This window comes from Rossellomorea yichunensis, from assembly GCF_032337515.1.
GTDB lineage: Bacteria > Bacillota > Bacilli > Bacillales > Bacillaceae_B > Rossellomorea > Rossellomorea yichunensis.
In genome coordinates, this window is record NZ_JAVYAD010000002.1 from 1 (window position 1) to 230,686 (window position 230,686).

General features: G+C 40.3%; 239 protein-coding genes, 1 other RNA gene, 5 pseudogenes and 5 riboswitches (1 of these 250 cut by a window edge). Of the genes and pseudogenes, 105 read left to right on the forward strand and 140 right to left on the reverse strand.

Going from position 1 to position 230,686, the window contains the following annotated elements:
- Positions 1-258 precede the first annotated feature (258 nt).
- The 7 genes from RSX31_RS04365 to RSX31_RS04395 all read left to right on the forward strand — a co-directional run bounded on the left by RSX31_RS04365 (position 259) and on the right by RSX31_RS04395 (position 5,566).
- On the forward strand, positions 259-423 hold the full coding sequence (locus RSX31_RS04365; RefSeq protein ID WP_187443357.1) for a hypothetical protein: 165 nt from the start codon (positions 259-261) through the stop codon (positions 421-423).
- A 165-nt stretch (positions 424-588) separates the two neighbouring features.
- Positions 589-1,071: a YjdJ family protein gene (locus tag RSX31_RS04370; protein ID WP_315633537.1), complete on the forward strand. Its 483-nt coding sequence runs from the start codon at positions 589-591 to the stop codon at positions 1,069-1,071.
- 105 nt (positions 1,072-1,176) lie between these two features.
- A complete protein-coding gene (locus RSX31_RS04375) occupies positions 1,177-1,587 on the forward strand; it encodes a MerR family transcriptional regulator (RefSeq protein WP_315633538.1) in 411 nt (136 codons plus the stop codon).
- 42 nt (positions 1,588-1,629) lie between these two features.
- Positions 1,630-2,901, forward strand: a complete 1,272-nt coding sequence (locus RSX31_RS04380) for a hemolysin family protein (RefSeq protein WP_315633539.1) — start codon at positions 1,630-1,632, stop codon at positions 2,899-2,901.
- Between the two features lie 72 nt (positions 2,902-2,973).
- On the forward strand, positions 2,974-3,798 hold the full coding sequence (locus RSX31_RS04385; protein WP_315633540.1) for an EcsC family protein: 825 nt from the start codon (positions 2,974-2,976) through the stop codon (positions 3,796-3,798).
- 209 nt (positions 3,799-4,007) lie between these two features.
- A complete protein-coding gene (locus RSX31_RS04390; protein WP_148993871.1) occupies positions 4,008-4,838 on the forward strand; it encodes a hypothetical protein in 831 nt (276 codons plus the stop codon).
- Between the two features lie 14 nt (positions 4,839-4,852).
- Positions 4,853-5,566 (forward strand): hypothetical protein, encoded by a 714-nt coding sequence (locus tag RSX31_RS04395; protein ID WP_315633541.1) that lies wholly within the window; start codon positions 4,853-4,855, stop codon positions 5,564-5,566.
- A 34-nt stretch (positions 5,567-5,600) separates the two neighbouring features.
- Here the strand turns inward: RSX31_RS04395 and RSX31_RS04400 are convergent, their stop codons facing one another.
- Positions 5,601-5,993, reverse strand: coding sequence for an SET domain-containing protein (locus tag RSX31_RS04400; RefSeq protein ID WP_148969016.1), 393 nt, complete (start codon positions 5,991-5,993; stop codon positions 5,601-5,603).
- A 92-nt stretch (positions 5,994-6,085) separates the two neighbouring features.
- Positions 6,086-7,399, reverse strand: coding sequence for a D-alanyl-D-alanine carboxypeptidase family protein (locus RSX31_RS04405; protein ID WP_315633542.1), 1,314 nt, complete (start codon positions 7,397-7,399; stop codon positions 6,086-6,088).
- Positions 7,400-7,643: 244 nt separating this feature from the next.
- Between RSX31_RS04405 and RSX31_RS04410 the strand changes: the two genes are divergently transcribed.
- From RSX31_RS04410 to RSX31_RS04420, 3 genes are all read left to right on the forward strand, one after another.
- Positions 7,644-8,513 carry an ABC transporter permease subunit gene (locus tag RSX31_RS04410; protein ID WP_315633543.1) on the forward strand — a complete coding sequence of 290 codons (870 nt, stop codon included), beginning with the start codon at positions 7,644-7,646 and terminating at the stop codon, positions 8,511-8,513.
- Positions 8,510-9,523 (forward strand): ABC transporter permease subunit, encoded by a 1,014-nt coding sequence (locus RSX31_RS04415; RefSeq protein ID WP_315633544.1) that lies wholly within the window; start codon positions 8,510-8,512, stop codon positions 9,521-9,523. Before RSX31_RS04410 ends, RSX31_RS04415 begins: the two co-directional genes overlap by 4 nt.
- 81 nt (positions 9,524-9,604) lie before the next feature.
- Positions 9,605-10,618, forward strand: a complete 1,014-nt coding sequence (locus RSX31_RS04420) for a S66 family peptidase (RefSeq protein WP_315633545.1) — start codon at positions 9,605-9,607, stop codon at positions 10,616-10,618.
- A gap of 38 nt (positions 10,619-10,656) precedes the next feature.
- On the opposite strand, the gene RSX31_RS04425 is transcribed toward RSX31_RS04420, so the two are convergent.
- Complete coding sequence (locus tag RSX31_RS04425; RefSeq protein WP_148969008.1) at positions 10,657-11,049, reverse strand: hypothetical protein; 393 nt, start codon at positions 11,047-11,049, stop codon at positions 10,657-10,659.
- 136 nt (positions 11,050-11,185) lie between these two features.
- Between RSX31_RS04425 and RSX31_RS04430 the strand changes: the two are divergent.
- From RSX31_RS04430 to RSX31_RS04450, 5 genes and pseudogenes are all read left to right on the forward strand, one after another.
- Positions 11,186-12,102, forward strand: a pseudogene (locus tag RSX31_RS04430) (alpha/beta fold hydrolase).
- Complete coding sequence (locus RSX31_RS04435) at positions 12,099-12,581, forward strand: P-loop NTPase family protein (protein WP_315633546.1); 483 nt, start codon at positions 12,099-12,101, stop codon at positions 12,579-12,581. Before RSX31_RS04430 ends, RSX31_RS04435 begins: the two are co-directional and overlap by 4 nt.
- Before the next feature lie 13 nt (positions 12,582-12,594).
- The gene (locus RSX31_RS04440; protein ID WP_315633547.1) at positions 12,595-13,140 is read left to right on the forward strand and encodes a GNAT family N-acetyltransferase; all 546 of its coding nucleotides are present in this window, start codon (positions 12,595-12,597) and stop codon (positions 13,138-13,140) included.
- On the forward strand, positions 13,137-14,153 hold the full coding sequence (locus RSX31_RS04445; protein ID WP_315633548.1) for a serine hydrolase domain-containing protein: 1,017 nt from the start codon (positions 13,137-13,139) through the stop codon (positions 14,151-14,153). The genes RSX31_RS04440 and RSX31_RS04445 overlap by 4 nt, the downstream gene beginning before the upstream one ends.
- A 90-nt stretch (positions 14,154-14,243) precedes the next feature.
- Positions 14,244-14,744 carry a CBO0543 family protein gene (locus RSX31_RS04450; RefSeq protein WP_315633549.1) on the forward strand — a complete coding sequence of 167 codons (501 nt, stop codon included), beginning with the start codon at positions 14,244-14,246 and terminating at the stop codon, positions 14,742-14,744.
- A 52-nt stretch (positions 14,745-14,796) separates the two neighbouring features.
- Here RSX31_RS04450 and RSX31_RS04455 read toward each other — a convergent pair whose 3' ends face one another.
- Positions 14,797-15,300, reverse strand: coding sequence for a GNAT family N-acetyltransferase (locus tag RSX31_RS04455; RefSeq protein WP_148993880.1), 504 nt, complete (start codon positions 15,298-15,300; stop codon positions 14,797-14,799).
- Between the two features lie 112 nt (positions 15,301-15,412).
- On the opposite strand from RSX31_RS04455, the gene RSX31_RS04460 reads away from it, so the two are divergent.
- From RSX31_RS04460 to RSX31_RS04515, 12 genes are all read left to right on the forward strand, one after another.
- On the forward strand, positions 15,413-15,844 hold the full coding sequence (locus tag RSX31_RS04460; RefSeq protein WP_315633550.1) for an HIT family protein: 432 nt from the start codon (positions 15,413-15,415) through the stop codon (positions 15,842-15,844).
- A gap of 11 nt (positions 15,845-15,855) precedes the next feature.
- On the forward strand, positions 15,856-17,097 hold the full coding sequence (locus RSX31_RS04465; RefSeq protein WP_315633551.1) for an aminopeptidase: 1,242 nt from the start codon (positions 15,856-15,858) through the stop codon (positions 17,095-17,097).
- A gap of 101 nt (positions 17,098-17,198) precedes the next feature.
- Complete coding sequence (locus RSX31_RS04470; RefSeq protein ID WP_148993882.1) at positions 17,199-17,591, forward strand: VOC family protein; 393 nt, start codon at positions 17,199-17,201, stop codon at positions 17,589-17,591.
- 43 nt (positions 17,592-17,634) lie between these two features.
- The gene (locus RSX31_RS04475; RefSeq protein WP_148968999.1) at positions 17,635-18,177 is read left to right on the forward strand and encodes a GNAT family N-acetyltransferase; all 543 of its coding nucleotides are present in this window, start codon (positions 17,635-17,637) and stop codon (positions 18,175-18,177) included.
- 137 nt (positions 18,178-18,314) lie between these two features.
- Positions 18,315-18,875, forward strand: a complete 561-nt coding sequence (locus RSX31_RS04480; RefSeq protein ID WP_148993883.1) for a glycerol-3-phosphate responsive antiterminator — start codon at positions 18,315-18,317, stop codon at positions 18,873-18,875.
- A gap of 161 nt (positions 18,876-19,036) precedes the next feature.
- Positions 19,037-19,867, forward strand: a complete 831-nt coding sequence (locus tag RSX31_RS04485) for an MIP/aquaporin family protein (RefSeq protein WP_148993884.1) — start codon at positions 19,037-19,039, stop codon at positions 19,865-19,867.
- 20 nt (positions 19,868-19,887) lie between these two features.
- Positions 19,888-21,378: a glycerol kinase GlpK gene (gene glpK, locus RSX31_RS04490; protein WP_315633552.1), complete on the forward strand. Its 1,491-nt coding sequence runs from the start codon at positions 19,888-19,890 to the stop codon at positions 21,376-21,378.
- A gap of 174 nt (positions 21,379-21,552) precedes the next feature.
- Positions 21,553-23,217 carry a glycerol-3-phosphate dehydrogenase/oxidase gene (locus RSX31_RS04495; protein WP_315633554.1) on the forward strand — a complete coding sequence of 555 codons (1,665 nt, stop codon included), beginning with the start codon at positions 21,553-21,555 and terminating at the stop codon, positions 23,215-23,217.
- 109 nt (positions 23,218-23,326) lie between these two features.
- Positions 23,327-23,884 (forward strand): hypothetical protein, encoded by a 558-nt coding sequence (locus RSX31_RS04500; protein WP_315633555.1) that lies wholly within the window; start codon positions 23,327-23,329, stop codon positions 23,882-23,884.
- A 299-nt stretch (positions 23,885-24,183) separates the two neighbouring features.
- Complete coding sequence (locus RSX31_RS04505) at positions 24,184-25,053, forward strand: SDR family oxidoreductase (protein ID WP_148993888.1); 870 nt, start codon at positions 24,184-24,186, stop codon at positions 25,051-25,053.
- Positions 25,054-25,206: 153 nt separating this feature from the next.
- Positions 25,207-25,626, forward strand: coding sequence for an NUDIX hydrolase (locus tag RSX31_RS04510; protein WP_315633556.1), 420 nt, complete (start codon positions 25,207-25,209; stop codon positions 25,624-25,626).
- Between the two features lie 62 nt (positions 25,627-25,688).
- Positions 25,689-26,132 carry a DUF4064 domain-containing protein gene (locus RSX31_RS04515; RefSeq protein WP_148968992.1) on the forward strand — a complete coding sequence of 148 codons (444 nt, stop codon included), beginning with the start codon at positions 25,689-25,691 and terminating at the stop codon, positions 26,130-26,132.
- 239 nt (positions 26,133-26,371) lie between these two features.
- On the opposite strand, the gene RSX31_RS04520 is transcribed toward RSX31_RS04515, so the two are convergent.
- Complete coding sequence (locus RSX31_RS04520; RefSeq protein WP_253275457.1) at positions 26,372-26,467, reverse strand: putative holin-like toxin; 96 nt, start codon at positions 26,465-26,467, stop codon at positions 26,372-26,374.
- Positions 26,468-26,735: 268 nt separating this feature from the next.
- On the opposite strand from RSX31_RS04520, the gene RSX31_RS04525 reads away from it, so the two are divergent.
- The 10 genes from RSX31_RS04525 (at position 26,736) to RSX31_RS04570 (ending at position 37,627) form a co-directional block, all read left to right on the forward strand.
- Positions 26,736-27,833, forward strand: coding sequence for a M24 family metallopeptidase (locus RSX31_RS04525; RefSeq protein ID WP_148993890.1), 1,098 nt, complete (start codon positions 26,736-26,738; stop codon positions 27,831-27,833).
- A 113-nt stretch (positions 27,834-27,946) separates the two neighbouring features.
- The gene (locus RSX31_RS04530; protein WP_148993891.1) at positions 27,947-28,384 is read left to right on the forward strand and encodes a DUF6376 family protein; all 438 of its coding nucleotides are present in this window, start codon (positions 27,947-27,949) and stop codon (positions 28,382-28,384) included.
- 257 nt (positions 28,385-28,641) lie between these two features.
- On the forward strand, positions 28,642-30,804 hold the full coding sequence (locus RSX31_RS04535; RefSeq protein ID WP_315633561.1) for a DNA topoisomerase III: 2,163 nt from the start codon (positions 28,642-28,644) through the stop codon (positions 30,802-30,804).
- A 148-nt stretch (positions 30,805-30,952) separates the two neighbouring features.
- Positions 30,953-31,606, forward strand: coding sequence for a type 1 glutamine amidotransferase domain-containing protein (locus RSX31_RS04540; protein ID WP_315633562.1), 654 nt, complete (start codon positions 30,953-30,955; stop codon positions 31,604-31,606).
- A gap of 128 nt (positions 31,607-31,734) precedes the next feature.
- Positions 31,735-32,115: a CidA/LrgA family protein gene (locus tag RSX31_RS04545; protein ID WP_148993893.1), complete on the forward strand. Its 381-nt coding sequence runs from the start codon at positions 31,735-31,737 to the stop codon at positions 32,113-32,115.
- Complete coding sequence (locus RSX31_RS04550; RefSeq protein ID WP_315633563.1) at positions 32,099-32,785, forward strand: LrgB family protein; 687 nt, start codon at positions 32,099-32,101, stop codon at positions 32,783-32,785. Before RSX31_RS04545 ends, RSX31_RS04550 begins: the two co-directional genes overlap by 17 nt.
- Positions 32,786-32,914: 129 nt before the next feature.
- Positions 32,915-33,658, forward strand: a complete 744-nt coding sequence (gene map / locus RSX31_RS04555) for a type I methionyl aminopeptidase (protein ID WP_148993895.1) — start codon at positions 32,915-32,917, stop codon at positions 33,656-33,658.
- A 315-nt stretch (positions 33,659-33,973) separates the two neighbouring features.
- A complete protein-coding gene (locus RSX31_RS04560; protein ID WP_315633564.1) occupies positions 33,974-35,260 on the forward strand; it encodes a globin-coupled sensor protein in 1,287 nt (428 codons plus the stop codon).
- Between the two features lie 622 nt (positions 35,261-35,882).
- Positions 35,883-36,713, forward strand: coding sequence for a 3D domain-containing protein (locus tag RSX31_RS04565; RefSeq protein WP_148968984.1), 831 nt, complete (start codon positions 35,883-35,885; stop codon positions 36,711-36,713).
- A 344-nt stretch (positions 36,714-37,057) separates the two neighbouring features.
- The gene (locus RSX31_RS04570) at positions 37,058-37,627 is read left to right on the forward strand and encodes a 3D domain-containing protein (RefSeq protein ID WP_148968983.1); all 570 of its coding nucleotides are present in this window, start codon (positions 37,058-37,060) and stop codon (positions 37,625-37,627) included.
- Positions 37,628-37,674: 47 nt separating this feature from the next.
- On the opposite strand, the gene RSX31_RS04575 is transcribed toward RSX31_RS04570, so the two are convergent.
- Positions 37,675-37,806: a hypothetical protein gene (locus RSX31_RS04575; RefSeq protein WP_315633568.1), complete on the reverse strand. Its 132-nt coding sequence runs from the start codon at positions 37,804-37,806 to the stop codon at positions 37,675-37,677.
- A gap of 578 nt (positions 37,807-38,384) precedes the next feature.
- Here RSX31_RS04575 and RSX31_RS04580 point away from each other — a divergent pair.
- The 4 genes and pseudogenes from RSX31_RS04580 to RSX31_RS04595 all read left to right on the forward strand — a co-directional run bounded on the left by RSX31_RS04580 (position 38,385) and on the right by RSX31_RS04595 (position 43,489).
- The gene (locus tag RSX31_RS04580) at positions 38,385-39,914 is read left to right on the forward strand and encodes a glycine betaine uptake BCCT transporter (protein ID WP_148993897.1); all 1,530 of its coding nucleotides are present in this window, start codon (positions 38,385-38,387) and stop codon (positions 39,912-39,914) included.
- Between the two features lie 275 nt (positions 39,915-40,189).
- Positions 40,190-40,270, forward strand: a pseudogene (locus RSX31_RS04585) (YjcZ family sporulation protein); the annotation flags it as partial.
- A 178-nt stretch (positions 40,271-40,448) separates the two neighbouring features.
- Positions 40,449-41,090, forward strand: a complete 642-nt coding sequence (locus RSX31_RS04590; RefSeq protein ID WP_148968981.1) for a lytic transglycosylase domain-containing protein — start codon at positions 40,449-40,451, stop codon at positions 41,088-41,090.
- Positions 41,091-41,263: 173 nt separating this feature from the next.
- On the forward strand, positions 41,264-43,489 hold the full coding sequence (locus RSX31_RS04595; protein ID WP_315633571.1) for an AAA domain-containing protein: 2,226 nt from the start codon (positions 41,264-41,266) through the stop codon (positions 43,487-43,489).
- Positions 43,490-43,553: 64 nt separating this feature from the next.
- Here RSX31_RS04595 and selD read toward each other — a convergent pair whose 3' ends face one another.
- A complete protein-coding gene (selD, locus tag RSX31_RS04600; protein WP_315633572.1) occupies positions 43,554-44,606 on the reverse strand; it encodes a selenide, water dikinase SelD in 1,053 nt (350 codons plus the stop codon).
- Between the two features lie 260 nt (positions 44,607-44,866).
- Here selD and RSX31_RS23325 point away from each other — a divergent pair.
- Positions 44,867-45,052: pseudogene (locus RSX31_RS23325) on the forward strand (Rdx family protein); the annotation flags it as partial.
- 56 nt (positions 45,053-45,108) lie between these two features.
- Here the strand turns inward: RSX31_RS23325 and RSX31_RS04605 are convergent.
- Entirely contained in the window at positions 45,109-45,501 is a 393-nt protein-coding gene (locus tag RSX31_RS04605; protein ID WP_148968978.1) for an Hsp20/alpha crystallin family protein, read from the reverse strand.
- 100 nt (positions 45,502-45,601) lie between these two features.
- Here RSX31_RS04605 and selA point away from each other — a divergent pair, with 100 nt between their 5' ends.
- Positions 45,602-47,005, forward strand: coding sequence for an L-seryl-tRNA(Sec) selenium transferase (selA, locus tag RSX31_RS04610; protein ID WP_315633574.1), 1,404 nt, complete (start codon positions 45,602-45,604; stop codon positions 47,003-47,005).
- Positions 47,006-47,063: 58 nt separating this feature from the next.
- On the opposite strand, the gene RSX31_RS04615 is transcribed toward selA, so the two are convergent.
- A complete protein-coding gene (locus tag RSX31_RS04615; RefSeq protein WP_148968976.1) occupies positions 47,064-47,201 on the reverse strand; it encodes a small acid-soluble spore protein P in 138 nt (45 codons plus the stop codon).
- A gap of 117 nt (positions 47,202-47,318) precedes the next feature.
- Here RSX31_RS04615 and RSX31_RS04620 point away from each other — a divergent pair, with 117 nt between their 5' ends.
- A complete protein-coding gene (locus tag RSX31_RS04620; RefSeq protein ID WP_315633577.1) occupies positions 47,319-47,579 on the forward strand; it encodes a hypothetical protein in 261 nt (86 codons plus the stop codon).
- 168 nt (positions 47,580-47,747) lie between these two features.
- On the opposite strand, the gene sspO is transcribed toward RSX31_RS04620, so the two are convergent.
- The gene (gene sspO, locus RSX31_RS04625) at positions 47,748-47,897 is read right to left on the reverse strand and encodes a small acid-soluble spore protein O (protein WP_113967856.1); all 150 of its coding nucleotides are present in this window, start codon (positions 47,895-47,897) and stop codon (positions 47,748-47,750) included.
- A 328-nt stretch (positions 47,898-48,225) separates the two neighbouring features.
- Between sspO and acnA the strand changes: the two genes are divergently transcribed.
- The 7 genes from acnA to RSX31_RS04660 all read left to right on the forward strand — a co-directional run bounded on the left by acnA (position 48,226) and on the right by RSX31_RS04660 (position 53,538).
- Positions 48,226-50,937, forward strand: a complete 2,712-nt coding sequence (gene acnA / locus RSX31_RS04630; RefSeq protein ID WP_315633581.1) for an aconitate hydratase AcnA — start codon at positions 48,226-48,228, stop codon at positions 50,935-50,937.
- Positions 50,938-51,081: 144 nt separating this feature from the next.
- Entirely contained in the window at positions 51,082-51,669 is a 588-nt protein-coding gene (locus RSX31_RS04635) for a peroxiredoxin family protein (protein WP_148993904.1), read from the forward strand.
- Positions 51,670-51,873: 204 nt separating this feature from the next.
- A complete protein-coding gene (locus tag RSX31_RS04640; protein ID WP_113967859.1) occupies positions 51,874-52,020 on the forward strand; it encodes an FbpB family small basic protein in 147 nt (48 codons plus the stop codon).
- Positions 52,021-52,125: 105 nt separating this feature from the next.
- Positions 52,126-52,269 carry an acid-soluble spore protein N gene (locus RSX31_RS04645; RefSeq protein ID WP_044336998.1) on the forward strand — a complete coding sequence of 48 codons (144 nt, stop codon included), beginning with the start codon at positions 52,126-52,128 and terminating at the stop codon, positions 52,267-52,269.
- 80 nt (positions 52,270-52,349) lie between these two features.
- Positions 52,350-52,577 carry a small acid-soluble spore protein Tlp gene (tlp, locus tag RSX31_RS04650; RefSeq protein ID WP_315633585.1) on the forward strand — a complete coding sequence of 76 codons (228 nt, stop codon included), beginning with the start codon at positions 52,350-52,352 and terminating at the stop codon, positions 52,575-52,577.
- Positions 52,578-52,746: 169 nt separating this feature from the next.
- Entirely contained in the window at positions 52,747-53,163 is a 417-nt protein-coding gene (locus tag RSX31_RS04655; RefSeq protein WP_148993905.1) for an acyl-CoA thioesterase, read from the forward strand.
- Positions 53,164-53,229: 66 nt separating this feature from the next.
- Positions 53,230-53,538 carry a hypothetical protein gene (locus RSX31_RS04660; RefSeq protein ID WP_148993906.1) on the forward strand — a complete coding sequence of 103 codons (309 nt, stop codon included), beginning with the start codon at positions 53,230-53,232 and terminating at the stop codon, positions 53,536-53,538.
- A gap of 35 nt (positions 53,539-53,573) precedes the next feature.
- Here the strand turns inward: RSX31_RS04660 and RSX31_RS04665 are convergent, their stop codons facing one another.
- Positions 53,574-53,864 (reverse strand): HesB/YadR/YfhF family protein, encoded by a 291-nt coding sequence (locus RSX31_RS04665; protein ID WP_148968968.1) that lies wholly within the window; start codon positions 53,862-53,864, stop codon positions 53,574-53,576.
- 129 nt (positions 53,865-53,993) lie between these two features.
- On the opposite strand from RSX31_RS04665, the gene RSX31_RS04670 reads away from it, so the two are divergent.
- On the forward strand, positions 53,994-54,254 hold the full coding sequence (locus RSX31_RS04670) for a hypothetical protein (protein WP_315633587.1): 261 nt from the start codon (positions 53,994-53,996) through the stop codon (positions 54,252-54,254).
- A gap of 106 nt (positions 54,255-54,360) precedes the next feature.
- Here RSX31_RS04670 and RSX31_RS04675 read toward each other — a convergent pair whose 3' ends face one another.
- Entirely contained in the window at positions 54,361-55,527 is a 1,167-nt protein-coding gene (locus tag RSX31_RS04675) for a CapA family protein (RefSeq protein WP_315633588.1), read from the reverse strand.
- Positions 55,528-55,807: 280 nt separating this feature from the next.
- A complete protein-coding gene (gene plsY / locus RSX31_RS04680; RefSeq protein WP_315633589.1) occupies positions 55,808-56,389 on the reverse strand; it encodes a glycerol-3-phosphate 1-O-acyltransferase PlsY in 582 nt (193 codons plus the stop codon).
- A gap of 200 nt (positions 56,390-56,589) precedes the next feature.
- Between plsY and RSX31_RS04685 the strand changes: the two genes are divergently transcribed.
- The 12 genes from RSX31_RS04685 to RSX31_RS04740 all read left to right on the forward strand — a co-directional run bounded on the left by RSX31_RS04685 (position 56,590) and on the right by RSX31_RS04740 (position 71,081).
- On the forward strand, positions 56,590-57,888 hold the full coding sequence (locus tag RSX31_RS04685; protein WP_315633591.1) for a purine/pyrimidine permease: 1,299 nt from the start codon (positions 56,590-56,592) through the stop codon (positions 57,886-57,888).
- A 175-nt stretch (positions 57,889-58,063) separates the two neighbouring features.
- Entirely contained in the window at positions 58,064-59,041 is a 978-nt protein-coding gene (locus RSX31_RS04690; protein ID WP_148993910.1) for an ABC transporter ATP-binding protein, read from the forward strand.
- Entirely contained in the window at positions 59,038-59,694 is a 657-nt protein-coding gene (locus RSX31_RS04695; protein ID WP_148968963.1) for an ABC transporter permease, read from the forward strand. The genes RSX31_RS04690 and RSX31_RS04695 overlap by 4 nt, the downstream gene beginning before the upstream one ends.
- A 23-nt stretch (positions 59,695-59,717) precedes the next feature.
- Entirely contained in the window at positions 59,718-60,617 is a 900-nt protein-coding gene (locus RSX31_RS04700) for an ABC transporter substrate-binding protein (RefSeq protein ID WP_148968962.1), read from the forward strand.
- A 189-nt stretch (positions 60,618-60,806) separates the two neighbouring features.
- Entirely contained in the window at positions 60,807-61,214 is a 408-nt protein-coding gene (locus RSX31_RS04705) for a CoA-binding protein (protein ID WP_315633594.1), read from the forward strand.
- Between the two features lie 297 nt (positions 61,215-61,511).
- Positions 61,512-63,482 (forward strand): DNA topoisomerase IV subunit B, encoded by a 1,971-nt coding sequence (parE, locus tag RSX31_RS04710; RefSeq protein ID WP_315633596.1) that lies wholly within the window; start codon positions 61,512-61,514, stop codon positions 63,480-63,482.
- A gap of 3 nt (positions 63,483-63,485) precedes the next feature.
- Positions 63,486-65,924: a DNA topoisomerase IV subunit A gene (gene parC, locus RSX31_RS04715; protein ID WP_315633598.1), complete on the forward strand. Its 2,439-nt coding sequence runs from the start codon at positions 63,486-63,488 to the stop codon at positions 65,922-65,924.
- A 263-nt stretch (positions 65,925-66,187) separates the two neighbouring features.
- The gene (locus RSX31_RS04720; protein WP_148993914.1) at positions 66,188-67,615 is read left to right on the forward strand and encodes an alanine/glycine:cation symporter family protein; all 1,428 of its coding nucleotides are present in this window, start codon (positions 66,188-66,190) and stop codon (positions 67,613-67,615) included.
- 149 nt (positions 67,616-67,764) lie between these two features.
- Entirely contained in the window at positions 67,765-68,532 is a 768-nt protein-coding gene (locus tag RSX31_RS04725; protein WP_148993915.1) for a hypothetical protein, read from the forward strand.
- A gap of 65 nt (positions 68,533-68,597) precedes the next feature.
- On the forward strand, positions 68,598-69,056 hold the full coding sequence (locus RSX31_RS04730) for a staygreen family protein (RefSeq protein ID WP_148993916.1): 459 nt from the start codon (positions 68,598-68,600) through the stop codon (positions 69,054-69,056).
- A 957-nt stretch (positions 69,057-70,013) separates the two neighbouring features.
- Positions 70,014-70,496, forward strand: a complete 483-nt coding sequence (locus RSX31_RS04735) for a ribonuclease H-like YkuK family protein (protein WP_397548075.1) — start codon at positions 70,014-70,016, stop codon at positions 70,494-70,496.
- A 447-nt stretch (positions 70,497-70,943) separates the two neighbouring features.
- Positions 70,944-71,081 carry a hypothetical protein gene (locus tag RSX31_RS04740; protein ID WP_187443505.1) on the forward strand — a complete coding sequence of 46 codons (138 nt, stop codon included), beginning with the start codon at positions 70,944-70,946 and terminating at the stop codon, positions 71,079-71,081.
- A gap of 232 nt (positions 71,082-71,313) precedes the next feature.
- On the opposite strand, the gene menC is transcribed toward RSX31_RS04740, so the two are convergent.
- From menC to RSX31_RS04790, 10 genes are all read right to left on the reverse strand, one after another.
- Complete coding sequence (gene menC / locus RSX31_RS04745) at positions 71,314-72,423, reverse strand: o-succinylbenzoate synthase (protein ID WP_315633603.1); 1,110 nt, start codon at positions 72,421-72,423, stop codon at positions 71,314-71,316.
- Positions 72,413-73,234 carry a GNAT family N-acetyltransferase gene (locus RSX31_RS04750; protein WP_315633605.1) on the reverse strand — a complete coding sequence of 274 codons (822 nt, stop codon included), beginning with the start codon at positions 73,232-73,234 and terminating at the stop codon, positions 72,413-72,415. Before RSX31_RS04750 ends, menC begins: the two co-directional genes overlap by 11 nt.
- Positions 73,235-73,247: 13 nt before the next feature.
- On the reverse strand, positions 73,248-74,369 hold the full coding sequence (locus tag RSX31_RS04755; RefSeq protein ID WP_315633607.1) for an amidohydrolase: 1,122 nt from the start codon (positions 74,367-74,369) through the stop codon (positions 73,248-73,250).
- A gap of 17 nt (positions 74,370-74,386) precedes the next feature.
- Positions 74,387-75,766: a YjiH family protein gene (locus RSX31_RS04760; RefSeq protein ID WP_315633608.1), complete on the reverse strand. Its 1,380-nt coding sequence runs from the start codon at positions 75,764-75,766 to the stop codon at positions 74,387-74,389.
- Positions 75,767-75,786: 20 nt separating this feature from the next.
- On the reverse strand, positions 75,787-76,644 hold the full coding sequence (locus tag RSX31_RS04765) for a MurR/RpiR family transcriptional regulator (protein ID WP_315633609.1): 858 nt from the start codon (positions 76,642-76,644) through the stop codon (positions 75,787-75,789).
- Between the two features lie 231 nt (positions 76,645-76,875).
- A complete protein-coding gene (locus tag RSX31_RS04770; RefSeq protein ID WP_315633610.1) occupies positions 76,876-77,742 on the reverse strand; it encodes a peptidoglycan-binding domain-containing protein in 867 nt (288 codons plus the stop codon).
- Between the two features lie 282 nt (positions 77,743-78,024).
- Positions 78,025-78,465, reverse strand: coding sequence for a cell wall hydrolase (locus RSX31_RS04775; RefSeq protein WP_315633612.1), 441 nt, complete (start codon positions 78,463-78,465; stop codon positions 78,025-78,027).
- Between the two features lie 119 nt (positions 78,466-78,584).
- Positions 78,585-80,147: a fatty acid--CoA ligase gene (locus tag RSX31_RS04780; protein ID WP_148993923.1), complete on the reverse strand. Its 1,563-nt coding sequence runs from the start codon at positions 80,145-80,147 to the stop codon at positions 78,585-78,587.
- Positions 80,148-80,324: 177 nt separating this feature from the next.
- A complete protein-coding gene (locus RSX31_RS04785) occupies positions 80,325-81,629 on the reverse strand; it encodes a nucleobase:cation symporter-2 family protein (RefSeq protein WP_148993924.1) in 1,305 nt (434 codons plus the stop codon).
- Positions 81,629-82,216, reverse strand: a complete 588-nt coding sequence (locus tag RSX31_RS04790) for a xanthine phosphoribosyltransferase (protein WP_148993925.1) — start codon at positions 82,214-82,216, stop codon at positions 81,629-81,631. Before RSX31_RS04790 ends, RSX31_RS04785 begins: the two co-directional genes overlap by 1 nt.
- A gap of 122 nt (positions 82,217-82,338) precedes the next feature.
- Positions 82,339-82,440: riboswitch (purine riboswitch) on the reverse strand.
- A gap of 183 nt (positions 82,441-82,623) precedes the next feature.
- Here RSX31_RS04790 and RSX31_RS04795 point away from each other — a divergent pair.
- The 3 genes and pseudogenes from RSX31_RS04795 to RSX31_RS04805 form a co-directional block, all read left to right on the forward strand.
- On the forward strand, positions 82,624-82,821 hold the full coding sequence (locus RSX31_RS04795) for a hypothetical protein (RefSeq protein WP_315633616.1): 198 nt from the start codon (positions 82,624-82,626) through the stop codon (positions 82,819-82,821).
- A gap of 49 nt (positions 82,822-82,870) precedes the next feature.
- Entirely contained in the window at positions 82,871-83,401 is a 531-nt protein-coding gene (locus RSX31_RS04800; protein ID WP_282137743.1) for a hypothetical protein, read from the forward strand.
- Positions 83,402-83,455: 54 nt separating this feature from the next.
- Positions 83,456-83,681, forward strand: a pseudogene (locus RSX31_RS04805) (tyrosine-type recombinase/integrase); the annotation flags it as partial.
- Here RSX31_RS04805 and RSX31_RS04810 read toward each other — a convergent pair.
- From RSX31_RS04810 to RSX31_RS05005, 40 genes are all read right to left on the reverse strand, one after another.
- Positions 83,655-84,206, reverse strand: coding sequence for an NAD(P)-dependent oxidoreductase (locus RSX31_RS04810; RefSeq protein WP_187443355.1), 552 nt, complete (start codon positions 84,204-84,206; stop codon positions 83,655-83,657). The pseudogene RSX31_RS04805 and the gene RSX31_RS04810 sit on opposite strands and share 27 nt — an antisense overlap.
- Positions 84,187-84,942 carry a sirohydrochlorin chelatase gene (locus RSX31_RS04815; protein ID WP_315633622.1) on the reverse strand — a complete coding sequence of 252 codons (756 nt, stop codon included), beginning with the start codon at positions 84,940-84,942 and terminating at the stop codon, positions 84,187-84,189. The genes RSX31_RS04810 and RSX31_RS04815 overlap by 20 nt, the downstream gene beginning before the upstream one ends.
- Complete coding sequence (cobA, locus tag RSX31_RS04820) at positions 84,943-85,719, reverse strand: uroporphyrinogen-III C-methyltransferase (RefSeq protein WP_148968940.1); 777 nt, start codon at positions 85,717-85,719, stop codon at positions 84,943-84,945. It lies immediately after the preceding gene.
- Positions 85,720-85,732: 13 nt separating this feature from the next.
- Positions 85,733-85,957, reverse strand: coding sequence for a DUF3906 family protein (locus RSX31_RS04825; protein ID WP_148968939.1), 225 nt, complete (start codon positions 85,955-85,957; stop codon positions 85,733-85,735).
- Positions 85,958-85,970: 13 nt separating this feature from the next.
- On the reverse strand, positions 85,971-87,581 hold the full coding sequence (locus tag RSX31_RS04830) for a nitrite/sulfite reductase (protein ID WP_315633625.1): 1,611 nt from the start codon (positions 87,579-87,581) through the stop codon (positions 85,971-85,973).
- Positions 87,582-87,593: 12 nt separating this feature from the next.
- A complete protein-coding gene (gene cysC / locus RSX31_RS04835) occupies positions 87,594-88,196 on the reverse strand; it encodes an adenylyl-sulfate kinase (RefSeq protein WP_148993931.1) in 603 nt (200 codons plus the stop codon).
- Between the two features lie 13 nt (positions 88,197-88,209).
- A complete protein-coding gene (gene sat, locus RSX31_RS04840; protein ID WP_148969315.1) occupies positions 88,210-89,355 on the reverse strand; it encodes a sulfate adenylyltransferase in 1,146 nt (381 codons plus the stop codon).
- A 41-nt stretch (positions 89,356-89,396) separates the two neighbouring features.
- Positions 89,397-90,419 carry an inorganic phosphate transporter gene (locus RSX31_RS04845; protein ID WP_148994293.1) on the reverse strand — a complete coding sequence of 341 codons (1,023 nt, stop codon included), beginning with the start codon at positions 90,417-90,419 and terminating at the stop codon, positions 89,397-89,399.
- A 57-nt stretch (positions 90,420-90,476) separates the two neighbouring features.
- Positions 90,477-91,175: a phosphoadenylyl-sulfate reductase gene (locus RSX31_RS04850; protein WP_148993932.1), complete on the reverse strand. Its 699-nt coding sequence runs from the start codon at positions 91,173-91,175 to the stop codon at positions 90,477-90,479.
- A gap of 99 nt (positions 91,176-91,274) precedes the next feature.
- Complete coding sequence (locus tag RSX31_RS04855; RefSeq protein ID WP_397541174.1) at positions 91,275-91,388, reverse strand: YezD family protein; 114 nt, start codon at positions 91,386-91,388, stop codon at positions 91,275-91,277.
- Positions 91,389-91,516: 128 nt separating this feature from the next.
- Positions 91,517-91,622, reverse strand: a riboswitch (SAM riboswitch).
- Positions 91,623-91,786: 164 nt separating this feature from the next.
- Positions 91,787-92,188 (reverse strand): MaoC/PaaZ C-terminal domain-containing protein, encoded by a 402-nt coding sequence (locus tag RSX31_RS04860; protein ID WP_315633629.1) that lies wholly within the window; start codon positions 92,186-92,188, stop codon positions 91,787-91,789.
- Positions 92,185-92,634: a MaoC family dehydratase N-terminal domain-containing protein gene (locus RSX31_RS04865; RefSeq protein WP_148993934.1), complete on the reverse strand. Its 450-nt coding sequence runs from the start codon at positions 92,632-92,634 to the stop codon at positions 92,185-92,187. The genes RSX31_RS04860 and RSX31_RS04865 overlap by 4 nt, the downstream gene beginning before the upstream one ends.
- Positions 92,635-92,655: 21 nt before the next feature.
- Entirely contained in the window at positions 92,656-93,414 is a 759-nt protein-coding gene (gene fabG, locus RSX31_RS04870; RefSeq protein ID WP_315633632.1) for a 3-oxoacyl-ACP reductase FabG, read from the reverse strand.
- Between the two features lie 21 nt (positions 93,415-93,435).
- The gene (locus RSX31_RS04875) at positions 93,436-94,611 is read right to left on the reverse strand and encodes an acyl-CoA dehydrogenase family protein (protein WP_315633633.1); all 1,176 of its coding nucleotides are present in this window, start codon (positions 94,609-94,611) and stop codon (positions 93,436-93,438) included.
- A gap of 45 nt (positions 94,612-94,656) precedes the next feature.
- Positions 94,657-95,631 (reverse strand): quinone oxidoreductase family protein, encoded by a 975-nt coding sequence (locus tag RSX31_RS04880; RefSeq protein WP_148993937.1) that lies wholly within the window; start codon positions 95,629-95,631, stop codon positions 94,657-94,659.
- Between the two features lie 11 nt (positions 95,632-95,642).
- Positions 95,643-96,419 carry an enoyl-CoA hydratase/isomerase family protein gene (locus RSX31_RS04885; protein ID WP_148993938.1) on the reverse strand — a complete coding sequence of 259 codons (777 nt, stop codon included), beginning with the start codon at positions 96,417-96,419 and terminating at the stop codon, positions 95,643-95,645.
- Between the two features lie 23 nt (positions 96,420-96,442).
- Positions 96,443-97,519: a phosphotransferase family protein gene (locus RSX31_RS04890; RefSeq protein ID WP_315633635.1), complete on the reverse strand. Its 1,077-nt coding sequence runs from the start codon at positions 97,517-97,519 to the stop codon at positions 96,443-96,445.
- A gap of 15 nt (positions 97,520-97,534) precedes the next feature.
- On the reverse strand, positions 97,535-97,951 hold the full coding sequence (locus tag RSX31_RS04895; protein ID WP_315633637.1) for an acyl-CoA thioesterase: 417 nt from the start codon (positions 97,949-97,951) through the stop codon (positions 97,535-97,537).
- A 78-nt stretch (positions 97,952-98,029) separates the two neighbouring features.
- Positions 98,030-98,596: a TetR/AcrR family transcriptional regulator gene (locus RSX31_RS04900; protein WP_148968927.1), complete on the reverse strand. Its 567-nt coding sequence runs from the start codon at positions 98,594-98,596 to the stop codon at positions 98,030-98,032.
- Positions 98,597-98,640: 44 nt separating this feature from the next.
- Positions 98,641-100,239, reverse strand: coding sequence for a long-chain-fatty-acid--CoA ligase (locus RSX31_RS04905; protein ID WP_315633639.1), 1,599 nt, complete (start codon positions 100,237-100,239; stop codon positions 98,641-98,643).
- A gap of 51 nt (positions 100,240-100,290) precedes the next feature.
- The gene (locus RSX31_RS04910; protein ID WP_315634194.1) at positions 100,291-101,040 is read right to left on the reverse strand and encodes an SDR family NAD(P)-dependent oxidoreductase; all 750 of its coding nucleotides are present in this window, start codon (positions 101,038-101,040) and stop codon (positions 100,291-100,293) included.
- Positions 101,041-101,058: 18 nt separating this feature from the next.
- Positions 101,059-102,288 carry an acyl-CoA dehydrogenase family protein gene (locus RSX31_RS04915; protein WP_315633640.1) on the reverse strand — a complete coding sequence of 410 codons (1,230 nt, stop codon included), beginning with the start codon at positions 102,286-102,288 and terminating at the stop codon, positions 101,059-101,061.
- A gap of 46 nt (positions 102,289-102,334) precedes the next feature.
- Entirely contained in the window at positions 102,335-103,108 is a 774-nt protein-coding gene (locus RSX31_RS04920) for an SDR family oxidoreductase (protein WP_282137733.1), read from the reverse strand.
- Between the two features lie 183 nt (positions 103,109-103,291).
- Positions 103,292-104,677 (reverse strand): L-cystine transporter, encoded by a 1,386-nt coding sequence (locus RSX31_RS04925; protein WP_315633642.1) that lies wholly within the window; start codon positions 104,675-104,677, stop codon positions 103,292-103,294.
- A gap of 119 nt (positions 104,678-104,796) precedes the next feature.
- A complete protein-coding gene (gene thiE, locus RSX31_RS04930) occupies positions 104,797-105,438 on the reverse strand; it encodes a thiamine phosphate synthase (protein ID WP_148993945.1) in 642 nt (213 codons plus the stop codon).
- Entirely contained in the window at positions 105,435-106,244 is an 810-nt protein-coding gene (thiD, locus tag RSX31_RS04935; protein ID WP_148993946.1) for a bifunctional hydroxymethylpyrimidine kinase/phosphomethylpyrimidine kinase, read from the reverse strand. The genes thiE and thiD overlap by 4 nt, the downstream gene beginning before the upstream one ends.
- 15 nt (positions 106,245-106,259) lie before the next feature.
- Positions 106,260-107,279, reverse strand: a complete 1,020-nt coding sequence (locus tag RSX31_RS04940; protein WP_148993947.1) for a thiazole biosynthesis adenylyltransferase ThiF — start codon at positions 107,277-107,279, stop codon at positions 106,260-106,262.
- On the reverse strand, positions 107,279-108,043 hold the full coding sequence (locus tag RSX31_RS04945) for a thiazole synthase (RefSeq protein WP_148993948.1): 765 nt from the start codon (positions 108,041-108,043) through the stop codon (positions 107,279-107,281). Before RSX31_RS04945 ends, RSX31_RS04940 begins: the two co-directional genes overlap by 1 nt.
- A gap of 1 nt (position 108,044) precedes the next feature.
- Entirely contained in the window at positions 108,045-108,248 is a 204-nt protein-coding gene (gene thiS, locus RSX31_RS04950; protein ID WP_148993949.1) for a sulfur carrier protein ThiS, read from the reverse strand.
- Between the two features lie 4 nt (positions 108,249-108,252).
- Positions 108,253-109,350 carry a glycine oxidase ThiO gene (gene thiO, locus RSX31_RS04955; RefSeq protein WP_148993950.1) on the reverse strand — a complete coding sequence of 366 codons (1,098 nt, stop codon included), beginning with the start codon at positions 109,348-109,350 and terminating at the stop codon, positions 108,253-108,255.
- 6 nt (positions 109,351-109,356) lie between these two features.
- Entirely contained in the window at positions 109,357-109,974 is a 618-nt protein-coding gene (locus tag RSX31_RS04960; RefSeq protein WP_148993951.1) for a thiamine phosphate synthase, read from the reverse strand.
- Positions 109,964-110,767: an energy-coupling factor transporter transmembrane component T family protein gene (locus RSX31_RS04965; protein ID WP_315633646.1), complete on the reverse strand. Its 804-nt coding sequence runs from the start codon at positions 110,765-110,767 to the stop codon at positions 109,964-109,966. Before RSX31_RS04965 ends, RSX31_RS04960 begins: the two co-directional genes overlap by 11 nt.
- Positions 110,764-112,191 carry an ABC transporter ATP-binding protein gene (locus tag RSX31_RS04970; protein ID WP_315633647.1) on the reverse strand — a complete coding sequence of 476 codons (1,428 nt, stop codon included), beginning with the start codon at positions 112,189-112,191 and terminating at the stop codon, positions 110,764-110,766. The genes RSX31_RS04965 and RSX31_RS04970 overlap by 4 nt, the downstream gene beginning before the upstream one ends.
- A gap of 14 nt (positions 112,192-112,205) precedes the next feature.
- Positions 112,206-112,784 carry an ECF transporter S component gene (locus RSX31_RS04975; protein ID WP_148993954.1) on the reverse strand — a complete coding sequence of 193 codons (579 nt, stop codon included), beginning with the start codon at positions 112,782-112,784 and terminating at the stop codon, positions 112,206-112,208.
- The gene (gene tenA / locus RSX31_RS04980; protein WP_315633649.1) at positions 112,777-113,475 is read right to left on the reverse strand and encodes a thiaminase II; all 699 of its coding nucleotides are present in this window, start codon (positions 113,473-113,475) and stop codon (positions 112,777-112,779) included. The genes RSX31_RS04975 and tenA overlap by 8 nt, the downstream gene beginning before the upstream one ends.
- 117 nt (positions 113,476-113,592) lie before the next feature.
- Positions 113,593-113,700, reverse strand: a riboswitch (TPP riboswitch).
- Between the two features lie 289 nt (positions 113,701-113,989).
- Entirely contained in the window at positions 113,990-114,589 is a 600-nt protein-coding gene (locus tag RSX31_RS04985; RefSeq protein WP_315633651.1) for a response regulator transcription factor, read from the reverse strand.
- Positions 114,586-115,722, reverse strand: a complete 1,137-nt coding sequence (locus RSX31_RS04990) for a sensor histidine kinase (RefSeq protein WP_315634195.1) — start codon at positions 115,720-115,722, stop codon at positions 114,586-114,588. Before RSX31_RS04990 ends, RSX31_RS04985 begins: the two co-directional genes overlap by 4 nt.
- 151 nt (positions 115,723-115,873) lie before the next feature.
- Positions 115,874-116,071, reverse strand: a complete 198-nt coding sequence (locus RSX31_RS04995) for a hypothetical protein (protein WP_148968911.1) — start codon at positions 116,069-116,071, stop codon at positions 115,874-115,876.
- 161 nt (positions 116,072-116,232) lie between these two features.
- Positions 116,233-118,764, reverse strand: a complete 2,532-nt coding sequence (locus RSX31_RS05000) for a cyanophycinase (RefSeq protein ID WP_315633654.1) — start codon at positions 118,762-118,764, stop codon at positions 116,233-116,235.
- A gap of 201 nt (positions 118,765-118,965) precedes the next feature.
- A complete protein-coding gene (locus tag RSX31_RS05005) occupies positions 118,966-119,247 on the reverse strand; it encodes a DUF6509 family protein (protein ID WP_148993958.1) in 282 nt (93 codons plus the stop codon).
- Positions 119,248-119,420: 173 nt separating this feature from the next.
- On the opposite strand from RSX31_RS05005, the gene RSX31_RS05010 reads away from it, so the two are divergent.
- The gene (locus RSX31_RS05010) at positions 119,421-119,729 is read left to right on the forward strand and encodes a hypothetical protein (protein WP_148968908.1); all 309 of its coding nucleotides are present in this window, start codon (positions 119,421-119,423) and stop codon (positions 119,727-119,729) included.
- Positions 119,730-119,773: 44 nt separating this feature from the next.
- On the opposite strand, the gene RSX31_RS05015 is transcribed toward RSX31_RS05010, so the two are convergent.
- Positions 119,774-120,688 (reverse strand): phosphatidate cytidylyltransferase, encoded by a 915-nt coding sequence (locus RSX31_RS05015; protein WP_148993959.1) that lies wholly within the window; start codon positions 120,686-120,688, stop codon positions 119,774-119,776.
- A 96-nt stretch (positions 120,689-120,784) separates the two neighbouring features.
- Between RSX31_RS05015 and RSX31_RS05020 the strand changes: the two genes are divergently transcribed.
- Complete coding sequence (locus RSX31_RS05020; protein ID WP_315633657.1) at positions 120,785-121,339, forward strand: hypothetical protein; 555 nt, start codon at positions 120,785-120,787, stop codon at positions 121,337-121,339.
- A 29-nt stretch (positions 121,340-121,368) separates the two neighbouring features.
- On the opposite strand, the gene RSX31_RS05025 is transcribed toward RSX31_RS05020, so the two are convergent.
- The 6 genes from RSX31_RS05025 to speD form a co-directional block, all read right to left on the reverse strand.
- A complete protein-coding gene (locus tag RSX31_RS05025; RefSeq protein WP_148993961.1) occupies positions 121,369-121,947 on the reverse strand; it encodes a branched-chain amino acid aminotransferase in 579 nt (192 codons plus the stop codon).
- 43 nt (positions 121,948-121,990) lie between these two features.
- A complete protein-coding gene (locus RSX31_RS05030; protein ID WP_148993962.1) occupies positions 121,991-122,740 on the reverse strand; it encodes an exodeoxyribonuclease III in 750 nt (249 codons plus the stop codon).
- Between the two features lie 175 nt (positions 122,741-122,915).
- A complete protein-coding gene (locus RSX31_RS05035; RefSeq protein WP_315633661.1) occupies positions 122,916-124,289 on the reverse strand; it encodes a DEAD/DEAH box helicase in 1,374 nt (457 codons plus the stop codon).
- 197 nt (positions 124,290-124,486) lie between these two features.
- The gene (locus RSX31_RS05040) at positions 124,487-125,581 is read right to left on the reverse strand and encodes a PRK06851 family protein (RefSeq protein WP_315633663.1); all 1,095 of its coding nucleotides are present in this window, start codon (positions 125,579-125,581) and stop codon (positions 124,487-124,489) included.
- A 122-nt stretch (positions 125,582-125,703) separates the two neighbouring features.
- Complete coding sequence (locus tag RSX31_RS05045; RefSeq protein ID WP_148968901.1) at positions 125,704-126,504, reverse strand: TIGR00266 family protein; 801 nt, start codon at positions 126,502-126,504, stop codon at positions 125,704-125,706.
- Between the two features lie 151 nt (positions 126,505-126,655).
- The gene (gene speD / locus RSX31_RS05050) at positions 126,656-127,468 is read right to left on the reverse strand and encodes an adenosylmethionine decarboxylase (RefSeq protein WP_148993965.1); all 813 of its coding nucleotides are present in this window, start codon (positions 127,466-127,468) and stop codon (positions 126,656-126,658) included.
- 193 nt (positions 127,469-127,661) lie between these two features.
- Here speD and RSX31_RS05055 point away from each other — a divergent pair, with 193 nt between their 5' ends.
- Positions 127,662-128,792 carry a CAP domain-containing protein gene (locus RSX31_RS05055; RefSeq protein ID WP_315633666.1) on the forward strand — a complete coding sequence of 377 codons (1,131 nt, stop codon included), beginning with the start codon at positions 127,662-127,664 and terminating at the stop codon, positions 128,790-128,792.
- Between the two features lie 75 nt (positions 128,793-128,867).
- On the opposite strand, the gene RSX31_RS05060 is transcribed toward RSX31_RS05055, so the two are convergent.
- The 4 genes from RSX31_RS05060 to RSX31_RS05075 form a co-directional block, all read right to left on the reverse strand.
- Positions 128,868-129,587: a DsbA family oxidoreductase gene (locus RSX31_RS05060; RefSeq protein ID WP_148993967.1), complete on the reverse strand. Its 720-nt coding sequence runs from the start codon at positions 129,585-129,587 to the stop codon at positions 128,868-128,870.
- Between the two features lie 82 nt (positions 129,588-129,669).
- A complete protein-coding gene (locus tag RSX31_RS05065; protein ID WP_315633668.1) occupies positions 129,670-132,252 on the reverse strand; it encodes a helicase-related protein in 2,583 nt (860 codons plus the stop codon).
- A gap of 181 nt (positions 132,253-132,433) precedes the next feature.
- Positions 132,434-132,877, reverse strand: a complete 444-nt coding sequence (locus tag RSX31_RS05070) for a CoxG family protein (RefSeq protein ID WP_315633670.1) — start codon at positions 132,875-132,877, stop codon at positions 132,434-132,436.
- A 107-nt stretch (positions 132,878-132,984) separates the two neighbouring features.
- Positions 132,985-133,773, reverse strand: a complete 789-nt coding sequence (locus RSX31_RS05075; protein WP_148993970.1) for an HAD family hydrolase — start codon at positions 133,771-133,773, stop codon at positions 132,985-132,987.
- 158 nt (positions 133,774-133,931) lie between these two features.
- Between RSX31_RS05075 and RSX31_RS05080 the strand changes: the two genes are divergently transcribed.
- Positions 133,932-134,228 carry a DUF948 domain-containing protein gene (locus tag RSX31_RS05080; protein ID WP_148993971.1) on the forward strand — a complete coding sequence of 99 codons (297 nt, stop codon included), beginning with the start codon at positions 133,932-133,934 and terminating at the stop codon, positions 134,226-134,228.
- 142 nt (positions 134,229-134,370) lie between these two features.
- Positions 134,371-135,021, forward strand: coding sequence for an MtnX-like HAD-IB family phosphatase (locus RSX31_RS05085; protein WP_148993972.1), 651 nt, complete (start codon positions 134,371-134,373; stop codon positions 135,019-135,021).
- A 219-nt stretch (positions 135,022-135,240) separates the two neighbouring features.
- Here RSX31_RS05085 and ssrS read toward each other — a convergent pair.
- Together ssrS and RSX31_RS05095 are read right to left on the reverse strand one after the other, a co-directional pair.
- A non-coding RNA gene (gene ssrS / locus RSX31_RS05090) (6S RNA) lies at positions 135,241-135,429 on the reverse strand.
- A gap of 105 nt (positions 135,430-135,534) precedes the next feature.
- On the reverse strand, positions 135,535-135,972 hold the full coding sequence (locus tag RSX31_RS05095; RefSeq protein ID WP_113967927.1) for a peptidylprolyl isomerase: 438 nt from the start codon (positions 135,970-135,972) through the stop codon (positions 135,535-135,537).
- Between the two features lie 244 nt (positions 135,973-136,216).
- Here RSX31_RS05095 and RSX31_RS05100 point away from each other — a divergent pair, with 244 nt between their 5' ends.
- A complete protein-coding gene (locus RSX31_RS05100) occupies positions 136,217-136,513 on the forward strand; it encodes a phage holin family protein (protein ID WP_148968893.1) in 297 nt (98 codons plus the stop codon).
- 73 nt (positions 136,514-136,586) lie between these two features.
- Here the strand turns inward: RSX31_RS05100 and RSX31_RS05105 are convergent, their stop codons facing one another.
- Positions 136,587-137,108 carry a type 1 glutamine amidotransferase domain-containing protein gene (locus tag RSX31_RS05105; protein ID WP_148968892.1) on the reverse strand — a complete coding sequence of 174 codons (522 nt, stop codon included), beginning with the start codon at positions 137,106-137,108 and terminating at the stop codon, positions 136,587-136,589.
- A 394-nt stretch (positions 137,109-137,502) separates the two neighbouring features.
- On the opposite strand from RSX31_RS05105, the gene RSX31_RS05110 reads away from it, so the two are divergent.
- Positions 137,503-138,099: a peroxiredoxin gene (locus RSX31_RS05110; RefSeq protein WP_262371791.1), complete on the forward strand. Its 597-nt coding sequence runs from the start codon at positions 137,503-137,505 to the stop codon at positions 138,097-138,099.
- A gap of 40 nt (positions 138,100-138,139) precedes the next feature.
- Here the strand turns inward: RSX31_RS05110 and RSX31_RS05115 are convergent, their stop codons facing one another.
- Positions 138,140-139,021, reverse strand: a complete 882-nt coding sequence (locus tag RSX31_RS05115; protein WP_148993974.1) for an NAD(P)-dependent oxidoreductase — start codon at positions 139,019-139,021, stop codon at positions 138,140-138,142.
- A 169-nt stretch (positions 139,022-139,190) separates the two neighbouring features.
- Between RSX31_RS05115 and RSX31_RS05120 the strand changes: the two genes are divergently transcribed.
- Positions 139,191-139,451, forward strand: a complete 261-nt coding sequence (locus RSX31_RS05120) for a hypothetical protein (protein ID WP_148968889.1) — start codon at positions 139,191-139,193, stop codon at positions 139,449-139,451.
- A gap of 41 nt (positions 139,452-139,492) precedes the next feature.
- Here RSX31_RS05120 and RSX31_RS05125 read toward each other — a convergent pair whose 3' ends face one another.
- From RSX31_RS05125 to RSX31_RS05145, 5 genes are all read right to left on the reverse strand, one after another.
- Positions 139,493-139,849 (reverse strand): YidH family protein, encoded by a 357-nt coding sequence (locus tag RSX31_RS05125; protein ID WP_148993975.1) that lies wholly within the window; start codon positions 139,847-139,849, stop codon positions 139,493-139,495.
- Positions 139,850-139,951: 102 nt separating this feature from the next.
- Entirely contained in the window at positions 139,952-141,076 is a 1,125-nt protein-coding gene (locus RSX31_RS05130) for an MBL fold metallo-hydrolase (protein WP_315633679.1), read from the reverse strand.
- Positions 141,077-141,206: 130 nt separating this feature from the next.
- Complete coding sequence (locus RSX31_RS05135) at positions 141,207-141,503, reverse strand: rhodanese-like domain-containing protein (RefSeq protein ID WP_148993977.1); 297 nt, start codon at positions 141,501-141,503, stop codon at positions 141,207-141,209.
- A 37-nt stretch (positions 141,504-141,540) separates the two neighbouring features.
- On the reverse strand, positions 141,541-141,903 hold the full coding sequence (locus tag RSX31_RS05140) for a rhodanese-like domain-containing protein (protein ID WP_262371724.1): 363 nt from the start codon (positions 141,901-141,903) through the stop codon (positions 141,541-141,543).
- Between the two features lie 141 nt (positions 141,904-142,044).
- A complete protein-coding gene (locus tag RSX31_RS05145; RefSeq protein WP_315633682.1) occupies positions 142,045-142,449 on the reverse strand; it encodes a hypothetical protein in 405 nt (134 codons plus the stop codon).
- Positions 142,450-142,689: 240 nt separating this feature from the next.
- On the opposite strand from RSX31_RS05145, the gene RSX31_RS05150 reads away from it, so the two are divergent.
- Together RSX31_RS05150 and RSX31_RS05155 are read left to right on the forward strand one after the other, a co-directional pair.
- Positions 142,690-143,376 carry a response regulator transcription factor gene (locus tag RSX31_RS05150; protein ID WP_148993979.1) on the forward strand — a complete coding sequence of 229 codons (687 nt, stop codon included), beginning with the start codon at positions 142,690-142,692 and terminating at the stop codon, positions 143,374-143,376.
- Positions 143,373-144,782 carry a sensor histidine kinase gene (locus RSX31_RS05155; RefSeq protein ID WP_148993980.1) on the forward strand — a complete coding sequence of 470 codons (1,410 nt, stop codon included), beginning with the start codon at positions 143,373-143,375 and terminating at the stop codon, positions 144,780-144,782. The genes RSX31_RS05150 and RSX31_RS05155 overlap by 4 nt, the downstream gene beginning before the upstream one ends.
- 47 nt (positions 144,783-144,829) lie before the next feature.
- Here RSX31_RS05155 and RSX31_RS05160 read toward each other — a convergent pair whose 3' ends face one another.
- From RSX31_RS05160 to RSX31_RS05215, 12 genes are all read right to left on the reverse strand, one after another.
- Entirely contained in the window at positions 144,830-145,750 is a 921-nt protein-coding gene (locus tag RSX31_RS05160) for a DUF1002 domain-containing protein (RefSeq protein WP_148993981.1), read from the reverse strand.
- 265 nt (positions 145,751-146,015) lie between these two features.
- On the reverse strand, positions 146,016-146,792 hold the full coding sequence (locus RSX31_RS05165) for a sulfite exporter TauE/SafE family protein (protein WP_148993982.1): 777 nt from the start codon (positions 146,790-146,792) through the stop codon (positions 146,016-146,018).
- An 84-nt stretch (positions 146,793-146,876) separates the two neighbouring features.
- Positions 146,877-148,004, reverse strand: coding sequence for an MBL fold metallo-hydrolase (locus RSX31_RS05170; RefSeq protein WP_315633687.1), 1,128 nt, complete (start codon positions 148,002-148,004; stop codon positions 146,877-146,879).
- 32 nt (positions 148,005-148,036) lie between these two features.
- Positions 148,037-148,609 (reverse strand): sulfurtransferase TusA family protein, encoded by a 573-nt coding sequence (locus RSX31_RS05175; protein ID WP_315633689.1) that lies wholly within the window; start codon positions 148,607-148,609, stop codon positions 148,037-148,039.
- 49 nt (positions 148,610-148,658) lie between these two features.
- Positions 148,659-149,138, reverse strand: coding sequence for a DsrE/DsrF/DrsH-like family protein (locus RSX31_RS05180; protein ID WP_148993985.1), 480 nt, complete (start codon positions 149,136-149,138; stop codon positions 148,659-148,661).
- 49 nt (positions 149,139-149,187) lie between these two features.
- Positions 149,188-149,415 (reverse strand): sulfurtransferase TusA family protein, encoded by a 228-nt coding sequence (locus tag RSX31_RS05185; RefSeq protein ID WP_315633691.1) that lies wholly within the window; start codon positions 149,413-149,415, stop codon positions 149,188-149,190.
- Positions 149,416-149,500: 85 nt separating this feature from the next.
- Entirely contained in the window at positions 149,501-149,761 is a 261-nt protein-coding gene (locus RSX31_RS05190; protein ID WP_315633693.1) for a metal-sensitive transcriptional regulator, read from the reverse strand.
- A gap of 149 nt (positions 149,762-149,910) precedes the next feature.
- Complete coding sequence (locus tag RSX31_RS05195; protein WP_148993988.1) at positions 149,911-151,164, reverse strand: M24 family metallopeptidase; 1,254 nt, start codon at positions 151,162-151,164, stop codon at positions 149,911-149,913.
- A 135-nt stretch (positions 151,165-151,299) separates the two neighbouring features.
- Entirely contained in the window at positions 151,300-152,259 is a 960-nt protein-coding gene (locus RSX31_RS05200; RefSeq protein WP_148993989.1) for an ArsA family ATPase, read from the reverse strand.
- Between the two features lie 24 nt (positions 152,260-152,283).
- Positions 152,284-152,541, reverse strand: a complete 258-nt coding sequence (locus RSX31_RS05205) for a cory-CC-star protein (RefSeq protein WP_148994297.1) — start codon at positions 152,539-152,541, stop codon at positions 152,284-152,286.
- Positions 152,542-152,678: 137 nt separating this feature from the next.
- Positions 152,679-154,418 carry a carbon starvation CstA family protein gene (locus RSX31_RS05210; RefSeq protein ID WP_148993990.1) on the reverse strand — a complete coding sequence of 580 codons (1,740 nt, stop codon included), beginning with the start codon at positions 154,416-154,418 and terminating at the stop codon, positions 152,679-152,681.
- 174 nt (positions 154,419-154,592) lie between these two features.
- A complete protein-coding gene (locus RSX31_RS05215; RefSeq protein WP_148993991.1) occupies positions 154,593-154,997 on the reverse strand; it encodes a sporulation protein in 405 nt (134 codons plus the stop codon).
- A gap of 128 nt (positions 154,998-155,125) precedes the next feature.
- On the opposite strand from RSX31_RS05215, the gene RSX31_RS05220 reads away from it, so the two are divergent.
- On the forward strand, positions 155,126-155,455 hold the full coding sequence (locus RSX31_RS05220; RefSeq protein ID WP_148968871.1) for a YckD family protein: 330 nt from the start codon (positions 155,126-155,128) through the stop codon (positions 155,453-155,455).
- Positions 155,456-155,513: 58 nt separating this feature from the next.
- On the opposite strand, the gene RSX31_RS05225 is transcribed toward RSX31_RS05220, so the two are convergent.
- Complete coding sequence (locus RSX31_RS05225; protein WP_315633697.1) at positions 155,514-156,533, reverse strand: threonine aldolase family protein; 1,020 nt, start codon at positions 156,531-156,533, stop codon at positions 155,514-155,516.
- A gap of 220 nt (positions 156,534-156,753) precedes the next feature.
- Here RSX31_RS05225 and RSX31_RS05230 point away from each other — a divergent pair, with 220 nt between their 5' ends.
- From RSX31_RS05230 to RSX31_RS05260, 7 genes are all read left to right on the forward strand, one after another.
- Positions 156,754-158,010: a helix-turn-helix transcriptional regulator gene (locus RSX31_RS05230; RefSeq protein ID WP_148993993.1), complete on the forward strand. Its 1,257-nt coding sequence runs from the start codon at positions 156,754-156,756 to the stop codon at positions 158,008-158,010.
- A 334-nt stretch (positions 158,011-158,344) separates the two neighbouring features.
- On the forward strand, positions 158,345-159,577 hold the full coding sequence (locus tag RSX31_RS05235; protein WP_148993994.1) for an aminopeptidase: 1,233 nt from the start codon (positions 158,345-158,347) through the stop codon (positions 159,575-159,577).
- Positions 159,578-159,829: 252 nt separating this feature from the next.
- On the forward strand, positions 159,830-160,663 hold the full coding sequence (locus RSX31_RS05240) for an alpha/beta hydrolase (RefSeq protein WP_187443508.1): 834 nt from the start codon (positions 159,830-159,832) through the stop codon (positions 160,661-160,663).
- 121 nt (positions 160,664-160,784) lie between these two features.
- Positions 160,785-161,978 (forward strand): class I SAM-dependent rRNA methyltransferase, encoded by a 1,194-nt coding sequence (locus RSX31_RS05245; RefSeq protein WP_148993996.1) that lies wholly within the window; start codon positions 160,785-160,787, stop codon positions 161,976-161,978.
- A gap of 200 nt (positions 161,979-162,178) precedes the next feature.
- Positions 162,179-162,709: a D-glycero-alpha-D-manno-heptose-1,7-bisphosphate 7-phosphatase gene (locus RSX31_RS05250; RefSeq protein ID WP_148993997.1), complete on the forward strand. Its 531-nt coding sequence runs from the start codon at positions 162,179-162,181 to the stop codon at positions 162,707-162,709.
- A 188-nt stretch (positions 162,710-162,897) separates the two neighbouring features.
- Positions 162,898-164,814 carry a DUF294 nucleotidyltransferase-like domain-containing protein gene (locus tag RSX31_RS05255; protein WP_315633699.1) on the forward strand — a complete coding sequence of 639 codons (1,917 nt, stop codon included), beginning with the start codon at positions 162,898-162,900 and terminating at the stop codon, positions 164,812-164,814.
- Entirely contained in the window at positions 164,814-165,569 is a 756-nt protein-coding gene (locus tag RSX31_RS05260) for a 3'-5' exonuclease (protein ID WP_148968863.1), read from the forward strand. The genes RSX31_RS05255 and RSX31_RS05260 overlap by 1 nt, the downstream gene beginning before the upstream one ends.
- A gap of 79 nt (positions 165,570-165,648) precedes the next feature.
- On the opposite strand, the gene RSX31_RS05265 is transcribed toward RSX31_RS05260, so the two are convergent.
- From RSX31_RS05265 to RSX31_RS05330, 14 genes are all read right to left on the reverse strand, one after another.
- Positions 165,649-166,911 carry a glutamate-5-semialdehyde dehydrogenase gene (locus tag RSX31_RS05265; protein ID WP_315633701.1) on the reverse strand — a complete coding sequence of 421 codons (1,263 nt, stop codon included), beginning with the start codon at positions 166,909-166,911 and terminating at the stop codon, positions 165,649-165,651.
- A gap of 73 nt (positions 166,912-166,984) precedes the next feature.
- A complete protein-coding gene (gene proB, locus RSX31_RS05270) occupies positions 166,985-168,100 on the reverse strand; it encodes a glutamate 5-kinase (protein WP_148994000.1) in 1,116 nt (371 codons plus the stop codon).
- 118 nt (positions 168,101-168,218) lie between these two features.
- Entirely contained in the window at positions 168,219-169,064 is an 846-nt protein-coding gene (gene proC, locus RSX31_RS05275) for a pyrroline-5-carboxylate reductase (RefSeq protein ID WP_148968860.1), read from the reverse strand.
- A gap of 455 nt (positions 169,065-169,519) precedes the next feature.
- Positions 169,520-170,473 carry an LCP family protein gene (locus RSX31_RS05280; protein WP_148994002.1) on the reverse strand — a complete coding sequence of 318 codons (954 nt, stop codon included), beginning with the start codon at positions 170,471-170,473 and terminating at the stop codon, positions 169,520-169,522.
- A 167-nt stretch (positions 170,474-170,640) separates the two neighbouring features.
- Complete coding sequence (locus RSX31_RS05285; protein WP_315633713.1) at positions 170,641-171,360, reverse strand: ATP-binding protein; 720 nt, start codon at positions 171,358-171,360, stop codon at positions 170,641-170,643.
- Positions 171,357-171,842 carry an ECF transporter S component gene (locus tag RSX31_RS05290; protein ID WP_148968857.1) on the reverse strand — a complete coding sequence of 162 codons (486 nt, stop codon included), beginning with the start codon at positions 171,840-171,842 and terminating at the stop codon, positions 171,357-171,359. Before RSX31_RS05290 ends, RSX31_RS05285 begins: the two co-directional genes overlap by 4 nt.
- Complete coding sequence (locus tag RSX31_RS05295; RefSeq protein WP_148968856.1) at positions 171,832-172,422, reverse strand: cob(I)yrinic acid a,c-diamide adenosyltransferase; 591 nt, start codon at positions 172,420-172,422, stop codon at positions 171,832-171,834. Before RSX31_RS05295 ends, RSX31_RS05290 begins: the two co-directional genes overlap by 11 nt.
- A gap of 14 nt (positions 172,423-172,436) precedes the next feature.
- A complete protein-coding gene (locus tag RSX31_RS05300) occupies positions 172,437-172,874 on the reverse strand; it encodes a bifunctional adenosylcobinamide kinase/adenosylcobinamide-phosphate guanylyltransferase (RefSeq protein WP_148968855.1) in 438 nt (145 codons plus the stop codon).
- On the reverse strand, positions 172,826-173,455 hold the full coding sequence (locus RSX31_RS05305; RefSeq protein WP_315633716.1) for a histidine phosphatase family protein: 630 nt from the start codon (positions 173,453-173,455) through the stop codon (positions 172,826-172,828). The genes RSX31_RS05300 and RSX31_RS05305 overlap by 49 nt, the downstream gene beginning before the upstream one ends.
- Positions 173,413-174,204: an adenosylcobinamide-GDP ribazoletransferase gene (locus RSX31_RS05310; protein WP_315633717.1), complete on the reverse strand. Its 792-nt coding sequence runs from the start codon at positions 174,202-174,204 to the stop codon at positions 173,413-173,415. The genes RSX31_RS05305 and RSX31_RS05310 overlap by 43 nt, the downstream gene beginning before the upstream one ends.
- Entirely contained in the window at positions 174,191-174,772 is a 582-nt protein-coding gene (locus tag RSX31_RS05315) for a bifunctional adenosylcobinamide kinase/adenosylcobinamide-phosphate guanylyltransferase (RefSeq protein WP_315633718.1), read from the reverse strand. The genes RSX31_RS05310 and RSX31_RS05315 overlap by 14 nt, the downstream gene beginning before the upstream one ends.
- Positions 174,773-174,815: 43 nt before the next feature.
- Positions 174,816-176,276 (reverse strand): adenosylcobinamide amidohydrolase, encoded by a 1,461-nt coding sequence (locus RSX31_RS05320; RefSeq protein WP_315633719.1) that lies wholly within the window; start codon positions 176,274-176,276, stop codon positions 174,816-174,818.
- A complete protein-coding gene (locus RSX31_RS05325) occupies positions 176,273-177,331 on the reverse strand; it encodes a FecCD family ABC transporter permease (protein WP_315633721.1) in 1,059 nt (352 codons plus the stop codon). The genes RSX31_RS05320 and RSX31_RS05325 overlap by 4 nt, the downstream gene beginning before the upstream one ends.
- Entirely contained in the window at positions 177,294-178,259 is a 966-nt protein-coding gene (locus RSX31_RS05330; protein WP_315633723.1) for an ABC transporter substrate-binding protein, read from the reverse strand. The genes RSX31_RS05325 and RSX31_RS05330 overlap by 38 nt, the downstream gene beginning before the upstream one ends.
- A 134-nt stretch (positions 178,260-178,393) precedes the next feature.
- Positions 178,394-178,592, reverse strand: a riboswitch (cobalamin riboswitch).
- A 223-nt stretch (positions 178,593-178,815) separates the two neighbouring features.
- Between RSX31_RS05330 and msrA the strand changes: the two genes are divergently transcribed.
- Together msrA and RSX31_RS05340 are read left to right on the forward strand one after the other, a co-directional pair.
- A complete protein-coding gene (msrA, locus tag RSX31_RS05335) occupies positions 178,816-179,346 on the forward strand; it encodes a peptide-methionine (S)-S-oxide reductase MsrA (protein ID WP_315633725.1) in 531 nt (176 codons plus the stop codon).
- A 57-nt stretch (positions 179,347-179,403) separates the two neighbouring features.
- Entirely contained in the window at positions 179,404-179,562 is a 159-nt protein-coding gene (locus RSX31_RS05340) for a hypothetical protein (protein ID WP_187443352.1), read from the forward strand.
- Positions 179,563-179,610: 48 nt separating this feature from the next.
- Here RSX31_RS05340 and RSX31_RS05345 read toward each other — a convergent pair whose 3' ends face one another.
- Positions 179,611-181,116: a phytoene desaturase family protein gene (locus tag RSX31_RS05345; RefSeq protein WP_315633728.1), complete on the reverse strand. Its 1,506-nt coding sequence runs from the start codon at positions 181,114-181,116 to the stop codon at positions 179,611-179,613.
- A gap of 199 nt (positions 181,117-181,315) precedes the next feature.
- Between RSX31_RS05345 and RSX31_RS05350 the strand changes: the two genes are divergently transcribed.
- The 3 genes from RSX31_RS05350 (at position 181,316) to RSX31_RS05360 (ending at position 184,501) form a co-directional block, all read left to right on the forward strand.
- Positions 181,316-182,431 (forward strand): glycosyltransferase, encoded by a 1,116-nt coding sequence (locus RSX31_RS05350; RefSeq protein ID WP_315633730.1) that lies wholly within the window; start codon positions 181,316-181,318, stop codon positions 182,429-182,431.
- Positions 182,428-182,946 (forward strand): glycosyl-4,4'-diaponeurosporenoate acyltransferase CrtO family protein, encoded by a 519-nt coding sequence (locus RSX31_RS05355; RefSeq protein WP_222928931.1) that lies wholly within the window; start codon positions 182,428-182,430, stop codon positions 182,944-182,946. Before RSX31_RS05350 ends, RSX31_RS05355 begins: the two co-directional genes overlap by 4 nt.
- A gap of 334 nt (positions 182,947-183,280) precedes the next feature.
- Entirely contained in the window at positions 183,281-184,501 is a 1,221-nt protein-coding gene (locus tag RSX31_RS05360; protein WP_315633735.1) for an MFS transporter, read from the forward strand.
- 99 nt (positions 184,502-184,600) lie between these two features.
- Here the strand turns inward: RSX31_RS05360 and RSX31_RS05365 are convergent, their stop codons facing one another.
- Complete coding sequence (locus tag RSX31_RS05365) at positions 184,601-185,458, reverse strand: CvfB family protein (protein WP_148994017.1); 858 nt, start codon at positions 185,456-185,458, stop codon at positions 184,601-184,603.
- Positions 185,459-185,672: 214 nt separating this feature from the next.
- Positions 185,673-185,773: riboswitch (purine riboswitch) on the forward strand.
- 74 nt (positions 185,774-185,847) lie between these two features.
- Between RSX31_RS05365 and RSX31_RS05370 the strand changes: the two are divergent.
- Positions 185,848-187,140: pseudogene (locus tag RSX31_RS05370) on the forward strand (NCS2 family permease).
- A 56-nt stretch (positions 187,141-187,196) separates the two neighbouring features.
- Here the strand turns inward: RSX31_RS05370 and RSX31_RS05375 are convergent.
- A complete protein-coding gene (locus RSX31_RS05375; RefSeq protein ID WP_148994019.1) occupies positions 187,197-188,417 on the reverse strand; it encodes an MFS transporter in 1,221 nt (406 codons plus the stop codon).
- A gap of 115 nt (positions 188,418-188,532) precedes the next feature.
- Positions 188,533-189,066 carry a YhcN/YlaJ family sporulation lipoprotein gene (locus tag RSX31_RS05380; protein ID WP_262371731.1) on the reverse strand — a complete coding sequence of 178 codons (534 nt, stop codon included), beginning with the start codon at positions 189,064-189,066 and terminating at the stop codon, positions 188,533-188,535.
- A gap of 135 nt (positions 189,067-189,201) precedes the next feature.
- Between RSX31_RS05380 and RSX31_RS05385 the strand changes: the two genes are divergently transcribed.
- Positions 189,202-189,930, forward strand: coding sequence for a ZIP family metal transporter (locus tag RSX31_RS05385; RefSeq protein WP_315633738.1), 729 nt, complete (start codon positions 189,202-189,204; stop codon positions 189,928-189,930).
- 71 nt (positions 189,931-190,001) lie between these two features.
- Here the strand turns inward: RSX31_RS05385 and RSX31_RS05390 are convergent, their stop codons facing one another.
- The 4 genes from RSX31_RS05390 to RSX31_RS05405 form a co-directional block, all read right to left on the reverse strand.
- Positions 190,002-191,936 carry an endonuclease MutS2 gene (locus RSX31_RS05390; RefSeq protein WP_282137685.1) on the reverse strand — a complete coding sequence of 645 codons (1,935 nt, stop codon included), beginning with the start codon at positions 191,934-191,936 and terminating at the stop codon, positions 190,002-190,004.
- 425 nt (positions 191,937-192,361) lie between these two features.
- Entirely contained in the window at positions 192,362-192,790 is a 429-nt protein-coding gene (locus tag RSX31_RS05395; protein ID WP_315633740.1) for a DUF4395 domain-containing protein, read from the reverse strand.
- Between the two features lie 122 nt (positions 192,791-192,912).
- Positions 192,913-193,353: a ferritin-like domain-containing protein gene (locus RSX31_RS05400; protein ID WP_148968837.1), complete on the reverse strand. Its 441-nt coding sequence runs from the start codon at positions 193,351-193,353 to the stop codon at positions 192,913-192,915.
- A 70-nt stretch (positions 193,354-193,423) separates the two neighbouring features.
- A complete protein-coding gene (locus RSX31_RS05405; protein WP_148994022.1) occupies positions 193,424-193,702 on the reverse strand; it encodes a YkvA family protein in 279 nt (92 codons plus the stop codon).
- Positions 193,703-193,973: 271 nt separating this feature from the next.
- Here RSX31_RS05405 and RSX31_RS05410 point away from each other — a divergent pair, with 271 nt between their 5' ends.
- Entirely contained in the window at positions 193,974-195,575 is a 1,602-nt protein-coding gene (locus tag RSX31_RS05410; protein ID WP_148968835.1) for an ABC-F family ATP-binding cassette domain-containing protein, read from the forward strand.
- Positions 195,576-195,638: 63 nt separating this feature from the next.
- Here RSX31_RS05410 and recQ read toward each other — a convergent pair whose 3' ends face one another.
- From recQ to RSX31_RS05430, 4 genes are all read right to left on the reverse strand, one after another.
- The gene (gene recQ, locus RSX31_RS05415; protein ID WP_315633744.1) at positions 195,639-197,768 is read right to left on the reverse strand and encodes a DNA helicase RecQ; all 2,130 of its coding nucleotides are present in this window, start codon (positions 197,766-197,768) and stop codon (positions 195,639-195,641) included.
- Between the two features lie 137 nt (positions 197,769-197,905).
- Positions 197,906-198,040: a hypothetical protein gene (locus RSX31_RS05420; RefSeq protein ID WP_262371735.1), complete on the reverse strand. Its 135-nt coding sequence runs from the start codon at positions 198,038-198,040 to the stop codon at positions 197,906-197,908.
- Positions 198,041-198,195: 155 nt separating this feature from the next.
- Positions 198,196-198,411: a cold-inducible protein YdjO-related protein gene (locus tag RSX31_RS05425; protein ID WP_034758928.1), complete on the reverse strand. Its 216-nt coding sequence runs from the start codon at positions 198,409-198,411 to the stop codon at positions 198,196-198,198.
- Positions 198,412-198,649: 238 nt separating this feature from the next.
- The gene (locus tag RSX31_RS05430) at positions 198,650-198,781 is read right to left on the reverse strand and encodes a YuzL family protein (RefSeq protein WP_148968833.1); all 132 of its coding nucleotides are present in this window, start codon (positions 198,779-198,781) and stop codon (positions 198,650-198,652) included.
- A 984-nt stretch (positions 198,782-199,765) separates the two neighbouring features.
- Between RSX31_RS05430 and RSX31_RS05435 the strand changes: the two genes are divergently transcribed.
- The 3 genes from RSX31_RS05435 to RSX31_RS05445 are packed head-to-tail and all read left to right on the forward strand — an operon-like array spanning position 199,766 to position 203,541.
- A complete protein-coding gene (locus RSX31_RS05435) occupies positions 199,766-201,280 on the forward strand; it encodes a spore germination protein (protein ID WP_282139344.1) in 1,515 nt (504 codons plus the stop codon).
- Positions 201,281-201,292: 12 nt separating this feature from the next.
- Complete coding sequence (locus RSX31_RS05440) at positions 201,293-202,405, forward strand: GerAB/ArcD/ProY family transporter (RefSeq protein WP_148971129.1); 1,113 nt, start codon at positions 201,293-201,295, stop codon at positions 202,403-202,405.
- On the forward strand, positions 202,402-203,541 hold the full coding sequence (locus RSX31_RS05445) for a Ger(x)C family spore germination protein (RefSeq protein WP_148971128.1): 1,140 nt from the start codon (positions 202,402-202,404) through the stop codon (positions 203,539-203,541). Before RSX31_RS05440 ends, RSX31_RS05445 begins: the two co-directional genes overlap by 4 nt.
- A 42-nt stretch (positions 203,542-203,583) precedes the next feature.
- Here RSX31_RS05445 and RSX31_RS05450 read toward each other — a convergent pair whose 3' ends face one another.
- On the reverse strand, positions 203,584-203,931 hold the full coding sequence (locus RSX31_RS05450; RefSeq protein ID WP_148971127.1) for a DUF1033 family protein: 348 nt from the start codon (positions 203,929-203,931) through the stop codon (positions 203,584-203,586).
- 170 nt (positions 203,932-204,101) lie between these two features.
- Between RSX31_RS05450 and RSX31_RS05455 the strand changes: the two genes are divergently transcribed.
- A complete protein-coding gene (locus RSX31_RS05455; RefSeq protein WP_148971126.1) occupies positions 204,102-204,557 on the forward strand; it encodes a cupredoxin domain-containing protein in 456 nt (151 codons plus the stop codon).
- Positions 204,558-204,622: 65 nt separating this feature from the next.
- On the opposite strand, the gene RSX31_RS05460 is transcribed toward RSX31_RS05455, so the two are convergent.
- Entirely contained in the window at positions 204,623-204,982 is a 360-nt protein-coding gene (locus tag RSX31_RS05460; protein WP_148971125.1) for a fluoride efflux transporter FluC, read from the reverse strand.
- Entirely contained in the window at positions 204,972-205,349 is a 378-nt protein-coding gene (locus RSX31_RS05465; RefSeq protein ID WP_148994029.1) for a fluoride efflux transporter FluC, read from the reverse strand. The genes RSX31_RS05460 and RSX31_RS05465 overlap by 11 nt, the downstream gene beginning before the upstream one ends.
- A gap of 169 nt (positions 205,350-205,518) precedes the next feature.
- Between RSX31_RS05465 and RSX31_RS05470 the strand changes: the two genes are divergently transcribed.
- Together RSX31_RS05470 and yidC are read left to right on the forward strand one after the other, a co-directional pair.
- Positions 205,519-205,800, forward strand: coding sequence for a hypothetical protein (locus RSX31_RS05470; RefSeq protein WP_148971123.1), 282 nt, complete (start codon positions 205,519-205,521; stop codon positions 205,798-205,800).
- A 33-nt stretch (positions 205,801-205,833) separates the two neighbouring features.
- Complete coding sequence (yidC, locus tag RSX31_RS05475) at positions 205,834-206,595, forward strand: membrane protein insertase YidC (protein WP_397541050.1); 762 nt, start codon at positions 205,834-205,836, stop codon at positions 206,593-206,595.
- 51 nt (positions 206,596-206,646) lie between these two features.
- Here the strand turns inward: yidC and RSX31_RS05480 are convergent, their stop codons facing one another.
- Positions 206,647-207,825, reverse strand: a complete 1,179-nt coding sequence (locus tag RSX31_RS05480) for a D-alanyl-D-alanine carboxypeptidase family protein (protein WP_315633758.1) — start codon at positions 207,823-207,825, stop codon at positions 206,647-206,649.
- A 254-nt stretch (positions 207,826-208,079) separates the two neighbouring features.
- Between RSX31_RS05480 and RSX31_RS05485 the strand changes: the two genes are divergently transcribed.
- Both RSX31_RS05485 and RSX31_RS05490 read left to right on the forward strand, forming a co-directional pair.
- The gene (locus RSX31_RS05485) at positions 208,080-208,709 is read left to right on the forward strand and encodes a 5-bromo-4-chloroindolyl phosphate hydrolysis family protein (protein ID WP_148971121.1); all 630 of its coding nucleotides are present in this window, start codon (positions 208,080-208,082) and stop codon (positions 208,707-208,709) included.
- A 17-nt stretch (positions 208,710-208,726) separates the two neighbouring features.
- Positions 208,727-209,866, forward strand: a complete 1,140-nt coding sequence (locus tag RSX31_RS05490; protein ID WP_148994033.1) for a toxic anion resistance protein — start codon at positions 208,727-208,729, stop codon at positions 209,864-209,866.
- Between the two features lie 28 nt (positions 209,867-209,894).
- Here the strand turns inward: RSX31_RS05490 and RSX31_RS05495 are convergent, their stop codons facing one another.
- The 5 genes from RSX31_RS05495 to RSX31_RS05515 form a co-directional block, all read right to left on the reverse strand.
- Positions 209,895-211,469, reverse strand: coding sequence for a cation:proton antiporter (locus tag RSX31_RS05495; RefSeq protein WP_148971119.1), 1,575 nt, complete (start codon positions 211,467-211,469; stop codon positions 209,895-209,897).
- Between the two features lie 1,171 nt (positions 211,470-212,640).
- Positions 212,641-214,560 (reverse strand): vWA domain-containing protein, encoded by a 1,920-nt coding sequence (locus RSX31_RS05500; protein ID WP_148994035.1) that lies wholly within the window; start codon positions 214,558-214,560, stop codon positions 212,641-212,643.
- Between the two features lie 10 nt (positions 214,561-214,570).
- Entirely contained in the window at positions 214,571-215,452 is an 882-nt protein-coding gene (locus tag RSX31_RS05505; RefSeq protein WP_148971117.1) for an ATP-binding protein, read from the reverse strand.
- 168 nt (positions 215,453-215,620) lie between these two features.
- Entirely contained in the window at positions 215,621-216,526 is a 906-nt protein-coding gene (locus RSX31_RS05510; RefSeq protein ID WP_148971116.1) for a GNAT family N-acetyltransferase, read from the reverse strand.
- Between the two features lie 89 nt (positions 216,527-216,615).
- Complete coding sequence (locus RSX31_RS05515) at positions 216,616-216,819, reverse strand: DUF6501 family protein (protein ID WP_148971115.1); 204 nt, start codon at positions 216,817-216,819, stop codon at positions 216,616-216,618.
- 161 nt (positions 216,820-216,980) lie between these two features.
- Here RSX31_RS05515 and RSX31_RS05520 point away from each other — a divergent pair, with 161 nt between their 5' ends.
- Positions 216,981-217,316, forward strand: a complete 336-nt coding sequence (locus RSX31_RS05520; protein ID WP_148971114.1) for a hypothetical protein — start codon at positions 216,981-216,983, stop codon at positions 217,314-217,316.
- Positions 217,317-217,354: 38 nt separating this feature from the next.
- On the opposite strand, the gene RSX31_RS05525 is transcribed toward RSX31_RS05520, so the two are convergent.
- From RSX31_RS05525 to RSX31_RS05540, 4 genes are all read right to left on the reverse strand, one after another.
- Positions 217,355-217,981 (reverse strand): DedA family protein, encoded by a 627-nt coding sequence (locus RSX31_RS05525; protein WP_148971113.1) that lies wholly within the window; start codon positions 217,979-217,981, stop codon positions 217,355-217,357.
- Between the two features lie 27 nt (positions 217,982-218,008).
- Entirely contained in the window at positions 218,009-218,839 is an 831-nt protein-coding gene (locus RSX31_RS05530) for a GNAT family N-acetyltransferase (protein WP_315633762.1), read from the reverse strand.
- Positions 218,840-218,869: 30 nt separating this feature from the next.
- Positions 218,870-219,748: a gamma-glutamylcyclotransferase gene (locus RSX31_RS05535; RefSeq protein WP_148994037.1), complete on the reverse strand. Its 879-nt coding sequence runs from the start codon at positions 219,746-219,748 to the stop codon at positions 218,870-218,872.
- Between the two features lie 186 nt (positions 219,749-219,934).
- On the reverse strand, positions 219,935-221,572 hold the full coding sequence (locus RSX31_RS05540; RefSeq protein ID WP_148994300.1) for an AMP-binding protein: 1,638 nt from the start codon (positions 221,570-221,572) through the stop codon (positions 219,935-219,937).
- Between the two features lie 398 nt (positions 221,573-221,970).
- Between RSX31_RS05540 and sda the strand changes: the two genes are divergently transcribed.
- The gene (sda, locus tag RSX31_RS05545; RefSeq protein ID WP_044336757.1) at positions 221,971-222,105 is read left to right on the forward strand and encodes a sporulation histidine kinase inhibitor Sda; all 135 of its coding nucleotides are present in this window, start codon (positions 221,971-221,973) and stop codon (positions 222,103-222,105) included.
- Between the two features lie 203 nt (positions 222,106-222,308).
- Here sda and RSX31_RS05550 read toward each other — a convergent pair whose 3' ends face one another.
- The 3 genes from RSX31_RS05550 to RSX31_RS05560 all read right to left on the reverse strand — a co-directional run bounded on the left by RSX31_RS05550 (position 222,309) and on the right by RSX31_RS05560 (position 226,710).
- Positions 222,309-222,440: a hypothetical protein gene (locus tag RSX31_RS05550; protein ID WP_262371741.1), complete on the reverse strand. Its 132-nt coding sequence runs from the start codon at positions 222,438-222,440 to the stop codon at positions 222,309-222,311.
- 168 nt (positions 222,441-222,608) lie between these two features.
- A complete protein-coding gene (gene odhB, locus RSX31_RS05555; RefSeq protein WP_148994038.1) occupies positions 222,609-223,844 on the reverse strand; it encodes a 2-oxoglutarate dehydrogenase complex dihydrolipoyllysine-residue succinyltransferase in 1,236 nt (411 codons plus the stop codon).
- 19 nt (positions 223,845-223,863) lie between these two features.
- Positions 223,864-226,710 carry a 2-oxoglutarate dehydrogenase E1 component gene (locus tag RSX31_RS05560; protein ID WP_315633766.1) on the reverse strand — a complete coding sequence of 949 codons (2,847 nt, stop codon included), beginning with the start codon at positions 226,708-226,710 and terminating at the stop codon, positions 223,864-223,866.
- A 540-nt stretch (positions 226,711-227,250) separates the two neighbouring features.
- Between RSX31_RS05560 and RSX31_RS05565 the strand changes: the two genes are divergently transcribed.
- Positions 227,251-227,766, forward strand: a complete 516-nt coding sequence (locus RSX31_RS05565) for an Hsp20/alpha crystallin family protein (protein ID WP_148994040.1) — start codon at positions 227,251-227,253, stop codon at positions 227,764-227,766.
- Positions 227,767-227,790: 24 nt separating this feature from the next.
- On the opposite strand, the gene RSX31_RS05570 is transcribed toward RSX31_RS05565, so the two are convergent.
- Positions 227,791-229,200, reverse strand: a complete 1,410-nt coding sequence (locus tag RSX31_RS05570; RefSeq protein ID WP_262371745.1) for a HAMP domain-containing sensor histidine kinase — start codon at positions 229,198-229,200, stop codon at positions 227,791-227,793.
- On the reverse strand, positions 229,197-229,877 hold the full coding sequence (locus RSX31_RS05575) for a response regulator transcription factor (RefSeq protein ID WP_315633769.1): 681 nt from the start codon (positions 229,875-229,877) through the stop codon (positions 229,197-229,199). Before RSX31_RS05575 ends, RSX31_RS05570 begins: the two co-directional genes overlap by 4 nt.
- Positions 229,878-230,239: 362 nt before the next feature.
- Between RSX31_RS05575 and RSX31_RS05580 the strand changes: the two genes are divergently transcribed.
- Positions 230,240-230,686, forward strand: partial view of an MFS transporter gene (locus tag RSX31_RS05580; RefSeq protein ID WP_148994042.1) — the 5' portion only. The gene runs 774 nt beyond the window's last position; only the first 447 of its 1,221 coding nucleotides appear in the window; the start codon lies at positions 230,240-230,242; its stop codon lies beyond the right edge, outside the window.

A 230,686-nucleotide genomic window follows, 5' to 3' on the forward strand; every position in this document is an offset into this window, starting at 1 on the left:
ACTGCCAGACTCCGGTAGAATTTAGAGTCATGGCAGCTTAGGTGTTTTATTTAGTCTTATTTGACTGTGTCACTCCATATTGAAGGATTGCGTTTTTGTTTTGGGTCTTCTTGTACTTACTTTTAATTTTTTGCTAAGTGGGTTGAAGTTAACTACCAAGACATTTACTGGAATTCTGAATTTCAAGTAAACGTGAAACTTATCCATTTATAAAACGTACATATATATAGATATCTTCAGTTGATGGGGGTGAATCATATGTTATGGTGGATCATCGGTATTGCCGTCGGATTCGGATTACTAAGTGGGCTTCTAAGAAGAACGTTTTCAAAGAACTCCTTTGAAGCAGGAAATCAAAACCAGAGACAGATCCAGGAAGAAGAACGAGTGAAAGCCGGCAGCTGGTTTACTGGCGGACAGTAAGCAAATGTGTCAGGGGGAGCCTCCTGGCGTTTTTTAATGACTATAAACCCTCAGAAAAGAGAGGGAATAAGACATTTATTTGCTATCCACTATGGTAAAATTAGTAAGATGCATATCAAAGTTCATAAGAGAGGTCCGTCCCTCTATAAAGAAAGGAGAAATTTCATGTCCATTAAGTATTGGTCTCAGGTGGGTGTTGGTTTTTTGGTCTTTGGATTTACGGCATTGTTTTCCTGGTATGAGGGGAGTGCGCTGTTGGATGACCCTTGGGAATGGAAGTATTCAACTCCGTTCAGTGAGATGATTCACGGTAGCATTTCAACGAAGGAGCAGATAGTGGATCTCGATTTCTTTGTGTACGCTGCGAAGTTTTCACCACTGTTTCCAAGCATGATGATGATGAGCGCCAGTTACCTTTTAATTCTACTTGGATACAGATTTCTTAAACATCGTGGCTTTCCATTATTTCTAACTCTGTTTGGAGTGATGTATCTTTTGATGAGCGCATTTATCGTGTCCTCCCCTACAACAGGCGGGAACATTCTTTTTTGGTTATTTGTCTCAATGGGACTTTTCCTGATCATTCTCGCCACTCTTTTTCACTTCTCGTCATCTCTAGGTATGAAGAAGCAAGCCAAACAAGCATGATAAGGGGTAGGTTCTCTTTATTCTTTTTACATAAAACCATAACGTTTAACTGTACGGTTTACCTTAAATAAAGTATACTACTCTAGAGGTGATGTCCTTGGGAAGTTGTATCGAATAGGAGAACTATCAAAACACAGTCAAGTGTCCAAAAGGACGATTGATTATTATACAAAAATGGGTTTATTGGAATGTGATCGATCACGTAATAATTATCGGTACTATCACGAAGATGCGTTAGCTGACTTAAAGATGATTGAACAATGTCAGCAGATGAAAATGACATTACATGAAATTAAAGATAGAATAACGGTAATGAAATCTGAGGATGTAGATCCCTCTATTTTAGAAAAACAAGTTGACCATATTCGAATTGAAATGGATCATTTGCATAACGAGTTACATGAGGTCCTACAGGCTATGGAAGCCCTGGGTGATGACGAACGCAAACGCATGTTAAAACAAGTATCCCCACAGGCTTTGGCCTTATTCCAAACATTAATGGTTTTTTCTGGTTAATCCAGCATAATAGATAAACAACTACAGGAGAGTGACTTTTTTTTGGACGATATACCACTTAATTCATTAGTATTATTAGGAGCATTAATACTTTTATCTGCCTTTTTTTCATCGGCGGAAACGGCTTACTCAAGTGTGAATAAGATTAGACTTAAGAACTTTGTAAGTGAGGGAAGAAGAGGGAGCATTAAAGCTCATTATATTGCTGAAAACTTTGATAAAGCACTGTCTACGATATTAGTTGGAAACAACATCGTGAACATTGCCGCAGCCAGTATTTCAGCAAAGCTTGCGACAGATATTTTTGGAGGTAACACGGGTCTAGTCATCAGTACTTTTGTCATGACTTTATTAATTCTGATTTTCGGTGAAATCCTGCCTAAATCATTGGCAAAAGAAAATGCTGAAACCTATTCCTTGACCATATCAGGCGTTCTCTTTTTCTTAATTAAAGTTCTTACACCGATTAACTTCTTTTTTATCAAATTAAAAGAGTTGGTATCGAAGTTCTTCTCGAAAAATCACGAGATGCCGTCTGTCACAGAGGAAGAATTAAAAGTGATGCTTGATATTAGTGAAGAAGAAGGAGTCATCGATAAAGAAGAAAGAGAATTGATTCACCGCTCGATGGACTTTGATGATATCCTTGCAACCGAGGTTTTGACACCCCGGATCGATGTCAAGGCTGTTGAAGTGAATCAACCGATTGAAGAAATTAAGGAAATGTTCTTTGAAGAGCGATTTTCTCGAATTCCGGTTTACGAGGATCATATTGATAATGTGATCGGAATTCTTTCAGAGAAAGAGTTCTTTACTCATTTGATCAAATTTGGTGAAGTAAACATCCGGGAATTGATTCGGGAACCAATGTTTATATTTGAATCTGTCAAAATCTCGACTCTTCTTACTAAGCTTCAAAAGAACAATGTGCATATGGCCATTGTAGTGGATGAGTTTGGTGGAACAACCGGAATCATCACCCTTGAAGATATCCTGGAAGAGATTGTAGGGGAAATCTGGGATGAGCAAGATGAGAAAACTCATTCCATGCGGAAAATCAGTGAAAAAGAATATCAATTCGATTCCCAATATCAATTGGATGAATTTACAGAGTTACTCGATGTACCAGAGCCTGAAAGTTCCTACCATACACTTGGTGGATGGGTCGTTGAAAGCTTTGAAGACCTTCCAACAGAAGGTGACAGCTTCGACTATGAAAACTTGAAAGTGAGCGTAGAAGAGGTGGATAATCGCCGGGTACGTACGATTAAAGTTGAAATACTAGAAGAAAAAACCGAAGATATAGTTCAATAAACAGGAAATAACAGGCTCTTCATTGCCTGTTATTTTTTTGGTTCATTATTGATAAAAGGAGGATGCTGTTATATGCATGAGACAGAAACAAGAGAAGCTCTTTTACGGGAACTGGAAGTCGTAAATAAATGGGCTGATGATCAAAAAGGATTATGGTTTTGGGAGAAGCTTGGGCGTATTCCCTTTATGATCCTGGACCGGATCACTCCTCAAATGGTGCATAACAAGATTGGACAAGCACTGGATGAATTAGGAAGCTACATACAAAAGGGCGGAAGTTACCTTACAAGCGAGAAAGAAGTCGTTAAGCGATTTACTAAGAGAACAGCCAATCCTCATTTAACAGTAGAAGAGATCGCAAAGCTGCCCATTTATGATATGGATGAAGTAAGCGAAGGGATAGTGGGTATGAGAAAGAAGGTTGCGATGACCCAGGGGGCCACTACCGGAATCGGTGGCTTCCTGACTCTAAGTATTGATATACCTTTCATCCTCGGCATATCACTTAAGACTCTTCAGGAAATCGCAATAAGTTACGGGTACGACCCGAATGATCAGCAGGAGCGTATTTTCATTATTAAATGCTTACAATTCGTGTCTTCAGATATTGTCGGGAAGCAAGCGATCCTTCAGGAACTATCGGACTTCAACAAAAAGGATATGCAGAAGAGAGAACAGACCCTTTCCCAGCTGCAAGGCTGGAGGGAAGTAATGACCAGCTTCCGTGACAACTTCGGCTGGAAAAAACTATTCCAAATGATTCCCATAGCAGGAATCCTGTTCGGCTCCTTCATCAACAAATCCATGATCTCAGACATTGGCGAAACCGGTCGTATGCTCTACCGAAAAAGACGGATCTTGGAGAAGCTGGAAGAGGGACGGACCTCTGAAATTTAACTATTCTGAAGAAAAGGTTATATATCAATCTTTTTTAATGGTGAATGCAGATCAGAGGTCCGTCCCTCTGATCTTTTTTATGTTGATGAATTGGAAATTCATGCTAAGATTGAAGAAAACTTGGGGATGTTACTATGGTGATGAATATAAATGGTTATACGATAGATATAGATACTTTGAGGAATTGGGGGAGGAGGCTCATTCCTGAGGTGGAGTGGTTTTATTTTGCTGATGATTATGATTCGCTTCCTATGGAGTCCATGGATTCACTTGATTATTCCCAGGTACCTATAGACCTCCGAACCTCTTATGCTACTTGGGGAATTAGGAAAAATGCTCGATTCTATTCTAAAGTGGCTCCAGAATTATTTGTATCATTGGAAAAAGAAACACAAGATGACATTGTGAGACAGCAATGGGAACTTGGAAGAGGACTCCTTTTCACCTTAGAAGATCTATGTGAATTACTTCAAGTCCCTACACTGGACATACCTGCTACCACACTTGATACAGGCGAAGAGATCATCCTATTACATCGGGTCCTCTGGTATTCTCTTTCAGAAAAAACACAATTTACGTTTCTATTAAACTACGGAGCCTTGTGGATAGATGAACAATCCATCTGGAAAGGGTTGTCTGCAGAAAGGAAACAAGCCATATCCAATCAGGCTCCCCATCTTCAACGATTGATCGATACCTTTTCATTCAAGAATGGCCCCAACTGTTTCGCTGCAGTCGCTACGGCTGTGACAAAGAACCAAGCTTATAAAGACCAATGGATGCAGGGGGAAGATTTGCTATTGATCCTTGAACGGGCCGAGTATTCTCCAGTTGATACAACTGAATATAAGCAAGGTGATGTATTCGTTTGGTTCAATCAACACAAACAACCCATTCATGCGGCCTATGTACTGACAGGGAACTATGTCTTTAATAAGCACGGACAAACGATGTTTAATCCGTGGCAAATTTTAAAGATAGAAGATGTATTAGCATCATGGGGGCAAACTGACACGTCCGTCATAATCTTTAGACGGTAATAAAGGAGGTTCCTATGAAAAATAAAAAGTGGTTATTTTCGCTTATCGTACTTTTCTTTATGATCCTTAGTGGGTATTTCTATCAAAAGGTGACTGACCGGACGTATGAGGGAATGACGGTCATTCCTGAAGAACATTATGACATCCCTTTATATGATGGTTTGGAACCGACAATGAGTGATTATAAAATGAAAGGCAATCACTGGGTGCATATATATGATTTTTATCTTGATGAACTTCCAAAATTGGGGTGGGAGATAAGCGAATCAGGATCAGCACTTGATGATCCTGAAGCTGAAAATGATTGGAGCGGCTTTTATTCTACATGGAGAAAAGTAGGCTTTGATGGGGAGTTATCAATCTCATCCCATTTTAATCAAGGGGAAGACCATACAGAAGTCACGTTTGACACCCATCCAATTTATCATTCATCTGTTTGGATAGAGGGGATCCCCAAAAGCGCATGCGTATATGTGGATTCTGGTAATGGACCTTGCCAAAAGATGATTGATAAAGAAATCATTCAGTCCTTGGTTGATTTTATTAATGATGGCATTGAATGGGATGACCAATCAATCGAACCGCGTTCGCAAATAAAAACCTATAAGTTTGATCATGTAACAGTTGAAGTCCTTTACGAAGGAGACAAGGAAATTTATATAAAATCGGATAAAGGGACAAAGGTAATGAAACCAGAACCTGAATTCCTGAAACTCATTAGTCAGTAAAGTAAAAGGGACCTCCAATGGAAGTCCCTTTCATTTATTCATCTTCGTTCTTATCTTTATTAAACCAAAGTGGTTCATCATTATCCACTTCGCCATTATAGTTAATGAGCAATTCTTCGCCAGCTTGAATGTCTTTATAGGCAAAAAAGTCGAAGGTATGGTTATCAAAATTTATCTCATAAGTTGTATTAGGTGTATAAGAATGATTAAACAACATTCCATAACCTAATAGAAGTGCTGTATGATTGATTCCGTATTCAAATACATAATCCGCCAGGAACGTTTTCTCAATATGTTCATGTTCCTCATTGGGATAGGGGATGACTGGTGCTTCATGAACCAGCTCTCCTTTGGCTATATCTCTTTTTGCAAAAACGCCGCGATTAAGATCACCGTCACTAAGGGACGATATTTTCACTTCGATCATTATGCCACCTTCTTTCTAAATCCTTTAACTTAGTAAGCTTGACACGAACTGGATAGAAATGCAACATCCAATCTTTATTGTGGCCTGCCTACTTAAAACAAATTCCCAAAAAATGCTTGAATGCTTCGTGCACTTCGTACTAGCCAGCTAGCCTTTTCTACTGATTCAGCGGCATAAATATCAACTTTATAGGAAGGCTGTTTTTCATCAAAGATATACTCATTCTTTTCCGGGGTTTCAATTATCATTTCTCCGATCTTTTCTCCTTTTTCAATTGGAGCTTGAAGGGTACCATCGTCATTAAGCTTTTCTTCATCTAATTTGACTGAAGTTTTCACTTTATCTTTCTCATCTTTTGTTACTCGAATGGAGAGAGGCTTGTCTATCTTGATGGTTACCGATTGTTCTTTACCGTCAGGAACCTCTAACGTTGGTTCCTTATTCTTATCAATATCACTCAAACTATATTTAACCGTCTCAAACTCATCAAATCCATAATCAAGAAGTTCTGTTGTTTGAATAAATCGCTCGGCACTGCTGGGCTGACCATATTCATCTTTGGCATCTAAGATGACTGAAATATATCGTACCCCATCCCGCTCTGCAGTTCCGGTAAAAGTAGAACCTGCAAAGGGTGTCGTACCTGTCTTTAATCCATCTGCACCTTTATAAAAATAAGATTTATCTTTCAATAGGCCGTTTGTATTCTTCATAACGAGTTCTTCATCTGTACCCGGTCTGAAGATTTTGGAAGAGAGACCCGATGTTTCTAATACTTCCGGAAAATCATGAATGATGTAATACGCCAAAGTGGCCATATCTTCAGCCGATACCATGTTTTCATCATTCACATCGGTTCCTTTTGGAAACATGCCGAGCATATCATAGTTACTTAAACCGGAAGAATTAACAAATTGATAATTTTCAAAGCCGAGTTCCTTCGCCTTTGCATTCATCCGCTTTACAAATTCACCCTCGGAACCTGCTACAACTTCGGAAAGTGCAATTGCTGCACCATTTCCTGATTTGATCACCATGGCATCATACAGTTCTCTTACTGTATACTCTCCGTCCGCTCTTAAGGGGACATTGCTCAAGCCGGGTGCATTCGCCAATTGATAGACTTTGTCGCTTACTTTATACTTTTGATCCCATTTAATCTTTCCTTCTTCAATGGCTTCTAACACAAGGTATTCTGTCATCATTTTCGTCATGCTGGCAATTCCGAGGAGCTGATCTTCATGTTCCTTATACACAATCTTACCGGTATCTGCTTCCACTAAAATCGCAGCATCTGCATTAATATCTAATTTTGTCTTCCCATGCGCCGTTTCCTGAAAAGGCGTCATGGCCATAAGGGATATCATCAAAACCGACAGGCTATGCTTCACCATATTCTTTTTCAAATCAGTACCTCCAAAAAACAATTTTACGCAACCAAATTATTTTACCATACAAGCCTCACAAACACCCCAATTCACCACAACCTTTTCAAATCGTTCATATTATTGTAAATAATTGTTTCACGCAAAAAAGTAAAATGTTACCATAATAAGAGGGACGGACCTCCATTGAACCCTGGAAATAAGAGTGTCCCATTCTTTGGATAAATGGAGGTCCGTCCCTAAACTGACAAAGGGATGGAACTGTATGGTGAGAAGAGTGTGGCAGGTATGTTTTGAGTTGGGGTTGATTTTGTGTGGGATTATATTGGTAAGTGCAACGTCTGCACTGTTTGAGGGTCAGACGTTTTCATTACATCGTTTTTTCGTTGTGTTGATGGATGTCGGGGAAGAGCTTCTGACACCGCAAGCGATCATTTACGAGAACCCGAGTTCCGGGGTGGAAAGAAGTTTGTTTCCCATTATATTTTTAGCCTATTGGAGCAGTATCAGGATCTTTTTTCTGGCTCTGGTTATTTCCATATTGCTTTCTACGATATTATTAATCGGTTATTATTCTTTGGGGGAATATTTCAGAAAAGGTATTCAGACAGTTGGTTTTTTAATAGGGGGTCTACCCGATCTTTTCGTGATCGCTCTTTTTCAATTGGGGATCGTCTGGTATTTTAAACAAACCGGAATCTTGATCTTAGACGTGGCATCAGTAGGTGAAAACCAGGTGATACTGCTACCGGCTATCACTCTATGTATACTTCCTACATTTTTCTTTTTCACCAACATGATTGTCTTCTTAAAGGATGAGGAGGGGAAGCCTTATATAGAATTGGCGAAAAGCAAAGGACTTGGGAGGTTTACTATACTTTTTAGCCATACGATTCGAAATGTGTTGATCAGTTTAACCTATCACGGCAAACAAATCGTTTGGATGATGCTTTCGAATCTACTTGTTTTGGAATATCTGTTTAATGTATTTGGTGTCACTTCATTCTTGTTTTCCTACAATCAGCCTTCCATATTTGCGATAACTTCCATTCTCCTGTTCATTCCGCTCTATCTTGTGCTAAAAAGCCTTCAGGCACTCATTGGGAAAAAAATCGGGAAGGAGATGAGCCTATGAAATCGAATCGTTATGATTGGATGAGCTTCATTGGTTTCTCAAGTATACTCATTGTTCTTCTATCTTGGAGTATGGCGTACAATCTCTCAAATGAGGAAATTTCACAGACTCTCATCCTGTTCAATGATGAAGGGAAAGTCCTTGGAGATTCACCATTCCCTCCATCCATTCAATTTCCTTTTGGAACAGATCGAGATGGCTATCATATGACCGATAAAATCATTCAAGGAGCACAATATACGTTAGGTGCAGCCATCACTATATCATTACTTAGTTTTCTGCTTGCTTTCCTGTTTGGAATTGCAGGAGGATTCACGAAAAGCAGGCTCAGAATCGTCACTCAGAAGGTTTTTACATCACTTTATTTCATCCCACAATCGATTATAGCTTATAACATTCTTCACCCTTTACTGTGGGAGCCTACGGAAGGGTTTCAGACTTCGCTAGTAGAAAGGATGGTCGTTGAAATCGTCGTTCTGGCCATCATCGTCACTCCTACGACCGCCATCTTGATCGCAAACGAAGCTGAACAGATTCTTCAAGAGGAATTCATCATTTCCTCAAGGGTCCTTGGTGCACGTTCTTTCTACATATTTTATAAGCATCTTATGCCTCATCTTAAGAACCGGCTATTTGTCATTTATCCCAAAATTGTGATACAAGTCCTTCTGATCATTGCTCACTTGGGATTTTTCACTTTGTTTTTCGGAGGAACAGATATCTGCTATCAGCCATTTTGCCATCCGCCGAAGCCATTCGTCCAGGAATGGTCAGGATTGATGGGAACAAATTATTCAGAATTGTACAATGCGTGGTGGATATTTCTCATGCCCATGATCTGTTTCGCCCTCACCATTCTCTTGCTGAATGGAATCGCTCATTCATTAGAGAGAATCTTGGAGAGAAATGTTTCAAGGAGTAATCCAACAGTCACTCTAAGGGACAATGAGACTTATAAACCAGTGGAATTGAATGAAGAAAGTTTTACATTAAGGGGGCTGCGTAAATGATGTTTAACCATTCACAACCCCATCTCTTGTAGCAAGTCTACCAATCTGGTAAAATTATCTAAAAAAGTTTGGAGAGAGATTATGATTACATACCCAATACTAAAAAAACACGCAACCCTAGGTGTGACCGCCCCTTCATCGGGAGTACCCTCGGAACTACATGACATTCTCAAGCAGTCGATCGAAAAAATGGAAAGCAAAGGTTACACTGTTCAGTGCGGAGAGACTGTGTGGACGCAGAGTAAAGCTAAATCTTCCTCAGCTCAAAAAAGAGCTGCAGAATTGAACCAAATGTTGCAGGCCGAAGAAATCTCCCTTGTCATCCCACCATGGGGAGGTCAACTTCTCATAGAAATCCTGGACCTCATTGATTATGAAAAAATCAAATCGAAATGGCTGCTGGGTTATTCCGACACGAGTGTGCTCTTACTGGCACTAACATTAAAAACCGGAATCGCCACTGCACATGGAACCAATCTTGTTGATTTAAGAGGGGAGTACTCCGATCCAACGACGGCACAATGGGAATCCGTTCTCTCTACGAAAGAAGGGTCTTCTGTTATTCAGTATTCATCCCAACACTATCAAAAAGAATGGAATCACGACCAGCCTTCTCCAACAGTTTTTCACTTAACAGAGCCAACTGTTTGGAAAACCGCAGGGAAACAAGATGTACAGGTCAATGGACGTCTACTCGGAGGCTGCATAGATGTCATCAGGCATTTGATCGGAACGCCTTACGGAAATATAGCAGACTTTAGAGAGAAGCATATAAAGAATGAATCCATCCTGTGGTACTTTGAAAACTGTGAATTAACGACAGCTGATCTTCGCCGTTCACTAATACAGATGAAATTAGCCGGCTGGTTTGAACAATCTTCCGGAATTCTCTTTGGAAGAAGTGCTAGCAACACGCCTGTTGGTGATTATATGATTGAAGATGTCTACCAAGAGCTATCAGACGAGCTACAGATTCCAATCGTGTATGATATTGACTGTGGGCATCAGCCTCCTCAAATTACATTTATCAATGGAGCATATGGAGAGGTAGAAGTTTTAGGTGGAAAAGGAAAAGTCATACAAACATTCAAATAACCAATAAAAAACGTCCTGCTCCAGGACGTTTTTTCTGCTTACTTCTTCAAAAAATTATATCGTTTTTCATTCAACATCCACATGATGTATCCCCATACCCATCCGCCTGCTACACAGCATACGATTAAAAGGGGAAGGTAGTCTCTGACCACTACATACAGAATCACTGAAAATACCAATCCAGTAAACAACGACCCATATACAACTGAAAAGAACCATTTCCCTTTATTTCGAATGGTTTCCCAACGTCTCCAGTAGTCGCCATCCTGTTCCCTGCTGTTGATAAAGAAAACACAGGCATTCATAAAAAAGATAAGGCTGATGACCAAATACATGTAGGATTTTGGATCTAACCAAAACACTAGAAAATTAATCACAGATGTGAAGGAGAACATGATATATATTAGTTTATTTTGTTTTATTTTTTCCATTTCTTCGCCCCCAATCTTCTGTATTATATCAAACCATTTCCGACATGGACCAACATATTCCAACATAATAAAGGAAAATCCCTCCATCTTCTAGAAGTCTAATTAGGAACAGAATTCAGCTAAGGAGTTTATACTAATGAAAGCAAATGTAATGACCATTAGAAAAAAAGAAATCCATGTCGAAACCCATGGCTCTAAGGAGAATCCCGCCTTACTATACTTGCACGGTGGCCCTGGTGAAAGTTGCTACGATTTTTCGTTTCATCAAGCTGAACGATTAGGGAAACATTTCTATCTTGTTGCAATCGACCAAAGAGGTGTTTGCCGTTCAGAAGCCATTCAAGAAAGTGAAGAGTTTGGTTTTCAAGATCTGGTTGAGGATTGTGAAGCACTCAGAAAAGAATTAGGACTCGATAAATGGTCTGTACTAGGGCATTCCTTTGGAGGGTTCCTGGCTCTTGCATACGTTTCCCAGTATCCCGAATCCATAGAGAAAGTCATTTTCGAATGTCCCACCTTCGATTTCACCCTGACATCTAAGGGACTACTAAGAAAAACCGCTCAATTATTCGGAAAATACAATCGGTATGAGTTACAAGGGAAGGCCATGAAATTGGCAGAGGAACACCTTTCCCCAAGGGACTTTACAGAAATTTATATGGAGCTTAGTGATGAACTTGGAGAACACCGCATGCAAATCTATACACATAATTTTGATAACCCTACTGACTATTATGCTACTTACACAGATGAAGAATGGGACACCTTATACGACCGTTCAGATCATCACTATCATCTTCTCCGGGAAGAAGGCGTCATTTTTACCAGTTTGTTAGATAGAATCAAGCTAATAGAAACACCAATGCTTCTTCTGACAGGAGAGTATGATCCCGTTACATGTGAAAAACATGTAGAAACATTTCAAAGAGATGCAGCAAAGGGGAGTATCGTTCATTTTAAACATAGTGGTCATACGCCCATTACGAGGAAGCCGACCGCTTTAAACAGGTGATCTTGGATTATCTATTAGTCAAAGACCGGCAATTCTCATGAACACAGCTAAAAGAATTCACATCATAGGCTCCGTCGCAAGCGGAAAATCCACACTCGCTCGCAAGCTTTCAAGCGAAAAAGGGATTCCCTATTATGAACTTGATGATGTGATGTGGAGAAGACACCCCGATGGTGATAGTAGAAATACGGAAGCCCATCGAAATGACATACTTACCTCAATACTAAATCGGGAATCATGGATCATCGAAGGCGTACATTACCAAGAATGGATGTACAAATGTCTTGAAGAGGCAGAGCTTATCATCTTTCTTGATACACCAAAATGGAAGCGGAACTACAGGATACTCAAACGCTACGTCGAAGAGAAATATGGATTCAAAAAAGGGAACTACAAGCAAACCTTAACGATGCTTAGAAAAATGCATGGATGGAATCGCCACTACGAAGAGCAAGAAAAGCCCATCGTCATGCGAATTCTCGAACCCTATCAATATAAAGTTAACATCCAAAAAGGATAAAGGAGCAATCAGCATGTTTACATATAAACTAAACGACGAATTAGAATTAAGGCTTCTCGATATACAGGATGTTGAACGAATCCATGAACTGACTGATCAGTCAAGATCCTATCTGCGTGAGTGGCTCCCATGGGTGGATTACTCAAAAACGGTTGAGGATTCAACGGAATTTATTAAAGGTACACGTTTAGGCTTCGCGAATAATAAGAGCTTAACAACTGGAATTATTTACCAAGGTGAAATAGTTGGAGTAGCGGGATTCAACGTACTTGATTGGTCGAACAAAGTGGCATACATCGGCTATTGGCTAGGTGAAGGCTACCAAGGAAAAGGAATTATGACGACAGTTGCAAAGGGACTCACGACTTACGCATTTGACTACTATAAAATGAACAAAGTCGAGATAACCGCTGCAGAATTCAACCATCGCAGTCGGGCAATACCCGAGCGTCTTGGTTTCAAGGAAGAAGGGAAGCTGAGGCAAAGAGAATGGATTTACGATCATTTCGTGGATCATATTGTTTATGGGATGCTCGCAGACGAGTGGAAGAAGTCTTGAAACAGACCGTACAAGAACCACTAAAGGAATTGATCTCCTGGGTTGAAGACATTAAACATAAAAACGGGAGTTCTGCTGCATCCCTTTATATAATAAAAGATGACCAGGTTGTTTTGGAGCATTATAGCGGAAGGCACTCCCATGAAAAAAATGCTTCTCATATCACAGAAAAGGCTCAATTTAATGTAGCTTCTGCCCGTAAAAGCTATTTAGGCCTTACGATTGCCTACGCTTTACATGATAAATATATCTCTGCCCTAGATGATCCTATCACTCAGTATGTTCCTGAGTTTGATAAAGATCTGTATAAAGACACAACGATCCGTCATCTTGTAACTCATTCCCACGGACTCGATTCCGATGAATATGGATACATATTTCGGGAATTCAAGCCAGGTAGCAGCTGGGCATACCGTAACGTGGGTGTGGATATAATGACAAAATTAATTCACCGACTTTATGGGAAAGGGTTCCCGCAACTTTTAAACGAGAGGGTTTTTACTCCTTTGGGGTTTAGTGAAACGGGATGGAGAACGGAACCAGATGAAAATCTTGTACCTATCATCGACCGCATTGATAAACCTGCACTCCCTGAACTCGGGACAGTCTCAGATGGCACGGAGAAGAATTTATTTGTATCTCCCAGGGAATTTGCTCTCTGGGGGCAGCTGCATGTTCAGAAAGGCATGATGAATGGAAGACAAATCGTCCCCTCTAAAGTGATTGAGACTGCCACCACCATTCAGAATGTTTCGTATTCTGATTCCACTATTCCTGGGAACGGTCTGTATTGGTACGTTCAAGATATTCCACGAAATAAAAGTGAACTGGGGGGGAGGGTACCTTCAGGTGCTTATCAAATAGTAGGTGTCACCGGTCCGACGGTTCTTGTTATTCCTGCTTATAATGTGGTGGTGGCAAAGATGTATAACAAGCGATACAACTACGGAGGGGACCAATACCTTTATTATTTACGGGAGTTCAGTAATAAAGTGGCAGACCTATTTTCCTGAAGAATGATTAAACAATAGGTCAGGGAATGGATTACCAAATATTTGGAAACACTAATGGCTATATTATGAGTCGGGTTATGGGGGGATCCCATGTTTCATATTGTAGTCATTGTAGTGATTATTCTCAGTTCCTTGAAGTGGGGATCCTGGAATAGATGGAGAGAATTTCTGCCCACCATCTATTACTTTAGTTTTTTCAATATGTTTTATCAGTATATCAGTTACACGATGAAGGCGGTTTGGGAATTAGATGGATTTTTCATCAATATGTTTGTGACGGATTCTCTTTATACGATGATCGCTTATCCTTGCCTTGTGGTTCTTTTTTTAAGTAATTACCCAGAAGAAATCAGATTGAAGATCCTCTATTATTTAAAATATATAAGTGTTGCTACATTAATTGAATGGGCAGCGGGAAAAATGGATTCCATTGAATATTTCGAAGGCTGGAACCTGTGGTGGACCATACTGTTTTATTTTATTATGTTTCCCATGCTGCGCCTTCACTACAGAAATCCTGTTAGGGCACTGATGCTATCAATATTCGTCATTGTTTTCTTACTTATTAGCTTTGATTATCATGTACTATGAAAAAACGGTGAATCCACATCTTGGGACTCACCGTTTTGCAATGTGAAAAGAGTTATAAGAACAAAACCATCAATTCTTCATCGAAATATTCATCGTTATATTTCAATGCCCGCTTTTCTGTCCCGTAAGGCTTGAATCCACAAGAATGATAGAGGCCCTTCGCTGTCTCATTGGTTGTGACAACAGTAATCATGACTTGTTCAATGCCATCCTCGGCCTTAGCTTGTGTGATGGCAGCTTGAAGCAGCCCTCTTGCGAACCCTTTCCCTCGATGAGCAGGGGAAACATACATGGCAAAAATCGAAGCTTTATGCTTCATTTTTAAAGCTCCTTCACGCACAAAAGTCACCGATCCGACTAACTTTCCGTCATCAAAGCAACCAAACGTGTAGCTGCCCTTTTGTACAAGCCTCTCTGCTGTCATTTGAATTGGATTTTTACGGGCAATCGCTTCTTCATAGCTGCTGCCGAAGCTCGAAGGACTCTGTTGCAGCATTTCCAAACGAAGCTGCCAATAAAATTCGGCGTGTTTTTCATCGAGTAATTGAATTTCCATTATTTTCTGACCTTCTTTCTGTTACATGATATGATGAGAGGAGCATTAATTTTAGCTATTCAAACAGAATTCGACATTAAAGATGGAAATCCTTTAAATTGGAGGTATATGAATGGAAGATTGTCTCGGATGCCGCCTTGCAACCGAAAAGGAGAAAGCATTTATTATATACGAAAATGAACACGTGTCCTGCTTTTTGGACCATGTTCCGTATCACCCAGGACATACACTAATTCTCCCCAAACGACACAAAGTGGAAGTAACGGAATTAAATGAAGAAGAAAGCCTCTCCGTAATGAAGGCATCACAACTAGTTGCACAAGCCATTCAGGCTTTATATGAACCAAATGGCATTACCGTCTGCCAGAATGGAGGCATATACAACGAATTAACTCATTATCATATGCATGTTATCCCTCGTAATGAGGAAGCGGAAAGATTCGGAGACTTATTCTTTGGTGAGGCCGACGTTGAAACATACAGTGAATCCCTGGAAGAAACCCAGAAGAAATTGAAAACCTACATAAGCAGATTACTAGAATAGGAGTAAATAATATGACGTTCAATAAAGATTTCGATGAAAAATTAAAACAATACGCTGAGCTCGCCATCAAAGTGGGAGTAAATGTTCAGCATGATCAGCCCCTATGGATTTCTGCTCCACTCGGAACTGAAAAATTCGTACGCATTGTTGTAAAAGAAGCATATCTTGCCGGAGCAAGAAACGTGCATGTTCAGTGGTATGACGAGGAAATCATGAGAACACATTATGAACTTGCCCCGGATGACACATTCTACGAGTTTCCAAGCTGGCTGGCTGCTGCGCATGAATGGGTTGTGGACCATAAAGGAGCCTTCCTTCAAATAGAAGCCAATGATCCGGACCTGTTGAAAGGAATAGATCCAGACCGTATCCTAAATTTTGAAAAAGCAAGTGGAGATGCTCTGGACCGATTCTATGAAGCGATTGAAAAGGACCAGATCAGCTGGTCCATCGTAGCCATCCCTTCTCAAAAATGGGCGGACAAAGTGTTTCCAGATTTACCAGAGAAAGAAAGAATCCCGTGCCTTTGGGACCGTATCTTCACATCCGTCCGTATCAATCAAGAAAATCCAGTCCTTGCTTGGCAAACACATATCGAAACCCTAACCAACAAAGCAAGCGAACTCAATCATTTAAAGCTCAAAAGCCTGCACTACCAATCGGAAGGGACGGACCTTACCATAGAACTACACGAAGACCACCTATGGCTCACAGGAGCAAGTAAAACACCAGAAGGAACACATTTCATTGCCAATATGCCGACAGAAGAGGTCTATACTGTCCCTGTAAAAACCGGAGTAAATGGAACGGTTTCAAGTACCAAGCCACTTGCTTACAATGGTAACGTGATTGACGATTTCACCCATACTTTTGAAGATGGAGAAATTAAGAAAGTCACAGCAAGAGAAGGGGAGGAAATTCTGAAAAAATTGATTCTGACAGACGAAGGAGCAGCCTATCTTGGAGAGGTGGCACTTGTACCACATCAGTCACCAATCTCTGATTCTGGCGTTCTATTCTTTAACACCTTATTCGATGAAAATGCATCCAATCATTTAGCGATCGGTTCCTCTTACCCGACTTGTATAAAGGATGGAGACACCTTATCCGATGAAGAACGGGAGGAAAAAGGACTCAATGAAAGTGTGGTTCACGAAGATTTCATGATTGGTTCAGAACATATGAATATTGATGGAGTGTGCCGTGATGGAAGAAAGATCGCTATTTTCCGTAATGGGAACTGGGCTATCTGATGTTGTTTTGCAACATTTTCTAAATCATATCATCCTATAGCACCCTACCTTAAAATGAAATAGATGATTAAATAATTCCACTTAATAAAAGGAGAGGTTAGATGATTTATGAAATGACTGTACAAGTCCGCGTAAGTGATATGCAAAAAGGGCAATTATGGTATGAGACTTTATTAAATCGCACTCCTGATTTCATTCCTCACGAAGGATTTGCAGAATGGGAACTCATTCCCGGCTGTTGGCTCCAGGTAGCGGAAGGGACCCCAACGCTCAATTCCGGTCCCATCCGTTTGGGTGTTGAAGATATTAGCAGAGAACGGGAAAGACTGTCATCCCTTTTAGGTATAAAGCACTTTGACATCCATGAAAGAGAAGAAGTCCCAGTGAAGTGGGCAACCTTTCAGGATCCATGGGGGAATGGAATCGGTTTGTTCCAGTATCAAAGTAAAACAGAAATGCAAGAGCGTATCGGATTCATTTTAGGAAAGAAATAAGGTCTTCTCTGGCCAATATCCTGCTAACGAATGGAGAATAGCTATGAATGAACACTTAAGATTAGTTAAGCCAACCACTGATTTAGAAGAAGAGTATCTTGATTTTTATAATGAATGGAAATCAAATGGAGGAGACATGATCCCTTGGGTCATCAAAAAAGATCCCAATCCCTTTTCCAAAATGGTCGACTCCTTACTGCTTGCTGAAAAAGGAGAGAACCTGCCGAATGGATGGGTACCTGACTCGACTTATTGGCTCGTTTCAGAATCCGATCGAATACTTGGGGTCGTAAATATTCGCCATTCCTTAACGGAAAAACTTTCGCAAAATGGAGGACACATCGGTTATGGAATCAGACCTTCTGAAAGGAGAAAGGGCTTTGCCACTAAATTGCTGACTCTTTCCCTCCAAAAAGCACACTCGATTGGAATCGATCAAGTGTTGATTGTGTGTGATGCATGGAATAAACCTTCGGAGCGGACAATCTTAAGTGCTGACCCTGTAAGGGATGAAGATTTTATCGAAGAAGATGGTAATGTGATTTTTCGCTATTGGGTTGATACAAAAGGGCGAAATTGGGAATAGTGCTATTTTCCTTAATGAATTCTTTATCTAAACTAGCCCTTGTCTTAACTGCTCCCTAAAGAAAGATACAGTTATTTATGATATAATTTCCCCTTGTGAAAAAGACCATTAAAAATAGTAAGGGAGGGAAAAAGAAGGTGAGTTTTGAAGGTCAGAAGATATTACCTGCCATCCGGTCCATGAAGGATTTTGATAAAATGCTCGAAACCTCTTTCCAGTACGGTGTGTTCCTCGATCTCCATGTTGGAATGCTGAAGAGTGTATTCGATTTCGCACGAAAGGAAAACCGAAAAATGTTCCTGCATTTAGACTTAATCCACGGTCTATCCAGTGATGAGTACGCAACAGAATATATCTGTCAGGAAATAAAGCCTTATGGCATCATTTCTACTAAAGGAAATGTGATTAAAAAAGCAAGGCAAAAAGGTATTTTTTCCACTCAAAGGATGTTTGTCATCGATTCAAGTGCTATGAATCGCAGCATTGAGCTTCTACATAAAACAGACCCTGACTTCATTGAAGTTCTTCCTGGAGTCATCCCTAAAATCATTACGGAAATAAGAGAAAAAACGGGGAAACCTATTTTTGCGGGAGGGCTAATTGATACCGTTGAAGAGGTGGAATCCGCTCTTGAGGCTGGTGCTACCGCCATCACTACGTCAGATCGTGTGCTATGGAAGCATTTTGACCAGAATTAAATTCTGAAAAATGTATTGACAACGTTTTCATAGTGGAGTAACATTATCCACAAGTTAATACGTTGTGAAAGAGATGAAGAGACTCACGTGAACTGCCTATTTCCAAGGGGCATTCCGTGAGTCTTTTTATTTTTAAAAAATTATGAAATGAGGGAAAAAGCATGACAGCATTTTTAGGAGAAGTAGTTGGTACAGCCTTACTCATCATTTTTGGTGCAGGGGTTTGTGCCAATGTAAATCTTAAGAAATCATTTGCTTATAACGCTGGTTGGATTGTCATCACATTTGGATGGGGTCTGGGTGTCGCCATGAGTGTATACGCCGTTGGACAATTTAGTGGGGCACATTTAAATCCTGCTGTTACACTTGGACTGGCTTTTAATGGAGATTTCCCATGGGGTGAGGTTCCTCAGTACATCTTAGCTCAAATGATCGGAGCGATGATTGGGGCAGCGATTACATTTCTACACTTTCTACCCCATTGGCATGCAACGAAAGATCCCGGTGTGAAATTGGGGGTATTTGCTACAGGACCTGCCATCCCACACTATTTTTCAAATTTATTAAGTGAAATCATTGGAACTTTTGTGTTAGTAGTAGGATTATTATCTATAGGCGCGAATACATTTACAGATGGGCTTAATCCATTTATCGTCGGTTTCTTGATCATTGCTATCGGAATTTCTCTCGGTGGTACCACAGGGTATGCCATCAATCCTGCCCGTGATTTAGGACCGCGCATCGCTCACTTCCTGCTGCCGATTCCCGGTAAAGGACCATCCAACTGGGGATATTCCTGGGTTCCTGTAGTCGGACCTGTTCTGGGAGGTTCATTTGGAGGCGTATTTTATAAAGCCATCTTCGTTGGACAAGTCACAACAAGCTTCTGGGTAGTCCTAGTTGTTACACTGGCAGTACTTGGACTTGCTTATGCCAGTGACAGAAAGATCAGCTTAGCTCAAAAAGTGCATCAGCTATCAATCGATAATTAAATTTTTGGAGGGATAACAAAATGGAGAAATACATTTTATCATTAGATCAGGGAACGACAAGTTCAAGAGCGATTCTATTCAATAAAAAAGGAGAAGTCGCCCATATTGCACAAAAAGAATTTACTCAGCATTTCCCAAATCCGGGTTGGGTTGAACATAGTGCGAATGAAATTTGGGGATCGATTTTAGCCGTAATTGCAAGCGCTTTATCTGAATCGAGTATTAAACCTGATCAGATTGAAGGGATTGGAATTACCAATCAACGTGAAACTACTGTGGTTTGGGATAAAGAAACCGGCGATCCGGTTTACAACGCCATCGTGTGGCAGTCACGTCAAACAGCGGGGATATGTGAAGAACTTAAATCACAAGGTCATAATGATACGTTTCGTGATAAAACCGGATTATTAATCGATGCTTACTTCTCTGGTACCAAGGTTAAATGGATTCTTGACAATGTAGAAGGTGCGAGAGAAAAAGCGGAGAATGGAAAGCTCTTATTCGGGACGATCGACACATGGTTGATCTGGAAAATGTCTGGTGGAAAAGCCCACGTAACGGATTATTCCAATGCTTCCCGCACGCTTATGTATAATATTTACGACCTGAAATGGGATCAGGAGCTACTTGACATATTAGGCATTCCTGAGAGCATGCTTCCAGAGGTCCGTCCCTCATCCGAAATTTATGCCAAGACGGTACCTTACCATTTCTTTGGGAAGGAGATTCCGATTGCCGGTGCAGCAGGGGATCAGCAGGCGGCATTGTTTGGACAGGCTTGTTACGAAGAGGGTATGGCAAAGAATACGTATGGAACAGGATGCTTTATGCTGATGAATACAGGTGAGAAAGCCGTAAAGTCTAATAATGGTTTACTCACAACCTTGGCATGGGGAATTGATGGAAAAGTGGAGTACGCTTTAGAAGGCAGTATTTTCGTGGCTGGTTCTGCGATTCAGTGGCTTCGTGATGGACTTCGTATGCTTAAGGATGCCAAGGACAGCCAAGGGTATGCAGAAAAGGTTGACTCAACAGATGGCGTCTACGTTGTTCCTGCCTTTGTAGGATTAGGAACTCCTTATTGGGACAGTGATGTTCGGGGGGCCGTGTTCGGTTTAACAAGGGGAACATCTAAGGAACATTTTGTAAGAGCCACCCTGGAATCCCTTGCTTATCAAACGAAAGATGTACTGACAGCGATGGAAGCCGACTCCGGAATCTCCCTTAAGAAACTGAGAGTCGATGGCGGTGCTGTTAAAAATGACTTTTTAATGCAATTCCAAAGTGATATCTTATCTGTTCCTGTTGAGCGACCAGTTGTAAATGAAACAACTGCTTTAGGTGCCGCTTATTTAGCTGGATTAGCCACAGGTTTCTGGGATAACCGGGATGAAATATCAAAGCAGTGGAATAAAGACAAGCAGTTTGAGCCGCAAATGCCTGTTGAAACCCAAGGAGAACTATATAACGGATGGAAAAAAGCTGTTAAAGCAGCTATGGCTTTTAAATAAAAGAAACGTATGATATACTGATTACAAGTTAATAAATTCGGTTAGAGACCACGAGAGACCAAACCTGCATTATGGAACCATTCACCATAATGTTAGTTTTGGTCTCTTTTTTTATGGTTAAACAATAAGAGTGAGAGTACAGATAATATATAGATACCTGAGGAGGATCCACTTATGACATTTTCAAGTACTGCAAGAAGAGAAGTGAAAGAAACATTAGCCTCAAACCACTTTGATATGATTGTGATCGGAGGGGGAATTACTGGCGCAGGAATCGCCCTCGATGCTTCGAAACGTGGAATGAAGGTGGCATTGGTCGAAATGCAGGATTTCGCAGCCGGGACTTCCAGTCGTTCGACAAAGCTCGTTCATGGCGGATTACGTTACTTAAAGCAATTCGAAGTGAAAATGGTCGCGGAAGTAGGAAAAGAGCGTGAAATCGTTTATGAGAATGGCCCTCACGTAACGACTCCTGAATGGATGCTGCTCCCCCTGCATAAAGGTGGCACATTCGGTAAATTCAGCACATCGATTGGATTAAAGGTGTATGACTATCTTGCTGGAGTAAAGAGAAGTGAACGAAGATCCATGCTTTCAGTTTCAGAAACATTGAAGAAGGAACCTCTTGTGAAAAAAGATGGCCTTAAAGGCGGCGGGTACTACGTTGAATATAGGACTGATGATGCCCGTTTAACGATAGAAGTCATGAAAGAAGCAGTTGCACATGGTGCCACTGTCATAAACTATATGAAATCTCAACGATTCCTATATGATAATAAGAAAGTAGTCGGAATTGAAGCTGAGGACCTGGTGACTGGGGATACGATTGAAATCCGCGGTTCAAAATTTGTCAACGCTGCCGGCCCATGGGTCGATGATGTTCGAGGAAAAGATTATAGTACGAATAACAAACAGCTTCGCTTAACCAAGGGAGTTCATCTTGTCATTGATCAAAGCAAATTCCCGCTTCAACAAGCGGTTTATTTCGACACACCTGATGGGCGAATGGTATTCGCCATACCAAGGGATGGGAAGGCCTATGTAGGGACAACAGACACATTTTTTGATCAGGATAAAACTTCTCCCCATATGACTTCAGAGGACCGGGATTATATCTTGGATGCCATTCATTTTATGTTCCCCGATGTATCCGTAGGAAAAGAGGATGTAGAATCGAGCTGGGCAGGTGTTCGTCCATTAATTTTTGAAAAAGGGAAGGACCCTTCTGAAATTTCCCGTAAAGACGAAATTTGGGAAGCCGATAGCGGTCTCATCACGATCGCCGGCGGTAAGCTGACAGGTTATCGTAAAATGGGAGAAACCGTTGTGGACCTTGTATCGAAACGTTTACGTGAAGAGAACAAAAAGAAATTCCCAGCATCGTCCACGAAATATATGCCGATCTCTGGAGGTCATGTAGGCGGATCGAAAAACTTTCAAGCGTTTATTGATCAAAAAGCAGCTGAGGCCCTTCAATATGGACTAACAGATCAAGAGGGAAGGAAGCTTGCAGGAATGTACGGATCAAATGTGGAGCAGTTATTTAAACTCGCTCATGCTTATAGTGGAGCAAGTGATGAAAGGTCCGTCCCTCCTTATTTATATGCGCAACTGATTTATGCGATCCAGGAGGAGATGGCAGCCACTCCGGTTGATTTCTTTATTAGAAGGACTGGTGCGTTATTCTTTGATCGTGAGTGGGTGGAGAAATGGAAGGAGCCTGTGATCGAGATTATGGCGAAGCTTCTGAACTGGAATGAAGAGAAGGAACAGCAATATAGAGTGGAATTGAATAATGAGCTTAAGAGTGCAGTAGTGCCAGTGGATTTGCAGTCGTAAGCAGGTAAAGGGCAGAATGAATATCTGTCCTTTTCTTTGTATACACTGGGAATTCCTGTAGGGCACATGGTAAAATTGGGATAAAGATGTCAACTTGGGGGGATGCTGGTTGGAAGAAAAAAAGAATACCAGGGGAAGGTTCCTCCTATCACTGTCAATGTCTTCAGTAATTGCCTTTGCAATCACTTTCTATTTTGAAAAAGGTGACTCTATTACAAGAAAGGGTGCATTCAGGCAGCACCTTGAACAGTTAGAATTCGAGGGCACTTACCATGATCTGAAAGTTGTATCAGAAAAAGAAGCCGGGGAGCAATACCTCCTTCTCTATACATATATGAATAAGGATGGAGAAAAGCAAATCGGCCTGGCCCTATATAGAAAAATGAATGTCCTTCCCCTTTATGAGCTATACCGGATTAATGATTCTCCACAATTATCTGTCGGAACGGAATTTCTCCCTTCTAATCAGTTTATCGTTTACGGTGACCGGGACGAAATTGAGGCTGATTACTTTACATTCCGGGAAAATGTCCAGTTCAATCGAATAGAGCTTGAAGAGAATGATTATTTCATTCACATAGAACCTTACGCGGTCATGCTCCATGTTCCTCAAGTGAACTTTTATTCTAGTGATGGAACAATAGTTGCTTCGACGCAGGCAAAATAATCATCCATAAATATGCTTACAATTATATAAATATATGAATAGTTGATGAAATTGACCGTATATGACTATTCATTTCCCGAGAGAACTGTTCATCCCTTCTTAGTGCTGTTGAATATCATATCGGGTTGCTGTAAATTAAGAATAGAAATTGACACGACTTCCTCGTCAAAAGGGTGGCTTCAATGGGATGAAGCCACCCTTTTTTTTGCATTTTTTTAACAATAAACTCAGTGGATAAGAACCTGGAAAAGAACATTATTGCTATACTGATAGAAAGAAAAAATGGGGAGGAAGCTGGAATGAATCATAAAATAGCTGTGGTGACGGGGGCAAATAGCGGGTTTGGTTTTCTCTCAACCCTGGGGCTGGCACAACTTGGATATAAAGTAATCGCCTCCATGAGAGATCCTCAAAAAGGAAGTGCATTGCTTCAACGTGCTGAGGAACTAAAGGTGGGGCATTTGGTTGAGATTCATCCATTGGATGTAACGTCTGAAGCATCCATCAAGGAATTCTCTACCTCTCTTAATGATTTGGGCAGTGTGCACATTCTCCTGAATAATGCAGGGTTTGCCGGTGCAGGATTTGCAGAAGAAGTTACAATCGATGAGTTCCGTGAACAATTCGAAACGAATGTTTTTGGAGTCATGAGAATGACTCAAATTGTTCTCCCTTATATGAGAAATCAAGGAGAAGGGAAAATCATCAATATGAGCAGCATTAGCGGCAGATTCGGCTTTCCTGGACTCAGTCCTTATGTTTCATCCAAACACGCATTAGAGGGATACTCCGAAAGTCTGAGATTGGAGCTTAAGCCCTTCGGCATATCCGTGCACCTGATCGAACCCGGTTCTTATCAAACGAATATCTGGACATCAGGAAAGAAAGTCACTCCACTCTCGATGCAGAAAAACTCTCCTTACTTTCGCTACATGGAGGCAATCAACACGGAAATTCAATCAGGTGAAGATACACTTGGGGATCCAAGGGAGGTTGCCTCGATCGTATGTGAAATAGCACAAAACAAGAAAAAAACTTTTAGAATTCCCATAGGCAAAGGAGTGCGATTAACCCTATTACTCAAAACCATCCTGCCATGGAGCACTATGGAAAACATCATATTAAAGAAACTCAGAATGAAAAAGACCAAAGAGGGACGGTCCTTATAGTAAGCACGGATAATGTCTGAATATAAAGAATTTTATTATATGGAAGGAGAATTTTGTCAAAAGAGAGAATATGCTAAAGGAGACATTTCCTTAAATTCATTTATTAAATAATTGTATGAGTTTAAATGCTTCCACACGAAATGAGGTGATTGATTGAATGAATGGAAGGGTGCATCTGCTCTTTGCATGCATGAAAGTCGTTTATTGATGGTATTACAAGGGAAAGAAGAAGAAAAGAAACGTTGGTCGGTCCCTTCAGGGGGGATGGAATCAAGTGAATCCCTTCAGGAATGCTGTAAACGTGAAGTTTGGGAAGAAACAGGCTATGATGTTGAAGTAGGAAAACATTTGTATACTAAGTGGGGGAATGAAGGAAGTATTTCTATAAGAATTCATTACTATGAAGTCAGGCTCCTTGGAGGAGAGGCAACCATACAGGACCCTGATCAATTAATACATAAAATAAAATGGATTTCACTTCAAGAGTTAAAGAACCTGCCCCTGGGATTTCCAGAAGATCACTCCATTCTGGAAGCCTACATGAGTAAGAAGCTAAACACACTATCCATTTAGGGGAATAGTATCGATTTAGCACAATATATTATAAAGTATTTATCTATAAAGGAGAGAGTAGAATGGTGAAGCGAACAGGAGAAGTAGTAATGGGAGTAATCGGAATTATCTTATCCGCATTATTTTCCATAATCGGAATCGTACTTAATATGGGAATGAGTAATCCTGAGGTCATGTCCCAACTCGAAGAAGGTATGGAGAGTGATCCAAATATACAAAATGCGGAGATGAATGCAGGAGATATAAGCTCCATTATCAACGCTGCTGAATCAACTGGATCTTACCTTGTTATATTAGGAATCATTGCGTCCATCCTGGGGATTATTGCTGTACTGACCATTGTAAAAAATAAAAAACCGGTATTATCCGGAATCATGTTTATCATTGCTGCCCTTGTCATCGGAATTGGCACGATAGGATTTGGTTTCGTACCTGGCCTTCTGTTCCTGATCGCAGGAATCATGGCACTTGTTCGAAAACCTAAGAAAACAGATCCTGTGTATTAATAATGCTTTAAGAGAATTTTTTCTCCAAGCTACATCTTTCCGTGAAGTTTTGCTCGTACTCATCTTGCTTTCAGACTCGATTTATACTATCTTAAAAGTAGAGCATAATGATAAAACAAGAGACACTGGCGGCAACCAATGTCTCTTGCTACACAGCAAACTGCAAGGAAAGCAGTGGCCCAATAGAGAAAGGAACATAACTCTACCCTTCAAAGTTTAGGCGCTTCATGAGGGTGGGGTTATTTCTTTTTGTCATTTGAAATAACTACGGCAATGATGGAGACAATTAAAGAGCCAAAGGTAATCATTAGCGTTAACGCCTCATACGTTGTCACTATAAGCACCACCTCCTTCTATAAGGAAGTGGCCACTCCCACCCTACATTCACTGTGTGCTTCAAATTATATCACAAACAACCCCTGTGCATTATAGGCAAGAGGTAGGAAAAGCTTACCCCTATCAAAAAAACATACAACCCCTTCATGAACCAATGAACCATCAGATACGATGCGATTATTTCAAACTTTCTTCAAAATGTGTTAGCATAGATATGCTCATATTAGTCGATTACATAACATCACGAAATTCGAGGAGGAACACACGATGAAACAACGTATAGAAATGCTGAAAAATTGGTTAAAAGAAGAAAAGATCGATGCAGCATTTATCAATTCAACTGAAAACGTATTCTACTTAACAAAATTCCACACAGATCCACATGAGCGATTAATGGGACTGTTTGTATTTCCTGATGCCGAACCCTTTGTGGTCGTACCTGGAATGGAAGCACGTCAAGTGAAGGATGCCGGCTGGAGTAACGAAGTGATCGGCTACTCTGATCATGAAAACCCATGGGAATTCATTCAACAAGCCATTCAAAGACGAGGAATCGATGGCAGCAAGGTGGCTTTCGAAAATGAAGTCGTAACGTATGGCCGCAGTCAGGCGTTTATAAACATTTTCAACTCACCGACTATAGTGAATGTTGAAGACAAATTAAATGAGATGCGTGTAGTGAAAGATGAGGGTGAAATCGCCATCATGCGTCGAGCAGCAGAAATGGCAGACTTCGGGGTTGAAGTAGGTGTAAGTGCACTTCAAGAAGGCATTACGGAAATGGAAGTTCTTGCGAAGATCGAGTATGAATTAAAGAAAAAAGGGATTCGTGAAATGTCTTTCTCTACGATGGTGCTCTTTGGTGAAAAAGCTGGAGATCCACACGGAAACCCAGGAGACCGGAAGCTGAAGGCAGGAGATTTTGTCTTGTTTGATCTAGGTGTAGTCCTTGAAGGATATACTTCTGACATCACCCGCACATTCGCTTATAAATCCGTTTCAGACAAGCAAAAAGAAATCTATACTACCGTTTTAAAAGCAGAACTGGCTTCACTGGAAGCAAGTAAGCCCGGAACCCGTATTGGTGATCTGGATCAAATCGCACGGGATATCATTACAGAAGCAGGGTATGGAGACTATTTCCCACACAGGATTGGTCACGGCCTTGGGATCAACGTACATGAATTCCCATCAATGAGCCATTTAAATAATGGGATATTAAAAGAAGGAATGACCTACACCATTGAACCTGGAATTTACGTACCGGAAATTGGCGGTGTAAGAATTGAAGATGATGTGCTGATAACAAAGGATGGTTACGAAACCTTGACTAAATTCCCTAAAGAACTGCAAATTATTAAATAAGACATAGAGGAGGCTAACGGCGTGTTAGCCTCCTTTTCATGAAAAAGAAATGAAACCATTGCGAAGGTCATTCGTATATACTAGAAGAGAAAGCTAGGGAAGGATGAAATTCAGTGAAAAAATTTATCATATTAATAAGCTTTTTCATGCTGGCAGGCTGTGGAATCCTCGAAGAAGCAAACAACAGTTTGACCTATGTTGAGGAAATGACCGATTATCTCAATGAAGCAGAGCAATTTGCCAACGATTTTCCTGGATTAGTGGAAAATGCTGCGGCAGACCCATCCACCGTACCGGCTCTTGAAACAAGATTAAAAGACATGAAAACAGAAATACAAGAAATCAATGATCTGACTCCGCCTCAGCTTGCAGAAAACATCCACAAAAAAGTGGAAGGATATAATGAGCAAGCGCTGGAAGGAATTGATCGAGCCTTAGTAGAAATTGATAAGGGAGAAGTCCATATTTCTGAGTTACAAAACCTTGAGATCGTAAACACTTTTAATCAGTTACAAGAAATTAAAGGCAATCTGGAAAATTTAGGACAATAAGCTGATGGTGTTACCGATAATACTTTTTATCCGTAACGCCATCATACTGTAATATAACATTACCCCATTTCCACTCTAGCTACAGTCACATCCCCCCTTGACCCCACAAAAAATCAACCCTATTTTATCAAGTAGATTTGTATTAAACTAGTTTCAAATATGACCGAAAAAAACAAATATGATTTCTTACGTATAGAACAAGAGTTCTTAAAAACATGCTATAATGATGGAATCATAGAGATGGACAGGAGATTGTTATGAAAGTTGTTATTGCCGAAAAACCCGATCAAGGAGCCACCCTCGCTAAACCATTCCCTCATCGAAAACGCCAAGGATATATTGAAATACAATCTAATGATGTGTTCCCTAAAGGAGCTTATATCACATGGGCTGTAGGTCACCTCTTTCAGCTTCAAGCCCCGGAAAAATATGAAAGCAGATGGAAAAAATGGACGTTAGAAGACCTCCCCATCATTCCTCAACGATTTCAATATGAGCTTCAACGGGCAAAAGCGAAACAATTCGCAGTCATTAAAGAACTTCTAAAGAAAAATGAAGTCACAGAAATCATCCATGCAGGGGATGCCGGGCGTGAAGGTGAGTTGATCATCCGGAATATTATTTCAATGGCCCGCGTGCAGAAGCCCATGAAAAGATTATGGATATCATCCCTGACAGAGAAAGCCATCATTCAAGGGTTCACCAGTTTGAGAGAAGAAACGGAAATGCGGAGCCTCTATTATGAAGCCTATTCCCGTGCTTGTGCGGACTGGCTTGTGGGAATGAATGCATCGAGAGCTTATAGCATTCTGCTAAAGCAGCAAGGTATGTCGGATGTTTTCTCTGCAGGAAGGGTTCAAACGCCGACTCTTGCTTTGATTGTAAAAAGAGACGAAGAAATAGAGCAATTCAAAAGCGAACCCTTCTGGGAAGTGAAAGCTGTCTTTCAAATGGGAGACCACACGTACGAAGGGGTATGGCAAAAGGATGGAGAATCCCGAATTCAAACAAAGGAACTGGCAGAGAAAATTGCTTCGTTCTGCCAAGGGAAGCCTGCAAGCGTACTGGAGATGAAAACAGAAAGAAAAGAATTTGCTCCTCCATTGCTTTTCAATCTATCAGCTCTTCAAGCAACGATGAACAAAATATATAAATTTTCACCCAAAAAAACACTGGATGTCCTACAAAAACTTTATCAAAAGGGCATTGTATCTTACCCAAGGTCAGATTCACAATATGTAACGAAAGGGGAAGCTGAAACCTTTCCGGAAATATTGTCTAAGCTTCAGGAATACAGCCCTTACAATAGCTGGATCCCCACCCCTAATGATAGCCTGCTGAATAACAAGCGTTTTGTAAATGAAGCAAAGGTTTCAGATCACTACGCGATTATTCCAACTGAACAAGTAACGGACCCTCAATCGTTATCAGGGGACGAAAGGAAAATATATGATGTTGTGGTTAAACGCTTTATCGCTGCACATCACGACAAAGCTGTGATCCATTACACTACCATCACTACCGTCGTGGACGAACGGGCTGAATTCATTTCTAAAGGGAAGCAAATTCTTCAAGAAGGATGGAGACAGGTTCTGATGCAGAATGAAAAGGATGACGAACCGCTCCTGCCACCTGTTAAGGAAAGCGAGAAGGGCAAAGTCAAAAGTGTCCATACGAAGGAAGGAAAAACCCAGCCACCAAAGCGCTACACAGAGGGTCAACTGATTACATTAATGAAAACAGCAGGGAAATACATGGATAATGATGAGCTCGAGAAAGTGTTAAAGAAAACAGAAGGTCTGGGTACCGAGGCAACACGCGCTGGAATCATAACCATGCTTAAAGATCGGAACTACATTGATATCCAAAAGAATATTGTCTATCCTACTGATAAAGCAAAGGTTTTGATTCGTGCAATTGGTGAAAATGTGTTGGCATCAGCTGAGATGACAGCAAAATGGGAGCAACGACTACAGGAAATAGGAAAAGGGCAAGCTTCTGCACCCGAGTTTATGGAGCAAGTGAAGAAATTAAGTGACAAACTTGTTCAAAACGCTCTTCAAGAGGCAAATAGATGGAATTTCGAAGACCTTGATACTGCTTCCATCCAGCGATCCAAAGGGAGTAAAGGAAAAAGGACAACGAAAACCAGCGTCGGCACCTGCTTAAAATGTGGCGGGAAAGTGGTTGACAAAGGAAAGTTCTACGGCTGCTCCAATTATCAAAAAACAAAATGCAGCTTCACCATTTCTAAGACCATTCTCTCGAAGCGTATAACACAAGGAATCGTAAAAAAAGTGCTTACGGATGGAAAATCCGAGCGTATAGACGGTTTCAAAAAAGGAGAGAAGGAGTTTTCAGCATACCTTAGTTGGGATCCTGTTGAAAAGAAAATTCAATTCGTATTTGATATACATTAACTCATCTAAACGACTCTCATAAAGGGAGTCGTTTTTTCTGCTTAAAACCTTTCAAAAGAAAATAATTGGACTACAGAAGTTTAATTTCATGAGAAGAGGATAAAACAAAAGGGTAGGAAAACAGCTATATAAAAATGGAGGGTACACATTGAAAAAGATATTAATGGTCTTAACGAATGAAAGCAAAATTGATGATGAACACGAAACAGGTCTTTGGTTATCTGAGTTCGCTGAACCATATGAAGAATTTAAGAATCAGGGATTTGATGTAGATGTGGCTAGCTTAAAGGGAGGCCGTATTCCTTTAGATCCTAATAGCCTTGATGATGAACAGGTGGAAAAGTGGAAGGGTGTCACCAAAGAATTGGATCAAACAATGGTCCTTTCGCAATTGAACGTTAACGAATATTCAGGGATATTCTTACCGGGCGGACATGGAACAATGTTTGATCTCCCTGATAGTCAGGTACTTCAGCAAGCACTGGCTCACTTTGCTGAAAACAACAAAGCCATTGGATCTGTATGCCACGGTCCTGCTGGATTCGTTGGAACGAAACTCTCAAATGGAAAATGGCTGGTTGAAGGAAAAAGCATGACAGGGTTCACCAACGAAGAAGAACAGCAAACGGGCCTTGATTCATTAATGCCTTTCTTATTAGAAACAAAATTAAGAGAGCAAGGAGCTCAATTTGAAAAATCTGAAGCATGGAGTGAGCATGTCATCACCGACGGGAAATTCGTGACCGGGCAGAATCCACAATCCAGTCAGTCAACTGCAGAAGCGTTCGCTAAAGTGCTTTAAAACGGATGTTCTTTCCAAAGAGCATGAGGTTATGAAACCTCATGCTCTTTTTTCTGTTATCCACTACTCTCTACTGACCTGCCAATTGTGATAAAATCGTGAGAAGACTATATAGCGAGGAGAGAATTATGCAGGTTGTTCGAACCATCATTCAAGTTACCATTCTATGCTTATTTTATGAATTGGGAAAGTGGTGTACTGACTTCTTTCATTTACCCATTCCCGGAAGCGTTATCGGGATGCTTTTTTTGTTTCTACTTTTATTAACGGGGGTAGTGAAAGAAAGATTATTAATGGACGGTACAGGATTCTTTCTAAGACATTTTTCCTTCTTTTTTCTTCCCTTGTCAGTTAGCGCAATGGTTCTGGGGCCATATTTTATTGATTTCGGATGGAAGCTCATTGTCATTCTGGTTATTAGCGGGATAACAGGATTTGTAGCAACCGCCTTATCAGCAGAGAGATTAATAAGAGGGAAGGAGAAGCGAAGCCATGATACATCTCATTAGTTCACTTCTGGCAATTGGCATTACAATATTGTATTTTATTTTTGGGGTAAAGATTCACCGAATTTGGCCAATCCCCATAACGATTCCTATTTTTATTAGTACCCTTGCTGTTATTGTCACATTACTGATTATCGATATTCCATATAATCAGTATGCAGACTTTGCATCTTACATAACCTATTTACTTGGACCAGCTACCGTTTCCCTTGCATATCCCCTTTATCAGCATCGAAAGTTATTAGTGCAGCATGTACAGCCGATCCTTTTCGGTATCCTTTTCGGAAGTGGTATGTCTATGGTTATTTCTTATTTATTCAGTATGTGGTTGGGGATCCCATCTGAATGGAACCGCTCCTTGCTTATTAAAACCATTACAACCCCAGTAGCTGTTGATATAGGGAAAGTAATTGATGCGAATATAGAAGTCATTCCGACGGTCGTCATTGTGACAGGGATGTTCGGTGCCATGGTCATCCCTACTATTTTAAAGTGGCTGCAAGTAAAACACCCCATAGCAAAAGGACTGCCATTCGGTGTGATATCCCATGGAGTTGGGACGGCACAGGCTATTAAAGAAGGGGACAGGGAAGGCGCAGTAAGTGGTGCGGCTATGGCATTAACCGCCACGATCATGTCCTTCGTCATCCCCCTCCTATTTCTATTTGTTTGATCTAGTAATTGAATGGAGCGAATCCCATTATAATTAACCACCCTAGTAAACAAAAGCTTTCCCTTTAAAAACAGATTGTGATTCGGTATAGTAAGGGAAGGTGAAATTTCAAAAGAGAAGGAAGATAATATGATTGTCAAAACTGATGAAGATTTAAAAGCGTTAAAAGAGATAGGAAGTATCGTGGCTAAGATCCGTGATGAATTACGCTCTCATACTAAGCCTGGCATAACGACAAAAAAGCTTGACGATATGGCCGGGAAAATGTTCGAAGATAACGGAGCCATTTCTGGCCCTAAAGGGGAATATGACTTTCCCGGTTTCACATGTATTAGTGTAAATGAAGAAGTGGCTCATGGAATTCCCGGTGAACGAGTAATCAATGAGGGGGACCTTGTCAATATTGACGTATCCGGTTCTAAAAATGGTTATTATGCTGATACAGGAATCTCATTTGTTGTTGGGGAGGGAGACCCAACACTTACAGATTTATGCGAAGCGGCATTAAAATCATTCCAAGCGGGACTCCAGAAAGCAAGAGCTGGATCAAAACAAAACGGTATCGGAAAAGCGGTTAATAATGAAGCGCGAAAAAATGGTTATACGGTGATCATGAACTTAACCGGCCACGGTGTAGGAAAGTCTCTTCATGAGAAACCTGATCACATCTTAAATTATTTCGATCCTTGGGATAATGCACTGTTAAAAGAAGGAATGGTCATTGCATTTGAACCCTTCATCTCAACCAAGGCACAAAACGTAATCGAAAAAGGTGACGGCTGGACCTACATCACACCCGACAACAGCTTCGTTGCCCAAATCGAACACACCATCATCATAACCAAAGACGAACCCATCATTTTAACACAATAAAGCAGTGAGGGACGGACCTTGATTCCTAGGAGTAACTCCTAGGATCAAAGGTCCGTCCCTCTTTTTGTATAAGTTTTGTACAATGATGATTGATTTAGATACATATGAGGGAATTGGATGGCCTGAATAATTGAATCTGAATTTCGGGGCATGGTTCTCTTAGACATCCAATAAAACCATGCTTTAATGAGTTATTAAAATTTTACAAACAAAATGATTGTCATAGGAAAAAAGTTGGGGTAAAGTAGATATATTGAAGTTATACAAAAATTATACAAATAACACAAAAAATAACATTAATTACCGGAGGGCCCCATGGCTGTTTTATTTTCAAGAAAACCCAAGACTGAATCTGTAATCGTCCCTACATCCAACGTCATTGTCCTGCAAGACAAAAAACTGAATGAAAGATTGCACTATATGCAATTCCAGGAACACCATTTAAATGAACTTAAAGAAGTTCTCCCCGTCTATGAGCAGTTATCCGATTCCTTACTTGATACGGTATTGGATCATCTCTACAAACACCCAAGTTTAGTAGAGATTGCTGTTAATCATTCCAGCCGAGAGCGATTAAAGAACGTTTTCCATGATTACTTTCGTTCTCTATTCTCTGGTGAATTAGATGAAGAATATTTCTCAATGAGGGAGAGGATGGGGAAGACCCATAACAGGAATGGAGTTACAATTGATTGGTTTATATCCACCTACACAACCATTCAGCATTTATTGATTCCTAAGATTGTAGAACTTTATCAAAACGACCCATCTAAACTCGCTTCCGTACTGGTCGCAATAGATCATGGTATCCATTTGGACGCAAGTATTGTATCTGAATACTATATACAAAGCAGAATGGATGAGCTCGAGAAACTTCATCAGGAAAACCAGGACCTACAAGTAGAAATGTTCAGCATGAATACAGAACTCGGCTCTTCATTAAGCCAAACAGAAAAAAGTCTAAATGAGACCGCTACGAAGGCGGAACGTATTCGTGCAGAATCTGAAAACACAGAAAAGAGCAGCAAAAATCTTCTTCAGCTTTCCAAAATGAACAAAGATCAAACAGATAATATGATCGAAAGCTTTGGCATCATTACTGAGCAAATCAAAACCCTTTTAAACGAGATTCAAGGGGTGAAAACAATTGCGGAACAGATTACGCCGCTTTCAAATTCCATTCAGCAAATAGCTGAGCAGACAAATCTGCTTGCACTAAATGCCTCTATCGAAGCAGCACGAGCCGGTAATGAGGGCAGGGGGTTTGCAGTCGTTGCTTCTGAAGTGCGAAAGCTTGCCGAAGACTCAAAGGAGCTGAGCCACTCCATTCATCAGCTCGTAAATGAAAGCAACAAGCAAATCGGAGTTGTCTCAGACCGGGTTCGAAATATGACCGACTTAACGGAGAACTCCCGTAATGAGATAGGGAATGTACAAAATGGCATAATGACCGTTCAAATGGAAATGGAAAACTATATGGGTATGTTCAAACGAAATCAATCTGAATTAAATCACATTGTTGAAGCCATCAGACAAATCAATCATACAACAGATGAATTGGTTCAGTTTGCTTCTACAATCATTCAGAAAATGAATAAATAGAAAAAAGGGAAACCGATTTCTAATACCGGTTTCCCTTTTTTCTATTAAACGATTTTCGTTTTACCACACTCTTGACACTTTCGATAAAACTTCCCATCTAATACACGAGATTTGAAAATATTGTTCCCACATTCGCAGCGACCACTGTGTTCGTCGGGATCATCTTTATAAAGTACGATATTTTCATCCTGATTTTCCAACCTTGTCAGCCTCCAGTTCAACCGATACTTCTTATAGTATAGTCGGAATCACCTTGCTTGTTAAGGTTAAACTTCCTCCTTTTCAAGACTATATCTTCTTCAATTAAATATTATTTGGAGCATTTACGAATTATTCACCTACCAAAAAACAAATAGCTTTCTAAAATCATCGTCAAATAGAATAGAATCCTTTAACTATTTTATCCATTAATACCCTTTATACCTATTATTTTCTATTATTATTACCATATTATTCCTATACATGATAGTTTATACAGGAAATCGCTTTCTATTACAGTAGTGAAATATTCTTGACGCAGGATATTAAAGTTCCTGTTATTGAATTGAGATTTTACTATGTTAGTATTTTCCCTGTTAGCAAAAATAAATATACCGCTAGCTACATAAGGAGGAATTTTTCTATGAAACTAAAAAAATCGATTATTTCTGTGGCTGCATTTACTACACTTGCAGTGTCTGGTGGAGCTAGCGCTTCAGCACAAGACATCGAAGTTAATAAAGGTGACACTTTATGGGGAATTGCGCAGGAATACGGTACATCAGTTGATCAACTCATGAAATGGAACAATTTAAATTCACACTTAATCTATCCTGACCAAGAACTCAAGGTATCATCCAAAGAATACTATACAGTTAAAAAAGGTGACACACTCTGGGGAATTTCTTCACAATATGGAATTTCCGTTGACAGTTTAATTGGCTGGAACGCACTTGAGAGTGACCTGATTGTCCCAGGACAAGAGTTAGTCATCAATTTAGAAGATAAAAAAGCACCTTCAGCTACTGCAAATACTTCTGAGCAAGCAGCAGCTCCTGCTCAAGAAGAAGAAACAGCAGAAGTAGCTCCAGAAGCTGAAGCGCCTGCAGCAGAACCAGCTGAGGCACAACCTGCTGAAGAAGAACCGGCAGCAGAACCAGCTCCACAAGAGGAAGCTGTAAAGGAAATCACTGTAGAAGCAACTGCTTACACGGCAAGTTGTGAAGGGTGCTCAGGTACGACAGCAACTGGCGTAAACCTTTTAGAAAACCCAGATGCAAAAGTAATTGCCGTAGACCCGGATGTCATTCCTCTGGGATCAAAAGTATATGTTGAAGGATACGGCTATGCAACTGCTGAAGATACAGGTGGAGCGATTAAAGGAAATCGAATCGATGTGTTCATCCCATCAAAAGATCAAGCAGTTGATTGGGGCAGAAAATCAGTTAACGTAAAAATCCTTGAAAGTAAATAATAGATCGGAACCACTGAGAATTCATTCTCAGTGGTTTTTTGTTTTTCAATACATTTATAATTGCTTATCTCTTTAACACATGATGCAAAAGGAATAACTTTCTTAATAGTCTCTTCATTACCAATTTCCTTCTCATTCATCTACGCTTTTCAACTAACATTTTCCTTCAAATGAAAGAGTTTGAAACTCTTCCAGCTGAATCGACAGAAAACAAAAAATATTACATGCTTGTCATCTAATTGTTATCCGTTTATAAACACTTTGTTATATGTCTGAGGTAAGTCTATGTTACTATTTCAACTGTTGGTTTCATAGACCAAACACAAAAGGAGGAATTTCACAAGATGAAAAAAGTATTATTTTCCATATTTTCCTTCACAGTTTTTCTAACAATCGGACTTACTTCTGCCTCTGCAGATTCAGACGATACTGCAATGAATGATTATCATAATATAGAACAAGGCGATATTCTTTGGGAGATTGCAAATCGATATCATGTTTCGATAGATGAGGTTGGTACTCGCCAACAACTTTTAGAAGAAGGTTATACTGTGAATAACGTACAAGAAGAAGGACAAGCTGTTAAATCCGCTGATACGGAAACTTCAGGGGACAACGTTGTAAAAGAGGTTAACGTAACCGCTACGGCGTATACAGCATATTGTGAGGGGTGTATAGGCATTACAAAGACGGGGGTGGACTTAATCGAGAACCCTGATGCCAGAGTCATTGCCGTCGATCCAAGTGTCATCCCACTGGGGTCTAAGGTATATGTAGAAGGATACGGTTATGCCCGTGCGGAAGATACAGGTGGGGCAATCAAAGGAAAACGTATCGACATTTATATGGAAAAAGAAAAAGATGCCCTTAAATATGGTGTACAGGATGTCAAAGTGAAAATTATTGAAGAGTAACGAATAAGAAAGGACGCCGACTTAGGCGTCCTTTTTGTATCAATAAACTATTTCCCTTGAACTTTAGAACCTTTTCTAGCAGAAGGAGCTACGGACTTTATCTCAACTTCCTCACCCATTTGTTGTTGAGCTAATTTTTCAGCTGTTTCATGTTGCGATTTGTTTTGTTTGTTTTTCATGACTGGACCTCCTCCCGTACATTCTTTTTATTAACATTCACCGATACATGAAAATTACTACAAGAACTTTATCCAGAATTCCCAATTAAAACTTCAAATGATTTAGAGGAAACCATTAATTATATCCTTCATAACGCCTATTCTCCCAACATAAATGTTAAGCCTTATTTGTCAAACCATGTTCGACTTAACGGATAAATAAAGGGAAGTTATTTCCAGTTTTCCATACAGAAAAATTCCTGAATGCACTTTCAAGTCAAAAAAAGAATTGGAATGAAAACGTTTAAATGACAAACACTATAAAAAAATATAATGGTTATCACTTGCAAAGTTAAACTTTTTTCTGATAGGGTAACAAATGTTGGTTTTATGAGAGTGTCGTGAGGGAATAGGTAATAAGTAATCATTCCTCCACTATCCTCAGAATGCACATATTCCCATCTGCATTAACTGAGACTCTTTCACGATGAAGATTATTGCCGCTGGTGTACATACTAAGACAAACACCCTTAATCCGGCTGTCGTTACCTTCATACAGAAAAGAGCAAAAAAACATTGAAAATGGAAAGGAGAATTTTATGAAGAGGATATCAAATGTTTTCTGGATTACCGTTGCATTGGTTGCAGCTTCTGTTGCCTATGGTGTCATCGCGCCAAAGTCATTCGAAAATGTAACAGCTGATATGCAAAGCTTTATTACCTCAACATTCGGGTGGTATTATCTTATTTTAGTAACAGTGATTGTTATTTTCTGCGTATTCTTGATCTTTAGTCCAATCGGAACGATTAGATTAGGAAAGCCAGACGAAAAACCTGAATACACGAAAGGAACATGGTTCGCCATGTTATTTAGTGCAGGGATGGGAATCGGTTTAGTATTCTGGGGGGCAGCGGAGCCGCTGTCACACTATTTGACGCCTCCACTTGCTGAAGGTGGAACGAATCAGGCGATCAAGGAATCAATGCGTTATACGTTCTTCCACTGGGGAATACATGCTTGGGCGATCTATGCGATTGTCGCTTTAGCACTCGCTTATTATAAATTCCGTAAAGATGAGCCTGGTTTAATCTCAGCTACGTTGAGACCGATCTTTGGAGATAAAGTGAACGGTCCACTGGGAACGGTCATCGATGTACTGGCTGTATTCGCCACTGTTGTCGGTGTTGCCACAACGCTTGGGTTCGGTGCAGCACAAATTAACGGAGGACTTTCATATCTACTGGGAGTTCCAAACAATTTCACCGTTCAGTTCATTATCATTGCGGTTGTAACCGTCCTATTTATGATATCGGCATGGTCAGGATTAAGTAAGGGAATTAAATATCTATCTAATACGAATATGGTATTGGCAATTGCACTGTTCGTGTTAATGTTCTTTATCGGACCTACATTGCTCATCCTTAATATGTTCACTGATACAATCGGTGCTTATATCCAAAACATCGCTGCGATGAGTTTCCGGATTGCCCCATTAAATGAAGAGCATCGCGGCTGGATCAATGGCTGGACGATTTTCTATTGGGCATGGTGGATTTCCTGGTCTCCATTTGTCGGAATCTTCATCGCACGTGTATCACGAGGCAGAACCATTCGTGAATTCTTAATCGGTGTGCTCCTGCTGCCTGCTTTAGTCAGTTTCATTTGGTTCGCTACTTTTGGTACATCTGCCATTGAAATTCAACAAGCAGGAACAGATATATCAGGACTAAATACAGAAGAGGTATTATTTGCTGTATTTAATGGATTTGAATGGTCAACGATTCTTTCGGTCATTGCCATCACATTGATCGGAACCTTCTTCATTACATCTGCTGACTCAGCTACTTTTGTTCTGGGGATGCAAACAACTTATGGATCATTAACTCCGCCAAACTATGTGAAGTTAACTTGGGGACTTGCTCAGTCTACTGTTGCATTAATCCTGCTCTATAGTGGAGGACTACAGGCATTACAAAATGCATTAATTGTCGCAGCGTTGCCATTCTCAGTCATTATGGCGCTGATGATGCTGTCTCTGTATAAATCACTGAATCAAGAGAAGAAAGAGCTTGGATTATACATCAAACCTAAGCCAAGAAAAACAAAAGAACCTAAAGAGCACATGTAAATTCGTTTAGCGCCTGGAATTTTTCCAGGCGTCTTTTTTCATATCAAGCACTTCCCATCTAGACATTTTACTCATTTTCCGCCCCACCTTTATATGCAAAACCCACTGTTCATAGGCAATCTGTTCCTGGTGCATTTCATAGTTAAAAAGAGAATGATGATTTTAATTAACCTACAATTTGTCCTCTACATACATTAATATCGTAGTAAGATAACTGGAGGTGACTGATGATGTATGGATATGGATACCCTGGATATGGATATGGCTGCGGTGGTGGTGGCTACGCTGGTGGCTTTGCGTTAATCGTAGTTTTATTCATCCTATTAATTATCGTTGGAGCAGCGTTTGTTTGTTAATAATAAATGAATGATGGCTAGGTGACCTCAACTGAGTCAATGATTTCTTTACCAACATCCGGTGAAGAGAGAAGTGACTACTGGGGGTCATCTTTTTTTATACATATTGATTGTCACAGAGTTGTTCTCGTATTAGAATACAAGAGGAATCAATACTCTTGTAAAGGATCGAGCCCCGATGACTAAAAAATTCGCACAAAAAAAGCGTCCCAGTAAGAAAAAACGATCCTCACCATTTAAGATCGTCCTTATACCCATCATCGTCATAGCTATTTATTATGCCGTAAATAATGAAGAAACCACTTATAACCTGTCCTCATTGGGTAAAGAAGAGGTACCGTCCGAATATATTCCCATTTATAAAGCAGCTGAAGAGGAATACGGGGTACCATGGTATTTACTGGCTGCCCATCACCGGGTCGAAACAAAATTTTCCACCATGAAAACTCTTGTGTCTCCTGTGGGAGCAGAAGGACACATGCAATTCATGCCATGTACATTTGTCGGTTGGTCACACCCGAGTTGCTCAGGCTTAGGAAAAGGGAATATTCCACAAAGCCAAAAAACAGACCCTGAAGTCATTGAAAAGTATGGTGGTTATGGGGTCGATGCAAATGGAGATGGAATAGCCGATCCATTTCAAATTGAGGATGCAGTATTTAGTGCTGCAAACTATCTGGAACGAAATGGAGCGGCTGACGGAAAAATCGAACAAGCAGTATTTGCCTACAATCATAGCGACAAATATGTAGAAGATGTTTTGTACTATGCAGATCGATTTGTAGAAGATGAAGAAGAAGAGTCAGGCGAGGCTATGTAATTTTAAAATATATGGAGAAGAGCCGGAATGTAATATCGGTTCTTTTTTATTTTTTTGAACAGATTTGAAAAAAGGAGGGGCATATTCCCAATAACCCAATAATTATATACACTCCCATAATAAATTGATATGATAAGGTTCGTGAATTTTTACGTTTGGCAAAGGTGATTCAGATGAAAACGACAGAAATGATAGAAGAGTGGCAATTCGCTCTGGATATGGAAATACTACAACTAAAAAAACAGGAAACATCTGGAGTTATGATAGAGGAGGGCAGATGTATCCGCAAAGAAGAAAATGCCTATATTTATTGGTTCACCCTTAGTTATCCTGCGTCTTTACCAGAAGGAGGGGGCGTAGTTTTTAAGAGAAAGCAATCAAGAATCACAGGGGTTGTGATTAGTTCAGAGGATCGGGAGTGCATGATTGAGCTCGATCAATTCATTGGTGACACCATTTCTTATGGTCAAATATTGCATGCCCCATGGGAGATATTAGAGAAGTTAATAGAAAGATTAGACGAAGCAAAAGAGCGCCACGAAAAAACAGTGCGTATTCATCATGTGATGAATCCAATACAAGAAATACGGCATCCGAAGACTACGTTTAAAAACCCTTTACACGAAGCATATGTTCGCAGTAAGTATAATCCTGTTACCTATCTGTGGGGACCACCTGGAACAGGAAAAACCTATACACTTGCCAGAGTAGCTGCTTATCATTATTCTGAAGGAAAAAAAGTGCTGCTTCTTTCCCATAGTAATGCTGCAGTTGATGTCTTAATAGAAGAAATGCATCACTTTCTCAGCAGTCATGACCGGTGGAAGACAGGCGAAGTCATCCGTTATGGTACCAACCGGAAATCGTATAGTGAAGAAGTTACAGATTTAAGCGTGCTCCAATTATTAGAACAGCTTGACCCCAGCCTTGCAGAGGAGAAAGGAAAGGTCGAAACCTACCGGAGGAGGTTAAAAAATAAACTTGCTAAAACGTACTCAAGTTATGATTCAGAGAGGTTGTCTCAACTAGAGGTTCATTACCAAAAAATCAAAGAAAAGTTTAAACGAAGAGAAGGTGAACTTGTCATAGACGCAAGGGTCATCGGTACGACTCTATCTAAAGCTGCGATTGATGGCATTCTTTATGAAGAAGAGTTTGACCTTGTTATCGTGGATGAGGCGAGTATGGCCTATATACCTCAGATAGCATTTGCTGCATCCCTTGGTAAAAAGGTCATTATTTGCGGGGATTTCAAACAGCTCCCGCCTATTTCTACGTCCTTTCATCCGATGGTAACCAAGTGGCTGAAGGAAGACATCTTCCATTCGGCTCAGGTGGCACATGCCGTTGATAAGGGCAAGGACCACCCTCAGTTATTATTGCTTCCAGAACAGCGGCGAATGCATCCAAGCATTTCTGCATTTACCAATCACTATATCTACCATTCGAAGGTAGGTAATCACCATTCGGTAGAATTGATGAGAGCGGGGATTACAAATAAAATGCCTTTTCCTTCACATGGAGCGGTATTATTTTCACTCAATGAAGGTACCGAGTGGGCAGAGACTCAAAAAGGCTCACGTTGGAACGTCCTATCCAGTTTAGTGACGATCCATCTTACTCTGGAAGCGATCGAGGATGGGATGCAATCTATCGGGATCGTGACCCCCTACCGTGTCCAGGCAAAATGGTATAACCTGTTATTGGACGAATTGGTAAGGAACTCACATCCTCATTTGAATTTATACGCCGCTACGGTTCATGGCTTTCAAGGTTCGGAAAATGACATGATCCTTTTTGATCTCGTTGATGGAGCTTCCCATGGGAAACCGGGGGCACTCCTTACTCGGAAAGGAAGCGATAGGTTACTGAATGTAGCGATTACGCGAGCGAGAGGGAAGTTCGTTCTTATTGGCAACGATCAATTTATTCAGGAGAAGACCCATTCTTCCCAACCCATCCATCAGTTTATACGACATCTTCAAGAGGAAGGGCATAAGGGAACAAGTTCCTCACTCAGTCCTTCCTCGACTAAGAAAATGAAGTGGACTGATGTAAGTGATCGAAACAGACTGGTGAAAGATTTTAAGGCAGCTAAACAAAAAATCGTAGTGAACGTTGGACATGTGACAGATATCCCTCAAGAGATATTGATCATATTACGCAAAGTATCCACTGAGAAAAACGTCATTATCCAATGTAAGGACAGCGGCGCTTCCCAACCTGGAATCAGCTTCAAAATTAAAAAAGCAACAACAGATATTCCATTCATCGCATTAGATGAAAAAGTCATCTGGTTCAATTCTTTTGCCAAAGAAAGGAACCGGTTTCCTTATCATGTGAGGATTTTATCGAAGAGAATCACAGGCCAATTCCTCAAACTGACTGAAGAGAAATAAGCGGTGGTCCTTTTGAAAGTTAGTAGCTTGAAATCTACTTCTCTCAAAAGGAGTCGCCGCTTAATTATTTTTCAACCAGTATACTCCATTTTTGCTTCGTCAGCACCCGACCAATTATTCTAGCTGATATCGAGTGAAGTCCTAACACCTCTATATACTTTTCCGCTTCACCCTCAGGCAAACTTACTAATAATCCTCCTGAAGTAATCGCGTCACATACAATCCACTGATCTTCCATGGTGATACTCGGATCATAGTGCACTTTGTCTTCAAGCCACTGATGGTTCGCTTTCGACCCACCAGGAATGACTCCTTTGGCTGCTAATTCCTTCGTCCCTTCTAATAGGGGAATGGAAGAGTATGAGAACTCTATGGACACATCACTGCCTTTAGCCATTTCAAAGGCGTGACCCATTAAGCCAAAGCCTGTTACATCTGTCACTGCATGCGGATGAAAGTCTTGTAAAACTTCTGCTGCAGATTTATTTAACATGCTCATGACTTCGATCACATCTTTTTCTTGGTCTGCCGACACCATCTTACGCTTAATACCTGTCGTTAAAATTCCTACACCCAGTGGTTTTGTAAGAACTATAACGTCTCCTTCTTTGGCACCGTTGTTTGTCCAATATTTTTTCGGGTGAACGATTCCAGTAACACTCAAACCGAATTTCGGTTCTTGATCGTCAATGGAATGGCCGCCGACCGTCACAGCACCAGCTTCGATTACTTTATTTTGTGCACCGGACAGAATTTCAGTAAGTATTTCACTTCCGAGCTTTTTAATTGGAAAACCTACAATGTTTAAAACCGTTTTCGGCGTTCCACCCATAGCATAGACGTCACTTAGTGCGTTTGCCGCTGCTATTTGACCAAATTGGTAAGGATCATCCACGATCGGGGTAAAATAATCTACGGTTTGTACCATAGCCAGATCATCTGTCAGTTGATAAATACCACCATCGTCAGATGATTCGCTCCCTACTAACAATGCTTCATTAAATGGTTGAGGGGGTAGTTGACGCAACACTTGCGTCAAGTCACTAGGACTAAGTTTGCAGCCTCAGCCAGCTTTTGAAGAAAGTTCTGTTAAACGGATAATTTCTTCCCTGCTCATTCACTTCACCCCTTTATGTATGAATATTCTAATTGTACAGGATAAAAATACAATCGGGCAAAGGAGAAGTGACGGATGGGTAAAAATCAGGAGGGGAGAAGGAGAATTTGCAAACTGCAAAAAGAAAAAAGGTAAGTATTTGGAGAAAAATAGAAGCTATGGTATTATGCACACAGGAAAATATTTAAATAAAGGAGGAACATAAGATGAAAAAGGTCTCGATTACAATTGAATTTTGCATGATGTGAAACTATGCACCTAAAGCCGCGAGTTTCGCGGAACAACTGTTTACCCATTTTCGTTCAGACATTAAAGAACTAAAGTTAATACCATCTTCAGGTGGCGCTTTTGAAATTTCAGTAGGAGGAGAAAAGGTTTATTCTAAATTAGATACAGGAGTGTTTCCTGACATAAACCTCATCATTTCTTCAATTGAATCCCTATAAACATAGTTAAAGGTCTGAATTTTTCACTTCAGACCTTTTCATCTATTTATAGAGAGTTACTCATTAGATAACCCCTGAACTCGGATGACGAAGGAAGTGGGGGTGGGACATTCTTTTTTTGGGACATTGATTTCGATGGTATGATGCTCGATTGAGTAGGTGATTGCCCGTTGCTTTAAACAAAAGGGAAAGCGAATGGTTCGATTCCTCACCTTGATTTCGTCCTTCATCAGTATCGATACGATTAATTGAGTGTTATTTTTCTTAATGATTAATTCCTCTGGATGAATATTTTCTGTTTCGATTTCTACGATGAACGCTTCCGTTGTATCCAGAAAGTCGACTCTAAATTCTTGTTCATCCAATTGAACCGTAGCAGGATCCAATAGCCAATCCTTCATATTCTCCTCCCAGTTCTCTAAATAGAAATCCTCCCTTTCCTTGCTCATTTACACCTGACCCCCAACTTATTCTTTTACACATTGTATTCTTTCTAATTTAAATGGTGAGGGTGTTATAATCAGTATAAAGAATAAAGGAGGGTTCATTGTGAAACAACTCGTCAGACACATTCCGCCCATCTACCAACTACAACAATCCAATCAATTCCATACTCTCCTTAATAAGCATGACCTCACTAAAGAAAGAGGGACGGACCTATTAAAAGAGGTGATTACATGCTGTCGGAATTCCCTGCTAAATGAACAATGGCAAGGACCTCATCCATCAACAGACGAATTTGTCAAAGAAGTGTTTGTACAAGCGGATACCTTGATGCAAGAATCGCATTCTCTTTCTCTTCACAAGGTTATTAATGCAACCGGAACCATATTGCATACGAATTTAGGACGGGCCAGATTGGGACAAGATGCCATTGAACATGTCCAAATGATTGCAGGTCACTACAGTAATTTAGAATACGATATTGAGGGGGGAAATAGAGGTTCGAGGCATACCCATGCTGAAAAGTTCATCTGTGAGTTAACTGGAGCGGAAGCGGCCATGGTTGTGAACAATAATGCAGCAGCTGTTTACCTTATTCTCACTGCCCTTGCGAAACATAAAAAGGTGATTGTCTCCAGAGGGGAGCTCGTGGAAATCGGAGGATCATTTCGAATTTCTTCCATCATGGAAGAAAGTGGTGCTCTGCTCTCTGAGGTTGGAACGACCAACAAAACCCACTTAAGGGATTATGAAGAAGCACTATGTGAAGAAACAACCATGATCATGAAAGTCCATCAAAGTAATTTTGTGATAAAAGGATTTACATCATCCGTTTCCACTGATGAACTTGTTCAGTTATCCCACCGACATCCCCATATCCTATATTATGAAGATTTAGGGAGTGGTGCTCTTTACGACTTTGAAAAAATGGGGATCGGAAATGAACCTGTGGTAAAGACTGTCATTGAAAAAGGGAGCGACCTCGTTTCTTTTAGTGGAGATAAATTATTAGGAGGGCCCCAGGCTGGTATCATTGCAGGAAAAAAACAATGGATTGATCAGCTTAAAAAGCATCAGCTGGCCCGGGTACTGCGTGTAGACAAAATGACACTGGCAGCTTTAGAGATGACACTCATGCATTACATAAAAGGGGAGGAACAGGATAAAAATCCGACCATTGCATCCATTACCCGCAAAAAAGAAGAGGTTTTTCAGCAATCTACACATTTCGTAGAAGAAGGCAATTCCCTGAAATCGAATTTCTTATTTAAAATAATTGAAGGAAAAAGCCAGATTGGTGGAGGGACGATGCCTGACGTTGAATTAGATACTTATCTCGTTTCAGTTACTCATGACAAATTGTCTGCCCAGGAAATTCATGAGAACCTTAGAAAAGAGAACCCTTCAATCTTAACAAGAATTCAAGAAGAAGCCGTTCTCTTTGATCTGCGGACCGTCTCCTTCCTTGAACAAATGGACATTCTCCATGCATTAAAGAATCTGCAATAGATGATAAAAGGGAGTGCGGATTGTGTTATCACAACCCCTGCACTCCCTTATTTATTGGTTACATATCGTGATGGCTATGTTGCTTTTGGCGAGTATGGTTACGATTCTTCACTTTATGTGATCCACTTAAAGGTTCCTGCTGCCCAGACTGCTTCGGAGCATTTTTACGCATATCTTTGCTATCATTTTTGTTCATAAAGCATCCCTCCTGTTATTAGAATGCTTTGCTCTAAAACAGTTTATTCATGGGTATATTTTTCAGCCTATCTGACCATACTAAAAAAGCTAATTTCAGAATAAGGAGAGATTATCCATGCCTTACCATAAAGACAAACAACAAGCGTACCAAGCTGCAGAGCAAAGCGTTACTGAAATACAGAATACAATCAATGAACTTGTTTTAGATGGAGCGAGTTACGGTTCACAACTGGCTCACTTAAAGAATGAGGTAAACGAAGCGTATCAACAAATTGAAAATGCACTTGAAGTGGCATCTGAAACACAAAGAACACAGCTCCAACAATTCAAATCAGACTTGTCTTCGATCGTCAATGAAGTAAATGAACAATCGTAAAAAATCAGAAGAAACAAAACCCGCTCTGCTAAACATTCGCAAAGCGGGTTTTGTTTTTGGACAAACGGGGTAGGGGAAGAGAGATGAAGATATTTACATAAATGACGGTGATTAAACCAAACTGAGTATGTTTATAAACCTCGTTCATTTAACCACCGATCATTTGAACTACTGATTGGTTTTGCGTTTTTTATTAAACTGACGTTGAGCTTCAGTTAATGGTTCATTTGAATATTCTTCATTGTACCCGGCACCTTTTCCTTGTGCCTTCGCTGCATTCATCCCGTTGATTACATGATTTGCTTTACGTTTAGCCATTGTAGGACACCTCCATATGGATAGAATGCCACCATCATCAATCCTTTATAAGAGGGAAAGGCTAGCAGATTTATTTTTTCACGATAATATTTTTATGAAACTGACACCTTTTGACACGGGGAAAAATGTTGATTTACCAATATTTCTCTAGAAACCTAAAGGAGTTTATTATTTTAGATAAGAAAAACTTATCAAAAACAATAACTTTATTGTTATTTACTTATGTAATCGCTTGTATTAAGATGTAAATGTGAGAAAAGTTCGTTAGTTTTTTATTACGAAAACTTTTCGACTTATTGTTTGATGTAGTTTAGAGGGGGAATTCGAAATGGCAAAGAACGATGTATTTAATGCACGATCTTCTTTCGAACTAGAAGGAAAACGTTATCATTACTATCGTTTAAAAGCACTTGAAGAAGCAGGAGTAACAAAAATTAATCGTTTACCTTACAGTGTAAAGGTATTGCTCGAGTCTGTACTTCGTCAGTTTGACGGACGCGTGATCAACAAAGACCACGTTGAAAATTTAGCAAACTGGGGCTCAGCTGAAGTGAAAGATGCGGAAGTTCCATTCAAACCTTCCCGTGTCATCCTTCAAGATTTTACTGGAGTACCAGCAGTAGTTGACTTAGCGTCTTTACGTAAAGCAATGGCTGATATTGGTGGAGATCCACAAAAGATCAATCCTGAAATTCCAGTTGATCTTGTAATTGACCACTCCGTACAAGTAGATAAATATGGTACAGTCGGTGCTTTACAAGCAAATATGGATCTTGAATTCGAACGAAACGCTGAGCGTTATCAGTTCCTTAGCTGGGCTCAAAAAGCATTTGAAAACTATCGTGCTGTACCGCCGGCAACGGGTATCGTACACCAGGTTAACCTAGAGTATCTAGCGAATGTCGTTCACGCTGTTGAAACAACAGATGGCGATTTTGAAACATATCCGGATACATTGGTAGGTACTGACTCTCATACCACTATGATCAACGGTATCGGCGTGTTAGGTTGGGGTGTAGGTGGAATCGAAGCAGAAGCAGGAATGCTTGGTCAACCTTCATACTTCCCAATCCCGGAAGTTATCGGGGTAAAACTGACAGGTGAACTTCCTAATGGAGCAACAGCTACTGACTTAGCTCTTAAAGTTACACAAGTATTGCGTCAAAAAGGTGTAGTAGGGAAATTTGTTGAATACTTCGGAACAGGAGTAGCAACATTACCACTTGCCGACCGTGCAACAATTGCCAATATGGCTCCTGAATACGGTGCGACATGTGGTTTCTTCCCAGTTGATTCAGAGTCTTTAGACTACCTTCGTTTAACAGGCCGTGACGAAGACCACATCAAAATGGTTGAGGAATATTTAAAGAAAAATGATATGTTCTTCACTCCTGAAAAGGAAGAACCAACATATACAGATGTAGTAGAAATTGACCTTTCTGTAGTGGAACCTAACCTTTCCGGACCTAAACGTCCACAGGATTTAATTCCGCTATCTGATATGAAAGAATCTTTCAATAAGTCAATTACAGCTAAAGAAGGCGTTCAAGGCTTCGGATTAGATGCGTCTGAAATTAATAAAACGGCAAAGTACACAACGGAAGATGGTAAAGATGTTGTTATGCCTACTGGAGCGATTGGTATCGCTGCCATTACATCTTGTACAAATACATCTAACCCTTATGTTATGCTGGGTGCTGGCTTAGTAGCGAAAAAAGCAGTAGAGCTCGGAATGAACGTTCCTGATTACGTAAAAACTTCTCTGGCTCCAGGGTCAAAAGTTGTAACTGGTTACCTTAGAGATTCAGGTTTACTATCTTACCTTGAAGATATCGGCTTTAACCTTGTAGGGTATGGTTGTACGACTTGTATCGGTAACTCTGGTCCATTACGTCCGGAAATTGAGAAGGCTGTATCAGACGCTGATTTACTCTTAACTTCAGTACTTTCAGGAAATCGTAATTTCGAAGGTCGTATTCATCCATTAGTGAAAGCAAACTACCTTGCTTCACCACCACTGGTTGTTGCTTATGCATTAGCTGGTACAGTGGACATTGATCTTCAAAAAGATTCTCTGGGTAAAGACAAAGACGGAAATGATGTATTCTTCAGAGACATCTGGCCTTCTCAAGATGAAGTCAAGGATGCTGTGAAATCTACTGTTACTCCTGAGTTATTCCGTAGAGAATACGAGCATGTTTTCTCTGAAAACGAGCGTTGGAACGAAATCAAAACAAGTAATGAGCCACTTTATAGCTTCGATGATCAATCGACATATATCCAAAATCCATCTTTCTTCACTGGATTAGCAACTACTCCAGAAGATATCCAAGGATTAAATGGACTGCGTGTTGTTGGTAAATTTGGTGACTCAGTAACAACTGACCACATTTCTCCTGCAGGCGCGATCGGTAAGGATACGCCAGCTGGTAAATACCTGCGTGCTAACAATGTTGAACCACGTGATTTCAATTCATACGGTTCTCGTCGTGGTAACCATGAAGTGATGATGCGCGGTACGTTTGCAAACATTCGTATTCGTAACCAAATTGCTCCAGGAACAGAAGGTGGTTTCACAACCTACTGGCCTGACAATGAAGTTATGGCAATGTACGATGCTTGTATGAAATATCAACAAGATGGTACTGGACTAGTTGTTCTTGCAGGAAAAGATTACGGTATGGGATCTTCCCGTGACTGGGCAGCAAAAGGTACAAACCTTCTTGGTATCAAAACGGTTATCGCTGAAAGCTATGAGCGTATTCACCGTTCGAACCTTGTCATGATGGGAGTGCTTCCACTTCAATTCAAAAAGGGTGACAGCGCTGAATCTCTAGGTTTAACAGGTAGAGAAACGATTTCTGTCAATGTGACAAACGATGTTAAACCTCGTGATATCTTAACGGTTACAGCTGTAGCTGAAGATGGAACAAAAACAGAGTTCGAAGTACTGGCTCGATTTGATTCAGATGTAGAAGTAGACTACTACCGTCATGGTGGAATTCTACAAATGGTTCTACGTAATAAATTACAGGCATAAAGTATGCTTTCAAGCCCCGGGTCTTCCCGGGGCTTTTTTTGTGTTCAACAATTAAGGCTAAATGTCACTTGAAATTCCATGACTAAATAGAGACAAGCTATCATAAGATGATAGTACTATCATTCCTATGAGAGGAGCACTCCTTTGAAATCTATCTTTGGCATGTTGCTTGTAACTTTATTAGTCTTCACGTTCTATATGGAAAATAAGTCAGAGCCCACTTCCTTTTCAGAAAGCACGTTCGGTCAAGCTACTGAGTATGATCAATTAATCGATATAGAAGAAGGAGAGGTGTCGGAAACTACCCCTGCAGAGAACTATCCTGGCCCGAATGTCGGGGACAAGGCCATCGACTTTAAATTGGATACCCTTTCAGGGCAATCAATCACTTTATCTGAATTGAAGGGAAAGAAAGTGGTTCTCAATTTCTGGGCTACTTGGTGTCCACCGTGTAAAGAAGAAATGCCGATCATGCAGGAGTTCTATACGAAATACGGGAAGGACGTTGAAATCCTGGCAATCAACATCGATCCCCAATACAACGTAAAAGAATACCAAAAAGCAATGGGACTGACATTCCCGATCCTATTAGACAAAGACGACAAAATCAACAACGCATATGACATCCTAACAGTTCCAACCACCTTTATCATCAACGAACAAGGAATCATCACCCACAAACAAATCGGCGCCATCACCAGCCTTGAATCCTTCACTGCGCTAATCAAGTGAGGGACGGACCTTCAAACTGCTTTAATTATGAAATACCGTTGACTGGGGACGGACCTTTAAACTTCAGATTTTTCGAAATTCAATTATCCAATTCCCACAATCCGTTCAGAAAAACCATCTCTACTATTGTGACCTTTGTTTAAAATATCTGACATTTGGATATACTACTTATAACAAACCACAATTGAGAGTGAGGGGATTGGATTGCGCAGACCGAGAAAAAAATCATTCGCGGATCTTGTGAAAGAAAACAAAAAGCAGCTTCTTCTAGATCAGGATGCCATTGACGCCATTGAAGAACGAATCGATGCCAGACTGGAAATAAAGCGCCCTATAGGCAAAGCCGAGTAAGGAATTACGAGGCTTATTTTTTTTGCCCCAGAAATAATACTGCCAATTATTACGCCTATTCTTCCTTCCCATTTTGGTAATCATACTAGTAAGGAGGGGAAGTTTATGAGTAATTCAAAGGGAAGTCCGAATCATTTTGCACCAAACCATATTGGTACTCAATCAAGAGCAGCAGGCGGAAACAAAGGAAAACAAATGCAAGATAAGTCAGGTAAGCATGCGCAAGTCATCCAAACTAAGGGTGAATAACACTTACCTATGGGACGATAAATGTAAAGGGACCGGCCTTAAGGTCCGTCCCTCAATTCAAATAGCAGGAGGAATGAAGGATGGCATGGGATAAACCGAATCCGGATGATCGTAGTGATAATGTAGAGAAGCTTCAAGGCATGGTTCAGCATACGATTGAGAATATGGAGAAGGCTGAGGAGTCTATGGCTTTCACAGACAGTGAAGAGCAGCTTCAGTCTATTAAAGCGAAGAATGAGCATCGCAGAGAAAGCCTGGAAGCTTTCCGTAATGAAATCAAAGACGAGTCTCATCAAACAGAGCAATAACACCTGGAACCCGAACGGAGAAGGCTCTTAAGAGAACCTGTCTGTTCGGGTTCTTTCATCAATAAAACGTTAGCAGGCTTCACTCACTTTTAAGCCTATTTATTCAATGCCATCTCCAATCTATGTTAAAATGAATAAGGATACTTATTAGATGAAGAGGGTGTAAAGGATGCATATTGCTGAAAAAACCATAGAGGTACGATACGCAGAAACCGATCAAATGGGTGTTGTGTATCATGCGAATTATCTTGTATGGATGGAATTAGGAAGAACGCAGCTTATAGAAGATCTCGGCTTTAAGTACGCTGATATTGAAAAAGAAGGAATTCTATCTCCAGTTATAGATCTCAATGTCAGCTATAAATCACCGGTTCGATACGGTGAAAAAGCGTTTATAAAAACGTGGGTTGAAGAATATGATGGGCTCCGCATTACATATGCTTACGAAATCTATAATGGTCAAAACCAGCTTGCCATCACGGGACAATCGAAGCATGTTTGTGTCAAACAGGAAAACTTCCGTCCGATTTCCATCCGTAAACTGTTCCCTCATTGGCATGAAGCATACGAGAAGGCGAAGAAGTAGTGTATACATAATGGAGAGGTCCCTTGAAAAATATTTTAAAGAGGCAAGACGGAAAGGAAGATCTCCATGGCGTTCGGCTTAACCAAACACGAATTACACGCATGGAAGCAGCGTGTGAAGCGGGGAGAGATTGCCTTTCTCACTCACTATTGGCTAGATGACCGATTTCCTCATGCACGATCTGTCACGAAAGTGGGCTGCTGTGATCTCGATGCATTAACTCAGTGGGGAGATAAGTACGGGTTGAAAAAAGAATGGATCCATGAGAGGGAAGACGGTTTTCCTCATTTCGATCTACTGGGAGATATTCAATATGACATTCTTCATAAAGAGGGGCTCGACGACCATATCTCACGCTTCCTTAAAAGTAAATAATAAGGCTGGCGAATGCCAGCCTCTTCCATGAAACGTTACTTCTTGTACTCATATGAAGGTTCTTGAAGCTTATCGTCAAACTCGACGTATAAATCATGACCATCAAAAAACCATAAATCTCTCTCTTCAATAAAAAATTCCCTGTTCTCGATTTCAATTCGTTCACCGAGATCAACCGGTTCGTCTTTATTCACTCCTAATGAAAAACTATCATGCAGAGGACTGGAACCTCCATAGCGTACATAAAAACGAACTTGATCGCCTTCCTCTACAAGCATTTCGTTCTTAAACCACGTTAGGGCTTCTTTTGAAATATGTATCTTCATCGATGAGACTCCTTTCTCTACAGGTATTCCTCCAGAGTGTTTCATGTTTCTTTACAAAGAAGGTTTCATTTCATATTATATACATAGAAAAGAAGGAACATCTACTAATACGCATAAAGGATGAGATGGATGAATACACAAGCATTATTAAACTACATAGGTGCATTTATATTTGGCGGATTAAGTGTATTGACTTTCCTGCAATTACACGATGCGAAATATCAGATTGAAGCCGGCACCTTTATTATCATTGCTGCTCTCATTTATTATGGGATGGTCACTCTATTTTTTAAGGGCAGCCGTAAAACTTTCTTGATGGCCAACGCCTTATTGGCTGTATTAGCTCTTGGAGGCATATTCTTTAATTCATTGCTATTCGGTGGACATTAAAAAACGAGCTTCCCGTAGTGGAGGCTCGTTTTTTTCAACTTAGAAAATTAAGGTGTTAACACATGTCTAGATGACTTTAGAAATGTCACCTTCAGCCGGCCTCAAATTATTCAGGCAGGCCATTCACCATATGCGAGACCATTTCTTCTTCTGAATAACCAATCAGCCCATTCTTCTTAGCAAACTCCAGAGGGTAGATTCGGTAGTTATTGTAATGATTTTCTGAAACAAAGGTTGGCTGAAATTCAATGGAAGGGTACGCAATCTTGGAACTTCCCGGCTTCATCGTTTTTTCTACTTGAACCGTAACCATTCCTCCAATATCTTTGAAATCATCTTTCTGTCCTGAAAGAAAATTCCCTAATGAATAGATTACTACAGCATCCCTGCCATCGCTCGTTTTGTATGTTTGGATTGGCTGCAGAACGTGTGGATGATGGCCAAAAATGATATCAACACCATTTTCCGTTAACACATTTGCCAGTCTTTCCTGTTCCTCAGTAGGGAAGCGTTGGTACTCATTTCCCCAATGCAAACTCAATACGACTAAATCAACCTTCATACTTTTAGCTTTCTTGACTTCTTGAATCATGTTTTGCTCATCGATTAGATTGACTAAATAGTCTTTCCCTTTTGGCACAGGGATGCCATTTGTTCCATATGTGTATGAAAGCAGGGCAAAATTGATTCCATTTACATTGAAGGTACGAATTCGCTCCTTGTCTTCCTTACTTTTAAATGCACCCACATATGGCATGGATATCTTCTCATAATAGTCGATTGCACTCAGAAGACCTTTTTCGCCTTGATCCAATGAATGATTATTGGCGGTCGTGACAGCATCCACCCCCACGTCTTGTAAAGATTTCACAATCTCTTTCGGACTATTGAAGAGCGGGTAACTGGAAACGCCAAGTTCCACACCAGCCGGGGTTGATTCCTGATTTGCAATTAGAAAATCAGGGGCAGCCAGCATGTCCTTTATAGGTGCAAACATAGGGCTGAAGTTATACCCATTTTCATCTTTTGCATCATTATATACTGTATCATGGAGAAGAATATCTCCGATGGCGGCAAGTGTTGCATTTGACTTTATCGATTTCCCTGAAGCTTGAACTTCTTTTGTCGTATGAAGCAAAGAGGAGAGGTTCTTATTCTGTTCTCCTTCAGCAGAGGTGTTCCAGTCTGCGTATTGCTTATTTACAAGAAACCCAATCACTAAGAGTAAAGGAACACAAAGGAATACTCCTATCATTATTCGCTTTTTATTCATATTCATCATCCTTTATATATACACTACCTCTATTTTACAAAATAACAGGGGAAAGCGGGACATATTTATGAAAATATTGAGGAATATTCTCGTATTTTTGTGAAATTTGAATTATTTCGTTCAATCTTGATCATATTTGTCTTTTTATATCCATCATCTTTCTCAAAGGGATGGAAGGCTATACCTATTTGATTTTCTAACACCATAAAAAAAGCCACCTCTACAGCCAGAAACTCTCCAATAGAATAAGGGAGAGTCTGACTCTTAGGTCGCTTTTTTATTAGAGCCACTTGATTTTAGGTTCCGTTTTGTTTTTGATTCGGACAATATTCGCACGATGTCTATAAACAACGAAAATGGTCAGGATTCCTACGACAATAATGAGTGGTATATCTCCTGTGAAGATCGAGTACGTAAAGGCGAGCACTGCTGCTATCATAGAAGAGAGTGATACATACTTGGTTGCATACAAGCAAATAAAAAAGACTGCCAGTAAAATTAAAAATAAGATGTAATTATAGCCCAGAAGAACACCCGCAGAGGTTGCTACCGCTTTTCCTCCTCTAAAGTTTGCAAACACGGGATACATATGACCAATCACAGCAAATACCCCAGCCAATAACATATGTATATCACTTTCAAATAGCAAAGGTAAGAGAGTGGCTACCGTTCCTTTTAAAATATCCATGATAGTGACAATCATCCCGGCCTTCACACCCAAGGTTCTGAACGTGTTGGTTCCGCCAAGGTTTCCACTCCCGTGCTCACGGATGTCTTTTCCGTAGAATGTCTTCCCAATCAGTAACCCTGAAGGGATGGAGCCTAATAAATACGCTAATACAAGTATAAGGGCAAAAATCATCATCACAGCTCCTTTTAAAATAACTAATCCGTTCTTATTTTAACATGTTTTCCATAGGATGGGGAGAAAATAAGCGAAAAAATTAGTACCTGTTCATAAAAGTAGATAATATCTTTTATTACACTTAAAAACTGATTCACAAAGAGAGAAGTATGTTAAAATAAACACACTTTACATAGTTGAAATGAAGGTGTACACAAATGCAATTACTTTTATCGGCGTTTCAATGGGTGGCCTTTATGGTCGCAGGCTCAATTGCCGCTCCCATTGCCATAGCTGACTTGTTTCAATTGTCTCCAGCAGATACGGCAGGGTTCATTCAGCGGACCATCTTTGTATTAGGAGCCGCCAGTCTTATCCAAGCATTGGTTGGTCATAAACTTCCCATTAATGAAGGACCGGCTGGACTGTGGTGGGGAGTTTTCGCCATCTATGCAGGTTTTTCAGGAACCCTTTACAACAGTCACGAAGAAGTGCTGACCGTTTTACAAGGGGGGATGATTGTTAGCGGTGTGATTTTCTTTATTCTGTCTGCAACAGGACTACTAAAGAAATTATCATCTTTATTTACACCAGCGATTACATTTATTTACTTAATGCTTTTGATTCTCCAATTAAGCGGATCTTTTATCAAAGGGATGTTCGGGATACAGCATGAAGGACAATCCCTTCAGCCATTTGTCTTATTAGGAAGTATCATAACCATCCTTTTGGCATTATACTTTTCCGGTCATAAACGAAAGTGGATCCAACAGTACTCCATTATTCTTGCCCTCATCTCGGGCTGGCTAGTCTTCATTCTCATGGGACTGAGTGAAAGCGTGACTGTTTCTGACAGCTGGTTTACATTACCGGATATGTTCGCCTTTGGAGCACCTGTATTCGATACCGGTGTCATTGTGACATCCATTTTCATTACATTCTTGTTAACGACCAATATGATTGCTTCCATTCGAGTGATGGAAGAAGTTATGAAGGCAAAGGGGCAGCCCACATATGAAAGGTTTACGAAGAGCGGCTTTGCTTCGGGACTGAATCAGCTGTTCGGTGGAATATTCTCAGCCATTGGATCTGTACCCATTTCCGGGTCTGCCGGGTTTGTTGCCGCTACAGGGATGTACTCGATTATTCCCTTTATCCTTGGGAGTGCGATCATTATGATCATCAGTCTGATCCCAAAAGTAATGAACCTATTCGCAAGTCTTCCAGCTCCGGTTGGCTATGCCGTTACAACGGTCATCTTCATCAAAATGGTCGGCCTTGCCCTCGGAGAGTACAGAAAAGAAGAGAACGTCGAAAGAATTCATTTTGTCGCAGGCATCTCTCTCATTATAGGGGTAGGAGCCATGTTTGTGCCCCCATCCGCTTTTAAAGACATGCCTGTAGTGGTCGCCTCCATATTGAACAATGGATTGATACTCGGAACCATCACAGGAATCATCGTAGAACAATATATTCTGTTTAAGAACAAACATCACACTGAAGCCAGCAAACAATAGTTTGCTGGCTTTTTCTTGCCCTGTACAGCAAGAAGTATCTTGTATGAGGAATCCACATTATTCATAAACTAAAGCAACAAAGGCAATTTCTTGGACAACATGTTTACCTTTTGTATAATGAGGGTAACCCTTCTATGTTTAGAAAATTTTCTCAGTTCATAAAGCAGGTGGAAAAATGATTGAATTTAAGAATGTAACGAAAGTCTACGAAGATGGTACAGAAGCCATAAAGGGTATCAACCTGACGATTCCAAAAGGAAAACTTGTTGCCTTGATCGGGCCAAGCGGATGTGGGAAAACGACCACGATGAAAATGATCAATAAGCTCATTTCTCCATCCAGCGGAACGATTCTCATTAATGGTAAAGATACTTCCCAAACCGATGAAGTGGAGCTCAGGCGTAATATCGGCTATGTCATACAGCGCATAGGATTGCTTCCACACATGACAATCGAAGAGAACATCAGCCTGATTCCCCGTTTAAAAGGATGGAAGAAGGAACAATATGAAGGCCGGGTTGATGAGCTTCTAAATCTAGTCGGACTTGAACCTAAAGTGTATCGTAAACGATACCCGCTTGAGCTCAGTGGTGGACAACAGCAACGGGTTGGCGTCATTCGTGCCCTGGCAGCTGAACCGCCTATCATTCTGATGGATGAACCTTTCAGTGCCCTTGACCCGATCAGCCGGGAGCAGCTTCAGGATGAATTGAAAAGCATTCAAAATACAATACATAAAACGATCGTGTTTGTAACACATGATATTGATGAAGCGTTAAAGATCGCGGATGAGATTGCAGTGATGCGTGATGGAGAAATTGAACAGATCGCTACCCCATCAGAGCTTTTGTCCCAACCTGCAAATGAATTCGTTCGGGCATTTATCGGTGAGGACCGCCTGAACGCTCGACAAACTCAGATGCAAGTAATCGACATGATGGAAGACAATACAAATTACGTGCACTATGAAGAATCGGAATATACTTTGATACCTTATGACGCTACGGTCCAGGAAGCTGCAAGAATACTACTTGAGACTGGAAAACCCTATCTCATGGTCATTAAAGACGGCAAAAAGACAGGAAGCGTCACGGCCAGAGGGATTCTTCGTGCAGTAGCCTCGGAAGGGAAAAAGGAGGCACGTTCGGTATGAATACATTCTCGCTATTGTTTATCAACACCATTTCAAATCGCTCGGATGCCATCTTAAACGGATTATTTGAGCACCTGTATTTATCATTCGTATCCATTTTCATAGCAATTGCCATCTCTTTGCCGCTGGGTATATACATATCACGAAAAAAGCAAACAGCTGAATTCTATATCGGAATAACAGCCATTTTCCAAACCATCCCCAGCTTAGCACTATTTGGTTTCCTCATTCCCCTATTAGGTACAGGCAGTATCACAGCGATTATTGCCCTGACCGTATATGCACTCTTACCGATTCTCAGGAACACGTACACAGGGATCATCGGTGTTGATGAGGGAGTCATAGAAGCCGGCAGAGGGATGGGGATGACAAACTCACAGCTTCTGTTTAAAGTGGAGCTTCCTCTCGCCCTGCCGTTCATTATGGCGGGTATCAGAACCGCAACTGTCTTAACGGTGGGAGTCGCGACGCTTGCAACCTTTGTAGGCGCGGGGGGACTAGGTGATCTCATTTACCGGGGACTATCCACCTGGAATAATTCTTTAGTACTTGCAGGGGCTATTCCTGCTGCCTTACTTGCACTTTCTTTCGACTTTTTATTAAAGCTTCTTGAAAGGATGACAACACCTAAAGGATTAAAAGCACGGAAATAAAGCATATTCAAAGGAGAGTAAGAATGAAAAAGATATTAAAACCATTTATATTATTAATTGCCCTATCCTTCGTGATCTCAGGTTGCGGAAACGGTGGGGGGAAAGACACCATTACGGTTTCAGGCAAGATGTGGACTGAACAGTTTATTTTAACGCAAATGATGGCTGAACTTCTCAAAGAGAAAACAGACCTGGATGTTAAAGTGGAAGAAGGACTGGGGGAAGTATCGATTTTGACGCCCGCTCTTGAAAAAGGTGACATCGACGTATATATCGAGTACACAGGAACCGGACTCGAAGCGGTGTTAAAAGAGCAGGCGAAGGAAGGGGCTTCAGCTGAAGAAATTCTATCTCAAGTCCGTAAAGGATACGAAGAAAAATTCAATGTGACATGGTTAAAACCACTGGGATTCGAGAACACGTATACCCTTGCTTATACTCAAGATCAGGACTTTGATGCCAAAACGTTCTCTGACCTTGTTCCCCTTTCGAAAGATTTAAGCTTTGGTGCGCCGCATCAATTCTACGAACGTGAAGGTGATGGGTACGATGCATTTGCAGAGGCATATGGTTACGAATTCAAAGCGAAAGAAAGCTTTGACCCGAACATTATGTATGAAGCAGTGAAGAACGGAGATGTAGATATTATTCCGGCCTTTACAACCGATGGAAGAATACAACGTTACAATCTCAAAACGACTACGGATGACAAAGGATTCTTCCCACCCTATGATGCTGCTCCTATCATCCGTCAGGAAGTTCTGGAAGAGCATCCTGAAGTAGAAGAAGTCCTGAATGAATTAGCAGGACAAATTTCTGAGGAAGAGATGAGTGAGATGAATGCAAAGGTGGATATGGATAAACAAGATCCCAAAGACGTAGCGCGTGAATTTCTCCTATCCAAGGGATTAATTGAAGAGTAACCGATCAAGAAGTGTCAGAAAGGATTAGGAGTAGCAACACGTCCTTTGTCCCTCTGACACTTCATTCTGTTTAGATGAATTTATAAAATTTTGAAAAATTAAAGGGAAATATGATATAAAAGAAGAATAGGTCTTAAGAAACAGTCAAGAATGAATGGATAAGGAACGATGAAGGAGTTGTAAGCATCTATGGAAAACCCATCCCGACAGGAAATTGGAAACATCCTTAAACAATCAAAACGCATTGCGGTGATCGGATTAAGTGACAATCCTGCACGTACATCTTATATGGTCTCAAAAGCGATGCAGGATCAAGGCTATGAGATTATCCCTGTAAATCCAACCATTGATTCCGCATTGGGTGTTAAAGCGGTATCTTCTCTGAAGGAGATTGAAGGACCGATTGACATTGTCAATGTATTTCGCCGCTCAGAATTTTTACCAGAGATCGCGATAGAATTTGATGAAATCGACTCTAACGTGTTTTGGGCGCAACAGGGTGTAATGAATGAAGAGGCTTATCGCTTTTTGAAAGAACGTGGGTATACAGTCATTATGGATCGCTGTATTAAGGTTGAACATGCTTTAACCAAATAACTCTCACTCGTAACAAGCGGCTCTTACCGCTTGTTTTTTTTCGGGTCGACTTTTCTTCTTTCACCACTAAAAAAACCGGTTCATACAGTAGAAAACAGTCCAATATCAAAGCTGTTCTAGGAAATTACATTTGCGAAAATCAAATAAAACGCTACAATAAGCAATAGTGGTTTACCTCAGAAATGATCAAAACAGGTAAACGAACAAACGTTCTTGTGTTATAGTTAACATATACATAACCAATACTACCGTACAAGCACTATTTACGGATAGAGAAGTTTTGAAAGGGGAATGTTCGTGGCCAACCAGAATAAGACCATGGATTACAATGATGATGCCATTCAAGTATTAGAAGGTTTAGAAGCCGTACGTAAGAGACCTGGAATGTATATAGGCTCTACAGATTCAAGAGGATTGCATCATTTAGTATACGAAATTGTCGATAATTCGGTGGATGAAGCATTAGCAGGCTTCGGAAATGAGATTATTGTAACGATACATAAGGATAATAGCATCTCTGTGCAGGATAAAGGACGCGGGATGCCTACTGGAATGCATAAGCTTGGCAAGCCCACACCTGAAGTCATCTTGACTGTGTTGCACGCAGGAGGGAAATTCGGTCAAGGCGGGTACAAGACCAGTGGCGGCTTGCATGGTGTAGGTGCCTCAGTCGTAAACGCCCTATCTGAATGGCTTGTTGTGACGATTGAAAGAGATGGAATGAAGTATGAACAGCGTTTCACAAAAGGTGGAAAACCGGAAACCACTCTTGAGAAAATCGGAAAAACAAAAAAATCCGGAACCTGTATCCATTTCAAACCTGACCCGGAGATCTTCAGTAATACCACCTATAATTATGAAACGCTATGTGAGCGTCTAAGGGAATCTGCATTCCTTCTTAAAGGATTAAAAATTGAAATCATTGATGAGCGTCATGATCAGAAGGAAGTCTTTCACTTTGAGAGCGGGATCCAGGCCTTTGTTCAATACTTAAACGAAGAAAAAGATGTGCTTCATAACGTAGCTTTCTTTGAAGGAGAAAATCATACCATCGAAGTGGAGTTCGCCTTTCAATTTAATGACGGGTTCTCTGAAAACATTCTGTCATTCGTGAACAATGTTCGTACTAAAGACGGAGGTACCCACGAAGCCGGAGCAAAGACCGCCATGACCCGTGTCTTTAATGAGTACGCACGAAAAGTTGGGATTTTAAAAGATCGGGACAAAAATCTTGAAGGGACCGACATTCGTGAAGGCCTTGCCAGTATCGTTTCTGTGCGTATACCGGAACATCTCCTTCAATTTGAAGGGCAGACGAAAGGAAAGCTCGGTACGAGTGAAGCACGTTCAGCCGTGGATGCGGTTGTTTCGGAGCACCTTCTATATTTCTTAGAAGAAAATCCCGATACAAGTTCCCTTCTTATTAAAAAATCCATAAAAGCCGCCCAAGCCCGGGAAGCAGCACGTAAGGCAAGGGAAGATGCGCGTAACGGAAAGAAACGAAAGCGATCTGAAACCGTTCTATCTGGTAAATTAACACCTGCTCAATCGAGAAATCCAGCCCGTAACGAACTCTATCTTGTGGAGGGTGATTCTGCGGGAGGTTCAGCGAAACAAGGTCGTGACCGTAAATTCCAAGCGATCCTTCCACTTCGGGGGAAAGTCATCAATACTGAAAAAGCCAAGCTTCAGGATATCTTCAAAAATGAAGAAATCAATACAATCATACATGCGATCGGTGGTGGAGTCGGTCCGGAATTCAACGTCGGCGACATCAATTACGACAAAATTGTCATCATGACCGATGCCGATACAGATGGGGCCCATATCCAGGTTCTTTTGCTGACCTTCTTCTATCGCTACATGAAACCATTATTAGAAGCGGGGAAAGTTTATATTGCACTTCCTCCTCTCTACAAAGTAAGTAAAGGTACAGGAAAGAAACAAAAGCTTGAATACGCATGGACGGATGAAGAGCTTCAAGGAGCCATCTCTAAAGTTGGTAAAGGGTATATGATCCAGCGCTATAAAGGTCTTGGAGAAATGAACGCCGATCAGCTGTGGGAAACGACTATGGATCCTGAAACACGTGCATTGATCCGTGTCCGCATTGATGATGCTGCACGGGCTGAACGTCGGGTGACGACTCTTATGGGAGATAAAGTAGAGCCGCGCCGTAAATGGATTGAAAGCAATGTAGCATTTGGATTAGAAGAAGATGGAAGTATTCTTGAAAATGAAAACATTACGGTCGCAGAGGAGGGGTAATACATGACAACTGTAGAAAGATATCAAGACTTACCTCTGGAGGAGGTACTTGGCGACCGATTTGGACGTTATAGTAAATACATTATCCAAGAGCGTGCATTACCTGATGCCCGTGACGGGTTAAAGCCCGTACAAAGACGTATCCTTTACGCTATGTACGTGGATGGAAACACCCAGGAAAAAGGATTCCGAAAATCAGCGAAAACCGTTGGTAATGTTATTGGTAACTACCATCCACATGGTGATACATCTGTGTATGACGCCATGGTGCGTATGAGTCAATCGTGGAAAGTGCGTAAATACTTAGTCGAGATGCACGGAAATAACGGAAGCATCGACGGAGATCCGCCTGCTGCCATGCGTTATACAGAGGCTCGACTTTCTGCTATCTCCATGGAGCTCTTACGTGATATCGATAAAAAAACCGTGGACTTTGTACCAAATTTTGATGATACATCCAGTGAACCAACTGTTTTGCCTTCACGTTTTCCGAACCTTTTAGTTAACGGTTCTACTGGTATCTCTGCAGGATATGCAACTGACATTCCACCTCATCACCTTGATGAAGTCATTGATGCGACAATCATGCGTATGGAAAAGCCGCAAAGCACGGTGGATGATTTAATGACGGTCTTAAAAGGACCTGATTTTCCAACAGGGGGCATCATTCAAGGGGTAGACGGCATCAAAAAGGCCTACGAAACCGGAAAAGGAAAAGTGGTTGTTCGTGGAAAAGCTGATATTGAAAACATCCGCGGAAGTAAACAACAGATCGTCATTACGGAAATTCCTTATGAGGTAAACAAAGCGAATCTCGTCAAGAAAATGGATGAATTCCGTGTAGATCGCAAAGTGGAAGGAATTGCAGAAGTTCGTGATGAAACAGACCGCGATGGGATGCGCATTGTCATTGAGTTAAAGAAAGATGCAGATGCTACTGGCGTCTTAAACTACCTCTATAAAAACAGTGATCTTCAAATCGCCTATAACTTTAATATGGTTGCGATACATAACCGTCGTCCTAAACTAATGGGACTGCGTGAACTATTGGATGCTTATATTCAACATCAAAAAGAAGTAGTGACAAATCGTACCAGACATGATCTAAATAAAGCGAAGGATCGACAGCATATTGTCGAAGGCTTAATGAAAGCTCTGTCAATATTAGATCAAGTTATAGGAACGATCCGTGCTTCGAAAGATAAACGGGATGCGAAGGATAATTTAATTCAGCAATTTCAATTTACTGAAGCACAGTCAGAAGCGATCGTCAGCCTACAGTTATACCGCTTAACGAATACAGACATCACTGCACTGCAGGCAGAAGCTGAAGAATTAGCGAGAACGATCGCTGAGTTAACGGCTATCCTGGAAAGTGAAAACAAACTTTACAGTGTAATCAAAAAAGAATTAAAAGGCATCAAAAAACAGTTCTCTGATGCTCGCCGCACTAAAATTGAGGATGAGATTGAAGAAATTAAAATCAACCTTGAAGTACTGATCGCAAGTGAGGATGTCATGGTTACCGTTACCCGTGATGGTTACATGAAACGAACTAGTCTACGTTCCTATTCTGCTTCAAACGGGCAAGATCTCGCCATGAAAGAAACAGACAGACTCCTTGGTCAGTATGAGATGAACACGACTGATGTACTTTTAGTGTTCACAAACAAAGGGAATTACATCTATTGCCCTGTACACGAGCTCCCGGATATTCGCTGGAAAGACCTTGGTCAACATGTTGGAAACATCGTACCGATAGATCGCGATGAACAGGTTCTAAAAGCGATACCGATTAGAGAATTTGATCCATCCCAATATCTATTATTTGTAACGAAGAATGGAATGATCAAAAGATCTGAGCTTCCCCAATACAAAGCACAGCGCTACTCCCGTCCTCTAGTAGGAATTAATTTAAAAGGAGACGATGTGCTGGTCGATGTACACTTAACAGATGGTTCCTATGATATATTCATCGCTACACACTTAAGCTATGGTCTTTGGTTTTCCGAGGAAGATGTGAACATCGTCGGACCACGGGCAGCTGGTGTAAAAGGGATTAACCTTAAAGATGACGATTATGTTGTGTCAGGTAAGGTCATTAAAGACCCAGTGAAGAATTACATTTTCTTGGCAACCCAGCGAGGGGCTGTAAAGAAAATGAAATTAGCCGAATTTGAAAAGACATCCCGTGCCAAACGTGGAGTCATCATGCTGCGGGAATTGAAATCAAACCCACATCGTGTAGTAAGAATAGAAGTAGTTAAGGATACAGATAAGGTAGTTCTGATCACGAAAAAGGGAAGGACAGAAGAGGTGCTCCTTTCAGATCTTAGACCAAATGACCGTTATTCAAATGGATCATTTGTGATTGATGAAGGAGATAGCGGATCTGTTTGTGAAACGTGGGCGGAATCACTGCTACCCGAAACAAAAGAATAATATCCATTAAAACGACCAGAACTTTTTCTGGTCGTTTTTTAATATCCGTATGCTATCAAATGAATATATAATGTATATTCATTCGAAATTGTTGTACAATACCAGAGAAAAATTGTACAACAATTAATATTATTTCAACAATATGAATTTATCAGTTGAATAGACATCTGTTTTTTGATAGATTATAAAAGTGTCTGAATGGGTAAACATACATAGGATCATACATTATTTGTCATAAACACAAACATCTAGGGGGAACAATTATGGAGTTATTTACAAGTATAATAGGCACCTTAAATGACTATATGTGGTCATACATACTGATTGTGGCGCTTATCGGTCTCGGTTTATACTTCTCATTACGAACAAATTTCGCACAATTCCGTTACTTAAGAGAAATGGGAAGATTATTGACAGATAAAACAACGATCTCAGCAGAAGGAAAACGGGGGATCTCTTCCTTCCAGGCTTTCACCATCAGTACCGCATCCCGTGTCGGTACAGGAAACCTTGCCGGTGTTGCTACAGCGATTGCAGGCGGTGGACCAGGAGCCGTATTCTGGATGTGGCTGATTGCCCTTTTGGGTGGGGCAACAAGCTTCGTAGAGAGTACACTTGCACAAATCTATAAAGTGAAAGACGGAAAAGACGGCTACCGAGGTGGTCCCGCTTACTATATGGAAAAGGGATTGAATGCCCGTTGGATGGGAATCCTGTTTGCCATTATCATTACATTCTGTTTCGGCCTTGTGTTCAATTCGGTACAATCCAATACGATTTCTCTTGCAATGGAAGAAGCGTATTCATTTGATCGTTTGACTGTTGGTATCATTCTTGCCGTGTTAACAGCTCTTGTTATTTTCGGAGGGGTAAAGAGAATTGCCAGTGTAACTCAAATTGTCGTTCCGGTCATGGCGGTTCTATATTTGATTCTGGCATTCTTTATTCTAGTCACCAATATCACCATGCTGCCAAATATGTTTGTGATCATTTTTGAAAATGCATTTGGTATTCGTGAAGTAGCAAGTGGCGGAGTAGGGGCAGCCATCATGATGGGAATCAAACGCGGTTTATTCTCGAATGAAGCCGGTATGGGTAGTGCGCCGAACGCAGCCGCATCTGCTGGTGTCACTCATCCCGTTAAACAAGGACTAATACAAACACTTGGGGTGTTCACTGATACCCTGCTTATCTGTACAGCAACAGCCTTCATGATCATCCTGTCTGACCAATACACCACAGGGATCGATGGCATCCAGCTGACGCAGGCAGCCTTAAGTTTCCATGTAGGGGAATGGGCAGATACATTTGTCGCTGTCGCTATATTCTTGTTCGCCTTCAGTTCGATTATCGGAAACTATTACTACGGGGAAACCAATATTGAGTTTATTAAATACAGCCCGGTTACTCTATTCATCTACCGAATGGCCGTTCTTGGCATGGTGATTTTCGGAGCGGTTGTCAAACTGGATATTGTTTGGAGCCTGGCAGATTTATTTATGGGTCTCATGGCGATCATCAACTTAATCGCCATCACGTTATTAGCTAAAATCGCGATATCTGCACTAAAAGATTACCGAGAACAAAAGAGACAAGGGAAAGATCCTGTTTTCTACTCCAACTCTATTAAGGGGTTAAAAGGAATTGAAAGCTGGGAAGCAAAACCTGAAACAACAACAGAACAAAAATAATATGAATGGACCAACCTTTATGATGGGTTGGTCTTTTTTTACTTGTTTTATACTAAGAAAAATGCAAAAAAGAAACGATAATCATTACATAGATTTTCCTTCTTTGGTGAAAATAAAAGTGAATAATTTTCTAAAGAGGAGAGAGAACCATGAGAAAAGAATTACTATTTGCTTTCGGTGCTTTCTTTGTTATGTCCCTCCATGCCATTGCAGGAAACTTCTCCAGTGAACCAATGGAAAAACAGCCTGTAAATGAAATGACTGTCAATGAGTATACAAAAGATGTAACCGGCGATGGTAAAAAGGATACGATTACGCTTAAGGCGATTCCGTTTTCTCCTGATGCCCTATTTCTGAAACAAATTTGGGCGGATATTAAAACGTCTGAAGGAAGTAAGATTCGAATTGATTATGAAGGTGGTTATGAGCCGAAGATCCAATTCGTTGATTTAAATCATGATGGAATAAAGGATATGCTGTACTCATCCGCTACAGGGGGAAGCGGTGGCCTCTATAATGTAGCCCTCCATACGTTAGCAGATAATAAGCTGGTCGACATCGGATTACCTGAGCCGCTAACCATCCAGGCTCAATTTGAAGATGATTACAAAGCTTCCATTACCTTTGTAGATACAAATCAATCCTACACAGTCGATTTACGTGACCGAAAAGAAGACTATGATCGATTAGGGATATACACAAACGGAACCTTAAATGAACCTATGGAATTAATGGTTTTACCGTATGCATTTTTTGAGCCGACTAAAATCACCGGCAAACCTGGTAAGGGATTAAAAGGATATCAGCAAATAAGCGGTGCTTATAAGGCAGATGGCATCGGAACGGCCACATCTTATTGGTATTATGAAAATGATCAATGGAACTTGATGAAGATAAAGTGGAAAGCAAATAAATAGCTGAACCATTTCTAGGCTTTTATCATAATCTGTTGTAAGCCCATTTTTGTAAAGGAGGCTTACACATGAGTGAATTCAAGCCTGAAAAGCTAACTGTCACGTATTTACCTCCAGCTTCAATATTCAATCCCATTGATAACCGTAAGTATACATTGACCCATTCTGATACGACGGGTGAATTATTTTTAAGCGTTGGTTGTCACTTTGATTTAGAGAAGATCAATCCATCCATGAGGGACGAAGTATTAGGAGAATGGAGAAGAGACCTTGGTCAATACACTCTTGCGGGAACCGTGTATGTGAGTGGGGGAGAATATGACCAACAGCTATCCAACGTACGATTCATGATTTTCAAAAAGGAACTCCCATTGGCTTTAACAGCAATGGTAAACGGTGATAAGGGCTTCTACACGTACTATCCATGGCTGTTGGATGCACCCATCATCGTCTGCTTTGAATCTGTATTCCCGGAATTTCAGCAAACGCTTTATTTCGGGACACCAAGACAATATTTATTGAAATAGCGCTCAAGCATAAAGAGGTTCAGATTCAATGTGAACTCTTTATGCTTATTTTTGTGCAGCCTCACTACAAGTATGTATAAAGAGGGCGGCTTAGATGGAACAAGTGGGTGTATGATTAGATAGGGGTTAAGTAAGCCAGAGTGAAATGTTTAATAAAGTAGAAAATAATCGCAAAGAAATCGACTGACCAGGATGATATTATGTAAACTAACAAATAAGTATGAACGTGAACGCAGCTAACAAATGAAATAATACATTAAGAAGAAAAAACAAAACAGTATTGAAATCAACTAGTTAAATTATCAGATAATAAAAAGAAAATCCTTAAAAAATCATTTGATATCCTGATACAATAATTAAGATGCATGACCAGATTGAATGTATCATGAGCAGAATGAATTTAGGAACTGATAATAAACCAAAATAAATGAAAAGGATTAACCAAATTTAATTGTTGATGTACAGTGTCTCATTTTTATCTTTTGTCTCAATATTAACAGTATACTTGTGATATGAGACTTAAATCGGTTATTTCACTTATGTTCCTATAATAAATATTATGTAAACTAAAAACTAGAAACGATCGTTGAGGAATCGATAACTTTATCCCCCCTCCACTTCCGATGCCGTGCGACACAGATTCTTCACATCGATTTAGTTAAATTCTTTATCATTCCTTAAATCAATTATCCCAATATCATCCCATTTGATTTGTAGATTATAAAGGCGTTTGACCATTTCAACTTAATTCCCTAGATATTTTTGAAACGGAAAATACCTCAGGACAAAAACAAATTCACCTGCATCTTTTTCCTCTCACGATAATAATTTCTTATCATAGGATATGGATAAGATCTAATCTCTTCATTCACAAATTGGTTAAGAAAGCTGTGATTTGACAAGATGAAAAACTGTAATGATGATTACTTCTCATTTCAAAATCTACAGGAAATTGGGATGTCATTTGACAAGGTCTTTGAACATATTGTAAAGTTCATGAGATTGGAGCCAAATGGTAACTATCGATTAATGGTAGGGACTGATTCTCAAGTTCATCAATCCCATACCACCTTCATAACAGGGATTGTGATATTAAATGAAGGAAATGGCGTGTGGGCATGCATAAGAAAAGTGTTAATCCCTAGGAGAATGCTGCAATTGCATGAGCGGATTTCCTATGAATTGTCTTTATCCGAGGAAATTGTTTCGTTCTTTACTGAGGAAAGAAAAAATCAGTTAATTGATATAATCCTTCCATATCTTTATGAAGGAGCTACATTTTCAATCGAGGGACATATTGATATTGGGGCTGGAAAACAGAATAAAACAAGCAAGTTTGTTAAGGAAATGGTTGCCAGGATGGAAGCAATGGGCGTCGAACCGAAAATTAAACCTGATGCCTTCGTCGCTTCCAGTTATGCCAACCGTTACACAAAATAAAAGACTTACTACTACATTGTTCTCTAAATTAAAAATACCAAAAAACTGGTAATGTTCCAGTCTGTATTGATGTTTAGTATACATCCATCATTCTTACTGGCTATTTCTTCTCATTCTCAAACAAATGAACATCTGCTCCCTCCTTATCTGATCAAAACACATAGAAATTAGGACTTCTGCCCAAGCACAGTGGACAAAGTTGCATAGTATAAAGTAAGTCGGGGTCTACCTTGACAATTTTATAGAAGATAGGGGGATTTATTATGTGGTTCCCATTTTTCAATCAGTGTGATAGAAACAGAAGAGATGATTTTCCTTGTTGTCGTTTTTGGGACAACTTAATGTTCATCCACTGTTCATGCGATGATGACTATGACGTTTGCGACATGCCAAGAAGAAGAGAATTCGAAGAACAAGAAGTGAAATGTTTTAAAATTAAGGACAAACATGACTGTAAATGTCATAAAAAAGATCACCATCATCGTGATTGCGGATGTAAAAAGCATGGACACCCTTGTGGATGCCATAAGAAGGATCATCAACATAAATGTCATTGTCCTAAATGCAAACGCAATTTCTAAGTAAAAAACCTATACCACTGATAGTTTTATCTGATAAAGAGGTTATATACTCTCTATGAGCACGGGGGTCCCCGTGCTCAATTTTTTTCGTATAATTAAATATATTTTTAAGTTAACGCTTTTTAAATCTTTGTTTTTCTCTGGTTTACGGGCATTTTCGCACCAACTTGCTTAATTCCACTAAAAAGAACAAGTGTTCGATTCATGGTATCTGTTTTGAAAATCGACTAAATTCATTAAAAGTGAAAAACTTTACTATACATTGTCAACGCTTCGATCTGCTCCAAGTCCGGCTCGTATCCAATACCTGGCGCTTCAGGTACAACTATATATCCATCTTTCATTTCCACCTCAGGTTGAATGATATCCCGCTTCCAGTAATGAGAAGATGGTGCCGTATCGACAGGCAGGGTGAAATTCCCCAATGACGTGATGGCAATGTTGTGAGCCCTTCCTATCCCTGATTCAAGCATCCCCCCACACCACATAGGTATATTGTGCTCCACACATAAATCATGGATTTTCTTTGATTCCGTGAGACCTCCGACACGTCCGATTTTCAAATTAATAATCTTACAGCTTCCGAGTTCAATTGCTTTTCTCGCATCCTCAAAACTGTGAATACTCTCATCTAAACAGATTGGCGTTTTAAGTTGAGACTGCAACTTTGCATGATCAATGATATCATCATGATCCAAAGGTTGTTCAATCATCATTAAATCGAATTCATCCAGAGCTTTGAGGGTTTCGATGTCATTTAGAGAATAAGCGCAGTTTGCATCGGCCATGAGTGGAATTTCAGGAAATTCCTGTCGAATCGATCTGATGATCCCGGTATCCCATCCTGGTTGAATTTTCACCTTGATCCGCTTATAGCCTTCTTTTAAATAATCTTCAATTTGTTTTAACATAAGTGTCTCGGATTGCTGAATGCCTACACTTACTCCTACTTCGATTCTGTCTTTGGTCCCCCCTAGTGCTTTTGCTAACGGGAGGTTGTTTTCCTTTGCATATAGGTCCCAAACTGCAGCTTCAATGGCCGCTTTTGCATTATTATTGCCTCTGATTTTCTTAAATTTGCCGGTCACCTCATCAGGATGTTGGACCGCTTCCTCCTTAAGAAGAGGGATCAAGTGGTCGCTCATCATATGCCAGTTGGTTTCCACCGTTTCTTCGTTATAGATCGGCTGTGTGATCGCGACCGACTCCCCCCATCCTGATATCCCTGAAGCTGATTTCACTTCAACGAGAATAATCGTTTTATCCGTTTCCGTCCCTACACTCGTCGTAAAAGGATGCAATAAATCCATCTTGATCTGTCTAAGAATGATTCGTTTAATTTCCATTATCATGATCACCTTTCTCCATGAGGTATAGATATTGTCCGGGTTGTTCATTATCTTTGACTAGGTCTGTCACAATCCAGCCATGATTTAAGTAATGAGAAAAGACATCTCTTGTTTTTTTCCGCCAATCGATAGCAAGTGAAAGATTTTCCCTTTTGATCTCCTGGAAATGGCCCGGAACCGAAACGGAAATGTGATTTTGGCTTATGGTTAAATCCACCTTATCTACAAGCCACCCATGTTCACATTCTTTTAAATCAATAGCAGAATGAAGGTCATTCCCTGTCACACTATTACTCTTCGATTGACTTATCCACCATTCTACAAGAAACCGGTCCGTCGCTATTCCTGCATTTAATTGATCGGACATTTCTCCATATATATTGGGGATATACGTACGCACAACAGCACCTAGTTTATGTAAGTTCAGGTTACCGTTCACAGTTTCCAACGGATCATACGTCCAGGTGATGACATCATATCCCATCTCACCGGCTGTATTTTTTTGTGCTCGTTTCAACTTTTCTCCAATCCCAAATCTCCTGAAATCGGGATGTATCCCTAAACTATGGGATACAAGATACACCTTTTTCCCATCAAAACCGGGAAAACTATATTGAAAGCCGATAAGCTTCTCCTGATAATAGGCTCCAAGAATAAACCCGCCGTTCTTCACCACAGCTACACTCTGATTAACCGGTATAGAATCTTCAAAACTCCACACAAGTGACTCCAATTTTCTGACATCCTCTAAATCCTCTACATTGTGTAGCATCCGGATCTTCAATGATGATTGTTCTTCATGTTTCACGATCTCTACCTCCTCATATCCAGTCGTGCCGATCCGCTACTAATAACATCTCTATTAATATCTTTGTTCCATAAACCAGAGATTCTTGATTAAATTCCATTGAAGGATGATGCAATCCTGGTGAGAGACCACATCCAAGCCCAATCATAGTAGAAGATAAACCAGGATGATTGAGCGAATAAAAATGAAAGTCTTCTGCACCAGGAGAGATACATGCCGATGCCACATTGTCCTCTCCAAGAACCGAACGAATGGCTTCACGAGCCAGCTCGATTGCCCGTGGATCCCTTACAGCCGCTGGTAGATATTCTTCCACTTGATAGGTGATGCCGGTATCCGTCTCTTGTTGTATACCTGAAATCACCTGTTCTGCCTTTTCCAATAATGCTGTCATGGTGTCATTCGATTCAGCTCTTAAATCGAAGGTGAAATGTGCATTTTCCGGAATGGAGTTGGATGATTCACCTCCGTGCAGCTCCGTGATCTTAATGGAATAATGATTGTTGACATTCAACCTGATCCGTTTGACCGCTTGAATTAATAAAGAGGCTGCCTCCAGGGGGTTATTCCCGTGTTCCGGCCTTGCTGCATGTGCAGGTATTCCTTTAATCGTTCCCTTAAGCGTAGCAGTAGAGCTATGAACGATGACGGGAGCAGCTATTCCATAAGGGACCTCCATTTCAGGTCGAAGATGAATCCCTCCAAGAAACTTAACATTATAGAGAACGTTCTCTTCTATCATTTTCAGAGCCCCTGCTGCCTTTTCTTCAGCGGGTTGAAAGATAAAGCGAACCGTATGATTCAGTTTTTTTTCCGCAAGAGCAAGAGCTGTATACAAAACCATTGTACTATGGGCATCATGACCACAAGAATGATTCGGTTTAACCACCCCATCCACTTCTTGAAGCAATGCATCCATATCGGCACGAAGAGCAATTACCTCTGACTGCTCACCCTTTAATTCTGCAATAAATCCGTAATGCCCTTCGTATGTTTTAACAGAAAAACCAGCCTCTGAAAGTTTAGTTTTTAAATAGCTGGATGTCTTTTCTTCCATCCAGCTCGGTTCAGCCAGCTGATGCAGCTCCTGATAGGTTTTTAGAATCTCATCATGATGTTCATCTACAAATTTCATTGTGTTTCTTCCTCCTATCAAAAAATCATATGTGCAATCACTACGACAATTGGTAGAGTAATACATGTCCGGATTAGAAAGATCAAAATCAAATCTACGATACTGACAGGCAGCTTCGAACCGAGAAGCAATCCACCCATTTCAGACATATAGATTAATTGTGTAACAGATACACATGCAATGACAAAACGGGTAAGTTCACTTTCAATTCCACTACCGATAACAGCAGGAAGGAACATATCGGCGAATCCGACGACCATGGTCTGGGCCGCTTCACTTGCTTCAGGAACTTGCATGATGGTAAGGATTGGTTCGAAAGGTTTCCCAAGATAGGTGAAAAAAGGTGTATACTCTGCTATCACTAATGCTACTGTGCCTATCGCCATAACGATCGGTAAGACACCAAGCCACATATCCAATACGTTCTGAACGCCTTCTTTCACGACAGAAACAGGTCCATTATTTTTTTTAGCCTTCGATACAGCTTGGTGAAAGCCCCATTTAACAACGGAGAAATCAGATGGAATCCCTGTTTCGTTCTTTAACTCAGTTCTTTCATAACCAGTATTCGGTTTTCTTGATAATGGTGGTATCCGTGGCATGATTAATGCAGCTACAAGGCCGGCAAAGATAATCGTTGCGTAATAGTGAAGGAAATATTGCTCTAAGTTCAAGTAAGAAATGACCACAATCGTAAACGTAATGGAAACAACCGAGAAAGTAGTGGCAATCACAGCCGCTTCCCGTTTGGTGTAATACCCTTCTTCATATTGCTTAGTCGTCAGAAGAACACCTATTGTGCCGTCTCCTACCCATGACGCCAGGCAGTCGAGTGAAGAACGGCCCGGTAAAGTGAAAACTGGTCTCATCACTTTCAGCAATAAGGCACCAAAGAACTCTAATAATCCGAAGTTAAGAAGGAGCGGAAGGAGTAAACCAGCCAGTAGAAAAGTAGAAAATAGAATAGGAATCAGATCATAGATTAAGAGTCCACCCGTATTTTCTGAGAAAACCATCCCTGGTCCTAATTGATAAATCGTCATCACGGCAAACACTGTTCCAAGGACACGTGCAACAAGCCAAAACGGACTAATGATTAAAAGAGTGCTCAAATATCGACTTTTTGTAATAAGGGCTGGTTTGATCGTTATCGCTATGAGTGACCCTATGACAGAGAGCGCCATAATCATTACTGTCATAGCAGGGATAACTTCACCTAAATGCACATTAATTTGTCCGGCTAAATAAGCGACGGGAATCGTTATGCCAGTTTCTGTTGTAATCGGTACAATAAATAATAGGATTCCAATCAATGATGGGACCAGGAATTTCCATATGTCACTGGTAGTAAATGCTTTCGCTTCTATTTTTTCATTCGTTTGTGAGACCCCGTTCATACACTCTCCACCCCTCTGTTTTATTCAATAAATAACCCCTGATTTGTATATAATTGCTCTAGCTTCCTTTGCCGAATACTTATATTGTCTTGATCTCGATGTTGAAGACCTATTAAAATGATTTCAACTAAACTAACGACAGATGCAATTGAATGATGTCCTGAATTCATCCCTTCTTCGGTTGTGAGTGTAAGGTCAGAAATCTGTCCGATTGGTGATAATTGTCTATTGGTGATCGCAATGACATAAGAACCTCGTTTTTTTGCCTCCTCCACAAGCTCAATGGATTCTGTGCGGAAACGGGGAAACGAAAACATAACCACAGTGGAACGTTGATCCAAATCACATATATCTTCAGGTGAAAATCCTGCTGGACTAGAGAGGAATACATTTGCCCTGTATTGTTTTAACGTATAATACATCCAATACGCCGCTCCATAAGAACTCCCAAATCCACCAATATAAACTCGCTCTGATTGTATTAAGCGATCAATGGTTTTCCAAATTTCTTTCACGTCTAATTGACTCATTAGCTGCTCCAGGACGGATTTTTCTTTCTCAATGACCTTACTGAATACACTCTCCTCACCACCATCTGTAGAGGATGAAGGAATTGATTCATTTCCATTAACCTTCTTCTTCTCTAACCAATCCCTTCGCACCACTTCCTGCATTTCAGAATATCCTTTAAAGCCTAACGCATAGCCTAATCGGATCACAGTTGTTTCACTTACACCAACTTTCCTCCCCATCTGAAAAGCCGTGAGTATCGCTGCTTCACCTTGATGTTGAAGAATCAACTCAGCCACTTTTTTTTGTCCGGCAGATAAGGAAGTATAGTTTTCTTTAATGATTCGTGCAATCGATTTTTGAACCATGACTTCTCCTCTCTATTCATTGAAGGAAATCCTTCTTTTTTTTAGTATAGTGTATTATATACTTCATATTCAATGAGAAATTTTATAATTCTGATATTTCCAAGTAGAAAGAATGCAGTCGAAGCGAAATGCTTCCTTTTAAAAAGACTTCACAACCTGAAAATGGCGCCCGATATAAAATATCAGACGCCATTTTATGGAAAACTATTGAATGATCTCTTGTTTTTAAACTTAGTTACTTTCTTGAGATCCTTTATATTGTTTTGGTTTCTTGATAGGTTCCTTTGTTGGTTCTTTCACTGGTTCCTTTGCTGGTTCTTTACTTGGTTCCTTTGCTGGTTCTTTACTTGGTTCCTTTGCTGGTTCCTTTGCTGGTTCTTTACTTGGTTCTTCGATTTTTACTGGACCTTCTTTTTCAGGTTTTTGTTCTTCTCCCATGTCTTCTTCTTTTTCTTGACCTTCACCTGCTCCTTGACCTTCACCTGCTCCTTGGCCTTCACCTGCTCCTTGGCCTTCACCTGCTCCTTGGCCTTCACCTGCTCCTTGGCCTTCGCCTGCACCTTGACCTTCACCTGCTCCTTGGCCTTCGCCTGCTCCTTGACCTTCACCTGCTCCTTGGCCTTCGCCTGCTCCTTGACCTTCACCTGCTCCTTGACCTTCACCTGCTCCTTGGCCTTCGCCTGCTCCTTGGCCTTCGCCTGCTCCTTGGCCTTCGCCTGCTCCTTGACCTTCGTTTTTACCACCTGATGGTGATGGGAACTTCAGTTTTGAGTAAGTATAGGTAATTGATTCAAACGTTTTATTATCCACTGCACCTGTAACTGGGAGTCCATGTTTTTTCTGAAAATACTTCACTCCCTGAACAGTGGTGCCATCATACTTACCATGAATTTTACCTGCGTAGCTCCCTATGGACTTAAGCATTCCCTGAATGACATAAACATCGGGTCCTTTTGCATCTTTACCAACAGCATTACTGACTGAAGACATGGAAAGGAGCAATATAAGAGCTAGAACAAAAGTGCCGAACCCCTTAATGATTTTATCCCCCAGGCTGCTTTTTTCTTCGTAAGATTTTTTGGTTAAAAACTTTTTCATTTCAGTACACCATCCTTATGTTGAAAGTTATAGTTACAAATCTTACTATCCCCAAAACATCTCGTCTCATGACTCGAATTGCGAACATTTTTTCAAATTATTTCTACCTGACGTTTATGTATTTTTGAAAAAAATAAATACTTGCATATATGAAATTTAAGGTAAATTCCCCATCACCCATTCTTAAAAAAAGATGTGAACAGAGAAAAAAACAAAAAAACACTTGAAAAATTCAAATGTTTTTTTGTCCGATACTTTCCACATAATATATTTTGATCATTCTTATCCTTGCAAACCGGACTGAAAGACAGTTGGACAATCCGTACGGGTAGGCTGATAAAAGCAATGACTTTTGAATCGGCCCGAATTTGCTTGATTATACCATTTACTTGGACAATTCCCCGCGGGCTTGAAAAACCACATGCTAAAACTTGCTGGATGTATCCGTCGACCATTGATTACTTTTCTAGCCATGTCGAGTTCGTTACTTTTTGCCCTTTGATAAAAGTATCCTTTTTGCGTAGCTTCGAACCCTCCAGGGCTTTGATAGACCATTTGTTTAATGCTTCTGATATTCTTAAAATCCAAACAATCACCTAATACCCGATTTACACCTACATTCCCGACCATCATCATCCCTTGATTTCCTTCACCCTCAGCTTCTGCTCTCATTAACCTGGCAAGAAGTTTAACCTCTTCTTCGTTATGCTTTATTAACGGCATTATATCACCCTTCCCCATATTCCTCATATCAATATATGGGCAGTCGGACTGTCCTATACTCAGTGCCTAATCGCCATTATCAGAAAATGTAAAGAAGGTCCTGCGAAAGGACCTTCGTTTTATCGCGAATTTTCTTTCCGAAAAATATTATCTCTTAGTAAAAACTTTTGAATCTTACCACTTGCATTCCGAGGAAGTTCTTCTACGAATATATATTCACGGGGACGTTTATAATCAGCCAACAAATCTCCATTTTTCAAAAAGAGATCGAGATCTTGCGAAGACAATGCAGGATTTTTGGACACAACAACGGCAATCACCTGTTCTCCCCATTTTTCATGAGGCTGACCAAGGACGGCTACATCTACAATATCGTCATGGGCGTGCAGTGCATCCTCTACCTCACGGGGATACACATTTTCTCCCCCTGATATCACCATATCATCCACCCGATCAGCGACGTATAGATACCCATCCTCATCCATATAACCTAAATCACTGGAGTGATACCAGCCTTTATACAATGCTCTTTCCGTTGCTTCTTTGCGATTGAAATATTCAAGCATTGTACAGGAACCGCGAACAATGATTTCCCCGACTTCACCAGGCTTACAAAGATCATCCGGTTCAGAAGGACCGTTTTCATTCGGTTTGACTACACGTATTTCATGATTATAGGCAGCCCTTCCTGCCGAGCCTGTCTTGGTTAACTGCTCATCCTGAAGGAGGAAGGTAACCGCCGGACCCATCTCAGTCTGACCATAGGCTTGTATCAAGTCAATCTTCATTTTCTCATGGAGAGCCCTCACAAGGACTGGTGCCATCGGGGCTGCTCCGTATAGACCGATCCGTAAAGAAGAAGTATCATAATCATCCACCCCGTGTTGCAGAAGCATGTTCCACATTGTTGGCGCGGCAAAAAAAGAACTGACCTTTTCCCGCTCAATCACTTCCAATACGGTTTGCGGTTGAAACTGATGAACGATAATATTTTTCGCTCCCGCTTGAACGCGCGGAAGAAAGCAGCAATGAAGCTCGGCACAATGAAACATAGGTGCTGTAACAAGTCCTATATCATTTGGTGTCAGTCCTATTACAGATGTACAAATCAAGCTTTGCTCAGCCATATCTCTATGCCTGTGAAGCACACCCTTTGGCCTCCCGGTAGTCCCGCTCGTATACATGATCGCATATGCGTCTGTTTCTTCTACCAGGATGTCTATTAAGTCATTAGAACATGAATTCACAACACCTTTATAACTTTGAGAAAAGGTAGGGGCATCTTCTCCAACATACCAAAAAAGGGTCTGTGGAAAGACTTGTGAAATCTGCTCAATTGGAATGGTGAGAGCTTCTTCAAAAATCACTACCTTTGGTTCGGCATCTTCTAAAATGTAGTGTATTTCTTGAGCCTTTAACCGGAAATTAATTGGGTTAATCACCGCACCAATCTTTCCACAAGCAAAGTACACAGATGCTAACTCCAGCGTATTATATAAATACGTCGAAACCCGATCTCCTTTTTTCACACCAGCCTTTAGCAACGCATTGGCTACACGATGAACTTCATCCTGCCACTGTGCAAATGTTAATCGGGTACCTGTTTTCTCTTCTACAATCGCCTCCTTGTTCCGAAATTTTTCTACCGTTTGATCAAAAATGGATCCTGTTGTTGCGTACATATTTCTCCCCCTTTAATGAAGTTATTTATACCAATTTCAGCAATATTCCCTAATCAATTATGTTCGAGATTGTTGTCCGTATACCCTCCTTTAATATCTGATAATTCAGAAATATATCCATAAAGAAAAACGTCACCTTCTACTTGAGAAATGGTGACGTTCTTTCTACAACAATAATTACGACGCTTTCTGCTCATTCAACACAACATTGAGCTTACGTTTAGAAAACACGTTAAAAAACATATTCAGTCCAATGGCTGTTATACTTCCTGCAACAATCCCGTTATCCGTCAAGATTCGGATGCTGGATGGCATCTGAGCAAATAATTCAGGAACAGCGGTTACTCCTAATCCCATTCCAACTGAACAGGCGATAATCAATAGATTTTCTTGAGATGCGAAATTCACATGGCTAAGCATTTTAATCCCATAAGCTACGACCATCCCGAACATGGCCACCATCGCCCCTCCCAATACTGAAGCAGGAATCACTGTCGTTAAAGCACCAATCTTTGGTACCAATCCAAGGATCACGAGAAATGCTCCTGTTGCATAAATTACACTGTTTCTCTTCACACCCGAAAGCTGGATCAAGCCTACGTTTTGTGAATAAGCGGTATAAGGGAATGCATTGAATAATCCACCAAGTACGATTGCCAGCCCTTCAGCACGGTAGCCCCTTGATAAATCCTCTTCTGAAACCTCTTTATCGCTGATATCAGCGAGAGCAAAATAAACACCTGTTGATTCCACTAAACTCACCATCGCTACAAGGATCATGGTTAGAATGGCTGTTATCTCAAATGTCGGCATTCCAAAGTAGAAAGGTTTTGCCATATGAAACCAGGATGCATCCCCAACCGCACTAAAATCTACTTTGCCTAAAACAAATGCAACGATTGTTCCTGCCATCAATCCCAGTAAAATGGAGACAGAGCGAACAAAACCGGTAAAGAATTTATAGAGGATTAAAATAAAAAATAACGTACCAAAAGCAAGAGACAAATTTTCCAATGAACCGAAATCAGCACTCCCTTGTCCCCCTGCCATATTGTTCATGGCTACTGGAATCAAGGTAATCCCTATGATTGTTACTACAGAGCCAGTGACTACAGGAGGGAAGAAACGAACCAGTTTCCCAAAGTACTTACTGATTAGAACGACGAATAAACCTGAAACCAGAATGGAACCATAGATCGCTGAAATACCATACTGGCCACCAATCGCGATCATTGGCCCTACTGCCGTAAACGTACATCCGAGTACGACCGGAAGTCCTATCCCGAAGAAACGATTCTTCCATACTTGCAATAAGGTTGCGATCCCGCACATGAAGATATCTATGGAGACCAGATAAGTGAGCTGTTCTCCCGTTAATCCTAATGCTCCTCCTACAATCAGCGGAACGATGACCGCTCCCGCATACATAGCGAGTACGTGCTGAATCCCGAGTGACGCCAGTTTAATAGGTTGATTTTTCATTATACCCGCGCCCCCTCTTGCTTGAATGTCACTTTCCCATTTTCAAGGGATTGGATTTCCGCTAATGATTCAACTCTGTATCCTGTTTCACGAACGAGCTTGCCTCCGTCTTGGAAGGACTTTTCAATAACAATCCCGATTCCGGCAACATTTGCGCCTGCTTGCTTAACTAAATCGATTAATCCCAGGGCCGCTTGTCCATTTGCCAAGAAATCGTCAACCAATAGGACACGATCATTTTCTCCTATGTATTTACTGGAAACAGAGATTGTGTTTTCTTCCTGCTTCGTGTAGGAGTAAACCTTCGATGTAATAACCCCTTCTGAAAGGGTTAACGATTTACGCTTACGTGCAAATACAAGTGGAACATTCAATTGAAGAGCAGCCATCCCGCCAGGAGCAATTCCGGACGACTCAATGGTCAACACCTTCGTAATTCCCAGATCTTTGAAACGACGTGCAAATTCTTTCCCGATTTCCATCATCAATTCAGGGTCCACTTGATGATTCAGGAATGAATCTACCTTTAATACAGTACCTGAAAGGACGACACCTTCATCTTCAATTTTATTTTTTAATAAATTCATATTCAAAACGCTCCTTTACTGTAATAAAACCTGGAAGTCTACAAAAAAACCCAAAGGCTATTGTTCTCTTGATAGAGTGAGACAATGACCTTTGGGTTAGGCAAAGAGCGTCCGAATTGACGGACAATCCATTGCTCACTCATAGTCGAATCATTTACGGTAATCCGGTAGAAACTCGCGAGCCATATCCCCGCTATTATATGAGTGTGCTTCTTTTCGGTTTATAATACGGATTATATCGGTTCTTTTCGATTTTGTAAAGACGTATTTCTTAACGATTAGGATACTTTTTTCCTTTTTCGTTCGTGTTTGATGAATTCACGACAATGCATGTCACTAACCAGTGAATCCTTTTCAATGGTAAGCGCACATTTGGATATGACCCAGTAGTGTTTCCGTATGAGGACGTGAGCTCAACCGAAGTGGGTCAATCAGGAGATATTCCGGACTTTATTAATCACGTTAAAGCGACAATCAGAAGGTCATCGGTGAAAACACAGGCTGAAGCTACGCAAGAATCTTCCAGTGCCGCCGACGAAAACGAACGTTTTGCATCGAAAGCTGTCATACTTGACGAGCGGTATGGAATAAATTGGAGAAGGTGATGCGAAGTATGTCGCAAGTCCTACAAACACAACGAGAGGGGAACGGAATATGAAAAAATTAATGGCGGTTGGGTTGGTGTTACTATTAATGACGGGGTGCATGAACGTAGAGACAAGCGAAGAGGAAAGCGAAGCAGCGCCGCCGAAGGTTGAGGAGAAGGCGGAGAAAACTGAGCCAAAAGCGCCAAAGGACAACACCGCAGATTACGACAAGGCAGTTGCGAACATGCTCAGCGGACTGTCGACCACGATGTCTGATTTTAGTCAGACCTTAATCGAAGGTTCATCCGATCCGTTGCTTATGGTATCTGCAGAATATCAGCAAGACCTACAGTACATTTGTGATAAGCTATACACCGACATTCAAGAGTTTAAATCGCTGGACATTCCGGCTGATCGAAAGGAATTGCACGACCGCCTATTGGATGCGCTTAGTCACTTCGAGATAGTAGCAACGGATACTCCGGGGGCAGTAGAGAACCTGGATGCGAACCGGCTGACCGAGTTGACTGGAGACATGACTGTCGGTAACGAAAAACTTGTAGATTTGACAAACGACCTGAGCGAGATGATGCAATGACGAAAAAGCCCGCCACTCAAATTGTGACGGGTTGTTTTTATTGCTGTTCCAAAGCCGAAGATAAGATTTCATGATTTACGACATACCCATGCGTCTCTCTTATTAGCCAACGGAATTAATCCGAAAGGTTATACAGGAACGCTTTGGACATGCGAAAATAGATACGACGATGAACATATACTCGCATGTATTCCCGTCAATGCAAGGTGAAGCTGCAGACAAAATTGACGCCTTCTTAAAGTATTCATCCACTTTACACCCGTTCAGAAAGTTCCTTTAATAGCTTCTTTTTCTCCCCATCAGATAAGTCTGATGCCTTGATTTCTTTTCTCTTTGAGGCAATGAAACCAAGCTTTTCTATATAGGAATCATCAAATGGTTGGAAGATTTGATCGGTAAGCTTTTTAGCTAAGAATGGACTTGCTCCGCCGGTTGAAACGGCAATCGTTAAATTCCCTTTCTGCCTATAGGAGACCATCTGCATATTTCCGCAATCACCGTCATCCACCACGCATAAAAGTTGGTTTTCCTCAGAGTGTATTTTCACCTGTTCATTCACCCATCGTTCATTCGTGGCAGCGATGACGATAAAAGCATCTCGTAAATCATCTCGTTCCACTTCTCTTTTGATCCATAGAATCCTTTTTTCTTCATGTAATGCTTGAATTCCATCAACAGCTTCAGGACTGATGACTTTTATCATCGCTCCTTGCTCTAGAAATACAAAGAGCTTCCGATAGGCCACTTTCCCTCCGCCTACAATCGTAACTTGTTTTCCGTTTACATCAATCATGACTGGCAGCATAGGATTCTCCTTTAACGCTGAGGGTTTCATTCACACGGTCCAGGAATGCTTCTTCCACAAGGGGGTCATACCCTAAATAATCACCCAGAATGATATGCGTATTTTCCGTTTGGCTGATCTCCCTCTCAATCCCTTTCATGAGTAAACCGGTAAACAGCAAGTAAGGAATGAAAATGACGTTTCCATTTGTATTTTTTACAGATTCCAATGTGTCCGAAAAGCTTGGTGAGGCTGCTGTTAAGTAACAGGTCCTTACATCTGCTAACTTAGTCTTGGCTTGCACAAGTTCAGCAAGGGCTCCTAAATCCTTTGAAACATCGGGGTCTGAACTTCCTCTCCCTATCAATACGGCGACGGTCGAAGAGTCAATTGAAGCAGCATCGCGTATTTTCTTTATAACACTTTCAGCCATTTTATCGTGAACCCCAATGGGCTTACCATACGTTACCGTAATCCAGGGGTAGGCTTCTTGACAGTTTTGAATTTCATCTGGAATGTCTTTTTTTGCATGAACCGCAGTCAGAAGGAGAAGGGGAACGACGGAAACGTGTGAAGCCCCTTTTTCCACGCATGCTTTAAACCCTTCTTCAATGGAAGGTGATGCAAGTTCAAGAAAGCTTATTTCCTGGATTTCCGCTTCCACTTGATTCCGGCACCTTTTAATAAAATCTATGGCTTCTTCACGGGCTTTTCTAATACGACTTCCATGGCACACGTATAAGATTGCGTGTTTCATTTAAAGTGCCTCGCTCATGATCGATTTCTTTTCAAAGGTTTCTTCAAACCATCGAATCTTCTCCCGGAAACGGACCACTTCCCCTACGATGATCATGCTTGGATTCTCGATCTTTTCTTCTTTCACTATATCGTTTATCGTTTCCAGAGTCCCTGTCACGGTTCTTTGCACTTCTGTTGTTCCCCAGTGGACAAGTGCCACAGGAGTATCCTTGCACTTCCCATATTGAATGAGCTTTTCTTTAATGTAAGGGAGATTCCCCACCCCCATATATATTGCCAGGGTATCGATTCCTTTGGCCAGACTCTCCCATTTTTCATCTTCTTGTTGATTATTTTGTTTATGCCCTGTGACAAAGGCGACACTTGAACTGGATTCCCGGTGTGTAACGGGAATCCCTGCATAGGCAGCCGCTGCTATACCTGAAGTGATACCGGGGACGATTTCAAAGGGAATTCCTTTCTTGGCAAGTGCTTCTGCTTCTTCTCCTCCCCTTCCAAATACGAAGGGGTCCCCTCCTTTTAATCTCACCACTACCTTTCCGCTGGCAGCATAACGCACGAGAAAATGATTGATTGTTTCTTGTTTCATCGTATGATAGTTTGGCAGTTTCCCGCAGTATATCAAATCGGCTCCTTTTTTCGCATAGGTGAGAAGCTCTTTATTCACCAGACGGTCATATAATATGACGTCTGCTTTTTGTATTGATTTCAATGCTTTTAATGTGATTAATTCAGGATCTCCAGGACCCGCTCCCACCAGGTAAACTTTCCCCATCCATTATTCCTCCTTAAGATTTGATGATTGTTTCCTGTTCATGCAGAACAAACCCTGCACCATTTCCCCGGATTCTACGTTTCTCGTAAAGAGAGATGTCTACCACATCAGGTTTTTTCAAAAAATACTTCTCAAGTTCTATTTCTACTAGATCAAAGGCCAACTCATCTGATTCAGCCGCGACTACGACAATCGTGACAAAAACGCGAGTAGTGACTTCAAATCGATACAAATTCATCCCCTGTGCCTCCTTAAGCTTCCTGAAGTAATTGGTCTAACGATTCTTGAAGGGGAGCGGTACCAACCCGGTTGATATAGTCAAAAAAGGCTTCTCCCGGTTCTTTTGTTTGTTTAAAATGAAGGAGCAATTGCTTGACCACCCCTGTCAGTTTGCCGGCCTCCACTTTCCCTTTTAATTTTTCATTCAGTTTTCCACCGTCCTGAAGAGTTCCTCCTACGTATATTTCAAATGCTTCGATCATCTTCTTATCTTTCGTTCTCATTTTAATTCCTTGAAGCCCGATATCTGCGATTTGTCGTTGACCGCATGAATTCGGGCATCCGACCATGTGGATTCTGACAGGGACATCCAATGAAAGTTCCTGATCCAATTGATTGGCGATTTGTCTCATCCGTTCCTTCGTTTCCACTAAAGCTAAATTACAATATTCGATTCCTGTGCATGATACGGAATATCCGATGAAGGATAGGGGACTTGTTGAAATGCGATCAAAGATTTTCTCAGAAAGCAAAGCATCAACGTGTTCATCTGGTATATTTGGAATGATGAGATTTTGAGAGTTACAGTTTCTCAGTTCTCCATTACCGTATTTCTTGGAAATCTTCGCAAGCTCATATACTTCATCAGAATTTAAGCGCCCAACCGGTACATTCAGCCCCACATAATTGAGTCCCTCCTGTTTCTGTGGATGTACTCCGTAGAAATATCCCGCATTCCAACCTTCCACGGCATCCACTCCCGCAGGTAAAAGCTCAACATACTGTAATAGCGTTTCCTTGAATTTCTCTGGACCCCAATCTGCCATTAAGAATTTCAACCGGGCCATATGTCTTTTTTCCCGATAACCGAAGTCGCGAAAAATCGTGGTGACGGCTATCGCAACTTCCTTCACTTGGTGAGGAAGGATAAATACATCCAACTCCTGGGCGAGGAATGGTCTTGCGGCCAATCCTCCACCAACCTTCAGATGGAAGCCGACTTCTTCTTTACCGTCTATCAGCTTTTTTGCCGGAACAAAGGAAACACAATTGATTTCAGCATTCGACGCATTCTTGATATTTGCGGAGATTGCTACTTTATATTTTCGAGGTAAATTTGAAAAATCTTCGTTGTGCTGGAAGAAATCATATACGTCTTTCACAATGCTCCTTGTATCGAAAAGTTCATCAGGGTCGATTCCTGCCAGGGGATTCCCGACGATATTACGTGTGATATCACCACATGCACCGGCAGAAGACAATCCGACCTTCTCCAGACGATTAAAGATGTCGGGAATCTGTTCAATCTTCAACCAGTGAAATTGGATCGCCTGGCGGGTGGTGATGTCATAAACGTCTCTTCCATACTCTTTACAAATGGCAGCAAGTTGCAGTGCCTGTTCATAGGTCAGGATGCCCGACGGGACGTTCACTCTCATCATGAAATAGCCGTCTTCCTTTGGTCTTTGTAAATACAAACCTGCCCATTTAAACTTATCCCACTCTTCTTTCGGAATCGAAGAGAATCCGTTTTCCGCATAGTATGGGATATCTTCAAAGATAGACAACCCGTCTTTTTCCAATTTCCATTGTTCCGTTTTATTCAATTTTTCATTTGACTCCCATGATTTTGAATATGCCATGCTTTTCTCCCCCTATATAAGCTGTTTTTGATTCAATACAGTTAGTAAGTACTCCACGCATTCTTCAATTGAATGTTTTTCTGTATCCAGTACCACTTCCGGTTTTTCAGGTTCCTCATAAGGAGCACTGATTCCTGTGAAATGAGTGATTTCCTCTTTACGGGCTTTTTTGTACAATCCTTTTGGATCACGTTTTTCACATTCTTCTAACGAACAATGCACATATACTTCGATAAATTCATCAGTCTCCACTAAATTTCGTACGAGAGCACGGTCTTCCCTGTAAGGTGAAATAAAGGCCGTCAGCACAATTTGTCCGCTATCGATGAAAAGTTTGGACACCTCACCGATTCTCCGGATATTCTCCTTACGATCTTCTTCCTTGAATCCCAAATCATGATTTAATCCATGACGGACATTATCACCGTCCAGAACATAGACTTGTTTCCCTAGTTGGAAAAGGGAGTGAGACAATGCATTGGCGACACTCGATTTCCCTGAAGCGGATAAACCCGTGAACCATAAAATAAAGCTTTGATGTCCATTTTTATTTCGTCTCTCCTGTTTCGTTACTGCGGTTTCATGCCATACGATGTTTTCTGTTTTCTCATTCAACCCCGTACCCTCCTTAAGTCGTTTGTCCAGCTTCTTGTTTTAGACCTCTAATTAACACTTCGATCACTTCAGGGCGACTGAACGTTGAAGGGGGAACTTCCCCGTTGCGGAGCATCCCTCTTACTTTTGTCCCTGACAAAATAACGTGATCGTTCTTATCATGAGGACATGTTTTCGTAGTCGCCATCCCTTCGCACCTCTCACAGTAAAAACTATGCTCGAAGCGGAGAGGGGTAATCCCTATCTCACTTTCACTGAACTGATCAAATATTTTCTGCGCATCATAGGTACCATAATAATCGCCAACACCTGCATGATCTCTCCCGACGATAAAATGCGTGCATCCATAATTTTTTCGTACCAGTGCATGGAAGATGGCTTCCCTTGGACCCGCGTACCTCATGGCAGCAGGGAAGACTCCTAAAAACACACGATCTTTAGGGTAATAGTTCTGTAACAGAACTTCATAACTCTCCATTCTGATGCCCGCTGAGATATCATCTGCCTTTGTTTCGCCAACCAAGGGATTTAAGAAGAGTGCATCCACGGTCTCCAATGCCGTTTTCTGAATATACTCATGGGCCCTGTGAACAGGATTTCTCGTTTGAAATCCGACAATCGTTTTCCATCCCTTTTCCTTAAACAACTTTCTGGTTTCACTTGGGTCAAATGTATACTCGGTGAAAGGTTTGGAAAGACGTTTAATAAGACTGATTTTCCCACCTACGTACACATCTCCCCGTTGGAATAATTTCTTGACACCTGGATGATCCGCGTCGGTCGTTCCGTATACGAGAAGAGCTTCTTTCTGTTTATCCGGTTCATAAATATCCTCTACTTCAATGAGTCCATAGGTTTCTCCCTTATAAACAAGACGGCTCTTTAAGCCTTTCTTTACGACTCCTGCTTTTTCTTTTGCTATGGGCAGGGTAATCGGGATACTCCATACATTGCCGTTTCGCAATCGTAATGTTTCCACCACCTGGTGATAATCTACTTCGGTCAAGAATCCATTTATAGGGCTGTAAGCACCTATTCCAATGAGTTCCAAATCACTTAACGCGGTTTCGTCTAAAGGGATTTCATGGAGAATATCCTCATAAGATTCTTCTGGTAAATATGATTGAACAAGTGTTCCTCCGTGGGGCTGTAAACTCATCATTTATCCTCCTTAACATATAGTTTTAATCGGAATTAAGATTAAATTCCGCCTCCGTCTTCGTGAACGGATCGCCTTTCTTCATTGATCACCCGCATAAGGGATAATGCTCCCACAGTTGCGATAATGACGCTTATTGGAACCACGATCGAATACATATCGCTATCGATCACGAGCTTTACTAAAAAATATGAAATACTGAGTGAAATCAAAGGGGATACCACCCATATTTTGACGATTTTTTTGACAATTTTCTTTTGCAGCATATGTTTGCCGTTCTTCGCCATCCCGAGGCCAATGATAGAGGACGAAGTAACCTGAGTCAGCGGGATCGGTAATCCATACAGTGAGCTCACCATCACAAGGATCGCTCCTGTAGAGGAAATGACAATTCCTTCGGCTTTTGAATATTGTGTAATTTTTTTCCCGTTTGTTTCCACTACTTTTTTCCCCAGTAAGACAGCTCCGAGGGCAACGAATAAACCTCCCAGCCAAATCCCCCGCGAGGGAGACATTAAGCCCGCACCCACTAATGGACCGACGGCGTTGGCTACATTATTCATCCCTGCCGAAAAGGCTTCAAAGAACCCAGCGATGATCAAAAGGTATGCAAGCCACTTTTTCTCAAAATGGAAACCGCGCTTTTCAAGCTTTACTAAACCTATACCGAATACCCACGTAACTCCGAAGGCAATGACCGGGACAATCACCCAGAATGACATGATCGTTAAGAGTGACTTCACATAAAGAACTTGATATGCGACTCCGACTCCTACAACCGCTCCGACCGTTACTTCACTTGTAGACAGCGGGATCCCGATCACATTTGCCAGAAACAAGGAGATGGTGGCGGATAACAATATGATGACCACGATTTTGATGGAGAGTACATGTTGAGGGATAATCCCTGAACTTATGGTTTTAACTACTTCTCCTCCACCTAATACCGCCCCGCTCAGGACACCGGCTGAGCAGATCCATAATGCAACCCTGATGTTCTTTATGGCTCCTGCACCATACGCAACACCCATCGATGCTGCCGCTCCACTGGCACCAATGTTCATAGCGAAAAACAAACTTATGATCAGGGCGAATACTTCAAACAAAGAATGTCACCTCTTTTAATGAAGACCGCATTCGGTTTTCCCTTTTCCTTTCCATCTTCCGGAGCGGAGATCATTGATGTCTATGGCTTTCGTTGTGCAATGAAAGCATCCGATACTTGGATACCCCTGATCATGAAGTGGATTATAGGATAGGTTATGTTTATGGACATACCTCCAAATCTCTTTCCAGGTCCAGTGAATCAAAGGGCAAATCTTAACCGATTGAAACTTATCATCTTTATTGATGAATTCAACCTGACTTCTTGTCGGTGATTGCTCCCTTCTTAATCCTGAAATCCAGGCATTTCCTTTGGATAAGGTTTCTTTTAAAGGGTCGAGCTTTCGAATTTGACAGCATTGGTTCGGATTTCGCTCCCACAACTTATCACCATATGTTTCTGCTTGCTCTTGGATCGTCAATTCAGGCTTTTTCATATGAATGGTAATACCCGGATACTTTTCCTTCACCTTTTCAATCGTTTCGTAGGTTTCTTTGAAATGAACACCTGTATCAAGAAATACTATGGTTGCTTCAGGCTGTACTTTGGTTAGGAGGTCGATTAATACGATCCCTTCTATTCCAAAACTGCATGCATATACGACTCTTTCACCATAATGATCATACGTCCACTCAAGTACGTTTACCGCTCCTTTATAGACCGGATCAATTTCAAATTGGACTGATGGTTTTTTCCAAGTTTGATAGGTTAACATGATACACCCCTTTCCCGCTCATCCAAACAAAAAGAGGCGATAACAAGATATAGGGATTTCCTTTATCTGTGTTATGCGCCTCTAGTTTGTCTAGTCAGCTTATTTAATTCGCACTTTCTCGTTTTTCTCCAATTGAATGACTTTACCGTCCTGAACCACAATGGTAATTGACCCGAAACTCATCGTCTTCAACATCGAAGTGATCTTATCCACTACTACATCATACTGTGCTTCTTGATTATTTTCTTTAGTCACATGATTCCCCCAATTTTCATCTTATCCAGAAAAATCATGAATGAAAAAAACAACCTTCCATTTTGGAAAGTTGTTCAGGTAAGAATACCTTATCTTCCAAAATGACTTCACATTTTGCTGGAATTAGCACCTTACATAACGTAGGTTGCTGGGCTTCGCGGGGCCAGATCCCTCCACCACTCTGGATAAGAGTTATTAATTTTAATATTCTAAATAATATCACATTCTGCCGGGAAGTCAACCCGAGTTTTTCTATCGGATTTAAGTATTTTGACTTATTTTTCTTGGAAATCCTTCATTCTCTTTATTTCTATTCGCTTTATGAAAGCTATAGGACACTATTTTTACAAGAATGATCAAAATAATTGAAATATCAATTTACCGTCAATCACTTTCTTCTGGTCCTGATTGACGGCAAAAACTTTAAAATGCAAATGATCATCCTGTTTTTCTGATACTTCTGCAATCAATGTAATGACATCGTCCAAAAAAACCATCCCTTTAAAGCGGACGGTATACTCTTTGATAAATCCTTCTTTATAATGATCACTAAAAAGCTTGGAGACATTACCCATTGACCACATGCCATGGGCAATGACACCTGGAAGACCCAATTTATGTGCCTCATCATCAATCGTATGAATGGGATTATAATCCCCAGATGCGCCTGCGTATTTGATTAAGTCGATTCTCGAGACTGGAGCTAATTCAACAATGGGAAGCGTTTCACCTATATTAAAGGATGATAGTTTAGTCATTTTCCCAACCTCTCTCTGACCGCTTCAGTGATAATGACGATCGCTTCGGAGGTGAAAATCCTACTCCCTCCTGAGTCTTCTCCGATATCTTCTATTACAAGAAAGCCAAGTGTTCCACCCGACCCTTTCCGCTCATAGTAATCTTTTATCTCTGTATAACACTGAATACATTCCCCGACCTTTAGTGGTCTTTCATAATGAAAAGATTGTTCCCCATGAATTAATCCGACGTTAGGTAAATGAAAACTTTCAATCGTTCCATAGTCGAACACTCGTGGAAAAGTAGGGGGAGCAATATTCCCCCTGTATCTGGACCTTTTTCCTGCTTCTTCATCCACATATATGGGATGTGGATCACCGATGGCTTCGGCAAACTTATGAACCGCTCCTTTTTCCACACAATTTTCTATGGAAGTTGAGCGTTTACCGATATAAGATTGAAACATATCCTTCACCTCTTTCTCCCATTAGGCTTTAGGCCCTCCAGCTACGTAGAGGATTTGTCCATTAACGAATGACGATCTTTCATCTGCAAAAAACGCCACTGCATTCGCTATATCTTCCGGTTGTCCGCTTCTTCCTACCGGAATGCCTTGAAGACTCGCTTCCACCAGTTGTTCAAAGGTTATTCCGATCCGTTTTGCCGTTTCTCTAGTCATTTCCGTTTCGATAAATCCTGGGGCGACAGCATTGGTCGTAATACCCAGAGGACCAAGCTCTATTGCTAGAGTTTTCGTTAAACCTTGAAGACCTGCTTTAGCCGTAGCGTAATTTGCCTGTCCCCGGTTACCGAGTGCAGAGGTAGAAGAGATATTGATAATTCGGCCATACCCGTTCTTCACCATATATCCTTGCGCTGCTTTCGCTACGTTAAATGATCCTTTCAAATGCACATCCATGACCGTTTGCCAATCTGTATCAGTCATTTTAAACAGCAGGTTATCTCTGATGACTCCTGCATTATTGACGACAATATCAACGGAGCCGAAAGTTTCAAATACTTCGTTTATGGCCTCTTCTACCTCCTGGGATTCTACTACATTCGCAACCTTTGTATATAGTTCATATTCGCTCAATTCCTCACTGACTTCCAAAAGTGCTTTTTCATTCACGTCAAGGATGGCAACTCTTGCCCCTTCTAGAGCAAAAAGCTTGGCAATCTCTTTACCGATCCCCCTGCTCCCGCCTGTTACTAAAGCTACTTTCCCTCTGAATCTTTCACCCATTCACATTACCTCCCTATCCCTTTAAACAAATTGGCCCACTTTCACATGCCCTTTTAATAGATTCCGTGAGATGATCAGTTTTTGAATTTCATCAGTACCATCATAAATCCGCCACAATCTTGCTTCACGGTACCAGCGTTCGATGGGAAGCTCTCTTGTGTAGCCCATCCCTCCGTGAATTTGAAGGACCCGATCCACTACCCGATTGCCCATGTTGGATCCGTACAGCTTGGCAATCGATGCAACATGGCGATTATCTTCTCCTTGATCCAGTGTGAATGCAGCATTTAGCACAAGCCATCTGGCAGCTTCGATTTCCACGGCAGAATCAGCGATCTGCCATTGAATCGCCTGTCGATCCGCTATTGGCTTTCCAAATGTCTCTCTTTCCTTGGAATAATCAATCGCCATTTGCAGTAGACGTTCTGCTGCACCTACCGCTTGTGCACCCACAATCCAGCGTGCGAACCCGATCCATTCCAGGCCAAGATTGTAGCCACCATCGATTTCACCCAGAATATTTTCTTCAGGCACACGCACATCATCAAAAAACAGACTGGCAGGTCCCCATTCCCCCATGGTATGAATGTATTCAGATGTCCAACCCATGCTTCGATCAGCAATAAAACAGGTTACTCCGTTCCGACCCGTTCTACGATGCTTTTCCTTATCAGTCACCGCCATGACCATGACAAAGTCTGCTTCATTTCCGCCCGTAATAAAAGTTTTTTCACCATTTAACACCCACTCATTTCCATCCTTCACTGCGGTCATCCGGATGTTTTGGGTATCGGACCCGGCTCCCGGTTCCGTCATGGCGAAGCAGGACTTTTTCTCTCCGTTTATCGTGGGAAGCAAATAGGTTTTTTTCTGTTCTTCGTTAGCATAGTATAGGATGTTATCTGCATAACCACCGAAACTGAAAGGCACAAAAGTTTTGGAGATTTCCATATAAACAATGGCCATCATCATTTGCCCGAGATCCGCTCCGCCGTACTCTTCTGGTGTATTGATCCCCCAGAACCCCGCTTCCTTTGCTTTTAACTGCAGCTCATTTCTTTTCTCCGGGGAAAGACTTGGTTTTCCTTCCCGTTCATTTCTTAGCACTTCATTTTCTAATGGTATTAGTTCTCTCTCAACAAATTTACGAATCGTTTTTTGGATCATCCTTTGTTCATTTGTTAACCTTAAGTTCATCCAGATTCCCCCCTATAAGATGGATCGTATACTAACCAGCTAGTATTATGGCTGCAGGATTACCTTTCCTACCGTTTTTCTTGCTTGCATGAGTGTATGGACCTTAGCTGCATCCTTTAAAGGAAATACATGACCAACTGTTACTTTCAATTCCCCGGACGCGACATAATGAAAGATTTCATGAAGGGTTTTCTGCGTTAGTTCAGCATCTCTCATAAGAGGAGGCAGGAAGAACCCAATAACAGACTGATTCTTTGCCATCAAAGAAGAAGGATAAAATCTGCTCTGCTCCCCGCTTGCTACTCCGTATATGACCATTCTTCCGAAATAATCGAGACATTTTAACGTTTTATAGAAAATATCACCGCCAGCCATCTCCAATGCCAGATTTACACCCTTTCCATTTGTTGCTTCTAAGACATCTGCTTCCCAGCCATCTAAAGTGTAATTGACTAATACGTCTGCCCCCATGTCCCCAGCAAGACGTAATTTTTCTTCTGTACTTGCCGTAGCGATGATCTTACCTGCTCCAAAACGTTTTGCCAGTTGGACGGCAAGCAACCCAACGCCACCAGCCGCTGCATGAATGAGGACGGTTTCTCCCTGCTGCAACCTACCCAAGGTTTTTAATATATGATAGGCACTTAATCCTTGAACAGGTATGGCGGCCGCTTCTTTGAAATCCAATCCATATGGGAGCGGGATCACCGAACGCTCATCTGTAAGGGCAAATTCTGCATAACCTCCGGAATCCATCATGGCTACAACACGGTCTCCCTTTCTTACTCTCGTCACATCTTCTCCCACTTCCGTGACGATTCCCGCCACTTCAGAACCCGGGATATATGGTAGTTGAGTTTTTACCACATATTGCCCTTCCCGTCTTGCTGTATCAGCATAATTGACTGCTGATGCTTGAACTTCAATGAGGACTTCTCTCCCTCGTGGTGCAGGAACATCTATATCCACATTTTCTAATACATTAGGGCTTCCAAACTCTCTGAACTGAATGGCTTTCATCCTGATTCCTCCTATTTCCCCGTAAAAGTTGGCCTTCTTTTATCTTTAAATGCTGAAACTCCCTCAGCATGATCTTCAGTTGAAATCAACAATGTTTGTGTGATACGTTCTTGTTCGAGTATCTCATCCAATGATAAGGTGAATGAACGATCAATCATTTTCTTCATCATTCCATATGCTTTACTTGGCCCCGAGGCTAACTCTACAGCCCAATCAGTTGTTTCCTCATCAAGGTTTTCAGATGGGACAATACGGTTTAGCACACCTAAGTCAAATAGTCTTCCTGCAGTCACAGGTTCTCCTGAAAAGAAGAATTCTTTCGCTAAATGAGGACCGATGATGCGTGGAAGAAAATACGACCCTCCTCCATCGGAAATAAGACCTACTTTAGAGAAGCTTAAAGCAAATTGACTATCTTCTGAAGCGATAATCAAATCGCAGGCCAGGGCAAGATTAAATCCGGCACCAGCTGCAAAACCGTGTACCGAGGCGATGACCGGTTTTTCTATTTCTTTTATCGCTTTAATGCATGTATTTAATATCCCGATATGTTCATAGACTTCTGTTGATGTCGCGCTCCCCATCGTTTTCACGTCGCCGCCTGCAGAAAATGCCCTCCCGGCACCGCGAATCACAATGGCTCTGATTTCCTGATTATGATCAGCCTGCTTTAGTGCTTCAACGATTCCCGTAAGCATGTTCTCATCAAAGGAATTCAAGCTATCCGGTCTGTTTAATGTCAATGTCAGTACCCGGTCAGTGGTTTCTAGTAATAAAGAGGATTTCATCGTTTTTGTTCATCTCCTTGTCTTTATTCCTGGCGACCTAATGCAGCTTGATTCCCCAGGGTGATCAACGATTTCGCAAACCGATCAAATTGATAAAATCGTGAATCTCTCGTTTGCCCCATCTTAAAGCGGTAATAGATTTGTTGCACAATGACGGCGAGCTTAAAATATGCAAAAGATAAATAAAAATGGATATTGTTCACGTCTCTGCTGCTTTTCCTGGCATATTCTTCGATAAATTGCCTTCTGCTGTAAAAACCGTCCATGATCGTTACTGGAGGATTCCCAAGACCGAATTTTAATAACTCTGGATCATCATTCTGTATCCAATACCCCATAGCGACACCTAAATCTGCAAGAGGATCGCCAACGGTCGCCATCTCCCAGTCAAATAACCCCACCATTGATTTCAGGTCAGAAGAAAACATGGCATTGTTTAATTTAAAATCATAATGAATGATGGTCGATTCAGCATTACCTGGAACATTCTTTATCAACCAGTTTGTCAGCTGATCGACTTCGCGGATCTCACTTGTTTTGGCACGCTCGTAACGTTTGATCCACCCGTATACTTGTCTTTCCATAAAATGTTCGGGCTTGCTGATTTCATGAAGAGTTGTTTTTCGGTGATCAATGGAATGAAGTTCAACCAGTTTAGAAACCATTTCCTCCGATATTTTCCTGCACACATCTGGTGTCACATGGAGATGCGGGGGAAATGAAGTATCAAATACTTCACCCTTTTTTCTCTCCATGATAAAAAATGGACTGCCTACGATCCTTTCATCATCAGAGAATACATACGGCTCCGGTGTAACCCCGAAAAATGGCTGAATTTCTGAAAGGATCCTATACTCTCTTTTCATATCGTGGGCCTTCGGTGCGACCGGTCCTAATGGAGGGCGTCTCAGTACACCTTCCCATTCACCCATTTTAAGTAGATACGTAAGATTTGAGTGTCCCGCAGAAAATTGTTTAATTGAGAGCTCTTCATGAAGGAGGTGAGGGAAATGCTCATTCAAAAAGCTTTTTAGATTGGTGGCATTCAGCTCTTCTCCTTCTCGCACCGATACCGTTTCATACCCTGTTTTTTCAGACATCTTACCCCTCCAACATTAAGAATATTCAGTTTTTTTCGAGTGCAGATGAGTGTTTAACTGCGCCTTTAACAACTCAGGGATCATTATACTTTGCTGCTCAAGGAAATCAAAATAAACGATAACCGCATTTCCCTTTGCGATCAATTGATGGGTGTTCGCACATAAGATATCATGCTCTAACTGAAAGCTCTTTGATCCAATTTTTGATAGATAGGTGGTGATTTTCAGCTCTTGATTAAAATACCCTTGTGATACAAAGTCGCATTTGGTAGAAGCCAGAATAAAACGCCAGTCTTTCACATCCATATCAAATCCGAGTGATTGAAAGAATTTAATTCTTGCTTCTTCTAAATAAACAAAATAAGTTGTATTGTTGATATGACCTAATGCATCGGTTTCGCAAAATCTACTCGTTACCGTAATGGTTTCCATTAGTCCGCCATCTCCTTAAATAAATACTAACCAGTGGGTATGTTGATTCAAAAGGAAATCCTGTAGATGATTTCCCCTTTACTCTGTCTCAATCCCTTTTAATACCATATCGACAAAAGTCCGGGCAATTTCCTGATCGGATTTCGCACCATCAGGCTTATACCATTGATAGCTCCAATTCATCATTCCGAGAATTCCAAAAGCTACAATCGAAACGTCAAAGTCCTCATGAAAGTCTCCGTTCTTCCTACCTTCTTTCAGGAGAGTTTCAATATTATAGCGATACATATCCCGCTTAGGCTCTATGGCATCCAGACTTTCCTTGCTCAAGTGTCTCATTTCTCTAAAAAACACTTTCGCACTGGCCCCTTGCTCTTTAATGTCCAGAATGGAAAGATGGACAATATCATAAAGTTTTTCCATGTAGCTCTTCCGCTCATCGCCAAGAACTCTTTCCTGTTTAGATAATAAGCCATCAATATAGCGCATGTGAATTTCCTTTAACAGCTCTTCCTTACTGGAAAAATAATAATAAAATGTCCCTTTCGTTACACCAATGGACTCTACGATGTCCTGGATGGAAGTTACAGTAAACCCTTTTTCATCAAATAAGCGTACAGCATGTTCTGTAAGTTTTTCTTTCATCTGAAATCCTCTCATTCTGCAAATATCACCTGAATTATATCATATTACCTCACGCTTTCACGCAGAGCTCTTCGTAATATTTTCCCAACACTCGTCTTTGGAAGCTCATCACGAAACTCAATGATTTTTGGAACTTTGAATGATGACATGTTCTCCTCACAGAAATGAACCAATTCTTTTTCAGTTGCCTGTTCTCCTGTCTTTAAGACGATCACTGCCTTAACCGTTTCGCCTCTATAAGAGTCCGGCACACCTATTACGACAGCTTCCTGTACGCTTGGATGCTCGTAAATGATTTCTTCAACTTCCCGGGGATACACATTGTATCCTGATGCAATAATCAGATCTTTCTTTCTGTCCACAATCGATATATAACCTTCTTCATCCATTCGGGCGATGTCTCCCGTGTAAAGCCAATCATCTCGAAGGGCGTGAGCAGTCTCTTCAGGTAAATTCCAGTAGCCTTTCATGACTTGAGGGCCTTTAATAATGAGTTCACCCACATCGCCTAAAGGGACCTCCTTAGTGCCAGTTGCTAAATCGACTACCTTATAGTTTGTGGATGGGAATCCAATTCCGACGGTTCCCGGCTTTCTTTGTGCAAAAGCGGGGTTGCAATGAGTCGTCGGTGAAGCCTCTGATAATCCGTATCCCTCTAATATTTTTGCTCCTGTTTTCTTTTCGAATTGATTCAATAACTCAACTGGCATTGGGGCGCTTCCACTATTACAAATCTTTATTGAATCAATGCCGTACTCTTCTGCGTAGGGATGATTGGTGATCGCAACGTACATAGTCGGCACACCTGGAAACAGGGTGGGCTGTTCATTCTTAATCGTTATTAACACTTCTGTCAATTCAAATCTTGGAAGCAAGATCATTTCATTTGCTGAATAGACCGCAAAGTTCATACAGGAATTCATCCCAAATACATGAAAGAACGGAATCACACTCAGGCTTCTTTCTTTCCCAGTTTCGATGCTGTCTTTAAAGAAAAGTTGACTTTGAATGACATTTGAAAGAATGTTTTTATGAGTGAGCATGACTCCCTTGGATACACCGGTAGTCCCTCCCGTATATTGAAGGACTGCCACGTCTTCTTCAGGTTTGATCGACACCTGGGATACTTCACCATCCCCCACCATTAAAAATTCATCATAGGTGTAGTCCGAAGCACTGTTTTCCCCCTGGAGGCTGACTATGATAATCGTCTTGATCTCTGTTTCCTGTTGTATGGATTTGACCATATGATAAAAACGGTCCAATACAACGATTGTCTCAGCTCCCGAGTCATTTAGCAGATGGATTAATTCCCTTTCAACTGACATCGGATTCACCTGTGTGACAATTCCCCCGAATGTAAGGATTCCATAATAAGAGATCACATATTGCGGACAGTTCGGGAGCATGATCGCTACCCTGTCTCCTTTCTTCAATCCAATATGTTGAAAGGATGAAGCAAGCATGGAGACGGCACCTTGAAGTTCACCATACGTTATCCGTTTTTGATAAAAGCTAATACATGGATGATCCGGGAATGAAGAAACGGTATGTCGAAGCATTTCTGGTATTGAAAAATCAACCGCAGGAATTTCAGTCTCATACGCTTCAGGGTAATGACTGAGCCAAGATTTAGTTGTCATAAAATCATTCCTTCCATTTCAGATTACTCATATACTAATTCTGCATGTACCTTAAAAGATTAATCCTCCACCATCAACAGATAGTGTGGCACCGGTTATAAAGGACGCCTCTTCAGAAGCTAAAAACAGAATCGCTGATGCGACTTCTTCTGGATTTCCAATCCTTCTAAGAGCATTTGATTGAGAGATAACCGACCATTTCCTCTCATCTTTCTTCCAACCATTGATGATGTTTGTATCAATAACCCCAGGCGCTACTGCATTCACTCGAATATTATCCTTTCCATATTCCAGGGCAGCATTTTGTGTCAGTAGTATGACACCACCTTTAGCCGAATTGTAGGCTGACACGTATTTGCGGCCCTTTAAACCGAGAAGGCTCGATACATTCACAATTACACCATCTTTTTTCATCAATTCAGGTACAGCATACTTCATTCCCAGAAAAATGCTCTTTAGGTTTGTATCCAATACGGCATCCCATTCGTTTTCGTCCAAATCAATACTCCTGACTTCCGACTGGCCGATTCCTGCATTATTAATAAGGATATCGAAACCTCCGAAATGTTCCACCGTTGTATGTACGAGGGATTGAATGCTTTCACTTTCCCGCACATTCGTCTTGACAAAAAGTGCACTTCCTCTTTTTTCGTGAATGAGTCTGACCGTTTCTTCACCACTTGCATCATCCAGATCTGCTACGACCACAGCAGCACCTTCTTTTGAGAACCTTAGTGCTGTAGCGCGCCCAATTCCTCCGCCCCCTCCTGTAATAACGGAAACTTTCCCTTGTAATCTCATCATCATCCAACTCTCTTCCTAGCTCTCTACAGGAGAAGCTTTTTCGTGTTTTCTCAATTCCAATTTTGCCAATTGAGCACGGTGTACTTCATCAGGTCCATCAGCAAGTCGCAGAGTACGGGCACTTGCCCATTGAGCTGCCAACGTGTAGTCATCCGATACTCCTGCTGCCCCGAACGCTTGAATGGCCCGGTCAATCACACGTAAAGCCATAGAAGGAGCCACCACTTTAATCATGGCGATTTCCTGTTTTGCTGCTTTATTGCCGACTGTATCCATCATGTAGGCTGCTTTCATCGTAAGAAGACGGGCTTGTTCTATTTCAATTCTTGAATTCGCAATCCATTCTCTTACGACCCCTTGACTTGCCAATGCCATTCCAAATGCATCACGATCCTGAACACGCTTACATAATTCTTCAAGTGCCCGCTCTGCTGCACCGATCAATCTCATGCAATGATGAATTCGCCCCGGTCCCAACCTTCCTTGAGCAATAGCGAAACCTTTTCCTTCACCCCAGATCATATTTTCTTGAGGAACTCTTACATCGGTAAAGGTGATTTCACCATGACCATGAGGGGCATGATCGTAACCGAACACAGGAAGCATACGTTCAATTTTCACACCTTGTGCATTAAGTGGGATGATAATCATTGATTGCTGTTCATGACGACTCGCTTCTGGATCAGTTTTTCCCATCAAAATTGAAAAGCTGCACCGAGGGTCACCGGCGCCTGATGACCACCATTTCTTCGCGTTAATGATGTATTCGTCTCCATCCCGGATGATACTCGCCTTTATATTCGTTGCATCGGAAGACGCGACATCAGGCTCAGTCATAGAGAAACAAGAACGGATATCACCATTTAGAAGTGGGATAAGATACTGTTGTTTTTGAGTGGGAGTCCCATAACGTTCCAACACTTCCATATTCCCTGTATCAGGTGCATTGCAATTAAACACTTCAGGGCCGATCAGAGATCTCCCCATGATTTCACAAAGAGGGGCGTATTCTACATTATTGAGCCCGGCCCCATACTCGCTTTGAGGAAGAAATAGGTTCCATAATCCCTGTTTCTTCGCTTCAGCTTTTAATTCTTCCATGATTGTAGGAACCCCACTCCAGCGGGTTTCTTGCTGATTGAGCTGATTTTCATAGAGCGATTCATTCGGGTACACGTATTCTTCCATAAAACGGGATATTCTATTTTGATATTCTTGTACTTTTGGAGAATAGGAGAAATCCATTACATCCATCCTTTCTTAACCACAACAAGTATTACTTCTCACTCGGTTACATCGCTGAGGATCCACCGTCCACGACGAGAACTGAACCAGTGACAAAGTCAGATGCGCGAGCCGCCAGGAAAAGTGCCGCTCCTTTTAAATCATCTTCGGTACCGAATCGATTTAATGGTGTTCCGTTTAAAATGGCTTCCCCTGCATGAGATAGAATTCCTTTTGACATTTTTGTTGGAAAGAATCCCGGTGCAATTGCATTAACATGAATTCCGCGGGATCCCCATTTCACTGCTAGATCCTTCGTGAAATTGATGACCGCTGCTTTACTGGTGCTATAGCCAATGGCATCCATATAACGTGGGTCTGTACCTTGAAGACCTGCTACGGAAGCAATATTAATGATTTTTCCTCCCTGTTGCTCGATCATTAATTTTCCCACTGCCTGTGACATAATAAAAGTACCGTTTACATTCACATTGATAACTTTATGCCAGGCATCAAGAGGCATTTCTTCTGCAGGTGCCCCCCAGGATGCACCACTGTTATTCACTAAAATATCAATGCGGCCGAACACCTTCTTAGCTTCATCTACAACGTGCTGTACATCTTCAGGATTAGTGACATCACATTTCAATGCCAGTGACTGGACACCTATTTCTTCTAGTTCCTTCTTCACGTCTTCACATGCTTCAACGTTTCTCGAGCATACTACAACGTTTGCCCCCGCCTCAGCAAACCCTGTCGCGATTTGTTTTCCGAGCCCCCTGCCTCCTCCAGTCACAAGGGCAACTTTACCTGATAAATCAAATAATTCATTCACATGCATGTTCGTGCCTCCTCATCTTTTACAGCATTTCATTCACACACCTTAGATACTAACCGGTCGGTATGTTTAATTCTATAGTAAAGAATATAGTCTGAATTTTCAATCATAACCACTGGAAATACCTAAATTTATTTTCATACAAAAGAAAAACTGACTCATAAATGAATGAGCCAGCCCACTTGTTTACGCTTCTGCTTCAATGATTTCGTTGTTATACGTTTCGCTATCCAAATCCCCTGTCACTTTACTTGTTATCACCCCGGATGTCATCGCACCACTCACGTTCACTGCTGTACGCCCCATGTCAATCAAAGGTTCAACAGAAATCAAAAGACCCGCTAACGCTACAGGAAGGTCCATGGCGGATAGAACCAGGATAGCCGCAAATGTAGCACCGCCTCCGACGCCTGCTACACCGAAGGAGCTAATTGCCACCACTACGATGAGCGTAAGAATAAAGGAAGGAGTTAATGGATTGATTCCGACTGTCGGCGCAATCATCACTGCAAGCATGGCAGGATACACTCCTGCACAACCGTTCTGACCGATGGATAATCCGAATGATCCCGAGAAGTTGGCAACCCCTTCTGAAACCCCCAATTTATTCTTTTGTGTTTGAATGTTAAGCGGAAGTGTTCCGGCGCTGGATCTCGACGTAAAAGCAAATGCTAATACAGGAAATACTTTTTTCATATAAGTGACCGGATTTAAACCAGTAAGAGTAAGCATGATTAAGTGAATGGCAAACATGATAATCAAGGCAACATAGGATGCTCCAACAAATTCTCCAAGCTTCATGATGGCATCAAAATTACTTAATGCCACTGTTTTAGCCATGATGGCCAACACACCGAATGGAGTGAGTCGTAACACCAAAGTCACAATTCTCATCACTACAGCATAGACGGAATCAACGATCTTCTTGAAGAATTCAGCAGCCTCTGGCTCTTTGCGCTGTGCCCCCAAGTAAGCGATACCGATAAAAGCAGCGAAAATCACGACAGCGATCGTCGAGGTTGCTCTTTGCCCGGTAAAGTCCAAGAACGGATTCGCAGGTAAAAGCTCGAGAATTTTTTGAGGATAACTCTGACCTTCTAAAGATGTTGCTCTCTCCTCTAATTGAACACCCCTTGCCGCTTCTGCCTCTCCCTGATCAATCTGGATCGCTTCCAAATCAAAAGCCACGGTCGTAGCAATCCCGACAGCTGCAGCAACGGCTGTTGTGCCTACCAGCAATCCAATGATCAGCACAGAGATCTTCCCTAAATTATGAGACCGTTTTAATTTAGTAAAGGCTGATATAATCGACACAAACACTAAAGGCATGACAATCATTTGCAGTAGTTTAATATAGCCGGTTCCTACGATGTTAAACCATTCAATCGATTGTGTGACATTTTCATCCCCGGCTTCATATACCCACTGTAATCCAAGACCAAATAATATTCCGAGCCCCAGAGCGGTAAACACCCGTTTTGAAAACGAAACATTTTTCTTTTGCATATAAAGTAATACACCAATGAGAACAAGAAACACCAAAATGTTTAACAAAACAAACCAGACATTCATTCTTACCCCTCCCTCTTATCGTTGATGATGATACAAGTTAGACCGAGGTCTACTGTATAGTATGATGAGGGAGTATGAGATATGTTGTTATAGTGGTTTTATTTTTTATTGTGGATCGATTACAATCGTAAAAGCTTTTGTTGAACAACTTGGGCTAAGTTTTCCGTACGAAAGGGATGTCTTGAAATCGCAGAAATGATTGCTACACCGTCCGCACCAGCTGCCAACACTTGAGAAGCATTTCTCGAATGAATGCCTCCGATCCCGACAAGGGGGATATCGATACCATTTGTTCTTATTGATCGAATGATTTTAGGGCCACTGACCTCTCTACAATCATTCTTCGTATTGGTAGGAAACATTGGACCAACTCCAAGATAGTCTGCCCCTGACTCCATAGCTAACCTTGCTTCATTCACGTCATGAGAGGAGACACCAAGTATTCTATTTCCTATTTTCCGACGGACTTTTTCGATAGGTTCATCCTCCTGACCGATATGTACTCCATCAGCGTTCAATAATAAAGCCAGCTCTACATCATCATTCACGATAAAAGGAATACCGTGTTTACGACATAAACGCTGCAGCTCATGAGCCAGCTCAACTTTCGCATCACCTTCTAAGGCTTCCATACCTTTTTCACGAAATTGAAACATGGTAACTCCGCCTAAAAGGGCTTCCTCTAATACATGTGCCGGATGCTTCTCACAATTAGGGCTTCCCATCACAAAATATAACTGCAGACTTTCTTTTAGATTCATGCATTCATACCTGCATGGTACGCCCAATGATTCGTTGGTCCGTGCTCACTCCCAATTCCCAGTGAGTCACTGATTGCGGCAGTGATAAATTGTTTGGCTGTTTGGACAGACTCATTGACCGTAAGTCCTTTTGCTAATTGTGCGGTAATCACAGCAGAGAATGTACAACCTGTTCCGTGAGTATGTGGTGTGAAGACTCTCGGACTGCTAAACTCATAAAATCTTTTTCCATCAAAGAGGATGTCAGTCGCTTGACTAGATTGAGCATGAGATTGATGCCCGCCTTTTATCACCACATGTTTAGCCCCCATTTGGAATAATATTTTAGCCGCTCTTTTAATGTCAGCTTCAGTGAGGATTTCATGCCCGGTTATGGCCTCCGCTTCAGGAATGTTCGGCGTGACCACAAACGCAAGGGGGATCAATTCATTGATCAAAGCGTTAACGGCTTCCCTCTCCAATAAAGCTGCTCCCCCTTTTGCTATCATGACAGGATCCACAACGAGCTTCTTCCAGGAGTGTAATCGAACAAAGTCGGCAACATGAGAAATAATGTCTTCGTTCACCAGCATGCCCGTTTTGATGGCTTTGGGAGGTAAATCTTCAGCAATCGAGGTTAATTGATTAATGACAGCCTCAGCTGATAATGGATACACACCTTGTACACCTCTAGTATTTTGCGCCGTCACTGCTGTGATGGCAGACATTCCATAGACTTTCAGCTCCTGAAACGTCTTGAGATCTGCCTGGATCCCAGCCCCACCGCCACAGTCAGATCCGGCAATCGTCAATGCTTTTTGAATCATGTTGTTCTCCTCCCTTTATCCCAAGTAACGATGATAAACCGATTTTGCTTCCCTTATATCTTTTGTTCCGTGAACGAGAGTACGTCCATCACGAAAGAGTACGATTCGATAAGATTCAACCTCGAATGAAATCAAATATGGATTTCTAACAACTTGTTTCCCCTGGAGTTCTAACGATTTTGATCGTTCAATAAGATCGATGCCAGGTTTTGTAACTGGACGGATCTGAACTGAATCCCTCCCACAAAGGACTGCTGTTTTCGTTTGATTTTCGTATTTCAGACTGGGGAATGTACGATGCTCTCCACATGAAGGGCATCCATCCCTTTTCAGCTTGCTCACATCCAGGGAAGTATGCTCATTTTTCCATAAATCAAACGAGACCACTTTATTACCCAGTGCCTCCATGTCTTCTACCAGTATCTTTAATGCTTCTGTAGTTTGATAGGCCACAACTGTGGAAACGGCAGGGCTGATGATGCCCGCTGTATCACAGGTCATTCCACCGATTGGAAAAGTGTCGATCAAACATTGAAGACAGGGAGTGATACCGGGAAGAATAGTGAATGATATTCCGTAACTTCCAACACAAGCACCATAAATCCAAGGAATGGAATATTTTTGAGAGATATCATTTATGATCATTCTTGTATCAAAGTTATCCGTTGCATCGATGATAAGATCTACGTTCTTGGCAAGTCTCAACATCTCTTCTGGCATGGCATCCAGTATATGCTCTTCAATATTTACAGTTGAATTAATTGCTAGGAGTCTTTTTTTTGCCGCTACAGCTTTTGGGATGCGGTTTCTTGCATCTTCCTCGTTATACAGCTGCTGACGTTGTAAATTACTCCATTCTACATAATCACGATCCACAACCGTCAACTTCCCGATACCAGCACGCACCAAGGCTTCTGCATTGCCTGTTCCCAGTGCTCCCGCCCCGATCAGCAACACATGTTTATTTCTTATTAACTTTTGTCCCTCTGTTCCGATGGGCTGAAACAGCGTTTGTCTTGAATATCTATCTTCCATCAGACACTCATACCCTCCACTGGGCTGCTTGCTGTTGCATAACGTTTCTTCGGAATTCTTCCAGCCTCATATCCGAATCGTCCACCTTCAATCGCAAGTCTCATAGCATTCGCCATCATAACGGGATCGTTCGCAGAAGAAACGGCTGTATTGAGTAATACAGCATCAGCCCCGAGTTCCATTGCAAGAGCTGCATCTGAGGGAGAACCAATTCCGGCATCCACAATGACCGGTACCTTTGTTTGCTCAATAATGAAAGTGAGATTGACAGGATTGATGATTCCCTGTCCAGATCCTATAGGGGAAGCGCCCGGCATGATGGCATGGGCCCCCAACTCTTCCAATCTCCTTGCAAGAACAACATCGTCAGAAGTATAGGGAAGCACTGTAAAGCCTTCTTTTATTAATTCTTCTGTTGCTTTCAGTGTTTCGACAGGATCGGGAAGTAGCGTTTTATCACATCCGATCACTTCTACCTTAATCATGTCACAGAGCCCTGAAGCTCTCGCCAATTGTGCATGTCGGACCGCTTCCTGAGCACATTTAGCCCCTGCCGTATTCGGTAATAATGAATAGTTTTCAAGATTCAGTTTTTCTAAAAAATTAGGTTGACCAGGTTCAAAGATATTCATGCGCCTTACCGTGAACGTAAGAATTTCCGCACCAGAAACCTCGACAGCTCTTTTCTGGATATCAAAATCAGGATATTTTCCCGTTCCCAGTAAAAGTCTTGAATGGAATGTGTACTTTCCGATTTTCAACATTTCAACCGCCTCCTACAAATTGGACTAACTCTAAGATATCCCCATGTTTCACTTTGGTGGTCTTGTGCTCTTGTTTTTCAAGAATGGTTTGGTTCTGTTCAACGATGATCATTCGGTTTTCCAGGTTAAAATGATGAATCAATTCCAATACTGTTGTAATTGATTCCGGCACCGTGACCAGCTGACCGTTAATTCGTAATTCCATCTTCTCATCTCCTTACGTATGAAAGTAGGGGATGGGATTCCTTCCCCTCTATCAGATCTGCAATCAATACCCCTGTTATTGGCGCCAGGAGTATACCATTACGATAATGCCCCGTTGCAATGGAAAGTCCCTTCCATTCCTCACTTCTCCCCATAAACGGCACCCCTTGTTCTGTTTGAGGCCGTATCCCGGCCCAAGCTTTTTCCCACTTGGCATCAACCAATTCTGGAAGGATGGATGTGGCCAAATGCATAAGGCTCATTAATCCACCTATGGTAATCTCTTCATCGAAGGTATGGGGGTGCTCTGTTGCACCGATTAAAAGACGCCCCCACGCTTTTGGAACAATGTAGCAGCCTTCTGTAAAGATGGTCCTCTCCACTATTTTTCCAGGGACTTGAACGGAAAAGCATTCACCCTTAACTGGAAAACTTTTGAACTTTATATCCAGTCGATCCAAGAGGAATCGACTCCAAGCACCGCCAGCTACAATCGTTTCATCTGCATAAAAGTCACCTTTAGACGTCCTGACTCCAGTAATTTTGTTTCTCTCTTTCATAAAATCATACACGTCTGTATATTCACTGATTTCTGCACCCTGCATTTTCGAAGCCGACCCTAAGGCTTGTGTAAGCTTTGGTGCTGAGACGTTCCCATCCTTCGGAATATATAATCCGCCTGCCAGATCTTTTGAAAGATGAGGTTCATAGGAAAATAGAGTGTTGGCGGAAAGCCATCTAATTTGTTCCCCTCGTGATGCTATAGAAGCCGTTTCTACTAACTCCTGTGCTTCCTCCTCCGTTCTCGCCAGCTTAATCATTCCATTTTCCACATATTCAATGTCCATTCCACTGATCTCTTTCAAATCCCTTGCTAAAGAAGGATACATATCACGGCTCTCCTTCGCCAGATGATACAAAGGGCCGTCCCCCTTCAATTCGGTTTGAACGCCGAGCATTCCTGCAGCTGCTTGCGATGCTTTTCCTGCCAGTCTATCCTTCTCTATCAGGAGAACTTTCTTTCCTCTTTTGGACATTTGATAAGCAATGGAGCAGCCTATCACCCCTCCACCAACAATCAAAGCATCATACTGTTTTATCAAGCTACCTCACCCCCTGTGTAATTGTTTATAATAAGATCGGGCTGCCTCTAATGGATCTTTTGAAAGCAAAATACCTGATAAGACAGCGACTCCTTTTGCTCCGGTTCCCGTAACCTCACACACGCGTTCAGGTGTAATGCCTCCTATGGCAATAGTGGGAATCGGGACGGTTTGAACCACTTTTTCTAAGCTTGCCAAACCTCTGCCAGGCATACCCCGCTTTGAAGAAGTAGAATAGATATTTCCATAGAGCAGGTAATCCGCTCTGCTTACCATTGCCTGTTGTGCTTCTTCCACGGAATGGACAGAAGCTCCAATCTGTAAGGAAGGAAAAGTACTCTTCACTAAGCTGATATCCGCACTTTGATGGCCAAGCTGCACGCCTCTTACATTCTTCATAAAGGCAATGTCTGCCCGATCATTGACACATAATTTTGTTAATGGAACTCCTGCTGCTACTAGTCGATCTATGGCCACAGCCATTTCTTTCCCCGTCCACTGCTTTTCGCGAAGATGGAGCATGTCGAGATATGGATAAACGGACTTCGAGATTTTCACTAATTCTTCCACTGATTGTTTTCCTGTTGAAATCACATGTAATTGTTTTCTCGTTTCAATTCCCATAGCGAACATCCCCCGTCGGAAAAATAGGTAGATGGATAGAAAAATAGTAACTGAGCGCAATCATGATGAGAATGCTCCCCAAGAAGTATCCATCATATTTGGAAAAGGTTACGCTGTAGTAATAGGTTCGTTGCCCACTTCCTTTAAAACCTTTTGTTTCCATGGCTACGGCAATTCTGTGAGCTCTTCTGATGCTCTGGGCAAGCAGGGGTATGGAATACGATTTCAATTTATGGAATACGTGCCTTATTCCTCTCCGTTCTTCAACTCCCCTGACTCTCATCGCGTTTCGTATCGTCAAGAATTCTTCAATCATGATGGGGATTAATCTGAATCCGGCCATAAAACTATACGCATACTTAGGTTTTAATCTCAGTTGCTGCATGAGGGAATAGAATAGCTTCATCGGTCTCGTAGTAAGAGCAAATAGTAATCCCAATATAGCGAATACGATGGTACGCAATCCAACATGGATCCCCCGATAAAAGCTCTCTTCGGTAATGTGGATCAATCCCCATTTCATCCATGTTGTTTCACCTTTCCCAAATAAAATCATTGATGAAGCTGTAGAGATGAAAACAAGAAAAAAGGGTAGGATCATTAAACTGACGGTTCTATATGAATACCCTGAGAAAACCCATAACAGGAGAAAAAAGAGAAAGCTCAAATATAACAACAAGTTAAGATAATGAATAAAAAGCAGAATTACAAAAATCCCGATCAAGGTCAAGAGCTTAAAGCTGGGATTGATTTGATGGAGCCAGGTTTCTCTATGCTCGATTTCTATATTCATATTGCTTTACTACCAGCAATCTCATTAAAGAAATCCTGGGTGAGACGCCCATTTTCAATGACCCATACTCTGGATGCAAAGTGAGTAATGATATTTTCATCATGTGTCACCATCAGAATGGTAGATCCTTCTTTTTGATAGTCTTGAAGCATCTCAAGTAACGCAAACGTATTTTGAGAATCCTGGCCAAAGGTCGGTTCGTCCAATAATAGAATATCTTTATTCCTGACAAGTGATGCTGCGACGCTTAACCTCCGCTTTTGCCCCATGGATAAATGATAGGGATGATGATGTTTGTATGGATAAAGCTTGAATCGCTTCAATAGTGCATGCACCTTTTCCTCCACTCTTCCTTCATCCACTCTCATGAGCCGAAAGGTATACGCAACTTCATCAAACACACTGTGTGTCACAAACTGAAACTCGGGATTTTGAAAAACAAACGTACATTCCTCGGGAACATTCTTTCCTTTCACCTGTCTTCCATATAATTCATACGTCCCGGTCGTTTGGATGAATGTCATGAGACTGTGGAGTAATGTTGATTTCCCGGCTCCGTTCTTTCCGGTGATTGCAATCCATTCACCTTTAAAGCTGACGGCATTTTCAAGGTGGATTTTCTCCTCTTTTTGTATATACCCTTTGAAGTTCTCTAGCTTTAGATTCTTTTTTCCAAACGGGGCAACCTTCTCCGGAGGATGGGATGAAAGATAATCTTTCCACGCCTCCGGATACCATACCCCTACCGATTTCAATGTTTCCTTGAAATGTGATAAAATGTGAGCCTTTGGACCATCAGCCACTATCCTTCCATTCACATCGAAAAGAATAATACGATCAATGATCTCCAATACGTGAGTCAACTTATGCTCAACGATAAGTAACGTTTTATCTTTACATGTCGTCTTCACTGTTTCCCATACAGATTTGGTGCTTTCTTCGTCTAACATGGCTGTAGGCTCATCCAGAAATAGTGTTTGGGGATGGAGCGCAAGAGCAGAAGCAATGGCCAATTTTTGCTTCATCCCCCCTGATAGAGAGGAGATTTTTGTATGGGAATCCGTCAGACTTAAATTCACTTTCTCTAACAGATCGTTAATTATCTCTCGCATTTCGTCTCTTGGAATCTGTTTGTTCTCCAAAACAAAGGCAATTTCCTCATCTACATAGGGCATACAAAATTGAGCGTCCGGATCTTGAAAGACATATCCGAAGGATTCAGGACGCTCAATCGAGTCAGCTTTCATCGGCACATCTATCGAATGGGGTATCACACCGGATAAAACCTGGAGGAGTGTGGATTTTCCACAACCAGATGGCCCCAGTAGCAATACCTTTTCCCCGTCTTCTATCGAAAGGCTTATGTCTTTAAACATCAGTTTCTCTGAACCGGAAAATGTAAGGCGCAGATTTTCAATATGCATCGTCCTTCCCTCCTTTACTGATTCAGGGCATCATAATCTTTTTGGTCCGCACGTCTGACCAAACTGGTTACCCCCGTTTTCTCCAAAGCCTTAACAAGATAAAAGGCTCCCATGCCTGCTATCACGATGGATCCTATTAATCTGGCAACAATAAAAAGTGACAAATTCCACAGAACGAGGTCTCCCATGTACCCTTTAAAATAGTCCATCAGAATTGAGCCAATTGCTGAGCCCACAGCTGCTGTACAAATGATGAGGACATCATAACGCTTATAGCGGGTGATAAGAAAAATCAACTCTGCAAACAAACCTTGGATTAAACCGAACAATAGTACCTCGAGACCCCATTCACTTCCCATGAGAAATTCCCCTGAAGAGGCAGCAATCTCTGCCAGAAGTGCGACACCAGGTTTCCGAATGATTAAAAAAGCCACGGTTGCCGCCATGAACCACATGCCATAGATCAGTTGATCAGCATGCAATCCAAATGGCTTTAATAGGTTGTAAACCGGTCCCCATAGCTTATATATAATCCCAAAACCTATGGAGATCACGACCGTTACTAAAATGTCCGTCAGCTTTAATTTAGACATGTATTCTACCTTCCTTACCTAGAGATGCCTGAAACGGCCACTTCTCAAGTGTGTATGCCATTTCCCAAAACTGTAATTCATAAATGCTGCTCAAAATGAAATTCTCTTTCATTCTTTCCTTATCTGTTCCTGTCATCGTTTCTGCCAATACATCCAGTCGCTGGATCTGTTCTTCTACTAGCTCCCCAAACCACTCTCCACCATAAGCTGCGATCCACTCCTGATATATGACCTCCTCAGGTGTACATGATTTCAAGCGTTCACCGATCTCATAATACAACCAGTAGCAGGGGAGTATTGCCGCCAGGATATCTGCGAGCCCCCCATATTGTGCGGAACGATACATATGCGAGGTGTAGGCATAGGCAGTAGGAGCAGGTTTGAACTGCCGTTTTTCTTCTTCCGTAATCCCTAAACGATTTGAGAAATTTTCATGAAGGGAAAGCTCTGCTTCATTCGTTCCTACTGCGTGTGTTGCCATTCTGGATGTAGTATGTAAATCTGTTGCTTTGGCTGCACCGAGTGCCTGCACCTTCGAAAAGTGTGAGAGGTAATAGGCATCCTGCAGAATGTAGTACCTGAAGTTTTCAAGGGGGAGGGTTCCATCCCCGATACCTTTAACGAAAGGATGGTGAAAACTCGCTTCCCAAATTTCCTTCACTTCGTTTCTTAAGTACGCTGTAAATGACATTGTATCTTTCTCCTTTTCCAGACGACCCGAAATGGGCAACAAAAAAAGCCACTTTCATTATGCATACCGCATACAGAAAGTGGCTTGAGATCAGTTTGATAGAATTCGATTCTATGTGACCGTCAAACACCACTTCCCTACGCTGGTCTCAACCAGATCAGGTTCAAAGGGTCTTAAAGTCACACTTTAATCTCAGCCTTTTAGAAGGCACCCCTAGTGGATCGTCCTATGAAATTTTGTATTCGATGTTATCGTACCACGATTCTTTCACTTGTCAACAGCAAAAAGAAAACCTTTCATCATTTTTCCACCTGCCCTTTCCACGCAAAATCAATCATAGCAAAGGATACGCCCTATGAAAAATTAAATGGAATTCATTTAGCGTTAAACTCTTTCAAAGCAAACTTAAGTGATTGCCAGGAATGTATAAAAATACATACGATAGATTACAGTAATACAAAAACTACCATAAAAGCAGGGACGGACCTCCAACATGGAGGTCCGTCCCTGTCCATCATTTAAACCATCCTTTTTCTTTTGATTGCGTGATGGCTTCGATTCGATTTTTAACTTCAAGCTTGTCGAGTATGGTTGAGATGTAGTTTCGGACGGTACCCGTTTTGAGGCTAAGCTCCTCGGCTATCTCCTTCGTGTTTTTCCCGTCAGCAACCAGCTCCAACACTTCTTTTTCACGGTCAGTCAGGGGGTTCTCTTCACTATACACATCGTCCATGAGCTCCGGTGCATAAATACGTTTACCCTCCATTACAAGACGAATCGAGTTCGCCAGTTCTTCACTTGGGCTGTCCTTTAACAAATAACCCTTCACGCCACCTTTTAATGCACGCTGGAAATATCCGGACCTTGCAAAGGTTGTCAGGATAATCACTTTGCAATTTTCGCCTTTTAATTCCTCTGCTGCTTCAAGACCTGTCTTTTTAGGCATTTCAATATCCATGATACAAATATCCGGCTGCAGCTCGTGGACGAGGGCAATGGCTTCCTCTCCATTTCCTGCCTTTCCAACCACTTCCATATCATCCTCTAAACTAAGTAAAGAGCCTAAGGCACCTAATAACATTCGCTGGTCTTCTGCAATAACAATTCGAATCATTCCATTCCCTCCCTGTCTGTTTGCTTGATCACTTTCGGCACTCTCATAATCAAAGTGGTCCCATTCTCGGAATAAACATCTAAGCTCCCATTCACAAATTCTAACCGTTCTCTCATTCCGATTAAGCCGCTGCCTTTAGACTGAGTGTAATCTCCCTCGATTCCCATTCCATCATCCTTCACTATGATGGTCATCTCTTTATCCGATTCTTCGATGATCAGCTCACAGTGTGACGCCTTGCTGTGTTTGACAACATTCGTCACGGCTTCTTTTAGGCACATGCTCAAGATATTTTCCAGAAAGAGTGATGCCTGGGGCAGCATGACCTCATCATCCATCACGAAATCAATTTCCGCTGCCTTTAATAGCTGTTTGATCCTTACGATTTCGTCTTTTAGTCGAATTCCTCTCATTTGAGATACCATTGTCCTTACTTCACTTAAAGCCGTTCGAGCCGTTTGCTGAACATCCTTTAACTCGTTTCGTGCCTGCTCTGGATCTTTGTACACCAATTTTCTGGCCAGATCGCTTTTCAGGCCGATAAGAGAAAGCTTTTGACCCAAAGTATCGTGTAGATCACGGGCAATCCTCTGGCGTTCCTCCTGCTTGACCAAGTCTGAAATACGTTTATTAGCATCTTCCAACTGGTCTTCGAGCTGGACCTGTTTATTTCGGTTATAAATATTAAACGGCAACAGAATGACACTTATCCAAATGATCAGAATAAAAGGAAATTGAGATAAAAATAATTCATCCTGTATAACAAAATTATAATTGATCGATGCCGTCGTTAACACCAAGTGAATGATATATAGGGTTAAAAACGCCACCCGGTTTTTTATATTCCCATTATAGTAGGCAATGTAAAAAGCAAAATAGATAAAATTAAATTGAATGGTCATGGTAATGGATATCGCGATTAAAATCGATGTCCATAAATAAACCGGCCAATCCCTTGAAATAAAAGCAAATCGTAAAGAAATAAAGAACATGATGGTTAAGGAAATCCCTACAACTATTTCAATTGTAGAGGAGGACTGAAAGATAAAATAAAATGGAAGGATGCTGATGATGCTCCATATGTACGGGGAAATTCCGGAACCTTTTTGAATATTGATTAACTTTTTCGGCATTTGCACAATAAAATAACCTCTTTTACTTTCAGTTTTTTAACTATGTAACTTATAGTATGACATAAATTATACCCATTTTCATACAAACGGTATAAGAATTCCCCCGCCCGTTTAGACAAGAAAATCGTATGAAATTCATCATTAACAAATACTAATATTTCCGATTCTGAATCGCCTTTTGCTTCTGCATGATTTCATAGGATTTATGGATAATATCTGTTAAAACATCACCTTTGTAAACTCTTCCAATTTTCGTGTTTTGCTGATAGTATTCAACGATTTCATCCAATTTCTCTGATGTTTCCTTATTGACCCTTACATTAAGTTGCATTCTTCCTTGATCTGACAAGGTTCGCCCTCCTTCCCTATCTATCTGTTAGCAACTGCTAGCACTTTGTTATCACTAGTATAACAGATGCTATCAATCATATATACCGACAAATGACATGAAAAGCTCGTTTCAATACAAAAAAGCCCGAGCGTCAATCCGCCCAGGCTTTCCGTTCAATTTTATTTGGTTTCAATCGAGATTTGTACTGGTTCGATATCCATCTTCACATTGAGATATGAGTAATCATCTTTGTTTCCATCTTTATAACCCCAAAAGCCTTCCGATTGATCTCCTTTTTTGAAAGTCAGTTCAAATCCTTCATCATTAGAAAAACTATAGCTTTTCACTACATCCTGTCCAAAGTTATCAAGAAGGCTATAGCTTAAATAATTTGCAAGTGAAGGATGCGGAGTTAATACTCCTGTATGGGGAGCAGCATTATATTCGTAGTATTCATAGTCTTTTGTTGAAACTTTATGATTACTGATCGCATATTCCTTCGTGTTTAAATTTAATTGATCACCTGAGGTAATCCATGATAAGTATACATTTTTATACGTATGCGATGATTGTGATAGATCTGACTGACTCAAATCTACTACAGAAACGCCGCCTCTACCTTTTACCTCAATGGTTTTCGCTTCGTTATCCACTATCATCGCAGTATCTTCATCGATCCCATACGAGAATTCATTTTCTTCTCCATGCTCAGCAGTGGTTGCAATTAAACGTCCCAATCGTGCTTTTTTATCAAAATGCTGATCCACGATACCGTACGGGAAGAATCCTAATCCCTTTTCAAGATATCCAGGTCCGCCTTCTTGTTGAGACATACCGTCATACGTATCAGAGAATCCTTTTGATAGAGTGTCATAGCTTCCACCACCTGCGATCATCACATCGCTCATGATTGCAGCTCCTGCACTTGTACCGCCAAGAACGGCTCCATTACGATAGATCTCCCAAATATTTTCAAGAGCTAGTGATTGAGTTCCATCTTGGTTTAACAATGTTTCGGTGATATCCGTTTGATCTCCACCTACAAACCAAATGGCATCGTACTCCAGTATACTTTCTGCTATATCCGAATTATTTTTATTATTCATCCAGTTAGACTCGTCTTCCTCCGTCCCTTTAAAATCATGGTTTGATAGAGGAAGAATATCGATATTTTCTTGAGGTACACCGAATGATGACAAATCCTCTTTAAATGCATGTGAAGACTTTAAACTGGAACTTGCAGCAGGGATAATCCCGATCTTCCCATTTTCCCCTGCCCGATTGATAAATTCGCTGTACACTTCTTCATTACTACTTCCTAAAGCTCCTCCAACGATTACAAGGCTGCCTTTTGTTTCAGGATCAAAAGTACTTTCAGGTACTTCTAATGAGGAAGAAGTAAAGTCATGTGAAAGCTGATTTTTCTTATGAAAATGGACGGATACAGGTGAAACATTCATTTCCACATGCAATAGGGAGTATGAATCCTTTTGACCATCCTGATAACCCCAATATCCGTTTGTTTCATCTGTCTGCTTAAACTCCAGCTCAAAGCCATTTCCTTCACTATCGTAAATATAACTATTAATCTTACTTACCGCCTCATTGTCCACCAGGGAATACGACAGGTAATGTGGCAGTGTTCCATAAGATGATAGAATTCCGGTAGCCGATAGGGGTCTAAAGTTATAATATTCATAGTCTCTTGTTTCAACCTTATCCTCGCTCATGTGAAATTCTTTCGTTTTCACATTGAGCACATCACCAGGAGAAATATAACTAAGATCAATGTTCTTTATTTCTTTTCCTGTTAGTGTGGATTGAGATACATCCACTATCGTAATATTACTTCTGCCTAATACTGAAATCGTTTGTTTTTCATTGTTTACCACCATCGCTGTGTCTTCATCAATTCCATAGGCAAGATGATTTTTATTCGTTTCGTAGCGGATGGCTGCTGCCGCTAGTCTACCCAGACGTGATCTTTCATTAAAATGTTGATCCACAATTCCCCATTGAAAGAATCCAAGCCCTTTTTCAATATAGACAGGTGCATATTCTTCATTCGAATTGGATACGTCTTCCGTTATAAACTCTTGACGAAGCCCTCCTAAACTATCACCGCCTGTAATCATCACATCACTCATGATGGCCGCTCCGGCACTTGTCCCACCAAGAACGGCTCCTTTGCGGTAAACCTTCCAAATTTCATCTAAAGCTTTCGTGTTTTTTCCATTGCCCTTAAGTAATGTCTCTGTGATCTTGAGTTGATCTCCACCGACAAACCAAATACCTGTCAGCTTTTTGATTTTTTTTGTTATTTCTTTCTTTTGAGCGTTATCTTTCCATTCGCTTTCGTCTTCTTCTGTCCCTGAGAAATCATGAGCAGATAGAGGAAGGATTTCAATAGCTGTTTCAGCTACACCGTAGGAAATCAAATCTTCCTTAAATTGATTTGATGACTTCAGAGATCCTGAAGCAGAAGGGATGATTCCTATTTTGGCTTTCTTTTTACCCCCTGATAGTTTAATGAATTCTTCATAAACAGCCGAGTTGCTGCTGCCTAAAGCTCCTCCGACAATCAATAGACTCCCTTTGATGCTGTTTTCGTTTTTCTTGGCAAATGTACTGGAAGTTGCCAAGCTGCTCATAACTGCAAATACAGTTATAACAATGAATAGATTCTTCACTTTACCCCAATAACCATTCATCAACATTTCTCCCTTCTATTAATCTATTTTCAATTAATTATTATGCAATTTCCATGCCAACTCTAAAGTATCTGAATTATCAGTCACGCAAGAAGGAAAGGGTTAAAATGGGATGTTTATGGTGAGGCAATAAATGAACCAATAACAAAAAAACCTCTACATTCGTTTGGTTACGAATGTAGAGGGTCCATCTAATATCGATCACCCGATATTTTCCTCACAATATGAAAGAAGGAGACTTTCTTCATCTTCTTCTAATTCAAAGTCAAGATACGTCTCAGTGTTTCTTTCTACAATGGTCGACTGTACGATCCTGGAACCATTCTCGTCTCGAACAAAAATGACTTTTATGTAAATACCCTGTTCTCTGTATAGCTCATCATCCTCGGGTACTTCAATATCAAGAATAACTTCATATCGATCTCCATTTAGTATACCGGTAGGATCTTTCAGTTCCTCGGCACTATGAGTGGTAATATCCATTTATCTAACGTCCTTTCAATGTGAAGCAAATTTCTTTCATCATCCTATTATACACCTAAACCGGCGGATTTTAAAAACGTATTCCTCTATTCAGCCTAGTAAGTAAATGAATGGGCTTGCTCACCAAACTTCGTTATAATAGAAATAGATACAAAGTTTAAGGAGAGAATGCAATGAATTCTAAAGAGATGCAAGAAAAAATCATTGAAAATTATCAAAAGGACGAGCATATGATGATTCTTGTGTTTGCGCAATGGTGTGTGAATCATGACCTTGATCCTGCAACCCTTTATCAGAAAGCTTATCCCAATCAAGGGGAAAATCCCGCATTATTGCAAGGAATTGACTTAACGGTCCCTAAAGAAGAGTCTGAAGAAATTCCCGACACGACTTTACTGGGTGTCCTCTCCCTATTTGGAAACGACGACCTGGCTCATGTCGTCACAGAAGAAATCAGCAAGCGCCCTGGTAAAAAGGGATAATAGTAAGAGGGACGGACCTTGTGAAGGTCCGTCCCTCTTACTTTTCACATGAAATCAAAGTAGTAACGAATGATGTGAAAGAATATGGGGGATGTGTAGGTTAAACTGTCGACACGATTGAGGTAACTTTCTTTTAATGAAGCAAATTTTTTTTGATCACCGATCAGGAGATCACGTTTCAACACAGAAATCGTCAAGCTTCCTACGAAACCAGTTACGCTGATAATCAAGCCCGATAGGATTCCGAATTTCATATCGAGAGGAGTTAAAAAAGGATAAATAAAATAAGATACGCACGTCGTCACCAACACAGCAGCCAAAAAGCCTTCCCATGTAATGGCTGGATTAGAGGTTGGAACTACCTTACGCTTCCCGATGTATATCGATACAACAAACTGAACAATATCACTCACCTGGGTCAGCACAACTAAAAAAAGCACTAGATTCGCACCACTTGTTGGATTAGCAACCTGATAATAAGCAAGGTGACTTAACCCGAAAACCATCAGCATCAGCCCCCATTGTGTCGAGCTGACAGAGCGAAGGAACCCCAATGTCCCTTTCCCCAATAATCGTGGCAGAGGTAATAACAAAAACACATAAACTGGAATAAACACAATGAACATCCCATACCATCCAATATAAATCCAATAAAACTGAATGGGGATCGATAAGTAAGCCCACAAGAAAATCCTTCGATCCGCTTTTCTCGTTTGCATCATAGAAAAGTACTCTTTAAGAGAAAAAAAGCAGAGGATCATCAAGGAGAACATGGATACGATCGGATTAAACAGGGTAGCCAAACAAAAGACAACAAACATCCCCCACCAGGTTTTAACCCGTAACGAAATTCGAGAGAAATCTTTCCCTCTTTGCTTACTCTTAATCTGTAAAAATAGGATGTTCACTACCACCAAACCGATAAAAATAACAAATAAAGTCCATATGGCCGATTCCATATCTTCCTCCTTAAAATGACTATATTTCAAACGATAAAAAATACTGTATAATTAAGCATATGGGAAAATCTACTACTTTAAAAGAGGGAATGAGAAATGCAAAGTAATTATATTTATATTTTACTGACCGACACGGGAACTCTTTTTACCAAATCCATCAAGAAATATACAAAAGCACCATACAACCATGCCTCAATCTCCTTTGACCGAGACTTAAACGAACTATACAGCTTCGGGCGCAAACATCCAAACAACCCCATTAGTGGAGGATTTGTTAAAGAGGATATATTTCATGGGACCTACAGCAAATATCCCAATACCACATGTGTAATTTATCAATTAGAAGTAACGGAACGACATATTGTAAAAATGAGACGGGTTTTAAATGTGTTCAAGAGGAGTCGCACGAAATTTCTCTATAATTTATTAGGGGTTTTCGGGGTATCATTGAATGAACCTGTAGAATTCAGTAACTCGTACTTTTGTTCTCAATTTGTGGCAGAGATTCTTCAACGCTCAGGAATCAAATTATGGAATAAACTTCCAGCTTTAATTACACCAGAAGATTTCAGAAATCATTCACATTTGAAGCTGGTATATGAAGGTATATTATTTGACTATGAACCAATCAAACGAAAAAAAGCAAAATAATCCCCCTCGATTACGAGGAGGATACTTCTTTAAGCCTCATCCACCTTTTGAAGGAGGTGAAATAGAAAATCGTATATGAGCTCATAGGTAGCAAGCATCGTCAGTCCTTCATGAAAATCAGGGAGATCGTTTAAAGTAATGTTTAAATCCCATAATCCATCCTCACCATTAAACAATAAGTCATAAGATGTTTGGCCTTTAAGAACATTTTCCAAGTAATCCTCAATTTGACTGCGATATTTTTTTTGAAGCTTCAACCCCAGCATCGCATCATACGTTCCAAACACGTCATCCACTTCTATCGAAACAGCCTCCACCCCGATCACATCAAACCAGCTCAATTCAAGGAAAACAAACTCGTTTTTATGTTTTTTCAAGTAGGTGATCGGCTGATTCAGGAATAGGAATGATTCTTGAGCGATTAGTTCTTCCGTTTCCTTTTCGCAACGCTCTATATAAGCTTCTTCAAAACGCGAACCGGATTCTCGTGCCCCTACCTTGTCAGCATCCAGTAACCCATTCTTAACTGCAAATTCTTTTTCCTGTGGAAATAAAGCAACGCTACCATTCGATTCTTCGATATACTGCAGTAATCTCTTTCTTAACATCCTTTACCCTCCGCAAATGAAATTTCTCTATTTCTTTTATGCACTACTCTAACTCTAAGTATACAGGACAGTGATCACTTCCGAGTATTTCAGCGTGGATTTCTGCGGTCTTTATAGCAGGTGTTAAACGGTTTGACACAATAAAGTAGTCAATTCTCCACCCAATATTCCGTTCACGGACATTACTCATATAGGACCACCAACTAAAGGCATCATCCCTTGTTGGGTGGATATGCCGAAAGCTATCGACAAACCCTTCCTGGAGGAGCATGGTCATTTTCCCGCGCTCTTCATCTGTAAAGCCTGAATTCCCCCGATTTGATTTGTCATTTTTCAAATCTATTTCTGTATGTGCGACATTCAGGTCCCCACAAAGAACAACAGGTTTATGTTGTTCCAAGTCGGTAAGATACTTCCGTAAAGTATCCTCCCACTCCAGACGTTCACTGAGCCTTGACAGATCCCTTTTTGAATTAGGTGTATATACATTCACTAAATAAAAAGAATTATACTCACATGTAATGATCCTTCCCTCAGGCTCTATATCTTCATTAATGCCATAAGAGACAGACAGTGGCTTCTCTTTAGTGAAAACAGACGTTCCTGAATAGCCCTTTCGCTTCGCATAATTCCAATATTGATGGTATCCATCTAATTCTAATGAGATTTGCCCATCTTGAAGCTTTGTTTCTTGAAGGCAAAAAATATCTGCGTCCATATGTTGAAAGTAATCCAAAAATCCTTTTTTTACACACGCTCTAATTCCATTTACATTCCACGATACTAGTTTCATATTAATCTATATAACTCCTTTACTCATTGCAATACCCTTTATTATCCTACCATAAAACCAACCGAAGACATTCATTATACTGATATAATATATTCGGATACGCGATATTATTCTGATATAACTTCAGCTTAACCTTGAAATTTTGGCACAATAAAAACCATGCGTCCGCATGGTTTTATCGTTTATTTTTTCGATTATAAGATCTAGAAGAAGGTTTTTTTCCTGTCCTTCTCCCTGTAATGTCAGGCTTCGTTTCAGCTGCTGTCCCCTCCGAATGTGTTGAAGGTTTTTGTTTTAATGAGTTAGAGGATTTTTTGCTCGTTATTTGTTTATCTTTGAACTCGTCTTTTTTCCTTTTCAGGGATTCCCGTTCCTTGCTATTTCCTTGTCGTTTAACTCCCTTTTTCTTAGCGGTTGTTTTTGATTTTAAAGAAATGGTATTCCCAAGGTTTTGCTTTTGAATCCGACTGTTCAGCTCTGCTTCAATTCCGTCCAGAAGGCTTCTTTCTTCAGATGAATATAGGGTATAAGCTAAGCCTGTTTCACCCGCTCTACCTGTTCTTCCAATTCTGTGAATGTAGGTTTCGGCATTTTCAGGCATGTCATAATTAAATACGTGAGTGACTCCCTCAATATCCAATCCCCTGGAAGCGACGTCAGTCGCAACTAACATTGGTACGTCGCCGGTTCTAAATTGCTCCATTACAATTTCACGTTTCTCTTGTGGGATATCCCCGTGGAGTTCAGCCACTTTGAACCCTTTTGATTTCAGGACTTGATATAATTTCGTGACCCGCCGTTTCGTTCTGCAAAAAACGATGGATTTACTTGGTTGAAATGCCTCTATTAATTGAATGACTGTGTCTTGCTTGGCCCTATCCACTGTATAAATGGCAAATTGATTAATGGAAGTGGATTTTTCAGCATCCGCCACCTCGATATATTGGGGAGTTTTCATATATTTGCGACCCAATTTTTTGATTTCAGCAGGAATTGTCGCAGAAAATAACATCGTTTGACGATTAGCCGGTGTTTTGCTTAAAATTTCTTCAACTTTATTTAGAAAACCTATCTGGAGAAGTTGATCTGCTTCATCAATGACCAAAAACATAAGATGAGATAGATCGAGATTCCCTTTTTTAAGATGATCCAATAGCCTCCCGGGAGTTCCAACCACAACATTTACATTATGTTCCAGTTCCTTGATTTCCTCCTCATGGCTTTTACCACCATAAACGGAGATAACGCTAAATCCTTTGTTTTTCGTTGTGAGCTTCCTTATTTCACTTGTTACCTGGATAGCCAGCTCACGTGTCGGGGTAATAATCAAACTCTGAATATGAGGGGTGGCAGATTTACTTTTCTCCAGAATGGGTAAAACGTAAGCAAAGGTTTTACCAGTCCCGGTTTGAGCCTTAGCCATGACATCTTTTCCCTCCAAAAGGGTCGGTATCACATTTTCTTGTATGAGTGTCGGTTCACTTATTCCATTAGTAGATAAGGTTTTCTGAAGACTTTTTGATAGTCCCAGTGATGCAAACGAGTTCAATGATCATTCCTACTTTCTTAATAACAGATTTGACTTGTCTACTAATAGTGAAGGTTTCGTGGTGAAAAAGCAAGAACAAAAAGGATCCCAAATTGGAATCCTTCATGCTAATCGTTATAAACCAGCACGGGTATTTATCAACCAAATAAAAACGCGATCACCTAATGATCATCGCGTTTTTATGTTCACTCAATATACTACTTCTTTATAACCTCATTTATTTCCTGAAAGATTTCTTCTCTAATCGTATTCACCATTGAAAAGTCCATGGCTCTTATATAGATGGATTCGAGTTGTTCACGAAGGCATTTAGCTTCTTTAAGATATGAGATTGCTTCTTTCATTTTATCCTTATAGGCTTTTGTCGTACGTTCTATATCGGCAGCATATTTTTCATCTGTCCCTTGAGTAATGCATCTTTCATACATATCGATGATTTCATCAGATTCGAGTTCCGGGAAATATTCATGTGGTGCAGTACTATCGAAAATAGCGATTCCTTTTTCTCTGATGATCAACATATCAAGACTATTCGGGTCAAATCCACAATGATAAACCTCTATATCATAGCCTAATTCCTCTCCAGCAGAAGCAATTTTCTTTAACATCGTCGACTTTCCAGATCCTGCGCGCCCTTTGATAAAGTAGCGCTTTTCGACATCCTCTGTTAAATTCTGAATGTAGTCAACTGCTCCATCAGGAGTCGCGGCACCTAAGAACCGATGTTTGACTGTAGAGGATTTAGAAAGGCTCTTATCTTCAAAGAAGAGTGAAATTAACTCATTTGTTAATTCATTCGCTTTTGTGAAGTCCATGTTGGAAATGTATATCTCTTCAATGTCATCATGAGCACTAAGTGATGCAGCAAAGGTATCGTATGCTCTCTGAAAGAATGAGGCAATTTTATCGTTTAAGCCAAGGATTTCCTCTTTGTGCGGCAAAAGTTTCTTTGAGTCCCATGCCGCTCCTATATTCACATATTCTTCAATAACACCGGGTGCTTTCGGTTCTATAATATGAGGAGCCGTCCCATCCACAATGCCGACCCCAAATTCAGGGAGGAGAACACCATCGATCGAGTGATTATCGGAAGCGCAATGTAAATATTCAACTTCTAATCCCTTTCCCTCAAACCGTTCTCCAACCGACTTCATCAATGAGGATTTACCTGTACCGGGACCACCCTTCAGGATATAAATTCGCTCTAATCCATCTAAAACCGATTCATATAGACTGTAAAAACCTTTAGCCGTATTTCCCCCAGCATAATAATGACGAACCTTTCCTTTCATGAAATCACCCTTTCACATCATATATTTAAACATATGATGTGGGGTCTAAATAGGTGAATACCCAAGTAAAGCGTAAAAAAGCACTTCCACGAATGGAAATGCTTTTTATGTATAGCCGTGAATCAATCGTCTCCGTTTAGAAAGTCTCCGATTCCACCAAGTAAACTACCCTCACCAGTCGAACGGCCTCCCCCCTGTGGAGCACTTGCATAAATTCTTTCAGCTAAGCGACTGAATGGAAGTGACTGAATCCAGACAGTTCCTGGTCCACGTACAGTGGCAAAAAACAAACCTTCTCCGCCAAGGAAGGCAGATTTGATTTTCCCTACATACTCGATATTGTAGTCCACATCTTTCGTCATGGCCACTAAGCAACCCGTATCTACCCGTAACATTTCGCCAGGTTGAAGTTCTTTTCTATAAATCGTCCCTCCAGCATGTAGAAAGGCTAATCCGTCGCCCTCAAGCTTCTGCATAATAAATCCTTCACCGCCGAAGAAGCCTGTTCCTAATTTCTTTTGAAAATCGATCCCAACAGAAACTCCCTTTGCTGCACATAGAAAGGAATCCTTTTGACATACAACTTTACCGCCTAATTCACTTAGATCAACCGGGATGATTTTTCCTGGATAAGGAGCAGCGAATGATACATGCTTTTTCCCCCTCCCCTCATTGGTGAATACGGTCATGAACAAGCTTTCACCCGTTAATACACGCTTCCCTGCACCAACAAGCTTTCCTAAAAACCCACCGGTCCCGCTGCCCTTGGAACCATCTCCAAAAATCGTTTCCATCTCTATGCCGTCTTCCATCATCATCATTCCACCAGCTTCGGCTACGGCACTTTCTCCTGGATCCAATTCTATTTCAACAAACTGCATATCATCCCCATGCAATTTATACTCGATTTCATGTGAATTCATTTATTATTCCTCCTTTTAAATTCAAGCATATTTACCTATTCTCCAAGACAGGTACATTTCCCTTCTCCCATTGATTTTTCACAATAATGAGATTTCAATCAAAAAACACCACGGTACGAATAGATTCGTACGTGGTGTCTTTCAGTTAAGTTTACGGTTTAGATATGTTCTTACCATAGAAGATTTCATCCATTTCCATTTTCACTTTATCTGTAATTTCATCCATTTCACTTTCATCCAGTTTATCTTTTGTATAGCCGAATAAATAGTTATTTAAATCAAATTCTTTCAACTTACATTTTGTATGAAATATATTCTGAGGATACACATTGACATCGATCATATCATATTCATCTTTGATTTCCTCTGGTATGTAATTCTGAATTGAATTAATATCATGATCGATAAATAATTTTCGTCCGTTGATATCACGTGTAAACCCTCTCACCCGATAATCCATCGTCATGATGTCTGTGTCGAAGGAGTGAATAAGATAATTCAATGCCTTAAGTGGAGAAATTTCCCCGCAAGTAGAGACATCGATATCTGCCCGGAAAGTAGAAATCCCTTCGTGAGGATGATACTCAGGATACGTATGAACCGTGATATGGCTCTTATCAAGGTGCATTGTAACTGTGGATGGTAATGGTCCGGGTGATTCATCAAAATGTTCCGTAGGCACTTCAACTATCGGTCCTTCAGAAACCAGGATTGTCACACTCGCTCCCTGTGGGACATAATCCTGCTTAGAAACGTTCAAGACGTGTGCGCCAATAATATCCGATACATGTGTCAGGATCTTTGTTAACCGATCAGCATTGTATTGTTCATCGATATATTCAATATACGCTTCACGTTCTTCACGGGTCTTAGTATAGCAAATATCGTACATATTAAAACTCAATGACTTCGTTAAGTTATTAAATTCATGTAGTTGAATTCGTTCTTCATGAGATAATTTCATAGTGAATTTCCCCTTATATGTAAGTTTGTCGTGCCTGCCTATGCTTTTATCTTACCCAGAGCCAACCATACTAAAACAGGTTCTTTTGATTGAAGATGGTTGAAAATGGGTACTAAACATAGTGAATAAGCATTTCCCTTTTTACTTATTTATAAATTTGGATACAATGGAAGATAGAATGGAGTGTTAGCGATTGAGACGATTGTTTTTACTTATTATAATAGTTGCTTTTGCCTATATATCAAAACCCGCATGGGAAGACAAAGTGGAAGCAACAGAATTCGATTCTGTGCTCACAAAAATTGAAGAAATAAAGAACAGTCCTAAAGTGAAGGACACCTTCAATCAACTTTACAACGAAGTAAACCTTCTGCTCATAAAATTGGACGAATCATTTAGAGATCTGGAAGATCCGTCTGATACAAAGGAAGAGACCCCTGTAGAAAAACCTGCTTTAACTGTACCAAGTGATCAAACCTTCTCTATCTATAATATTGTAATGGGAGATTCAAAAGATAAACTTGAACAGGAGCTGGGAGAGGCAAAGAGACAATCTACTAATGAATACGGAGTTTCCTGGAATGCATATCACGAAAACTACCGTAATTTCTTAATGATTTCTTATGATGAAAATAACCAGGTTAATGGCCTTTACACCAATCAAGACCTCCTTTCCTCCTCCTCGGGTATTGAAATGGGGGTATCCAAAGAGGTGGTTCAGAATGAACTCGGTGAACCACTCTCAAATATCCGAAAAGGCTTGACTCTATATCAGCTCCAAAACAATGGTGAACAGGAAGTCTATCAAGTGGATGGAAGCTACGTAACTGTGTTCTATGACAAGCATGAAAATGACACCGTCACGGCCATACAAATAATTGATGAAAGCCTGGAAGCAAATAAGAAGAATTTCTATTCAGAAGCGAGCCCCGAGTTGAAAGAAGGATTTGAATTCCAGCTTTTTGACCTCACAAATGCTACACGTGTTGAAAAAGGATTAAATGCTCTCTCCTGGGACGATCAAGTCAGGGACACTGCAAGAAAACATAGTCTCGACATGGCGGAACAGAACTATTTCAGTCATACCAATCTAGAAGGTGAATCTCCATTCGACCGAATGGAAGAAGATCAGGTAGCCTTTCGTGCCGCAGGAGAAAACTTAGCCTATGGACAATTAAGTTCCATCTTCGCCCATGAGGGACTGATGAACTCAAAAGGGCACAGGGAAAACATCCTTCAACCCCATTATGAGCATTTAGGTGTCGGAGTCGCATTCAACGGAAAAGCACAGCCGTATTTCACAGAGAACTTCTTCAGTAATTAATACAAAAATTCATAGCCACTAAAAAAAGCAAGTGAGGATCTCTCACTTGCTTTTTTGCTGAGTATTTTTTAGGGGTTATGATTTAGATGGAGGAACATCGCATCCATTTTCGTCACAAGCCATTCCGTCTGTTCCCAGTGGCTGAAGTGAAGCCGGTTGATTCTCCTCTTCCCATACTTTCTGGATGGAGCTTAATAATACGTCACTTGGCTGTGCACCTGAAATAGCGTATTTACGGTTGATCACAAAGAATGGGACACCCTGTACACCAATTTGTCTTGCTTCTTCTTCATCGGTACGTACATCCCGTGTGAATTCTTGACCATTCAATACAGCTAGTGACTCTTCTGCATCCAATCCCGCTTGTTCAGCTAATCCTACCAGCGTTTCCTTGTCACCGATATGCTTTGAAAGAGTAAAGTGAGCTTGTAACAGTAATTCAGTAAGCTCTGCTTCCTTTCCTTTCGTTTTCGCATATTTTGTCAGGCGGTGTGCATCGAATGTATTCGTCGGAATACTTGAATCAAAGCGGAAGTCCAGACCAACCGTTGCAGCTTGTTTCGTCATGCTGTCTGTCATGTTTTTTGCTTGGTCAAGAGAGGTTCCATACTTTTTCGAAAGAATTTCCTGAATGCTCATGTCTGTTTCCACAGGTGCATGTGGATCTAATTCAAAGCTCTTGAACATGACCTCGACTTGATCTCTTTCAGGGAATTTTTGGAGAGCTTCCTCTAAATGACGTTTCCCTATATAACAAAATGGACATACAAAATCTGACCAAATTTCAATTTTCATACATAACACCTCTGTTTACATTTTCAATTCTTATCTGATCGTACCATAAATCGCATGTTTCCACTTTAAAATTGCTCACGGCTTACGAATATGGAGGCTTCCTTCTCGTTCTTCTCTTCACTCTGGCTGTATGACACCTATCACAAATTGGAAACCCGAAGTTTGGAGGTAATTTCTTTCCGCATTGTTTACACGACTGACTCATACTTGTGACCTCTGTCCTGAGACTTTCGTATACTCCATCGGCGATTTCACTTCTAACCCGCTCCCAGTAATAGGCCTCTGTTTGTCTTCCCAAGCGATATAAGAATAAGAGATGCAGACCGACAGCCTTGTAGGATACCTCTTTTTGTTCCAGGTTTTTGTTATTTATAGGAGGATCGGGTAACTCTTCTCCGTTTACAATGGCGTACATGCACTCTAACCATTGCTCCGTTAACTGAGCTTCTTTTTTCGAAAAAGGAAGATGTAAGAATCCATACAGGTCATTTAACGTAAGCTTTGCCTCGATATCGGTTCCACGAATTAGTTCGTATAACTCCCTTTCTTCAAACAGGGTGGCTTTTTCCGTGCCGTAAGGACTTTTGAATTTCTCCCAAAAGTAGAAAAACGTATCAAGGTCATGGTAATAGCGTTGAAAACGTTCAAACACACCGCTTGTCGGTGCGATGGCAAAGGTTTCGAGAGATTGATCGGGCTGATCTAACAGAAGCTTCATTACTTTAATATCCTTTGTAAAAGCTACTTTCCCTTCATTGTACAGACCCTTTCTCCCAGCACGACCGGCAATCTGCTTTACTTCCTGTGATGTCAGCCTTCTCCTTCTCGTTCCGTCAAATTTATCGGTTTCCAGGAATACAATCCTTCGTATCGGTAAATTCAAGCCCATTCCGATTGCATCGGTTGCCACTATTATATTTGTCTTTCCATTAATGAATTGCATCATTTGTTTCTTTCTTGTTTCAGGAGGCATACTGCCGTAAATCATGCTGACCTTATGCCCATTATTTTGCAACCTTGATGCCGTATCCAAAACTTTTTTACGGGAAAAGCAAACGAGAGCATCTCCTTTTTTGGCATGCCGCAATTGGAATTCTTTCGATTCGACTTGCAAAGGAATTTCTCTTTTGTAATCATGGACTTCGATGTTTCCTTCACCCACTAATTCCATTAGCAGGTCCCGGACATTTTCACTTCCGATGATATGTACCTCTTTTGCCCTTGCTTTTGTAATAGCACGGTACCAGGAGAAACCTCTATCTTGATCGGCCAGCATCTGAGCCTCATCGATTACGATCACTTCATATTCGTCCTTTTCACGGAACATCTCTACCGTAGACGACACGTGCTTTGCCAATATAACTTCTTTTTCCTCTTCTCCTGTTTTCAGATTACAAGGTACTCCATCTGCGTTCAATGTATCAAATACCTCGAGGGCGAGGAGGCGGAGTGGAGCTAAATACATGCCGCTTTTCGCTTCTTTCATCCGGCTAATGGCATGATGGGTTTTCCCCGTATTCGTTTCACCGATATGGAGTGTATACTTGATATCCCCACGGAATGAAGGACTATACTCCCTTCCAAAAATATCTTCCATCATTCGCTGTTCTTCTTCCTGCTTCCTTTTCAACTCTGCTAACTCAGCAGCCTTTCTCTTCTCCCGCTTATGTTTATCACTTTCATACATGGAAAGGTGAATATTCTCATCAAAAGGAACTTCTACAAGCTGAAATAAGTCCACAACATACTCCTCTTGAATCCTGGTGAAAAAGGTCGACTTCAATGTAAGGAGAAAATGGTGACTAAGCCTGCTTAAACGTTCTTCCGATAAGGGCTGACCGAATACATCATCGTAATCCGACAATAATTCTTCAGGCATATGACAGAGGAGCGAGCGATATACAATTTGCTCTGAATAATAAAAGACGAAACGCTCATACGGATAGAAATAGGTTTCGTATTCCCATACGTGTCCATCCCAGTTTTCACTCTTCTTGTGAATGGAGCCTGTAAATTCCTTAAGGAAGTCAGATACTGTTGTAAAAGAATCACTAGTGAAGTTTCCTTCCTCTGCCAGTCTCTCTTCCAGCATATATGGTTCAGTATGACGATATTTTGTTTTTGATCCCAGATCTTGTACAAATTTTTTAGCAAATAAATAGCGTAACTCCACATACCAGTATAATTCAAACTCATCCATTTGCTTATTTATGAAGGAGAGGATTCCTTTTTGAATATCCTTTTGAAGGGCTGCTTGCTTTTTTTCTTCGTGCTGTTTAATATAGTTTTCTCTAACATGTTGATGGCGCCCCTTCCAATCGTTTGCTGAAGGTGGATGTTCCATTAACCAGTTTAAAATATGAAAAGGCTGAAAATCTCTTATCTCATTGCGAAATAACTTGTTAATCAGTTTCTTATCTGTCCCTTCGATATCATAACCTTTCTTTCTCAAGAAGGCTTTTTTATGGCTGCGAAGAACATCATTGGTTACTTTGTTAAGCCAGATATTTGTCCAGATATTGTGAAAGAAAGCACTTCTTTCTGTAACATAATCCTGAAATGAAGGACATTTCTCATGTTTCTCTAAGTAAAGTGTGATATCATCTTTTATTTTTCGTTTTGTTTCCTCTATGGCTTCTTCACGAAGTATTTCAAGGTTTTGCATGGTAAGACCCCTTTATATGTTTTACGCGTTATCCAATATGTACTTTATAGTGTATGTATTTCTTCTTTATCTAACAAATCTCTTGCTTACAAATAATTCATTATATCATACAAGCTGCACTTAAATGATGATAAAATTGTACAGAACCACGCAAGCCCCTTAGTCCAGGGCATGCATGTCATTATTTGCCTCTCTCAATCGTTTGCCCAACCGCTTCAGTTAGTTCCTTGGTAAGCTCCTGCACCATTTTATCAAATGTAGATTCAAGGATTTTAGCCAGGGAACTTGTGGATTCGATCTTTAGACAACCCGTCATAGCCGTGATGGAAGAGTTTATTTCATCAGCCTTAAAAAAACCTTTACCTGTAAACTTTTGATTGATCCCCGTTAATATGAACTTAACTTCGGATGGTTCCTTCCATTCTATAACCAGTACCTTTACATGCACCTTTTTGCTCATCACTCCAACACGCAGGGTGAATTTCCAAGTCGATTGAACGTCAGAAACAATGGTATGTTCTTTGTATCCAGGAACAAGAGGCGCCCAGGCATTCATATCACGAATGAATTCCCATACATGTGTGCGTGATGCATGAACGTTAACATGATGAATTCCTATTCCCATGAAAGTCCCCCTTTCCTTTTAATTGAGAGGTCCGTGAATAGTATGTATGGTAAGTGGCTATTATGCCTTATGGGACTTATAAAAAAGAAGCTTCACAAGGAAGCCTCCTATTTCATGTTATTCACGATCTCGAGAACTTCATGGAGCTCTTTGATTTCATAATCAGGAATGATATCATGAGGTTTTTGTTGACGGCGATTAATCCAAACCGTTGTGATACCGAGATTTGAAGCCCCGAGAATGTCTGTATTTAAATTATCTCCCACCATGATCACTTCGTCCTTTTGAAGCCTAAGCCTCTCTAGTGCATGAAGGAACATCGCTGAATCCGGTTTCCCTTTTCCGATATCTCCTGAGATGATAATTTCTTCAAAATAAGGTACGAGTTCAGGAGTGTTATCAAGTTTTGTATTCTGTAAATGGGGAGATCCATTCGTTAATAACAACAGTTGAAAGTTCTCCTTCACTTCATTTAGTACACGAAAAGTATCTTCATACACAAAAGGTCTCTCTTTTCTTTCCATGCGAAATCTTTCTGATAATTCCTCCCCAAGATATTCGTCCTTGATGCCTAAAGACTCTAATCCTGACGTCCAGGCCTTTTTGCGGTAAGTTGGAACGATTTCTTTCATCTTATGGAAGCCTTCATCATGTTCATCCAGAAAGTCTCCCCAAAGTCCTTCAAAAGGGTTAATACCAATATTTTGTGTGAATTCATATGTATCATAGGTTGAATACAACTTAGTCGCGGCTTCTCTTACAGTATGCTCTAAATCTTGGGGATCCACCCCCACCCTCGCCTGGGCATAACGGCAAGTTGCTTTAAACGCCTCCTCTATACTTTTGGAGTCCCATAATAATGTGTCATCCAAGTCAAACATGATAGCTTTAATCATCTTCTTCTCCCCCTTTTTCGTTTAAGCCTGAACTTATATTTTAGATTACTAGCTATACGGGAATTAGTAAACCAGGAAGAGAAATAAATTTCTTCACGTTATTTTCAACGTTTTTAGGGAATATAACTAAAAACAACGTATATTGAGGTGATTTTTACATGTGGATTGTATATGCAAGTATAGCGTTAATTGTGGTTGCTATAGTCATGTTGGGTGTCGCGTTAATGAAAACAATGAAGACGACCAGGCCCATTATTAATAAAATGAATCAAACGGTGGCGAACATTCAAACCAGAATGGACAAAATTTCTTCTGAAGCAAACCTGCTACAAGAAACACAAGGGGAGATTCAGGGAGACATCGAATACAAAAAGACGACCATTACCAACACCGTTCAAGAAGTCAAACGCACACCAGAAGTATTGAAAGGATTTTTAACCAGCTTGAAGAAATAAATAAGTCACCTTACTCTTTAGTGAGGTGACTTATTTATATGTAAAATCAGTTTACATAATATAATTAAAGTTCACTCCCTACTTCTCACCCTGAGTTTATACATGATACAATCGATGGGACTAGTAAAGAGGAGGAGATGGTATGAAAAATTGGGCATTTGTTTCTGACTTTGATGGTACGATCTCTAAAAAGGATTTTTATCATCTTGTACTGGAGAAATACTTTGAAGAGGGACAAGCTTTATACAAACAATGGAAGTCTGGAGAAATAAAAGACATCGACTTTTTGCGTCAGGTTTTCACGTCCATACATCAAGAAGAAAGGCAGATCATTGAAGATATACATTCTCTGGAGATTGATGAACACGTTCCTTCCTTCATCCGCAAAGTACAGGCACAAGGAGGGGACTTTTATATATTAAGCGCAGGGACAGATTACTATATTCATCATATTCTTGGGCAGTACGGAATTAGAGGCGTTGAGGTATACTCAAATGAAGGATACTATAAAGATAAGAATGTACATTTAAATATTGATCCTGAACATCCACATCACTCCGAAAGATATGGAATCGACAAATCAAAAGTTCTTACTGACCTCAAAAAAGAGTATGAAACCATATATTTTGCAGGTGATAGTGAACCAGATAGTCATCCTGCAAAAGTGGCAAACGTCACTTTTGCCATGAAAGCACTACAGGATATCCTGAAAGAAAACAATACCCCACATATTGAAGTGGATAGTTTTAATGACATTGAGCAACATCTCATACGTATTGGTGTGCTGCGCTAAATCTTTTTGCTTATCCTGCCCTTGCGTGATACAATGATCTTGCCTCTCCCGAACATTCGCTTGTTGCGGGACACTTAACCATGTACGGACGGGAGGGGCCACGCTAAAAAACCTTCAGACTGAATTTCCTTTAGGAATTCGGTCTTTTTTATTGGCTTTTCTTCATAATAAATATAAAAAAGCCAGCCCCCGATTGGGAACTGGCTTGAGATACTAATGTAAGGAGCCACATTTGCCGTAATTTGATATAAGAAAGTTTTAAACCACCACTCCTCAAAGTGGGTGTTTGCAGAAGGTTTCCTGTCGTCCTCAAATCGTGGAGGCTTGACATTCCAACTTCGATGTAAAACTCCCTATTACAGTTTAAAGGTTAAAACTTCGTTATGATTACGTACAACGCAGCCTGTATTAGTATAATACATCATCATGAATAGTATTTCAACTATTGTTTTTCTTTACCATCAATAGATATTAGCTAACAAAAGAATCGGACCAAGGTCCGTCCTTCTTTCATTACGCGTCGTATACTTCCATTTTCTCCATAACGTCACCGTTTTTCATTGATTTAGCGATGTCGATTCCTGAAGTCACTTTTCCGAAGACGGTATGAACGCCGTTCAGGTGAGGCTGTGGTTCGTGAACGATGAAGAACTGACTTCCTCCCGTATCTTTACCTGCATGGGCCATGGATAATGAACCTTCTTCATGCTTATGTGGATTTCCTTCTGTTTCACATTTGATTGTGTAACCAGGGCCACCCATACCATTCCCATTAGGGCATCCGCCTTGGCTTACGAAACCAGGGATGACACGGTGGAAGCTTAAACCGTTGTAGAAACCTTCATTTGCTAATTTTTCGAAATTTGCCACTGTTCCTGGTGCTTCATTTGGAAATAGATCAAATTCGATTTTTTCACCTGTCTGAAATTGTATGTATCCTTTTTTCGCCATTATTAACAGCTCCTTTTTTATAATAGGTCAATCAATATAATATCATTGAACAATTCTAATGTCACTTTAAAGGTCCGTTTTCAATAGGAAAACAATTCGTTGAACGTACCACTTCAATTATTTTCACCGTTTTTTCCTGCTGTTTTCACTTTCCCTTAAATCTTCGGGTACAGGTTGTCATGAAACACCATCCTGTTCGAATAAGCTTTAATAGAAGTCATTTTTCTTTTAGGGAGTGAAACATATGATCGAAAATTTATTAAGTGGTATTTCAATCGATCCCCAAGTCACTGTACTCGTTCCAGTGCTATGGGTTTTAGGGTATGCATTGAAGCGGACTCCTCATATTCCGGATTGGTTGATTATTTGGATCTTGTTACTCGCAGGGGTTGCTGCCAGCGGCTGGACTTTGGGGTTTGATTTCAATGGTATTGCCAATGGATTCATCGCAACGGGTGCAGCGATTACGACCCATCAATCTGTGAAACAGACGTTTTTCGCACGGGTGAATGATCGAAATAAAAGAGAAAAAAAGAAATAGGGACGAAAAAGGACTGGTCCACATGAAACTAAAATTACAGTTTCTCATGGCGCCAGTCCTTTTAATGGTGCATTTATTTTGCTAATACTTCAATGAATTCTCTCATATAGTCTGGTAAATCAGGTGGTCTGCGGCTTGAAACAATATGACCATCTGTGACGACAGATTCATTTACCCAGGTTGCCCCTGCATTTTCCATGTCATCTTTTATTCCCGGTGTGCTGGTGACTTTTACACCTTGAAGAATTTTGGCTGAAATCAAAACCCAACCTGCATGACAGATTTGACCGATCGGCTTCTTACTCTTATCCATGGTTTGAACCATAGAAATCACATCTTCATAGCGACGCAACTTATCAGGTGACCATCCACCCGGTACGAGGATGGCATCATAGTCTTCCGGATTGATATCTTTAAACGCGTATTCTGAAACAATCGGAACCCCGTATTTCCCGATGTATTCTTGATTTGCATTTTCACCGACAATATGTACAACTGCCCCTTCTTCACGCAATCGTAAAACAGGATACCATAGTTCAAGATCTTCAAAATCTGCACTTACTAATTGAATGACTTTTTTACCCGTTAGCTTCAACAGGATCCCTCCTCACTTATCTTCACTATCATTGTCTAAGTTATGTAAAGATATTGCAAACAATAAATCTTAGTTATACGGACTATACTTCTTAATTGCCTGAATGATTGTTTTCGTTTGGAAATAGGATACAAGGAAGGCAACTAAGGTCATGATAGAACCAAACGTGTATAGAAGTTTCGAAAATTGCTTGAACGAATTTTTTTTCAAAAGAATCACCTTACCTTCAAATTTGTAACAACACCCTCCTATTATTCCCATTTATAAAAGAAGTATGATATAGAAAGGAACCTACTATCCAATCATATAAAGTCATGATAAGGCATATGTTGATAGTACTTTTTCTGAAAGGAGTGAGCCGATGAATAACCGCCACTATTCATTTAATCCTGAAATGAGAAGTGAAGAATGTTCCATACCGTTTTGTGCCCAAACCAATGATCCAGCCCCTCTCTTTGTTGCTGAGGCATATGATAACGCCCAAAAGAAAATAAACACCGTTAACTTAGAATCGTTCAGGGGTAAATGGGTTATTTTGTTTTTTTATTCCAGTGATTTCACCTTTGTTTGACCTACCGAACTGGCAGCGGTCGCTGCTATTTATCCTAAATTTCAAGCATTACAAACTGAAGTTTTTGGAATAAGTACGGACAGTGTGTACTCTCACAAAGTGTTTACTGAAGTATCCCCATCTGCTTCTAAAGTGCAATTTCCGTTAGTGAGTGATCGAAACCATCAAATAAGCAGATCTTATCGTGTATTAAATGAGCGTGCAGGAGCTACGTTCAGAGCTACGATTATCATAGACCCTGAAGGAATGATAACGTCAAAAATGATATACCCGCCTGAAGTTGGTCGGAATACCTATGAAATATTGAGAATGCTGGAAGGTATTCAATATGGAAGAAAAACGGGAGCAGGCGTTCCTGCAAATTGGCTGCCGAATCAATCGGGGATTCAGAAAGATCCTGACTTCATTGGAAAAATATAAAAGACGGCTCCACTGATTGTTCAATGGGCCGTTTTTTATTTTAATTCTCCAACAGTTTGATAAGAGCTTGAGTGCCGCTGTTTTCTTCACCATTATGAGCCAATTCTTCATATAATGAGAGGGCTAACTCTAACCCCGGTGTTTTGATTTCCATCTCCCTGGATGATTCCAGGGCAATCTTAAGATCTTTGATAAAGTGCTTTACATAAAAGCCGGGAGCATAGTCCTCATCAATCATTCGTGGAACGAGATTGCTAAGGGACCAGCTGCCTGCCGCTCCCGAAGTGATACTCTTAAGCACATTATCTGGATTCAAACCTGATTTCTTCGCATAAAGAAGGGCTTCACTTACTCCCATCATGTTAGAGGCAATCGTGATTTGGTTACACATCTTCGTATGCTGTCCCGCTCCTGCCTTCCCCTGATACACAACATTTGAACCTAAAAGGTCTAAAAGTGGCCTTGCGGTTTCGAATGATTCCTCGCCTCCCCCTGCCATGATAGAAAGCCTCGCTTCTTTGGCTCCGATATCTCCACCTGAAACGGGGGCATCCAATGTGGACACTCCTTTGCCCTTGCCTACTTCAAAGATTCTCTCTGCTAATTTTGGAGATGAAGTAGTCATATCAATTGCTAGTGAATCACGTTTTAAGTGATGAAGAATTCCATTTTCACCGAGGTAAATTTCTTCTACGTCTTTAGGATATCCTACGATCGTAATGACTGCATCCGAAATTTCAGCCACTTGCCTTGGTGTGTCTGCCCATTTTGCACCTCTATTGATGAGGTGCAATGCTTTATCTTTCGTACGATTGAATATGACCACCTGGTAACCGGCCTCGAGCAGATGACCAGCCATGCTTTGCCCCATTACACCTGTTCCAATAAATCCAATGACACTTTGTTTGGTAATTTCCTTCATTGACTACATCCTCCCTTGCTTTACATCTATGTATATTTTTAACTAGAACTCTATAATTGTCCACTCCTGTATTTAATTGAATCTATCTCTAATGTTTAAATTCATGTATGCCGGGAAAATAAAGAACATACTACACAAACTATATAATTCCTGAAGGAGGAAGAATAAAATGAGAGTAAATAAAACCTTACTTGTTGGTGCGACGGTTACGGCTGGTTCATTAGGATGGATCTTATCATCGAAGGAGAAACGTAATCAGCTGCACAATGTTAAAGAAGGATTGGTAACGAAATTCAAAAAGAGAAGAAAAGAAGACCTACCTGTTGAAAAAGGTGGAAATCCAGACCCTGCAAATATTGAAGACAATTCCATGGTGAGTGAAGGAGCCATGACATCGGTTCAATATTACAATGAAAAAAAACAAGATTAAAAAAGCTGAACGGGTGGGTTTAACCCCCTCGTTCAGCTTTTTCAATTCAGCATAAAAAAATATACGGTTACAAATATAAGGACAACGGTTGCTACAATCGCCATCATCTTGATGAAGGCATCTGCAGATACAAATGTTTGTGTATTTATATGTCGCCTCGTTCGGTAGTAGTTAACGGTCGATCCAATAATGATTATTAACCCGATAATGATGGAGACTGCACTGATGGAGACGGCGATTCGATCTTGGACGGCATCTCCTTGAAGCGAGTTATAATGCAAGCTTGTTGTGAGGAAACCAATCCCGATAATAGCGATCGCTGTTCGAATCCATGCCAGGAATGTTCGTTCGTTTGCTAAGTGCTGCTGAATATATTTTGATTCATTTGTTCCGTTCATGCATGGCCACTTCCCTGGTTCTTCCTTTTACATGCAATCATCCTCATTGAGGTGATTGCATTATTTAACTATGCTCTTTTCGAACTACATTACCTTTTTAATTTATCGCACTGCGCATCTGTTTGGACCTGTTTCCATTTCCCGTTGTTCATCTTCTTCCGGATGCATATTACCCATGTTTGTTTCACGGATCTTTTCATAGCTATTTGGTTGAGGAGGAAGATTTTCCGTAACTGCTTTTCGGAATTCCTGCTCATCTTCAATATTTAACCCATGATTTTCTCTATATAAAGACTTTAGAGGATGAGACACCGATCCATCTTCATTCATCTCATCGATTGTCATAAAGTGTGCAGGCAAGACAATTAAATCATCCGCAAGCCCTTTATATCTCGTATACAGAGTTTTTCTCAAGTCCCCTACCCAGTCTTCTGCTTTACCAGCTAAATCCGGTCTGCCTATCGAATCAATAAACAGAATATCACCGGTTAATAAGTAGTGATCGTCGACGATAAATGAAGTGCTCCCAATCGTATGTCCAGGTGAGTATACAGCTTTAATGGTCGTTTCCCCCACATGAATGACCGTGTCACCACTTAATTCTTTATATTCGTATTGAACGTCCTCTGCATCTTTAGGAGGCAAATAATAAGGAGAATTGTATTCATTACTTAAAGACCGTCCGCCTGAGATATGATCTGCATGTAGATGCGAATCAAGTACTGCCTTCACCGATACTTTATGGTCTTGAATAAATTTCTTATAAGGCTCCAAAAGTCGGCTGGGGTCAACGAAAACTACTTCTCCATTTGAAACGATCGCATAGGATAAACAACCTTTCCCAATTCGGACAAATTGATAAAGTGAACCACCTGAAACATCACCGATCTTAACCGGCTCTAAATATTCACTCCAGGCCAGCATGCCCCCGTTTACGGAATAAATGTTGTCCATTCCTGCTTCTACCAGCATCTCTGCCGTTTTCTTAGAAGAATTTCCTTTTGCACATATTACGTAAAACGCTTCATCATGTGGTAAAGTGGATTGAACAGATCCCAGATCGTCCTTCAGTTCGGAATAAGGCTTGTTTATTATTTCTACGTTTTTCCCTTCTACCTTCCAATCATCGTAAGCATCCTTTGGACGAACGTCCAGAATAAACATTCTTTCTCCATTAAGTATCTTTTCCGTTAGTTGTTTTGACGTCAATTCTTTTACTTTTGACATATGATGAATTCCTCCCTCTTATTATTTTCATCCCATCGTAAATAAATTATCCTATTTTCCACTTTTTAAACCTATAGGGGTATTTAAGATAAATATTTATCAATCCGTAAATGAAAATGGAAGAAAGAATTTAATCTATTTTACCTTCCCATGCAAGCATTCCGCCGTTCATATTTGTTACATTGAATCCTTGATAGTCTAGAAACTTTACAGCTTGAATGCTTCTGCCACCGGATTGACAGACCACGATGTACTCTTTCTTCTTGTCTAATTCATTCATTCGAAATTCGAGAAGTCCTAATGGAAGGTGGATACTTGATGGGATTCTCCCGCTCCTCACCTCAGCTACTTCGCGGACATCAATAATATTTAATGTTTCTCCAGCTGTTAATCGTTCATTTACCTCTTTTGCTGATATTGAATTCATTCATCTTCCCCCTATTTCATTAAGGTCATATAACTTTCTAATTGGACCAGGCATTCATCCCGCCTTTTACATTAGTAACGCTTGTGAACCCTTGTTTTTCAAGGATATTACAGGCACTGGCACTTCTCATACCACTTTGACAGATCACAATGATTTCTTTGTCCTTGGATAATTTGTGAGCGTTTTGCTGTAAAGATTGTAAGGGCATATTCTTAAATTGTCTGATGTGATTTTGTTTGAATTCTCCAGGCGTTCGAACATCAATAAATTGCTTATCACTGTCACCAAATAACGGTTTTAATTCAGTCGTAGAAATTTGTTTGATGTTTTTTCCTGGTTTCTTCATCATCAGAAAAAGAAAAATGAGTATAGCTAAAATAATAACTCCAATAAATTCCAAAATTTCACCTCTTCTGTCTACACTTATCTGATTCTCAAAAGCATTTATTTTATACCTCTATAATATACCCCATTAGGTATTTAGTCAAGTCCTGTATCTCCAAAGAAAAACCGACTCTATCCTAAGAGTCGGTTTGATATTTTATAGATAATAATAGTAGCGTTTATGTGGGCCCTTAAATGGGGTATTTACAATCTGTCCTCCAAGGAAGCCTAATCCCAGACCAATTAAACCTGCACCGATTGGATTAATACCATACCCGTAGCCTCCTGCCGGCCCAAATGGTGGTGGACCGTAACCGGGCTGTGGAAATCCTTGTGGGGGAAACCCTTGTGGTCCCGATGTACTACCATAAGGTCCTTGATTATAATAACCTGGTCCTCCACCGAATCCCCCTCCTTGAAACTGGTTACTTTCCCATGGTACATAGCCTTGATACCCTCCTGGAGGATTGCCGTCATATCCAGTCCCAAGGTTTGGAAATCCGGATCCGGAATTAAATAGATTCATCAAATTCTTTCTGTATATGGTTCTCCTCTCATACATCTTCGTCACTCCTCTTTATTAGCCTATTAAGAAATGGGAAAAAGGGAAGGGCAAATGTCCATGTTCCGGGAAAAGTAGTGAGCGATGAACGGATTTCCACTCCCGAACCCTGCTGTAATTCATGCTAAAATGGAGAAAACTAATACGGTAAATGTTTCTTATATCATAAAAAATTCACTAATTTCGTCTATAATAAAACTTATGCCATTGAATGTGTAGAATGAATAGGAGTGGTTTACGTTGAAAAAATGGAATGTCCTGATTGTGGATGATGAGAAGGAGATGAGGCAGCTGATCAAACTGTATTTAAACAGGGATCAGTATTTCTGCTTAGATGCAGAGAACGGTCTCGCTGCTCTTGATCAACTGAAGAAAACACATGTGGATATCATGATTGCGGATATCATGATGCCATTCATGGATGGTTATCACTTACTAAAAGAGGTTCGGGAAACAAACGAGGTGCCCTTTATCTTCCTTTCGGCAAAGGGAGATGATTTAGACAAGGTGAAAGGACTCAGGCTTGGAAGTGACGACTATATGGTTAAACCTTTTAATGCTGAAGAACTTGTAGCACGAATCGAGACGATCCTGAGAAGATCCTACGGAACTCAATCTTCCCAACATTCGATGATTGAACGATATGGACCGGTATCATTTAATTTAGCATCAAGGACCATTTCAGTTGGTGAACTTTCACCTCGCTTAACCTTAAAAGAATATGAACTTTTCTTGTTCCTTGCCCGTAATCGAGGAAGAGTGTATAAGCGAGATCAGCTTCTCGATCAAGTATGGGGAAGTGATTATGAAGGTAGCGATCGTACAGTGGACACCCACATTAAAACATTAAGGCTGAAATTGAAGAACTATGGACATTTGATCGAAACCGTGTGGGGCCTTGGCTATAAGTTCGAGGGATCCGTTTGAAAAATACAAACCTGACTCTCAATAAAAAAGTCTCTCTGCTATTATTAAGCAGCTTATTTCTAACCATTGTCTTTTCTTTTCTTTTTATTCATTTTCTCTATAAGGATTTATATATTGGGACCGTTAAGGACTCACTGCTCTATCAAGGACAAAGGACAGCTGATCACTATCACTATGGTGACGTAAGCGGGAGTGTAAGGGATAAAATCCTTTGGTATAATGTGATCTCCCCTTACGAAGTGTCTGTTGTGGAAAAACTTGAAGACTTAACCAAAAGCTTCCCCTATCGTATTGACCAAAATCCTCTCATCAATAACGACGACAAAAGAGAATTGGCTAAAGGAAATCCGGTAATGAAAGAAGGATATGTAGCAGAATTTAAGCGGAATGTGATTGGAGCTATCTTCCCTCTTATGAACGAAGAAAGATTAATGGGGTATTTACTCATTTATATCCCCTTGGCTGAAATGACGGAAGTCTTTAGTAAAGGGATCCCTATATTGGTGCTCACAGGTGTCATGTTTTATTTTGTATTGTTCTTGATCATTCAATCTTCTTTAGGATCATTATTTAAACCTGTAAGGGAAATGCAACTATTCTCAAATAAAGTCGCTAAAGGTGATTTTTCTGGCAGGTTGAATGTCACCTCTAAAGATGAAATGGCGGAGCTTGCATTGACCTTTAATAGTATGGTCGATTCTCTGCAACATCAAGAAGAAAGAAAGCGTCAGTTCCTTTCGGATGTTGCTCATGAATTAAGGACTCCCCTAACCTATATTGGTGGATACGCAAAGGCATTGACTGACAAGGTACAAACGAATCCTGAAGAAATGGAAGAAAGCCTGCATCTTATTCAAAAGGAATCGATACGAATGCAAAAATTAATTACTGAGCTACTTGAATTGAATAAATTGGAGGATACATCTTTTTCTTTGGATATTGAGCCGATTGTACTCTCTCAGTTAATAATGGATTCATTAGCTCTTATACGTCCCCATGCTGAAAACAAAAAAATGGATGTCCAACATGATTTAAATGAAGGATCCATTATTAATGGGGATCCCAACCGGGTCATGCAAGTATTCTATAATATTCTTGATAATGCATTGAAATATTCTCCTGAAGAGAGTTGCATTTTCATTCAGTCCTACGAGGAAGATGGATTGGCTGTTGTACAGGTCGGGGATAACGGTATTGGCATTCCTGCAGGTTCCTTGTCCCGCATCGGAGAAAGGTTTTACCGCTCCGATTTGTCTAGAACAAGAAATACTGGAGGATACGGCCTCGGTTTATCAATCGCGAAAGAAATCATGTATAAACACGATGGTTCTTTATCTGTAGATAGTGAAGAAGGCAAAGGAACTACCGTCTATCTAAGATTTCCTTTAATAGAAATAAAAGACTGAGTCAATTGCAGACTCAGTCTTTTTGCTAATTAATACAAAATAGTCAATTACCCAAATAAATTTTTAATAGATTTAAAGAAATCAGCGATGGCATTTAACAAGCCCGTAAAGAAGTCAGACACTTTCTGCCCGAACCCTTCATCTTTGACAATTTCCTTAATCGTGGTTTGTATGTCATTCGTTAAGTCATCTAATTGTTGTTGAACGTTATCAAAGTTAATATCCAGTGACCTCATTTTTTCAAACAAATCGATTAATAACTGGCGATCCTCCGGGCTTAGCTCGATGTTCAGAGTTTGGAGCTTCTCTTCAACGATTTGTTCAACTTCTTCTTTTGTAGCAGGATCTTGTTCGGCTATTTCCTTCTTTATTTCGGTTAAGAGGTTGCTGACCTCTTCCTTATCAATCCCAGCTTCTTTGGCAAGTTCTGTTGCAACGGTCAATTCCTCGTTGGCAACTTCCATACGAACCGTATCAAGTTTCTCTCCACTAACATCATACGCTTTATATATCCCGACTAATGCAGAATGTCCACTTACCTTTACAGGGGATGCCACATCTACTACTGCGTTCTCTACCCCCGCTGTTAATAAAGCATTGGAATACATCGAATTCGTCACTTCCGTAATATTTTCCGGTGTCACAATATTAACCTTTAGACCTTCGCCTTTCTCTTTGCGAGTAATCATGGCGGAGGAAAACATGCGTGCATTCCGATTTTCACCATCAATATACTTCACAAGGTCTTCACCTGTTGCTGTAAACTCTTCTACTTGTGTTCCCTCATCAATCCCTAATTGCTCTTGAACTTCTTTTTTCTGTTTGCTTGAAAGTGTTTCTCCGTATACGGCGATAGGCAGCCCGAATTTTTCATTGATGCTTTCTTTATCATTATCTGCAGCAGATGCTGGCTGAATGAGGCCCACCATTAGTGATAATAGTAAGGCAATACTAATCAATTTCTTCATTAATCAATCTCCCTTTTCATGATGGATAGATAATAGAGCTATTCCACTCTTCCATTGTACTAGTCTCATTAAGTATGTTCATCCATCTAGAGTCTTATTTCTTCCTGTTGATTAGACGAACAATACCAGAGGAAAGTTACAATGACTTTTTGTCCACTACTATAACATCAACGAATCCACAACACAATAAAGCTTAGTTCTGTTCACTGTTAATCCTCTATATGGTAGAAGATACTAGGTGAATTAGAACTAAGCTCAAGATGATTTAGAGTATATCGAGCCAGATTTTTATCGCTGTAGCCAGGATTAAAACGGCTAGAATCATTTGAAGAATCTTTGTATTCATTCTCTTTCCTGCCATTGCGCCCAGTGGAGATGCAATTAAACTAGCTACGACCATGATCATAGCCGGTAAATATTCCACTTGACCAGTCGATATCTTTCCGACTGTTGATCCAATTGAAGAAATCAACGTGATGGCAAGGGATGAAGCGATCGTCATTCTTGTCGGAATTTTGAGGACCACCAGCATAATTGGTACTAATAGGAAAGCTCCTGCGGCTCCAACGATACCCGCTCCAATCCCGACGATCAAGGCAAGTATCGCCGCTAACCACTTGTTAAATGTAACGTCTTCGAGTTTTATATCATCAATGCCTTTTTTGGGAATGAACATCATGATAGCTGCAATTAATGCAAGAATTCCATACACAATATTAATTCCAGCCTCACTCATGAATTTTGAACCATACCCGCCAATGAAGCTACCGAATAAAATACTTACACCCATGTAAGTGATGAGGGTTTTATTTAAAAATCCTCCTTTTCGGTAAGCCCAGACCCCACCTAGTGTGGCAAAGAATACTTGAACTGCGCTAATACCTGAAACTTCGTGAGCAGTGAATGTTGCTACTCCAAGCAATGGCGGAATATAAAGGAGCATGGGGTATTTAATGATACTACCGCCGATCCCTACCATTCCTGATATATACGAGCCGACAAATCCGATTAGAAAGATTGTAATAATAAAGGCCAAATCCATCGTGTTGTTCCTCCTCTTCTAATAAAACGGGAACCTTTCTGGCAGGTTCCCATTTTGGTTATTTGTTTAGATTAGTACGATAGATTAACGAACTGCACAACGATTTGGTCCAATTTCCATCTCACGCTGCTTCTCTTCATCTGGAGTTACTTTACCCATGTTCGTCTCACGAATTCCTTGATACGCGTTTGGCTGAGGTGGAAGGTTTTCAGATACTAGCTTTCTGAATTCTTCCTCGCTCTCGATATTTAAACCATGGTTTTTTGCAAATAATGTTCCCAGCTTTTCACCTACAGATCCATCTTCATTTAATTCATCAATAATCATAAAGTGGGCCGGTAAGACGGTAAGCTCCATAGAAAGGTCTTTATACCGCTTGTAAAGACTTTCTCTAAGATCAGCTACCCAATCTTCTGCTTTCCCGGCAAGGTCAGGACGTCCAATGCTATCTACAAAAAGAATATCACCTGATAATAAATACTTTTCGTCAATGACAAATGACGTTGACCCGATTGTATGACCAGGTGAGTACAGAGCTGTAATATCAATGGTTGTATTTCCAATCACGACATTATTCCCGTCTTCAAGTGAAGCATATTCAAAGGTAACTTCTTCAGCATCTTTAGGCGGTAACCAATAGGTTGCATTTGTTGCTTCTGCAATGTTACGTCCACCAGAAATATGATCGGCATGCAAGTGAGTATCAAATACATTTGTAATCGTTGCGCCTTTTTCTTTTGCAAAGTCGATAAAGATATCAGTCATACGAGTAGCATCGACGATCGCTGCTTCACCATTGGACACCACCATATAAGATAGACAACCTTTACCTAAACGTACAAATTGATATAGTTCTCCACCATTTGTTAATTCACCCACTTTAACAGGTTCCAAATGTTCGCTCCAGGCTTTCATTCCACCTTCGAGGTAGGATACGTCCTTCCCTTCATCTGAAAGCATATCCGCTACCATAATAGAAGAACCTTCTTTCGCACACACGACTAGAATTTCTTTATCCTTTGGTAGTTGATCCATTATTACTTCTACACCATCTAAAAGATCGAAGTATGGGATGTTTAGATATTCAAATTTTTCACCTTCAATTTTCCAATCTACAAAGGCATCTTCATTACGGACATCCAAAATGAATAAATCTTCCTTTTTCATTACTTTTTGTGCTACTTCTTTTGAATTCATTGGTTTGACTGCCATTAATTTAACCTCCCTGTATTAGTGGTATCATCTTACTTCACGTTCGATTCAACGTCTCCAGCCCAATCGCTCATACCTGGAACTACATTGATTACATTAAGAAATCCTTTTTCAGCTAATAGTTGCGCCGCCATGTCGCTTCTGTTTCCTGTCCGGCATACTACATAAATATCCTTGTCTTTATTAAGTTCATCCACTCGGGTTTCCAATTCTCCAAGTGGCATTGAAATCGAGCCTGGAATATGTTTGAATGCATATTCGGCCTTTTCACGGACATCCAGTACGACGATATTTTCATCGCCTAGTTTAGTAGACAATGTTTCATTATCTGTTACTGACTCATGTTTACGCTCTACCGTCTCTTCCCCACTTGATTTGCGGACAAAATGCTTCAGAACATCTCCTTCTTCAATGGTTCCGAGATAATCGTGCCCGGAACTTTTTGCCCACGCTTGAAGATCAGCCTTCGATCCTTTGTCTGTTGCCTGAACTTCAATCACTTGGCCAGCTTCCAGGTTATTCATGGCCTTCTTTGTTTTTACGATCGGCATTGGACAAGCTAATCCCTTTGCATCCAATACGAAGTTTGATTCAATCGTGTTCATATATAAAACCTCCAATTACCTCATAGGGTATATTCCGTTGCAAAAAAAATTAGATGAATAGGTTCACATTACCATTTTCAGCATCCGCTAAATACGCAGCTACTCCAGCATACTCAATTTCTTCTAATAATTCGTCTTTGTGTAAACCTAATAAATCCATTGTCATGGTACATGCAACCAGTTTAATATCCTGTTCTCTTGCCATCTCGATTAAATCAGTCAAAGGCATTGCATTATGCTTCTTCATGACACCTTTGATCATTTTAGGACCCATACCCATGAAATTCATGTTTGATAACCCCAGTTTATCTGCGCCACGAGGCATCATGCCCCCAAACATTTTCTCCATAAATCCTTTTTTCACAGGAACCATTTCTTCTTTTCTTAAAGCATTCAGTCCCCAGAATGTATGGAAAATGGTTACGTCATGATCATAAGCCGCAGCTCCGTTCGCAATGATATATGCAGCCATCGCTTTATCATAATCTCCACTAAATAGAATAATATTGGTTGTTTTTCTTTCTGACATTGTATCTCCTCCTATTTACTATAAGGGGTATTGATCCCCTTAAAAAAATTTATCCTTTTTTGATCCAGAATGTAAATACATCATTTTCTTCACTTGATTCGAGCAATTCATGCCCAGTAGATTTAGCCCAGGCTGTCAGGTCACTTTTAGCACCTTTATCCGTTGTTTGCACCTCTAAAATTTGACCAGCTTCAATTTCTTTTATTGCCTTTCGAGTTTTCACAATCGGCATCGGGCAGGCTAATCCTTTTGCATCTAGTACTTTATCTGCTTTCATTTATAATTCCTCCTATGAATGATTGTTTTTCAAAATACCTATATGGGTATATTAATTGATAAAAAAATAGATGTCAACTTCTTTTTTATCGACTCTTAACTAATAAATTCACTGCTTCTTTTACAAGGTCTTCTGTATTTTCACCACTCTCTTGTGAATCCCTTACACATTCAACAAGGTTCATACTGACAATTAAGCCTACGGAACGGTCAAGAGCTGTTTTTGCTGCGGAGAGTTGTGTAATAACGTCTTTACAATCTTCCCCTTGCTCCATCATTCTTACGATTCCACGGAGCTGCCCTTCAACACGTTTAATTCGATTCTTAACTTGTGAATTGTATTCCATAAAGACACCTCCTGTTGGCTCGTTGTTTCCTGCTACAATTAAAATAATATACCCCAATAGGTATAATGTCAAGAGATATTTCACCCTTTTCTTGAAATCAGCAAAATAAAAAAATGAGTACAATTCCCTTCATTGTACTCATTCTTTCATTATATTAAATAGAAGGCCATTTGCCTTTTGGCCATGTATTCCAATCGGTTCTGAATGAAGGCAACGGGCTCTTCCAGATAAATCGGCACAATCTGATCCCATTCAGGAACGTATTGTTTAATATTGAATTCCATGGCATAGCATGTATTTGCTGTTAGAGGGAGGTCGCCCTTTATAGGGATGTCTCTTTGTTGATCATATAATCCCAATAAGGACCCTGCTTCATGGCAGTGGTTTCCTACGGGGTGAGAATAAAGCATCGCCTCTATCTCTTCATCTCTTGCCTTTTTCATTACTCGATGAAATACTTCATTGCCGTTTCTCCCCACTTTCATTTCTTCTGTAATGATATCTTCAAACCTCAAGGCTGTTTGTAACGCGGACTGAAGTCCTTCAGGAGCTTCTTCCTCACCTGGATAGAGAACGTATGCGAGTTGCTGGGTGTCTGTCGCTAAACCGAGATAACGAATCCCAAAATCCAAATGTACAATATCTCCACATCGAATGATTTCCCCTTCTAATCGTTCCATCGCTGCCCCTTTTCTTTGTAAATCCACCGTGGGGTAAAATGACGTTTCCATTCCTAAATCCAAGACGCATTGCCTTAACCAATCGACTACATCTTCTGTCGTTGTGATACCAGGATGGATCACCGCTCCGGATAAAGCTTCTGCCGCTATTTGCCTCGCAAGTTCCGCTATTGAAGGATAGGCTGTAAGTTCCTTGGATGACCTTATAGACAGCCAATCAACAATGATGTGTTGGGCAGACACAAATTTATGTGAGTACTCATCAAGTAATATGTTTAAATGCTGGTAAAACGAATGACTTAAACCATCACTTACAGCAAACGTCGGGGAATAATTCAACGCAATTGTATCAGGGCAGTGAACTTCTACAAGACGCTTAAGGCACTCCCATTGATCACAATCTTCCGGTTTCCAGACACGTTCATAAAATGGCTCAAAGTTCGGATTAGGATGCAGTACCCACCTTTTCAGTTGTTGATCTCCGTCAAGATAAAACACTAGAATCGTCAATCTCCCGGAACCGTCTATTGATGCCGGATAAAGACTTTTCAGAACAGGATCTTCATTATACTCTCTCCCAGCAATAATCCACATATCAAGATTATGCTTTTTCATTAAGGAAGGTAAAAGGGTATTAAGTCGATGAAATAGCCATCGGTTCCGTGTTTCTTCTCTTTTCTTCAACGGAAGAATTCCCGGTAAATGTTTCATATCTCCACTCATGGGTATCACTCCCTTGTTTCATGAATTGATTTCATTACATTTTCGACAAATAATGATTTTTTCCTCCTGAAAAATAAAAATGACCATTGGATAAAATACCCCCAATGGTCAGCAGCTCCTATGTATTCTCTTTTGCTAAATGGTTCTTTCACCACTAATTACTTCTTTCTGTAGATAGTCTACAAACTCTTCAAGATGACGGGGTGAACAGATATCTTCTTCTAATAGAGGAATTCGATATAAGGTCTGGTTTGTAAACTTCTCTCTCATCAGCTTTAGGTATAATTTTTCCTGGTCCTTTCTTTTTTGCAGGAATTCTCCATCTGCCTGAATCGGGAGGATCTTATTTATGATCAGTCCCCCAATATTCAATCCGTGTTTAGACATCAATTCAATGGCTTTTTCTGTCTCCAGTATCGGGAGCCTTTCAGGAACGAGTACAAAGATAAATCCTGTTCTTTTTTGATCCAGTAGAATCCCCCGTACTTTTGAAAACTTTTCACGACGCTTTTGCAGGACATCATAAATGGGGTCCTCTACCGGCTCGCCATCATTTAATAGCTGTGAATAGTTCTTGTTTGTTTTCTTCCGCCTATCTAGCATCCCGTCCATCCATACTCCCATGAGTTCAGGAAGGGATAAAAGTCGGATCGTGTGGCCTGTGGGCGCTGTGTCAAAAATGATCTTATCGAACTCATCTCCCTCCTCGAGAATGATGGAAACCATCCTGTCAAATAATGCAGCTTCTTCTGCCCCGGGTGCCGAAGCTGCCATATCGATTTGACGGTGAACCTCATTGACCATCTTCGATTTAACCATTCCCTTTAAATTTCGTTTCACTCCGTTAATGTAATCATGTGTTTCAACCTCAGGGTTAATTTCTATACCCCATAGATTTTTGAGTAGAGGAGTTTTATCCCCCTTGATTTCCTGGTGAAAAATATCTCCCAGGTTGTGGGCGGGGTCTGTGGAGATGATTAGCGTCTTTTCTCCCATATTCGCAAACATTACGGCTAATGCAGAGGCAGACGTTGATTTCCCTACTCCTCCTTTACCGCCTACAAATAGAATCGTCTGGTGTTGTAATTCATTCATGTATGAATCCCCCCTCCCTATACTTCAACAACATCTGATTCCATCCAAGGGCGAGTGCTCCATTCCCATTCTCAAATGCCAATCGTGAAATTTCTCTATTATATATGGATAAAGTTCCAATGTGTAATAATAAACGGGATTCGGCAGGCCAAGCATATCTGAATAGAGCAATAATAAGAATAAATCATCCTCATCTCTCAATTCCCTGGCGATTTCCGTTTTGTGAGGGAGGGAAATGATTTCATCGTATAGCTGTATGATTCTTTTAAACTTTTCTTTCATAGACGAATCCATTCGTGTTCCCCTCCTTATTGTTGTGTCTGTAATGTGACTTGTTAATTGCGATAAACTTGTTCCTCCTTCAAAAAGAAGTAGAAAGAGGGGGCAAAGGACCCGAGTCCCCCTTATCTATCTCATGACTAAGCAGAGAACTGTGAAGGATCATCTCCCTTTTTGGATAGGGAAGATGCCGCAGTTATTAAAATCCATAAAGTGAAAATGAGAATGATACTACCAAAGATAAAGAGCAGCATATTCCCTTCTGATTCTCCTACACCTGACCATTCAAACACGACTTGGTTAATCATCGCCCATAAGGTCATGAACATAAGGAATACCATTGGAATCAAGGTAGCGATATAATTCCTTCCTTGACGCTTAAGCCAGATGGTAATCAGAAGTAAACTGATTCCAGCAAGCAATTGATTCGATGTACCAAAAAGCGGCCATAGAAGGTACCCACCCGACCCGAATCCTTTAGGGCCTTGAGGTAATAAAGTTAAAGCTGCACTTGAAACAACGGCAATCGTCGTTGCAACATGAGCATTTGTTAAAGGATTTACGTTGTACTCTTCTCCCAACTCCGCGATGATATAGCGCATCAGTCGAACAGAGGAGTCCAATGTTGTTGCAGCGAAGCTCACAATGATCACTGAAACAATCGTAGCTGCGATATCAGCAGGAATTCCCACACCTGTTGCAAGTTGTCCGGCTCCTTGGATGAAGACACCAAGCCCAGCACCGCTTGCTGCAGCAAAACCGCTGTAAGTAGCTTGGAATTCTTCCACGTTCGGGAAAAATGTGATACATGCAATGATCGCTATCAATGCAAGTGCCCCTTCACCTACAGCTCCTAAATACCCTACAAAGCGTGCATCCGTTTCTTTATCCAACTGTTTTGATGATGTGCCTGATGAAACCAATCCGTGAAATCCGGAAATGGCACCGCAGGCGATTGTGATAAATAGTAACGGGAACCAGGAAACATCTGCAGCTCCGTTTGTCATTGGTGCGGTAATTTCAGGATTTGTAAACAAGAGTCCAAGATATAGCAACCCTAACCCAACGATTAATTGATGGGAGTTGATATAATCACGTGGCTGTAATAGCTTCCAAACAGGTAGAGTTGAAGCTATGTATACATAAATCATCAGAATGATGATCCACACCAGGAAAGCCATACTTGTTGAACTTAAGCCAAACAATGATGTGGCCTCTTGTCCACCAAAATAACGAACTAAATCAATTTGCAAAAAATCAACACGGCTTGCAATGACAGCTGATGCATACATGACTGCCAATGCAACGATTGAAGGCAACAACATGCTGCCATTACGCTTATAAACCGAATACCCAATCCAAACTGCTAATGGAATCTGAATGAACACCGAGACGACACTAGCAGGGAAAGTAATGAACAGATTTGCAATAACCCAGGCAAATACTGCGTTCACCATCAACACAAGAATTAAAATAATAAATAGAAAAAGTACTTTTGCTCTTTTCCCTATTAACTTATTGGCTAATGAACCGACGGATTGTCCTTTGTTTCGAACTGAAAGAACCAAAGTTCCAAAATCATGCACCCCGGCTGCAAATACTGTTCCTAATATGACCCAAAGAAATGCTGGAAGCCATCCCCAGTAAACGGCGATTGCAGGTCCTACAATCGGAGCCGCCCCTGCTACAGAAGTAAAATGGTGACCCCACAGAACAAACTTATTCGTTGGGACGAAATCGACACCATCTTTGTATTGGTGTGCAGGCGTGACATAATTCGGATCCAGACGGTACACCCTCTCAGCAATAAGCTTGGAATAATATTTATACCCTAATAAAAAGACAAGCCCCCCTATTACAGCTAACCATATTCCACCCATCAAATTCCTCCTTCTTTTTTTAATTTGTACACATTTAAATATCTGAATTTTTAGAATGTATACGCTTACTACATTTTACATTGGGTTTTTATGGTTTTCAATGAGAACATTTACTCTTATTGGTCTTATAAACCAAATAAAAAGACAGATTCAATAATAGAATCTGCCTTAGAGTTAGACGACGTATATGCTATCTTCGTCTGTCGGATCTACCGCTTGGGGTATGTCTACTGTGGTTCTTAAAATGGTTTTGTTAGCATCCGTTGTTTTGGGATGATCCGTAGATGTAGGAAATGTGAAAGAAATCCTCTTTTCTTCACCCGCACCAATTGTACCGATCTTATCAAGGATAATCGTGTCTAAATCTTTTTCATGATAAGAAAAGTCACTATCCTTTTTATCCTCCTCATATTTTTCAAGAAGCAATAAACGAATTTCATTAATAGGCTGATCGGCCATACCACCGATCAAAATGACTTCACCTTCGATTGAATCTCCAGGAGAAATTTTCGTTTTGTGCACGATTGTATCTACTTTAACATGCCCTATCCCAATACTTGACAAAAACTGTTTAAACATATTTCAGCCACCTTTCCATGTCTAATTGTCTTTAACCTATCATGTACCCCTCTTATCCATCTATTCCTACATATTCTGCGGATTTTCCGCAAACAATATGAGAGAAACATTGGAAAGGAGTGAATAAAATGAAAAAACTGGTTGTATCTATCTTAGCTGTATTCTTGATTAGCTTGAGTGTCGGTACATTTGCAGCAGCAGAAGGTGAACCACAAACGCCTAAGGTAAACCTTACTGAAGAACAAAAAGCCGAGCTTGCCAAATTGCATGAACAGATGTATTCAACAAAAAAAGAACTTGTGAACAAATATGTAGAATATGGCGTCTTCTCAAAAGAACAGGGAGATAACGTACTTAAAATGATGGAAGCTAAGTATCAAAAACTGAAAGATAATGACTACATGATGAGATGGCATCCACATTCACACCATGGAAAAAAACTAGATCAAAAAGAGTAAGCGGAAGGGCTTTTTTGGCCCTTCCCTACTAAAATGATCAGAATATCCCCTCCAGTAATTAAGAAAGATTCCTCAATATTTCAGACACCTTGTTTATTTCTTCCATTGTAACATCATAATGAGTGGTAAAACGTACAAGAGTAGGACCAAAGGTCACTGCCTGAATCCCCTTTTCTTTTAACTCATCAATGAATTGGTCTGCTGTTTCTCCTCTTCCCTTTACATCTGCAACGACAATATTCGTATCAACTTGATTGATTACTTCAATACCCTTACAGGCTTGAAGGGTTTCTTTAAGTACGATTGCTTTCTCATGATCTTCCACTAATCGTTCTCTCATAGTTGTTAATGCAACCAATCCTGGGGCAGCAACCAGACCTACCTGTCTTAACCCCCCGCCTAATCGCTTTCTCCACTTTCGGGCACGATTAATGAATGTATGATCACCTGCGATGATAGACCCTATAGGGGCACCCAAACCTTTGGATAGGCATATTTGCACAGTATCACAATGATCAGTGAACTCCCTGATATCTCTTCCACTAGCATATACTGCATTAAAGAGCCGCGCTCCATCGATGTGCACTGGAATTAAATGTTTTTTCCCTAGAGTATAGATCGCTTTCATATTCTCTGGAGACACAATTGCTCCACCTGCACGATTATGTGTATTCTCCAAACAAATGAGCCCTGTTTCTGGAAAATGCTGATCTTCAGTACGTATAGCCGCTTCTACTTCAATCGGATCCATCTCTCCATTTATCCCTTGGATCGTACGTGTTTGAACACCTGCCAATGCGGCAACCGCTCCTGATTCATAGTAGAAAATATGAGAATTCGCTTCTAATAGAATTTCATTCCCTGGACGTGTGTGTGTTAATACAGCAACTTGGTTACCTTGAGTACCACTTGTTACAAATAGGGCTGCTTCTTTACCGAGTAAAGTGGCAGCTTCTCTTTCAAGCTTTATGACTGTAGGATCTTCTCCATACACATCATCCCCTACTTCAGCCTCGAACGCAGCCCTTCGCATTTCTTCTGTTGGTTTTGTTACTGTATCACTTCTTAAATCGATCAAAATGAAATACCTCCTCTTAAACCTTAAACTACTTTCATTATAACAAAAGTAGGTGGTTGACGAATCAACCTTGAGATGAATAAAAGACCATACAAAATACCCAGAAAAAAATATAATTATAGGAATATTCAAAACATTTACCTTTTTTATATGTTACTATTTTAATAATCAATTACCTGAACGAAATGAGTAAATAAAACCAGTTAGAGGAGAAGGTCATATGACAATCGGTTCTAAAATCCGCTTTCACAGACTAAAACGAAATTTAACACAAGAAGATTTATCAAAAGGGATTATTTCCGTATCATACCTTTCCAAACTGGAAAACAATCAAGTTACTCCGTCAAATGACATAATTAATTTACTCTGTGACCGATTAGGTGTAAATAATCTTCTTGATACGACTGACCATTTGAACAAACTACTTGAGAAATGGAATCATGCTCTACTGTGGAATAAAACAGAGGACGCCAAGTCTATCAATGAGGTCGTTAAGAAGGACCTTGATCAGACGGATGATCTCATTCCACATTTATTCTATAAGATCCTTTGCTTTCGTGTTCAACTAATTAAAGGGAACCTTCAGAACGCGTTGGATAACATGAAACAGATTCAATCCAACTATAAAGAACTGACCGATGCACTGAAATTCTATTATCACAAATACAAAGGTAACTATTATTATTTGATTAAAGAGTACGATAAAGCCATCGGAGAACTGAAAGAAGCTGAAACCTGCTATGTAATTGGAAATGTGATCAATGAAGAAGAAAGAGCAGATTTATATTATTTATTCAGCCTGGTCCTGACCCGTTTAAGTAGGTACCGATTAGCAATATTCTACGGGGAGAAGTCACTCTCTATTTTCCAGGGGGTCTATTTCCAGAAAAGATGCGCTGAGGTGCATTTGATTTTAGGAATTTGCTATCGGCGTATACGTTATAGCGAAGAAGCGATAAAGCATTATGAGTGGGCCAATTTCATTTCTCAATCCATAGACTATACGTCGTTAAATTCCAAGGTAGAGCAAAACCTGGGATATTTAAAATCATTTATGAACAAGAGCGATGAAGCCATTCAGCATTATTTGCGAAGTATTGAATTGAAAGGATCGGACGAAGAAGGAAAGCTGTACTCTATTCTCTCTCTGGTCAAGGAATATTATAAAAAGAACCAATTTTCCGAGGTGCGTTTCTGGTTACCTAAAGGGTTACACCTTTGCTCAAAAGAAAAGTTCCCCGATAAATTTTATCAATTATCTTATTATCAGTTTGCATTAAATGATTTTCCACAAGGTTTTGAGGCGTTTATGAAGGAATATGCACTCCCCTTCTTTAAAAAAAGCGGATCCCATCTATTATATGCTGAGTATTCTAAATTCCTTGGCCAATATTACCAAGGGGTTAGAAAATATAAATATGCAGCATTTCATCTAAATGAAGCTAATCTCATTTATGAAGAAATGTTAACTGTATAGGAGGTGAAATGATGAAAAAGGTGAAAAAATTATTACTAATCACAAGCCTGACTGCTATGGCACTCTCTGGTGTTGTCGTAATCAACTCCAATGAAGAAGAGTTCCCACCATACTCAGGAAAATTATAAACACAAAGCAATCAGGACTGGCCTATTTTGGACCAGTCCTTTTCAATTGTTCAGCTTATTAGGCAACCCACCCGGGAATAAAGAAGTTCTACATACTTTACGTATACTCCTATCAATCAATTGATTGGAAATTGTAATTATTCAATGAAATTTTCTGAATAAAGAGATATAGTTAGTATTGAATACATATTTTAGGGGGATTTTAGATGAATACATCATTTGAAAGTAATTTAGAAAGATACGCAGATTTAATCGTACAGGTAGGACTAAACGTGCAAAAGAATCAAGAACTTCTGATTTCTGCACCTATTACTGCGTATAAATTTGTTCGACTTGTTACTAAGAAGGCATATGAAGCCGGTGCATTAAATGTACTAACCGACTTCTACGATGAAGAGTTAAAGAAAATCCGCTTAGACAGTTCTTCTGAGGAAGGATTGAAAGCGTTTCCTGATTGGAAGGCAAAGGGATTTATTGAAATGGCGGAAAATAATGTCGCGCTACTAAATTTAGCGGCACCAAACCCTTCACTATTAAGAGATTCAGATCCAAAAAGGGTTGCCATTTTGAACAGAGCTTCCGCTGAAGCAATGAAAGATTTTTCTGCTTATATCGGCGGCGGAAAAATCAGCTGGTTAATAGCGGCATTCCCTACAATCGAATGGGCTCAAACTGTCTTCCCTGAACTCTCTCAGGACGAAGCAATCGATAAACTATGGGAAAACATCTTTTATACAACCCGGACGGATCAGGAGAACACGGTAGCTCTATGGGAATCTCATATTAGTAATCTGAATAAGAACGCCGACCGTTTAAATGAAAGCAAATACAAAAAGCTTCATTATAAAGGACCTGGAACAGATCTTTCCATCGAATTTCACCCACAAACAAAATGGATCAGTGCCCAGTTTACAAATGATCAAGGAATTCCCTTTGTTCCGAACCTACCAACGGAAGAAGTGTTTACAATCCCAGTCAAACAGGGTGTAAATGGGACTGTCACGAGTACGAAACCACTTAACTATAGCGGTACGTTAATCAGGAACTTTTCACTAACATTTAAAGACGGTAAAGTGGTAGAATTTACAGCTGAGGAAGGATATGAAACCCTGAAAAATCTGCTCGAAACAGATGAAGGTGCCTCCTATTTAGGAGAAGTGGCATTGGTTCCTCACAACTCCCCCATTTCTAATACAAACATTATCTTTAACAACACACTTTTTGATGAAAATGCTTCTTGTCATATAGCGCTGGGTAGAGCATTATCAGTGTGTGTGGAGGAAGGCAAAAATATGACGGCGGAACAATTACAGAAAGTAGGTTTTAACGAAAGCATGATTCATGTAGATTTCATGATAGGATCAGCTGAGTTAGACATTGACGGCGAAAAGGAAGACGGAACGATTGAACCTATCTTCAAAGCTGGTGATTGGGTTTAATATTTGATTTAGAAGGAAGAATAATGGTGCAGGCTTAAATAATTTATTTAAGCCTTTTTTTATTGAGGTTTTCGTTCATGGATTGTTTTCTCTCAATCACGCTTTTGGAGAAAAGGGTTACTATTATAAAACCTCGCCACATAATTGGTAAAAGTTACATATAATATGACAAACAAATTTCTTTTTTAACATATTCAATACTTCACGAATCCTTTACAATAGAAGTATACCTTTTTTAAAGGAGCGATTTCCTTGTCGATCAATCACAAACATTCGTTTTTATGGAGTGGCATCATTATCTCTTTCTTCACTTTATATATAATATTTCGCACTACAAATGTACAATCCAGTGAAAAACCCTTAACCGTTGAAGAGAAATATCCCACTGTCTTTGTCCACGGGTACAAAGGTACATATAATTCTTTCAGAACGATGCTGGAACGTTTTGAAAACCAGCATGGCTGGGGTCAAAAAAAATTGGAGATTTATGTGTCAGAGAATGGCAGTGTGGTGTATAAAGGATCTCTTTCCACAAATCCCACTTCACCTCCACTCGTTCAAGTCATTTTTGAAGATAATCGGGCATCATTGGAGAAACAGGCGATTTGGTTAGAAAATGCCATGAAGCTCTTACATCATCAGTTTGACGTTTCAAATGTAAATATTGTTGGCCACTCCATGGGCGGCCTTGCGTCAACAAAATATATTCTAAATACCAGGGATAGCTCGTTTGTCCCCCGGACTCATAAATTCATTACGATTGCCACCCCTTTCCTTGGTGTTACGAAGGATTCCTATGATCAAATCAATACAGGCGCAGCTGTTATAGACTTAAAACCTGAATCACGTGCATTGAAGAAATTATTTCTCAATCGCCATTTAATCCCTTCCGATATAAACGTATTATCCATAGCAGGATCGGGTGATGATGTGGTGAATGTTCAAAGTGCTATAGGCAGTCAATCACTTTTTGAAAAAAACCAATATCAATCCAGGATCGTGTATGATCCATCCATTTCTCATAGCGGACTACATGAAACGATAAAAGTAGACCGGCTTGTAGGAGATCACTTATGGGGTAAATGATCTGCTTCCCTATTCAGATAGTTTTATATCTGAATAGGGAAGTTTTTTAATGTACAGTTGCGTAAACTTCCTTTACGTTCTATACTACACAAGACTAAACCTCAAGGTTAGGATGAGTAGAATGACAAAAGAAAGAATCATTAAAGCAAACCCTAAATACATACAACAATTCCAAAAAGGATTCCCCCTTCTTAATAAAGAAAATGTGACAACATCAATTGAGAATATTCAAGAAGGAGAAGTTCTCAAACTTGTAGACAATAACAATGGCTTTATCGCCAAAGGCTATTCGGGAATACAGAACAAAGGAATCGGATGGCTTCTGAGTTGGAAAGAACAAGAAGCAATTGACAAAGACTTTATCTTTAAAAAGCTTCAAGCTGCCATCAATCAACGTCTTCACTTCTTTTATAGTGAAGATACGACCGCGTTTCGAGTGTTTAATGGTGAAGGAGACGGATTTGGAGGAATCACCATAGACTACTTTGATGGATACTACCTCGTTCAATGGTATTCAAAAGGAGCCTATGCCTTTAAGGAAGAAGTTATGCAAGGGTTAAGAGAATTAACGGATTACAAAGGCATTTATCAGAAAAAGCGATTTGCACAGGAAGGAAAATATGTGGAAGAAGATGATTTCGTTGAAGGAACCCGCCCTTCATTCCCTCTTCTCGTCAAGGAAAATGGCGTTCAATTTGCCATCTATTTAAATGACGGCGCAATGGTAGGGGTTTTCCTTGACCAACGTGAAGTGCGTAAACGAATTCGTGACTCATACTCTGAAGGAAAACGAGTATTGAATACGTTTTCTTACACAGGTGCTTTTTCTGTGTTCGCTGCACTCGGTGGTGCCCTGGAAACAACCAGCGTTGATCTCGCTAATCGCAGTTTAAGTAAGACTATTGAACAATTCAGTATTAATGGGATCGATTACGAAGCACAAAACATCATTGTAGAAGATGTCTTTAAATACTTTAAATATGCCGTAAAAAAAGAACTCTCCTTTGATCTTGTGATTCTCGATCCGCCAAGCTTTGCCCGTTCAAAGAAACATACATTCAGTGCAGCTAAGGATTATAAAGATTTGTTAAAAGAAGCGATTACCATTACTGAAAAAAAGGGTACCATTGTGGCATCCACTAATTGCAGCACCTTCAATATGAAGAAATTCAAAAGCTTTATTGAAACAGCCTTTAAAGAAACCAATGAAAAATATAAAATACTCGAAGAATACACACTGCCGGAAGACTTTAAAACCCTCAGTCAATACAAACAAAGTGATTACCTTAAAGTCGCCTTTATTCAAAAACTATAATGGATAGGGACGGACCTTTAAAGGTCCGTCCCTCCTCCTGTCTTTATATAGAGAAAAGGTGGTAAAATTTCAATTAATGCGTTTAGGTTTATTGTTTCTATAGATGACAGAATAATCTGTCATTATTTCCTCGGAAACCGCATAATGCGACATATCGCTTGAACTTATTGGAGAAAAAGATCGAATAAGGAGGTCTACTGATGAAAAAAGCTGTTTTTCTTGATCGTGATGGAGTAATTAATGAGGTGAAAACAGAAAGAGTGACATTTGTTAATCGACCCGATCAATTTTATTTCCTGGAGGGAGTCCTTGAAGCTATTAAATTATTGACTGATTCCGATTTTCAAGTTTTCGTCGTTACCAACCAGGGTGGAGTTGGGTTAGGATATCTATCTCATGAACAACTTCAATCCATTCACGATCATATGTTAAGGGAAATTGAAAAGGCCGGGGGGTTCATTCAAGAGGTATCCTGTTGTACTCACAAGCCTCACGAAGGTTGTGGGTGCAGAAAACCTGAAGCAGGGATGCTCTTGGACCTGGCAAAAAAGCATGATATTGATATTGGCCAATCGTATATGGTAGGTGATCGCGAGGTAGATATTGAAGCTGGTCGCAAAGCGGGATGCACTACTGTCTTACTTTCAGACAGCCCCTCTCATCTATATAACGCCGATCACATGTTTACTAACTTAATGGATGCTGCTGAGTTTATCCTCACTAATAAATAAGTCTCAAAGGTGCCCCAAACGGGACACCTTTTTTTATCCCATATTTGATTATTAAGTGCTTTCGTGAAGCATTGAATACTTCCATTCAAACTTACATCGGGACATCCGGAAGATCCCGTTTTATCGTTTTCAAAATAGGGAATTCTATGGTAAAGTACTATGGGACTAATGAGAACGGGAGGTATTCGATGAACCAGCAGGAATTATTACAAATTATACGAGATCACTACCCCTTTGATGTTCTGACCACTGAACAGCTAGATTACATTATTTCCGGTTCTAAATACACCACTTTTAAAAAGGGTGAATTCCTTTTTCATGAAGATGAAACGGTAGAAGAACTTGATATATACTTCCTTGTCTCAGGGCTTGCGAAGAATGTTCTCCATCGCTCGAGCGGCAAACAGTATTCACTCCGATTCTATTATCCTGGAGACTTAATCGGGATTATGATTATGCTTACAAGCGGTGAAATGACATTTTCCGTGCAGGCAATAGAGGATTGTACTGTGTTCCGCATTCGAAAGGATCGACTATTGGAGATAATGACCAAGAACAATGACTTTTCAAAGATCATCTTCGAAAGCATTGGAAATCGCATGAAAACATTGTACGATGAAATAAAAGCGAAATCTGCCAATGAATCCGACGACGAAAATATCAACCTGTTTCGAACTAAAGTACATACGTTAATGGATCGCCCCACCTTCATTGACGAAAATGCCACTGTTCTTGACGCAGCCAGAAAGATGAAAAAAGAAGATACATATGGTCTAGTGGTAGTAGATCAAAAGAAACAAATGAAAGGGATTCTTACCCAACATGAAATCCTGTCTTATATTACAAACCCGATAATTAGTGAATCCGTAAAAGACTGGATGAAGAAAAAACCGTTTTGGATTCGTGATGAATCCTTTGCCTATGAAGCCCTTTCTTATTTCAAACATGAAGAAGTGGATTTTGTACCAATCATCCGCAATGATGAAGTCGTTGGGGTTCTGACGAGTACATCATTTCTCAATATACAGGATTCAAATTATTTGGACCTCTCATATAAAATCCAAAAAGCTGTTTCGAATGACGAACTCGTAGAGCTGGCAACTGTTAAAAGTAATACCTTTCAACAGTTCATTCAAGATCTACTCCTTCAAGATAGTTTTGGCTACGATATTTGCGAAGTGATCTCAAACTATAATGATCGCCTTCACCGAAAAATCATTCAATTAACCGAAAAAGAAATGCGTCAGGAAGGCTTCGGTTCTGCGCCTATCAATTATTGTTTTATCGTCATGGGCAGTCAAGGCAGGAGTGAGCAAGGCTTTCATACAGATCAGGATAATGGAATCATTCTTGATGATTATAATCACTTGTCCGATCTTAAAAAGGTTGATTTGTATTTCCAGGCATTCACCGAAAAACTCAATTTAAAGCTTGCTGCATGCGGTTTTCCTGAATGTACTGGCGGAATCATGGCGAAGGAACAGAAATGGAAACGATCTTATACTGATTGGAAAAAGGCAATTGATGAATGGCTATATGAAATAGATGCACAGGAAGTTCAAAACATTACGATGTTTTATGATTTCCGCCCCATTTATGGTGATTACTCCATCGCAGAGGAAATTCGAAATTATTTAGCGGAAAAATCGAAACGGTCTCTCAATATGCAACAATTATTAAGAAAAGATGCCCTTCGTTTCAAACTTCCTGTTGGCCCTTTGGGACGAGTCAACCTGAAACCCAGGAATCATTTGTTTAACATTAAAAAGTCGGGGCTTTTGCAAATTGTCAATATGATTCGCATTCATTCGGTAAAATACGGAATTAAAGAAGTCAACACCATAAAGAGGGTTCAAGCATTGAAGAAGATGCAGGCATTCCATCCAAGGGATGCTGAAAATGTAAAAACAGCGATGCATATTCTCCTCACTCTCCGTACAAAGCAAAACCTAATTGAACTTATAGAAGGAAAACCATTAAGTAATGATATTGATGTACGTACTCTTTCAAAAGAAGATCGTCAGAAATTAAAAGAATCCATCCAGATTGCTAATCGACTTCAACAAGTGATGGAAATTAGTTTTAATAGGAACCGGGTGGTTTAATGAATGATATTGGAATTAATGTGGGTTACCGCATTCTGAAATATTATTTATGGCAGCAATTTTTCTTTCGCTTTCAAGTGAAACGGGAAAAAGAAAAGCTTTCCTACCATAAATTATCTCGTGCCCTAAAAGAGTTTGAAGAAGAAAAACCCACGCTACAACAAAAACATTTATTCGACTGTGACTTTACCATATTCGACCTTGAGACAACGGGCTTTTTTCCGGAGGTAGGGGATGAAATCATCTCGATCGGAGCGGTTAAGGTTAAGGAAGGTAAAGTGCAACGGAGAGATACATTCTACCAGGTCATCAATCCCCTTCAAACGGTGTCGAGGGATACGAAGCGATTTACAGGTCTGAGACGAAAAGACTTTCTGAATGGTGTTACGTTACCTATCGGACTGGAGCGATTTATTGAGTACAGTAAAGGAACGATCTTAGTCGCTCACCCAGCTAGTTTCGACATAAATTTTCTCCAAAAACGGATTTATAAGTGGCAGCTCCCTTCATTTGATCCTGAATATGTCGACTCTTTTTCGCTTGCCAATGGATTATTGGAACGGGACGATTGCTACCTGGACTCCCTTGTAAAACGATTTGACATCGACTACAGGACACGGCATCATGCTCTGAATGACGCTATCATGACCGCCGAAATCTTTGAAGAGCTATTAAAAATCTGTTATCAGCAAGAAGTTCACACGATAAAAGGATTGAATGAGTTTATACTGGAGGAGACAAGCTCGGGCTTTTAATCTGAACTCTTCCCTCCTGATAACTGATTAATGAGAAAAAACGCTTGAGGAAATTACCTCAAGCGTTTTTCTATGTTGATTATCGGATTTGTCCAGTTCCATGCATCATATACTTAACGGTTGTTAACGCTGGGAGCCCCATAGGTCCTCTGGCATGAAGTTTCTGTGTAGAGATTCCAATTTCAGCACCGAATCCCAACGCACCTCCATCAGTGAAACGAGTGGAAGCATTATGATAGAGGGCGGCAGCATCAACGAGCATCATGAATTTCTTCGCTGTTTCTGTGTTTTCCGTGACAATCGCTTCTGAATGCTTTGTACCATATTGTTCGATGTGATCGACTGCTTCATCCAAAGAAGGTACAATTTTCACGGCAATATCCAGACTTAAATATTCATTTGCCCAATCTTCTTCTCCGGCAGGTTTCGCATCTTCAATCGCTTCGACAACTTTTTCATCTCCGTGAATGGATACATTGTGCTCCTTAAGCTTTTCTACAAATGCACTCTTATTTTCTTTAAACCAGTCTTCATGCAAGATGACGGTTTCAGCTGCATTACATACCGCTGGACGGTCTGTTTTTGCATTGATGATTATGTTTAATGCTTTTTCCACTTGAGCTTCTTTGTCAATATAGATATGGCAGTTTCCTACTCCAGTCTCAAGGACAGGTACAGTTGCATTATTAACGACAGCATTGATTAATGCACCTCCACCGCGGGGAATCAGCACATCAATATACTCTTTCATCGTAAATAGCTCACCCGTTGCTTCTCGATCGGTTGTATTAATGAATTGTACTGCATCCTTAGGAATATCCGTTTTCTCAAGTGCTTCATGCATGACATCCACAATTGCTTTGTTCGAGGTAATGGCATTTGAACCACCTTTCAGGACAATGGCATTACCGGATTTTAGTGCTAATCCGGTTGCATCAACCGTTACATTTGGACGTGCTTCATAAATCATTCCAATTACCCCAAGAGGGACTGTTACTTTTTGAACTTGCAGTTGATTTTCAAGAGTCCAATCGGATACTATTTGTCCAGTGGGATCTTCCAGGTCAGCTACTTGACGGAGACCACTTGCGAAATCTTCAACACGTTCTTTTGAAAGTGATAAACGATCCATAAATGCAGCTTCGAAGCCCTTTTCTTTCCCTCTTTCAAGGTCTTTTTCATTTTGCTTTAGTATAGATTCGTAATTCGCCTCTAAATGATCGGCAAGTATATGAAGGGCTTTATTTTTTTGGTCGGTAGTCAGCATACTCAGTGTTTTAGAAGCTTTCTTTGCTAGCATAGCTTGTTTTTTTACATCAGTTTTTTCTATAGTTAAAGTCATCAAATACCTCCTGTTTTTTTGAAAAAGAATTCTACCGGATTGTGCAGGGGAAGAATGAGACAAACTCCTTCTTTTATACTCCTACTGGGATGGGTAAATCAACATGACATACTAGTTGGTCAATTTCGACTGCGATTTGATCAGCTTTGATGTCTGTAGGATTTTTCAGTTGTCCTGAACGGAAATTGACCATTCCCAAACCAATTTCTTCATTTCGATTATCAAGGATTCGCACCACTGCACCTTTATTAAATCGGCCTTTTACAGTATAAATATCATCAATAGTTAAGCTTTCTTTTTGTTCCAGAATACGGTCTTTCGCATCTGAATCGATGGTGATTTCACCTTCAGGACCTGAGTTGAACGCAATCCATTGCTTTTTGGAATCAAGGTTTACGGAATCTTCTGCCGTTTCAAAGTACGTCCCTTTTGCTGTATGTTGGACAGCATCGTAAATAACATCTGAGTTTCCTGATTTACCTAGAAACGCAGGAATTCCAGAAGCCATTGTGATCTTAAATGCATCGATTTTCGATCTCATTCCACCAGTTCCTACAGAACTTCCAGGCTCTCCTGCCATGTCTTCGATATCTTCAGTAATTTCCGTTACGCTTTCTAGCAGTTCAGCATCTGGATTTTTACGTGGATCAGAATCATACAGTCCGTCAATATCAGATAGAATGATGAGTTGATCAGCATCCACTAATGCCGCAACTTTGGCAGACAGGGTATCATTGTCTCCAAATTTCAGTCGATCAACCGTTACTGTATCATTTTCATTGACAATTGGGATGATCCCTCTTTCAAGCAGGACATTGATTGTATTTCTTGCATTGTTATATCGGTCTTCATCAGAAAAATCACTACGAGTGATCAGAATTTGAGAAGCCACGTATCCGTTGGAAATTAACAGATCGGAATACGCTTCAATCAATAGTCCTTGACCAATAGCTGCTGCTGCCTGCTTCTCCGGAAGAGAGCTAGGACGTGTTAAACATCCTAGTTTACGATAACCGGCAGCGACGGCACCTGATGAAACAAGCAATACTTCATGGCCATCATCCTTTAAACGGACAACTTCATCAACAAGGCGTTCCAGTTTTCTACGACTCATTTCTCCATGCAGGCTTGTTAATGAACTACTTCCAATCTTGATTACGATACGTTTCTTCTGATTATTTTGGGACATTCAATCACTCCTAGTAAAAAGGTCCGTCCCACGCCCCTCTTTATGTGTGTAGGGACGGACTTGTATTTCTTGTTTGGTTGGTATTAGTTATTTGGGGTGTTTAGGATTCGATGTTTGTTTAGCTAGTTACTAATTGTTTGGACTGTAAGGATGAGCTTATTTCTTTCGATCGTTTTTCTGCTCCCTTGACAGCTTCTGAGATAGCCTTACCTCCGCCGAACTCTGCTAGTGCATCCAGTCCTGCAGCTGTAGTACCATTTGGGGATGTTACATTCTCTCTAAGTTGAGTTGGTGATTCTTCACGCTCAAGCATCATTTTGGCTGCACCGAAAATGGTTTGAGCTCCGATTTTACGTGCTAATTCAGGATCTAATCCGGCTTCGGCACCTGTCTTTTCAATGTGTTCCATTAAATAGTAAAAGTATGCCGGGCCACTGCCTGCAATGCCCGTGAAAATATCCATCTGACCTTCTTCAATCACGAACACTTCACCAATGCTCGATAATAACGCTTTTGCATTTTCCATATCTTCTCTTGAAGTAAAGCGACCTGCACTTATGGCTGTAGCAGATTCTTTCAACATACTTGACGTATTTGGCATAACTCGGATAACAGGCTGACCTGCAGGTAATTGCTCTTCCATATGAGAAGTAGTGATTCCTGCCAGAACCGACATAATCACTGTATCGTTTCTTACTAAGTGATTAATTGAATCTAATGCTTTATCAATATCCTTCGGTTTCATTGCGAGAATAAGAATATCTATCTCATTAAAGGGTAGATCATCTTTTGTTAAAGCTGTTACATCGTATTTCGCTTTCATTTCCTGAAGTCTTCCTTGATTGCTTCGATTAGAAACAATAATTTGTTCTGATGGGATCTTTCCGCTTTGTACAGTACCTGAAATCATTGCTTCCGCCATGTTTCCTGCACCTAGAAAAGCAATCGTTTTATGTTTTAACAATCATATCCACTCCTCTTCCTACATTATTTTTCGGGTTTTTAATCGTACATTCAATGTTTAAGTTTAATATTAAATATGAAAGAATTGTTTGTTGTTAAATTTCCTGGTTAATGTGTCTAAAAACCTTTGTTGTCGTGTGTTTGTTCACAACGTTTATAATCGTAACATGCTGGTATATGATATCAAGGGCAATAAAGGAAGTAGTTAGGAATTAGCCGAAATACGAAGTGGAAGCGTTATCATTACCATTTATGTTAGTCAGATTCCTTCTAAAGGCTATATATTGGCTCAGAGAGCGTATAATCAGAATTTTTACTTTTGCTTTACTGCTTGAATGAGAGTCGATTTTTCCAACACATACTGTCAGGTCAGTTCTTATCGATGTATTCATTCCTACTTCCCACTCGTCAAAAAAAACCCGTTAAGCATTTTTCAGCTTTACGGGCTTTATAAATTCATTCAGTTGTAACTTCGTCTGAGCTCTTACCATTAAGAAAATCTTTCAGAGCTTGTATATTTTCTTCAAAATTAATATCAAGTACAGATCCTACACCGCTATAGCTGCCAAAACCATACGACCCTTCAACTGGAATGGTGAGCTTATCCATATCACTGCTATTACTCAACAGGATATCTTTAGCGATGGAAATTTGATCAAGCTTACTCATATTTGTCTGAATATAGGGTTGAATGGATCCCGCCATTTTAGGAAGCTTTGTCACTCCACCTATTGAGAGGACCTCATCTTTAAGAGCATTTATGACTTTTTGTTGTCTTTCAACCCTGCCAAAGTCTCCCTCTGCATCAGCACGGAACCTTGCATACCCCAATAATTCTTTCCCATTTAAGTTTTGAACACCAGGCTGAAGGGAAACGCCAATGTTTTCCGACATCGCCTTTTCCACATCCATTTCAATTCCATCAGGTGCCAATACATCAACGGATTGTTCAAATCCTTTGAAGTCGACTACCATGAAATATTGAATATCAATATCGAAGTTGTGTTTGATGGTCTTTCTGAGCAATTCTGGTCCACCTAAATAAAATGCTGTATTCAGCTTATAGTTTTGGTATCCCGGTATTTCAACATATATATCCCTCATAAAGGAAACGAGTTTGGTTTCATTTGTTTTCGGATCGATCTGTGCGAGCATCATCGTATCGGTCCTGGATTTCTCCTCGCCTCTGCTGTCGACTCCCAATAGCAGTACGTTTACCTTACCGTCCTTATCTTTCACACCATTGAATGTATAATCTTCTTGAAGCTTATCGTCTCCAGCCATTTTATATCCGCTATAAAATTGAAACCCTGCATAACCGAGTAAACTAAATATAAGTAATAATAATACCAATATCACTTTTCTTCCGCGTTTTTTCTTTTTAGACTTGCGATCTAATCGTGAATCCATTTCTTCACCTACTTTTATGACATTCATGAATTACTGATGATAGTATGAAATAGTACTCTATTCGAATGAAATTGACAATCAAAGAATCTTGGATGAACTAACACATTTCTCCATATCATTTGAAAGTATATTTTATCACAAATATCCATAAAAGTATTTATTTGTTCCTACCACTGCAAATCGAGTGAATGGAAGAAATCATTTGTAAGGTCTTTTACATCAAGCTCCTCCGCTTTTCTGTATGAAATGATGAATGAAGTAGAAGGCCCGCTGGATTTGTCCAAGTCTTGAGTTGAAGTGACATTCTCTCTTCTTAAAGGCTTCCCTGATAAGAGAGAAAGTTCATGAAGAACGCCTTTAGAGCCGACTGGCATTATATCGATGATAGATGAGTGATGAACACAATTCATAAATAGAGATAATGGAGCGATGAATGTATGTTGGTCTATCACTTCATTTCCTACCAAGGGGGTTCCGATAAGCGCATAAGCAAGATTTGAACAAGAGGAAATGGGACTTTTCTTGTTTCTCATGCCAATACACGTAACTCCAATGGCCGATTGATTAAGACTGATATTCGATTCAGTGCTCCCTGTAATAGGAATACCATCCAGGTTCATTTCACTTAATCCTTTTTTCACACCACTGCAATACTGATCCCATGCAGCCTCACTTGTAAAGTTCAGTAATTGAATAGCTTTGAGCCTTGCCCCCACGGCCAAACATTCCATCACTGCTACACGGAAACAGTAATAACCCACTGTCTCAGGATCCGCAAGGACTACATCTTCTTCCTTATTTCCAATCCCTCCGCTGCAATCAGAAGCCAGTATCAGCTCTTCCTGATCTGAAATTGAAATGGATATAACATCTCGAAGCTTGGTCATGCGGTTTCCCCCCTATTCACTTTTGAATGCAGAGGAGGATACAAGAAGTGTGCTACCGTTAAATTAATGAAACTGGCTATTAATAATGAAGGAATAATAGCATAGTAAAATGAAGGATTAAGGATGAATATAAATGGAATTCCTGCCAGTAGACCGTTTCCTATAAAAAACAGAATGGCTGCAAGTACCCTTTTTCCTTTCGCAAACACATATCCAAATACCCATACAAAGAAGGCCATTTCAATAGCAATGAGAACATGAAACGGTCCCAACGGGAAACCAACGTATAAGCTTGATAGTAAGTGTCCTCCCCCTGCAACGATTGCACCCCATCTCCGATTGTAAAGGGATGCAATTAATAGTGCAGGCATACTATCTAAAGCAATCGTCCCAATTACAGCAGGTATCTTTACCATTCCACCGATCGCAGAAAAAGCCATAAACAAGGAAAGTAATAAAAGAGTCCTAAGATTACTTTTCATTTTTTTTCTGAACTTTACCTGTTGAAAATACGTTTGCGCTGCGAATGTATTCAACATCTTTTACATTACAACGATAATTGATCACACGTGCTAAGGCAAAAAAGTAGTCGGATAATCGATTGATATACTGCAATGTCACAATAGGAAAGTCCTCGTCCGTTTTTGAAAGCGAAACCATGATTCTCTCTGCTCTTCTTGTAACCGTCCTAGCTATGTGAATACTTGATGAAGCTTTCACACCTCCTGGTAAAATGAACTTCTCAAGTGGAGGCGCTTCCTTCGTAAACCTATCAATCTTCTCCTCCAACGTCTTGACGGATTGAGGTTGAAGTTTGATTTTTCTATGTTTAGAAACGTTGGATAGATCACCGCCACAATCAAATAGTTCATGCTGAATCGTCTCTAAATCCTGTAGGACATCCTGAAAACGCTCGACATCCAGTTCTGAAACGGCTTGCCCAACAAAAGAATTCACTTCATCCAATGTACCATATGCTTCGACACGAATATCATCTTTATCTACTCTTCCACCGATTAAACTTGTTTGACCTTTATCACCAGTTCTTGTGTAAAGCTGCATACTTACCCTCTCCTTTATCCTTTTAGCGATGTAGCAAGGCCGTACCAAACCAGCCATACTTGCTTAGACATTTTCGCCAGATCTTGATAAACCCATCCTGTCATATCCCGCCATTCCCTGGATAGCTTTTCCATTGGGACAATTCCTTTCCCGACCTCTGAACCTATCCAGATCACTCTACGATCAGGGTCTTCTTCTTCCCACTGCTTTAAGGTTTGCATCAAAATTGTAAAAGACTTTCTGACTTCGGAATCATTATTTAAAATGGTTGATCGAATTCCATACTCAAGTCCCTCTATTACGATGACAGAGTTTGAAAAGTTGATATCATCCAAATGAATCCTTTCTCCACTAAATAATGGAATCCAGGTTGCATCAGTTTCTTTAAGATTAAAATGGGTTTTCACCCATATGCTTTTCCCATTAAAGGAACCTCCCGTAACGAAGTACATGTTTGATTCCTCCAATCATTTTCTGTCTTCCATACCATTTCATACCCTTCTCCATGGTTGACCTTCCATTCCCAAAACGTTCTGTGAACATGTCCAGGAGATAAAGAAGTTAATAGATGTCGAATGACTCCACCATGAGTAATAACGGCGTACCGCTTCCCATTGTGCTCTTCTATCTGGGCAACGATCTGTGCCCAGGCTAAATCGACTCGTTTTCCAAATTGTTCTATCCCTTCTCCATTTGGTGGAGAAATGGATGGGTCCAATAACCATTCTTGATAAGCATCGTCATCCTTTAAGCTCTCATAGGTTAGACCTTCCCAGCCTCCAAAGTGTATCTCTCTTAAAAGGGATGAAGAGATTAATGGAGCATGAGGAAACAGAAAATGAGCGGTTTCTAAACAGCGATTAAGATCACTCGAAAAGCATCGTTCATACTCTTCAAAAAAAGTATTTCGCCTTTTAAGTAATTCGATTCCTTTTCGAGATAAACTGGAATTGGTCCAGCCGAGGTATTTCCCTTTCTCATTTTCCTCTGTTAAACCATGGCGAATACATGCAATAACCATATAGTCATCCATAAAAACAACTCCACCCCCTCTACACTGCCCCCGATTGTATCACCGGACATACCGCCAAACCATTTGATGGATCTAGAATAAACAAAGAAGAATATAGCTAACGTCACCAGGCTGAATAAAGCATAAAAATTAAAGCAATTTAATAAGAAGCTGCCGACTCCACCCAGCAATAAACCAGAAACAATCCATATAAGATCATAACCGGTCACATTCTTTCTGAAACCATATCCCATTCCAGACGTCTGGGCTGCAGGGATAAGGATTATACTCGCCCCCATCACCATTCGACTTAAAAAGGGAATCGACACAAGAATCATACCTATCAAAATAGTGGAATGGGTTTGAAGGATGGTTTCATAAATAAATAAAAACCGTGAAGAAAGCAATACCACCAGTGACAAAACGCCAAAGGCGCCTACCCTCGGGTCTTTCATTATTTCTAATCGCTTTTCCTTATCTCTATAAGAAAAAAAGGCATCACTTGCATCCATATAGCCATCTAAATGAATACCGCCCGTTAATACGATTGGCAATACCCAAATAAAGAATGATATACCTAGAGGGCTTATGTGGGTAAAAGAATCCAGAAAAACATATCCTCCTACAAGAAACACACCTACAAATAAACCTAACAGTGGAAATGTCCGGACCATCCACTTCATTTCCCTATTCCCTATTGAAAATTCTTTACGGATCGGCAGAATCGTAAAAAACTGCAGGTTAAGGAGAAAGCTTTTAAATAGGATCATGAGGAAACCGTCCTTCCTCATTCGGACCCCTCTTTTTCACAACTGGGATTCCCGCCGTCATTTCAATTGCCACACATGCTTTTTTCACCATTCTTATGTGCAATGCACCAAGCCGTTTCTGGAAAGTAAGGATATCCTTTGAATCAATTGGAAGGTCAGAAACCAATTCATTGCTAACCAGGAACAGTACATCAACTTTATTTAGCAACTGTACGATAGATTGATAGATTTTCTCTTCTATATATTGACTTTTCTCCTCATTACTATCATACATCTCATTTGTTAAAAGAGTCGTGAGGCAGTCCAACAGTACAACGGAGTGTTGAGGAATTTGGTTGATTATCCTTTCAATTGAATTGGGACATTCAATCGTCGTCCATTCCACAGCAGACGCTTGCCGGTCCTGCTGGTGTTTCAAGATTCTTTGCTCCATCTCCCTGTCAGTGTTTACTCCACAAGCAAGATAGACCAATGGAACGTTTGACTTCTTCTTCTCAATTGCCCATTTTTCAGCAAAAGAGCTTTTGCCGCTTCTAACCCCTCCGGTAATAAAATATAGGGCTCCCAAGCCGATTCCCCCTCTCCTCAATTACCTTTTCATTGAAATGATTCTACTCTGTTTGATCCAAATAGCGTTCAATGGCTTTTTTTGTTACCTCATACACACCGCGCCCAATCAACTTCCCTATTGGTGTAATCGGTCCGGCAAACGGTTCCAGCTCTCCTTGTTGACTTGAGGAGATCAGAATACTGTCGGTCGGTGTCCCGGTTGCAAGTTGACCAGTTCTTCTGTCCCTCACATTCATGTCATGTAGGGCCCTCACTTTCGCTTCTGTTGAGGTTACAAGGGCTTCTATATATGCTTCATCTGAAAGATTCCCATTTATGAACACCCATGTATTAATCGTGCCTGGCCTTAAATCAATATCATATTGATAACTTGTCGAGACATCAATCGCATTCCCGACACCGGCTGTCACTACGACGAATACGGAATGCCCCTGAACTTCGAATGATTCGCAAACCATATTATTTAAAGGAAGCGCCGTCATCATGCCTACAGAAAATGAGGGGTCCAGGTCTTTATGAACAAGAAATTCTTTCATGTCCTCTTGATAATCTGAACAGTCATAATCTGCAGGGACCCTACGATTGATAAAGTGCCTGTACCACCCGATTCCTGCACCAATAATTCCTGAGGACATGCATTTTAATGGGTAAGGGGCAGAGAAATGTATGTATTCTTCTCTTACGTTTAGGTAGCTTTCATCTAACACAAAGTTCTCTGTCGCACTCTCCTCAGGAACAATGACCATTTGAGGTTTTGCAACTAAAGGATGAGCTTGTTTCTGAACCTTTGTATGATACACCTCTTCTATATGTTTCTCTTTCAGAACCTCTTCCGGGTGATGGAGAAGTTTGGTTCTTCCTTTATCTAAGAGAAGTAAGCGATCACAGTATAAACTTGCTAAGTTTAAGTCATGAAAGATTGCGATTACCGTTAATTTTTCGTGTATTGTTTGATTTTTAATTAAATCCAACAATGACTTCTGATACGAAAGATCGAGATGATTAGTGGGTTCATCAAGCAACAGGACCTGTGGCTCTTGAGCGAGAGCCTGGGCAAGGAATACCCTCTGCCGTTCTCCCCCGGACAACTCATGAAGGAAGCGGTCCTGAAAGGAAGTAATGCCCGTTTGATCCATTACCTTCTCCACGATTTCAGAATCCCGTTCAGTCGTTCCTTTAAAGAAACCTTTTTGGTGAGCATATCTCCCCAGCATAACCGTCTGCCTCACCTCATAGGAAAAGGTTTCTGTCGATATCTGAGGAAGTACCGCTACCTGTGTGGCAAGATCCCTTGAAGAGAAATGATGCAGTTTTTTTCCTTTTAACCTTATGCTTCCATCCATTAATGGAAGCAGACCCGTCATGGCTTTTAACAGCGTCGTCTTTCCACTTCCGTTAGGTCCAAGAATCCCAAAGAATTCTCCTTCATCTATATGAAAATTCATGTCTTCCACGATTATTTTATCGTTATATCCTACTGTAACACCGTCTACATCTATCATGATGAAAGCCCTCTTTTCTTCAGGAGAATATAAGCAAACATCGGGGCACCAATAAGAGCTGTTATCACTCCAATCGGAAGCTCGGTTGGTGCAATGATGGTTCTTGAAATGAGATCAGCCAATACGAGAAAGCCTCCCCCAACAATGATGGACAAAGGAAGTAAGTGTCTATGGTCATGCCCTACGATCCTTCTTAGAAAATGAGGAATTACGAGCCCCACGAATCCAATTGTACCTGAAACGGCGACAGCCGCTCCCGTGAGGATACTTCCAGCAATTAAGATGAGGAGTTTTCTCTTTTGTACGGATATCCCGATATGATGGGCTTGTTCTTCACCAAAGCTCATGCCATTCAGTTCCTTGCCATTGAGGAACAAAACGATCACTCCAATTAAGAAAAAGGGGAATATTATCGTAATGTAATCCCACCCTCTCATGGACACGCTTCCAAGAAGCCAACCGATGATCTGTCTTAATTCCTCTCCCGTCAGGGCAATCATTAAGGATATAAAGGAACCTAAAAAAGAGCTGAAAATTATCCCTGTTAATATGATGGTTTCTACCTTCATGGTTCTTTCAACCTTCTGTGCAAACCATAATACGAGGAACACGGTTATAATCGAACAAAGAATACTGAGAAAGGGAAGCGTAAACTTCCCGATAAACGGAATGCTCCAATTAAAGAACAACGTAATAACAGCACCGACCGATGCTCCTGAAGACACACCCAATGTATATGGATCAGCCAGCGGGTTGCGCAATAGTCCTTGAAAAGAAGCTCCCGCAATTGCCAGGGAGCTGCCAACCAATAATGCCAGTAATACTCTGGGCAATCTTATGGAGTACACGATATTTGCAAACATTGGATCAATTTCTCCCGGTATAGGGAATCCAAACCATTTAGCTCCAACGATGAACAGAATATCCATCGGTGGGACAGAGACGGTTCCGATCGAAATGCCTGTAAAGAGAGCGAAAAGTAAAAACGTTACAGCCAACCCGTATGTTATCCATATTTTATTCTGCAAATAACTCCGGATAGATTGACTTTGCAATTTCCTCTACTCCTTCAACTAATCTCGGACCAGTACGTGTGACCAGATCTGAATGAACATCATGGACATCTTCATTTTTTATAGCAGTTACATCTTTCCAACCTTCTCGGCCCATCACTTGTTCTTTAGGATTTTCACTATAAAAACCATAGGTTGTAATGATGACGTCAGGATTTGAAGCGATGACCGCTTCTTGATTTACTTGGACCCATCCCTTCTGATCACTCATCACATTTTCGGCATTTACTAGTGAAAGCATTTGATCAATAAAAGTATTTTTTCCTGTCGAATATATGTCAGGGGAAGGTGAAACCTCTACATACACTTTTTTCTTTTCAGATACACCACTGACTTTTTCCTTAATGGATTCAAGATCCGCTTTCATCTCAGAAATGACAGACTCAGCTTCATCTTTCTTGCCTACCAATGTGCCGATGTTTTCCATCGTGGTGTACACTTCCTCAAAGCTATTGGCATCACGTACGATATAGACCTTTACCCCTGCACCTCGAAGCTGTTCTAACCCTTCTTCCGCCGACACAGCAGTGGACTCATGAGCAAGAACCAAATCCGGATTCAGACCGATAATCTTCTCAACGTTAAATTCCATTCCACCTATTTTTTCTTTCTCCGCCGCTTCTTTTGGATAATTATCAAAATCTGAAACACCTACGATTTCCTTATTCAATCCTAACTCGAATAAGATTTCTGTATTGCTCGGAATCAATGAAACAATATGCTTAGGTTGCTCATCCAGCGTGACTTTATTATTCAGGGCATCGTTTACTGACAAAGGAAAAGCAGATTGCCCCTGGCTGACTTCCCCGCTATCTTTATTCTTTTCAACATTTTCATTGTCAGTACCGCAAGCTGAAAGGAGTCCTAGAGATACTATTAGTACGAGAATGATTTTGAATGTGTGTTTCATACGTTTTCCTCCTGTAGATGAACTTATTCCCAGACAAAAAAACATCTCCAGTGGGACTAGAGATGCTGTGTAAAATGCATAAAAGGCTTTAAACCGTTAAATATGCACATTACACCTTTCTATCCGCGTAGATTTGGTGCGAAAGAAATCAGGCAGGTCTCCTGGCTCATGGTCATTGTTTGCTGCACCTTCCCATACCCATTGGTACAGTGGCATTCATACAGCTCACTTCCATTTACAGTGGCGGGACCGCGTTGGAATTACACCAACTTCCCTATTATGAAGCTAAAAAGTTTGCTACCGAAACTTCCGCTTCACCTAATCTCATATCGTATGTAATTATTCCGTTCAACAGAATTATACACAAGATTCTATGGATAGTGAATGAAATTTGATAAACTTTGCTGAAAATAGCAGGAATACTTCTTTTCGAATCTTTTCCCGATGCAACCTTTCGAGCTAATAGATTGTCCCCTCCATTCATTCGTGATAAAATCTTTTTCAAGCAATCGCTTTACTGCTTTAGAGGAGCACATATGGTACAGGAGGTTCAGCAATGAATGAAAAAAAAGAAATCGCTACTTTTGCAGGTGGTTGTTTTTGGTGCATGGTAAAGCCATTTGATGAATTACCGGGAATAATTGATGTCGTGTCAGGTTATTCAGGGGGCCACCTTGAAAACCCAACATATCAAGATATAAAAGAAGGAAATAGTGGACATTACGAAGCTGTTCAAATCACATTTAATCCTGATTTGTTCTCTTATGAAAGATTATTAGAGCTATACTGGCCTCAGATTGATCCAACGGATGATGGGGGACAATTCCATGACCGCGGCAATCAGTACCGGACAGCTATTTTTTATCATAATGAACACCAAAAACAATTAGCTGAAAACACAAAGAACGAAATAGTAGACAGTGGACGATTCAAGAAGCCTATCGTCACAAACATCCTTCCTGCTTCCACTTTCTATCCGGCAGAAGAATACCATCAAAAATTCTACAAGAAAAATCCAGATGAATATAAACAAGACCGGGCAAAATCAGGTCGCGATCAATTTATAGATAATCATTGGAAGAACTAAATAGTGGGATGAAAAAAGCTCCTTTCGCCAAACTAATGGCAGGAAGGAGTTTTTTGTATGAAGAAAAACGAGAAAAATACAGAAGATAAAGAGCAGGTTATCGGGTTTGAAGGCCCAGGGAAAGTCGTCAATTTCTTTGACCCCTATCCTGATGAAGATGAAGAGAATGTAAATAACTCGGATACGGTAGATAATCATTCTTCAGAAAAGCAGTAAAAACATAAAAGGTGAAGATTATTTAAATTTAACCTTCACCTTTTCATATTAACCAATGAATCGATTCACTTTCACTTGCTCATTAAGGATGAGTTCCGCTGTCAGTTGTCCTGAAAGTGAGACCATCGGCACACCTCCGCCTGGATGGGTTGAACCTCCCACGAAGTACATATTAGAGAGCACTCTGCTCTTATTCGGAATCTTGAAGCCTCCATTAAGCTTTCGGTCTGTGACAGTCCCATAGATAGAACCACCATTCGCCCCATAAAGGGTTTGAAGGTCGTTAGGAGTGAAGGTATATTCGTATTCAATATGATCCCTTAGATTGGTTACGCCCATTTTCTCCAGCTTTTCCAGTACTTGGAGTCGATAAGATTCTTTGTATTGAGTCCAATCCTCACCCTCTTTTAAAGGTGGCACATGTGTCAACACAAACAGGTTTTCTTTTCCTTCAGGAGCCTGTGTGGGATCCGATTTTGACGAGATACCAATATAAATCGTCGGATCATCAGCCAGCTTTTTCTCATCGAAGATTTGCCTGAATTCTTTTTTAGGATCCTTACTGAAAAAGAAGTTATGGTGAGCAAGATGATCATATTTACGGTCTACCCCAAGCAGCAGAACCAAACCTGAAACCGTAGGGGCATACTTGCTTAGTTCCTCGACTTCCTTAGGTGACTCATGATAATCAGCCAAAAGGGATTTGTAGCAAGGGATCGCCTCTAAATTCGATACCACGATGTCCGCCATCAACTCTTCTCCTATTTTCGTACGTATTCCTTCAGCACGGCTGCCAGTGGTAAGAATATCCTCAACTTCACAATTTAAGCGAATCTCTACCTCGAGTTCCTCCAACACCTTTGCCATTGCCTCTGCAATTTTATACATTCCGCCTTTTACGTAATGGACTCCCAGCGCCAACTGAACATGTGTAAGCTGTGACATGATGGCTGGTGCATGGTAAGGTGACGAACCGACGTACATGATCAGGAAATTAAACAGCTGCTGCAAATGCTTGTCTTTAATGAATTTACGATTCGCAGCATCCATGGATTTCATCGGATCCATTTGCAGTAATTCCTTGACCGGATGCATCGTGCGTAGGTCCTGCAAGCCATTGATGCTCTTTTTATAGAAGCTTTTCATTGTGAGCTCATACATTTTTCCACAGTAGCTTAAATAGTTAAAGAAATTATTCGCATCCTCCGTGGATGTCTTTTTCATTTCTTCTAACATTGTTGGAAGGTCCGAAGATACATCCAGGACCTTTCCGTCTTCAAAAAATGTCCTCCAGCCCGGTTCCACTCTGATAATATCCACATAATCATTCAGATCACGGCTTGCATGAGCAAAAACTTTTTCCAGAACCCACGGCATCGTAAGGATCGATGGGCCTGTATCGAAAGAAAAGCCTTTTCCTACTCTTTTGTTTAATTTTCCGCCAAGTCTTTCCCCTTTTTCAACAATGGTCACGTTAAATCCTTCTGATGCAAGACGGATCGCTGTTGACATACCTCCTAATCCGCCACCTACTACTATCACTTTCTTCTTCATCTCATTTCCTCCTTACGAGAAAGATCGTTGTCTGCTGAATCGCTTATTCAGCTTTCCATTGTGCCCATTTTGATTGACTTCAAACAAATTTGACATGAATTTACACACACAAAACAACCAATCCATTTGAAAAAAGGTATCACCTTTAACCAAAATGGTTAAAATGTCGATAAAAACCAAAAGATCAGAAGGTGAAAAAATGTATATTTGGTTAGGGTCTATTATTCTTACCGTTTTCCTTTTTACTAGAATCCCTACAGTCAAAAAGTCCATTCATGTAAGGAATAGTTTTCTCGTAAAAAAATGCTCCATCATCATTCCTGCCAGAAATGAAGAACTGACAATTGGAAATCTATTATCGAGTATTCAGAAGCAATTTATTCAGCCGTTTGAAGTGATCGTGGTAAATGATGGATCGAAGGATCGTACGAAGGCGATAGCTGAAGAGTTCGGTGCAACAGTGGTGGATACTCCCCCTCTTCCAAATGGATGGAACGGAAAATCTTGGGCTTGTTGGAATGGTGCGGAAGCATCCAAGGGAGAATTCTTACTGTTTGTGGACTCAGATACATGGTTCGAGCAAGCAGGACTTCTAAGAATTTGCGAGACTTATCAACAACAGCAATGTCAAGGAGTTCTGAGCATTCATCCCTTTCATAAGATGAATAGTGGATTTGAGACTTTATCCATGATGTTTCATTTAATCGTATTCGCCTCAACGAGTGTCACTCATCTCCTATCCGGGCTGGTCAGACCTTCGGGTGGGTTTGGTCAGTGCTTCCTGTGTACAAGAGATGTATATCAGCGAATTGGTGGGCACGAAGCAATCAAAGGAGATATGGTGGAGCATTTTGCTTTAAGTCAACGTGCAAAAAAATGTGGAGAATTAGTAGTAGCAGCGAGCGGAAGCAATGCCATATCCATGAGAATGTATGGGAACGGATTGAGTGAGTTATTCTACGGGTGGTCGAAGAGTTTCGCTTCCGGGGCAAAATCGACAAACATCATCCTCTTGGTACTATCTTCTTTGTGGATTACCTCACTCGCTTCTTTTGTCATTCATTCGCCGGTAATGGTATGGACAGATCCATATATTTATATGATTCAATACTTTTCTTTAAGTATTTACTTGTATCTCATTCTTAGCAGGATTGGAAATTTCACCATTATTGAGACGCTTTTATTTCCAGTCCATATTCTATTCTTCGTGATGACATTCTCCCACTCGGTGTTTACAACATTTTTGACGAAAAACACAAAGTGGAAGGATCGATACATTTATTTAGAGAAAGGAAAGGATGAAAAGATGAAATGATCATCCTTGTAAATATTTTTGCTTGGGTAAGTATTCATTTCGTTATTTCCTTTTTGACATCCAGATTGACCAACAAACAACTCCAAAGGTTGTCCCCCCTCTTTCATCCTCTTGAAATGGAAGCCGGGGGTGGAATATTTGAGTTTTTGAAGATTAAAAAATGGAAGGAATATATACCTGATGCAGGGAGATGGTTTCGTGGTGGGGTAAATAAAAATGAAATCGGCCTCACTTCTCATCAGGGTCGGATCACCTTCCTATACGAATTGACTCGTGCCGAATTATCCCACTGGCTGCAAATGATACCGGCACCTTTCTTTTTCATTCTAAATAATGGAGTCGAGTCCTGGATCATGTTCCTATACGGAATTTCATTTAACCTGCCCCTTATTCTCGTGCAGCGCTACAATCGAATGAGGATCGTTAAGATAATTGCTCAATATTCTCCGTCAAAATCTCGCCCATCAAGGAATCTAAGACCACACATCTCTAACCATTTTACAAATAGTGAATAAATTTTTAAAAATTAGACCATTTTAATGATAAGAACCGAGGAAGTCCTCCACTTCAATAGCCATACATCACCCGATTTGCTCGGTTCCCTCTTCTTTTTCTCCCCATGTTCCAAATAACCCCTATATGTAGATATTTGTCGAACAATTAAGTCTCTTCTTTTTCCCATCATTATGCTAAACTAATTGCATCAATTATGAGGAGGAAATAACATGCAAAAAACGTTCAAAACACTTTCAACATTTCAAGGAGGAGTGAACGTTTAAGTTCCTTATACATGAAACGACGCTCCTTCTTCCGGGACAATAGTACATTATTAGGAAGTAGGAGACATATATGGACAAACGAACCATTGCATCCCATAATATCCGGGTGCTATTTTGGATTTCTTTTTTTGGTACGATCAGTTTTCTTCAACCAGTCTTGACTTTATTCTATTTTGAAAGAGGATTAACTTCTTCTCAAATTTTGATTCTACTCATGTTTTGGAGTGGAGCTGTACTAATTGGAGAAGTTCCAACCGGAATGTTTGCTGACCGGTTTGGGGCAAAATATTCATTCTTGTGTGGTTCTGTGCTTAAAATCATTAGTATTGTGCTCCTTTTATTTGCCTACGATCCTTGGATGTTTTTCTTATATAGCTTTATAAATGGGTTTAGCGTGACTTTTTTTTCGGGGGCTGATGAGGCACTAATTTATGACTCGCTCAAAGAATCCAATGAAGAAAATCGCATGGATCATGCAATGGGCAAAATTCAATCTGCTACATTTGTCAGTATGCTGATTGCGGTTATATTCGGCTCTTATTTAGCTAAAGATTTAGCTGACAGCCAATTCAATCTACTTATTATCTTAGGATTGGCATTCCATTTAATAGAAGTATTCTTCGTCCTCAAAATTAAGCAGCCCACTATGGACTCCTTCAAAAGAGAGAATCCTTTTTCTCAAATTAAAAGTGGTCTGCGCGTGATTCGTCAAGCACCAGAGCTTTTGCTGATGTTTCTAAACGTAACGTTGGTCTTCATTCCTGCAGGAGCTGTTTATCAATACTTCGATCAGCCCTTGATGAAGGAGGCAGGATTGCCTGTTTATTTAATTGGCGTTTTTTATGCCATTTCGGCAGTCATGGGTTATTTTGCTTCTAACTCCATTGGGTGGATGACTGCAAAGGTTTCGAGGGTGAAGCTTATGAGTGTCTCTGGTTTGTTAGCTGTAATAGGCTTACTGTTATCCGCTTTATTTGGTTCAACATTATGGATTGTTCTCGGATCTTTTTTCGTTTTAAGACTGGTTCGAGCCATCCGTTATCCGATATACGCTCAATTAAGCAATGATCTGATTCCGTCCGGGATCAGGGCGACAACAATTTCCTTGCTTTCCATTGTAGATTCCTTCCTGGACCTTGTTGTGTTCGGAGTGTTATCTACAATTGCAGTAACAGGATATTCAACTGTATTGATCGGATGTGCATTCATCGCATTGCTAGGCACGATCCTGCCTATTAAATCCGTAAGTATGCAGAAAGCCCAGCAAAATGTGAAACAAATAGAATCATAATACAAAAGAGTGCTGACAGTTATGGTCAGCACTCTTTTATATATGTTCAAGAAAACCAGGAAGGACTACACCCTCTGGGCGAGCCTCCCGTTATTGCTTTTACTTTTTTAAATAAGTCCAGCCTTCTTCTTGATAAACCCGGTCTTCCTTCATGAGTTTTCCTAGGGCTCGTTTGAAGGATGCCTTGCTCATATTAAAGCGATCTTTGATGTCATCCGGCTGGCTCTTATCCCAAAAAGGAATAGCTCCATTCCTTTCTGCAAGATACTCCAGAATGACCTCAGCATCATCAAGCATTTTGTCCTGCTTTAACGGTAAGAAAGATACATTTAAGTTCCCGTCATCCTTAACGTCGATGACTCTCCCTTCAACCAGCTCTCCCAGTCTTGGTTCCGCTTTTCGTTCATTCTCATGAACGAAGCATCGATATCCTTGTTCGGATAAGAAAAAGGTTCCGACTCTAAGCAGTCGATACACACGTCCTTGCACTTTTGCGTTCATCATTTCTGTAGATGCTCTTCTAGACACCTGCTCAATGATATTTTCAGTCGCTAATCGTCCGTATAAGCGGTCCTGCTTATCACGATTCAGTGTTAAAAACAACTGATCACCCGGGTTTGGCCAAAGTTCCAGGAATTTAGGAAGATCATCTGCCGAGACTAAAATATCCTTAGGAAGGCCAATGTTAACGAAAACACCTAAATCCTCCCTTTTATCCACTACCTCAGCCCATCCGTAAGCACCGACTTGTACTTTAGGGATACGCATTGTCGCTGTAAGGCGAACATCCTTATCATGATAAAGAAATACCTTCACAGTATCTCCTTCTTGAATTTCTTCTGTTATTTCAGAATGATGCAATAGCACACGATCTATTTCATTCGTTAGAAAGAAACCATAAGGTACTTCATGATCAACGAATAAATCCACTACCGTACCTGGTTTTAAAGAAGACATTATTCTAGTTCCTCCTATTTCAATTACTTATTAACTTAAGTTCTCTCTACTCAAGTTTTGTATTCACTAAATATAGCTTTTTTCAGTGATTATGTATAGTACATGAGGCGATTTTAATAATAAACCATCAATTTAGAAAATAATGAATTCACGAACATTTAGTTGTTCCATTGACCTGATGAAAGTCACTTGATATGATGCTTCTAATTCAATTATAACAAATTCTCATACACCTTGTATAAGTTCAAGAATAAGGCTTGAACGTTTCTACCAGCTACCTTAAATGGCTTGTCTACAAGATAAAATAACACGATTATTTTTATCCTGTGGATATGACTCTGGTTAACTTTTGACCGGAGTCTTTTTATTTTCTACTTGGAGGGTTATTTATGAAAACATTCTTTCAATTTGCTGAAAGAGGAACAAGTTATAGAAAAGAAACGTTAGCAGGTATAACGACCTTCCTTTCAATGGCCTATATTCTTGTCGTCAATCCAATCATCCTCAGTCAGGCGGGAATGGATAAAGGCGCATTATTTACAGCTACTGCCCTGTCGGCGATTGTAGGGTCCCTATTAATTGGGGTACTTGCAAACTTTCCAATAGGTATTGCACCCAGCATGGGACTTAACTCTTTCTTTACCTTTTCTGTATGTATCGGAATGGGCGTTCCATGGGAAATTGCACTGACCGGAGTATTTGTGGCAGGCATAATCTTTATGATCTTAAGTGTCATGAAAATTCGCTAGAAAATCATCAATGTCATTCCACAGGATTTAAAATATGCGATTGCAGGTGGAATCGGATTCTTCGTAGCCTTTATAGGATTTAAAAATGCAGGACTTGTAGTTGCCAATCCAGAAACCTTTGTCTCGATCGGAAATCTTTCTTCTCCTGCTACACTGCTTGCAGTTTTCGGATTTGTAATTACATTGATGATGCTAGTTAGAGGCATTCGAGGCGGAATATTCTACGGAATGGTCGCCACCACCGTCCTGGGTATGATCACCGGGAAAATCGAGGTTCCTCACTCCATTATAGGCAAGGTTCCTAGCTTAGAGCCTACATTTGGAGTTGTTTTTACTCATTTAGGTGACATTTTCACCCTTGAAATAATGGCGGTGATCTTCACATTCCTATTTGTAGCATTCTTTGACACTGCAGGGGCATTGATTGCTGTTGCCAGTCAAGCGGGGATAATGAAAGATAATAAGATTCCGAATGCAGGTAGAGCTCTTTTAGCTGATTCCGCTTCAGGAGTGGCAGGAGCGATCTTCGGGACTTCAACAACAGCCTCCTTTGTAGAATCCTCTGCAGGAGTAGCCGTTGGAGGCAGAACGGGATTCACTTCAATAGTAATTGCTTTTTGTTTCTCCATCGCTCTCTTCTTTTCTCCAATATTATCTGTTATTACTCCTGAGGTAACTGCACCTGCATTGATAATTGTCGGTGCTCTAATGGCTACCGAAGTAAGGCATATTAACTGGAGTCGCTTGGAAATCGTTATTCCTACATTTATTACGATTATTATGATGCCCTTAACCTTCAGTGTTGCAACCGGGATTGCCTTAGGGTTTGTCCTTTATCCATTAGCGATGATCTCGTTAAAAAAATGGAAAGACGTTCATCCAATCATGTACATCCTTTGTGCATTATTCATAATTTACTTTGCTTTTTCTTAAGACGAAGAGAGTGATTGCTTGATTTAATCAACTCTGCAATCACTCTCTCTTTTATGCTATGGATGTTTATGAAAACTTCTCACTGCTTCATCGGTAGGAAGAAGGAACGTCATCATCCCTAGTAGTGGAAGGAAGCTGCAAAGGATCATGACGAAACGAATGGTGAATAGATCTGCGAGTCCCCCGAAGATGACTGCACCTACAGCTCCCATTCCAAAGGCAAGTCCAACGGTCAGTCCTGATACCATTCCAATTTTGTGTGGCAAAAGCTCTTGTGCATACACGACGATTACACTAAAGCTTGAAGACAAAATAAACCCGATGCAAAAGATAAATGGGTAGACAATACTTAAAGATAAGTAGGGTAAAGCAAGGGTTAACGGGGCAGCACCTAACATTGAAAAGAAAATGATATTCCTTTTTCCAAAACGGTCTGAAAGCGGCCCTCCCAAGAATGTTCCCAGCACTCCCGCAAACATAAATACAAAAATGTATGCTTGCGCTTCTTTAATTGAAAGACCGTAGTCTTCAATCAAATAAAACTGGTAGTAATTGGATAACCCAGCTCCATACCACGAACGGGCAAACACTAAAAACACTACTAATACCATTGCCCATTTAATTCTTCTATGAATCGGGTTTTTCTTCACGTTTGTCTTGTTATGTCGGTTCATCTTTTCATTAGAACGTAATTGTTCAGAGTACCAATTGGATACATGAAATAAAACAATGACCCCTAAGATTGCTACAATGGAAAACCACAAAGCCCCTTTTTGGCCAAATGGAACAAATATAAATGCCGTAATCAATGGGGCAAGTGACTGCCCGGTATTCCCACCTACCTGGTAAATCGATTGAGCCAGGCCTCTGCGGTTTCCAGCTGCCATATATGCCACCCTTGAACCTTCTGGATGAAAGATGGCGGAGCCGAAGCCGATGAATAACACCGACAAAATGATCCATAAAAAATGGCCGGATAATGCAAATCCCACCAAACCAATTAAGCTTGATAGCATTCCTAAAGGAAGTAAATAAGGTTTCGAACGTATATCCGCATAATAACCGAATACTGGCTGCAACAATGAAGAGGTCATATTGAGGGCAAATGCGATCCAGCCGATTTGGGTATAACTCAGCTGCAAGGATTTCTCAATGATTGGAAACATGGCCGGAACAACTGCCTGTAACGTATCATTTATAAAATGACCAGAGCTAATGGCTAATAGAATACCGTAAATAGTAGGATTTTGCAGGGGTTTCACAGCTGTTTGAGCCAAAAATGTCACTCCTCCCTTTTATTTCGTTACTCTAAATAGTATACTGAATTCCCTGTCCATTTCCTACAGGCAAATAAAAAAAGCCGAAGCAATGTTCGACTTTTCATTATTAGGATTACCCTCTGTTCGGAAAAATGCGTTTCAGCATATCTGCCATTTCTTCTCCCAGACCCTCAATCGGTTTTCCGTTCTCTGCTTTGTTTGCATAATCTCTCATACGATCAGTGAAGTCAGGATTAGTTGAAATATAAACGTTGTCTATATTTCCGTTCTGACTTTTCACTTGATCCGAGATCTTTTTCTCCAAGTCCTTCGAAACTTTCCCATTCATTTTATCTTCAAGTACCGCCGCTACATACGCGTTCTGATCTGTGGTCAAAACATAAGCGCTCTTCACTTCATTAAGACTGGCCACTTTATTTGCCTCTTTTTCCGCCAGTGAATAATTTTCTCTCATTGTCCCGTCATTGACATACTCACGATTATTAACATAATCACGATTTGCCTGATCGTTTTTGTAGTTCACCTTTTCCAAATTCCGGTTATTCATTTCTTGTCCTTCTTCATTCATGTCATTCCCCATACCGCAACCTGTTGCAATGCCCATGAACAATAACCCTAAAAGGGATATCAATAGATATTTTTTCAATTTGACTACCTCCTAAATATTATTCATCTTTACTATCCCCACACCACTTTAAAACTATTCAAGGACTGATTTAGCGTTTAATCCAACTCATATTTAGGGAAAACTCATTATGTACAATGTTATGGAGGTGAAGAAATGGGCCAGGCTGCTTTATGGGGAGGAATTGCCAGTTTATCCCTACTAATCGGTGCTGTTATGGGAATTTATTTGCCCATATCAAAACGAATTGTCGCTTATATCATGGCATTGGGAACGGGTTTGATCATTGGTTCTGCCACCTTTGATTTACTAAGTGAGGCAGAAGGGAAAGCGAACCTGCTCCATCTCACATCTATGTTCTTACTAGGGGCGATCATATTCACTCTATTCGAAATCTTCATTTCAAAGAAAGGTGGAAGTGAAAGAAAGAGGTCAAAGAAGAATCCCCATGGTCACTCAGGATTAGCAATTTATGTAGGAACCATAATGGATGCAATACCAGAATCCATCATTATTGGAGTCAGCTTTATAGGAGACCAATCCATACAATGGGTGTTCATCATCGCCATTTTCATCAGTAACTTACCTGAATCGTTATCAAGCAGTATCGGTTTCAAGCTTGACCAATATAGTACAGGTAAAATTCTAACCCTGTGGGGAAGCGTAGTCGTTCTCTCATCCCTCAGCTCATTGCTCGGGTATACACTTTTACAGGATGCATCGGAAAGCATATCTTACATAATCGGAGCGTTCGGGGCAGGCGGATTAATAGCCATGGTATCCTCTACGATGATGCCAGAGGCGTTTGAAGAAGGTGGGCCCATTGTCGGATTTCTGTCTTCATTGGGAATCATACTTTCTTATATACTGACAAACTTGTCTTAACCCATTTCCTTTTAATTGCTTTGGTATAGCAAAAACGTCCTTAAGCAAATGCTAAAGGACGTTTTTTACGTTTATTCTTCATGATCTATAGTTAAACCCTCAACAAACCGTTTTCCCATCAGCTTATCTTTTTTCCGATTTTCTTTACTGTTAAAGATAATATCAAAATCATAATCATCGGGGTATAGCTCTTTCGCCGAAACATAAAGATCCAGACGTTTATGATTAATTATTCTTTTCTCACCCTTAATTTGCACCGTGTAATCCCCTCTATCATCTGGTCCTTCATATACAATCCCGAATTCTCCACTCGCTGAAATTTTAACATTATCACCTTTACTAAATAATTTACCTCCACTCTCCCCCTTTGATGAAGATTTACTATGGTTCCTTTTTTTATATTTGTTTACGATAACCTGCTTTTCCATTTCCTTCTTCGCATGATAATCGATTTCTCCCAGGTCATAGTATTTCTTTTCTCTATACGTGATTTCATGGGCCTTTTCAATGATCTCAGGGTGCATCCCCAGCTTTAATGCAATGGCAAATGCTTGACTCTCGCCTCCCTTACCCACTACGAGCTTATAAGTAGGTTGTAATGTATCAATATTAAATTCCATACTTCCGTTCACGAAGCCTTCATGTTCTTCTGCAAAATGCTTTATTTCACTGTAATGGGTAGTTGCGAGTATCGTGGCTCCCTTTTCATATAATTGATCCAGGATGGCTGTGGCCAGCCCCATTCCTTCAAGGGGATCTGTACCGGAACCTAGTTCATCTAACAGAACCAGGGTTTGATCATTTGTATCCTTTAATATATCAATAATATTTTTTATATGGGAGCTGAAAGTGCTTAAATTTTGCTGAAGACTTTGACCATCCCCAATATCTAAAAGAATATCTTGATAAATACTGATTTCACTACCCTTTTCTGCGGGGATATGAAGGCCGCATTGGGTCATGAGAGTGAGAAGGCCCACCGTTTTAATAGCGACTGTCTTACCTCCAGTATTAGGTCCGGTTATCACTAATGCATGAAAATCCTCACCCATCTGAATGGATAGCGGTACTGCCTTTTTTCCAAGCAGGGGATGAACCGCATTTAATAAATGTATTTGATGATTTTCATTTACTATGGCGCTTACTCCATCAATGGAACGGCTATACTTCGCCTTTGCAAATAGGACATCGTAATGTACCATCGTCTCAATCGCCAGCTTCAATTGTGGTTCATACGATTGAACCAGCCCTGTTAGCGCCCATAGGATGTTCTCAACTTCACGGTCTTCCTCAAGTTTATAATATAAAAGCTGATCTTGCTGAATGCTTAATTCATCAGGCTCAATATAGAGAGTCGATCCTGAAGCAGATGAATCCAATACCGCTCCTTTCATTTTTCCTTTATATTCTTTCTTGATGGGGAGAACATACCTTCCATTTCTCTGGCTAACAATCGATTCTTGTAGATAGGATTTATATTTGGCTGACTTTACAATCGCTTGAATTTTATCCTTTAACCGATCCTCTTGAATCCCCATTTGTTTTCTAATCCTTAACAACTCTTTACTGGCATGGTCATCTATTCTTCCATTACGGATGCATCGATTGATTTCTTCCCCGATCTCAGGGATCTCTTCAATTGAATAAACATATGAAGATACCCGTGGAGCCACCCATTTTTTATCCTCCATGAATTTTTTGATTTTTTTACACGCATCCAGAAAATAATAGAGGCTTGTAAATTGATCTGGTTTCAAAGGCACCCCTTTATTCAGGTTTGCTACAATGTTTTCAACTCCATCCAAAGCATGAATCGGTATACTCGCACTTTTTTCCAGGATACTTACAGCTTCCGTTACTTCACCTAAACGCATTTCAATTTGGCGTTTGTTGATGGATGGCATTATGTTCCTTAATTCCTTTTTCCCCTTTTCTGTAAGGGCATACCGTGTCAACTCTTCCTTCACTTTGTTAAATTCTAATGTTTGAAAAGTCTTTTCGTTCAATGTTTTTCTCCTCCATATAAAAAAATAGACCACAATGAACAATGTCCATTGTGGTCTTACTCACTCGTATACTGACTTACCAATAATAATCGTATGTGTCTACGTAAAACGTGAATCGTTCATAACTGAAGGTTAGAAACGACTGCACAGATTCCCGATCCATGTACACAAAAAGAGCTGTGCACAAAGACACAGCTCTCCTATTACAGGGTTGAGTATGCTATGACCATTGTTCTTAACTACACTTTGAAGGCAAAGCTAAATAAGCTTATTCAATAACCTGTTTTTAAGGCTATTGCCTGCAAAATGTCCGTATTCATTTCACGGTTAGTTAAGAACGACACCTAACATAGAACATACTCCCTTTGTATACAGTAATTTAACTCATGTATAGTTTACGATGTATGGGATTCATTGTCAATAGGCTACTGTACAGACCTTTTATATTGAAACCTTTTCCATTGAAAACGGATAAAGCAACCGACACAGAATCCCCCAAGCGCGACGGACGCTGAAAGAAATACCATTCCAGAAAAAAGGTAGAATCCTGTGCTCCAGCCAGCCAGAGCACTCATGATTGCTCCTCCCAAGCAAATCACGGCAATCATGTTGTTAAACCGCTGCTGGTCAGCGTCTTCAGGTGGATACGATGAATACTCTTTCTTTAAGAATATCCTCCCTGCCCTTATGACGGGATTGAACTTAAATATCATAGCTGATAATCCCACCATAAATGGAAGCAATAAGAAGAATTCTATTTGAAGCATCCATGAAATGGCTATAGTAGAAACGATGAACCATTGATTTAATTGTACTAAAGGTTTCGGTATTGAATTGAGTAAAGGTAATCCCACTTTAATTCCTACCTTTCTGATTGGTATTTAAGTAATTAAAGTGTAGCGGATTCATCAGAAAAAATCAAAAGAAAAAACCGAAAGCAGCCGCCCATTTTTTGGCTGATTTCGGTTCTCATCATTTACAGGTTCCTGAGTATTTCTGCATGACGCTGTTCATCATAAGCAGCCCTCAAAAACCTTCGCTTGGCTCTAGGTTCTGTAAGCTTGTTAGATATGGATAAATAAAAGGATACCGTTTCACTTTCATCTTTAATGCTTTCTCTTATCCCTTGCCGGTAATTTGAAGGCAGGTCTCTTGGATTGATTAAATTAATGGTTGGGTATCGACCTGTCAGTTGCAAGTACGATTGTGTAAACCCATTAAAGTGACGGATCTCATCCTGCCTTATTCCCAAGATTGCAAGCTTGGCTGTATCATTAGGGGCAAGCTCTGCCAGTTGTGTATAGTAAGATATAGCTAGAAATTCGTCATTAATGGCTTTTTGTATATCTCTTCTCAGTTGTCGATCGATTTGACGGTCATCCTGATTTTCAAAGTAATATGGATATTGATCGTACATCAAACATCTCCTCCTAAAGCATAGCCTTTTACAGACTATGATAGAAGCCCATCCATAGTGATGATCTGCATCATTTCTTTAACTCGTATCGATGCTGTAACTCTTCAGGTGCCATCTTCACTATAAGCTGAAGAACAAACGCAAACACTGCCAAATCATCAACAATTCCAAACAAAATAAAAACATCGGGAATCAAATCAAACGGCAGCCAGAAATACCCTCCCACCAACGCAACTGACAATCCCTTCTTAAATAGCGAAACCTCTTTAGACCGAAAAAAATCAACCAGAAACGGAACCGACCTGCGAACATTAAAAAGAAATCTCACCCGCTTCATAAACCTCATCATTCGTCCCTCATCACCAATCTTTTTTTTCTTACGTTAGCATAGCAAACTAAATTAGGGAAGAATTTAACGTATCTATATAACATCTTCAAGATTTTCAGATCATTTCCTTAAAGCGGTAGCAAACCCCGCATCCCCACCATTTCATTCAAAATCCTTTATCCGCTTATGTAAATAGCCGGTAAATTTCTCACTGTTCCCGCTAACACTCTATCTTTTTAGCATACTCGCGTGTTATAATCTTTTAGATTGAGTATTAGGAGGTATATCACACATGATTCAAGTATCAGATGTAAGCTTACGTTTTGGTGATAGAAAGCTATTCGAAGACGTGAATATAAAGTTTAATCCAGGGAATTGCTACGGACTTATCGGAGCAAACGGTGCTGGTAAATCAACATTTTTAAAGATTCTTTCAGGAGAAATCGAAGCGCAGACCGGCCATGTATCGATGGGTTCAGGTGAGCGACTTGCTGTATTAAAGCAGGATCACTTCGAATATGAAGAATATGAAGTGCTGAAAGTTGTCATTATGGGGCATACCCGTTTATATGAAGTCATGCAGGAAAAAGATGCCATCTACATGAAAGAAGATTTCTCTGATGAAGACGGCATGAAAGCTGCGGAATTAGAAGGTGAATTCGCAGAGCTTAACGGTTGGGAAGCTGAATCAGAAGCTGCGATCCTACTAAAAGGCTTAGGAATCAATGAAGATCTTCACACGAAACAAATGTCCGAACTAACGGGTGGAGAAAAAGTAAAAGTATTATTAGCACAAGCTCTATTCGGCAAGCCGGATGTTCTTTTACTGGATGAGCCTACCAACCACTTGGACATACAAGCGATTCAGTGGTTAGAAGACTTTTTAATTAACTTTGAGAACACAGTCATCGTCGTATCACATGACCGTCACTTCCTAAACAAAGTTTGTACTCATATTGCTGACCTTGACTTTGGAAAGATCCAAGTTTATGTCGGGAACTATGATTTCTGGTATGAGTCCAGTCAATTAGCACTTAAAATGGCTCAGGATCAGAATAAGAAGAAGGAAGAAAAAATCAAAGAGCTTCAGGCATTCGTTGCCAGATTCAGTGCGAATGCATCTAAATCAAAACAAGCCACTTCACGGAAAAAATCGTTAGAGAAAATTTCATTGGATGACATCAAGCCAAGCTCACGTCGTTATCCATATGTACAATTCAAGCCGGAGCGTGAAATCGGAAACGATGTTCTGCGTGTTGAAGGTCTTACAAAAACGGTTGACGGAGTAAAGGTCTTAAACAATGTTTCCTTTATCCTGAATAAAGAAGACAAAATTGCACTTGTCGGAGCAAACGAAATCGCCAAAACGACTCTATTCAAAATCCTTGCAGGTGAAATGGAACCGGATAGCGGCACATTCAAGTGGGGAGTTACGACATCTCAAGCTTACTTCCCGAATGAAAACTCCAAGTACTTTGAAGGAAATGAACCATCCCTTGTGGACTGGTTACGTCAATACTCACCGGAAGATGAGAGTGAAACATTCCTTCGCGGATTCTTGGGCCGCATGCTTTTCTCAGGGGAAGAAGTATTGAAAAAGCCAAGTGTCCTTTCAGGGGGAGAAAAAGTTCGCTGTATGTTATCCAAAATGATGTTAAGTGGTTCAAATGTTCTGTTATTAGATGAACCAACAAACCATTTAGATTTGGAATCTATTACTGCATTGAATAACGGATTGATAAACTTTAAAGGTGCGATGATTTTCGCTTCCCATGACCATCAGTTTATTCAAACCATCGCAAATCGCATTATTGAAATCACCGAAGATGGTGTCATTGATAAAGAAACGACTTATGATGAATTTCTTGAGATGAAAGCTTCTATGAAAGCTTAATGTGAACCAGAAAAAGCAGGCAGCCAAATGGCACCTGCTTTTTTTCATTCCCTCGCTATAAGGTCATTCATATTGACCGTGTTTAATCAAGTAGCCTTTAATCTGAAAATAGCCTATTTTTTTCGGTAATTCTTCTTTAATCGGCTTTAAGAGGTCCGTCCCTACTTTCTGGACTGCTTCTTCGATAAGTGTTTCTTCTTCTTCTGTAAAGAGGATGGTCCAGTCATTCGTGATGCCTTCCTGATAGGCACGGATAATGTGATTTTCAATCGTTGCTGTACTCATACCCCGTTCTTTCGCAATTTTTCTTATATCCATGCTCTCTGTGAACAACTCATAGCTGATTAAATGGGACGCTGTGTCAGAATGACTTGTCTTCCGTGATCGCGAAGGCTTGACGACCTCAACTTGATGTTCGGGATTCTCAGATAAAAAAACAGAAATTTCGTTTATGAAAATTTCTCCATACCGATTCAGCTTGTTTTCACCGACTCCACTAACCTGCAGGAATTCCTCTGATGTTTTCGGCATCTTCACACACATGTCCTGAAGCGACTTATCAGAGAAAATAACGAAAGGTGGTACTCCTTCAGAATCTGCAATCGATTTACGGAGTGTTCGCAAGGTCTGGAACAAGCCATCTTCTTTAGGGATGATGGCCGAAACAGTAGGCTGGACCTTTCTCGTTACGCTTCTTTCCCCCATTAACACCTCTTTGCCTTTTGGTGATACTTTCAGGATAGGAAAGCTCCCCCCCTCGACTTGTATGACACCCTCTGAAATCAAATAATCGATAAACAGGCCGACATCCTTCTGAGATTGCTCCTTCATTAATCCATATGTGGAAAGCCGATCGAACCCCCATTCCAGGATCTTTTTGTTCTTTGACCCTGTCAGTACACCGCTGATGAGTGAGGTTCCAAATCTTTCATTCATTCGCATCATACAGGATAATACCATTTGTGCCTCTCTCGTTACATCCTCGGATTCCCTATCATCCAAACAATTGCTGCAATGGCCGCAAGCTTCCTCTACATGTTCACCAAAATACGCTAAAATGTAGTTCTGCAGACATGCTTCTGTATGGACAAAGTCAACCATTTCGCGTAATTTCTGCATCTCATTATCATGTAATTCCTGATTTACGATATTCTGGTCAATGATATACCGCTGTGTCTGGATATCTTGAGGTGAAAATAATAAGACACATTCGCTGTCCACTCCATCTCGACCTGCCCTGCCAGCCTCTTGATAGTACCCCTCCATATTCTTCGGAATTTGGTAATGAATCACAAAGCGTACATTTGATTTATTTATCCCCATCCCAAATGCATTGGTCGCAATCATGATGGTAATGGAATCATTCAGGAAGGCTTCCTGCTGTTCCTGCCTTACTGTATCAGACAGCCCGCCATGATATTTCCCCACGGAAAATCCCTTTTTATCAAGATAAATATAAAGGTTTTCAACTTCCTTCCGTGTAGCACAGTAAATGATGCCGGAATCCTGATGATTCTTTTGTACATACCTTTCTACCCAACGCTTACGATCTTCACCTTTTACAACCTGGAAGAACAAATTCGTCCGTTGAAAACCAGTTAATACTTTATATTGATCTGGAATGTGTAAATGATGAAGGATATCAGCTTGTACCTGTGGAGTTGCAGTTGCAGTCAATGCAAGAATGGTGGGATTTGATTGAAGTTGATTAACAGCGTTATAAATCCCTAAATAGCTTGGTCTGAAATCATGACCCCATTGGGATAAACAATGAGCTTCGTCAACAGCTACCAGGGGGATGGGTAAAGAATTGAGGAATCGAATAAACCCAAACGATTCCAATCTCTCAGGAGCAATATAAACGAGTTTGTATTCACCTAAAGAAATCTCTTCCATCCTGGCCTCTACTTCACTATTCGATAACGTACTATTAATGTAGGTTGCTGGAATCCCTTGACGAAGTAACGAATCCACCTGGTCTTTCATTAAAGATATGAGTGGAGAGATAACAAGTGTAACTCCATCAAGCATTAGAGCAGGAATTTGATAACAGAGCGATTTCCCTCCTCCTGTCGGCATGATCCCTACTGTGTTTTTTCCATCAAGTATGTATTCAATAATATTCGCTTGTCCATCCCTGAATTCGTCGTATCCAAAGTACTGCTTTAATACTTGTTTTGCTTCTACAATCACATTTTCCCCTCCCAATATATCTAACTATTCCTTTATTGTATTCCAGAACGGGGAACGTGCCAATAGGGTTTCCCATTTTTCAAACAAAAGGCTGTACATTCGTATTCATACACGTAATGTACAGCCTTATCATTACATTAAAACCACTTGACTGTTTTTTCTTCTTTATTTACTTCAACAGGTTTCGACAGTTTCCAAAAACTATCCCATACAGTATCTTTACTCTCAGTTGATGAAGAACCTTTAACTTCTTTCTCTTTCTTGTTAGACATGGTGCTACCTCCTTTAATACATAAATACATTACATCCTATTCAAATATAAAAAAAGAGTTTAATAATTTTTCAAAAAACACCTAAGAGTATGAGGCTCATTTTGCCTAGACAAGAAAAAAGAACCAATCAGAATAGATTGGTTCTCTACGATCCATTAGGATGATTTCATTGTAGGATGTGGATTGTCTACAACTTGTAATACCTTAGTAGATGTCACCATATCTTCTTTACAAAGCGGACACTTAGGAGTATCTTCACTTTTGAAGTTATCTCTCATCCAGCCTTTGCAATCTTCAGCGGAACAAGCCCAAATCTTTGTTTCCTCAGTTTTAATTTCTTCCTCAACTTGATTTCTACGACCAAAAGCCATTGAACGTCCTCCTTTAAGGTAAGTAGGATTTCCTTGCTATGCTTTCTAACAGGAAAATAATGATTGTGGTAATTTATGCTGCAGATAGTATGTGGTCAGTTATGTGTAGCTAGTGTAATCGAACAATTTCTGCGATTGTTTCCATTATACCATACTTGACACCAATTTAATATATGAACTCCTCAGTAAAGGTAACAAACGCACCATATGTAATGAAGGAAGAAAAAAAGATCCTTCATTATTTTTTCTTTTTGTTTCTGGAAGAAGGTGCCTCTACCCCACCTGATAATTCCTGGTTGGTCGTACCTTGTCCTTCCACTTGAGAAGAACCCAGCACCGCTTTTGACGGATCTTTTTTCTTCTTGCTCATCTGCTTCACCTCCACTCCTACCTTGCCCAAAACCTTTACAGTATATGTATATTTTAACCACCTTCCTCTTTGATAGGGCACTTTTCGCAATGGTTATCGTTTATTAACATAAGATCTGCTTGGGCTCTGTCAATTGGTGTGTGCTGGATGGTGAGGGGAACTGCTTCGCTTTCCGCGGACGTTCGGCCGAGCCTCCTCAGCTTCGCTTCCGGGGTCTCGGCACGTCCTACTTCCGCAAGAGTCTACGCAATTCCCCTCACCATCTATAAGAAAATTTCGTGACAGAGCTTAATAATGACAAAAACAATTATCTAAATGAAACAGCCTTTCAAAAGATCTTTTTACGGCTTGGTGCTTCTTACATTAAACAAAAAGAAGGAATTTTTGATCCAGGAAAATAATTCAATGATCCACCAATATATATATTTACGATTTCTATAGGGGAAAACCCCATCTTGTAGTGTTTTTGTACTCCTTTGTAGATAGTATGTTTTTGGGAACAAACTATCTAAATAGGAGCATTTTTTTTGTTTGTCTATCTATACCTATAGCCAGTAATAATGTAATATCACAGAGTGGATTGGAGCGGAAGGCACTTGACTCCTGCGGGTAATAGAGGAAAGGTCGAGACCCCACAGGGCAAGGCCCGAGGAGGCTCGACTTCCTCCCCGCGGAAAGCAAGTGCCTGGAGCGGAAAGGAACGGTCAACATTTTGTTCACAAATCACTTATCCAAAACAAATTTACGTTTTTGAAAGTTGCGCAAAACTCTGGGTGACAGCCAGAAGGAGCAGAATTACAAGTAGGCTCACCACCCGCCTCGCAGAAAGCGAACATCCTGTAGCGGAAACAACTATTACTTTCTTCTGTAAAATTGCCACAAAGTTTACTAAAAGATCCTAGATGAAAAAATACCACCTTATGATTAAGAAAAGGATTCATGGGAAGTCTAATCAATAAATTAAGGTTTAGGGTGTTGAATTCTGTGTTTAGACGTAGAGAAGTGAAGAAAGATATAGAAAAAGGGTCCCCCCATAGCTTTGATATAGATACATTTCATAAAGAAATACTTTCATTGGTAAGCAATAGTGAAGATTTGGTAGTCAGAATCATTACAATAGGCGAACAGAAGCTTGCAGTAGTATATTTTGATGACTTAATTAATACAACATCTATGCAGGACAGCATCATCAGGCCTCTTGAGGAATCCACAGGTGACCTGAATTATCAAATCATCCAGGATACGATCAATATTGCGAAACTTACACAGACGAATCAAATTAATGACGTTGTAGAGAACATCGTCAATGGGACGGCTTATATTTTTAAGCAAGGGGATACTCATGGGATATTAGCGGACGTTGCTGATAAAGGCACAAGGGGTTTGGAGAAAGCTGAAACGGAATCCCTGGTGTTTGGTCCTAAAATTTCTTTTACAGAATCGATTACAAAGAATTTAAATTTAATTCGATCTAATATCAACGATCCTAAACTATGCGTTGAAACCTTCATGATTGGGTCCAGAGCGAAGAAAAAAGTTCAAATGGTTTACATAAAAGACATTGCTGAGGAAGAGAACGTAAACACGTTTAGACAGCGCATTACGGAAATTGAAGTCGATAGTATAGTGGATTCCACAGTACTTGCTCAGATGATTGAAGATAATTCATTTACATTCTTCCCGCAATTTATAACGACTGAGCTGCCTGACCGCTGCACCATCTCACTCTTGCATGGAAAGATCTGTTTACTTGTCGATCGCAGTCCTACAGCGATCATCGGACCATCTACGTTTATGAATTTCTTTGAATCGACGGAAGACATATATATGAGATGGAATATGGGGACGTTTTTAAGATTGATTCGCTTTGTGGCGATTTTTTTCTCGATCCTTTTGACACCTGCCTACGTGGCCGTCCTGACATTTCATTATGAGGTCATTCCTTCTGCTCTTCTTGTTTCCCTGGGACAGTCAAGATCTAACGTCCCATTCCCTCCCGTGTTCGAGGCTATTTTATTGGAATTCATCATCGAACTCCTGAGAGAAGCAGGAGCAAGATTACCAACAAAGGTTGGGCAAACCATGGGGATCGTAGGTGGTATCGTCATCGGTCAAGCATCAGTGCAAGCAGGATTTACCAGTAATATTTTGATTATTATCATCGCAATATCCGCCTTGGGTTCGTTCACTGCTCCTAGTTATGCAATCGGTACAGCCGTGAGGATCATCCGCTTCCCGATCATCATCATGGCCGGGTTATACGGGGGGGTGGGAATCATGTTTTGCCTCTGTTTTATTCTCATTCATTTACTGAAAATAACAACATTGGGCAGACCCTATCTATCACCCATTTACCCATTTAGGTTTGCAGACTTCAAATACAGTCTATTCCGCTTACCTTATCAGTATTTAGTCCAACGTCCCATCTCCAATCACCCCACAGATCAGGGCCGCATCCCTGAGAAAAAAGCAAAAGAGAAGAAAGACGTTGATGAGTAAAGGATGAAATGTATGGATATTAATGTAAAGCCAAAGGAACGGTTAATGTTTAATGCCTTTTTGATAATGTTTATCTTACACACAGCCCAAACCGGAGTGGGGATTGCAGGGCTGCCCAGGATCATTTACATGGAGGCAAACAGGGACGCATGGATTTCAGTCCTTTTGGCTGGAACTCTTGTATCTTTTGTTCTTTTTATCATGGTAAAAATGCTTGAAACATACGATAGTCCCGATCTGTACGGTATTCACTTGGACATTTATGGGAAATGGTTCAGCAAAGGATTTAACATCCTGTATATTGGATATTATCTCAGTGTCACTTACGTGATCTTAATGAACTATATTGAGATGGTCCAGGCGTGGATATTCCCTAAAATGCCAACATGGCTCTTGATGGGCTTATTGATTTTTTTAATGGTTTATTGTGTATTGGGGGGAATCCGGGTAGTGGTCGGTATTGCTTTTTTAGGACTCATCCTCGCCTTCTGGTTAGTATTTATGATCTATACTCCAATTAAATATATGGACTTCAATCACCTACAACCAGTCTTAACATCTTCCCCGAAGGAGATTATGATGGGGATTTACAAATCAAGCTTTACTCTCATTGGCTTTGAATTAATATTATTTGTGTACCCTTACATAAAGGATAAGAAAAAAGCACTTAAATTTGGGCTGATCGGTGCAGGGTATTCATGTTTTCTCTTTACGGTTGTGACCGTTGTCAGTATCGGTTTTTTCTCTGAAGATGCCCTTTTAAAGACCATCTGGCCAGTCCTGTCCATGTTTAAGATATTGAGGATTCCAAACTTGGAGCGATTTGAATTTATTGCCGTTTCCTTCTGGATGCTGGTCATCCTCCCAAATATCTGTCTTTATTTCTGGGCAGCTTCAAGAGGAATGAAAAGAGTATTTAATGTATCTCAAAAAAAATCCATTTACCTCTTCGCCATCCTGCTTTGGATATTATCCCTATGCGTGCAGGATCGTCTCACGATGAATACCATTACAGACAAGGTTGGGACGTCGAGTTTTATTCTTTCATTCATTTATCCCTGCTTCCTATTCATACTGGTTAAATTGAAATTCATCGCTAAGAAGGAAAAGGGTGTGAATGTATGATTAGAACCACCATGCTCCTTCTGCTTTGTTTCTCTTCATGTTTCTTAAGCAGCTGCGTGGAGACAAGGTATTTAGAAAAGCTGGGATTGATTACAGCGGTTGGATATGATCAGGCTGATGACGAGAAAATAACCGGCACAATGGTCCTCTATCAGTTTAACCCAGCCATGCAGGATGTTGAAAAGGTACTTATAAGTAAGTCAAAGACGAGTAAAGGGATTCGTCTGTCACAGAATTTAGAGACCGATCATAAACTTGTTTCCGGTCAGTTAAGGATTACTGTATACGGAAGGGAGCTTGCGGAAAAAGGGATTTCTCACTTGGTTGATACGTTGGAACGGGATTCTTCCATTGGGAATATGGTGTACTTAACAATAGCTGATACGACTGCCGAACAAATCCTCAATTATCAAATGACGGAAAGACCATCGAACATGGGGACATACTTATATAACTTGGTCAGGCAAAATGTTGAATCGGAAACGCTTGTTTCTCCAACGCTACAGGAATTCATCACCGATTACGGCAGTGTCGGCAAAGACCCGATCCTGCCATTGCTAAAGGCATCAGACGGGAAGGTTGGTGTGGATGGGTTCGCATTGTTTACAAGGGATAAATTCATTAAAGAGATTAAAAAAGACAAGATTTTTTTTATTCGATCTCTTATGGAAGATTACAATGCCGGCAGTGTCGAAGTGGAACTACCATTGGAAAAGTTCGAACCTTACTTAACAAGTCCTCATCTTCGACAAGAAAAAGATAAGGTTTATATTATGATTGATAGTATAAAATCATCTCATAAGATAAAAACAGAGAAAAAAGCAACACCATCTTTTGAAGTGAAATTGAAGATCGAATCTCGTTTGCTTGAAATGTCTGAAGAAATGAAGTTGTCAGATCCGAAAGCGTTAAGATTACTTGAAGATGAGATTGGGGATTATATCGAAAAGAACATTAAAGAAATGATCTTGATGCTTCAAGAGCAAGGCACGGACCCGATTGGATTTGGAATGGAGTATAAAAGTATAAGGGGACACGAAGATTTATCGAGGGAAAAGTGGGATAAACTGTACAAGGATGCTTCTTTTCATGTGAAAGTAGAAAATAAAATCATTCGCACAGGAGTGATTGATTGATTAAACCTAAGGGTCCATCCAATAAAGGTGGACCCATTTTTATTATTGTTGAATTCGATCTGTGATTTCATTGATGACGGACTCATCCTTTATTTCCATCGGTCGGTCATTTTCAAAAATGATCAATCCGTAATAGACCTGCAGATCATCGTCACACGCTTCGCAAAAAAACGCTTCACCTGGGTCCCAAAACGCAATAGAGTGCAACTTTTTACTTTTTGACTTACGATGGCTTTGACTCAGTCGTCTCATTTCTTCAAGAAACCTTCCGATTGCTTCATCCCTGTCATTAAACGTCCACTCTTGAACAATATCTTTTTCCCAGCCTTCAAAAAACCACCAAGGCTCTGCATCACTTTTTGTGGTCATGACTCTCCAAGTATTATTCAATGCTTCACCCTCCTTTTTTCCATGTCCAAATTGTACAAAAAAAACGAACGAAAGAAAAATATTTAAATTATACTACTCTAAATTATTGACAAGTTCCCTCCTGTACAAGCATAGGTTTAATAAAAAAGACCTATTAGGATCAAATCTAAAATAAAAGGGAGGAAAAACATTTGAATTTTATTGTATTAAAGAAAGGCTCCATCATCGCATTATTAGTTACCATTATGATCATTACTGTCGGCACGATTTGGGCATTATCTTCTAAAAACTCCTATCCTACCGTTTCATTATCAGATAAAAAGGGTGAGAAACAAGTCATTCAGCTTGTCACAGGGGAATTCAAATCAGAAACACCATCGGGAAAAGAAATAGAAGCTTATCGATGGGATCCGGGTACGATTGTAGTTGAAAAAGATCATCCAGTGGAATTGCGCATTTATGGCGTTAACGGAATGGAACATCCGTTCTATATCGAGGGGACCGATATTAAAGGTACAGTGAAAAAAGGGGAAGAAACCGTTGTAAATGTGTCGTTTTCAAAAGAGGGGACGTATAGACTGATATGCGAAACACATGAGACCATTGATCGTAACGGTCCAATGATTGCGTATATAGTAGTTGATTGATGCATGAATTGTGGGTACTCTAATATGGAAGTTAGCCACTTGGAGATCTTGGGCATGGTATCCTATTACAATGCCATGCCCATTGCATACCCTGCCGCTCCAAATACGATCCCAATGAGATAACTTGCGAAAAAATAAAACAGGCCCATTTTTATATTTTCCTGGAGAAGTCTCAATACCTCCCAGTTTAAGGTTGAAAAGGTAGTAAATGCTCCACACACTCCGATCCCGAAAAAAAACATAACATTCTCCTCGGCACCCCTTCCAACCAGAATTCCCAATAGTAAAGAGCCAAACCCATTAATCAACAGAGTCGCTTTCGGAAACCGCGAACTACTGAATCGCTTAACCACGTTCGCGACTATAAACCGTCCGATTGCCCCAACACTCCCCCCTAATGCGATCAACAATATGCTAACTCCCATGACCGATCATCCTCCCTTTCCTTCCAGAGACAAAGCCCAACCATGCAAAAAGCATCCCTCCAAAAGAAGTAATGGACATATACAAGAAAAGCATGCCCCATTGCTTCTGCAATAAAAAGGTGACCAACTCGATACTAACTGTCGAAAAAGTTGTAAATGAGCCCAGGAACCCTGTTGCAATAAGTAAATACGATTTTTCATATTTAGAAGACCATCGACTATAGAAATAAGCTAATAGAAAGCTTCCCAGGAGATTCGCCGTTAATGTCGCGAACGGTAACCCGTTTTGAATGGTCCAGAGATAACTAATTCCCCACCTGCAAAAACTTCCCAACGCTCCACCGATCCCGACTAATAAATATTTCATTTTGTAAAACATCCCTGTTTTATAAGATTTTTTTGTGTGAAACCTTTTGCTCACAATTTCGTATGTACAATTACTATAGTTTCTTATGCCATTTAGGAGTATACTTTAATGGAATAGAGTTAATGCTTTAACAATTATTTTGATCAGTAAATTGAAGGAGTCTTCTCCATTGACATTTATCATTATACAAGACTTATTGGATTTTTACTTAAGTCCATTACATTTTAGTATCGTATTACTATTTTTCATCGCTTTGATTTGGAATCACTTACCTGGCACATTTCATCTTTACGTACGACCCTACGATAAGAAAGTTGAAGGACCAAATATCATCGCAAAGTGCGTTGCAGCTAATGAAATGATTCCTATCGGGATCCGTTTCATTACTTGCATGAAATTCCAATTTTATCACACCGATAATGACGAAGAATCCTCTTCTGTTTCCTTTTAACCAGCAAGCATTAATACAGAGGAGGAATTATCATTGAGGAAATTTTCATTCATCATGCTACTGGCACTATTCACTCTATCAGGGTGTCAAAGTGCAACCACTGAAGGAGCGTTCTTTCACGACTATCTTGTTAACCCGTTTTCGTTTCTCATCCATGAAATAGGTACCTTCCTGGATGGAAACTTTGGTCTTGCGATCATTGTCATTACCCTTCTTATTCGTCTCATTCTTTTTCCTTTTATGCTTAAAACGTATAAGAATCAACAGGAGATGAAAGGGAAAATGGCTTTAATCAAGCCGGAGATGACCCACATTCAAAAGAAGATAAAAGAAGCGAAAGATAAAGATATACAAAAGAAACTGCAGCAAGAAATGATGATGCTTTACCAAAAACACGGAGTGAATCCTCTTAATATGGGATGTTTACCTTTGTTAATTCAAACACCAATATTGATAGGGTTATATTATGCGATTCGGTCATCGTCTGAAATCGCAAGCCACTCCTTTCTATGGTTTAATTTGGGACAGCCGGACTATATAATGGCCATTATCGCTGGATTGGTTTATTTAGCCCAAGCCCGGGTATCTTTAATGAATATTCCTGAAGAACAGCAGGCCCAAATGAAAATAATGAGCTATCTTTCGCCCATTATGATCTTTATTTTTTCATTTAATGCGCCTGCTGCCTTGCCCCTGTATTGGACAGTAGGAGGGGCATTTCTCATCTTACAAACGATGATTGGTAAGACTCTTTATCATCAACAACCTTCTTTAGAAAAACAAGAAAGTCATTAAAAAAAGGGAGCCCACAAGCTCCCTTTTTTAATCTAAATATTATTTTCAGGATTATTTTTTGACAGATCCTATTCGAAAAATGGAAATTCCCATAATGAAAAGCAGGATCATGTAAATAAAAAACGGATAAAATAGGATTTGTTGTCTTAATTCATCTCCGAAAAATAATTCTGTGCTTTCACTCGAAGCAACTGCGTTTTTATGTTTTACGGGAGATTTCATCACAGGACTGAGATTTGTTGTAGCCATTTCTTCATGATCTTCGTTATATAGTGTTAATACTCCCTTTCGATCCAGGCTCTCGGTGAACTTTCCATTCGTAGGCTGGGTATATTGGAAATCCTGATTAAGCTCAAAAGAAGTATCCTCATATTGAAAGACCGTACCCTTTGGAATATGGCTTCTGGTGAAACTGTTCAAGCCATAATCAAGTAGTTTTCTGGTATCTGAGTAAATGGCTCTCTTCGACTGAGCCTTCATTGTAACAATGACCAGAGAAAGGTTTTTATTTTCAGCGGAAGTCACAAGCGTATGTCTGGATTCATCAATGAAACCATTCTTCCCTCCGGTCACTTCCGGATAAGGAAGTTCTCCTTTCACCATTTTATGATGATTATAAAGAGTAGTCTTCCATCCCTCAGTCGACCAATCAATGGATTTCAAACTAAATAGCTCTTGAAATTGTTTGTTCTTTAAAGCATAGCTAGTAATCACTGCCATATCATAAGCCGTTGTATAGTGATTCTTACCGAAGAGTCCATGAGGGTTTTCAAAATTTGTTTTCTCTACGCCAATTTCGTTTTTTAAAAAGATGTTTAATTTTTCAACAAATTGCTGAACGGATCCCTCAGTGTGTTCAGCAATGGCAACCGCTGCATCATTACCGGAGTTGACCATCAGCCCCTGGAGCAACTGCTCCAAAGAAACACTTTCCCCTTCTTCTAAGTAAACGGTTGAGCCTTCTGTATTACTTGCTTTCTCACTTATTACCACCTTATCATCAAGGTTTGCATGCTCGATTGCATAAATAGCTGTAGCAATTTTTGTAATGCTTGCAGGATTCATTCGTTTTGTCGAATTTTTCGAGTACAATATACTCTTTGTTTTAGAATCTATAATGATAGCAGAATCACTAATGATGTTTTTAGGTTTTTTTACATTATTTTCTTGAGCTGATACGATAGAGGAAGAAAAGAAAAATAAGATCAGCACAACGAACCATTTTTTCATATATCCACACACCTGTCTTGTCAATGTACTAACCCATTCTATCAAAAATGTTATTTATATAATCAGGAATCTGAGAAATGTTAAGAAATTGAAAGAATGGTGTCAAATCCTGACATCGATTTCAGTTTGTATAATAAAAGGTATCTATATTTCCATTTCACCTTCATTTACAATAAAATAAGAGTATGAATATGAAACCTTTTTGCTCATTAAATCGTATTTAACGTAAGCATCTTTATTAAGGGGTAGATGAAATGAATACATTTCTTCAATTTTCAGTAAGAACAGTCATCTCATTCAGTATAGGGACCAGTAGTTTTATCGCCTACTTACTCCTATTTGACTTAGGGTTTCCTCTTACATTCTTGTCAAGTCTCGGTACAGGTATTCTCCTTTTCTTCGTCGTAAAGGGATTCCAAAAGAGATGGTGGCTGAAAAAAAATGGACTTTCCTCACAGGAATTTCGATATATTAACAAGAATTTAAAAGAAGCGAAAGAAAAAGTAAAACGCCTTCAAAAACAACAATTAAGGGTAAGGTCACTTGGGGCTTTCAAGCAAATCCTCGAGTTGAACAGATTGAGCAGAAGAATTTATCAACTTGTAAAAAAAGAGCCAAAAAGATTCTTTTCTGCAGAATCATTTTTCTTCTACCATCTGGATTCAGTTGTTGAAATCACAGAAAAATATACGTTTCTTGCTGCACAATCCGGGAAAAACAAAGAAGCATTCTTATCACTTCAACAAACCCGGACTACACTTGATGATCTGACAGGGTCATTGGAGAAAGACCTGCAAAACGTACTGGCTAATGATATGGATACACTACAGTTTGAACTAAACTTTGCCAATCAACATTTATCTCATAAAAAAGACTTAAAATAGATATCGGAGGTTTTACGATGGAGCAACGAAATGAACAATCTGAACTGGACCTGCTGCTTTCCAACCCGTTTGGAGATGAAATGCCTGCTGTAAGTGAGCAGACAAAATCTCCTTTGCTACTCGACCGCTTACCAAAAGAACAGCAGGAAAAGGCAAAACAATTGGCGGCGCAGATTGACTATAAAGACTATGAAGCAATATTAAAATATGGAACTGCCGCTCAGACTCAGCTATCTACTTTCTCCCACTCCATGCTCGATCATGTGCAAAAACGGGACATAGGCCCAATTGGCGATGTGTTAGGAGATTTAATGAAAAAGCTCGAGCAAATGAATCCGGATGAGCTAAACACCAAGCAAAAAGGTGTCTTCAAAAAGCTATTCCGTAAAGTCTCTTCCTCCCTGCAGGAGGTCCTTTCCAAATACCAAAAGATCGGCTCACAGATTGATCGCATTTCAGTCAGGCTCGAACATTCAAAAAAGACCCTGCTTGATGATAATCGATTATTGGAAACTTTATATGAAAAAAATAAAGACTATTTTCAAGCCCTGAATATGTACATTGCAGCAGCTGAAATTAAACGTGAAGAGATTCAACATACACTGCTTCCTTCATTACGCAAGAAGGCGGAAGAAACGGATGACGAGTTAATTTATCAGGAAGTCAATGATACGATGCAGTTTCTAGATCGATTGGATAAACGTATTCATGATTTAAAGCTAAGTAGACAAATGACCATTCAGTCTGCCCCTCAAATACGCCTGATACAAAATACGAACCAGGCACTGGCAGAAAAAATACAGGCATCGGTGCTCACAGCCATTCCTCTTTGGAAGAATCAAATTGCCATAGCACTGACTCTTCTGAATCAGCAAAAGGCTGTAGCCGCTCAGAAACAGGTTTCACGCACCACCAATGAGCTCCTTCTGAAAAATTCAGAAATGCTTAAAACAAATAGTATTGAAACCGCACAAGAAAATGAACGTGGAATCATTGATATTGAAACTTTGAAAAAAACACAAGAAAACCTTATTTCCACCATTGAGGAAACCTTGGCCATTCAAGCAGAAGGACGACAGAAACGTCAGCAGGCAGAACAGGAAATGGTCACCATGGAAAACGACTTAAAACAAAAACTCATTGAAATCAGAAAGTAAAAGAGGAGCCGATATGGCCCCTCTTTTGCTATTTTTCTTCATTATGAACAATACTATCCGTTATAGCATCATATTCCTTTTCAGCGATAGAGCTAGTGATGATTTCTTCTTTTTCCAGTTTGGCAACGGCCTCATATTCTGCGTATAAAGCGTGTTTTCTCAGTGTCGTAAGCTGGTCTGCTTTTAACACTGGATTTCTTTTGAATAGATCATCCAATTGAGCTTTTAACATATCAATTCTTTTTGTATACGTATCGATAAGCTCATTTGATACAGGGTCTGTAATATAGAGCTTTTGTTTTACCCGATGGATTTCACCGATGGCTGTTTCATATCTGTGGAGTTGACTGAGCAATTTTTCAAATTCTGCATGTCCTTCTTCCTTTGGTTTAATCCCTAATAAATTTATCAGTGGTTTGATCGTCAGCCCTTGAATGACAAGGCTGAATAATACCACACTAAAACCAAGAATCAGGACGTCTTCTCTGCCTGGAAAGTCTCTTGGCAGACTAAGTACCAAGGCAATGGATAACGATCCTTTCAAACCTCCCCAATTCAAAATATGCTTCCATTTATGAGGGAAATTCCCAATGAGAGACAAACTTGTATAGACGGCAATACTTCGTGCCAAAAGTACTAAGACTATGGCTGCGAAAATAAACGGCCATTTATCAACTAAGTCAATCCTTGTTATTTCAAGGCCAACCATTAAGAAAACGAGGGAATTGGCGAGTAACGCAGCTACATCCCAAAAGCTGTTAATATTCAATTTGGTTGTAGGACTCATACCAATTTTCCCGCCATAATTTCCAAATATAAGAGCCGCAATGACGACCGCGATAACACCTGAAGCATGGACACTCTCTGCAAGAAGGAATGAACCATAAAACAAAATCACGCTAAAAATGATTTCCAACGGATAGTCATCGAAGTACTTCGTTAATATGGAAAATGCATAACCGAGGGAGCTTCCAATAATGACCCCCAGGGATACTACCCGGATGAACTCCCAAATCCCACTTCCAAGTCCAGCCCAGCCTGCATCGATATAGGATAGTAAATAGTAAGCTGAAATATTGAACAGTACCACGGCTAAACCGTCATTAAATAAGCTTTCACCTTCAATGACAACAGCCAACCTCTTCTTTACCCCTACACTTTTGAATATGGATAATACACTGACAGGGTCGGTCGCACTCATCAATGCCCCAAAAACAAAGGCTGTCGGGACCGGAAAGTCAAAGAAGTAATACGCTGTAAATCCTATTATCAAGAAAGAAATGAATGTTCCACCGAAAGCCAGTGCTATAATCGGCTCCTTGTTAGCTCGCAAATGGGTAAAAGGCAGCTTCAAAGCTGCTTCTCCCAAAAGAGCTGGTAAAAAAAGTGTGATAATGACAAAATTAAATACTTCCCCTTCTGTTATAAAATCCTTGAGGGGCTCAAGGATTGGTATATTGAATAACCCGATTAGGGCACCAACAATGACAAGGGCAATTGGATAGGGCTGTTTGAATTTCTTGGCAATTGCCGTTATGCCTGCTGCGATCATCACTAAAATAAGTCCCAGCTCAAAAATATGGTGCATATCTAACTCATGCATAATCACCGTTACCTCCCTTTCTTCATACATTTTTCCTCATCTCTTTATTTATTAACCTTCCCTTCGGCATGAATATGACTCCCATTTGAATGATTTTTCACCATACAAAAAAGCTCTTTTTGTAAAGATTGTAGTTTTCTAGCATAGAATCTGCCAAGGCTCTGTCAACCAGCCTATGCTGGATGGTGAGGGGAACTGCTCCGCTTGCAGCTAGCGTTCTTAGCCGAACGGGGTCTCGGCACGCCCGTACTTCCGCAGGAGTATGCGCAGCTCCCCTCACCATCTTTAAGAGAATTTTTGTGACAGAGCTTAAAGGTGTACATGAAAACAATGTAACTAGAAAATAATAATTCTTCTTCCTTAAAAGGAAAATCAATTTCTACTTACCTTAAATGAGATGGTTTGCTAAAATTCTTGTTTTTATTGTTTTCCAATAAGGATACATGCTCAGAAAGTTGATCCTCGCTGCAGGATGTTCGACTCCTGCGGGAATAGCTGGACAGTAAGAAAAGCGGAGGGGCTTTGCCCAGGGGCGACAAGCATAAGACGAGTCTGCCGGAAAGGCGCTCATTGCCTTTTTGGCAGACTTGGCTTATGACCTCGAGCCCCTAAGCCCCGTAGCTAGACAGGTGAGACCCCGGAGGCGCAGCCGAGGAGGCTCACCGCCAGCCCCGCGGAAAGCGAGCATCCTGTAGCGGAAATCAACTATTACTTTCTCCTCTACAATAGCAACAAACTTTACGAAAAGAGCCTTGCGAAAAGAGCATACAAAAAAAGAATGACCTTCTACGATAAAGTGAGAAAAGTCATTCTTTTATTATACATTTTTTTCCTCTCTTTTCGAACTTAATGAATTTTCCACTTACAGATTTTCACCAAACCATGGAGAGTAATATTGTTTCTTTGAGGTTCTTTTTTGCCGCCACCCTTTTAGATTCAAGATGTGATTAATTCTGTGATATTCATGAATCGCGGCATTCATATCAGAAATATTGTTCATCCTATCCATCCCCTTTAATGTTATTACTTTCAGTATATTGCAGGTAAAGGGGATCCGAATGAGATGGATGATTGATTTTGTTTCAGCCAAAGGACTGATTTTAATTCCTCCTCCCCCACCCCAAAAAAAAGACGACTACATGTTTCCCATGTAATCGCCTTGTTCCTTCATCTATATACTTTTGTATAGAAGTTTCCGTAATAAAGGAAACAAAACCTCAGGGAGTTCTTCTACATCCGAAACAAGAATGCTGTAATTCCCATATATATTCTGAATGGTTTTTCTTTGTCCCTCATCTATTTCGCCGTTCGCTAAAAAGACGTTGATGACTTCTATCCCTTGTTTTCTTGCGTCTAATACAGCTTCATGAGTATCAACAATCCCGTTTTGCTCATAATCCATGGCCGCTGGCTCACCGTCTGAAAAGACAAGAAGGAATTTCTGTTTTTCGTTCCGTCTAATAATCCGTTCTGTCATTAACCGAATGGCAAAGCCATCCCTATTATCTTCTTCAGGTTGGAGCTGCATGATTTCTGAACCACTGTTAGGTTTTAAGGAAGAATAGAAGTCCAGTACAGGGTTCATATAATTTGGTTGACTGGTCTTTGTCGCCCGGTTGGTATCTTCCCAGAAGCCGACAACTTCATGTGGCACCCGAACGGACTTTAAAGATTCATGAAATAACGTAATACCCTGCTTTGTTTGATCCATTTTGTCATACATCGAACCTGAACAATCTACCAATAATGAGAAAACAGCATCTATTTCAGATGAAGGGTTTTGCTTTTTATAGAAAAGTCTTGGGTTATCGTCTGTGATAAAGCGCAATAACTTTTTGTTCAGCCTGCCGAAGTGCAAATCACTTCTAGGCTGGATTCGCTTATGCTCCAATGTTTTCTCGATCATTTTCTGAAGTTTCTTTTGATAAGGAGCAATTATCCCTTTGTTAAGGTTATACAAGTGCTTGTCTTCAGAAGTAGGAATGGTTGGAGAAATAAAGTGAGGTACAGCAAAGCGATTGTCCTTTCCATACTCAGCTTCTCCACCACCAAGTTCATCTCTTTCTTGCTCCTGTGGCTTCACATTTTGGTACTGCTCCTGCTCCGTTTCTTTAGCTGAGCCCTGTACCATAGCCATTGCCTGGTCTCCATCATCTCCTTCACGGACACCTTCGCCCATAAGATCGGATTGAGACCCTTGATCTAAGTCAAACTGAAGGAATGACTCCCCTTTGTCACTCGTTTCCCGGTGCCAAGTTCGGAATTCTTCATCTATCACTTCTTCCTCCCCTGTGCTCTCTTCTTCCAACACATCCTGATTAGCAAGGGGATCTTTTCTTTTTAAATCGTCAAATGTTTCAGTAATCAATTCCTCCGTGTTATACACATCTTCAGGTAAATGGAAGTATTCATTCAACATATCTTTTTTTACAATCTCATCTATTACTTCTACCATTTCCAAGCAAATTCTTACTACATCTTTGGTGTTACGGGTTTCAAAGAATCGGGTGATTTGCCGATGCATAAAGGGCATTGCTAAATCAATATCCTCATTTATCCTAACAGGTTCTTCTAATGGAGATTGTGCATGGAGAAGAAGGAATATTGAATTAAATAATGCATCTGTAAAAACACTTTTCGTAATGTTTACTTTAAGCTGTGCTTCGAAGTGCTGGCGATATAATTTTCTTCTTGTCTTAAATGACTTCTTAGTTCCTGGACGCTTTGATTTACAGATTTCCTCTAATCGAGCCTCTTCACCAATGACAAATAGCTGCTTGGCAAATCGGGGAACAGACGTTCCTTTCACCTTCTCAATATAATCGATAACCTCTTCGTTCATGGTTTCATGAAGATTACCGATCGTCCTTAAATAAATATCACTTTTCAATCCATGTATTTCTTCTTCTTTTTTCCGGTGATCCCAAAAATGACTGACATAAACCGTTCCTTCTTTATAATCGAGATAAGAAAACGGTCCGTATTTCAAGTTCATATCGGCATTTTTGGAAAGTGTTTTCGTCAAATCAGCCATTTCCATCACTAAAAAAGAGTCAATGGTTTCATCATTAAATTGGATAAATCGATGCATTACATGTCCCTCATTCAAATAATGTTTCAGCTATATTTTGTATAGCCGCTTTTTCTCGTTCGTCTTCCAGTTTATCTACGATTCCACGTTGTATAGCCCTTTTTGCCGGCAAGTAAACGGCTAAATCACAGGCATCTAAAAGGGCACGTATGGATGCCGCTTCCTCTGAAATTTGACCATTTTTCACTTGAACCATTAAATCCGAAGACAGGGCTACAAACTGAGTAATAAGCTTAGAATCGGACAGCTTGCTTTGACTTTCAATCACACTCTTTAACGTTTCCCCTTCGATATACGGTACATCTATTACAACAAAACGATTTTTTAACGCTTCATTTAATGGAACTGTGCCTACATATCCTTCATTAATTGCCGCAATTACACCGAAAGTTGGCGCGGCTTTGACGATTTCCCCTGTAAATGGATTCGTTATACTTCTGCGGTAATCCAACACACCATTTAAGATCGGCAGCGTTTCAGGCTTAGCCATATTGATTTCATCAATATAAAGGAGATGCCCATTTTTCATCGCTTGAATAACAGGTCCCTCGATGAATTCAATGGTGTTTTTTCCGTCTCTTTCGCTGATTGTTTTATAGCCCAGTAATGCTTCTGCATCTAAATCAACCGAGCAATTTATACTGTGCATCGGTTGGGAGAAGATGGATGACAAGGTATCTGATAGCTTCGTTTTCCCTGAACCAGTGGGTCCCTTAAGAAGAAGATTTTTCCCTAACGACAGAGAGATGATACTATCTTCAATAATATAGTCTTCACTAGCAGTATACCCCCCTTCTCCTATTAATGAAGAATGCTCAGGAGATGAGAATAATTGTTTTCTCTCGTTTAATATATAAGTAACCGATTCTGGTAATAACCGTTCAACATTCATTTAATGACATCCTTTCCATTTCACATACTAGACATTCTACATGTAATAACGCTTACACTGCAAAGGCTATGCCTAATTTTGTTTCAATGCATATATTTTAGTTCTGGATTAGCAACCAATTAATATAACAAAATGTAAAAAAACACCCTTGATTGGGTGTTTCAGCTTCTAAACTTCTAAATCATATCGAGTGAACCCTCGATATACATACATTCCAGCTTTTTGATAAACAATGGTTGCGTCTGTATAGCTGTCACTGTCGACTGAAAGAGCGGCTGTAGTCATTCCTTCCTCTTTTAATTTTGAAAAAGCATAATTGAGCAAATAATGGGCGAGCCCTTTGCGACGCCACTTTTTGCAAATCCCCAAATGAGTGATTTCCCCTAATTTTGTTTCATTGTTAACCGAACAAAAGACAAAACCTACCAGGGCATTTTCTTCTCTTAATACAAACCAGAGATCGGGGTCAAATGAGGGGCGAAGAAAACGTTTCTTAAATTCATCCAGGGTGGATGGGTGATAATCAAAGTGATCCGAGAACACCTCTTCAAACACCTGATGAAGACTCTCCGTTTCGGTATCGGGATTGAAGCTTGAAATACAATATGATGAAGAGACTGATGCAAAAGATAGATCTTTGAGGTCTTTTTTCATCTGAAACCAATATCGAGTTGGTGTAAAGCCATGTTTCTCAAAAGCCTTTTTCTCTTTCTCAAGATTCCCAGATAGGATAATGGTTTTTGAATCTGAATTCGTTTCTTTCTTTCTCCTGGCTGATGTAAAAAGCTCTTCTGCCATCTCACCTATATAGAGCTCCATATGATCGTTAGGAAGGGCAAGGATTAATGAAGGTAAACGGTGATCTTTTTCAGTAAGTATGGAGATAGCTACTAAATCCCCTTCATCCCAAAGCCCTCTTCGGTCAGCTTCGGGAATAGAATCAATCATTTCTTGAATATCAGCTTCACTCGTTTGAACCTCTCCATATACTTCAGTTTCATAAGTCTTGAAAAGGTTATTCAGAGATGCTTGGTCCTCCGTAGAAATGATTCGCTTACTAAATGAGTGTTTCATTCACTTTTCCCCATTTGCACCATATTTTAGTAGCCATCAAAAAAGCCGGTTTCTCCACATTATAAAGAAACCAGCCAGAAAGAAGTGGTTTATACCTCTTCAAAGTACTCTTTGTAGAAGCCTCCCATTTTCCCACTCTCATCGATGACGAAGTAATACTCTTCAGATTCGTTTTTCACATCGTATTCTTTACCAATGGTTAAAACATTTTCAACTGTATATTTCTTCGCATCCGTATGTACACATTTTACCTTTTTTCCGGTATTGTTTTCCGTCCAGGTTTTATGAATCAATTCAATAACCTCCTTTATGAATGTACTATGCTAATAGTATATTCTTACAGAGCTATAAGTTCAACTACTATCTCATTTGTCAGTTTTTTTGTGAAACTATCACTTACGATAAGAAAATATGGTATATTATAGGAGGAATTTGCAGGAGAGGTTCGATTAAGATGGTGAGAAACGGTTTAAAAAGAATAGGTATGTTCACTTTTGTTTTGATAGTTTTTTACATGAGCACCCACCGACCTAATGAAGAACAATTTTATTTATGGCTTTTAGATGAATACAATATTGAATGTCATGAATCCATAACATGTACGAAGAAACTTGAAGGGAATTCTTATTCAACCCTGATTGAAACAGGCTCAAATGTTAAAAACGGCTACTTGCTATTCAACACAATCGGTAAAATATATGAGGATGAAAATGGCTCAAGAACCACAATTAAGGCATTGGGTGTATTCGGAAAGTATTTTACTATTATTAAGGATGAACAAGATAGCTAGACTGATTAAAGAAGAAGGCATCTTTGATCAGTCTTTTATTATTTTCGATAACGTACCTTTTTCCATTTAGAGGTATCAGGCGTTTTTTTCAAGGTAAAGACAATACTGTACACGATAATCCCGATGAATAAAATGGAGAAAATGATGCCCGCCTTCACACTTACTTCTTCCAGTAATCCCTGAAAACTTTTTGGGAAATACCTCCCTATCTGAAAATACACAAAACCCCAAACGAAGGCAGACGGAAGAGCATATAAGAGGAACTTCATGAAAGAAATCCCTTTTGACGTTCCTGCAATATAAGGCATGAATAATCGGATGCCTGGTATAAAATAGCTAAACGAAATGGCAAATGGACCATACTTATTAATCCATTTTTCACCATTGTCAATGAGTTTCCTTGATTTATCTCCCTTCATAAATCGAGATATTAATTTCGTTCCGAAATACCGGCCGTTTAAAAAGGCGAAGATTCCATAAGAAATCAATCCACTATACATAAAGAAAAAGGAGGTATACGGGTTGAAATTTCTCCATTCAGATAAATATCCCGAGAGTGCAGCAGCGAGTTCGTTAGGTACTGGTAACCCTAAAAATACAATCCAGCTAAAAAGAAACATGGCGATATATCCAAATTGATCGACCAATTGTAGTAAAACATCCATCGTACCACCCCATTTCACACAAAGCGACTATTTTTTCTCACTTATCAAAACGGCCTGCGCATTTCTATTCACTACCCAATATTGATAGGTTGAAAACGCTTGGAAGCCCAACCTCTTGAGAATGGGGGCGGAGTGACCGACTCTCGCCTGACAGGTTACAAACCGACATTGCGCTCGTTTTGCCATATCCATTCGATGGGCGACTAATGAAGAATATACTCCTCCATGCCTTGCTTTTTGGAGCACCCCTCCTCCATTGAGGTAAAGGACTTCATGATCACGGCTGAACCGATAATTTCCGTATCCAACAGGATGGCCCTCCTTATTGTAAGCTAATGTGAACCCACCATCCGGTCCCCATTTGCTCATAAACTCTTTTCTTTGTTTAAAGATGACCGGTTTGTCTTCTTCCCGATAACCCCATATGGAGGAACTGATTTCTACAAGATCATGAATGTGAAGGTCACTTTCAACAGTAATGACTCTATGAGCAGGTGAAGGGATGAAATGATCCTGATTCAGATCAAATACCAGCCCCTCATAACGCTCTTCCAGAAGACCATCTTGTGATTGGAGGAATTCCTCTTCCTGATTGATAAGTGGCTCCCTGATCCACATACTAAAGGATTCCTTTCCATAAAACTCTTCAATCACCTTCCATTTCATATGAAGTTCGTTCATATTATTCACAATGAATTTAGGTACCTTATTAGCAAATACATTTTTCAACTGTTTATTTTTAATTGCAACGATTCCATCACTGTGTAAACTATCCACTTCACTCGGTATCAATCGATCTGGATAGTCCCAATGGTGTGATTCTATTGCAGTAAATAATAGATCATCACTTACCTTCATGACTTCACCTCCCGGAACTCATTCGTACATCTACTCTTCTCCGATAAGAAGATTCTGCACCTGCTCTTCCGTCATCCCTATTCCAACTAATTGTTGCTGTAACTTTTCATGATAAGACTTGCTTACATGTGGCCTGCTGCCACGTAGAATCTCTTTTGCATAATGATTTGGGGGACAGGTTTCCTGACACTTATCTTTCACAATAAAGGTTAATACGTCCTTGTAAAGCTTCCCACCAATCTGTATGTCGATGAAAGCTGCTCTATACCATCCAGGTGCTACCCCTTCTCTAGTGAACAAGTATTCCACTGCTTGTTGAGGGAGCTCATATACTACCCCTTCCATCGTCCCTTCATCCTCAATGATGTCTCCCCGGCCACCATCATGTACTTTAAAGAGATACTTCATAGAATATCCTTCTAGAACCCCTGCACCAAGACAGTTTTTAAAATGGTGATCTACTTGCGCTATTTTAAAACGCTCATCATCCATGCAAGAACCATACGCAAAATAAAGGATCCTATCAGGCTTTTCATTTAGAAACTGGTGTACTTTCCAATCTCCTGAATGAATTTCTTCCTGGAACAATTCTTCGTTTTCAGAATAATAAACAAAAGCTTCCTGCGGTCCATTATCCGTTTGGACAAGTTTAAGCTTTCGCATATAAAGGTTTTCTTCACGTTCTTCGATGAAATCCTCCAATTCATCTAACGGTGATAATATACTGGGGTCGATTTTATATAATTCGCCATAGGTGGTCCCGTTGCCTTCTTTTAGTGCAGGATATCCTCTTTTAGTATCGTAAAGTACCCCTTCCACCCAAGCTTGTTCCCTAATCAATATGGCTTCCTTTAATAAAAAATGATTGCTTTCGTGTTTTCTTAACGTCCCATAAACAAAAACGTACACAGATGACCCTCCAATTGTTTACATAATTATATTATTGTTAATATATTAATGAGTCTTTTCTTTATTTTAGCAAATAGTCTCTGAAATTTCAGTTATCTAATACTCTATTATACTTTTTATTTCCGCATGAAAAGGACATTCCCTGTGAATTGGGAATGTCCTTTTCGAGGAAGCGTTTTCAATTTATTAATTACTTTTAGGCAGGGCTGCTTCTTTCGCCTGCTCTCTTAAACGAAACTTTTGAATTTTCCCTGAAGCTGTCATTGGGTACGAATCAGTAAACTCGATGTACCTTGGAATTTTATGACGGGATATCTTCCCTGTACAATATTCTCTGATCTCTTCTGCTGTTGCAGTGAGGCCATCCTTCATAATAATCCAGGCCATAACTTCTTCACCATAGACTTCATCAGGAATTCCAATGACTTGAACATCTAATACCTTTGGATGGGAATAAAGAAATTCTTCAATTTCTCTCGGATAAATATTCTCACCGCCTCGAATGATCATGTCTTTTAATCTTCCTGTAATTCTACAATAGCCGTGTTCATCCATGACCGCTAAGTCACCAGTATGCAGCCAACCTTCCTGATCTATGGCTAACCTTGTAGCCTCTTCATTCTTATAGTACCCTTTCATGACGTGATACCCACGCGTACATAACTCCCCCTGGACACCATGGGGAACTTCCCTGCTCGATCCAGGCTCCACAATTTTCACCTCTACATTTGGCAAGGCTTTTCCAACCGTTTCCACCTTTAATTCAATCGGGTCATGGGTACGCGTCTGCGTAATAACAGGGGAAGATTCGGTCTGCCCATAGGCGATGGTTATCTCATCTGCCCCCATTTTGTCCATGACGCCCTTCATTACTTCGATCGGACAGTTACTTCCGGCCATAATTCCAGTACGCAAATGGGAAAGATCGTATTGTTCAAAGTCTGGGAGGTTTAACTCGGAAATAAACATGGTTGGCACCCCATGAAGGCCTGTACATTTTTCATCCTGTACCGTTTGGAGAACCTGCTTCGGATCGAATTCCTGTAATGGAACCATAGTAGCCCCAACAGATACACATGCAAGTGTACCCAATACACATCCGAAGCAATGGAAGAATGGAACTGGAATACATAAACGGTCTTCGTTCGTCAATCTCATGCACCCTGCAATATTATAACCATTGTTTACGATATTAGAATGGGTAAGCATGACTCCTTTAGGAAATCCTGTCGTTCCTGAAGTGTATTGCATATTGATGGCATCATGGGGGGAAAGGCTTGAAAGTCTTTCATCCAACTCACCTTCCTCAACATCATCCCCTCTTTCCATAATATCCTGCCAGCTATATGTACCTGGATATGTCTTCTCCCCTAAGACAATTACATTTTTTAAATAAGGAAGTTTTGAGCTCTCTAATTCTCCGGGCTTAGACGTTTTCAATTCGGGACAAATCTCATACAACATGTCTATATAGGAAGCACCTCTGAACTCTTCCATCAAAATAATCGTTTTACTGTCAGATTGCTTTAATAAATATTCTAATTCAGCAGTACGATAATTAGTATTTACGGTTACCAGTACAGCTCCCATTTTCCCTGTCGAAAACTGACTTACTAACCACTCAGGAGTGTTAGAGGCCCATATCGCGATATGATCTCCTTTATTGATTCCAAGATTCATAAACCCTTTTGCAGCTTGCCTGCACTGTTGGTTGAATTCATGATAAGACCATCTTAATCCTCTGTCTGCGTAGACAACCGCTTCAACCTCAGGCTGTATACGAGCTTTTTCTTCGAGTAATTCACCTACAGTTGCTTGTATTATCTCCGACAAATGAATATCCCCCTTTATCTGTGTTCATGCTAAGCCTGGAACCTTTCAGTATATGAAGTCAAAGAGGTTAGATTCTCAGTTACTTATGCGTGTAATATTATCACAAAAATTAAAATTTTCAAACTAATTAATAAGGATTTTTTGTCTTTATTACTATTAGGTGAATAGTTCCAGATAGGAGTTAAATGACAAGTTTCTACATGCTAGCGATGTGACAAACTTTTAATATAGACAAAAAGCGTCTTCTCTAAACCTTTTTCTACATAATAACTAAAAATACTACTTAAGACGTAATTTATAAAAAACCCTTTTCAAATCAGTAATTTCTATGTAGAATATATAGAAAATATAGAAAATTCTATATTTTATACATTCCTGGGAGGTTGGTCATGAAAATCTTAAGTAATGAACAGTTGGTGGCAGCTTATCGTGATGCTGAGAAACAAGGGAATGATCAAGACTGGATTTTGCTTCTTAAGAAAGAAATTCGTAACCGAGGATTAAAGCCTTTTAGGAAATCTTGACAATGAAAATTAAAAAAGAATACTAGATTATATCTCACCCCCTGAGATGCGATTTTTACGACAGACTCATACTCACTTGAGTCTGTCTCTTTTCATTCTTATTCATTTAAACTGTGCTACTGAATTCAGCTTCATGCTCTCCAATCGATGATTGAGAAAAATCAACAACACATGTTGAAGCGTATTCATTATAGAACTATGCCTTAACTGTGTTTCTTAATTTTGGATCCATGGTAGTCCTCAATTTGTTTGAATTGCTCATTATCCAATAAACCTATTTTATGAAATAGATACGAATATTGAATCACTTTTTTCGAATTAAAATTCTTCATCATTACGTCTCCCTCCTATTCATGTCCGAGAGTTTCCTTTAGCAAACTTTATTTTAGTTATCCATATTTTATTCTCTTAGTAAAAAAACGTGAAAAAAAGCTGATCCACAATCCACTAATGGATGTATGAATCAGCCAAACATTCATCTATTCTTATTCAATCAGGACTACTTAGCCTTCAAGTAGTAAGTCTTCTGGATTCTCAAGTAAATCTTTTACCATTGCCAGGAATCCAACTGCTTCTTTCCCATCAATAATTCTATGATCATACGATAAAGCAATGTACATCATAGGGCGGTTTTCCATTGTATCTTTATCGATGGCCACTGGACGAAGCTGAATTTTATGCATTCCTAAAATCCCAACTTGCGGTCCGTTTAAGATTGGAGTCGATAGTAATGAACCGAATACCCCACCATTTGTAATCGTGAATGAACCACCTTGCAGATCCCCAAGAGATAATTTATTGTTTCTAGCCTTAGTAGCCAGTTCCATGATTTCCCCTTCGATTTCTGCAAAATTCTTGCGTTCACAATCGCGTACAACAGGTACTACCAGTCCATCATCCGTAGATACAGCTACCCCAACGTCATAGAATTTCTTAAGAACAATTTCATCCCCATCGATTTCTGCGTTCACGTATGGGAACTTCTTAAGAGCCGCTACGACTGCTTTTGTAAAGAAACTCATGAAACCAAGTCTTACATCGTGGTCATCAAAGAATTTATCCTTTTTACGTTTTCTTAGCTCCATTACTTTACTCATGTCAATCTCATTAAACGTAGTAAGCATTGCAGCTGTTTGCTGAACCTCTACTAAGCGTTTCGCAATCGTTTGACGACGGCGTGACATCTTCTCACGAACTACCGGCTTTCCATCATCTTTTTTCGCAGGTGCCTTCTTTTCTTGAACAGAAGGTTTAGATGGAGCTTCTGCCGGCTTATTGCTATAGGCTTCAATGTCCTGCTTACGGACACGGCCTAGAGGATCTGTTGGCACATCGGAAAGATCGATACCTTTTTCACGTGCCAACTTACGAGCCGCAGGAGAAGCGATTGGACGATTTTTTTTGTCCTCTTTCGCTGGTGCTGCTTCAGTTGCCTCTTCTTTCTTCTCTTCCTGTTTAGGGGCAGGTGCTTCTTCTTTTGTTTCAGAAGTAGCTGGAGCTTCCCCACCTGCACCAACAATGGCAATAACTTGACCGACTTCAACCGTATCGCCTTCATCAGCTTTAAGTTCTTGAATCGTACCTGCTTCCTCTGAAATGACTTCAACATTCACTTTATCTGTTTCCAGCTCAACGATGTATTCGCCCTTCTCCACATAATCCCCTGGCTGTTTCAACCATTGTGCGATTGTACCTTCTGTAATTGATTCTGCTAATTCTGGAACTTTAATTTCTGCCACTGTGATGTCCTCCTCTTTCTTATCGAGTTAACGCTTCGTTAATAATTCGTGATTGTTCTTTTTTGTGTACTGTTGGTTCACCTTCTGATGGACTGGAACGTCTGCGACGACCGACATAATGCACTTCAACACCCTCAGGTGCAATGTCACGGAGTCTTGATTCTGCAAATGTCCATGCTCCCATATTCTTAGGTTCTTCTTGAATCCATACAATTTCTCTAAGGTTTGTATATCTTTCCAGGATGGCTGATATATCACCTTTAGGGAAAGGATAAATTTCTTCTACCCTAAGAATGTGTAACCAATCTTTATCATCGATATTTTGAAGCTTCTCTTCTAAATCTATCGCAATTTTTCCGCTACATAATACCACCCGTTCAACAGCATCCTGGTTCTCACCAAGACCCTTTTGCTCCAGAACTGAATGGAATTCTCCGTTGGCTAATTCCTCAGCTGTAACGGCAGCAAATTGATTACGGAGCAAGCTTTTCGGCGTCATGATTACAAGTGGTCTTACTTCTTCTTTTTGTAAAATGGCCGCTTGGCGTCGAAGAATATGGAAGTATTGACCAGCAGTAGAACAGTTGGCAACCGTCCAGTTATATTCTCCACCCAGTTGCAGGAATCGTTCTAAGCGGGCACTTGAATGCTCAGGCCCTTGACCTTCATATCCATGCGGTAATAACATAACCAGGCCGGTTTTTTGACCCCATTTTGCACGGCCGGCAGAAATAAATTGATCGAACATCACCTGTGCCATATTGGAGAAATCACCAAATTGAGCTTCCCAAAGAACCAACGTCTCAGGTGCAAATACATTGTACCCATACTCATATCCAACTACAGCTGTTTCAGTAAGGGGACTATTAAGAACAACAAACGAAGCATGACTGTCCTTAAGATTGTGTAAAGGAATGTATTCTTCACCGGATTTTTCATCATGAAGAACCAGGTGACGTTGAGCAAATGTACCACGCTCTGAATCCTGTCCTGTTAATCGAATCGGCGTACCATCCTTCAATATAGAAGCAAACGCTAACGTCTCAGCATGGGCCCAGTCAATTTTCCCTTTACCTTCAAATACCTGGCTGCGTCGCTTTAAAATGCGCTCCAATTTCTTGAACACATTAAAGCCATCCGGCCATTGAAGCAGTTCATTATTTAAACCTTCAAGCTTGTTAAAATCAACACTCGTATTAATTTCCGGTAAGCCATTTGCCACATACTCTGGTGGAGCAAGAATGGTATCGGGATCTTCGTCTTTAGCAGGTACTTTATCGTAAGCCGCTTTTAATTCTTCTTCGATGTCAGTATCCATTTTCTCTACATCTGCTTCAGTGACGATTTCTTCTGAAATTAATTTATCAGCATATAGTTTCTTAACATTTGGATGGTTTTGAATGACTGAGTACATTAATGGATTCGTCACCATCGGTTCATCCATCTCGTTATGACCAAATCGACGGTAGCCGATCAAATCAATGACAAAGTCTTTTCCAAAGGTTTTACGATATTCATAGGCGAGCACCGCTGCAGCAAGACAAGCTTCAGGATCATCTGCATTGACATGGACAATCGGAACTTCAAAGCCTTTGGCAGTATCAGATGCATATTTCGTAGAGCGTGAATCACGGCTTTCAGTCGTGAAGCCGATCATATTGTTCGCAATCAGGTGAATCGATCCACCCGTGTTATATCCGCGTAATTGACTCATATTTAAAGTTTCAGCTACAACACCTTGTCCAGGGAAGGCAGCATCTCCGTGAATCATGATGGCATAGGAAGATTCCGGTGATTGCTCTGGATAACCCTTATCTTCACGAACTTCTTGTGCAGCACGTGTATAACCAGCCACAATCGGGCTCACAACCTCTAAGTGACTTGGGTTATTCGCCAGGGTAACACGCGCTCGCGCTGTTGACGACTGTAAAGGTGAGATTTCGCGATCAGCACCTAAATGGTACTTAACATCACCTGTCCATCCATATGTAATCCCAATTGATCCTTCTGATGGAATCAGATCCTTGCTTGGGGCATGTTGGAATTCAGCAAAAATCATTTCATACGGTTTACCAATAACATGGGCCAATACGTTTAAGCGCCCTCGGTGTGCCATACCGATATTGACTGTTTTCGCACCTGATTCAACTGAATAACGAACCATTTCGTCCAGTAATGGAACCATAGAATCAAGTCCTTCAATGGAAAAGCGCTTCTGACCGACAAATGTACGGTGAATATATTTTTCAAATCCATCCACTTCGGCAAGCCGTTTTAATAACGCAAGTTTCTTTTCCTTAGAAAGAGGAGTGAAATAGGATTCTGATTCAATCTTTTCTCTTAACCAATTCTTTTCTTCAAGCTCATGAACATGAGCATATTCAAATGCCAGTTTTTTAGTGTAGACCTGTCTTAAATGATTGATTGCCTGCAAGCCATCCTTTATGTGAGAAGGTGCATTCGGGCATAAGAAATCAACAGGAATCTGCTTTAAATCTTCTTCAGATAAATTAAACTCAGATAGTTCAATCCTTCTTGTGTCTATATTTCGGTCATTAAGGGGATTAATATCCGCAGCCAAATGACCATATGTACGAATATTATCTGCTAATTTGACTGCAGCTACCATTTTACTTAACGCGGTCGGTTGTGCCGGCAACGTGAATGATGTATCCCCATGCTGAGCACTTGCGATTACTTGTACGTCTTCAGTTGTAGGAGGGCCCCATTGTTCGAATAATTCTTTTAATTCAGGATCTACGTCTGTTGGATCCTCCAAGAATTGTTCATAAACCTCCATTACATAGCCTAGGTTAGGTCCGTAAAACGATTGCCACGGTTCCCCTTTTGCCGATTGCTTTTTCATTGTGAAAAACCTCCAACTATTTTGCCAGTTAGTATAATTTGGGTATCATGTATTCTTACAATTTCAAAGCCATATTTCATTATGCAAGAATAGTAATTTTAAACACATTAAAACGCTTACAAGGACATTTTATCACTGTGCAGTAGTAAGATAAAGTCTTTATGACAAATTTCTCAAAATTTTGTTTTCCGTATGATGCATATGGATATTACTTATATTCCCATAATAAATTACAAGAAAACCTTTTTGTATATCGACTATTCTGAAATAATATTTTATTAAGCGCTTTCTCTTTCACCTTCTTGTATCCTTGATGTGAGGGTACTTTTTTCATAAACCATCTTACTACTGTTACTAAAAAAAACCAAATATTTTTTGTTATTTTTCATAAATTTTTATAGATTATAAGACTTTCAGAATGATAAAGAAACTTTATGTAATTCATTTCTTCCATATTGCAAATGAACTCATCGCCCATACATTGCATACAATATAACAATCATGGCAGTTGGTCTATATAGATAAAGTGAGGTGGTTCACATGTTCCCATGGAGTTTATTTCCTTTCAATAAAGACATGAAAGATCAAATGAATCAGATGAATCCGAAAGAAATGGATTCCTATATACAAGGTATGATGAAAAAAATGTTCCCGGGCGGATGGGAAGGTATGATGAATCCGAATGATATGATGAGCGGGGCACAATCCTTTATGAACCCGATGGGCAATCAGGGGCAGAAATCTCAGCAGGGGCAGCAGCCTTCTCCTTCTTCAAATTCAATACCTGCAAATGTCTTTGAATCATTTGAGGATATTTACATCCGTTTTCAAGTTCCAAGTGAAGAGTCGATGAAGCAATTGAAAATTTTCCACACGTCGAATCAGGCAATTATCGAAAACATCCCTGAACAGGGTGAAAGACAGGTCATTACACTCCCTTGTCTAGTGAAAAAAAAAGGCGCAGTGGCTCAATATAAGGACGGCATATTAGAGCTGAAAATACCTAAAAGCATCGACATGCAATATACAGAAATAGACGTCTCAGATAAATATTGAGACGTCTTTTCTCGTAGAATATATTTAGTGAGCATACTTAAGAGAGATACGAATAATGGTACCTGCGGGTTCGTTTCTTAAGGCTAAGATATCACCGTTGTAGTTTTGGATGAGCTTTGATGCAATGGCTAACCCCAAACCATATCCGCCTTTTTCACGACTTCTGGCCTTATCCACACGGTAAAACCGGTCAAAAACCTTTGGAAGATCATCTTCTGGAATTCCGATTCCTTCATCTTTCACCTCGATCATCACTTCTTCGTCACGATTCACCAGCTTTATTTCAATGTTTGAATGCTTATCAGAATACTTAACGGCATTATCTAACAAGATGATCATAATTTGTTCAAGATGCCTTGGCATAATAACCACCATCGCTTCGTAATCCAACTCATCCAAGCACAAAAAAGTGTGTTCTTGATGTAGAAATTTAAAGTCCCTAATAACCTTATCAACCACTTTTTGTGGATTGGCACGAGCGGTTTGAAGGTCAAATTTCTCACGATCCGCCCTGGAAAGTTCTAGCAATTCACCTATTAACCTTTTCACTCTTTCAAGTTCTTCCAATGATACCTGTAAAGATTCTTCCAGTATCGACGGATCTTTTTTTCCCCACCTGTTTAACAGAGCGAGGTGTCCTTCTAATACCTGTATAGGCGTTCTTAATTCATGTGATGCATCTTCAACAAATTGTTGCTGTTGCTGAAACGATTTCTCGATTTCGCTCATCATTTTATTGAAAATTTGAGATAGGTCACTGATTTCATCATGGGCCTTCACAATCTCCACTCTTTCATGAAATCCTTTTCTTTCGATGGATCTCATTGTTTCAGAAAGCTTATTTAATGGACGCACAAAGCTTCTAGCCATGAAATAGCCGATAATTGCACTGATCAATAGCGCTAATACCCCCGTGATCGTCATCATCCAAAACAGGTTTTTCATGATCTTTTCATATCGGCTCAAAGGCTGAATCATTTCAATATATCCGTTGAATTGACTAGATCTTATCGGAGACCTCCCAATAAGCATTTGTTTTCCCTCAGATTCAATGAGTGTAACTGCCCTCTCTCTAACGGGTTGAAAAGGAATGTAAAAAGCTGATTCATTTTCGCCTCGTATTTCCAATACTTGATCACCCTGACGATCTAAAATACGTATAGTCTGGTCTTTTTCAGCTATTTGCTTCATCAAATCCCTGCTATCAAAGATGTCCTGGAGCTGTATATTTGGCCCTTTTTGTTTAAAAAACACCGTAATTTCATCCAGAACACGACTAAAGTTATTTTCTTCTTCATCCACCATCCACTTACTGATTGCATGATATTGAAAAAAACTAAATAAGAAAAAGGCAAGGAATATGGCTGAGCCAGCCGCTAATGCCCACTTCACTTTAAGAGAAGAGGGCTTAAATCGATTCATGAATGTATTCATGTCCTCATCACATACCCGGTACCGCGTACAGTTTGGATGTAGCTATCTTCATCAGGCGAATCAATTTTATTTCGCAAGTATCTTACATAAACATCCACTACGTTCGTTTCAACCTCAGTATCATACCCCCACACTTTATTGAGAAGGACTTCACGGGTCAAAACAATATTTTTATTTTCCAAAAAGGCGAGTAAAAGGTCATACTCCCTTTTAGTGACCTCAATTTCATGTTCAAGCTTAAATACTTGCCGTGACTCCTTTTGAACGGTGATATCACGGTAATGATACGTTGTTTGAGCCGAAGCTGTTTCTTCATTTCCGGCTCGTCTAAATACGGCTCTCAATCTCGCTAACAGTTCTTCAATAGCAAAAGGCTTTACGATATAATCATCTGCACCGCTGTCCAATCCTGATACACGATCCATTACACTATCCCTTGCCGTAATCATGAGGATCGGAATAGCCTTCACTTGCCGGATTCTTCTGCAAACCTCAAGTCCGTTTAAATTCGGCAGCATTAGATCCAATAAGATGATGTCCCAATCCTCGTTCAAGCCTTTCTCTAACCCCTCTCTCCCATCATAGGCAAGACCCACTTCATATCCTTCATATTTAAGTTCCAGTTCAATGAACCTGGAGAGATTTTTTTCATCTTCTATGACTAAAATTCTTTTCACATCATTCACCTGCTCTAAATACTTAATACGTCTTATTTTATTTTACTTTTGCTGAAAATAAAATCATTAAGCGCTTGAAAGATTTCAATTCCTTGATATGTCATTAAAGTAATGGCAGTAAAACTGAAAAATAAAATAGGAATTATTCGAATCCACATGGTTCTTACCTCCCTTTTATCATTACAGTCATCTTCCTCCACTTTCATTAAATTTGAATGAGAAAAGGGTAAGTTTTCACTTAGAGAAAGAAAGAAAAAAATCAGAAGTTTACATAATGATATTATAATCAAATAATTAAATGGTATGAAATTGCTCCTGTTGAAGAAAATAATAGTGTTATAAATAAGAATGAGGTGCACGAAATGGAAAGTAAGAAAAAATTAGATTTACTGGCGTTATCTTCTATTCCTTTAGTTATGACACTCGGGAATTCAATGTTGATCCCTGTTCTTCCTCAATTAGAAAAGGAGCTTAACATTACTGGATTTCAATCAAGCTTGATCATTACCGTCTACTCCATCATAGCCATACTCTGCATTCCAATTGCCGGTTACTTATCCGATCGTTTAGGGAGGAAAAAAATTTTAATACCCAGTTTAGTCATTGCAGGAATCGGTGGCCTCATTTGTGGATTTGCTTCCATATACGGTTCTAACGCATATATTTTTGTAATGGTAGGAAGGGTTGTTCAAGGAATTGGTGCCGCCGGCGCCTTCCCCGTCGTCATCCCTACCGTCGGTGATCTGTATGAAGATGATGATCAAATCACCAAAGGGTTGGGCATAATCGAGACATCTAATACATTCGGC

Excerpts from the sequence above, each read along its gene's own strand:
- RSX31_RS04365 (WP_187443357.1), top strand. The coding sequence starts at position 259 with ATGTTATGGTGGATCATCGGTATTGCCGTCGGATTCGGATTACTAAGT.
- RSX31_RS04370 (WP_315633537.1), top strand. The coding sequence starts at position 589 with ATGTCCATTAAGTATTGGTCTCAGGTGGGTGTTGGTTTTTTGGTCTTT.
- RSX31_RS04385 (WP_315633540.1), top strand. The coding sequence starts at position 2,974 with ATGCATGAGACAGAAACAAGAGAAGCTCTTTTACGGGAACTGGAAGTC.
- RSX31_RS04395 (WP_315633541.1), top strand. The coding sequence starts at position 4,853 with ATGAAAAATAAAAAGTGGTTATTTTCGCTTATCGTACTTTTCTTTATG.
- RSX31_RS04400 (WP_148969016.1), bottom strand. The coding sequence starts at position 5,993 with ATGATCGAAGTGAAAATATCGTCCCTTAGTGACGGTGATCTTAATCGC.
- RSX31_RS04410 (WP_315633543.1), top strand. The coding sequence starts at position 7,644 with ATGGTGAGAAGAGTGTGGCAGGTATGTTTTGAGTTGGGGTTGATTTTG.
- RSX31_RS04415 (WP_315633544.1), top strand. The coding sequence starts at position 8,510 with ATGAAATCGAATCGTTATGATTGGATGAGCTTCATTGGTTTCTCAAGT.
- RSX31_RS04420 (WP_315633545.1), top strand. The coding sequence starts at position 9,605 with ATGATTACATACCCAATACTAAAAAAACACGCAACCCTAGGTGTGACC.
- RSX31_RS04425 (WP_148969008.1), bottom strand. The coding sequence starts at position 11,049 with ATGGAAAAAATAAAACAAAATAAACTAATATATATCATGTTCTCCTTC.
- RSX31_RS04435 (WP_315633546.1), top strand. The coding sequence starts at position 12,099 with ATGAACACAGCTAAAAGAATTCACATCATAGGCTCCGTCGCAAGCGGA.
- RSX31_RS04440 (WP_315633547.1), top strand. The coding sequence starts at position 12,595 with ATGTTTACATATAAACTAAACGACGAATTAGAATTAAGGCTTCTCGAT.
- RSX31_RS04450 (WP_315633549.1), top strand. The coding sequence starts at position 14,244 with ATGTTTCATATTGTAGTCATTGTAGTGATTATTCTCAGTTCCTTGAAG.
- RSX31_RS04455 (WP_148993880.1), bottom strand. The coding sequence starts at position 15,300 with ATGGAAATTCAATTACTCGATGAAAAACACGCCGAATTTTATTGGCAG.
- RSX31_RS04460 (WP_315633550.1), top strand. The coding sequence starts at position 15,413 with ATGGAAGATTGTCTCGGATGCCGCCTTGCAACCGAAAAGGAGAAAGCA.
- RSX31_RS04465 (WP_315633551.1), top strand. The coding sequence starts at position 15,856 with ATGACGTTCAATAAAGATTTCGATGAAAAATTAAAACAATACGCTGAG.
- RSX31_RS04470 (WP_148993882.1), top strand. The coding sequence starts at position 17,199 with ATGATTTATGAAATGACTGTACAAGTCCGCGTAAGTGATATGCAAAAA.
- RSX31_RS04475 (WP_148968999.1), top strand. The coding sequence starts at position 17,635 with ATGAATGAACACTTAAGATTAGTTAAGCCAACCACTGATTTAGAAGAA.
- RSX31_RS04485 (WP_148993884.1), top strand. The coding sequence starts at position 19,037 with ATGACAGCATTTTTAGGAGAAGTAGTTGGTACAGCCTTACTCATCATT.
- glpK (WP_315633552.1), top strand. The coding sequence starts at position 19,888 with ATGGAGAAATACATTTTATCATTAGATCAGGGAACGACAAGTTCAAGA.
- RSX31_RS04495 (WP_315633554.1), top strand. The coding sequence starts at position 21,553 with ATGACATTTTCAAGTACTGCAAGAAGAGAAGTGAAAGAAACATTAGCC.
- RSX31_RS04505 (WP_148993888.1), top strand. The coding sequence starts at position 24,184 with ATGAATCATAAAATAGCTGTGGTGACGGGGGCAAATAGCGGGTTTGGT.
- RSX31_RS04515 (WP_148968992.1), top strand. The coding sequence starts at position 25,689 with ATGGTGAAGCGAACAGGAGAAGTAGTAATGGGAGTAATCGGAATTATC.
- RSX31_RS04525 (WP_148993890.1), top strand. The coding sequence starts at position 26,736 with ATGAAACAACGTATAGAAATGCTGAAAAATTGGTTAAAAGAAGAAAAG.
- RSX31_RS04535 (WP_315633561.1), top strand. The coding sequence starts at position 28,642 with ATGAAAGTTGTTATTGCCGAAAAACCCGATCAAGGAGCCACCCTCGCT.
- RSX31_RS04545 (WP_148993893.1), top strand. The coding sequence starts at position 31,735 with ATGCAGGTTGTTCGAACCATCATTCAAGTTACCATTCTATGCTTATTT.
- RSX31_RS04550 (WP_315633563.1), top strand. The coding sequence starts at position 32,099 with ATGATACATCTCATTAGTTCACTTCTGGCAATTGGCATTACAATATTG.
- map (WP_148993895.1), top strand. The coding sequence starts at position 32,915 with ATGATTGTCAAAACTGATGAAGATTTAAAAGCGTTAAAAGAGATAGGA.
- RSX31_RS04560 (WP_315633564.1), top strand. The coding sequence starts at position 33,974 with ATGGCTGTTTTATTTTCAAGAAAACCCAAGACTGAATCTGTAATCGTC.
- RSX31_RS04565 (WP_148968984.1), top strand. The coding sequence starts at position 35,883 with ATGAAACTAAAAAAATCGATTATTTCTGTGGCTGCATTTACTACACTT.
- RSX31_RS04570 (WP_148968983.1), top strand. The coding sequence starts at position 37,058 with ATGAAAAAAGTATTATTTTCCATATTTTCCTTCACAGTTTTTCTAACA.
- RSX31_RS04575 (WP_315633568.1), bottom strand. The coding sequence starts at position 37,806 with ATGAAAAACAAACAAAACAAATCGCAACATGAAACAGCTGAAAAATTA.
- RSX31_RS04580 (WP_148993897.1), top strand. The coding sequence starts at position 38,385 with ATGAAGAGGATATCAAATGTTTTCTGGATTACCGTTGCATTGGTTGCA.
- RSX31_RS04590 (WP_148968981.1), top strand. The coding sequence starts at position 40,449 with ATGACTAAAAAATTCGCACAAAAAAAGCGTCCCAGTAAGAAAAAACGA.
- RSX31_RS04595 (WP_315633571.1), top strand. The coding sequence starts at position 41,264 with ATGAAAACGACAGAAATGATAGAAGAGTGGCAATTCGCTCTGGATATG.
- RSX31_RS04605 (WP_148968978.1), bottom strand. The coding sequence starts at position 45,501 with ATGAGCAAGGAAAGGGAGGATTTCTATTTAGAGAACTGGGAGGAGAAT.
- RSX31_RS04615 (WP_148968976.1), bottom strand. The coding sequence starts at position 47,201 with ATGAACAAAAATGATAGCAAAGATATGCGTAAAAATGCTCCGAAGCAG.
- RSX31_RS04620 (WP_315633577.1), top strand. The coding sequence starts at position 47,319 with ATGCCTTACCATAAAGACAAACAACAAGCGTACCAAGCTGCAGAGCAA.
- sspO (WP_113967856.1), bottom strand. The coding sequence starts at position 47,897 with ATGGCTAAACGTAAAGCAAATCATGTAATCAACGGGATGAATGCAGCG.
- acnA (WP_315633581.1), top strand. The coding sequence starts at position 48,226 with ATGGCAAAGAACGATGTATTTAATGCACGATCTTCTTTCGAACTAGAA.
- RSX31_RS04645 (WP_044336998.1), top strand. The coding sequence starts at position 52,126 with ATGAGTAATTCAAAGGGAAGTCCGAATCATTTTGCACCAAACCATATT.
- tlp (WP_315633585.1), top strand. The coding sequence starts at position 52,350 with ATGGCATGGGATAAACCGAATCCGGATGATCGTAGTGATAATGTAGAG.
- RSX31_RS04655 (WP_148993905.1), top strand. The coding sequence starts at position 52,747 with ATGCATATTGCTGAAAAAACCATAGAGGTACGATACGCAGAAACCGAT.
- RSX31_RS04660 (WP_148993906.1), top strand. The coding sequence starts at position 53,230 with ATGGCGTTCGGCTTAACCAAACACGAATTACACGCATGGAAGCAGCGT.
- RSX31_RS04665 (WP_148968968.1), bottom strand. The coding sequence starts at position 53,864 with ATGAAGATACATATTTCAAAAGAAGCCCTAACGTGGTTTAAGAACGAA.
- RSX31_RS04670 (WP_315633587.1), top strand. The coding sequence starts at position 53,994 with ATGAATACACAAGCATTATTAAACTACATAGGTGCATTTATATTTGGC.
- RSX31_RS04675 (WP_315633588.1), bottom strand. The coding sequence starts at position 55,527 with ATGAATAAAAAGCGAATAATGATAGGAGTATTCCTTTGTGTTCCTTTA.
- plsY (WP_315633589.1), bottom strand. The coding sequence starts at position 56,389 with ATGATTTTTGCCCTTATACTTGTATTAGCGTATTTATTAGGCTCCATC.
- RSX31_RS04685 (WP_315633591.1), top strand. The coding sequence starts at position 56,590 with ATGCAATTACTTTTATCGGCGTTTCAATGGGTGGCCTTTATGGTCGCA.
- RSX31_RS04690 (WP_148993910.1), top strand. The coding sequence starts at position 58,064 with ATGATTGAATTTAAGAATGTAACGAAAGTCTACGAAGATGGTACAGAA.
- RSX31_RS04695 (WP_148968963.1), top strand. The coding sequence starts at position 59,038 with ATGAATACATTCTCGCTATTGTTTATCAACACCATTTCAAATCGCTCG.
- RSX31_RS04700 (WP_148968962.1), top strand. The coding sequence starts at position 59,718 with ATGAAAAAGATATTAAAACCATTTATATTATTAATTGCCCTATCCTTC.
- RSX31_RS04705 (WP_315633594.1), top strand. The coding sequence starts at position 60,807 with ATGGAAAACCCATCCCGACAGGAAATTGGAAACATCCTTAAACAATCA.
- parC (WP_315633598.1), top strand. The coding sequence starts at position 63,486 with ATGACAACTGTAGAAAGATATCAAGACTTACCTCTGGAGGAGGTACTT.
- RSX31_RS04720 (WP_148993914.1), top strand. The coding sequence starts at position 66,188 with ATGGAGTTATTTACAAGTATAATAGGCACCTTAAATGACTATATGTGG.
- RSX31_RS04725 (WP_148993915.1), top strand. The coding sequence starts at position 67,765 with ATGAGAAAAGAATTACTATTTGCTTTCGGTGCTTTCTTTGTTATGTCC.
- RSX31_RS04730 (WP_148993916.1), top strand. The coding sequence starts at position 68,598 with ATGAGTGAATTCAAGCCTGAAAAGCTAACTGTCACGTATTTACCTCCA.
- RSX31_RS04735 (WP_397548075.1), top strand. The coding sequence starts at position 70,014 with ATGTCATTTGACAAGGTCTTTGAACATATTGTAAAGTTCATGAGATTG.
- RSX31_RS04740 (WP_187443505.1), top strand. The coding sequence starts at position 70,944 with ATGACTGTAAATGTCATAAAAAAGATCACCATCATCGTGATTGCGGAT.
- menC (WP_315633603.1), bottom strand. The coding sequence starts at position 72,423 with ATGGAAATTAAACGAATCATTCTTAGACAGATCAAGATGGATTTATTG.
- RSX31_RS04755 (WP_315633607.1), bottom strand. The coding sequence starts at position 74,369 with ATGAAATTTGTAGATGAACATCATGATGAGATTCTAAAAACCTATCAG.
- RSX31_RS04760 (WP_315633608.1), bottom strand. The coding sequence starts at position 75,766 with ATGAACGGGGTCTCACAAACGAATGAAAAAATAGAAGCGAAAGCATTT.
- RSX31_RS04765 (WP_315633609.1), bottom strand. The coding sequence starts at position 76,644 with ATGGTTCAAAAATCGATTGCACGAATCATTAAAGAAAACTATACTTCC.
- RSX31_RS04770 (WP_315633610.1), bottom strand. The coding sequence starts at position 77,742 with ATGAAAAAGTTTTTAACCAAAAAATCTTACGAAGAAAAAAGCAGCCTG.
- RSX31_RS04775 (WP_315633612.1), bottom strand. The coding sequence starts at position 78,465 with ATGCCGTTAATAAAGCATAACGAAGAAGAGGTTAAACTTCTTGCCAGG.
- RSX31_RS04780 (WP_148993923.1), bottom strand. The coding sequence starts at position 80,147 with ATGTACGCAACAACAGGATCCATTTTTGATCAAACGGTAGAAAAATTT.
- RSX31_RS04785 (WP_148993924.1), bottom strand. The coding sequence starts at position 81,629 with ATGAAAAATCAACCTATTAAACTGGCGTCACTCGGGATTCAGCACGTA.
- RSX31_RS04790 (WP_148993925.1), bottom strand. The coding sequence starts at position 82,216 with ATGAATTTATTAAAAAATAAAATTGAAGATGAAGGTGTCGTCCTTTCA.
- RSX31_RS04800 (WP_282137743.1), top strand. The coding sequence starts at position 82,871 with ATGAAAAAATTAATGGCGGTTGGGTTGGTGTTACTATTAATGACGGGG.
- RSX31_RS04810 (WP_187443355.1), bottom strand. The coding sequence starts at position 84,206 with ATGCTGCCAGTCATGATTGATGTAAACGGAAAACAAGTTACGATTGTA.
- RSX31_RS04815 (WP_315633622.1), bottom strand. The coding sequence starts at position 84,942 with ATGAAACACGCAATCTTATACGTGTGCCATGGAAGTCGTATTAGAAAA.
- cobA (WP_148968940.1), bottom strand. The coding sequence starts at position 85,719 with ATGGGGAAAGTTTACCTGGTGGGAGCGGGTCCTGGAGATCCTGAATTA.
- RSX31_RS04825 (WP_148968939.1), bottom strand. The coding sequence starts at position 85,957 with ATGAATTTGTATCGATTTGAAGTCACTACTCGCGTTTTTGTCACGATT.
- RSX31_RS04830 (WP_315633625.1), bottom strand. The coding sequence starts at position 87,581 with ATGGCATATTCAAAATCATGGGAGTCAAATGAAAAATTGAATAAAACG.
- sat (WP_148969315.1), bottom strand. The coding sequence starts at position 89,355 with ATGAGTTTACAGCCCCACGGAGGAACACTTGTTCAATCATATTTACCA.
- RSX31_RS04845 (WP_148994293.1), bottom strand. The coding sequence starts at position 90,419 with ATGAACATTGGTGCCAGTGGAGCGGCAGCATCGATGGGTGTTGCGTAT.
- RSX31_RS04850 (WP_148993932.1), bottom strand. The coding sequence starts at position 91,175 with ATGTTAACCTATCAAACTTGGAAAAAACCATCAGTCCAATTTGAAATT.
- RSX31_RS04860 (WP_315633629.1), bottom strand. The coding sequence starts at position 92,188 with ATGACTAAACTATCATCCTTTAATATAGGTGAAACGCTTCCCATTGTT.
- RSX31_RS04865 (WP_148993934.1), bottom strand. The coding sequence starts at position 92,634 with ATGTTTCAATCTTATATCGGTAAACGCTCAACTTCCATAGAAAATTGT.
- fabG (WP_315633632.1), bottom strand. The coding sequence starts at position 93,414 with ATGGGTGAAAGATTCAGAGGGAAAGTAGCTTTAGTAACAGGCGGGAGC.
- RSX31_RS04875 (WP_315633633.1), bottom strand. The coding sequence starts at position 94,611 with ATGAACTTAAGGTTAACAAATGAACAAAGGATGATCCAAAAAACGATT.
- RSX31_RS04880 (WP_148993937.1), bottom strand. The coding sequence starts at position 95,631 with ATGAAAGCCATTCAGTTCAGAGAGTTTGGAAGCCCTAATGTATTAGAA.
- RSX31_RS04885 (WP_148993938.1), bottom strand. The coding sequence starts at position 96,419 with ATGAAATCCTCTTTATTACTAGAAACCACTGACCGGGTACTGACATTG.
- RSX31_RS04890 (WP_315633635.1), bottom strand. The coding sequence starts at position 97,519 with ATGTCTGAAAAAACAGGGTATGAAACGGTATCGGTGCGAGAAGGAGAA.
- RSX31_RS04895 (WP_315633637.1), bottom strand. The coding sequence starts at position 97,951 with ATGGAAACCATTACGGTAACGAGTAGATTTTGCGAAACCGATGCATTA.
- RSX31_RS04900 (WP_148968927.1), bottom strand. The coding sequence starts at position 98,596 with ATGAAAGAAAAACTTACAGAACATGCTGTACGCTTATTTGATGAAAAA.
- RSX31_RS04905 (WP_315633639.1), bottom strand. The coding sequence starts at position 100,239 with ATGACAACTAAATCTTGGCTCAGTCATTACCCTGAAGCGTATGAGACT.
- RSX31_RS04910 (WP_315634194.1), bottom strand. The coding sequence starts at position 101,040 with ATGAGATTACAAGGGAAAGTTTCCGTTATTACAGGAGGGGGCGGAGGA.
- RSX31_RS04915 (WP_315633640.1), bottom strand. The coding sequence starts at position 102,288 with ATGGATTTCTCCTATTCTCCAAAAGTACAAGAATATCAAAATAGAATA.
- RSX31_RS04920 (WP_282137733.1), bottom strand. The coding sequence starts at position 103,108 with ATGCATGTGAATGAATTATTTGATTTATCAGGTAAAGTTGCCCTTGTG.
- RSX31_RS04925 (WP_315633642.1), bottom strand. The coding sequence starts at position 104,677 with ATGAATGTCTGGTTTGTTTTGTTAAACATTTTGGTGTTTCTTGTTCTC.
- thiE (WP_148993945.1), bottom strand. The coding sequence starts at position 105,438 with ATGAATCTAAAAGAAAGTCTGCAGTTATATTTTGTGATGGGAAGCCCT.
- thiD (WP_148993946.1), bottom strand. The coding sequence starts at position 106,244 with ATGATTCAAAAAGCATTGACGATTGCCGGATCTGACTGTGGCGGTGGG.
- RSX31_RS04940 (WP_148993947.1), bottom strand. The coding sequence starts at position 107,279 with ATGGAAGATAGATATTCAAGACAAACGCTGTTTCAGCCCATCGGAACA.
- RSX31_RS04945 (WP_148993948.1), bottom strand. The coding sequence starts at position 108,043 with ATGTTGAAAATCGGAAAGTACACATTCCATTCAAGACTTTTACTGGGA.
- thiS (WP_148993949.1), bottom strand. The coding sequence starts at position 108,248 with ATGGAATTACGAATTAACGGTCAGCTGGTCACGGTGCCGGAATCAATT.
- RSX31_RS04960 (WP_148993951.1), bottom strand. The coding sequence starts at position 109,974 with ATGGGAATTGAAACGAGAAAACAATTACATGTGATTTCAACAGGAAAA.
- RSX31_RS04965 (WP_315633646.1), bottom strand. The coding sequence starts at position 110,767 with ATGAATATAGAAATCGAGCATAGAGAAACCTGGCTCCATCAAATCAAT.
- RSX31_RS04970 (WP_315633647.1), bottom strand. The coding sequence starts at position 112,191 with ATGCATATTGAAAATCTGCGCCTTACATTTTCCGGTTCAGAGAAACTG.
- RSX31_RS04975 (WP_148993954.1), bottom strand. The coding sequence starts at position 112,784 with ATGTCTAAATTAAAGCTGACGGACATTTTAGTAACGGTCGTGATCTCC.
- tenA (WP_315633649.1), bottom strand. The coding sequence starts at position 113,475 with ATGTCATTTACAGCGTACTTAAGAAACGAAGTGAAGGAAATTTGGGAA.
- RSX31_RS04985 (WP_315633651.1), bottom strand. The coding sequence starts at position 114,589 with ATGATTCGAATTGTTATTGCAGAAGACCAGCGAATGTTATTAGGTGCC.
- RSX31_RS04990 (WP_315634195.1), bottom strand. The coding sequence starts at position 115,722 with ATGCCGAAAAAGTTAATCAATATTCAAAAAGGTTCCGGAATTTCCCCG.
- RSX31_RS05000 (WP_315633654.1), bottom strand. The coding sequence starts at position 118,764 with ATGAATGGTTATTGGGGTAAAGTGAAGAATCTATTCATTGTTATAACT.
- RSX31_RS05005 (WP_148993958.1), bottom strand. The coding sequence starts at position 119,247 with ATGGATATTACCACTCATAGTGCCGAGGAACTGAAAGATCCTACCGGT.
- RSX31_RS05010 (WP_148968908.1), top strand. The coding sequence starts at position 119,421 with ATGAATTCTAAAGAGATGCAAGAAAAAATCATTGAAAATTATCAAAAG.
- RSX31_RS05015 (WP_148993959.1), bottom strand. The coding sequence starts at position 120,688 with ATGGAATCGGCCATATGGACTTTATTTGTTATTTTTATCGGTTTGGTG.
- RSX31_RS05020 (WP_315633657.1), top strand. The coding sequence starts at position 120,785 with ATGCAAAGTAATTATATTTATATTTTACTGACCGACACGGGAACTCTT.
- RSX31_RS05025 (WP_148993961.1), bottom strand. The coding sequence starts at position 121,947 with ATGTTAAGAAAGAGATTACTGCAGTATATCGAAGAATCGAATGGTAGC.
- RSX31_RS05030 (WP_148993962.1), bottom strand. The coding sequence starts at position 122,740 with ATGAAACTAGTATCGTGGAATGTAAATGGAATTAGAGCGTGTGTAAAA.
- RSX31_RS05040 (WP_315633663.1), bottom strand. The coding sequence starts at position 125,581 with ATGAAAGGAAAGGTTCGTCATTATTATGCTGGGGGAAATACGGCTAAA.
- RSX31_RS05045 (WP_148968901.1), bottom strand. The coding sequence starts at position 126,504 with ATGAATTCACATGAAATCGAGTATAAATTGCATGGGGATGATATGCAG.
- speD (WP_148993965.1), bottom strand. The coding sequence starts at position 127,468 with ATGAAATTATCTCATGAAGAACGAATTCAACTACATGAATTTAATAAC.
- RSX31_RS05060 (WP_148993967.1), bottom strand. The coding sequence starts at position 129,587 with ATGAAAATTGAAATTTGGTCAGATTTTGTATGTCCATTTTGTTATATA.
- RSX31_RS05065 (WP_315633668.1), bottom strand. The coding sequence starts at position 132,252 with ATGCAAAACCTTGAAATACTTCGTGAAGAAGCCATAGAGGAAACAAAA.
- RSX31_RS05070 (WP_315633670.1), bottom strand. The coding sequence starts at position 132,877 with ATGGGAATAGGAATTCATCATGTTAACGTTCATGCATCACGCACACAT.
- RSX31_RS05075 (WP_148993970.1), bottom strand. The coding sequence starts at position 133,773 with ATGATTAAAGCTATCATGTTTGACTTGGATGACACATTATTATGGGAC.
- RSX31_RS05080 (WP_148993971.1), top strand. The coding sequence starts at position 133,932 with ATGTGGATTGTATATGCAAGTATAGCGTTAATTGTGGTTGCTATAGTC.
- RSX31_RS05085 (WP_148993972.1), top strand. The coding sequence starts at position 134,371 with ATGAAAAATTGGGCATTTGTTTCTGACTTTGATGGTACGATCTCTAAA.
- RSX31_RS05095 (WP_113967927.1), bottom strand. The coding sequence starts at position 135,972 with ATGGCGAAAAAAGGATACATACAATTTCAGACAGGTGAAAAAATCGAA.
- RSX31_RS05100 (WP_148968893.1), top strand. The coding sequence starts at position 136,217 with ATGATCGAAAATTTATTAAGTGGTATTTCAATCGATCCCCAAGTCACT.
- RSX31_RS05115 (WP_148993974.1), bottom strand. The coding sequence starts at position 139,021 with ATGAAGGAAATTACCAAACAAAGTGTCATTGGATTTATTGGAACAGGT.
- RSX31_RS05120 (WP_148968889.1), top strand. The coding sequence starts at position 139,191 with ATGAGAGTAAATAAAACCTTACTTGTTGGTGCGACGGTTACGGCTGGT.
- RSX31_RS05125 (WP_148993975.1), bottom strand. The coding sequence starts at position 139,849 with ATGAACGGAACAAATGAATCAAAATATATTCAGCAGCACTTAGCAAAC.
- RSX31_RS05130 (WP_315633679.1), bottom strand. The coding sequence starts at position 141,076 with ATGTCAAAAGTAAAAGAATTGACGTCAAAACAACTAACGGAAAAGATA.
- RSX31_RS05135 (WP_148993977.1), bottom strand. The coding sequence starts at position 141,503 with ATGAATTCAATATCAGCAAAAGAGGTAAATGAACGATTAACAGCTGGA.
- RSX31_RS05145 (WP_315633682.1), bottom strand. The coding sequence starts at position 142,449 with ATGTATGAGAGGAGAACCATATACAGAAAGAATTTGATGAATCTATTT.
- RSX31_RS05160 (WP_148993981.1), bottom strand. The coding sequence starts at position 145,750 with ATGAAGAAATTGATTAGTATTGCCTTACTATTATCACTAATGGTGGGC.
- RSX31_RS05165 (WP_148993982.1), bottom strand. The coding sequence starts at position 146,792 with ATGGATTTGGCCTTTATTATTACAATCTTTCTAATCGGATTTGTCGGC.
- RSX31_RS05170 (WP_315633687.1), bottom strand. The coding sequence starts at position 148,004 with ATGGCAGTCAAACCAATGAATTCAAAAGAAGTAGCACAAAAAGTAATG.
- RSX31_RS05175 (WP_315633689.1), bottom strand. The coding sequence starts at position 148,609 with ATGAACACGATTGAATCAAACTTCGTATTGGATGCAAAGGGATTAGCT.
- RSX31_RS05180 (WP_148993985.1), bottom strand. The coding sequence starts at position 149,138 with ATGTCAGAAAGAAAAACAACCAATATTATTCTATTTAGTGGAGATTAT.
- RSX31_RS05185 (WP_315633691.1), bottom strand. The coding sequence starts at position 149,415 with ATGAAAGCAGATAAAGTACTAGATGCAAAAGGATTAGCCTGCCCGATG.
- RSX31_RS05190 (WP_315633693.1), bottom strand. The coding sequence starts at position 149,761 with ATGGAATACAATTCACAAGTTAAGAATCGAATTAAACGTGTTGAAGGG.
- RSX31_RS05195 (WP_148993988.1), bottom strand. The coding sequence starts at position 151,164 with ATGAGTGGAGATATGAAACATTTACCGGGAATTCTTCCGTTGAAGAAA.
- RSX31_RS05200 (WP_148993989.1), bottom strand. The coding sequence starts at position 152,259 with ATGAATGAATTACAACACCAGACGATTCTATTTGTAGGCGGTAAAGGA.
- RSX31_RS05205 (WP_148994297.1), bottom strand. The coding sequence starts at position 152,541 with ATGAAAGAAAAGTTTAAAAGAATCATACAGCTATACGATGAAATCATT.
- RSX31_RS05210 (WP_148993990.1), bottom strand. The coding sequence starts at position 154,418 with ATGGGTGGAATATGGTTAGCTGTAATAGGGGGGCTTGTCTTTTTATTA.
- RSX31_RS05215 (WP_148993991.1), bottom strand. The coding sequence starts at position 154,997 with ATGTTTAAACAGTTTTTGTCAAGTATTGGGATAGGGCATGTTAAAGTA.
- RSX31_RS05220 (WP_148968871.1), top strand. The coding sequence starts at position 155,126 with ATGAAAAAACTGGTTGTATCTATCTTAGCTGTATTCTTGATTAGCTTG.
- RSX31_RS05230 (WP_148993993.1), top strand. The coding sequence starts at position 156,754 with ATGACAATCGGTTCTAAAATCCGCTTTCACAGACTAAAACGAAATTTA.
- RSX31_RS05235 (WP_148993994.1), top strand. The coding sequence starts at position 158,345 with ATGAATACATCATTTGAAAGTAATTTAGAAAGATACGCAGATTTAATC.
- RSX31_RS05245 (WP_148993996.1), top strand. The coding sequence starts at position 160,785 with ATGACAAAAGAAAGAATCATTAAAGCAAACCCTAAATACATACAACAA.
- RSX31_RS05250 (WP_148993997.1), top strand. The coding sequence starts at position 162,179 with ATGAAAAAAGCTGTTTTTCTTGATCGTGATGGAGTAATTAATGAGGTG.
- RSX31_RS05255 (WP_315633699.1), top strand. The coding sequence starts at position 162,898 with ATGAACCAGCAGGAATTATTACAAATTATACGAGATCACTACCCCTTT.
- RSX31_RS05260 (WP_148968863.1), top strand. The coding sequence starts at position 164,814 with ATGAATGATATTGGAATTAATGTGGGTTACCGCATTCTGAAATATTAT.
- RSX31_RS05265 (WP_315633701.1), bottom strand. The coding sequence starts at position 166,911 with ATGACTTTAACTATAGAAAAAACTGATGTAAAAAAACAAGCTATGCTA.
- proB (WP_148994000.1), bottom strand. The coding sequence starts at position 168,100 with ATGTCCCAAAATAATCAGAAGAAACGTATCGTAATCAAGATTGGAAGT.
- RSX31_RS05280 (WP_148994002.1), bottom strand. The coding sequence starts at position 170,473 with ATGGATTCACGATTAGATCGCAAGTCTAAAAAGAAAAAACGCGGAAGA.
- RSX31_RS05285 (WP_315633713.1), bottom strand. The coding sequence starts at position 171,360 with ATGACCAAGCTTCGAGATGTTATATCCATTTCAATTTCAGATCAGGAA.
- RSX31_RS05290 (WP_148968857.1), bottom strand. The coding sequence starts at position 171,842 with ATGAAAAGTAATCTTAGGACTCTTTTATTACTTTCCTTGTTTATGGCT.
- RSX31_RS05295 (WP_148968856.1), bottom strand. The coding sequence starts at position 172,422 with ATGCAGCTTTACACAAGAACTGGTGATAAAGGTCAAACAAGTTTAATC.
- RSX31_RS05300 (WP_148968855.1), bottom strand. The coding sequence starts at position 172,874 with ATGTACTTCGTTACGGGAGGTTCCTTTAATGGGAAAAGCATATGGGTG.
- RSX31_RS05305 (WP_315633716.1), bottom strand. The coding sequence starts at position 173,455 with ATGGATGACTATATGGTTATTGCATGTATTCGCCATGGTTTAACAGAG.
- RSX31_RS05310 (WP_315633717.1), bottom strand. The coding sequence starts at position 174,204 with ATGATCCTATTTAAAAGCTTTCTCCTTAACCTGCAGTTTTTTACGATT.
- RSX31_RS05320 (WP_315633719.1), bottom strand. The coding sequence starts at position 176,276 with ATGATAGATGTAGACGGTGTTACAGTAGGATATAACGATAAAATAATC.
- RSX31_RS05330 (WP_315633723.1), bottom strand. The coding sequence starts at position 178,259 with ATGAAACACACATTCAAAATCATTCTCGTACTAATAGTATCTCTAGGA.
- msrA (WP_315633725.1), top strand. The coding sequence starts at position 178,816 with ATGAATGAAAAAAAAGAAATCGCTACTTTTGCAGGTGGTTGTTTTTGG.
- RSX31_RS05340 (WP_187443352.1), top strand. The coding sequence starts at position 179,404 with ATGAAGAAAAACGAGAAAAATACAGAAGATAAAGAGCAGGTTATCGGG.
- RSX31_RS05345 (WP_315633728.1), bottom strand. The coding sequence starts at position 181,116 with ATGAAGAAGAAAGTGATAGTAGTAGGTGGCGGATTAGGAGGTATGTCA.
- RSX31_RS05350 (WP_315633730.1), top strand. The coding sequence starts at position 181,316 with ATGTATATTTGGTTAGGGTCTATTATTCTTACCGTTTTCCTTTTTACT.
- RSX31_RS05355 (WP_222928931.1), top strand. The coding sequence starts at position 182,428 with ATGATCATCCTTGTAAATATTTTTGCTTGGGTAAGTATTCATTTCGTT.
- RSX31_RS05360 (WP_315633735.1), top strand. The coding sequence starts at position 183,281 with ATGGACAAACGAACCATTGCATCCCATAATATCCGGGTGCTATTTTGG.
- RSX31_RS05365 (WP_148994017.1), bottom strand. The coding sequence starts at position 185,458 with ATGTCTTCTTTAAAACCAGGTACGGTAGTGGATTTATTCGTTGATCAT.
- RSX31_RS05385 (WP_315633738.1), top strand. The coding sequence starts at position 189,202 with ATGGGCCAGGCTGCTTTATGGGGAGGAATTGCCAGTTTATCCCTACTA.
- RSX31_RS05400 (WP_148968837.1), bottom strand. The coding sequence starts at position 193,353 with ATGTACGATCAATATCCATATTACTTTGAAAATCAGGATGACCGTCAA.
- RSX31_RS05405 (WP_148994022.1), bottom strand. The coding sequence starts at position 193,702 with ATGATGAGGTTTATGAAGCGGGTGAGATTTCTTTTTAATGTTCGCAGG.
- RSX31_RS05410 (WP_148968835.1), top strand. The coding sequence starts at position 193,974 with ATGATTCAAGTATCAGATGTAAGCTTACGTTTTGGTGATAGAAAGCTA.
- RSX31_RS05420 (WP_262371735.1), bottom strand. The coding sequence starts at position 198,040 with ATGTCTAACAAGAAAGAGAAAGAAGTTAAAGGTTCTTCATCAACTGAG.
- RSX31_RS05425 (WP_034758928.1), bottom strand. The coding sequence starts at position 198,411 with ATGGCTTTTGGTCGTAGAAATCAAGTTGAGGAAGAAATTAAAACTGAG.
- RSX31_RS05430 (WP_148968833.1), bottom strand. The coding sequence starts at position 198,781 with ATGAGCAAGAAGAAAAAAGATCCGTCAAAAGCGGTGCTGGGTTCTTCT.
- RSX31_RS05440 (WP_148971129.1), top strand. The coding sequence starts at position 201,293 with ATGGATATTAATGTAAAGCCAAAGGAACGGTTAATGTTTAATGCCTTT.
- RSX31_RS05445 (WP_148971128.1), top strand. The coding sequence starts at position 202,402 with ATGATTAGAACCACCATGCTCCTTCTGCTTTGTTTCTCTTCATGTTTC.
- RSX31_RS05460 (WP_148971125.1), bottom strand. The coding sequence starts at position 204,982 with ATGGGAGTTAGCATATTGTTGATCGCATTAGGGGGGAGTGTTGGGGCA.
- RSX31_RS05465 (WP_148994029.1), bottom strand. The coding sequence starts at position 205,349 with ATGAAATATTTATTAGTCGGGATCGGTGGAGCGTTGGGAAGTTTTTGC.
- RSX31_RS05480 (WP_315633758.1), bottom strand. The coding sequence starts at position 207,825 with ATGAAAAAATGGTTCGTTGTGCTGATCTTATTTTTCTTTTCTTCCTCT.
- RSX31_RS05485 (WP_148971121.1), top strand. The coding sequence starts at position 208,080 with ATGAATACATTTCTTCAATTTTCAGTAAGAACAGTCATCTCATTCAGT.
- RSX31_RS05490 (WP_148994033.1), top strand. The coding sequence starts at position 208,727 with ATGGAGCAACGAAATGAACAATCTGAACTGGACCTGCTGCTTTCCAAC.
- RSX31_RS05495 (WP_148971119.1), bottom strand. The coding sequence starts at position 211,469 with ATGCATGAGTTAGATATGCACCATATTTTTGAGCTGGGACTTATTTTA.
- RSX31_RS05500 (WP_148994035.1), bottom strand. The coding sequence starts at position 214,560 with ATGCATCGATTTATCCAATTTAATGATGAAACCATTGACTCTTTTTTA.
- RSX31_RS05505 (WP_148971117.1), bottom strand. The coding sequence starts at position 215,452 with ATGAATGTTGAACGGTTATTACCAGAATCGGTTACTTATATATTAAAC.
- RSX31_RS05510 (WP_148971116.1), bottom strand. The coding sequence starts at position 216,526 with ATGAAACACTCATTTAGTAAGCGAATCATTTCTACGGAGGACCAAGCA.
- RSX31_RS05520 (WP_148971114.1), top strand. The coding sequence starts at position 216,981 with ATGGTGAGAAACGGTTTAAAAAGAATAGGTATGTTCACTTTTGTTTTG.
- RSX31_RS05525 (WP_148971113.1), bottom strand. The coding sequence starts at position 217,981 with ATGGATGTTTTACTACAATTGGTCGATCAATTTGGATATATCGCCATG.
- RSX31_RS05530 (WP_315633762.1), bottom strand. The coding sequence starts at position 218,839 with ATGAAGGTAAGTGATGATCTATTATTTACTGCAATAGAATCACACCAT.
- sda (WP_044336757.1), top strand. The coding sequence starts at position 221,971 with ATGAAAATCTTAAGTAATGAACAGTTGGTGGCAGCTTATCGTGATGCT.
- RSX31_RS05550 (WP_262371741.1), bottom strand. The coding sequence starts at position 222,440 with ATGATGAAGAATTTTAATTCGAAAAAAGTGATTCAATATTCGTATCTA.
- RSX31_RS05560 (WP_315633766.1), bottom strand. The coding sequence starts at position 226,710 with ATGAAAAAGCAATCGGCAAAAGGGGAACCGTGGCAATCGTTTTACGGA.
- RSX31_RS05565 (WP_148994040.1), top strand. The coding sequence starts at position 227,251 with ATGTTCCCATGGAGTTTATTTCCTTTCAATAAAGACATGAAAGATCAA.
- RSX31_RS05570 (WP_262371745.1), bottom strand. The coding sequence starts at position 229,200 with ATGAATACATTCATGAATCGATTTAAGCCCTCTTCTCTTAAAGTGAAG.